At 43.2% G+C, this 230,686-nt stretch carries 213 protein-coding genes, 6 tRNA genes, 1 pseudogene and 1 riboswitch (2 of these 221 cut by a window edge); of the genes and pseudogenes, 139 read left to right on the forward strand and 81 right to left on the reverse strand.

Going from position 1 to position 230,686, the window contains the following annotated elements; all coding sequences use genetic code 11:
* From AC04MM_RS00990 to rplL, 23 genes and pseudogenes are all read left to right on the forward strand, one after another.
* Positions 1-142, forward strand: the final stretch of a protein-coding gene (locus AC04MM_RS00990; protein WP_475378450.1) for a hypothetical protein. Its footprint begins 365 nt before the window's first position; 142 of the gene's 507 nt are visible here — the last part of the coding sequence; its start codon lies beyond the left edge, outside the window; it ends in the stop codon at positions 140-142.
* Positions 143-351: 209 nt separating this feature from the next.
* Positions 352-1,449, forward strand: coding sequence for a hypothetical protein (locus AC04MM_RS00995; protein ID WP_475378451.1), 1,098 nt, complete (start codon positions 352-354; stop codon positions 1,447-1,449).
* Positions 1,450-1,512: 63 nt separating this feature from the next.
* Positions 1,513-2,112, forward strand: a complete 600-nt coding sequence (locus AC04MM_RS01000; protein WP_475378452.1) for a riboflavin synthase — start codon at positions 1,513-1,515, stop codon at positions 2,110-2,112.
* Positions 2,105-2,728: pseudogene (gene ribB, locus AC04MM_RS01005) on the forward strand (3,4-dihydroxy-2-butanone-4-phosphate synthase); the annotation flags it as partial. The gene AC04MM_RS01000 and the pseudogene ribB, both read left to right, overlap by 8 nt.
* A complete protein-coding gene (ribH, locus tag AC04MM_RS01010) occupies positions 2,721-3,239 on the forward strand; it encodes a 6,7-dimethyl-8-ribityllumazine synthase (protein ID WP_475378453.1) in 519 nt (172 codons plus the stop codon). The pseudogene ribB and the gene ribH, both read left to right, overlap by 8 nt.
* Positions 3,240-3,362: 123 nt before the next feature.
* The gene (locus AC04MM_RS01015; protein ID WP_475378454.1) at positions 3,363-5,498 is read left to right on the forward strand and encodes a sensor histidine kinase; all 2,136 of its coding nucleotides are present in this window, start codon (positions 3,363-3,365) and stop codon (positions 5,496-5,498) included.
* Positions 5,499-5,533: 35 nt separating this feature from the next.
* Complete coding sequence (locus tag AC04MM_RS01020; RefSeq protein ID WP_475378455.1) at positions 5,534-6,922, forward strand: sigma-54-dependent transcriptional regulator; 1,389 nt, start codon at positions 5,534-5,536, stop codon at positions 6,920-6,922.
* Positions 6,919-8,664, forward strand: coding sequence for a proline--tRNA ligase (locus tag AC04MM_RS01025; protein ID WP_475378456.1), 1,746 nt, complete (start codon positions 6,919-6,921; stop codon positions 8,662-8,664). The genes AC04MM_RS01020 and AC04MM_RS01025 overlap by 4 nt, the downstream gene beginning before the upstream one ends.
* Positions 8,665-8,679: 15 nt before the next feature.
* Positions 8,680-9,378 (forward strand): orotidine-5'-phosphate decarboxylase, encoded by a 699-nt coding sequence (pyrF, locus tag AC04MM_RS01030; protein ID WP_475378457.1) that lies wholly within the window; start codon positions 8,680-8,682, stop codon positions 9,376-9,378.
* 37 nt (positions 9,379-9,415) lie between these two features.
* A complete protein-coding gene (gene rlmB, locus AC04MM_RS01035; protein ID WP_475378458.1) occupies positions 9,416-10,303 on the forward strand; it encodes a 23S rRNA (guanosine(2251)-2'-O)-methyltransferase RlmB in 888 nt (295 codons plus the stop codon).
* Positions 10,304-10,368: 65 nt separating this feature from the next.
* Positions 10,369-10,947 carry an RNA 2',3'-cyclic phosphodiesterase gene (gene thpR / locus AC04MM_RS01040; RefSeq protein WP_475378459.1) on the forward strand — a complete coding sequence of 193 codons (579 nt, stop codon included), beginning with the start codon at positions 10,369-10,371 and terminating at the stop codon, positions 10,945-10,947.
* Between the two features lie 106 nt (positions 10,948-11,053).
* A tRNA-Thr gene (locus tag AC04MM_RS01045) sits at positions 11,054-11,129 on the forward strand.
* 61 nt (positions 11,130-11,190) lie between these two features.
* Positions 11,191-11,276: transfer RNA gene (locus AC04MM_RS01050), tRNA-Tyr, on the forward strand.
* 89 nt (positions 11,277-11,365) lie between these two features.
* Positions 11,366-11,442, forward strand: a tRNA-Gly gene (locus AC04MM_RS01055).
* Positions 11,443-11,521: 79 nt separating this feature from the next.
* Positions 11,522-11,596: transfer RNA gene (locus AC04MM_RS01060), tRNA-Thr, on the forward strand.
* Positions 11,597-11,698: 102 nt separating this feature from the next.
* Positions 11,699-12,889, forward strand: a complete 1,191-nt coding sequence (tuf, locus tag AC04MM_RS01065) for an elongation factor Tu (protein WP_475378460.1) — start codon at positions 11,699-11,701, stop codon at positions 12,887-12,889.
* Positions 12,890-13,106: 217 nt separating this feature from the next.
* Positions 13,107-13,182: transfer RNA gene (locus AC04MM_RS01070), tRNA-Trp, on the forward strand.
* Between the two features lie 109 nt (positions 13,183-13,291).
* Positions 13,292-13,669, forward strand: a complete 378-nt coding sequence (gene secE / locus AC04MM_RS01075; protein ID WP_475378461.1) for a preprotein translocase subunit SecE — start codon at positions 13,292-13,294, stop codon at positions 13,667-13,669.
* Positions 13,670-13,688: 19 nt separating this feature from the next.
* A complete protein-coding gene (nusG, locus tag AC04MM_RS01080; RefSeq protein ID WP_475378462.1) occupies positions 13,689-14,249 on the forward strand; it encodes a transcription termination/antitermination protein NusG in 561 nt (186 codons plus the stop codon).
* A 226-nt stretch (positions 14,250-14,475) separates the two neighbouring features.
* Complete coding sequence (gene rplK, locus AC04MM_RS01085) at positions 14,476-14,904, forward strand: 50S ribosomal protein L11 (RefSeq protein WP_475378463.1); 429 nt, start codon at positions 14,476-14,478, stop codon at positions 14,902-14,904.
* 1 nt (position 14,905) lies between these two features.
* Positions 14,906-15,607 carry a 50S ribosomal protein L1 gene (rplA, locus tag AC04MM_RS01090; RefSeq protein ID WP_475378464.1) on the forward strand — a complete coding sequence of 234 codons (702 nt, stop codon included), beginning with the start codon at positions 14,906-14,908 and terminating at the stop codon, positions 15,605-15,607.
* A gap of 194 nt (positions 15,608-15,801) precedes the next feature.
* Positions 15,802-16,329, forward strand: coding sequence for a 50S ribosomal protein L10 (rplJ, locus tag AC04MM_RS01095; RefSeq protein WP_475378465.1), 528 nt, complete (start codon positions 15,802-15,804; stop codon positions 16,327-16,329).
* 36 nt (positions 16,330-16,365) lie between these two features.
* Positions 16,366-16,737: a 50S ribosomal protein L7/L12 gene (rplL, locus tag AC04MM_RS01100; protein ID WP_475378466.1), complete on the forward strand. Its 372-nt coding sequence runs from the start codon at positions 16,366-16,368 to the stop codon at positions 16,735-16,737.
* A gap of 84 nt (positions 16,738-16,821) precedes the next feature.
* Here rplL and AC04MM_RS01105 read toward each other — a convergent pair whose 3' ends face one another.
* Positions 16,822-17,127 carry a hypothetical protein gene (locus tag AC04MM_RS01105; RefSeq protein ID WP_475378467.1) on the reverse strand — a complete coding sequence of 102 codons (306 nt, stop codon included), beginning with the start codon at positions 17,125-17,127 and terminating at the stop codon, positions 16,822-16,824.
* A gap of 179 nt (positions 17,128-17,306) precedes the next feature.
* Here AC04MM_RS01105 and AC04MM_RS01110 point away from each other — a divergent pair, with 179 nt between their 5' ends.
* The 5 genes from AC04MM_RS01110 (at position 17,307) to AC04MM_RS01130 (ending at position 22,677) form a co-directional block, all read left to right on the forward strand.
* Complete coding sequence (locus AC04MM_RS01110) at positions 17,307-17,873, forward strand: lipocalin family protein (protein ID WP_475378468.1); 567 nt, start codon at positions 17,307-17,309, stop codon at positions 17,871-17,873.
* Positions 17,874-17,983: 110 nt separating this feature from the next.
* Complete coding sequence (locus AC04MM_RS01115) at positions 17,984-18,574, forward strand: phosphoribosyl-AMP cyclohydrolase (RefSeq protein WP_475378469.1); 591 nt, start codon at positions 17,984-17,986, stop codon at positions 18,572-18,574.
* A 91-nt stretch (positions 18,575-18,665) separates the two neighbouring features.
* Positions 18,666-20,270 carry a HAMP domain-containing sensor histidine kinase gene (locus tag AC04MM_RS01120; RefSeq protein ID WP_475378470.1) on the forward strand — a complete coding sequence of 535 codons (1,605 nt, stop codon included), beginning with the start codon at positions 18,666-18,668 and terminating at the stop codon, positions 20,268-20,270.
* Complete coding sequence (locus AC04MM_RS01125) at positions 20,267-20,947, forward strand: response regulator transcription factor (RefSeq protein WP_475378471.1); 681 nt, start codon at positions 20,267-20,269, stop codon at positions 20,945-20,947. The genes AC04MM_RS01120 and AC04MM_RS01125 overlap by 4 nt, the downstream gene beginning before the upstream one ends.
* 122 nt (positions 20,948-21,069) lie before the next feature.
* Positions 21,070-22,677 carry a methyl-accepting chemotaxis protein gene (locus AC04MM_RS01130; RefSeq protein WP_475378472.1) on the forward strand — a complete coding sequence of 536 codons (1,608 nt, stop codon included), beginning with the start codon at positions 21,070-21,072 and terminating at the stop codon, positions 22,675-22,677.
* On the opposite strand, the gene AC04MM_RS01135 is transcribed toward AC04MM_RS01130, so the two are convergent.
* Both AC04MM_RS01135 and AC04MM_RS01140 read right to left on the reverse strand, forming a co-directional pair.
* Positions 22,674-23,705: a class I SAM-dependent methyltransferase gene (locus tag AC04MM_RS01135; protein WP_475378473.1), complete on the reverse strand. Its 1,032-nt coding sequence runs from the start codon at positions 23,703-23,705 to the stop codon at positions 22,674-22,676. The two genes, AC04MM_RS01130 and AC04MM_RS01135, sit on opposite strands and share 4 nt — an antisense overlap.
* Entirely contained in the window at positions 23,705-24,010 is a 306-nt protein-coding gene (locus AC04MM_RS01140; RefSeq protein WP_475378474.1) for a TIGR03643 family protein, read from the reverse strand. Before AC04MM_RS01140 ends, AC04MM_RS01135 begins: the two co-directional genes overlap by 1 nt.
* A gap of 66 nt (positions 24,011-24,076) precedes the next feature.
* Here AC04MM_RS01140 and AC04MM_RS01145 point away from each other — a divergent pair, with 66 nt between their 5' ends.
* Positions 24,077-24,844, forward strand: coding sequence for a 2-oxo acid dehydrogenase subunit E2 (locus AC04MM_RS01145; RefSeq protein WP_475378475.1), 768 nt, complete (start codon positions 24,077-24,079; stop codon positions 24,842-24,844).
* Here AC04MM_RS01145 and AC04MM_RS01150 read toward each other — a convergent pair.
* The 4 genes from AC04MM_RS01150 to AC04MM_RS01165 are packed head-to-tail and all read right to left on the reverse strand — an operon-like array spanning position 24,823 to position 28,443.
* Positions 24,823-26,124, reverse strand: coding sequence for an ABC1 kinase family protein (locus AC04MM_RS01150; RefSeq protein ID WP_475378476.1), 1,302 nt, complete (start codon positions 26,122-26,124; stop codon positions 24,823-24,825). The genes AC04MM_RS01145 and AC04MM_RS01150 overlap by 22 nt on opposite strands.
* A 5-nt stretch (positions 26,125-26,129) precedes the next feature.
* Positions 26,130-27,623 carry a cryptochrome/photolyase family protein gene (locus AC04MM_RS01155; protein WP_475378477.1) on the reverse strand — a complete coding sequence of 498 codons (1,494 nt, stop codon included), beginning with the start codon at positions 27,621-27,623 and terminating at the stop codon, positions 26,130-26,132.
* Complete coding sequence (locus AC04MM_RS01160; protein WP_475378478.1) at positions 27,620-28,048, reverse strand: hypothetical protein; 429 nt, start codon at positions 28,046-28,048, stop codon at positions 27,620-27,622. Before AC04MM_RS01160 ends, AC04MM_RS01155 begins: the two co-directional genes overlap by 4 nt.
* The gene (locus AC04MM_RS01165) at positions 28,045-28,443 is read right to left on the reverse strand and encodes a thiol-disulfide oxidoreductase DCC family protein (protein ID WP_475378479.1); all 399 of its coding nucleotides are present in this window, start codon (positions 28,441-28,443) and stop codon (positions 28,045-28,047) included. Before AC04MM_RS01165 ends, AC04MM_RS01160 begins: the two co-directional genes overlap by 4 nt.
* 37 nt (positions 28,444-28,480) lie before the next feature.
* Here AC04MM_RS01165 and AC04MM_RS01170 point away from each other — a divergent pair, with 37 nt between their 5' ends.
* Together AC04MM_RS01170 and AC04MM_RS01175 are read left to right on the forward strand one after the other, a co-directional pair.
* Positions 28,481-28,987 carry a GbsR/MarR family transcriptional regulator gene (locus tag AC04MM_RS01170; RefSeq protein ID WP_475378480.1) on the forward strand — a complete coding sequence of 169 codons (507 nt, stop codon included), beginning with the start codon at positions 28,481-28,483 and terminating at the stop codon, positions 28,985-28,987.
* Positions 28,971-29,945 carry an NAD(P)-binding protein gene (locus AC04MM_RS01175; RefSeq protein WP_475378481.1) on the forward strand — a complete coding sequence of 325 codons (975 nt, stop codon included), beginning with the start codon at positions 28,971-28,973 and terminating at the stop codon, positions 29,943-29,945. Before AC04MM_RS01170 ends, AC04MM_RS01175 begins: the two co-directional genes overlap by 17 nt.
* Here AC04MM_RS01175 and AC04MM_RS01180 read toward each other — a convergent pair.
* Genes AC04MM_RS01180 through AC04MM_RS01200 form a run of 5 tightly spaced genes read right to left on the reverse strand, consistent with a single transcriptional unit; the run spans position 29,854 to position 33,226 of the window.
* Positions 29,854-30,603, reverse strand: coding sequence for a hypothetical protein (locus AC04MM_RS01180; RefSeq protein WP_475378482.1), 750 nt, complete (start codon positions 30,601-30,603; stop codon positions 29,854-29,856). The genes AC04MM_RS01175 and AC04MM_RS01180 overlap by 92 nt on opposite strands.
* 9 nt (positions 30,604-30,612) lie before the next feature.
* Positions 30,613-31,050: an OsmC family protein gene (locus AC04MM_RS01185; RefSeq protein WP_475378483.1), complete on the reverse strand. Its 438-nt coding sequence runs from the start codon at positions 31,048-31,050 to the stop codon at positions 30,613-30,615.
* A gap of 12 nt (positions 31,051-31,062) precedes the next feature.
* Positions 31,063-31,422: a DUF3253 domain-containing protein gene (locus AC04MM_RS01190; protein WP_475378484.1), complete on the reverse strand. Its 360-nt coding sequence runs from the start codon at positions 31,420-31,422 to the stop codon at positions 31,063-31,065.
* On the reverse strand, positions 31,412-32,671 hold the full coding sequence (locus AC04MM_RS01195) for a DASH family cryptochrome (RefSeq protein WP_475378485.1): 1,260 nt from the start codon (positions 32,669-32,671) through the stop codon (positions 31,412-31,414). The genes AC04MM_RS01190 and AC04MM_RS01195 overlap by 11 nt, the downstream gene beginning before the upstream one ends.
* Positions 32,672-32,674: 3 nt before the next feature.
* Positions 32,675-33,226: a GbsR/MarR family transcriptional regulator gene (locus AC04MM_RS01200; protein ID WP_475378486.1), complete on the reverse strand. Its 552-nt coding sequence runs from the start codon at positions 33,224-33,226 to the stop codon at positions 32,675-32,677.
* Positions 33,227-33,544: 318 nt separating this feature from the next.
* Between AC04MM_RS01200 and rpoB the strand changes: the two genes are divergently transcribed.
* The 34 genes from rpoB (at position 33,545) to AC04MM_RS01370 (ending at position 60,467) form a co-directional block, all read left to right on the forward strand.
* Positions 33,545-37,720 carry a DNA-directed RNA polymerase subunit beta gene (gene rpoB / locus AC04MM_RS01205; protein ID WP_475378487.1) on the forward strand — a complete coding sequence of 1,392 codons (4,176 nt, stop codon included), beginning with the start codon at positions 33,545-33,547 and terminating at the stop codon, positions 37,718-37,720.
* 22 nt (positions 37,721-37,742) lie between these two features.
* Positions 37,743-41,849, forward strand: a complete 4,107-nt coding sequence (gene rpoC, locus AC04MM_RS01210) for a DNA-directed RNA polymerase subunit beta' (protein WP_475378488.1) — start codon at positions 37,743-37,745, stop codon at positions 41,847-41,849.
* 246 nt (positions 41,850-42,095) lie between these two features.
* Entirely contained in the window at positions 42,096-42,470 is a 375-nt protein-coding gene (rpsL, locus tag AC04MM_RS01215; protein ID WP_409477909.1) for a 30S ribosomal protein S12, read from the forward strand.
* 27 nt (positions 42,471-42,497) lie between these two features.
* Positions 42,498-42,971: a 30S ribosomal protein S7 gene (gene rpsG, locus AC04MM_RS01220; protein WP_475378489.1), complete on the forward strand. Its 474-nt coding sequence runs from the start codon at positions 42,498-42,500 to the stop codon at positions 42,969-42,971.
* A 289-nt stretch (positions 42,972-43,260) separates the two neighbouring features.
* Entirely contained in the window at positions 43,261-45,357 is a 2,097-nt protein-coding gene (gene fusA / locus AC04MM_RS01225; protein ID WP_475378490.1) for an elongation factor G, read from the forward strand.
* A 237-nt stretch (positions 45,358-45,594) separates the two neighbouring features.
* Positions 45,595-45,912 carry a 30S ribosomal protein S10 gene (rpsJ, locus tag AC04MM_RS01230; RefSeq protein ID WP_409477906.1) on the forward strand — a complete coding sequence of 106 codons (318 nt, stop codon included), beginning with the start codon at positions 45,595-45,597 and terminating at the stop codon, positions 45,910-45,912.
* A 12-nt stretch (positions 45,913-45,924) separates the two neighbouring features.
* Positions 45,925-46,575, forward strand: a complete 651-nt coding sequence (rplC, locus tag AC04MM_RS01235) for a 50S ribosomal protein L3 (RefSeq protein ID WP_475378491.1) — start codon at positions 45,925-45,927, stop codon at positions 46,573-46,575.
* Between the two features lie 2 nt (positions 46,576-46,577).
* Positions 46,578-47,201, forward strand: coding sequence for a 50S ribosomal protein L4 (gene rplD / locus AC04MM_RS01240; protein WP_475378492.1), 624 nt, complete (start codon positions 46,578-46,580; stop codon positions 47,199-47,201).
* A gap of 14 nt (positions 47,202-47,215) precedes the next feature.
* On the forward strand, positions 47,216-47,494 hold the full coding sequence (locus AC04MM_RS01245; protein ID WP_475378493.1) for a 50S ribosomal protein L23: 279 nt from the start codon (positions 47,216-47,218) through the stop codon (positions 47,492-47,494).
* 2 nt (positions 47,495-47,496) lie between these two features.
* On the forward strand, positions 47,497-48,315 hold the full coding sequence (gene rplB, locus AC04MM_RS01250) for a 50S ribosomal protein L2 (protein ID WP_475378494.1): 819 nt from the start codon (positions 47,497-47,499) through the stop codon (positions 48,313-48,315).
* Between the two features lie 11 nt (positions 48,316-48,326).
* The gene (gene rpsS / locus AC04MM_RS01255; RefSeq protein ID WP_475378495.1) at positions 48,327-48,617 is read left to right on the forward strand and encodes a 30S ribosomal protein S19; all 291 of its coding nucleotides are present in this window, start codon (positions 48,327-48,329) and stop codon (positions 48,615-48,617) included.
* A gap of 10 nt (positions 48,618-48,627) precedes the next feature.
* The gene (gene rplV, locus AC04MM_RS01260) at positions 48,628-48,960 is read left to right on the forward strand and encodes a 50S ribosomal protein L22 (RefSeq protein ID WP_475378496.1); all 333 of its coding nucleotides are present in this window, start codon (positions 48,628-48,630) and stop codon (positions 48,958-48,960) included.
* 2 nt (positions 48,961-48,962) lie between these two features.
* A complete protein-coding gene (gene rpsC, locus AC04MM_RS01265) occupies positions 48,963-49,628 on the forward strand; it encodes a 30S ribosomal protein S3 (protein ID WP_475378497.1) in 666 nt (221 codons plus the stop codon).
* On the forward strand, positions 49,615-50,022 hold the full coding sequence (rplP, locus tag AC04MM_RS01270; protein WP_475378498.1) for a 50S ribosomal protein L16: 408 nt from the start codon (positions 49,615-49,617) through the stop codon (positions 50,020-50,022). Before rpsC ends, rplP begins: the two co-directional genes overlap by 14 nt.
* Positions 50,023-50,024: 2 nt before the next feature.
* A complete protein-coding gene (rpmC, locus tag AC04MM_RS01275; protein WP_409477897.1) occupies positions 50,025-50,216 on the forward strand; it encodes a 50S ribosomal protein L29 in 192 nt (63 codons plus the stop codon).
* Positions 50,217-50,223: 7 nt separating this feature from the next.
* A complete protein-coding gene (gene rpsQ, locus AC04MM_RS01280) occupies positions 50,224-50,526 on the forward strand; it encodes a 30S ribosomal protein S17 (protein WP_475378499.1) in 303 nt (100 codons plus the stop codon).
* An 18-nt stretch (positions 50,527-50,544) separates the two neighbouring features.
* A complete protein-coding gene (gene rplN / locus AC04MM_RS01285) occupies positions 50,545-50,913 on the forward strand; it encodes a 50S ribosomal protein L14 (protein WP_475378500.1) in 369 nt (122 codons plus the stop codon).
* A gap of 12 nt (positions 50,914-50,925) precedes the next feature.
* A complete protein-coding gene (rplE, locus tag AC04MM_RS01290; RefSeq protein WP_475378501.1) occupies positions 50,926-51,462 on the forward strand; it encodes a 50S ribosomal protein L5 in 537 nt (178 codons plus the stop codon).
* A gap of 13 nt (positions 51,463-51,475) precedes the next feature.
* A complete protein-coding gene (rpsN, locus tag AC04MM_RS01295) occupies positions 51,476-51,781 on the forward strand; it encodes a 30S ribosomal protein S14 (protein WP_475378502.1) in 306 nt (101 codons plus the stop codon).
* A gap of 8 nt (positions 51,782-51,789) precedes the next feature.
* Positions 51,790-52,179: a 30S ribosomal protein S8 gene (gene rpsH / locus AC04MM_RS01300; protein WP_475378503.1), complete on the forward strand. Its 390-nt coding sequence runs from the start codon at positions 51,790-51,792 to the stop codon at positions 52,177-52,179.
* Between the two features lie 7 nt (positions 52,180-52,186).
* Entirely contained in the window at positions 52,187-52,726 is a 540-nt protein-coding gene (gene rplF, locus AC04MM_RS01305; protein ID WP_475378504.1) for a 50S ribosomal protein L6, read from the forward strand.
* 8 nt (positions 52,727-52,734) lie between these two features.
* The gene (gene rplR, locus AC04MM_RS01310; protein WP_475378505.1) at positions 52,735-53,103 is read left to right on the forward strand and encodes a 50S ribosomal protein L18; all 369 of its coding nucleotides are present in this window, start codon (positions 52,735-52,737) and stop codon (positions 53,101-53,103) included.
* Positions 53,104-53,114: 11 nt separating this feature from the next.
* Complete coding sequence (gene rpsE, locus AC04MM_RS01315; RefSeq protein WP_475378506.1) at positions 53,115-53,573, forward strand: 30S ribosomal protein S5; 459 nt, start codon at positions 53,115-53,117, stop codon at positions 53,571-53,573.
* Positions 53,574-53,585: 12 nt separating this feature from the next.
* Positions 53,586-53,771, forward strand: a complete 186-nt coding sequence (rpmD, locus tag AC04MM_RS01320) for a 50S ribosomal protein L30 (RefSeq protein WP_475378507.1) — start codon at positions 53,586-53,588, stop codon at positions 53,769-53,771.
* 15 nt (positions 53,772-53,786) lie between these two features.
* Positions 53,787-54,278, forward strand: a complete 492-nt coding sequence (gene rplO, locus AC04MM_RS01325; RefSeq protein ID WP_475378508.1) for a 50S ribosomal protein L15 — start codon at positions 53,787-53,789, stop codon at positions 54,276-54,278.
* A 165-nt stretch (positions 54,279-54,443) separates the two neighbouring features.
* On the forward strand, positions 54,444-55,769 hold the full coding sequence (secY, locus tag AC04MM_RS01330) for a preprotein translocase subunit SecY (RefSeq protein ID WP_475378509.1): 1,326 nt from the start codon (positions 54,444-54,446) through the stop codon (positions 55,767-55,769).
* A complete protein-coding gene (locus tag AC04MM_RS01335; RefSeq protein WP_475378510.1) occupies positions 55,769-56,410 on the forward strand; it encodes an adenylate kinase in 642 nt (213 codons plus the stop codon). The genes secY and AC04MM_RS01335 overlap by 1 nt, the downstream gene beginning before the upstream one ends.
* Before the next feature lie 174 nt (positions 56,411-56,584).
* A complete protein-coding gene (gene rpmJ / locus AC04MM_RS01340; protein WP_409477884.1) occupies positions 56,585-56,698 on the forward strand; it encodes a 50S ribosomal protein L36 in 114 nt (37 codons plus the stop codon).
* Positions 56,699-56,704: 6 nt separating this feature from the next.
* The gene (rpsM, locus tag AC04MM_RS01345) at positions 56,705-57,079 is read left to right on the forward strand and encodes a 30S ribosomal protein S13 (RefSeq protein WP_475378511.1); all 375 of its coding nucleotides are present in this window, start codon (positions 56,705-56,707) and stop codon (positions 57,077-57,079) included.
* A 17-nt stretch (positions 57,080-57,096) separates the two neighbouring features.
* A complete protein-coding gene (gene rpsK, locus AC04MM_RS01350; protein WP_475378512.1) occupies positions 57,097-57,501 on the forward strand; it encodes a 30S ribosomal protein S11 in 405 nt (134 codons plus the stop codon).
* 12 nt (positions 57,502-57,513) lie between these two features.
* Positions 57,514-58,140, forward strand: coding sequence for a 30S ribosomal protein S4 (gene rpsD, locus AC04MM_RS01355; protein ID WP_475378513.1), 627 nt, complete (start codon positions 57,514-57,516; stop codon positions 58,138-58,140).
* Positions 58,141-58,155: 15 nt separating this feature from the next.
* The gene (locus AC04MM_RS01360) at positions 58,156-59,181 is read left to right on the forward strand and encodes a DNA-directed RNA polymerase subunit alpha (RefSeq protein WP_475378514.1); all 1,026 of its coding nucleotides are present in this window, start codon (positions 58,156-58,158) and stop codon (positions 59,179-59,181) included.
* Between the two features lie 19 nt (positions 59,182-59,200).
* The gene (gene rplQ / locus AC04MM_RS01365) at positions 59,201-59,743 is read left to right on the forward strand and encodes a 50S ribosomal protein L17 (RefSeq protein WP_475378515.1); all 543 of its coding nucleotides are present in this window, start codon (positions 59,201-59,203) and stop codon (positions 59,741-59,743) included.
* A gap of 130 nt (positions 59,744-59,873) precedes the next feature.
* A complete protein-coding gene (locus AC04MM_RS01370; protein ID WP_475378516.1) occupies positions 59,874-60,467 on the forward strand; it encodes a TlpA family protein disulfide reductase in 594 nt (197 codons plus the stop codon).
* Positions 60,468-60,483: 16 nt separating this feature from the next.
* Here AC04MM_RS01370 and AC04MM_RS01375 read toward each other — a convergent pair whose 3' ends face one another.
* From AC04MM_RS01375 to AC04MM_RS01405, 7 genes are all read right to left on the reverse strand, one after another.
* Positions 60,484-61,566 (reverse strand): hypothetical protein, encoded by a 1,083-nt coding sequence (locus tag AC04MM_RS01375; RefSeq protein ID WP_475378517.1) that lies wholly within the window; start codon positions 61,564-61,566, stop codon positions 60,484-60,486.
* A 263-nt stretch (positions 61,567-61,829) separates the two neighbouring features.
* Positions 61,830-62,183, reverse strand: coding sequence for a hypothetical protein (locus AC04MM_RS01380; protein WP_475378518.1), 354 nt, complete (start codon positions 62,181-62,183; stop codon positions 61,830-61,832).
* 198 nt (positions 62,184-62,381) lie between these two features.
* A complete protein-coding gene (locus AC04MM_RS01385; protein ID WP_475378519.1) occupies positions 62,382-64,406 on the reverse strand; it encodes a TIGR03545 family protein in 2,025 nt (674 codons plus the stop codon).
* Positions 64,407-64,424: 18 nt separating this feature from the next.
* On the reverse strand, positions 64,425-64,952 hold the full coding sequence (locus AC04MM_RS01390; RefSeq protein ID WP_475378520.1) for a TIGR03546 family protein: 528 nt from the start codon (positions 64,950-64,952) through the stop codon (positions 64,425-64,427).
* Between the two features lie 30 nt (positions 64,953-64,982).
* Positions 64,983-65,963 carry a lysylphosphatidylglycerol synthase transmembrane domain-containing protein gene (locus tag AC04MM_RS01395; protein ID WP_475378521.1) on the reverse strand — a complete coding sequence of 327 codons (981 nt, stop codon included), beginning with the start codon at positions 65,961-65,963 and terminating at the stop codon, positions 64,983-64,985.
* Positions 65,964-65,977: 14 nt separating this feature from the next.
* Positions 65,978-66,832 (reverse strand): 3-deoxy-8-phosphooctulonate synthase, encoded by an 855-nt coding sequence (gene kdsA, locus AC04MM_RS01400; protein ID WP_475379028.1) that lies wholly within the window; start codon positions 66,830-66,832, stop codon positions 65,978-65,980.
* 34 nt (positions 66,833-66,866) lie between these two features.
* Positions 66,867-67,997: a DegT/DnrJ/EryC1/StrS family aminotransferase gene (locus tag AC04MM_RS01405; RefSeq protein ID WP_475378522.1), complete on the reverse strand. Its 1,131-nt coding sequence runs from the start codon at positions 67,995-67,997 to the stop codon at positions 66,867-66,869.
* 151 nt (positions 67,998-68,148) lie between these two features.
* Here AC04MM_RS01405 and AC04MM_RS01410 point away from each other — a divergent pair, with 151 nt between their 5' ends.
* From AC04MM_RS01410 to AC04MM_RS01420, 3 genes are all read left to right on the forward strand, one after another.
* Complete coding sequence (locus AC04MM_RS01410) at positions 68,149-70,167, forward strand: M13 family metallopeptidase (protein ID WP_475378523.1); 2,019 nt, start codon at positions 68,149-68,151, stop codon at positions 70,165-70,167.
* Between the two features lie 155 nt (positions 70,168-70,322).
* Entirely contained in the window at positions 70,323-71,147 is an 825-nt protein-coding gene (locus AC04MM_RS01415) for a YheT family hydrolase (RefSeq protein ID WP_475378524.1), read from the forward strand.
* A 59-nt stretch (positions 71,148-71,206) separates the two neighbouring features.
* Complete coding sequence (locus tag AC04MM_RS01420) at positions 71,207-71,902, forward strand: PilZ domain-containing protein (RefSeq protein WP_475378525.1); 696 nt, start codon at positions 71,207-71,209, stop codon at positions 71,900-71,902.
* On the opposite strand, the gene mtnP is transcribed toward AC04MM_RS01420, so the two are convergent.
* From mtnP to AC04MM_RS01435, 3 genes are read right to left on the reverse strand one after another with little or no spacing between them, the layout of a single operon-like run.
* On the reverse strand, positions 71,894-72,736 hold the full coding sequence (gene mtnP / locus AC04MM_RS01425; protein WP_475378526.1) for an S-methyl-5'-thioadenosine phosphorylase: 843 nt from the start codon (positions 72,734-72,736) through the stop codon (positions 71,894-71,896). The two genes, AC04MM_RS01420 and mtnP, sit on opposite strands and share 9 nt — an antisense overlap.
* 25 nt (positions 72,737-72,761) lie before the next feature.
* Positions 72,762-73,757 carry an S-methyl-5-thioribose-1-phosphate isomerase gene (gene mtnA / locus AC04MM_RS01430; RefSeq protein ID WP_475378527.1) on the reverse strand — a complete coding sequence of 332 codons (996 nt, stop codon included), beginning with the start codon at positions 73,755-73,757 and terminating at the stop codon, positions 72,762-72,764.
* A complete protein-coding gene (locus tag AC04MM_RS01435) occupies positions 73,754-74,428 on the reverse strand; it encodes a class II aldolase/adducin family protein (RefSeq protein ID WP_475378528.1) in 675 nt (224 codons plus the stop codon). Before AC04MM_RS01435 ends, mtnA begins: the two co-directional genes overlap by 4 nt.
* 42 nt (positions 74,429-74,470) lie before the next feature.
* On the opposite strand from AC04MM_RS01435, the gene AC04MM_RS01440 reads away from it, so the two are divergent.
* Both AC04MM_RS01440 and AC04MM_RS01445 read left to right on the forward strand, forming a co-directional pair.
* Positions 74,471-75,019 (forward strand): 5'-methylthioadenosine/S-adenosylhomocysteine nucleosidase family protein, encoded by a 549-nt coding sequence (locus AC04MM_RS01440; protein ID WP_475378529.1) that lies wholly within the window; start codon positions 74,471-74,473, stop codon positions 75,017-75,019.
* Positions 75,020-75,031: 12 nt separating this feature from the next.
* Entirely contained in the window at positions 75,032-75,787 is a 756-nt protein-coding gene (locus AC04MM_RS01445; protein WP_475378530.1) for a TerC family protein, read from the forward strand.
* Positions 75,788-75,829: 42 nt separating this feature from the next.
* Here AC04MM_RS01445 and AC04MM_RS01450 read toward each other — a convergent pair whose 3' ends face one another.
* Complete coding sequence (locus AC04MM_RS01450; protein WP_475378531.1) at positions 75,830-78,253, reverse strand: hypothetical protein; 2,424 nt, start codon at positions 78,251-78,253, stop codon at positions 75,830-75,832.
* Positions 78,254-78,477: 224 nt separating this feature from the next.
* On the opposite strand from AC04MM_RS01450, the gene AC04MM_RS01455 reads away from it, so the two are divergent.
* The 6 genes from AC04MM_RS01455 (at position 78,478) to AC04MM_RS01480 (ending at position 83,013) form a co-directional block, all read left to right on the forward strand.
* Positions 78,478-79,293: an EamA family transporter gene (locus AC04MM_RS01455; RefSeq protein ID WP_475378532.1), complete on the forward strand. Its 816-nt coding sequence runs from the start codon at positions 78,478-78,480 to the stop codon at positions 79,291-79,293.
* Complete coding sequence (locus AC04MM_RS01460; RefSeq protein WP_475378533.1) at positions 79,283-79,957, forward strand: M24 family metallopeptidase; 675 nt, start codon at positions 79,283-79,285, stop codon at positions 79,955-79,957. The genes AC04MM_RS01455 and AC04MM_RS01460 overlap by 11 nt, the downstream gene beginning before the upstream one ends.
* A 146-nt stretch (positions 79,958-80,103) precedes the next feature.
* Positions 80,104-80,655 (forward strand): hypothetical protein, encoded by a 552-nt coding sequence (locus AC04MM_RS01465; protein ID WP_475378535.1) that lies wholly within the window; start codon positions 80,104-80,106, stop codon positions 80,653-80,655.
* Between the two features lie 101 nt (positions 80,656-80,756).
* Entirely contained in the window at positions 80,757-81,047 is a 291-nt protein-coding gene (locus AC04MM_RS01470) for a hypothetical protein (RefSeq protein ID WP_475378536.1), read from the forward strand.
* Positions 81,048-81,109: 62 nt separating this feature from the next.
* A complete protein-coding gene (locus AC04MM_RS01475; protein WP_475378537.1) occupies positions 81,110-81,556 on the forward strand; it encodes a hypothetical protein in 447 nt (148 codons plus the stop codon).
* Positions 81,553-83,013, forward strand: a complete 1,461-nt coding sequence (locus AC04MM_RS01480; RefSeq protein WP_475378538.1) for a sigma-54-dependent transcriptional regulator — start codon at positions 81,553-81,555, stop codon at positions 83,011-83,013. The genes AC04MM_RS01475 and AC04MM_RS01480 overlap by 4 nt, the downstream gene beginning before the upstream one ends.
* Before the next feature lie 25 nt (positions 83,014-83,038).
* On the opposite strand, the gene AC04MM_RS01485 is transcribed toward AC04MM_RS01480, so the two are convergent.
* The 6 genes from AC04MM_RS01485 to AC04MM_RS01510 form a co-directional block, all read right to left on the reverse strand.
* Positions 83,039-83,515 (reverse strand): response regulator, encoded by a 477-nt coding sequence (locus AC04MM_RS01485; protein WP_475378539.1) that lies wholly within the window; start codon positions 83,513-83,515, stop codon positions 83,039-83,041.
* A gap of 145 nt (positions 83,516-83,660) precedes the next feature.
* Complete coding sequence (locus AC04MM_RS01490; protein WP_475378540.1) at positions 83,661-83,939, reverse strand: Hpt domain-containing protein; 279 nt, start codon at positions 83,937-83,939, stop codon at positions 83,661-83,663.
* Positions 83,940-83,952: 13 nt separating this feature from the next.
* Positions 83,953-84,918, reverse strand: coding sequence for an OmpA family protein (locus tag AC04MM_RS01495; RefSeq protein ID WP_475378541.1), 966 nt, complete (start codon positions 84,916-84,918; stop codon positions 83,953-83,955).
* 85 nt (positions 84,919-85,003) lie between these two features.
* The gene (locus AC04MM_RS01500) at positions 85,004-85,186 is read right to left on the reverse strand and encodes a DUF1328 domain-containing protein (RefSeq protein WP_409477850.1); all 183 of its coding nucleotides are present in this window, start codon (positions 85,184-85,186) and stop codon (positions 85,004-85,006) included.
* A 141-nt stretch (positions 85,187-85,327) separates the two neighbouring features.
* A complete protein-coding gene (locus AC04MM_RS01505; RefSeq protein WP_475378542.1) occupies positions 85,328-86,134 on the reverse strand; it encodes a class I SAM-dependent methyltransferase in 807 nt (268 codons plus the stop codon).
* A gap of 11 nt (positions 86,135-86,145) precedes the next feature.
* Entirely contained in the window at positions 86,146-86,985 is an 840-nt protein-coding gene (locus AC04MM_RS01510; RefSeq protein WP_475378543.1) for a LysR family transcriptional regulator, read from the reverse strand.
* A gap of 86 nt (positions 86,986-87,071) precedes the next feature.
* On the opposite strand from AC04MM_RS01510, the gene AC04MM_RS01515 reads away from it, so the two are divergent.
* The 3 genes from AC04MM_RS01515 to AC04MM_RS01525 all read left to right on the forward strand — a co-directional run bounded on the left by AC04MM_RS01515 (position 87,072) and on the right by AC04MM_RS01525 (position 89,247).
* On the forward strand, positions 87,072-87,749 hold the full coding sequence (locus AC04MM_RS01515; RefSeq protein WP_475378544.1) for a dioxygenase family protein: 678 nt from the start codon (positions 87,072-87,074) through the stop codon (positions 87,747-87,749).
* Positions 87,750-88,211: a hypothetical protein gene (locus AC04MM_RS01520; RefSeq protein WP_475378545.1), complete on the forward strand. Its 462-nt coding sequence runs from the start codon at positions 87,750-87,752 to the stop codon at positions 88,209-88,211.
* A gap of 160 nt (positions 88,212-88,371) precedes the next feature.
* The gene (locus tag AC04MM_RS01525) at positions 88,372-89,247 is read left to right on the forward strand and encodes an alpha/beta fold hydrolase (RefSeq protein ID WP_475378546.1); all 876 of its coding nucleotides are present in this window, start codon (positions 88,372-88,374) and stop codon (positions 89,245-89,247) included.
* Here the strand turns inward: AC04MM_RS01525 and AC04MM_RS01530 are convergent.
* Positions 89,244-90,929, reverse strand: coding sequence for a S8 family serine peptidase (locus tag AC04MM_RS01530; protein ID WP_475378547.1), 1,686 nt, complete (start codon positions 90,927-90,929; stop codon positions 89,244-89,246). The two genes, AC04MM_RS01525 and AC04MM_RS01530, sit on opposite strands and share 4 nt — an antisense overlap.
* 29 nt (positions 90,930-90,958) lie before the next feature.
* Positions 90,959-91,162 (reverse strand): hypothetical protein, encoded by a 204-nt coding sequence (locus AC04MM_RS01535; protein ID WP_475378548.1) that lies wholly within the window; start codon positions 91,160-91,162, stop codon positions 90,959-90,961.
* Between the two features lie 352 nt (positions 91,163-91,514).
* On the opposite strand from AC04MM_RS01535, the gene AC04MM_RS01540 reads away from it, so the two are divergent.
* Both AC04MM_RS01540 and AC04MM_RS01545 read left to right on the forward strand, forming a co-directional pair.
* A complete protein-coding gene (locus tag AC04MM_RS01540; RefSeq protein WP_475378549.1) occupies positions 91,515-92,240 on the forward strand; it encodes a lytic transglycosylase domain-containing protein in 726 nt (241 codons plus the stop codon).
* Between the two features lie 47 nt (positions 92,241-92,287).
* The gene (locus AC04MM_RS01545) at positions 92,288-92,674 is read left to right on the forward strand and encodes a four-helix bundle copper-binding protein (protein ID WP_475378550.1); all 387 of its coding nucleotides are present in this window, start codon (positions 92,288-92,290) and stop codon (positions 92,672-92,674) included.
* A gap of 83 nt (positions 92,675-92,757) precedes the next feature.
* Here AC04MM_RS01545 and AC04MM_RS01550 read toward each other — a convergent pair whose 3' ends face one another.
* Genes AC04MM_RS01550 through AC04MM_RS01565 form a run of 4 tightly spaced genes read right to left on the reverse strand, consistent with a single transcriptional unit; the run spans position 92,758 to position 94,829 of the window.
* Entirely contained in the window at positions 92,758-93,117 is a 360-nt protein-coding gene (locus AC04MM_RS01550) for a nucleotide pyrophosphohydrolase (protein WP_475378551.1), read from the reverse strand.
* Positions 93,118-93,163: 46 nt separating this feature from the next.
* Complete coding sequence (locus AC04MM_RS01555; RefSeq protein ID WP_475378552.1) at positions 93,164-93,427, reverse strand: VF530 family protein; 264 nt, start codon at positions 93,425-93,427, stop codon at positions 93,164-93,166.
* Positions 93,428-93,432: 5 nt separating this feature from the next.
* The gene (locus AC04MM_RS01560) at positions 93,433-93,762 is read right to left on the reverse strand and encodes a hypothetical protein (protein WP_475378553.1); all 330 of its coding nucleotides are present in this window, start codon (positions 93,760-93,762) and stop codon (positions 93,433-93,435) included.
* Between the two features lie 59 nt (positions 93,763-93,821).
* Entirely contained in the window at positions 93,822-94,829 is a 1,008-nt protein-coding gene (locus AC04MM_RS01565) for a M23 family metallopeptidase (RefSeq protein ID WP_475378554.1), read from the reverse strand.
* A gap of 248 nt (positions 94,830-95,077) precedes the next feature.
* Between AC04MM_RS01565 and AC04MM_RS01570 the strand changes: the two genes are divergently transcribed.
* Positions 95,078-96,337, forward strand: a complete 1,260-nt coding sequence (locus AC04MM_RS01570; protein WP_475378555.1) for a hypothetical protein — start codon at positions 95,078-95,080, stop codon at positions 96,335-96,337.
* Here AC04MM_RS01570 and AC04MM_RS01575 read toward each other — a convergent pair.
* On the reverse strand, positions 96,321-97,076 hold the full coding sequence (locus AC04MM_RS01575) for an acyl-[acyl-carrier-protein] thioesterase (protein WP_475378556.1): 756 nt from the start codon (positions 97,074-97,076) through the stop codon (positions 96,321-96,323). The two genes, AC04MM_RS01570 and AC04MM_RS01575, sit on opposite strands and share 17 nt — an antisense overlap.
* Before the next feature lie 86 nt (positions 97,077-97,162).
* Here AC04MM_RS01575 and AC04MM_RS01580 point away from each other — a divergent pair, with 86 nt between their 5' ends.
* Positions 97,163-97,927: an exodeoxyribonuclease III gene (locus AC04MM_RS01580; RefSeq protein WP_475378557.1), complete on the forward strand. Its 765-nt coding sequence runs from the start codon at positions 97,163-97,165 to the stop codon at positions 97,925-97,927.
* Positions 97,928-97,933: 6 nt separating this feature from the next.
* Here the strand turns inward: AC04MM_RS01580 and AC04MM_RS01585 are convergent, their stop codons facing one another.
* From AC04MM_RS01585 to AC04MM_RS01595, 3 genes are all read right to left on the reverse strand, one after another.
* Positions 97,934-98,464: a chemotaxis protein CheX gene (locus AC04MM_RS01585; RefSeq protein WP_475378558.1), complete on the reverse strand. Its 531-nt coding sequence runs from the start codon at positions 98,462-98,464 to the stop codon at positions 97,934-97,936.
* A gap of 142 nt (positions 98,465-98,606) precedes the next feature.
* The gene (locus AC04MM_RS01590) at positions 98,607-99,509 is read right to left on the reverse strand and encodes a S1 family peptidase (RefSeq protein ID WP_475378559.1); all 903 of its coding nucleotides are present in this window, start codon (positions 99,507-99,509) and stop codon (positions 98,607-98,609) included.
* 90 nt (positions 99,510-99,599) lie between these two features.
* Positions 99,600-100,085, reverse strand: coding sequence for a hypothetical protein (locus tag AC04MM_RS01595; RefSeq protein WP_475378560.1), 486 nt, complete (start codon positions 100,083-100,085; stop codon positions 99,600-99,602).
* An 82-nt stretch (positions 100,086-100,167) separates the two neighbouring features.
* On the opposite strand from AC04MM_RS01595, the gene AC04MM_RS01600 reads away from it, so the two are divergent.
* From AC04MM_RS01600 to AC04MM_RS01630, 7 genes are all read left to right on the forward strand, one after another.
* Complete coding sequence (locus AC04MM_RS01600) at positions 100,168-101,061, forward strand: alpha/beta hydrolase-fold protein (RefSeq protein WP_475378561.1); 894 nt, start codon at positions 100,168-100,170, stop codon at positions 101,059-101,061.
* A gap of 235 nt (positions 101,062-101,296) precedes the next feature.
* A complete protein-coding gene (locus AC04MM_RS01605; protein WP_475378562.1) occupies positions 101,297-102,250 on the forward strand; it encodes a hypothetical protein in 954 nt (317 codons plus the stop codon).
* Positions 102,243-103,754: a hypothetical protein gene (locus AC04MM_RS01610; protein ID WP_475378563.1), complete on the forward strand. Its 1,512-nt coding sequence runs from the start codon at positions 102,243-102,245 to the stop codon at positions 103,752-103,754. The genes AC04MM_RS01605 and AC04MM_RS01610 overlap by 8 nt, the downstream gene beginning before the upstream one ends.
* Positions 103,755-105,470 carry a nuclease-related domain-containing DEAD/DEAH box helicase gene (locus tag AC04MM_RS01615; RefSeq protein WP_475378564.1) on the forward strand — a complete coding sequence of 572 codons (1,716 nt, stop codon included), beginning with the start codon at positions 103,755-103,757 and terminating at the stop codon, positions 105,468-105,470. It abuts the gene before it with no gap.
* Position 105,471: 1 nt separating this feature from the next.
* A complete protein-coding gene (locus AC04MM_RS01620) occupies positions 105,472-108,966 on the forward strand; it encodes a helicase-related protein (RefSeq protein WP_475378565.1) in 3,495 nt (1,164 codons plus the stop codon).
* Positions 108,959-110,848, forward strand: coding sequence for a DrmB family protein (gene drmB, locus AC04MM_RS01625; RefSeq protein WP_475378566.1), 1,890 nt, complete (start codon positions 108,959-108,961; stop codon positions 110,846-110,848). The genes AC04MM_RS01620 and drmB overlap by 8 nt, the downstream gene beginning before the upstream one ends.
* Before the next feature lie 645 nt (positions 110,849-111,493).
* A complete protein-coding gene (locus tag AC04MM_RS01630) occupies positions 111,494-112,621 on the forward strand; it encodes a DNA cytosine methyltransferase (protein WP_475379029.1) in 1,128 nt (375 codons plus the stop codon).
* A gap of 3 nt (positions 112,622-112,624) precedes the next feature.
* Here the strand turns inward: AC04MM_RS01630 and AC04MM_RS01635 are convergent, their stop codons facing one another.
* On the reverse strand, positions 112,625-113,071 hold the full coding sequence (locus AC04MM_RS01635; protein WP_475378567.1) for a very short patch repair endonuclease: 447 nt from the start codon (positions 113,069-113,071) through the stop codon (positions 112,625-112,627).
* 248 nt (positions 113,072-113,319) lie between these two features.
* Between AC04MM_RS01635 and AC04MM_RS01640 the strand changes: the two genes are divergently transcribed.
* Both AC04MM_RS01640 and AC04MM_RS01645 read left to right on the forward strand, forming a co-directional pair.
* Positions 113,320-114,426, forward strand: coding sequence for a hypothetical protein (locus AC04MM_RS01640; protein WP_475378568.1), 1,107 nt, complete (start codon positions 113,320-113,322; stop codon positions 114,424-114,426).
* A gap of 2 nt (positions 114,427-114,428) precedes the next feature.
* A complete protein-coding gene (locus AC04MM_RS01645) occupies positions 114,429-115,355 on the forward strand; it encodes a hypothetical protein (RefSeq protein ID WP_475378569.1) in 927 nt (308 codons plus the stop codon).
* Between the two features lie 60 nt (positions 115,356-115,415).
* On the opposite strand, the gene AC04MM_RS01650 is transcribed toward AC04MM_RS01645, so the two are convergent.
* The 6 genes from AC04MM_RS01650 to AC04MM_RS01675 all read right to left on the reverse strand — a co-directional run bounded on the left by AC04MM_RS01650 (position 115,416) and on the right by AC04MM_RS01675 (position 119,213).
* Positions 115,416-115,745, reverse strand: a complete 330-nt coding sequence (locus tag AC04MM_RS01650; protein ID WP_475378570.1) for a VF530 family DNA-binding protein — start codon at positions 115,743-115,745, stop codon at positions 115,416-115,418.
* A gap of 31 nt (positions 115,746-115,776) precedes the next feature.
* A tRNA-Gln gene (locus AC04MM_RS01655) sits at positions 115,777-115,852 on the reverse strand.
* Positions 115,853-116,129: 277 nt separating this feature from the next.
* A complete protein-coding gene (gene spoVG / locus AC04MM_RS01660; protein WP_409477805.1) occupies positions 116,130-116,450 on the reverse strand; it encodes a septation regulator SpoVG in 321 nt (106 codons plus the stop codon).
* 195 nt (positions 116,451-116,645) lie between these two features.
* Positions 116,646-118,112, reverse strand: a complete 1,467-nt coding sequence (locus tag AC04MM_RS01665) for a trypsin-like peptidase domain-containing protein (protein WP_475378571.1) — start codon at positions 118,110-118,112, stop codon at positions 116,646-116,648.
* A 39-nt stretch (positions 118,113-118,151) separates the two neighbouring features.
* Positions 118,152-118,400: a DUF1844 domain-containing protein gene (locus AC04MM_RS01670; RefSeq protein ID WP_475378572.1), complete on the reverse strand. Its 249-nt coding sequence runs from the start codon at positions 118,398-118,400 to the stop codon at positions 118,152-118,154.
* Between the two features lie 54 nt (positions 118,401-118,454).
* Positions 118,455-119,213: a hypothetical protein gene (locus tag AC04MM_RS01675; protein WP_475378573.1), complete on the reverse strand. Its 759-nt coding sequence runs from the start codon at positions 119,211-119,213 to the stop codon at positions 118,455-118,457.
* Between the two features lie 88 nt (positions 119,214-119,301).
* On the opposite strand from AC04MM_RS01675, the gene AC04MM_RS01680 reads away from it, so the two are divergent.
* From AC04MM_RS01680 to AC04MM_RS01720, 9 genes are all read left to right on the forward strand, one after another.
* Entirely contained in the window at positions 119,302-120,297 is a 996-nt protein-coding gene (locus tag AC04MM_RS01680; protein WP_475378574.1) for an AAA family ATPase, read from the forward strand.
* 25 nt (positions 120,298-120,322) lie between these two features.
* Entirely contained in the window at positions 120,323-121,213 is an 891-nt protein-coding gene (locus tag AC04MM_RS01685) for a DUF58 domain-containing protein (RefSeq protein ID WP_475378575.1), read from the forward strand.
* Positions 121,213-122,076, forward strand: coding sequence for a hypothetical protein (locus AC04MM_RS01690; protein WP_475378576.1), 864 nt, complete (start codon positions 121,213-121,215; stop codon positions 122,074-122,076). Before AC04MM_RS01685 ends, AC04MM_RS01690 begins: the two co-directional genes overlap by 1 nt.
* The gene (locus AC04MM_RS01695) at positions 122,073-123,095 is read left to right on the forward strand and encodes a vWA domain-containing protein (RefSeq protein ID WP_475378577.1); all 1,023 of its coding nucleotides are present in this window, start codon (positions 122,073-122,075) and stop codon (positions 123,093-123,095) included. Before AC04MM_RS01690 ends, AC04MM_RS01695 begins: the two co-directional genes overlap by 4 nt.
* Positions 123,095-124,156: a VWA domain-containing protein gene (locus AC04MM_RS01700; protein ID WP_475378578.1), complete on the forward strand. Its 1,062-nt coding sequence runs from the start codon at positions 123,095-123,097 to the stop codon at positions 124,154-124,156. Before AC04MM_RS01695 ends, AC04MM_RS01700 begins: the two co-directional genes overlap by 1 nt.
* Positions 124,146-124,952 carry a tetratricopeptide repeat protein gene (locus tag AC04MM_RS01705; RefSeq protein ID WP_475378579.1) on the forward strand — a complete coding sequence of 269 codons (807 nt, stop codon included), beginning with the start codon at positions 124,146-124,148 and terminating at the stop codon, positions 124,950-124,952. Before AC04MM_RS01700 ends, AC04MM_RS01705 begins: the two co-directional genes overlap by 11 nt.
* Positions 124,936-126,912, forward strand: a complete 1,977-nt coding sequence (locus AC04MM_RS01710; protein ID WP_475378580.1) for a BatD family protein — start codon at positions 124,936-124,938, stop codon at positions 126,910-126,912. Before AC04MM_RS01705 ends, AC04MM_RS01710 begins: the two co-directional genes overlap by 17 nt.
* A gap of 111 nt (positions 126,913-127,023) precedes the next feature.
* On the forward strand, positions 127,024-128,367 hold the full coding sequence (locus AC04MM_RS01715; RefSeq protein WP_475378581.1) for a LysM peptidoglycan-binding domain-containing protein: 1,344 nt from the start codon (positions 127,024-127,026) through the stop codon (positions 128,365-128,367).
* A gap of 313 nt (positions 128,368-128,680) precedes the next feature.
* A riboswitch (cyclic di-GMP riboswitch) is annotated at positions 128,681-128,755 on the reverse strand.
* 343 nt (positions 128,756-129,098) lie between these two features.
* Entirely contained in the window at positions 129,099-130,718 is a 1,620-nt protein-coding gene (locus tag AC04MM_RS01720; protein ID WP_475378582.1) for an ABC-F family ATP-binding cassette domain-containing protein, read from the forward strand.
* Here AC04MM_RS01720 and AC04MM_RS01725 read toward each other — a convergent pair.
* Entirely contained in the window at positions 130,715-131,494 is a 780-nt protein-coding gene (locus AC04MM_RS01725; RefSeq protein WP_475378583.1) for an Mrp/NBP35 family ATP-binding protein, read from the reverse strand. The genes AC04MM_RS01720 and AC04MM_RS01725 overlap by 4 nt on opposite strands.
* A 166-nt stretch (positions 131,495-131,660) precedes the next feature.
* On the opposite strand from AC04MM_RS01725, the gene AC04MM_RS01730 reads away from it, so the two are divergent.
* Positions 131,661-131,960, forward strand: coding sequence for a hypothetical protein (locus tag AC04MM_RS01730; RefSeq protein WP_475378584.1), 300 nt, complete (start codon positions 131,661-131,663; stop codon positions 131,958-131,960).
* Here AC04MM_RS01730 and AC04MM_RS01735 read toward each other — a convergent pair.
* From AC04MM_RS01735 to AC04MM_RS01745, 3 genes are all read right to left on the reverse strand, one after another.
* Positions 131,932-132,618: a hypothetical protein gene (locus AC04MM_RS01735; RefSeq protein WP_475378585.1), complete on the reverse strand. Its 687-nt coding sequence runs from the start codon at positions 132,616-132,618 to the stop codon at positions 131,932-131,934. The genes AC04MM_RS01730 and AC04MM_RS01735 overlap by 29 nt on opposite strands.
* A gap of 23 nt (positions 132,619-132,641) precedes the next feature.
* Positions 132,642-133,589 (reverse strand): hypothetical protein, encoded by a 948-nt coding sequence (locus AC04MM_RS01740; protein ID WP_475378586.1) that lies wholly within the window; start codon positions 133,587-133,589, stop codon positions 132,642-132,644.
* 159 nt (positions 133,590-133,748) lie between these two features.
* Complete coding sequence (locus AC04MM_RS01745) at positions 133,749-134,129, reverse strand: Crp/Fnr family transcriptional regulator (protein WP_475378587.1); 381 nt, start codon at positions 134,127-134,129, stop codon at positions 133,749-133,751.
* A 151-nt stretch (positions 134,130-134,280) separates the two neighbouring features.
* Here AC04MM_RS01745 and AC04MM_RS01750 point away from each other — a divergent pair, with 151 nt between their 5' ends.
* Positions 134,281-136,719: a transglycosylase SLT domain-containing protein gene (locus tag AC04MM_RS01750; RefSeq protein WP_475378588.1), complete on the forward strand. Its 2,439-nt coding sequence runs from the start codon at positions 134,281-134,283 to the stop codon at positions 136,717-136,719.
* A 65-nt stretch (positions 136,720-136,784) separates the two neighbouring features.
* Here the strand turns inward: AC04MM_RS01750 and ychF are convergent, their stop codons facing one another.
* Genes ychF through AC04MM_RS01770 form a run of 4 tightly spaced genes read right to left on the reverse strand, consistent with a single transcriptional unit; the run spans position 136,785 to position 140,423 of the window.
* Positions 136,785-137,885: a redox-regulated ATPase YchF gene (ychF, locus tag AC04MM_RS01755; RefSeq protein ID WP_475378589.1), complete on the reverse strand. Its 1,101-nt coding sequence runs from the start codon at positions 137,883-137,885 to the stop codon at positions 136,785-136,787.
* A 19-nt stretch (positions 137,886-137,904) separates the two neighbouring features.
* Positions 137,905-138,486: an aminoacyl-tRNA hydrolase gene (gene pth / locus AC04MM_RS01760; protein ID WP_475378590.1), complete on the reverse strand. Its 582-nt coding sequence runs from the start codon at positions 138,484-138,486 to the stop codon at positions 137,905-137,907.
* Between the two features lie 32 nt (positions 138,487-138,518).
* Entirely contained in the window at positions 138,519-139,601 is a 1,083-nt protein-coding gene (locus AC04MM_RS01765) for a hypothetical protein (protein ID WP_475378591.1), read from the reverse strand.
* Between the two features lie 18 nt (positions 139,602-139,619).
* Positions 139,620-140,423, reverse strand: a complete 804-nt coding sequence (locus AC04MM_RS01770; RefSeq protein ID WP_475378592.1) for a TIGR02147 family protein — start codon at positions 140,421-140,423, stop codon at positions 139,620-139,622.
* A 534-nt stretch (positions 140,424-140,957) separates the two neighbouring features.
* Between AC04MM_RS01770 and AC04MM_RS01775 the strand changes: the two genes are divergently transcribed.
* From AC04MM_RS01775 to AC04MM_RS01785, 3 genes are all read left to right on the forward strand, one after another.
* Positions 140,958-141,239: an Lcl domain-containing protein gene (locus AC04MM_RS01775; RefSeq protein ID WP_475378593.1), complete on the forward strand. Its 282-nt coding sequence runs from the start codon at positions 140,958-140,960 to the stop codon at positions 141,237-141,239.
* A gap of 304 nt (positions 141,240-141,543) precedes the next feature.
* Positions 141,544-146,247 carry a tail fiber domain-containing protein gene (locus AC04MM_RS01780; protein WP_475378594.1) on the forward strand — a complete coding sequence of 1,568 codons (4,704 nt, stop codon included), beginning with the start codon at positions 141,544-141,546 and terminating at the stop codon, positions 146,245-146,247.
* Between the two features lie 26 nt (positions 146,248-146,273).
* Complete coding sequence (locus AC04MM_RS01785; RefSeq protein ID WP_475378595.1) at positions 146,274-151,985, forward strand: tail fiber domain-containing protein; 5,712 nt, start codon at positions 146,274-146,276, stop codon at positions 151,983-151,985.
* Positions 151,986-152,019: 34 nt separating this feature from the next.
* Here AC04MM_RS01785 and AC04MM_RS01790 read toward each other — a convergent pair whose 3' ends face one another.
* From AC04MM_RS01790 to AC04MM_RS01800, 3 genes are read right to left on the reverse strand one after another with little or no spacing between them, the layout of a single operon-like run.
* A complete protein-coding gene (locus tag AC04MM_RS01790) occupies positions 152,020-152,682 on the reverse strand; it encodes a Coq4 family protein (protein WP_475378596.1) in 663 nt (220 codons plus the stop codon).
* Positions 152,663-153,571 (reverse strand): acyltransferase domain-containing protein, encoded by a 909-nt coding sequence (locus AC04MM_RS01795; protein WP_475378597.1) that lies wholly within the window; start codon positions 153,569-153,571, stop codon positions 152,663-152,665. Before AC04MM_RS01795 ends, AC04MM_RS01790 begins: the two co-directional genes overlap by 20 nt.
* On the reverse strand, positions 153,568-154,539 hold the full coding sequence (locus tag AC04MM_RS01800) for a hypothetical protein (protein ID WP_475378598.1): 972 nt from the start codon (positions 154,537-154,539) through the stop codon (positions 153,568-153,570). Before AC04MM_RS01800 ends, AC04MM_RS01795 begins: the two co-directional genes overlap by 4 nt.
* Before the next feature lie 246 nt (positions 154,540-154,785).
* On the opposite strand from AC04MM_RS01800, the gene AC04MM_RS01805 reads away from it, so the two are divergent.
* Positions 154,786-160,332, forward strand: coding sequence for a tail fiber domain-containing protein (locus tag AC04MM_RS01805; protein ID WP_475378599.1), 5,547 nt, complete (start codon positions 154,786-154,788; stop codon positions 160,330-160,332).
* Between the two features lie 213 nt (positions 160,333-160,545).
* Here the strand turns inward: AC04MM_RS01805 and AC04MM_RS01810 are convergent, their stop codons facing one another.
* The 5 genes from AC04MM_RS01810 to AC04MM_RS01830 all read right to left on the reverse strand — a co-directional run bounded on the left by AC04MM_RS01810 (position 160,546) and on the right by AC04MM_RS01830 (position 164,398).
* Positions 160,546-161,214: a 50S ribosomal protein L25 gene (locus tag AC04MM_RS01810; RefSeq protein WP_475378600.1), complete on the reverse strand. Its 669-nt coding sequence runs from the start codon at positions 161,212-161,214 to the stop codon at positions 160,546-160,548.
* Positions 161,215-161,283: 69 nt separating this feature from the next.
* Positions 161,284-162,237, reverse strand: a complete 954-nt coding sequence (locus AC04MM_RS01815) for a ribose-phosphate pyrophosphokinase (protein ID WP_475378601.1) — start codon at positions 162,235-162,237, stop codon at positions 161,284-161,286.
* 27 nt (positions 162,238-162,264) lie between these two features.
* Complete coding sequence (gene rdgB / locus AC04MM_RS01820; RefSeq protein WP_475378602.1) at positions 162,265-162,867, reverse strand: RdgB/HAM1 family non-canonical purine NTP pyrophosphatase; 603 nt, start codon at positions 162,865-162,867, stop codon at positions 162,265-162,267.
* A gap of 9 nt (positions 162,868-162,876) precedes the next feature.
* Positions 162,877-163,638 carry a ribonuclease PH gene (gene rph / locus AC04MM_RS01825; RefSeq protein WP_475378603.1) on the reverse strand — a complete coding sequence of 254 codons (762 nt, stop codon included), beginning with the start codon at positions 163,636-163,638 and terminating at the stop codon, positions 162,877-162,879.
* 52 nt (positions 163,639-163,690) lie between these two features.
* Positions 163,691-164,398, reverse strand: coding sequence for an N-acetylmuramoyl-L-alanine amidase family protein (locus tag AC04MM_RS01830; RefSeq protein WP_475378604.1), 708 nt, complete (start codon positions 164,396-164,398; stop codon positions 163,691-163,693).
* A 334-nt stretch (positions 164,399-164,732) separates the two neighbouring features.
* Between AC04MM_RS01830 and AC04MM_RS01835 the strand changes: the two genes are divergently transcribed.
* The 4 genes from AC04MM_RS01835 (at position 164,733) to AC04MM_RS01850 (ending at position 167,922) form a co-directional block, all read left to right on the forward strand.
* Positions 164,733-164,975 (forward strand): hypothetical protein, encoded by a 243-nt coding sequence (locus AC04MM_RS01835; protein ID WP_475378605.1) that lies wholly within the window; start codon positions 164,733-164,735, stop codon positions 164,973-164,975.
* 135 nt (positions 164,976-165,110) lie between these two features.
* Positions 165,111-165,965, forward strand: a complete 855-nt coding sequence (locus AC04MM_RS01840; RefSeq protein WP_475378606.1) for a YihY/virulence factor BrkB family protein — start codon at positions 165,111-165,113, stop codon at positions 165,963-165,965.
* A 116-nt stretch (positions 165,966-166,081) separates the two neighbouring features.
* A complete protein-coding gene (locus AC04MM_RS01845) occupies positions 166,082-167,308 on the forward strand; it encodes a hypothetical protein (RefSeq protein ID WP_475378607.1) in 1,227 nt (408 codons plus the stop codon).
* A gap of 29 nt (positions 167,309-167,337) precedes the next feature.
* Positions 167,338-167,922 carry a PilZ domain-containing protein gene (locus tag AC04MM_RS01850; RefSeq protein WP_475378608.1) on the forward strand — a complete coding sequence of 195 codons (585 nt, stop codon included), beginning with the start codon at positions 167,338-167,340 and terminating at the stop codon, positions 167,920-167,922.
* An 8-nt stretch (positions 167,923-167,930) separates the two neighbouring features.
* On the opposite strand, the gene AC04MM_RS01855 is transcribed toward AC04MM_RS01850, so the two are convergent.
* Complete coding sequence (locus AC04MM_RS01855) at positions 167,931-169,010, reverse strand: mechanosensitive ion channel family protein (protein WP_475378609.1); 1,080 nt, start codon at positions 169,008-169,010, stop codon at positions 167,931-167,933.
* A 37-nt stretch (positions 169,011-169,047) separates the two neighbouring features.
* Positions 169,048-169,806, reverse strand: coding sequence for an undecaprenyl-diphosphatase UppP (gene uppP, locus AC04MM_RS01860; RefSeq protein WP_475378610.1), 759 nt, complete (start codon positions 169,804-169,806; stop codon positions 169,048-169,050).
* Positions 169,807-169,989: 183 nt separating this feature from the next.
* Here uppP and AC04MM_RS01865 point away from each other — a divergent pair, with 183 nt between their 5' ends.
* From AC04MM_RS01865 to AC04MM_RS01900, 8 genes are all read left to right on the forward strand, one after another.
* Positions 169,990-171,504 carry a S8 family serine peptidase gene (locus AC04MM_RS01865; RefSeq protein WP_475378611.1) on the forward strand — a complete coding sequence of 505 codons (1,515 nt, stop codon included), beginning with the start codon at positions 169,990-169,992 and terminating at the stop codon, positions 171,502-171,504.
* Between the two features lie 71 nt (positions 171,505-171,575).
* Positions 171,576-173,186, forward strand: coding sequence for a GMC oxidoreductase (locus AC04MM_RS01870; protein WP_475378612.1), 1,611 nt, complete (start codon positions 171,576-171,578; stop codon positions 173,184-173,186).
* Positions 173,187-173,304: 118 nt separating this feature from the next.
* Entirely contained in the window at positions 173,305-174,363 is a 1,059-nt protein-coding gene (locus tag AC04MM_RS01875) for an SGNH/GDSL hydrolase family protein (protein WP_475378613.1), read from the forward strand.
* A 30-nt stretch (positions 174,364-174,393) separates the two neighbouring features.
* Entirely contained in the window at positions 174,394-180,030 is a 5,637-nt protein-coding gene (locus AC04MM_RS01880; RefSeq protein ID WP_475378614.1) for a tail fiber domain-containing protein, read from the forward strand.
* A gap of 161 nt (positions 180,031-180,191) precedes the next feature.
* Positions 180,192-183,533 (forward strand): beta strand repeat-containing protein, encoded by a 3,342-nt coding sequence (locus AC04MM_RS01885; protein ID WP_475378615.1) that lies wholly within the window; start codon positions 180,192-180,194, stop codon positions 183,531-183,533.
* Between the two features lie 177 nt (positions 183,534-183,710).
* Positions 183,711-183,962 carry a hypothetical protein gene (locus tag AC04MM_RS01890; RefSeq protein ID WP_475378616.1) on the forward strand — a complete coding sequence of 84 codons (252 nt, stop codon included), beginning with the start codon at positions 183,711-183,713 and terminating at the stop codon, positions 183,960-183,962.
* Complete coding sequence (locus tag AC04MM_RS01895; protein ID WP_475378617.1) at positions 183,955-187,158, forward strand: beta strand repeat-containing protein; 3,204 nt, start codon at positions 183,955-183,957, stop codon at positions 187,156-187,158. Before AC04MM_RS01890 ends, AC04MM_RS01895 begins: the two co-directional genes overlap by 8 nt.
* 268 nt (positions 187,159-187,426) lie before the next feature.
* Positions 187,427-188,032 (forward strand): DUF4360 domain-containing protein, encoded by a 606-nt coding sequence (locus AC04MM_RS01900; protein WP_475378618.1) that lies wholly within the window; start codon positions 187,427-187,429, stop codon positions 188,030-188,032.
* Between the two features lie 95 nt (positions 188,033-188,127).
* On the opposite strand, the gene AC04MM_RS01905 is transcribed toward AC04MM_RS01900, so the two are convergent.
* Positions 188,128-188,727, reverse strand: a complete 600-nt coding sequence (locus AC04MM_RS01905; RefSeq protein ID WP_475378619.1) for an inner membrane-spanning protein YciB — start codon at positions 188,725-188,727, stop codon at positions 188,128-188,130.
* Positions 188,711-190,051, reverse strand: coding sequence for a dihydroorotase (locus AC04MM_RS01910; RefSeq protein WP_475378620.1), 1,341 nt, complete (start codon positions 190,049-190,051; stop codon positions 188,711-188,713). Before AC04MM_RS01910 ends, AC04MM_RS01905 begins: the two co-directional genes overlap by 17 nt.
* Before the next feature lie 142 nt (positions 190,052-190,193).
* On the opposite strand from AC04MM_RS01910, the gene AC04MM_RS01915 reads away from it, so the two are divergent.
* Together AC04MM_RS01915 and AC04MM_RS01920 are read left to right on the forward strand one after the other, a co-directional pair.
* Positions 190,194-191,288 (forward strand): hypothetical protein, encoded by a 1,095-nt coding sequence (locus AC04MM_RS01915; RefSeq protein WP_475378621.1) that lies wholly within the window; start codon positions 190,194-190,196, stop codon positions 191,286-191,288.
* 1 nt (position 191,289) lies between these two features.
* A complete protein-coding gene (locus tag AC04MM_RS01920; RefSeq protein ID WP_475378622.1) occupies positions 191,290-191,919 on the forward strand; it encodes a HEAT repeat domain-containing protein in 630 nt (209 codons plus the stop codon).
* A gap of 54 nt (positions 191,920-191,973) precedes the next feature.
* Here AC04MM_RS01920 and AC04MM_RS01925 read toward each other — a convergent pair whose 3' ends face one another.
* The 4 genes from AC04MM_RS01925 to AC04MM_RS01940 all read right to left on the reverse strand — a co-directional run bounded on the left by AC04MM_RS01925 (position 191,974) and on the right by AC04MM_RS01940 (position 197,002).
* Complete coding sequence (locus AC04MM_RS01925) at positions 191,974-192,471, reverse strand: hypothetical protein (protein WP_475378623.1); 498 nt, start codon at positions 192,469-192,471, stop codon at positions 191,974-191,976.
* A 23-nt stretch (positions 192,472-192,494) separates the two neighbouring features.
* Positions 192,495-194,024, reverse strand: a complete 1,530-nt coding sequence (locus AC04MM_RS01930) for a hypothetical protein (RefSeq protein ID WP_475378624.1) — start codon at positions 194,022-194,024, stop codon at positions 192,495-192,497.
* Between the two features lie 84 nt (positions 194,025-194,108).
* On the reverse strand, positions 194,109-195,005 hold the full coding sequence (locus tag AC04MM_RS01935) for a hypothetical protein (RefSeq protein ID WP_475378625.1): 897 nt from the start codon (positions 195,003-195,005) through the stop codon (positions 194,109-194,111).
* Positions 195,006-195,154: 149 nt separating this feature from the next.
* Positions 195,155-197,002, reverse strand: a complete 1,848-nt coding sequence (locus tag AC04MM_RS01940) for an ABC-F family ATP-binding cassette domain-containing protein (RefSeq protein ID WP_475378626.1) — start codon at positions 197,000-197,002, stop codon at positions 195,155-195,157.
* Positions 197,003-197,255: 253 nt separating this feature from the next.
* On the opposite strand from AC04MM_RS01940, the gene AC04MM_RS01945 reads away from it, so the two are divergent.
* The 3 genes from AC04MM_RS01945 (at position 197,256) to AC04MM_RS01955 (ending at position 201,930) form a co-directional block, all read left to right on the forward strand.
* The gene (locus AC04MM_RS01945) at positions 197,256-197,783 is read left to right on the forward strand and encodes a response regulator (RefSeq protein WP_475378627.1); all 528 of its coding nucleotides are present in this window, start codon (positions 197,256-197,258) and stop codon (positions 197,781-197,783) included.
* A gap of 10 nt (positions 197,784-197,793) precedes the next feature.
* Entirely contained in the window at positions 197,794-198,099 is a 306-nt protein-coding gene (locus AC04MM_RS01950; protein WP_475378628.1) for a hypothetical protein, read from the forward strand.
* Positions 198,100-198,258: 159 nt separating this feature from the next.
* Positions 198,259-201,930, forward strand: a complete 3,672-nt coding sequence (locus tag AC04MM_RS01955; RefSeq protein WP_475378629.1) for a hypothetical protein — start codon at positions 198,259-198,261, stop codon at positions 201,928-201,930.
* Between the two features lie 18 nt (positions 201,931-201,948).
* On the opposite strand, the gene AC04MM_RS01960 is transcribed toward AC04MM_RS01955, so the two are convergent.
* Positions 201,949-203,625 carry a c-type cytochrome gene (locus AC04MM_RS01960; RefSeq protein ID WP_475378630.1) on the reverse strand — a complete coding sequence of 559 codons (1,677 nt, stop codon included), beginning with the start codon at positions 203,623-203,625 and terminating at the stop codon, positions 201,949-201,951.
* 140 nt (positions 203,626-203,765) lie between these two features.
* Here AC04MM_RS01960 and AC04MM_RS01965 point away from each other — a divergent pair, with 140 nt between their 5' ends.
* Complete coding sequence (locus AC04MM_RS01965; RefSeq protein WP_475378631.1) at positions 203,766-204,749, forward strand: carboxymuconolactone decarboxylase family protein; 984 nt, start codon at positions 203,766-203,768, stop codon at positions 204,747-204,749.
* Positions 204,750-204,807: 58 nt separating this feature from the next.
* Here the strand turns inward: AC04MM_RS01965 and AC04MM_RS01970 are convergent, their stop codons facing one another.
* From AC04MM_RS01970 to AC04MM_RS01990, 5 genes are all read right to left on the reverse strand, one after another.
* Positions 204,808-205,497 (reverse strand): response regulator, encoded by a 690-nt coding sequence (locus tag AC04MM_RS01970; RefSeq protein WP_475378632.1) that lies wholly within the window; start codon positions 205,495-205,497, stop codon positions 204,808-204,810.
* Positions 205,494-208,055: an ATP-binding protein gene (locus AC04MM_RS01975; protein ID WP_475378633.1), complete on the reverse strand. Its 2,562-nt coding sequence runs from the start codon at positions 208,053-208,055 to the stop codon at positions 205,494-205,496. Before AC04MM_RS01975 ends, AC04MM_RS01970 begins: the two co-directional genes overlap by 4 nt.
* Positions 208,056-208,153: 98 nt before the next feature.
* On the reverse strand, positions 208,154-209,227 hold the full coding sequence (locus tag AC04MM_RS01980) for a fatty acid desaturase (protein ID WP_475378634.1): 1,074 nt from the start codon (positions 209,225-209,227) through the stop codon (positions 208,154-208,156).
* Positions 209,215-210,588 carry an argininosuccinate lyase gene (gene argH / locus AC04MM_RS01985; RefSeq protein WP_475378635.1) on the reverse strand — a complete coding sequence of 458 codons (1,374 nt, stop codon included), beginning with the start codon at positions 210,586-210,588 and terminating at the stop codon, positions 209,215-209,217. Before argH ends, AC04MM_RS01980 begins: the two co-directional genes overlap by 13 nt.
* A gap of 11 nt (positions 210,589-210,599) precedes the next feature.
* Positions 210,600-211,811 (reverse strand): argininosuccinate synthase, encoded by a 1,212-nt coding sequence (locus AC04MM_RS01990; RefSeq protein ID WP_475378636.1) that lies wholly within the window; start codon positions 211,809-211,811, stop codon positions 210,600-210,602.
* A gap of 142 nt (positions 211,812-211,953) precedes the next feature.
* Between AC04MM_RS01990 and argC the strand changes: the two genes are divergently transcribed.
* From argC to AC04MM_RS02020, 6 genes are read left to right on the forward strand one after another with little or no spacing between them, the layout of a single operon-like run.
* Positions 211,954-213,021, forward strand: a complete 1,068-nt coding sequence (argC, locus tag AC04MM_RS01995) for an N-acetyl-gamma-glutamyl-phosphate reductase (protein ID WP_475378637.1) — start codon at positions 211,954-211,956, stop codon at positions 213,019-213,021.
* On the forward strand, positions 213,018-214,214 hold the full coding sequence (gene argJ, locus AC04MM_RS02000; protein WP_475378638.1) for a bifunctional glutamate N-acetyltransferase/amino-acid acetyltransferase ArgJ: 1,197 nt from the start codon (positions 213,018-213,020) through the stop codon (positions 214,212-214,214). Before argC ends, argJ begins: the two co-directional genes overlap by 4 nt.
* A gap of 15 nt (positions 214,215-214,229) precedes the next feature.
* Positions 214,230-215,021 (forward strand): acetylglutamate kinase, encoded by a 792-nt coding sequence (argB, locus tag AC04MM_RS02005; RefSeq protein ID WP_475378639.1) that lies wholly within the window; start codon positions 214,230-214,232, stop codon positions 215,019-215,021.
* Positions 215,014-216,000 (forward strand): ornithine carbamoyltransferase, encoded by a 987-nt coding sequence (gene argF, locus AC04MM_RS02010; protein WP_475378640.1) that lies wholly within the window; start codon positions 215,014-215,016, stop codon positions 215,998-216,000. The genes argB and argF overlap by 8 nt, the downstream gene beginning before the upstream one ends.
* Positions 215,940-216,413, forward strand: coding sequence for an arginine repressor (gene argR / locus AC04MM_RS02015; protein WP_475378641.1), 474 nt, complete (start codon positions 215,940-215,942; stop codon positions 216,411-216,413). The genes argF and argR overlap by 61 nt, the downstream gene beginning before the upstream one ends.
* A 57-nt stretch (positions 216,414-216,470) precedes the next feature.
* A complete protein-coding gene (locus AC04MM_RS02020) occupies positions 216,471-217,220 on the forward strand; it encodes a hypothetical protein (RefSeq protein WP_475378642.1) in 750 nt (249 codons plus the stop codon).
* 27 nt (positions 217,221-217,247) lie between these two features.
* Here the strand turns inward: AC04MM_RS02020 and AC04MM_RS02025 are convergent, their stop codons facing one another.
* The 3 genes from AC04MM_RS02025 to AC04MM_RS02035 form a co-directional block, all read right to left on the reverse strand.
* Positions 217,248-218,294 (reverse strand): DUF1402 family protein, encoded by a 1,047-nt coding sequence (locus tag AC04MM_RS02025; RefSeq protein WP_475378643.1) that lies wholly within the window; start codon positions 218,292-218,294, stop codon positions 217,248-217,250.
* A 132-nt stretch (positions 218,295-218,426) separates the two neighbouring features.
* Positions 218,427-218,693, reverse strand: a complete 267-nt coding sequence (locus AC04MM_RS02030) for a GlsB/YeaQ/YmgE family stress response membrane protein (RefSeq protein WP_475378644.1) — start codon at positions 218,691-218,693, stop codon at positions 218,427-218,429.
* A gap of 73 nt (positions 218,694-218,766) precedes the next feature.
* A complete protein-coding gene (locus AC04MM_RS02035) occupies positions 218,767-219,513 on the reverse strand; it encodes a hypothetical protein (protein ID WP_475378645.1) in 747 nt (248 codons plus the stop codon).
* A 138-nt stretch (positions 219,514-219,651) separates the two neighbouring features.
* Between AC04MM_RS02035 and AC04MM_RS02040 the strand changes: the two genes are divergently transcribed.
* The 4 genes from AC04MM_RS02040 (at position 219,652) to AC04MM_RS02055 (ending at position 226,618) form a co-directional block, all read left to right on the forward strand.
* Entirely contained in the window at positions 219,652-219,798 is a 147-nt protein-coding gene (locus AC04MM_RS02040; protein WP_475378646.1) for a hypothetical protein, read from the forward strand.
* A gap of 153 nt (positions 219,799-219,951) precedes the next feature.
* Positions 219,952-222,591 carry a hypothetical protein gene (locus AC04MM_RS02045; protein WP_475378647.1) on the forward strand — a complete coding sequence of 880 codons (2,640 nt, stop codon included), beginning with the start codon at positions 219,952-219,954 and terminating at the stop codon, positions 222,589-222,591.
* Positions 222,588-225,806 (forward strand): NHL repeat-containing protein, encoded by a 3,219-nt coding sequence (locus AC04MM_RS02050; RefSeq protein ID WP_475378648.1) that lies wholly within the window; start codon positions 222,588-222,590, stop codon positions 225,804-225,806. The genes AC04MM_RS02045 and AC04MM_RS02050 overlap by 4 nt, the downstream gene beginning before the upstream one ends.
* Positions 225,807-225,892: 86 nt before the next feature.
* Entirely contained in the window at positions 225,893-226,618 is a 726-nt protein-coding gene (locus tag AC04MM_RS02055; protein ID WP_475378649.1) for a PHP domain-containing protein, read from the forward strand.
* On the opposite strand, the gene AC04MM_RS02060 is transcribed toward AC04MM_RS02055, so the two are convergent.
* Positions 226,595-227,305, reverse strand: a complete 711-nt coding sequence (locus AC04MM_RS02060) for a murein L,D-transpeptidase catalytic domain family protein (RefSeq protein WP_475378650.1) — start codon at positions 227,303-227,305, stop codon at positions 226,595-226,597. The two genes, AC04MM_RS02055 and AC04MM_RS02060, sit on opposite strands and share 24 nt — an antisense overlap.
* Before the next feature lie 147 nt (positions 227,306-227,452).
* The gene (locus AC04MM_RS02065) at positions 227,453-227,776 is read right to left on the reverse strand and encodes a hypothetical protein (RefSeq protein WP_475378651.1); all 324 of its coding nucleotides are present in this window, start codon (positions 227,774-227,776) and stop codon (positions 227,453-227,455) included.
* A 171-nt stretch (positions 227,777-227,947) separates the two neighbouring features.
* Between AC04MM_RS02065 and AC04MM_RS02070 the strand changes: the two genes are divergently transcribed.
* The 4 genes from AC04MM_RS02070 to AC04MM_RS02085 all read left to right on the forward strand — a co-directional run.
* Positions 227,948-228,292: a DUF1904 family protein gene (locus tag AC04MM_RS02070; RefSeq protein WP_475378652.1), complete on the forward strand. Its 345-nt coding sequence runs from the start codon at positions 227,948-227,950 to the stop codon at positions 228,290-228,292.
* 81 nt (positions 228,293-228,373) lie between these two features.
* On the forward strand, positions 228,374-228,913 hold the full coding sequence (locus AC04MM_RS02075) for a hypothetical protein (RefSeq protein WP_475378653.1): 540 nt from the start codon (positions 228,374-228,376) through the stop codon (positions 228,911-228,913).
* Between the two features lies 1 nt (position 228,914).
* Positions 228,915-230,243 carry a hypothetical protein gene (locus AC04MM_RS02080; RefSeq protein ID WP_475378654.1) on the forward strand — a complete coding sequence of 443 codons (1,329 nt, stop codon included), beginning with the start codon at positions 228,915-228,917 and terminating at the stop codon, positions 230,241-230,243.
* Positions 230,161-230,686, forward strand: the 5' end (the start) of a protein-coding gene (locus tag AC04MM_RS02085) for a DNA polymerase III subunit alpha (protein WP_475378655.1). Its footprint extends 2,663 nt past the window's final position; the window shows 526 of its 3,189 coding nt (coding positions 1-526); it begins with the start codon at positions 230,161-230,163; its stop codon lies beyond the right edge, outside the window. Before AC04MM_RS02080 ends, AC04MM_RS02085 begins: the two co-directional genes overlap by 83 nt.

Below are 230,686 nucleotides of genomic sequence, written 5' to 3' on the forward strand. Positions count from 1 at the left end.
TGTAAAAGGTTTCGGCTTAAGCGGCGGTGCCAAATACTTAAAGTATGATAAAGCACGTCTGGACCGCGACGGTAATCCGTTAAAAAGTGAAGATATGACTTACTTTATCAACGTTTCCGGCGGCACATCGTTTGGCAAGTAGTCGGGCTACAGGTTTTTTGTTACATAATTTTTCTTTAAAGGATTGCGCAACCAGCAATCCTTTTTTTATTGTCGAAACTCTTTCCAGTTTCTCTAACCTTCTGTTTTCTTTGGCAAACCGGCTAAAGGTCTAGGTAATTTTTGCCGAATTAACTCCCGTCTAGATCCTCATGTAATCACCGTACTGGACAAGAAAAAATGGAGGGGTTGATGTCGACCATCAATAAAAAAGTATTGTCCGTAGCGAGCTTGATTTCTTTGGCTGTCTTAACAATGGCCAATCAAAAGTGTAAAGAAGAGCCGGTGGCGAAAGCCAGAACACTTAAAAAGAATGTGCAGATCCTGAAAATGGAGGCTTCATCATTCTTGGACAATTCAGGGTTCAACTTTTCTGAAGTCGCGCAAAACCAGTTATCTGGTGTGATCTTTGAAGAAGAATCAATGTTTGAACGCAATATTTATCCAAGGCCCGATCAAACAGTGCCGCAATCTGCAATAGGGTTGCAAAAAGCCTCGGTAGAAGACAAACAGATGGTGCAGCTAAAAACCTGGTTCCCAACTATGAAATCAAGTGATGTGCAGTTATCACGTGATTCAAGTTGTTTAGTTTCTCGCCCGCAGCATTTGCTCTACGGTAAAATTAATTCATTAGAAGCGTATTCCGGAATGGCGTTGCAGTTCGGTTTTAACTCATCAACAGTGCAGATTCCATTATCAGCAAAATTTAAAATGGATAAGATGCGCATGGATTTAAGTTTTCACGCCTATGATCCATGGAGTTCACAACAAATGGCTGCGGTAAATTCAGAAGTGATCAAAAAAGATTACTCTGCAGGATTTGGGATCGACTTAGGCATTATCCATATCGGTCCTGAGTTTTACCGCGTAACCGGAATGGCAGAAACCGTTCTTAAGGGTTTAAAAAAATCGATCAAAGATATTTCGGCAAAATTAGCCTCTTTACAGCGTCAGGAATGGCATACGCGAGTGCTGATCAGTCGTGATAACTATGTGGTTATTGTGGGTGGTGCTGAGCTTGGATTAAAAAAAGGTGACCGCTTAAAAGTTGAAAACGAAGTGCACGACTGGATGGGCGAACCTTGCGGTGAAGGCAGCGTGTTACTTGGATCGGTTTCGGTAACTAATGATCCTTGGATAATTGAAATCGAAGATGCGGGTAACTTAATGGCCAAGGCCCGCGTTTTAAACCCGCGCGAGGACGATTCTATTGAAGTTGGTGCCTTAACTCGCATCAGTAAGCTTTATGAAGCGCCTGTTGTAGTGGCTGCTTCTAAGAAAAAGAAATAAGCCTCTTTCGTTAGCAAGTAATCAATAGACTTTAAGCGCCTTAACGTGATAGTTAAGGCGCGTATGTTTTCTGGAATTGTTGAGACCACATCTATCGTAATTCGTACCGAAAAATTGAACCAGGCGTCTCGCCTGTGGGTGAAGCGTCCTTCATTCTTTGATGATATTAAAATCGGTGACAGTATCTGCGTAAACGGCGCCTGCTTAACTGTTGAAGCCTTCGATCAAAATGAAATGCAATTCTGTTTAGGTCTGGAGACGCTCACTTTACTTTCCAAAAGCCTGCCGTTCTGGGGAAAGTACCCGTTAAATCTTGAGCGCTCATTAAAATTCGGCGACCGCGTGCACGGGCACCTGGTCACTGGTCATGTGGATGAATCGGCTAAAATCGCCCTGTCGCAGGCCAACGGTGACGTGTGGGATTTGTCTGTACAAACGTCGCCAGAGCTGGCCAAATATTTTTGGCACAAAGGTTCGGCCTGTGTAAACGGTGTAAGTCTGACTATTAATAAAATCGAAAACAATTTTATTTTTTTCTGTTTGATTCCGGAAACATTGAAAGTGACGAACCTTCAGTATTACCAAAAAGGCGATTACGTAAATCTTGAATCTGATTATCTGGCGAAGGCCTACATCCGCTCACAAGGAACACCCCATGTCTAGCCAAATGAATTCAATCCAGGAAATACTCACTGATTTTAAAGCCGGTAAATTTGTTATTTTAGTAGACGATGAAAACCGCGAAAATGAGGGCGATCTAGTTATCGCCGCTGATTTTATAACCCCTGAGGCCGTAAATTTCATGGCCAAAGAAGCACGGGGTTTGATCTGTTTGTCGCTTACCGCATCGCAAATCGAAAAGCTGCAGCTGCCGATGATGATTTCAAAGGCGCACCAGCGCGGTCCGACTGAAACAGCGTTTACTTATTCGATCGAAGCCAGTTACGGTGTAACAACCGGCATCTCGGCGGCCGACCGCTCGCACACCATTAAGGTGGCTTCGCGTGAAACTGCGCAGGCCTCTGATGTGATTTGTCCGGGACATATTTTCCCGTTAAAAGCGCACCCGCAAGGTGTACTTGGCCGCGCCGGTCATACTGAGGCCAGCGTTGATCTGGCGGTAATTACCAAACTAACTCCGGCCAGTGTAATTTGCGAAGTGATCAATGAAGATGGCACCATGGCCCGTTTACCGGATCTGATGGTGTTTGCGAAAAAACATAATATTAAAATCGGAACGATTGAGGATCTCATCCAGTACAGGAAGTCGAATGAAACTTAAAAATGTAAAGCCAGCTAAAAAATCTAAATCAGCAAAAAAATCTGTCAAAGCGACAAAGTTTATTAAAGCAGCCGACAAAGTAAAAATCGGGGTGGTTACGTCTCGTTTTAACGAAGAAATCACCTCAAAGCTTGAAGATGGCACTTTGGATTTTCTGGAAGGTATTGACGGGGTCGAAATTCTGGCTGTCCGCGTTCCGGGGGCAGTAGAAATCCCATTGGCGGCTCAGGCATTGTTAGAATACCAAAAAGTTGATGCAGTTATCACATTAGGTGCTGTTATCCGTGGCGAAACCACTCACTACGAAGAAGTTTGCCGTTCTGTTGAGCGAAATTGCTCAAGATTAATGTTAGATTACAAAAAACCGATCGCTTTTGGCGTTTTAACGACCGAAAACGAAGAGCAGGCCTTAGACCGCGTTGGTGGCCGTCATGGTCATAAAGGTGTTGATGCGGCTCAAGCAGCCCTCGAGATGATTGGACTTCTTAAAGAAATTAAGAAAAAATAGTATTGGCAGATGCCAAGGATGCGCAGCTGAACTGTGCAATAAACTATGACCAATAAACCTACTCAAAATGTCGAGACGCTGAAACGGCGAAAAGAAGTTTTATCTATTTTCGTTATTTCAATCATGCTTGCCATTTTAGTGGGTATTGAGGTTTATGTTTTTCGTTCGGGTCAGACGTTACCAAGTCCGTACATTATTTATTTCATCGGGTTAGTTAACGTAAACTTAATCTTAGTTTTGTTGTTGTTATTCTTAATCTTCCGTAACGTCGTTAAAGTTTTTATCGAACGTCGCGGAAAAATATTCGGTTCGTCCTTAAAATCCAAACTTATTATCGCCTTTGCGACTTTTTCGGTGATCCCGACATCATTAGTTTTAATTCTGTCGGTTTTCTACTTAAACAGCTCATTTGACCGCTGGTTCTCACAGCGCATGATCGGTATTTTAAAAAACGCCTCTGAGGTGATCGATTCGTTTATCACCCAGGAAAAACGCAAAGGCTATGACTACGCCGAGATCGTAGCCCAGGCCGTACAAAAAACTCAGAGCCCGCAAAAGATTGATGAAGTTTTAAAAAAGCTGCAGAAGGATTTTAAGCTGGATGCGGTTGAATACTATCCGGAGCTTTTATCAGAGCGCTACATTGCTCAGGACAGCAAAGTCATCAAGCAGGTCATTCCACGCCCGAATTTTGATTTTCTGCAGAAGGGCTTTTTACACGAAAGCCAGGCCAGTCTTGTGCAAGTATTCTCTGATTCGCACTTGTTGCGCATGATGGTGCCGATTGATAACCGCGGTGTTGTGATCGTGTCGAAAGTGCTAAATCTGGCGCCGGGTGCAAAATTTGACGATATCGTCGGTGCGTACCAAGAGTTTCAAACTAACACCTTGATCGAAAATCCGCTTAAATCGATGTACTTCGTCATGCAGATCGTTATGTCACTGGTTATCCTGTTTGCGGCGGTCTGGTTCGGTTTCCACTTAGCCAAGCAATTATCGGTGCCGCTGGTGCAATTAGGCCGAGCCACAAAACGCGTTGCCGGCGGTGATTATTCATCGTTAGAAATCGAATCGGGCAGTGAAGAGATCAACAATTTGATCGGTAACTTCAATCAGATGATCTCGAATCTTTCGTCATCAGAGTTAGAACTGCAACAGACAATCAAAAACTTAAACCAATACACGACTTACGTTGAAATCGTGTTAGGTAACGTCTCTGCCGGTGTTTTATCGGTCGATATGGCTGGTGTTGTGACCACCATGAACCGACGTGCCGGTGAGCTATTAAACGTTGACCCGACCAAAGCTGTCGGTAAACCGATTAAACAGCTGTTAGACGATCAGAACTACAAAATTTTCGCTCAGTTTGTAAAGGCCATGCAGGATAATAATCTAACCAGCCTGCAAAAAGAAATCCGCATCGAGGTTGAACGACAAACAGAAAAAGGCACAGAAAAAGAGCCGATACCTCTTTCAGTTCACGTGTCGCTGTTACGTAACGAATTTCAGCAGCAGATCGGCCGAATCATGGTGTTTGACGATATGACGGCGATCGTAAATGCACAGCGTGCGGCCGCTTGGCAGGAAGTCGCCCGCCGTATCGCTCATGAAATCAAAAATCCGCTAACCCCGATTAAACTTGCGGCCGAACGTATTTCTAAAAAATACGGTGAACAAATTAATGAACAGGCGTTTAAAGATTCGATCCAGATGATCGTTTCGCAAGTCGATGATATGCGAAATCTGGTGAATGAATTTTCGCAGTTTGCGCGCATGCCAGAACTAAAACCGATTCAGGCCCAGCTAAATGATATCTTAAAGGGTATGGGTGAGGCGTATTCGCAAAATCACGGCAAAGTTAAATTTGAGCTTGAACTGGATCCGGCATTGCCGGAGTTTAAGTTTGATCCGGCTCAACTTAAGCGCGTTTTTGTGAATCTGATTGATAACGCGGTTCATGCAACTGAGGACCCTGCGGCACAAATTGCCAATCCTGTAGTTACGATCAGGACCGAATATCAAACTCAGCACAGAATTGCCCGAATTTATATCATTGATAACGGCCCGGGAATCCCGGCGCGCGACCGCGTGCGTGTTTTTGAGCCCTATTTCTCAACTAAAGAAAAGGGAACTGGTCTAGGTTTGCCGATCGTAAAAAGTATTATTGAAGATCATGGCGGCGTGATCCGTGCGCTCGGCAATGAACCGCAAGGCACAAAGATTTACATAGAGCTTCCGCTATATACAAGTGCACCTTAATATTGTAGCTTTTATTAGCTATAAGAAGGTGACCTATGTCTCAAGCTTTACATGAAGAAAAATTGAAAACCCGAATCCTGATTATCGACGATGAAGCGCCGATCCGTCAGGTTTTATCTGAAAGTTTAAAAGACGACGGTTTCCATGTTTTAACCGCTCCGGATGGACCAACCGGATTACAGGTTCTTCAGGACTTCAAACCGCACATCTGTTTTTTAGATATCTGGATGCCGAAAATGGACGGTATCGAAGTTTTAACACAAGCGATCCCGCATAACCCCGAGACACAGTTTATCATGATTTCTGGTCACGGGACCATTGAGACAGCGGTTAAAGCCACTAAGATCGGTGCCTGGGATTTTATCGAAAAACCGCTTTCACTGGAAAAAATCACTCTGGTGATCGATCACGTATTAAAATTCAAAGCTGAAAAAGATGAAAAACAAGCTCTGCTAAATAAACTTAGAAAAAACATCGCTCTGGTTGGTGAATCTAAGTCGTTACAAAAAGTTCGTGAGCAAATTACAACAGTTGCCAAAACCCAGCAGACGATTTTGATTTCCGGCGAATCGGGTTCGGGCCGTGAGCTGGTCGCCCAGAACATCCATTTTATGTCGGCACAGGCCAGTCGTTCGATCGTTGAGATCAACTGTGCGACCTTGCCTCAGGATTTGATCGAGATCGAATTGTTCGGCATCGAAAAAGGGGTGCTGCCAGGCATTGATAAAACCCGCAAAGGCAAGTTAGAGCTTATCGAGGGTGGCACGGTGATCATCGAAGAGATCGAAGAGATGCCGCAGGCAATCCAGTTAAAACTTTTAAATTACTTAAAGACACAGAAATTTTCACGTGTAGGTTCAGCTGACCCGATCGAAGCTGTTTCACGCGTAATTCTGACGTCTTCGCAAGCGCTGGCAAATTTAATCAGCAGCGGAAAAATCGCCACCGAGCTTGCGGCGTTATTACAAAACAACGAGATCTTTGTTGAGCCGTTACGTAACCGTCCAGAAGATATCCAGTCATTAATTTTTCACTTTAGCGACATTATCGCTAAACAAATGGCAAGTTTCAGAAAGACAATCTCTGAACAAGGTTTAAAACTTCTGGTTAAGCACACCTGGCCGGGAAACATCCGTGAACTTAAAAACTTTATTGAGCGCGTGTACATTCTAACACCGTCAGATTATGTGGATGTGCATGACTTACGTTTTGCCGGCCTGTCAGATAAAAAAGACGGCCAGCAGGGCTCTCACTCCGAAATTTCAACATTTCGTGATGCGCGTGCGGAATTTGAAAAAGATTATTTAATTAAAAAAATCCAGGAAAACGGCGGCAATATTTCTAAAACCGCTGAAGCAATCGGGTTAGAGCGCAGCTACTTACACAGAAAAATCAAAGCATACGGTATCGAGGTAAATATATGAGACAACCGATCTTACGTTGGTCACAAACCCACTTATTCACATTAAAAGAAGCACCTTCTGATGCCGAGATCCCGTCGCACAAATTAATGATGCGCTCAGGATTCATGAAAAAACTGGGTCCCGGTCTTTATTCTTACGGCGCTATTGGTCTGCGTGCGATCAGAAAATTCGAAGAAATCGTGCGTGAAGAATTACATAAAGCCAACGGCATTGAAATTCTGATGCCTGTAGTGCAACCCCGCGAGTTATGGGAAGAGACCGACCGCTGGGCACAAATGGGCGCGGGCCTATTAAAGTTTAAAAACCGCAATGAACAAGAGTTCTGCTTAAGTGCAACGGCTGAAGAGGCGGTGGTTGATTATGTTCGCCATGAATTAAAATCTTGGCGGGATTTTCCGAAGAACATCTATCAGATTCAAACGAAGTACCGTGATGAAATCCGCCCGCGTTTTGGTTTAATGCGTGGCCGTGAATTCGTAATGAAAGATGCGTACAGCTTTGATATGGATCAGGCTGGTGCTCTGAAAACTTACGAAGATATGTATCAGGCTTACGATCGTATTTTCAGCCGTTTAAATTTAGAATTTCGTGCCGTGCAAGCTGACGCCGGTAATATCGGCGGAAGCCAAACGCACGAGTTCCAGTTATTAGCTGAAGCCGGCGAAGATGCATTATTAGTTTCTGATAAAACAAGATTTGCAGCTAACGTTGAAGTTTGTCCGGCCATTGATGCTGTTGCGCACATTTCAAGCGAAGCCGAAAAAGCGATGGAGAAATTTGAGACTCCGAACCAAAAAACAATCGCTGATCTGGAAGCTTTCACTAAAGTTCCGGCGCGTGAATTGGTGAAAACACTGTATTTCAACGCCAACGAAGACGCGAAAGTAAAAACGATCAAACCTTTCGCTGTTCTATTACGTGGGTCAGACGAAGTTAATCCAATCAAAGTTAAAAACATGCTGGGAATGACTAATGCTCCTGAAATGTTAACTGACGAACAGGTGCGCGAAGTGACCGGAGCTAATCCGGGTTCTTGCGGTCCTGTTGGTTTAAAAATCCCGATTTATGCTGATAACGGTATTATGGGATTAAAAAACTACATCGTCGGTGCTAACGAAGATCATTTCCATTTACGCAATGTTAACCACGGCCGTGATTTCCAAATCACCAAAACCGCTGATTTACGCATGGCGCGTGCCGGGGATAAATGTCCTGAGTCTGATGGTAAATTAAAAGCTTACCGCGGTATTGAAGTCGGCCACGTTTTTTATTTAGGGCAAAAGTACTCGAAAAAAATGAATGGTACGTTTTTAGATAAAAACGGAAAATCGCAGTATTACGAAATGGGCTGCTACGGCATCGGTATTACCCGCGTAGTTCAGGCGGCTATCGAACAAAGCCATGATGCTGATGGCATCATCTGGTCAAAAGCGATTGCCCCGTTTCATGTTCATATTTGTTTGTTAGATATCAAAGATGAAAAATTAAATGGCTACGTGAATGAAATGGCTTTACGTTTCGCTGAAAAAGGTATCGAGACCTTTATTGACGATCGTGATGAGCGCCCGGGTGTTAAGTTTAAAGATGCAGATCTTTTAGGTATGCCTGTTCGCATCGTCGTCGGTAAAAAGGGTTTTGATGCCGGTCAGATCGAAGTTGTAAACCGCAAGACCAAAGAAGTTGAAAAAGTGGCTCCTGACCAGGTGATGGCTCAGGCAGAAAAAGTTTTGGCAACCCGTTAATTTGAAAGGCTACCGATGATGAACTCAAACCTGATCAAAAATCCAATCATGCTGGCTCTTGATGTTGATTTAATCGAGCAGGCAAAAAAGATTTTGGATCAGGTGGGGAGTGAAGTGGGTGCCATCAAAATTGGTCCGCGTTTAGGTTACCAATTCGGCGCGGATTTTATCAAAGAATGTGCAGCTATTGCTCCGGTATTCATTGATAATAAATATTTTGATATTCCTTCAACGATGGTTTCAGCCGTAAAAACAAGTTTTCAGGCGGGGGCAACGTTTGTCACTGTGCACGCGCTCTCAGGCAAAGAAGCCCTGACTGAGCTTGCGAAACTAGAAAAAGAATTAAACCAAATTCGTCCCTTTAAAATTTTAGCGGTAACGATCCTGACAAGCTGGGACCAGCAAGCCATGCCAAAATCGCTTAATCCTTGGCCAGTCTCCGAACACGTAGTTAGTTTGGCGAACCTGGTTCAGGATTCTGGGTTGTCGGGCTTAGTTTGTTCAGCTCACGAGCTTGAGCTGTTAAAAAACCACAATCTCTATAAGGTCACCCCGGGAATCAGGCCCGCAGAGGCATCAGTAGATGACCAAAAACGTGTAATGAATCCACAACAAGCACTTCGTGCTGGCGCAAGCGCCTTAGTTATTGGTAGACCGATTCTTCAGGCGGCAAACCCAAAACAAGCGGTGTTAGATATTTTGAAATCGATCTAATATCTCGGGTTTTTGCATTTACAATTTAGGAAACAGTATGAGAAGATCAGCAAGTAATTCAAGAGGCGGTAAAGGCCAACAACGTCCACAATCGGGTGGTCGCCCAGCTCATGGTGGTGGTCGCCCACAACAGGGTGGACGCCCGCAAGCCCGCGGCAACTCGATGCAATCCCAGCATGCTTCGCTTCCTAAATCTTGGCGTCAGATTGCCGGCACGCACGCAGTTAAAGAAGCCTTAAAGGTACGTCCGCAATCGATCAAACAGGCCTACTTGCAAAGTAACCTAATGGGCACAGCCGATCTTAAAGAGCTGATCCAAATCTTAAAAGAACATGATATCCGCTTTGAAGAACGTTCAGATATGGAATTATCTAAAATCTGCGCCGGCCATCAGGGGGCGGTGATTTTTTCCGACTATAATCCGGCCTTTGATTACGTTCATCAGGGTTGGGAAAACAACAGCATGATCGTCGCTTTAGATGGCGTAGAAGACCCACATAACCTGGGTGCTATCTTGCGGACCAGTTGGTTAATGGAAGTAAGCGGTTTAATCATTCCGCAGGATCGCGCAGTTGGTTTAACCCCGACAGTGCACAAAGTTGCCTGTGGTGGTGCAGAGCACGTTGAAATCGCCAGAACCAATAATTTCAACGATCCATTTGAAACGCTCAAAGAAGCTGGTTTCTGGGTTTACGGTCTTTCGCATAAAGCTGAAAAATCAATTTACGACATCGAATACCCTGAAAAAGTAATCTGGGTTTTAGGTGCCGAAGATAAAGGTTTACGTTCAACAACCGAGCGTGCCTGTGACGAGCTCGTATCTATCCCGCAAGCTGCAGCCGATGCAAGTTATAATGTATCAGTAGCCACGGCGATGGCGTTAGCCGAAACTAAACGCCAATGGTCGCAGAAAAAACGTAAGTAGTTGCAGGGGATTCCGATGACTTTTGATGGACGTTTTTTAATTCGCGGTGATATCATTACTAAAGAATGAGTTTACAGCCTGTAACTAAAAGATTATTTGTCGCCATCAAACCAAGTCTCGGCCAGATTTATCACTTAGACCCGTTCTTAAAAAAATTAAAAAAATCTTTCGACCAAAAAGAAATTAATATTAAGTGGTCGCCGCTGGAAAACATGCACATAACCTTAAGTTTTCTGGGCGATACCGAAACCGAAAAAATTCCAGAATTACAGAGAAAAATTTCCGAAGTTGCGAATGAATTTTCAGAATTTAATTTAAAAATTCGTGATCTCGGAGCCTTTGATCATTTTCAAAAAGCACGAACATTATTTGTCGATGTACAACGCTCACAATCACTCTTAGATTTGCAATCAGCTCTTGAGGAGAAGCTGGGTTTAGTCCCGCAAATGCAGTATTACCCACATATGACTTTAGGACGGCTCAGAAATCCAAATTCGATTGAATCAGCGATTGGACCTTTTAAAAAAATAGATCTAGGTAAGGGTGAAATTTCCTCAGTTTTCTTGATGGAAAGCCAACTTCATGGTCATTTTCCAGTCTATAGTGATGTGTTTGAGGCGCACTTGGCTAAAAATCCAGCATAAAACTTTGAAATCACTTTAAAAATCAATTTGACCTGACACCGCGAATCCAGTAAAAATTCCAAGTTACTAAAATTTCTGTCAATTTTGACCAGTTATTTTAGGCTATGCTGGCATAGCTCAATTGGTAGAGCAGCTGATTTGTAATCAGCAGGTTGCGGGTTCGAGTCCCATTGCCAGCTCCATTTTCGTCTTTGGGCGAAATTTGCGAGTGTACATTAGCTAAGTACATGACGTTAAAAAAATGGGTAGGTGCCCGAGTGGCTAAAGGGGGCAGACTGTAAATCTGCTGGCTTCGGTCTACGAAGGTTCGAATCCTTCCCTGCCCACCATTTATTTACGTCTTTTAAGCCTGTATTTAGTTTTAGCCACCAGTGTATAGTCGCAAGTTAATGATCAGCTTAACCAACTGATCGCATGAGCGGGAATAGCTCAATTGGCTAGAGTACCTGCCTTCCAAGCAGGGGGTTGCGGGTTCGACCCCCGTTTCCCGCTCCAATTTAGACTAGTCTGATTGAATAACGTAAGTTGTTCCTTTAGAGTAGGGTCAACCAACAGGTTGATAAAAACGGCCCTGGCCCGTGTAGCTCAGTGGTAGAGCACACCCTTGGTAAGGGTGAGGTCGTCGGTTCGGCTCCGATCACGGGCTCCATTTTAGTGGTCAGAGCATTTGCGATGATCGAAAATGGATTTTGATATTTAAGAGTAAACTTTTAACGAAGTTATAAATAAAAACATTCTCGCAGGAGGACAAATGTCTAAAGAGAAATTTAACAGAAGTAAGCCGCATGTTAACATCGGCACTATCGGTCACGTTGACCACGGTAAAACAACTTTAACAGCTGCTATCACAACAACTCTTGCGACTCTAGGTAAAGCGCAAGCAATGGCTTACGACCAAATCGATAAGTCTCCAGAAGAAAAAGAGCGTGGTATCACTATCTCTACAACTCACGTTGAGTACGAAACTGACAAACGTCACTATGCTCACGTTGACTGCCCAGGCCATGCTGACTACGTAAAAAACATGATCACTGGTGCCGCTCAAATGGATGGCGCGATCCTAGTAGTTTCTGCTGCTGACGGTCCTATGCCACAAACTCGTGAACACATCTTATTAGCACGTCAGGTTGGCGTTCCAGCTCTAGTTGTTTTCATGAACAAATGTGACATGGTTGACGACAAAGACTTACTTGAGCTAGTTGAGATGGAAGTTCGTGAATTATTATCTAAATACGAATTCCCAGGCGATACTATTCCAATCGTAAAGGGTTCTGCTAAATTAGGTTTAGAAGGTGATACTTCTGAATTAGGCCGCCCATCTATCTTAAAATTAATGGAAGCTTGTGATGCTTACATCCCTGAACCAGTTCGTGCTACTGACAAAACATTCTTAATGCCAGTAGAGGACGTTTTCTCTATCTCTGGTCGTGGTACTGTTGTTACAGGCCGTGTTGAGCGTGGTATCGTTAAAGTAAATGACGAGATCGAAATCGTTGGTATCCGTCCTACTCAAAAAACAACTGTTACTGGTATCGAAATGTTCCGTAAGTTGTTAGATGAAGGTCAAGCTGGCGATAACTGCGGTGTTTTATTACGTGGTACTAAAAAAGAAGAAGTTGAGCGTGGTCAAGTTTTAGCTAAACCAGGTTCAGTTAAACCACACAAAAAATTCAAAGCAGAAGCGTACATCCTTACTAAAGAAGAAGGTGGCCGTCATACTCCATTCTTCACAAACTACCGTCCGCAATTCTACTTCCGTACTACTGACGTTACAGGTGTTGTAACTCTTAAAGCTGGTACTGAAATGGTTATGCCAGGTGATAAAGTTGAGATTAACGTTGAGTTAATCACTCCAATCGCTATGGAACAGCAATTACGTTTCGCTATCCGTGAGGGTGGCCGTACTGTTGGTGCCGGCGTTGTTGTTGAAATCGTTGAGTAGTAATACTCTTTGATTTTAAGCCTTGCTTAAATCAACCAAAAGACCGACTGAAAAGTCGGTCTTTTTTTTTGCTTAAATCCTTAATGCTCAGCTTTTAAACTTTGCATCAGAGGTCCCGAGAAAGATCATAGGGCAGGCAGGACCTAAATAAAGCTTGTCCGGCTAGACTTTTTAAGGGTATATTTTGCGTTTCGTACGAGTGAAAACAAGTACATGCAGGGGTTTAGCTCCAGCGGTAGAGCGAGTGACTCCAAATCACTAGGTCGTGGGTTCGAATCCCTCAGCCCCTGCCATTTTTTGTGTGCTAATCACAAAAATGTTTCTTATGATCAGAAGTAGCAGTCATAGAAGAATGCTATTTTAGAAAGTTCAGTCAAGAGACTGATTAGAAGGAATTTACGGATGGATAAAACAAATTCAAAATTTATTACGGTATGTTTTCTTTCGCTGGCGGCGCTAGTTGGTTTCACCGTATCTGTATTAATCAGAGCTTTATCTGGAGCTTTCGGTGTAATCGCAAAACTTTCTGATTACGATTTATTTAAACACGGTCTTCCAGTGATGTTAGCTGTGGTTTTATTTGCTTCACTTCAATTTAATAAAGGCGTTTTGCAATGGGCTGATGAAGTTGTTGCAGAAATTAAAAAAGTTGTATGGCCACCAATTAAAGACACACGCATGATGACCGTGGTAGTTATTATCATGGTATTTATTTCTTCAATTATCATCAGCGTATTCGATCTTTTTTCTGGTTTCGTACTTAACCAATTTCTTAAATAATTCTTAAAGGAGTTGTAGTTTGGAAAATCAAACAACACCAAAAGCAGCTGAAAAAAAATGGTACATCGTCAATGTGCAAACTGGTTGTGAAAACACAGCTAAGGCGGCTATCGAAGAAAGAATTAAAACCAATAAAATGGAAAGCCAATTCGGCGAAATTTTAATTCCAGCTGAAAGCGTTGTTGAGCTTGTTAAAGGCCAAAAGACAACTAAATCGCGCAAATTCTTCCCGGGTTATATTTTCGTACAAATGGTTCTAAGTGATCAAACTTGGCACTTAGTTAAAAACTCTTCTAAAGTTTCTGGCTTCGTAGGTGGCGCAAAAACTCGTCCTCCGGAAGTGCCTGAGCACGAAGTTATGCGTGTAACTCAGCAAATGGCTGGTATCGCTGAAAAACCTAAAGCTAAAGCGAACTACAACATCGGCGACCAAGTTACTGTTATTGATGGTCCGTTTAATAACTTTAACGGTACAGTTGAAGAGATTAACGAAGAAAAAGCCAAAGTTAAGGTTTTGGTGTCGATCTTCGGTCGCCCAACGCCGGTTGAGCTTGATTTCGTTCAGGTTACAAAGAACTAATTAGCTTAAATTTTAAGCATAATTAAACAAAAAGCCGTGGTTAATACCATGGCTTTTTTGTTTTTAGGCGGTTAAAATTGGATCGATTTTTTAGCGTCGTTCTCATTCGTAAAAAGGTCAAAAATTTACATCTTTTTTGTTGTCTCTGACGCGCGGCTAGGGCTATATTCTCCCTTCGTGTAAAAATACACAGAATAACAATTAACCCTTTGCAAGGTGGGAATCTATGGCAAAAAAAGTTACAGGTATGATCAAATTGCAAATACCGGCAGGGAAAGCGAATCCAGCTCCTCCCGTTGGACCGGCACTTGGACAGCATGGGGTAAACATTATGGAATTCTGTAAGCAGTTCAACGCTCGTACGCAAGCGTTAGGTGATAGCATTATCCCTATCATCATCACTGTTTACCAAGACCGTTCGTTTACTTTCATCACTAAGACGCCTCCGGTATCTTCATTGATCAAAAAGGCATTAAAATTAGAATCAGGTTCTAAAATGCCACAAAAAGATAAAGTTGGTAAAATCAAAGCCGACCAAATCAAAACAATCGCAACAACTAAGTTGCCTGATCTTAACTGTGTAAAAGTTGAATCAGCTATGTCTCAAGTAGCAGGTACTGCGAAGAGCATGGGTATCGATGTAGAGGGCGTGTAAGATGGGTAAAAAATTTGAAGCAGCAGCAAAAAAAGTTGATGCAAATAAAAAATATTCTTTCGCAGAAGGTATCAAATTAGCTGTTGAAACAGCGCCTGCAAAATTCGATGAATCAATCGACGTAGCAGTAAAATTAGGTATCGACCCTAAACAATCTGATCAACAAGTTCGTGGTGCTATTGCCTTACCTCACGGTTTAGGTAAATCAGTACGCGTAGTTGTTTTCGCTAAAGGTCCTAAAGAGAACGAAGCGAAAGCTGCTGGCGCAGACTACGTAGGTGCAGATGACCTAGTAGAAAAAATCAATGGTGGTTGGTTAGATTTTGATAAATGTATCGCGACTCCGGACATGATGGCGACAGTTTCAAAAGTTGCTAAGGTTCTTGGACCTCGTGGTTTAATGCCAAATCCTAAAGTTGGTACAGTAACTATGAACGTTACTGAAGCCGTTACTGCAGAGAAAAAAGGTAAACTTGATTTCCGCGTTGATAAAGCTGGTATCATCCACGCTTCTATCGGTCGTAAATCTATGGGTGCAGCTAAGCTTAAAGAAAACTTTGATGCTTTCATCAATACAGTTGTTAAAGCTAAGCCAGCTACATCTAAAGGTATCTACCTTCGCTCAATGTACGCAGCTTCTACAATGGGTCCATCGATCCGTTTAGATGCTAACGAAGCAATGGCAGGATCTGATTCAGAGTAATCTGAGTCGGTTATTATTAATAAAATTATAGCGTCAGAGACAGTTGGTTTTCGTAGGAATTTAATAGCGACTTGAATAGTTCGAGTCGCTGCCAACCGAGACGGATATCTTCAGGAAAAAGGTTCGCCGAAGGCGAACCAACCAAAGCTGTCCTTTCTACTGATGCCTTAAAATCAAAACGAAAGGAAAACCTAATGCTAAGATCAGAAAAAGATGCAGACATCAAATTGATCTCTGAGAAAATCGCTCAGGCTAAAGGCGCTTTCGTCGTAGACTTTAAAGGCATGAAAGTGGAGCAAGTTACGAATTTACGTAAAAAGCTTCACGCTGCTGAGTCTGAGATGAAAGTTGTTCGTAATACTTTAGCTAAACGCGCTTTCGCAGGAAACGATGTTCAAACTAAAGCTTTAGCAGAACACTTAACTGGTACAAATGCGATCGTTTTCGCATTTAACGAAGTTGTAGGCGTAGCTAAAACTCTAGCTGAATTCGGTAAAGATGTAGAAGCTCTTAAGATCAAATCTGGTATGATGGAAGGCGAAGCTCTTGATCAAAACAAAATCAAGTTCCTTGCTACATTACCTGGTAAAGATCAATTACGTGCTCAATTATTAATGTTAATGAAAGAGCCAAGTGCAAGACTTGCACGTGTTCTTAACGAATACGCTACTAAAAACGGAGCTCCAGCTGCAGCACCTGCAGATGCGGCACCTCAAGCTTAATAAAATTATAGAATTAAATTTTTAAGGAGATTTAAAATGGCAATGACAAATGAACAATTAGTTACAGAATTATCAGCAAAATCAGTATTAGAAATCGCTGAATTAGTAAAAGCTTTAGAAGAGAAGTGGGGCGTTTCTGCTGCTGCTCCAGTAATGGTTGCTGGCGCTGCTGCAGGTGGTGCACCAGCTGAAGAAAAAACTGCTTTCGACGTTATCTTAGTTGAAGGTGGCGCTAACAAAATCAACGTGATCAAAGAAGTTCGTGCGATCACTGGTTTAGGTTTAGCTGAAGCTAAAGGTTTAGTTGAAGCTGGTAACAAAGCTGTTAAAGAAGGCGCAACTAAAGAAGACGCTGAAAAAATCAAAAAAGCTCTTGAAGCTGCCGGCGCGAAAGTTACTATCAAGTAATTTCTCGTACGCATCTTAAAGCGTAATTTGAAAGGGAAGACCAATAGTCTTCCCTTTTTTTTGCCTAAATTCTTTAAACAATAATTATTGCGGGTTCAGAATATGAACCGAAGAAATGCGATCCAGACGGATCAGAGTCTGATTCGACATCTTAATGTACTCGGCCTTATCACGGGCGAAAATATCGATAATCTTGCCGCGAATAGAGTGAACCTCGTCTTTTGAGTTCCAGTATTTAACTTCGACGGGAATCTGTCTAATGACTGCAAACTCTAACTCATCCGTAAAATCACAGTCTACCGGTTCATATTCTTTAGGAATATCTCCTGGATTTTGAAACACGCCCTTTAAATATTCATTTTTAGTTGAAGAAAAAACGATTCGATCCATTTTTGAGGCTCCGTCATGATTTCGTGGGGCTTTTAGCCACAAGATCTAAATTTCATCATGTGTGTTCAGGTACAGTTCAACATCATGCAATTGCTACGCCGACTTTACTGAATGACTCAAAAGTAGTTTAGTTGACGTTAAACTACTTTTGAGGTAGCTGTAGGGAAATGGAGGTTTTTATGAAAACATTTTGTCTTATAATGTTAACTTCTTTAGTTTCAGTCGCAGCTCGTTCAGAGATACCAACAGCTCATTACGTTGATCTTAATAGGTACATCGGCAAATGGTACGAAGTGGCCAGCATTCCTCAATCATTCCAAAAACAATGCGTGAGAAACACAACGGCTGAATATTCATTTGCAGAAAAAGGGCTGATTAAGGTTTTAAATTCGTGTGAAACTGATACAGGAAAACGTGACTCAGCCGAAGGACGGGCAAAGGTAGTTGATACCGCTTCAAATTCAAAACTAAAAGTTACTTTCGTTAAAATTATTACTTGGGTTTTTGCATTCGGAGGCGATTATTGGATTTTAGATGTGTCTCCAGATTACAGTGTTGCGCTAATCGGAGCTCCTAACCTTGATTACGCATGGATTCTTGCAAGAACCCCAACCTTAGAAATGGCGAAATTTATTGAAATTGAATCAAAGTACAAAGCTTTAGGATACGATACCTGTCAAATTTTAACGTCGGTTCAGTCTGATGGTCTGGGTAAGCGCATACCGCTTTGTGAATTTGTAAGATAAGTTAATGAAAAATTAATCTTTCGTTCATAGTAAAGTAATTTTTTATTCAAGATTTTTAAACCTCTCGGATGATACCTTGATTTTAAGAAGATAGAAATTCGGGAGGATAAATGAAAAATGCAATAACTTCGTTAATGGTTACGTTATCGGCCGGAACTTTAGCTCAGGCGGGCACACAACAAGCGACGTACGGTCAGGTTGTGAATAATTCGATCAGCTTGCAAGAAGTTCAGCAAGCGCAGGAAAATTGGGGAAAAGGGCTTATTCAGATAGCCACTGACTATGAAAAAAACGGTTTCAGAAAAGCAAAACAAACTGCAGAGGCCATTCTCGACAGCGCCTATGGATATAACCTGGGGGCTGTGCTTTTTAAGCCTACTTTAGCTTCGGGAGAGCAGACGTTTCGCACCACTCGTGACGGGGCATTAGCTTATTTTGTCGGCGGAAATAAAGCCTTTCCTCAGGATTCGGGCTTTGCGCTTAAAAGCTGGAAGACTTTTGATTACCGCAATGCCGGGGTCTACCTGAATGGCGACATGGCTATTACCATGGGGCACGTGATTTTGACCGACAAAACTGGCAAGGTCACTAAAGTTGACAAGACCTGGGGCTTTAAAAAAGACACAAATGGCAAACTTCGAATAGTTCTGCATCATTCGTCGCTTCCATATCAGCCCGACAATATTGCTAAGGCTGACTAGAACAAAGTCCTAGCCCCGCTTAGTCGGGGCTTTTTTGTTTTTAACGGCCCAATTTTCTGTAGACTATATTTGAAGCTGTTAGAGGTGATATATGAGAATTTTTCATAAATTTACAAATCAGATTAAGTTTTCATTTATCCTTCTGTCGGCATTTGCGCTTATTCAAGCGGCGCTGACTCTCTGGGTAGCCAGACAGTCCGATTACCATATCGAAAAAGGGCGTATATCGAATAAAATCCTGACTGAATTAATAGATTTAGGTGGAAACAAGCAGCGCTTAAAAGTGTGGTTTGCTCAGTATCTTTTGACCAATGATTCTTCGACCGAAGTTCGTAATACCCTGCTTTTCAAAATGAATTCCAGCTTAAACAATTTAAGTCAACTTTTGCAGCGAGATCTTGAGTTAAATCGAGGAAATTCAGCTGAGGTAATAATCATTAACGAGCAGATGCAGCGCTATGCCACTTTGAAAGAAAATATTAAGGCCTTAGAAGATGAGGTGATGAAGATTTCAAAAGGTATTTATAGAAATCCGGGCGATGCTTGGATTTTTATGATCAAAATCTTTGATAACCTAGATGGTAATGATCTGCGAAAATTAATTAACAATGCCATTGAAATACAGAAACTGCGGGCCACGGAGGCTGAAACAACGGCCAAGAACTACATCGACTATTTCAACAATTCTGTTTATGCTCTGACCGTGATCATACTCACTTTAACAATAATTCTGTTAAGTATGATTCAAAAGTCAGTGAGACAGCCCATCGTAGAGCTAGTTCAGGCCGCACAAGAGTTTTCTAAAGGTAATATGGCCTACCGGATTCCTGAAACGTTTAACAATGAATTTGGCCTGGTTGCGACTAAAATAAACGAAATGGCGACGGAACTGCAAAAATCACGTAATGATGAAATCAAAAAAAGAATAGAAATCGAAAAAGAAATTCAAGATCGAACCTCAGAGCTTAAAGCCGCCGTCGATAAGCTTCAGCGATCTGAATTTGAAAGAAAAATATTCTTATCAAATATCTCTCACGAGTTAAAAACGCCGGCTACGGCGATTTTAGGAGAATCTTCTGTAACTCTCAGGGGCGCCGACAAAGATATCGAAACTTACAAAGAGACACTAAAGAATATTCAGATTATTGGCCGTCAGCTTTCCAATAGAATCGAAGACTTACTTTTATTGGCGCGTACAGACAGTGATATTTTCAGGGTCAATCTTAAAAATGAAGGGACTGACATTTTAAGCAGTGCTGTGAAAGAAGCATTAAAGATTTCAGACCCAAATTCTGAAGCTAATTTTGAAATAAATAATGGCCTTGATAATAATAAAAAAGTTTTGGTTGATTACGACCGAGTCACTCAACTTCTGCTGATTTTGTTCGACAATGCAATTAGATACAGTACTGCTGGTTCACGCATTGAGGTCATGTGCCGAACTACTGACAATGCCGTCGAATTAGTTGTAAAAAACAAATGTTTAAGTTTAGAGGATATAGACTATCAGAAAATTTTTGACCGCTACTATCGAAGCCATAAAGCCAGAGTTTTAAAGCCAGACGGTTTAGGGATAGGACTGTTTTTAGCTGAGAAGATTGTAAGCTCTCACTATGGTTCAATTGTAGCGCAGCCGCAAGAGCCAGATTATTTTAACATTATAGTTTCATTGCCCTTAGAAGGAGTACATCAATGAAAATTTTAGTAGTCGAAGACGACTCAAGAGTTGCAAATTTTCTGGTTCGTGGACTGAAGGGTGAAGGATATACGACAATACACGCGGACAAGGGCGATTTGGGGTTGCGCCTGGCTCTTTCGGAAAAGCCCGATATTATTATCTTGGACAGAATGCTGCCGGTGCTTGATGGCATGGAAGTTTTGCAGCAAATCAGAGCTAACAAAAGTAAGTCACGCGTGATTATTCTTTCGGCCCTATCGCAGGTCAGCGAACGCATTGAAGGTCTTAAAATGGGAGCTGATGATTATATTCCTAAACCGTTCGAATTCGAAGAGCTCATTGCCCGCATAGAGGCGGTCATCAGAAGACCCGGAAACGAACCGACAACCAGAAAGTATCAGGTTCTTGATTTGACTCTGGACATGGAAACTTTGGAAGTTACCAGGGGCAGACGTATAATTTCACTAACACCAAAAGAGCTTGCGATTCTAGAGCTGTTGATTTCTAATCCACAAAAAGTTTTTAGCAGAGAGCGAATACTGGCTAATGTCTGGGATATTAATGAAGACCCACTTACAAACATCGTCGACGTTTACATTAAAAAGCTACGTGAAAAAATCGACACCAAAGATGAGCAGCCGCTGATCAAGACAGTAAGAGGTTTTGGCTATTGCATCAGTGAAGAAACAAAGTAAAAGCCAGCAGTATCAAAATAATACAACAGTACTTCGTAGATTAAAATTGCATTAATTTCCCTAAAAATCTTCCAGATTTTTTCTGTTCACACCGAACTATTTGACGAATAGAGAGGTAGAACATGGGAGCATTATCATTTTTTAATTTTAATAAAACATTAAATCCATCTGGGCTGAATTACACCCTTAAAGGCCCTGACGTCAGCGGAGCCTGGATGGCCATCAATAAATCTTTTGCGGTCATCGAGTTTGATCTTGAAGGAAGGATTTTAAGCGCAAATGAAAATTTTTTGAAGCTGATGGGTTACAGCTTTAGCGAAGTGGTCGGCAGCCATCACAAGATTTTCTGTGACGAAAAATTTGCTGCAAGCGAAGAGTATCGAAATTTTTGGACTAAGCTGAAGTTAGGCGAGTTTGAGTCAAGAACGTATAAACGTATCACAAAAGACAAAAAAGTGGTTTGGATTCAGGCCACTTACAATCCGGTTTTCGGATCAGATGGTCGCCCTTACAAAGTTATTAAATTTGCGACAGATATCACTCAGCAGAAAATGCAGGATAATGACTATGAAAGCCGAGTTACAGCCATAGATAAATCTCAGGCTGTTATTGAGTTTACCATGGATGGCCATATCTTGAATGCCAACTCGAATTTTCTAAAAGTGTTAGAATATTCAAAAGAAGAGATCATAGGTCGACACCACAGAATGTTTTGTGCTCCTGATTACGCAAATTCAAATGAATATAAAGAATTTTGGGAAAAACTTAATCGCGGCGAGTTTGAATCCAAAGAATATAAAAGACTGACAAAAACCGGAAAAGAAATCTGGATACAGGCATCATATAATCCGATTTTAGATACGAATGGGCGCCCGTTGAAAGTTGTCAAGTATGCCACAGATATTACTCAGCTGGTTCAACTCAAGCATTTGACTATCTCAACCGGTGAAACATCTAAAGATTTAGAAAACCACGCGATTAAACTTGATGCCGCTTCTCAGCGTATGTATGAAAATGTAAGCACGACTACTCTTAAGGCCAAAGAAGCCTCAGAGATGGCAGGTGAAGTTCTGGGTGGTGTTCGTATGGTTGCGTCCAACACCGAGGAAATGGTTGCATCTATCCGTGAAATTTCAAGATCAACAAATGAGTCTTCTCAAATGTCTCGCCAAACGCTTGAAATCGCACAAAAAGCCAATGCAGACATAGCACGCTTGGGCCGAAGCAGTCTTGAAATCGGCGAGGTGTTAAAAGTTATTAGTACGATTGCCCAACAAACAAATTTACTGGCTCTGAACGCTACAATCGAAGCAGCACGGGCCGGTGAGGCCGGTAAAGGGTTTGCGGTGGTTGCCAATGAAGTCAAAGAGCTAGCCCGTCAGACCAGCAAGGCTACGGCCGATATCTCATCCAAAATTTCGGCGATTCAGAGTGACTCACAAACGGCTATCGAAGCAATTTCAGAAATCTCTGAAGCCGTTGCCAGCTTTAACGGTATCGCCGGCACAATTGCGGCAGCTGTCGAGGAACAAACTGCCACGACAAATGAACTATCAAGGGTTACTTTAACTGTAAGCGAAAAAATGGGTGGCATTAACCAAAAGATCAACAGCCTTAGCGATATTGCAGTTCAGGGCAGTGCTTTGGCAGAGCAAACACTTAAATCAGGTAATGTCATTCAGTCGATTGCTACCGATCTTAAAGTACTTGTCAGTAAGGCCAAGTTTTAGACCTTAGTAGCCGTTACGAGTTTTGTTAGAAAGCCAATCTCAGTGTTTACTTGTTGAACCTGAAGGTTGGCTAATTCATCTTCAATTTTATTTTCGACGTAGTTCTTATAAAACGGTTCGTGGAACTGCGTCGGAAACTGTTGAAGAGCCCAGTTAAGCGATGGATCATCGTCTTTTTGAATTGAATCAGTAATGCCCAGCAGCCCTGAGGGCTTAAGAACTCGCAGTTTTTCAGCCAGTGCCTGACGTCGTACCTCCTGAGGAAGCTCGTGAAATAAATAACAAGAGAAGACGGCATCAAAAGAGTTATTTTTAAAATTAAGATCTTCAGCTTTTCCCGCCAGAAAACCGATTCTTTTAAAATTCTTGAGTTTAGCTTTTGCGCGTGCCAGGTAATGCGGGCTGAGATCTACACATGTAATTTGAGCCTTTGGTAAAGCCATGGCAATAAATCTAGTGAGGGAGCCTGTGCCAGAGCCCACCTCAAGAAAATGCAGACCTTCGCCGGTGGTCGTTTGAAAGTGTCTCTTAAGTGCCGGAATAAGCATTCTTCTCATGGCATTTGCCGTACCAGCAAAAAGAACCTCAACCTGATGATCGTAAAGAGCTGCCGACTCATCACTGAGGTAGCCATCTTTTTGAAAGTGAAAATTTCGCAAGAAATATTCAGGCATTGTGTCGAGATAGTCTTTTTCGGTTTCTTTAAACACGTGAGCTTTTTTTTGATTGCGCTGTTTGGCTGCACGAAACGCATCTTTCAATAAAAGCGGGATGCGCGCGTAATGCGACACGGGTGACTCTTCAAACAGAACCTTCGCAGGATAAACACCACTGGCAATGTTTTGCGCATCCCTTTTAAACAATTGATCGAGCTTCGGAAGACTGGCCGTTAACTGATCTTTTAGCTGTGCAGGATCACGCGAAGTTTTTTTGGTTGCGGCGTATTCAACAAGAGGGAGGAGCGAGCTTTGCGTAAAATAGTTAACACTGCGTAAAACAGAATAGGCATAGGCGAAGTTCTTCAGCATTATTTCCATCCTTTTGTAAGACCGTCTACAGACTGTCTCGAACATTTAAAACGAGTTGTTTTAAAGCCCCGTTTGATTTCGTTTTTCAGGCGACCTTGTGTAAAAACTCGTCTGCGCCACCGTTTAAAGGCCAGCGGCTCTAAGTGACGGCGCATAACTTTAACAAACTCGTTCGGGGATAGATCAAACTGTTGCTTTATAGCTTCAAAGGTCGTTCGATCTTCCCATCCCATCCGAAGGAGTCTATCAATATCGGCTTGAGACAGGAGATCGAACTTATTTTTAGTAGACTTTGATAATCCCAAAAACACCTCTACAAAAGTAGTTTAATTCATGTTAAACTACTTTTCAAGGCAGAACTTGGGGTGACTGTGTTTGATCAAACAAAAAATTCATTATTCAGAAAACTGGCCGCTTCATTATGGCATAACCAGGGGGATCCCTCGGTTTACGGTTTTGTTGAATTAGACGTTACTGAATTAAAGCCAGGGCCTTCGCAGCTTTTATCTTTCGTGGTTAAAGCATTAGGTGAAACGATGCAGGCTAACGCTGAGCTGAGATCAATCATAAAATGGGGAAGAGTCAGTTTGCGGCAAGATCATTGCATTTCGGTTATGGTCAATATTCCGGATGTAAAGAAAGACCTATCCGTTCTAAATATAAATAACTCGGATCAGTTAAGCGTGAATGAAATTACGGAGCAAATAGAAGTAAAAGCAGGTCTGGTAAGAAAAAGACAGGATCCCCATCTAGGGCCTATTTTAAGCCTAATTGCAGTTTTGCCCAAGTTCTTACTTAAATTTTTTCTTAAGCTTTATGCTCTTCTAATTTATGAAGCTAAAGTACCTGTAAAAAGTCGGTATATTCCGCTAAGGCCTTTTGGTTCTGTTATTGTTTCTAATGTGGGCTCTCTCGGCATCAAAAAAGCTCTTTTACCTCTGGTTCCTTTGGCGCGCCCGGCTTTGATGGTCTCGTTAGGAAAAGTAGGTGAAGAAGTCAAAGTGCACCAAGGGCAAATGGCTATTCGGAAAATAGCTCACTTGGGTATAACCTTCGATCATCGCCTGTTTGATGGATCACACGCGGCAAAAATGCTCAACGATTTTGAAAAATCATTTTACTCTTTAATGGCCACCTGATCTATGCGGCGCCAAAATTGATTAACATCAATTTTTACCTGCATTTTCCGAAGAATGGCGTAAATTCCACCCAACTTTCTGTGCAAAAAAATCAATTGGTGGGGTGGTGGTGAGTATTTAAGCTGGCTCAACAGTAGTTTTGACAATCTAGAGTTTTCTTTAAGGAATTGGTCATCACTGAAATTAAAAACAGCTTCGTTTAAAAACGGTTGCACGCCCAGCTTTAATAACTCGGTAAACGTCGCAAAAGCTTCTTTAGACTCTTTGGCGCTTATAAGGCCAAAGGCGATAGCCTCATCGATAATCGCTTTTTCATCTAAAGATTTAATGGTTCTTAAAAGATCGACGTAGCGTTTTCTAAATGAAGATTCATAAAACTTGGCAGCTCCAAAATCGAGGGCAACCAAAGTTTGATCTTGGATGATAAAGTTTGCCGGATTAGGATCTGTTTGTACGAAGCCCCAATCAAAGAACTCTGTGAGATATAAATCCAGCAGAGTCAGAGCAAGCTGTTCTCTGGCCTGCTGCGGCGGTTGGGTATCTAGCCAGGTTTTTAATGGCAAACCGGATTCGTAACTCAGGCACAAAAAACTATCTGTGCAAAAATCATTGATAACAACAGGAGTTTTCACTTTTAAGTACGGCCAGGCCTTTTCTTCAGTGAGCGCGTGAAACTTTTGGTAAGCCTGTTTTTCGTGAACGTAATCCATTTCTGCTTTTAACACAGTTTCGATCTCACTGAACAAGGGATCTAAATTCATGTCTCGGCCGGTCATTTTACAAAAGGCCCACATGGCTCGCTTGAGCAGGGCGATGTCGCTTGCCACCGAATCTTTAAGACCAGGGTATAAAACTTTAAACACGACCGAAATGGGCTTTTCGTCAGAAGATAATTTAAGCTGCGCTCTGTACACTTGCCCCATTGAAGCGGCAGCAAACGGAGTAACCGTCAGTTGAGTAATTTGTTGGTACTGCAAAGGCATCAAATTCTGAATTAGAATTTTTCGAATATCAATATCTGGCATCTCCGTGACGCTGTTTTGGAGTTGTGATAGTATTTTAATAGCCTCAGGTGGAAAATAATCTTCAAGGTCGAGGCTCAATAGCTGTCCGGCTTTCATGGCGGCCCCGCGAAGTTGACTCAAGCTCTCCGTGATGATTTTGGCCTGTTCAACTCGAGACTGCAGATCTCCTGAAGTCAATTCTTTCATGCCGACCCGGGTGGCCATCTTAGTGATTTCAAAAGCGCGTTTAAATTTGTTACTTAAAGACTGGCTCATTGTATTTAACCTATTGTGATATGTTTTTTTAGTTTATCGGCGGCGGCAAAGATTTTTTTCTTACGGGCAGGATCCATTTTTTCAACAGTTTTAACCATCATTGACAGGCGGGGATTCTTCAAAAAATTATTTTTGTGTTTTTCAATAAAACCCCAGTAAAGTCCATCGACCGCATCTTGCCATTCACCACTTTTGTAGCCACCCATTTTGCGATAGTAATTCGAACCACAAAAATAAGGCTTAGTTGCAAATATTCCCCCATCGCTGAAGATAGCCATGCCATACACATTCGGTCCCATGACCCAGTCTGAAGAGTCGATGAACATTTCCATAAACCATCGGTGAGCTTCTGCAGGCTTTATTTCTAATAGCAGCATTAATGATCCAACAATCATAAGACGTTCAATATGGTGAGCATAACCGAGACGATTAACTTTTTTAATGACGTGATCTAAAGGCGGAATTCCTGTTGTGCCGGTATACCAGTGTTTATTTAACCTTTTTTGGTGGTTCCAGTGATTCGTGGAATCCTGAACTTCACTGTAGTTTTGATAGATCCCGCGAATGAACTCTCTCCATCCCACGACTTGTCGAATAAATCCTTCTAATGAATTTATCGGAATATTCTTACTTTTTCCGGCTCTAAGTGCTGAGCGAACGATCTCTTCAGGCGTTAACAGTCCTGTATTTAAAAACGGAGTTAAAACCGAATGGTTTATGAAATCGAAATCTTCAGATATGGCATCTTCGTATGGGCCGAAATCTTTAAATCTTTCGTTGAGAAACTGTTCTAACCAAGCTACGGCTTGAGCACGAGCTGTTGGCAGCCAATAGTCTTCGCCTCGACCGGGGTGATCAGCAAATAGTTCTTCGACAAGATTTATAATCTCGATATCTATTTTGTCATGCTTATACAAAGCAATTTTATGTTCGCTGTAACTTTTAGGTAGAGGCTTGCGATTTTCTTCGTCAAAACTCCACTGGCCCCCTATAGGTGAGCCATCCTTATTTACCATCAGTTGCATCCTTTTACGTTGTGACTCGTAAAATGTTTTCATAAATGGTTTTTTTGTACCTTCTAAGTAGACCGCAAATTGTCGACGAGTTGTCAAAAACATGGGGGATGGCAGAACTTCGGGTTGAATGTTCATTTCTTTGCAAAGTGTAAAGATTCTTTTTTCGAAAAATTTATCTTCGATTTCAAAGAATGTTAGTTGTGTCGATTTATTTTTTTTAAGAAAAGCAGCCAAAGACTCATCAAAAGATAGTTTTGTCTTTTTTTCTAATTTTTCGTAGTGAACTGAAAAACCATGGTCTTTAATTTCTTTGGCATATTTTCTCATGGCCGAAAGAAAAAAAATGATTTTGTGCTTGTGATACTTGAAGTGAGTACACAATTCAAGGTCTTCTCTTATAAAGACAGGCGTGTTTGCTGGTATATCTTTTAAATATTTTGCGGGATCAAAAAGTTGGTTTCCCAAAATTAGAAGTGTTTTCATATTTTTAAGCTTGTAAGAGTTAAATAGCTCGACAAACCGGCTCGCACAGTCCAAAGGATGGTGCGAGGCCAATTCGTTCGAACCAGGCTCTGAATAATGACCAAATCTTGTCCGTGAGTGAGTTTGTTATGAAGAGGTACGCTGACCAGGAAGGTAAGTAACCACAACGCCACGACCAGAGCAAGGTTGATTAGATTCAGGATGGTGGTTTCGTAATTTAGCAGCCAAAGAGACGCCAAGAGTTCAATAGCCATGATCGGCCCCACAATGAAACCCATTACTGCTGTATGCTGCGAGTGAAACTGCTGGAATAATCTCGAATTAATGTTTGAAAAGCTGGGATAGTGAATCAGCTGTATCAACCAAATCACTCCACACATATAGATTGCACTCATTTGGTTAAGGCTAAGCGCTAAAGTTTTCATTTAACAGCTCTTGTTTCGCAGTAGGGGCTTTCTGCGCAGGCTTTGCGTGGAAGGTAAGGTCTGATTTTCACAAAAAATTTGTAATTTACTTCAAGTGTTTTTTTTACGAAGGATTTTTGCGCGAAGCGCGATAGCCATTTGAGCTTATCTAATTTTGACCAAATTAAAATAAAAGTTTCGACGCCGACAAAAACGCGTCCGTTTTCGTCTTTGGCGTGAAGTTCTTTATGTACAAGAAAAGGGTCAAGACCTTCTTTTTTGGCGTCAAAGTCAAAGCCTGTAATATCAACAAACCTAATGTTTTCAGCGCCTTTCATTTTTTTATAGTGATTTATTTCGCTAGAGCATAGGACGCATAAGCCATCATAAAACACTTGAACACTGTGATCTTGCATATTGACCTCACATATAGTTCATAGTAGTATGAACTATATGAAAAAGCAAACTGAGAAACATCTGGCGGCTCTTTCTGAGGCAGTCGGTAATTTTATACGTTATTGGGGCTTTCGTCGTATTCACGGCGAAATTTGGACTCAAATTTATTTAAATGCTGCTCCGCTCAGTGGCGTCGAACTGACCGAAAGACTTGGCGTCTCTAAAGCTCTTGTTAGTCCCGCATTAAAAGAGCTGGAGCTGCATAAACTTATAGTTGTTAAGAATGAAGACGGTAAAACAAAGCGCTACGTAGCTAATCCGGATGTATTTCAGGTTATACGAGATGTTCTCATGAATCGTGAAATAAAACTGATAGAAAAGGCTTTGTTGCAGTTCGGAAAAGTAGAAGCCACAGAAGATGCTGCTTTGGATCCGCAGCGTTTGAAAAACCTGGGGCAAATGATTAGCGTAGCCCATTTTGCCGCAGGGTTTATTGTTTCGCAGGTCGATGAAAAAAACTTCACTCAATGGGCAAACAGGTCAGAAAATGAAAGTTTGGGATAATGTCATCGTTGGCGCAGGCTTTTCTGGGCTGGTTCTGGCACATCGCCTTAAGAATGCCGGTCATGAGGTGCTTTTGCTTGATAAAGCTAAATCCGTCGGAGGCCGTATGGCTACTCGACGTGACGGCGATGCGGCTTTTGATCACGGGGCTCAGTTTTCGTCTTCCGACTTTAAAGAGTTTTTTCAAAGCGGATTTTGGAGCTCATGGTTTCAGTCCGAACATTCAGTTAAGTATTTTTCCAAAGCGGGTATGAACAAAGCCGCCAAAGAGCTGTCTTCAGGTCTGCAGGTGATGTGTGATCATAAAGTGGTGCAGATCAATAATGAAGGTGTACTGACGCTTACAATCGAAGGCGCAGAATCGGTGTTTGCCCGGCGTTTGTATTTAACCTGCCCGGTTCCGCAGTCGTGTGAGTTATTGCTAGCCAGCCAAATATCCTATCCAAAAGAGTTAGAGCAGATTTCTTATGCTAAAGCTTTAGTTGGTCTATTTAGAGTTGAATCCAGTCATAAAGCTTTAAATGATTTCAAGTATGTCGAAGATGAAGGCCGCGGCATTTTTTCTATAGCTAACCAAAAATCAAAATCGGTCAGTGAAGGATTGGCCTTTACTGTTGTGATGAATTCTAAATTCAGTGAAAATTACTTTAATGCGCCTGATAAAGAAATTCTATTTTTGATCGAAAACTGTTTTGAGAGTTTTCTGCGCACAGTGCTTAAGTTAAATGAAAATGATTACGCTCTGGTTCGATCGCAAGTTAAAAAGTGGCGCTACAGTCACCCATTGACAGTGCATCAAGAGCTCTATTGTGAGATTCCTGGACAACCAATCGTTTTACTCGGCGATGGATTTTCCGGTCCAAGTCTCATCCATGCGGCCAGGTCAGCTCTGGCCGTTCCGATGAATATCCTAAAATCCAACCTTCAGGATGGCTCTTTCGACTCAAATCATTCTTAAATTTTCGGGCGGCCAGTGCTAGCACAAGGGCATCGGCTAGGTTTTCGTCTTTTTCTAAAAGTTTGATATCAGAACTTTTCAATATCAATTTTGGATAAGCAGATTTTAAAATTTTAATGAGTTCTTTGGGAGTTCTATGGTTCTTTTTTAATAAGATCTTCCAGTAGTAGCTTGGGTAGCCTTCAACCACCGGGATCCTGTTAGATTTACGTACTTTTTCTTTAGGCAAAGCGGGAAAGTAGAACCAATCTGGTGATTCAGCCATTTCTTTCCAGAACCTATAAGTTCCGGTTTGTATATTTTTCTGAAAAGGGTGAACTGTAAAAACAGAATTCGCGTTCAGTGTTACTTCGACCGTACGGGTGTGCTTCTTTCCGGCCCCAAGATTGGCGAAGAATGCCTGAGCCACATCTCGGCCAAACGTTTTATAGTCCTTTGTTTGCGCCAGAGCTTCTCGTAAAGAAAACTGAGTTGTCACAGGTAAGCCGAGAACGCAGTCGATGCAGATTAAGTCCGGCTTTAATAGCACTATTTTTTCAGAAAAACTCTCGAGATAGAATAAGCTCACCGAATTATTTTTGATTAAACAGGCTGGAAGTGGCTTGGGTCTGCCACGCCGGTCTACAGCCCCTGTTTGGTCAATGCCTAAAAATATCATTGGTGAATTCTAATCTGTAATTCTAAAATCGAATGTTTTTTCTGTTAAGACAGAGTTTAAAATCATGCAAGATTGTGAAGTTTTCTCGAGAAGACGTTGTGCGTTTTCTTTTTGTGTAACTTCGCTGAGTTCGATGTCGAGATGAATTTTAGACATCCAGGGTTGTCCTTTTTCGTTACGGTCGACAGAAAGTGTTGATGTGATTTTAAGATTTTTGAAAGTTAAACGTGATTTTTCGGCAAAAACTTTAAAGGTCGCTATATAGCAGTTGGTAAGAGCCATGGCGTAAAGGTCTTCAGGGCTAAAGCCTCCGCCTGGGCCAGAAAATTCGGGGGGAATCGCAACATTAACTTTTTCAACGGCAGCCGCAGCCCCTGTTTGCCAGGTTGTTTGAATGCCGCTTTGCGATTCTGAACTTACTTTAAAATGCATTGGGTATGACAACATACTTTTTATCCTTTATGGTTTGAGTTTTAAACGAATCGGACCTTTAAAATCTGAAGGATCTACGATTTGATTTTTTTGAGTAATTAGAATTTTGCCTTTATGAACTAAGCGGCGGGCCGCAAGACGCACTTGTTGCATGCGATCCTTATTTTGTTTTTCTTCGTCAGGAAGAACTTCAGAGGGGCAGATTGACGAAGTCTTCGCACGTTGGGACAAGAGTTGTAATATTTTTTCTTCTATATAAAGATCATCGGGGTTTAATTTGTCGCTCCGACAGTAATCGCTGCAGTATTTAACCTCGCTCCAGTTTTTTGCCCATTTTTTTCTGTATTCTATTTTTCTTCCACATTTGGTGCAGTTTTTAGTTTCCATGGCAACCGCCTTCGCTGAGCCACTTCTGCTGATAGGCTTGATTGGGGTCATACATTTGGGCTTGTAGTTTTGGGTTGAAGACTCTGTTGCGTGGATCTGTGCCCAGGCCAGACTGATAAAGCCAATTACCCCAATTGTTTTCAGTATCATAATCAATAAGCTGTTCAGCAAACCAACGGGCACCCAGCGTCCAGTTAACATGCAAGATTTTAACAAGATAATTCGCGACGTTTTGGCGTCCGCGATTAGACATCCAGCCGGTTTGTAGAAGCTCTATCATGTTAGCGTTGATAAATGGTTCGGGTGTTTTGCCTAGCTTCCATTCTGTGAAAGCTTTGGGCTCAGTTTCATTTATGTAGGTTGTGTTTCCATCATATAATCCTGTGATGCTAAAAAAATTGTCTTGGTATTTCTGAGCCAGAAATTTAAAATAATCACGCCAGAGAAGCTCAAAAACGAGCCAGTAGGTTGATTCATTGCTTTTAACTTCAAACTCAAATCTTTTAACAGCCCAGTAAATTTCTTTGGCCGATAGGCAACCGACAGAAAGCCAGGGTGAAAACTTTGATGAGTCATCAAAGTCGAGCATGCCATTGCGAGTGTCTTTGTATGAGAGAATTTTTTGACTAGTAAAAAGATACTGCTCTAGTCTTTTGAGTCCCGCAGCTCTTCCTCCTTTAAAAATGGATGGGGCTGCTGCTGCTGCGGGAACAGATTTTAAGAGAAAACCAGCATATTCCGGCTTAAGCGGGACGTTGGGGTTTGTAATATTAGGAGGGGCGGTAATCTCGGCAACCTTCCACTGGGATTCTACAAGTTTGCGAAAAGCAGTAAAGTTATCCGGAATCAGCCCAGATGATAGCTGGAAATGGTCTAGATTAAGCAAGGTTTCATTTGGAAAATATCTGAAGTCAACAAAGTCATAGAGTTTTGCCAGATGTTTTTGCCAGTTTTGCTTCTGGGAATTGTAAGATTCGGCGGTCGCAATGGTTTTGATATTGTAAGAGATCAAAAAATTTTTGAATAATTCACTTTCTGCATTTTCGAATACGAAGAAATGAATATTTAATTCTCGTAATTGATCAGATAAGTCGGCCAAAGATTCACTGACAAACTGTGCCCTGTGTGGTGAAGCTTCGTTTTGTTTAAAGTAAAAGGCGACAACGGGGCGGAGTTGGCTCAGTGACCAATGTAGAGCTCTATTATCAGAGACTCGCAAATCGTTCGTGAACCAAATGCCTGTTTTCATAAATTAATTCTTTAATGAAATCGCCGAAAAAATATCTGGCCCTTCACACTCGTCCTGACTAAGAAACATCTGAAGTACCTCAGTTGCTGTGGTCGTCAAATTAAGGGCTGATTTTATTCTGGCATGGCTAAGTTGGTACTTCTGCAGCTCAGTTTCTTTAAGCTTGTTTAATTTCTCGAGCAATAGTTTGTTGTTTTGAAGCATCTTGGTTTCGCGCGTCTTGAGAACGTTGAAGATTACTTTTTGCAGATCTTCGTTGGCAGTGTAAAAGACTGTGCCGTGTTTGCCGGTTGAAGTTTGCTGGATCACTTTGTAATGTAAGAGGTCGCGCATCGCTAAACTCATTAATCCTTTAGAGACTTTTAGGCGTCGCATTAGTTCTTCCGTGTCGAGCGGCTCTGCAGATAAGTAGAGATGGCTCCAGATCCGGCCATGGATTTTTTTGAATCCCCAGTACTCCATGAAGCGTCCAACTGAATCTTCGAACAGGAAAAGCTCATGAGGGAGCGTTTTGGCAGGGGCGTTTTTAATATTTGCTGAATCTTTAGCTTTCATTTGAGAATAGTTTAACCACTGTTAAACTATTTTTTCAATCGACCTCCTTAAAACCGCTTAATGCAAAACAGCATTCCAGTCTGTTATTTTTTCACAATATGCCTAAATATTAAGCTGTCTTTTTCCCTGGGGATAAGCAAGAAATAGGCCTAAATTCTCTTTGCCTTTTGTCGAGTTTTTCAATACTCTCAAAACCTTACGTTCAAATTTGAATTAATGTGGGTCTTGGAAGTTCCCCCCGAAGCGAATTTTCAATTTTAGTTTTCTAAAAATTTTTTTCGAAAACTAATTTTCAAAAGCCTATTGGAGAAAAAAATAATGGATAAGACTCCCGTCACGGCATCTAATCTTCGCATTAGAAAGTCATTCGCCAAAAACAAACAAGTTATCGAAATCCCGAACTTGATTGAACTACAAAAAAAATCTTACGAAGCATTTCTTTTAAAAGAAGTTGATGCTGACCGCAGAGGTAACGAAGGTTTAAATGGAGTTTTCAAGTCTGTATTTCCTATCTCAGATTTCAATAACACGTCTTCGTTAGAATTCGTTGGTTACACTCTTGAGCCGTCGAAGTACGACGTTGATGAGTGCCGTCAGCGTGGTATGACTTTCGCAGCTCCTGTGAAAGTAACTTTACGTTTAATCGTGTTTGATGTTGATGAAGAAACTGAAGCACGTTCAATCCGTGATGTAAAAGAACAAGAAGTTTACTTAGGCGAAATTCCTTTGATGACGGCGAACGGTTCTTTCATCATCAATGGTACTGAGCGCGTAGTTGTTTCTCAGTTACACAGATCTCCGGGTGTTTTCTTTGACCACGATGGTGGTAAAAACAATGCTTCTGGTAAATTAATCTACTCAGCACGTGTAATTCCTTACCGTGGTTCTTGGTTAGATTTCGAATTCGATCAAAAGGATGTTATCCATGTCCGTATCGATCGTCGTCGTAAATTCCCAGCTACAATCCTTCTTAAAGCATTAGGGATGAACACTGAGCAGTTATTAGAATACTTCTACGACTTAGATGAAATTTTCGTAAAAGGTAAATCTTTATTCCGCAAATTAGATATCGAAAGAATGTCTGGTCAACGTGCTATCGCTGATATCGTTGATCCTGCAACTGGCGAAGCTTTAGTAAAAGCTGGCCGTCGTATCACTCGCGCTATCGTTAAAAAAGTAAAAGATTTAGGTCTTACAGAGGTTGAGGTTCAGCCGCAAGATTTAGAAGGCAAAGTTTTAGCTAAGCCTCTTATCGATGAATCAACTGGTGAGATCATCGCAGATGCAAATACTGAATTATCAGTATCGTTAATCAAAAAAGCATTAGCTGCCGGTATCGAAAACTTCTACTTAATTTTCTTTGACGGTTTAACTGTTGGACCATTTTTACGTAACACTTTATTAGTTGATAAAGTCAGCAACAAAGAAGAAGCGTTAATTGAGATCTACAAACGTTTACGCCCGGGTGAGCCGGCGGTTATGGAAGCAGCTGAAGCTTACTTCCAACGTTTATTCTTCGATCCAGAAGCTTACGATCTATCAGAAGTAGGCCGTATCAAGATCAACCATAAGTTCGGTATTTCGATGGAAGAATGTCCTCCATCTTTCCGCGTTTTAACTCACAAAGATATCCTTTCTACAGTTAAAACATTAATCGACCTTAAAAACGGTCGTGGTGTTGTAGATGACATCGATCACTTAGGTAATCGCCGTGTTCGTTCAGTCGGTGAGTTGTTAGAGAATCAGTACAGAATTGGTCTGGTTCGTATGGAGCGCGCGATCAAAGAACGTATGTCATTACAAGACGTAGAAACAATGATGCCTCATGATTTAGTTAACGCTAAACCTGTGAACGCTGTTGTTAAAGAGTTCTTCGGTTCGTCTCAGTTATCGCAATTCATGGATCAAACAAATCCATTATCTGAAATTACACACAAACGTCGTTTGTCAGCGTTAGGCCCCGGAGGTTTAACTCGTGACCGCGCTGGTTTCGAAGTGCGTGACGTTCACGCCACTCATTACGGTCGTATCTGTCCGATCGAAACGCCAGAGGGACCAAACATCGGTCTTATCGCGTCTTTATCGACTTACGCGCGCATCAACTCTTACGGTTTCATCGAGACGCCGTACAAAAAAGTTGAAGGCGGAAAAATTTCTGAGCAAATTACTTACATGTCAGCTCTTGAAGAGTCGGGCCATTATAAAGCTCAAGCTCCTACAGAGCCGAAGTACAATAAAGAATTAGCTCCTGGTAACCACACTGTACGTCGCGATGGCGAGTACGAGGTTGTTGACCGTGAGAAAGTAACTTTACAAGACGTATCTCCGTCACAGTTAGTTTCTATTGCGGCATCTTTAATTCCGTTCTTAGAGCATGATGATGCCAATCGTGCGTTAATGGGGTCGAACATGCAACGTCAAGCCGTGCCGTTATTAAAATCTCGTGCACCACTTGTAGGTACAGGCGTTGAGCGCTTAGTTGCTCGCGACTCTGGTACTTCAATCGTTGTTAACAATGATGGTATCGTTGAAGAAGTAGATGCGTCTCGTATCGTTGTTCGTCGTCTTGCAAAAGGCGGAGAGCTTGGTGCGAACGTTGATATTTACAACTTAACTAAGTACCAACGTACAAATCAAAATACATGTTTTAACCAAAAACCTATCGTTAAAAAAGGTGATCGCGTTTCTAAAGGCGACATCATCGCTGACGGCCCATCAACAGAGTTAGGTGAGCTGGCGTTAGGTCAAAATATCCGCGTAGCGTTCACGCCGTGGATGGGTTACAACTTCGAGGATTCTATCTTAATCTCTGAAAGATTATTACAAGATGACACATACACTTCTGTTCACATTGAAGAGTTTGAGTGTGTTGCCCGTGATACTAAGCTTGGTAAAGAAGAGATCACTCGCGATATCGCAAACGTAGGTGAAGAAGCGTTAAAAGACCTGGATTCATCTGGTATTATCCGTATCGGTGCTGAAGTTCGCCCGGGCTTTATCTTAGTTGGTAAAGTAACTCCAAAAGGTGAAACTCAGTTATCTCCTGAAGAAAAACTTTTAAGAGCGATCTTCGGTGAAAAAGCCGGCGACGTACGTGATACATCATTACGTGCACCATCTGGCGTTTACGGTACAGTTATCGACGCCCAGGTTTATTCTCGTGAAGGATCTGATCGTGATGAGCGTTTAGGTTTAATCATCGAAGAAAAACGTAAAAAATTAGAAAAAGATTTAGCGATCGAGCAAAACGTTATCAAAAATAACGCGATCGAAAAATTACGTGATATCGTAGTTGGTAAAAAAACGACCGGTATCTTATTAAATGAAGATGGTACTCAAAAGTTATTAAATAAAGGTCAAGACATCACAAATGCAGACCTTGAAACAATCCCATTTGAGTTATTAAGCTATATCCCTCTAGAGCAAGAAGTTGAATTCCAAGTTAACAAAATCATCGACGGTGCTCGTAACCAGTTAGATGCAGTTAAGTTAGTTTTCAACGAGAAGATCGATCGTCTTAAAAAAGGTGACGAACTTCCTCCTGGCGTAATCAAAATGGTTAAAGTTTACGTAGCTATTAAGCGTAAATTACAAGTCGGTGATAAGTTTGCCGGCCGCCACGGAAATAAGGGTGTTGTTTCTAAAGTATTACCACAAGAAGATATGCCATACTTAGCAGATGGTTCTCCAGTTGATATGGTTTTAAACCCGCTGGGCGTTCCTTCGCGTATGAATATCGGTCAGATCTTAGAGGTTCACTTGGGCTGGGCTGCGCACAACTTAGGTAAACAAATCGAAGAACACTTGGAAAAATTTGATGCGAATAAACTTCGTCATACGATTACTGACATCTTTGATGATGCTGAAATCACTGCCAAAGTTCAAAAATCTGACGACGAGTCATTAAAGAAAATGGCCGTTGCGCTTAAAAATGGTATCCACGTTGGTACTCCGGTATTCGACGGTGCTTCTGAGCAAGACGTACGTAGCTTATTGAAAAAAGCTCAGTTGCCTTCGACACAATCAATCCTATTTGATGGTCGTACGGGTGAGCCTTTTGCGAACCAAGTAACTGTGGGCATCATGTACATGTTAAAACTTCACCACTTAGTTGAAGAAAAGATCCATGCTCGTTCTATTGGACCTTACTCGTTAGTTTCTCAGCAGCCACTGGGCGGTAAAGCACAATTCGGTGGTCAGCGTTTAGGGGAAATGGAAGTTTGGGCAATCGAAGCTTACGGTGCGGCATACTCATTACAAGAATTCTTAACTGTTAAGTCAGATGACGTAGCAGGTAGAACTCGTATGTATGAATCTATCGTACGCGGTGAAAATATCCTTGAACCAGGTCTTCCTGAGTCATTCAACGTATTGATTAAAGAGTTACAATCGTTAGCTCTAAACGTTGAGTTAGTTGAGTCAGATATTCTGACAGACAAAGAAGACGAACTTCCTTCTGAATCAACAGAAGAACAAGCACCGGTTCAACACTAATTTAGGAAAGTAGGAATATAACATGAGAGATTTATTAAATTTTTTCGATAAACCAAAAGATCCACTTTCGTTTGATGCAGTTCGTATCTCTTTAGCTTCTCCAGAAATGATCCGTGACTGGTCATTCGGCGAAGTTAAAAAGCCAGAAACTATCAACTACCGTACGTTCAAACCTGAACGTGACGGTTTATTCTGTGCTAAGATTTTCGGACCAATCAAAGATTACGAATGCTTATGCGGTAAATACAAACGTATGAAATACCGCGGAGTAATCTGTGAGAAGTGTGGTGTTGAAGTTACACAAACTAAAGTTCGTCGTGAGCGCTTAGGTCACATCGAATTAGCAACTCCTGTTGCTCACATCTGGTTCTTACGTTCTTTACCTTCACGTATCGGTAACTTACTTAACTTATCTTTAAAAGATGTAGAAAAGGTTCTTTACTGTGAGTCTTACATCGTTGTTGATCCAATGGAGACGACTTTAGAAGAGGGCGCTGTTTTAAATGAAGATGCATACAATGCAGCTCTTAATGAATTCGGCCCTAACTTCAAAGCCGGCATGGGCGGTGAAGCAGTTCGTGAAATGTTACGTAAAATCGATCCTGAGTACTTATCTCGTAAATTACGTATCGAGCTTAAAGAAACTAAATCTGAAGCTGGTATCAAAAAATTATCTAAGCGTTTAAAAGTTGTAGAAGCTTTCAAAGGTTCTTCAAACAAATGCGAATGGATGATGTTAGAAGCGCTTCCTGTGTTACCACCGGATTTACGTCCGTTAGTACCACTTGATGGTGGCCGTTTCGCGACTTCAGATCTAAATGATTTATACCGTCGTGTAATCAACCGTAATAACCGTCTTAAACGTTTACAAGAGTTAAACGCTCCAGACATTATCATCCGCAATGAAAAACGTATGTTACAAGAAGCGGTTGATGCGTTATTAGATAACGGTCGTCGCGGTAAAACATTTACTGGTCCAAACAAACGTCCTCTTAAATCTTTATCTGACATGCTTAAAGGTAAACAAGGTCGTTTCCGTCAAAACTTATTAGGTAAACGTGTGGACTACTCTGGTCGTTCGGTGATCACGGTAGGACCTACTCTTAAGTTACACCAATGTGGTCTACCTAAGAAAATGGCTTTAGAGTTATTCAAGCCGTTCGTTTACAACAAATTAGAAGAAAAAGGCTTAGCGACAACGATCAAACAAGCTAAGCGTTTAGTCGATCAAGAGACTGTTGAAGTATGGGATATCTTAGCTGAAGTAGTTAAAGAACATCCGGTATTACTAAACCGTGCTCCGACTCTTCACAGACTTGGTATCCAGGCTTTCGAGCCGGTTCTACATGAAGGTAAAGCGATCCAATTACATCCGTTAGTTTGTACGGCGTTCAATGCCGACTTCGACGGTGACCAAATGGCTGTTCACGTTCCGCTTTCAGTAGAAGCGCAAGTAGAAGCCCGCGTATTAATGATGTCGACAAACAACATCTTATCTCCTGCCAACGGTAAACCTATCATCAATCCTTCTCAGGACGTTGTCTTAGGTCTTTACTGGATGACTCGTTCTCGTCCGGGTGCAAAAGGTGCTGGTAAATCATTCGCGTCAGTTCAAGAGGCTTTATACGCTTACGAAACTGGAATCATCGAGATCCAAGCTGCTTGTAAAGTAAAAATTAAAGGTAAAGTTGAAGAAACAACTGTAGGTCGGGCGATCCTTTCAGACGTCGTACCTAAAGAAGTTCCTTTTGCGACTATCAATACAGCCATGTCGAAAAAATCTATCGCTTCTTTGATCGATACGACTTTCCGTTTGGCTGGTGCGAAAGCAACTTGTATCTTAGCTGACCAAATCATGCAGTTAGGTTTCAAATACTCAACTGTAGCGGGTCTTTCGATCTCTGTGGATGACATGTTAATCCCAGAACAAAAAGCTCCGATGTTAGCTGATGCTGAAAAACAAGTTACAGAAATCCAACAACAGTACGACGAAGGTTTAATTACCGACGGTGAGCGCTACAATAAAGTTGTGGATATCTGGGCTCAAACTTCAGATAAAGTCGCTAAAGAGATGATGGGTCAGATCGAAAAACAAAAATTCATCGTTGATGGCAAAGAAGTTACAGGTCCTTCATTCAATCCTATCTACATCATGGCCGATTCCGGAGCCCGTGGTTCCTTCAATCAGTTACGTCAGTTAGGTGCGATGCGTGGTCTTATGGCTAAACCATCGGGCGAAATCATCGAGACTCCAATTACAGCCAACTTCCGTGAAGGTTTAACAGTATTACAATACTTCATCTCTACTCACGGTGCGCGTAAAGGTCTTGCCGATACAGCCTTAAAAACAGCGAACTCTGGTTACTTAACACGTCGTTTAGTTGACGTTGCTCAAGACGTCGTTGTTTCTGAAATCGACTGCGGTACTAAAGAAGGTTTAGAAATCACTCCGGTATACGAAGCGGGTGAAATCATTCAAGGTATCGGCGATCGTATTTTAGGTCGTACGACAATCAACGACATTATCGATCCAACAACAAACACTGTTATCGTAAAAGCCAACGGTGAAATGGACGAAATGGCTGTTAAAAAGATCGAAGAAGTAGGTATCGAGAAAGTGAACATCCGTTCTGCATTAACATGTGAAGCGCGTCGTGGCGTTTGTGTTAAGTGTTACGGCCGTGACCTAGCTCGTGGTGCTACTGTGAACTTAGGTGAGACAGTAGGTATTATCGCAGCTCAATCTATCGGTGAGCCTGGTACTCAGTTAACAATGCGTACGTTCCACTTAGGTGGTGCGGCGTCTCGTGCGGTTGAGCAATCAGTTCATACAACTCGTTTTGACGGTACTTTAAAATTACAAAACGTTCAGTCTGTTGTGAATAAAGCTGGTAAATTAACAGTTTTAAATCGTAACGGTAACGCTTTAGTGATCGATGAAACTGGTCGTGAGCGTGAAAACTTTAAACTAGTTTACGGTACGACGTTAAACTTCAAAGATGGCGATAAAGTTACTAAAGGTAATGCAATCGCTGAGTGGGATCCGTATTCGAATCCAATCATCTCGGAAGTGTCTGCTAAGGCACAATTCCAGGATATCACTGAAGGTAAAACAATGACTGAGCAAGTGGATCCAGTGACTGGTTTCGCTACGAAAGTTATTACCGAATCAAAATCTTCTGACACTAAACCAACTGTATTTATGACAGATGCATCTGGTAAAGTTATGAACCTTCCAGGTCGTGACATCCCAGCTCGTTACATGATTCCAGTAGGCGCACAATTATTGATCGCTGACGGTCAAGATGTTCATGCCGGTGATGTGATCGCAAAACTTCACCGTGAAACTTCAAAAACGAAAGATATCACGGGCGGTCTTCCGCGCGTTGCTGAATTATTCGAAGCACGTAAACCTAAAGATGCGGCGATCATCGCTGAAATCGATGGTTTCGTAACTTTCGGTAAAGACGTAAAAGGTAAACAACGTGTAATCGTTACCCCTGAAGTGGGCGAGCAAACTGAATACCTAATTCCAAAAGGTAAACACGTTGCCGTTCGTGAAGGTGAGTTCGTAAGAGCCGGTGAAGCGTTAGTTGACGGTCCAACAAATCCGCATGATTTATTAGCGGTATTAGGTCCGAAAGCATTATCAGCTTACTTAGTAAATGAAGTCCAAGAAGTTTACCGCTTACAAGGTGTGGGTATCAATGATAAGCACATCGAAGTGATCGTACGCCAGATGTTACGTAAAGTTGAAATCGTTGATGGCGGTGACACTCGCTTCTTAGCTGGTGAGCAAACTGAAAGAACGACGATGCTTGAAGAAAATGATCGCGTATCTAAAGAGGGTGGCCAAATTGCTACATTTAAACCTCTATTATTAGGTATTACGAAAGTATCATTAAGCACTGAATCGTGGATTTCAGCAGCTTCGTTCCAAGAGACGACTAAAGTTCTTACGGAAGCAGCTATCAACTCAAAAACTGACCATTTACGTGGCTTAAAAGAAAATATCATCATGGGTCGTCTGATCCCTGCTGGTACAGGCTTAACGGCATACAAAAAATGGAAAGTGGTTGTGGCTGAAGATGAGGACATGGACTCAGCAGCATTGCCTTTTGGCGGTTAATCTGCCTCAAATATAGGGCCCCATAAAACAGGGCCTGAACAAAAAAGGACCTGAAAAGGTCCTTTTTTTATTGGGTAAAAGGCTTGCCCTGCTTGACGAAGGGGTTCTTTGCAGGGTACAAATCTTGTTCTTCGACCAAAAGTCGAAATAACGGGTAATGGCCCGTTTCAAATCCATAGCGAACCAGGGTTGCTATAAATATCCTGGAATGTATAAGGCTAGATACCTAATTAAGAGGAGTAAATAGTGCCTACAATTAATCAGCTCATTAAAAAAGAGCGTACAGTTCAAAAGAACCAAACTAAGTCACCAGCTTTAGCTGGTTGCCCTCAACGTCGTGGCGTTTGTACACGCGTTTATACAACAACTCCAAAGAAGCCAAACTCAGCTTTACGTAAAGTAGCTAAAGTTCGTCTTTCTAATGGCTTTGAAGTAATCTCTTACATCCCAGGTATCGGTCACAATCTACAAGAGCATAGCGTTGTTATGATCCGTGGTGGTCGTGTTAAGGACTTACCGGGTGTTCGTTACCACATCGTTCGTGGAACATTAGATTTACAAGGCGTTAATGGTCGTTTACGTAGCCGTTCTAAATACGGTGCTAAAAAACCTAAAAAATAATCTGAGCATTAGAAGGAAATAACAGTCATGTCTCGTAGAAGTCGTACATTTAAAAGAGAAATTATCCCAGATCCAGTTCACAAAGATTTAGTTATCGCTAAATTCATCAATAAAATCATGTTACGTGGTCAAAAATCGACTGCGCAAAAATTATTTTACGGAGCTTTAGCTGAATTAGAAGGTAAAGTTCAAGGTGAAGATTCATTAACAATCCTTAAAAAAGCGATTGAAAATGTTAAACCATCAATTGAAGTTCGTTCACGTCGCGTGGGCGGAGCTACTTACCAGGTTCCAGTTGATGTTCGTCCATCTCGTCGTTTAGCTTTAGCTATGCGCTGGATGGTTGATTACTCACGTGCTCGTGGTGAAAAAGATTTTTCTAAGCGTTTAGCTGGCGAAATCTTAGATGCTTACAACAACCGTGGTAACTCTATCAAAAAACGTGAAGACGTACACAAAATGGCTGAGTCGAACAAAGCTTTCGCTCACTACAACTGGTAATCTTCAGTTACAAAATTTTGTTAAATTTGAAACCCTGAGTAGAAATACTCGGGGTTTTTTCGTTTTTGGGTAATTACAGCAGTGATAGGTGCGCATGGCGCGACCGTCCGTGAGTACGCCTTTCTGCCGGCCATCGTGGCCGTCAGATTGAGGGTTAATTTTTAAGGTCTCTCGCTCACGATGAGCGAGAGAAGCAGGTGCTCGAGGACAGATTCCTTGATGTCCACGGATGGCAGGTCTGCGTTTAAGGTTTGAAGATTTTCCCAAAAACGATTAGGTTAAATCCCATATGAACATGGTTATTAAAACAGAAGCTGACTTAAAATTTACTCGTAATATCGGTATCATGGCTCACATCGATGCCGGCAAAACTACTACTACAGAACGTATTTTATTCTACACGGGTAAGAGTCATAAAATCGGAGAAGTTCATGATGGTGCAGCTACCATGGACTGGATGCCGCAAGAGCAAGAGCGCGGAATCACGATCACCTCTGCGGCGACAACCACGTCATGGAAAAACCACCGCATTAATATTATCGATACTCCGGGCCACGTTGACTTCACAATCGAAGTTGAGCGTTCACTTCGTGTGTTAGACGGCGCGATCGCGGTTTACGATGCGGTATCGGGTGTTGAACCACAGTCTGAAACGGTGTGGAGACAAGCGAATAAACATAAAGTTCCAAGAATTTGTTTTGTGAACAAAATGGATCGCACCGGTGCCGATTTTGAAATGTGCGTGCAGTCGATCAAAGAAAAGTTAGAAGCTAATCCGGTTAAAGTGCAAATTCCAATCGGCGCAGAAGAGAATTTTTCAGGAGTTTGTGATCTAATTGAATCAAAAGCTTATACTTGGAACCCTGGAAACCCGCATGATTTTCAAACTGTAGATATTCCTGCAAATATGAAAGAACAGTTTGAAGCAGAACGAGCAAAAACAATCGAACAGATCTGCGAATTAGATGATGCTTTAATCGAAAAGTACTTAAACGGTGAAGTGCCTTCGGCTGAAGAGCTAAAAGCGGCCCTTAGAAAAGGTGTTATCAGCTTAAAAATATTTCCGGTGTATTGTGGAGCGGCTTTTAAAAATAAAGGTATTCAGCAGATTCTTGATGGTGTGAATGATTATTTGCCCTCTCCATTGGACCTTCCACCTACTGTAGGAATGAATCCTATCAAAGAGAACATGACCGTTGAATGTCATGTTAAATTCGACGAACCTTCTGCGGCTTTAGCTTTTAAATTAGCGAATGACCCGTTTGCGGGATCGTTAACTTATATCCGCGTTTACTCCGGAACGTTAAAAGTTGGGGATCAGGTTTTAAACCCTCGTACGGAAAAAAAAGAACGCGTGCAAAAAATCGTAAAAATGCATGCGAATGCGCGCGAAGAAGTGTCTGAGATCAAAGCTGGTGATATCGGCGCGGTTATCGGATTAAAATTCACAACCACAGGGGATACTCTGTGTGATTCATCTCGCCAGGTTGTATTTGAGTCTATCACTTTCCCAGAGCCGGTAATTTCAGTTGTGGTCGAAGCAAAATCTTCGGCTGAACAAGATAAAATGATGGAAGGTCTTCAGCGGTTGGAAAAAGAAGATCCATCGTGCCGCCTGCGCCAAGACCCGGAAACAGGGCAGACCTTGCTTTCGGGAATGGGCGAGCTGCATTTAGATATTCTGATTGATCGTTTGCTTCGCGAATATAAAATTTCTGCCAATGTGGGTAATCCGCAGGTGGCCTACCGTGAAACGATCACTGGCGAATCTAAAATTGATTATACTTTCGAGCGTCTCTTGGGCGGCGAAGAAAAATTTGCCAAAATCAGCCTGAAAGTCGAAGCGATCAACCCTTCTGAAGGCAATAAAATCACGTCACTTGTTCAGCCATCAAAAGAAGTCCAGCCTAACTGGATCACGGCGGCTCTTAATGGTCTTAAAGAGGCGGTCGAAGTCGGGCCTATCGCCAGTTATGCTATGGTGGGTCTTAAGGTAACAATTACATCATTGACCGGTAACCCTCAGTCGACCGACGAAATCGTCTGTAAGGCAGCGGCATCGCTGGCTTTCCGTGATTTAGTCAAAGCCGCGGATCAGGTCCTGCTGGAGCCGATGTTTAAACTAGAAGTTAATTGCCCTGATGAATTTGTAGGCAATATTGTGAGCGATATTAACTCTAGACGCGGTAAAATCCATAATATGACGGCAAAACCGTCAGGTGGGCAGGTTGTGGCAGCCGAAGTGCCCTTGGCGCAGCTGTTCGGTTATGCCACAGATGTGCGCAGCTTGTCTCAAGGACGTGCTTTTTTCAGCATGAACTTCCAGAATTACTCGCCGGTTCCGGCGAAAGTGAAGGCCGAAATATTAACTAAACTGGGTCGTTAGGCCGTTGTTTTTTAGCCTCAAACCACCCGGTTTGAGGCTGGCTTAACCCCTCGAAATCCCCTCTGAAAAAACAATTTATTTCCTGTTGACTCTAATCGTCGATTGTTAGATATTTTCGCTTCGGTTTATTTTAGCTACGGAAACCACCGCGCTATTTTCAGTCTTATTCGGGGCTGAATTCGGGCTAACCCAGCTCACAGCGGAGAATGGTTTTGACGGGCGAAAGAGGTAGAAAAAATGCAAAGTCAGAAGATTAGAATTAGGCTAAAAGCCTTTGATCATAAATTACTTGATCAATCGACAAAAGAAATCGTGGATACTGCTCGTCGTACTGGAGCTAAGGTTGCGGGACCAATCCCACTTCCTACACGTATTAACAGATTCACTGTTTTACGTTCTCCGCACGTAGATAAAAAATCTCGTGAGCAATTCGAAGTAAGAACACACAAAAGAATGTTAGACATTCTAGAACCAACTCAACAAACGATCGATCAATTAATGAAATTAGATCTTTCAGCGGGTGTTGACGTTGAAATTAAATTATCAGCTGAGTAGGAGGAATAGAAAATGTCTGAAACTACTCAAGGTTTAAAATTAAACGGTATCTATGCTTTCAAAGAAGGTATGGCTACAATCTATAACGACAAAGGTGAAGCTATTCCAGTAACGGTTCTACGTTACGAAACTTGGAAAGTTTCTCAAATCAAAACTAACGAAAAAGATGGCTACACAGCTGTTCAAATCGCTTCAGTTCCTAAAAAAGCTAAAAACTCTTCTAAAGCAGAAGTTGGTCACTTAAAAGGTGCAGGCTTTGAAACTGGCGCTCGTTTCGTTAAAGAAATCCGTCAAGACTTACCAGCAGATGTAAAACTTGGTGATTCAATCTCTATCGAGAGCTTAGCTCAAGGTGATTTCGTTAAATTAACTGCGAAATCTAAAGGTAAAGGTTTCCAAGGTTCTGTAAGACGTTGGAGCTTCGCGGGTGGTCCTGCTACTCACGGTTCTAAATTCCACAGAAGACCGGGTTCATCTGGTAACAGAACATGGCCAGGCCGTGTTATGCCAGGTAAGAAATTTCCAGGTCACTTAGGTGATGAGACTGTTACTGTACGTAACGTTCAAATCGTTGAGATCAACGCGCAAGACGGTGTTGTTCTTGTTAAAGGACCAGTTCCAGGCAGCAAAAATACTCTTGTGAAACTGGTTAAGGAGCAATAGTCATGGCTACAGTTAATGTACTTAATTGGAAAAAAGAAAAAGTTGGTTCACTTGAATTACAAGCGGACACTTTCGAAGTTGAAGTAAAAAAAGACGTATTACACACAGTTGTAAAATGGCAATTAGCTTGCCGTCGTCAAGGTACCCACATGACTAAAACAAAAGGTCTTGTGAGCGGTGGTGGTAAAAAGCCATTCAAACAAAAAGGTACTGGTAACGCACGTCAAGGTTCTACGCGTTCTCCATTAATGCCAGGCGGTGGTACTATGTTCGGTCCACAACCTCGTTCATATGGTTATGTTCTTCCTAAAAAAATGCGCAAAGTAGCTCTTAAAATGGCTCTTTCTCACTTATTTAAAGAAGGCAAATTAACAGTTGTAGATTCAATGGCTTCTGAAGGTAAAACAAACGAATTAAATAAACGTTTACAAACTTTCGGCGTTAAAAAAGCAGTTTTAGTTGATAAAGCAGCAGATGCAAAATTCAGCCGCGCAGCTAAAAACTTAGTTGATTACAAATACTCTCCAGTAGAGGGCTTAAATGTATTCGACTTATTAAAATACGACTACGCAGTTATCACTAAAGATTCGGTAGCTAAAATCATCGAAAGATGTTCTGCGGAATAATCGGAGTATAAAGTATGAAACAACATTTAAAATCTCCACTAATCACAGAGAAAAATACAGTTTTAGCAGAAGCTGGAACATACGTGTTCCAAGTTGATTTAACTTCTACAAAAGAACAAATCAAAAAAGAAGTTGAGACTGGTTTTAACGTTAAAGTTCAAAAAATCCGTACGGCAGTTTGCCGCGATGATATGCGCTATTCTAAATTCGGTCTTACAGTACCGAAAAAATGGAAGAAAGCTTACATCCAGCTAGCTCCGGGCCAAAAAATTTCATTATTTGAGGGAGCATAATCATGGGTTTAAAAGTATTTGGATCTAGATCACATGCAAGCCGCGGAATGGTTGGATTTGATTTCTCTGAAATCACGAAAACTACTCCAGAGAAATCATTAACAGTTTCTCTTAAGAAAAAATCTGCTCGTAATAACACGGGTATGATCACTGTTCGTCACGTAGGTGGCGCACACAAACGTAAATATCGTTTAATCGATTTCAAACGTACTAAATTAGAAGTTCCAGCTAAAGTTGTTGCGATCGAGTACGATCCAAACAGAACTTGCCGTATCGCTCTAATCTCTTACGCTGACGGTGAGAAAGCTTACATCTTAGCTCCAGTGGGCTTAAATGTAGGTGACACTGTTCAATCGAGCGATAAAGCCGATATTAAACCAGGTAACTGCTTAACAGTTTCTGCTATCCCAGTTGGTACTGTGATTCACAATGTTGAATTACGTCCAGGCAAGGGGGGCCAAATTTGCCGTGGCGCAGGTGCTTCTGCAACTTTAGCTGGTAAAGGCGATAAATACTGCCAAGTACGTTTACCGTCTGGCGAATTAAAACAAATTTTATCAACTTGTAAGGCTTCAATCGGCCAAGTTGGTAACACTGATAACGAAAACATCAAACTTGGTAAAGCCGGTCGCTCTCGTTGGAGAGGTATCAGACCTACAGTGCGCGGTATGGCTATGAATCCAGTAGACCATCCATTGGGTGGTGGTGAAGGTGTGGGTAAAGGTCATCACCCAGTTACACCTTGGGGCGTGCCTTGTAAAGGTTACAAAACACGTCATAACAAACGTACTGATTCATCAATCATTAAACGTCGTAAGTAGGGAGTAGGATAATGGCACGTTCAGTAAAAAAAGGTCCTTTTATCGATTTGCACTTAGCTAAAAAAGCTGAGACTGCTATCCAAAAAAATGACAAGAAAGTAATTAAAACATGGTCTAGACGTTCTACGATCTTCCCTGAGTACGTTGGATTGACTTTTGCTGTACATAACGGCAGAAAGTTTGTTCCAGTATACGTTTCAGAAAACATGATTGGTCATAAACTTGGCGAATTTGCGCCAACTAGAACTTTCGCAGGTCACGCTGAGAAAAAAGCTGCTCCAGCAGCTCCAGCGAAGAAGTAGGAATTGAGATATGGAAGCTAAAGCATCTTTAAAATATGCAAGAGTTGGAGCTCAGAAAGCTCGCTTAGTTGCTGATGTCGTTCGCGGCAAGTCAGTTGACGAAGCTCTTAAAGTTTTGACAGTTATGAACAAGAAAACTGCTGTATTGATCAAAAAATTAATCGAATCAGCAGTTGCGAATGCGGATTACAAAAAAACTATGGCAGTTGATAAGCTAGTGGTTAAAAAAATCACAGTAGACGGCGGTCCAGTGTTAAAACGTTTCCGTCCAAGAGCGCAAGGTCGTGCTTTTGGTGTTCGTAAAAAATTAAGCCACATCAACGTAGTATTGGGAGAGAAATAATAATGGGACAAAAGGTTCATCCAATTGGATTAAGAGTTGGTGTTATTAGATCTTGGGATTCTCGTTGGTACGCTAAAGGAAACACGTACTACGAAAATATCCACGAAGACATTAAATTAAGAAAATACTTAAAAACGAAGCTAAAACACGCTGGTGTTGCTAAAATCGAAATCGAGCGCGCGGCTAATAAAGTTAAACTTATTATCCACACAGCTCGTCCAGGTGTAGTTATCGGTAAAAAAGGTACAGGCATTGATACTTTAAAAGCTGACGTTCAAAAATTAACAAAGAACGAAGTTTTCTTAAGCATTCAAGAAGTTCGTAAACCAGATACAGAAGCTCAATTAGTTGCGGAATCAATCGCAATGCAATTAGAGAAACGTATCTCTTGGAGACGTGCTCTTAAAAAATCAATCGCAGCAGCTATCAAAGGCGGCGTGCGTGGTATCAAGATCCGTGTATCAGGTCGTTTAGACGGTGCGGAGATCGCACGTTCTGAATGGTATAACGAAAAGTCAGTTCCTCTTCACACATTACGTGCTGATATCGACTACGGAACTGCAGAAGCATTAACTGCGTACGGCATTATCGGTATGAAAGTATGGATCTACAAAGGTGACATCCTTTCTGCTGCTCAGGTTCAGGAGGTAAATCGTGTTAAGTCCTAAACGTGTTAAATGGAGAAAGCAATTCATCGGCCGCTCTAGAGGCTTAGCTACTCGTGGCTCAACTCTAGACTTTGGTGATTTCGGTTTACAAGCAACTGAATCAGGTATGTTAACTGCACGTCAATTAGAAGCGGGTCGTATTGCGATCGCGCGTACTATTAAACGTGGTGGTAAAATCTGGATCCGCGTGTTCCCAGATCTTCCAGTAACTAAAAAACCTGCTGAGACTCGTATGGGTAGCGGTAAAGGTAATCCTGAGTTTTGGGTATCTAAAGTTTTACCTGGTCGCATCTTATTCGAAATGAACGGTGTAACTAAGGAACAAGCTCAAGAGGCGTTTTTAAGAGCGGCTCACAAGTTACCTTTCAAAACTAAATTTTTAGAGAGAGCGTAATTATGAAATTCGCAGATATCGAAAACAAATCGTTAAAAGAATTAATCAAACAAAAACAAGACTTAACGTCTCAATTGTTTGAAATGAAAATGAAAAACTCTCTAGGTCAATTGGCAAACCCAGTTCAGATCAGAGTAGTTAGAAAAAACATTGCTCAAATTAATACAGCAATTGTTAAGAAAAGCGTAAGGTAGGTAAAACATGGCTGCTAAGGCAACAACGAGCGGAAAACAACCGACTAAAACAGTTAGTACTCGAGGCCGTAGAGTTGAATTACAAGGTGAAGTGATTGCGAACAAAATGGAAAAAACTATTTCGGTATTAGTTTACAGAATGGTTCGCCACGCTAAATACGGAAAATACATCCGTAAATCTTCTGTAATCAAAGCTCACGATGAGAAATCAACTGCAAAAGTGGGCGATACGGTAACTATTCATGAAACTAAACCAATCAGCAAAACAAAACGCTGGGCACTGACTTCAGTGTTAAACACAACGAAGTAATAGGGCAGGAGTAGTTTTATGATTCAAATGCAATCTAAATTAAACGTAGCTGATAACTCTGGTGCAAAAGAAGTAATGTGTATCAAAGTGTTGGGTGGTTCAAAAAGACGTTTTGCACACATTGGTGACGTAATCGTTGTTTCAATCCGCGATGCAATCCCAACTGCAAAAGTTAAGAAAGGTGACGTTGCGAAAGCCGTTATCGTTCGTACAGTTCATAAATTAAGAAGACCAGACGGCAGTTATATCCGCTTCGATGATAACTCTGCAGTTTTAATCAATGCGAATAAAGAGCCAATCGGAACTCGTATTTTTGGTCCAGTAGCGAGAGAGTTAAGAGCGAAACAGTTCGTTAAGATCGTTTCTCTAGCTCCGGAAGTATTATAGTAGAGGTTTGAAATGCGTTTAAAAGAACAATACCAAAAAGAAATCGTTCCTCACTTAATCAAAAAACAAGGCTACAAAAGCGCTATGCAAGTACCTCGTTTAGATAAAATCGTTATCAGCGTTTGTACCTCTGATGCGGTTCAAAACCCTAAAATCGTTAACGGTATCGTTGATGAGATCTCTGCAATTGCCGGTCAAAAAGCAGTTGTTACTAAAGCTAAAAAAGCGATCTCAAACTTCAAGTTAAGAGCTGGGATCCCTATCGGTGTTCGCGTTACATTACGTCGTGACCGTATGTGGTCTTTCTTAGATCGTTTACAAACTTTAGCGTTACCTCGCGTACGTGACTTCCGTGGTTTACCAAATAAAGGTTTTGATGGCCGTGGTAACTACAATATGGGTTTAAAAGAACAAATCGTATTCCCGGAAATCAACTTCGATAAAATTGAAAAAATTCGTGGTATGAACATCACTATCTGCACAACTGCAGGTACTGACAATGACGGTCGTGCATTACTAGAAGCATTAGGCTTACCGTTCAGAAAGTAATTGAAGGATTAATATGGCAAGAAAATCAAGTGTTGTAAAAAACAATAAAAGAAAAGCTACTTCAAACAAGTACCGTGCTTACCGTAAAGAATTACGTGAAAAAGCGGTTAACTTTAATCTTTCTGACGATGAAAGAGCTGAAGCACGTAAGAAATTACAAGCTTTACCTAAAAACACTAATCCAAACCGCGTAATCACTCGTTGTGAACTTACTGGTCGCCCTCGTGGTAACTACCGTAAATTCGGATTATGCAGAATGGTATTCAGACAATTAGCTCTTGAAGGTAAACTTCCAGGCGTAACGAAAGCTAGCTGGTAGGAGTCGCAATGGATACAGTAGCACAAATGTTAACAATCATCAGAAACGGTTCTTCGGCAAAACTTGAAAAAGTTGATATGCCTTCTTCTAAATTAAGAGAGAACTTAGCAAAAATTCTAGCAGATACTGGTTACATCAGAAGCTTCAAAGTAGCTAAAGATTCAAAACAAGGTATCATGAGAATTTACTTAAAATATGACGATGCAGGTGTTCCAGCAATGACGGAGATCCAAAAGGTTAGCCGTCCTGGTAAGCGCTCATACGTTCACGCAGCTGACGTTCCAAGCGTTCGCTCTGGAACTGGTATGTGCATCCTGAGCACAAACAAAGGTTTACTAACTGGTAACGAAGCCAAAAAACAAAATGTTGGCGGCGAATTACTAGCAGTAGTTTGGTAGGTAGAAGATGTCGAGAATTGGTAAATACCCAGTACAAATCGATGACAAAGCAACGGTAACAGTTGCTGGTCAAAACGTGACTGTTAAAGGTGCGAAATCATCTTTAACATATAAATTAGATAAAAAAATCACTGCTAAAGTTGATGGTAAAACAGTTGTTTTAACTCGCGCTGATGATTCTAAAACTTCTAAATCATTACATGGTTTATACAAAGTTTTAATCGCTAACGCAGTTAAAGGTGTAACTACAGGTTTCACTAAAGCTCTTGAAATGCACGGCGTAGGTTACCGTGGCACAGTAAATGGCAAAAAATTAGAACTTGCATTAGGTTACTCTCATCCTGTGATTTTCGATATCCCAGAAGGTATCGAGATCAAAGTTGATAAACAAACTACAGTAAGCGTAACTGGTGCTGATAAAGCATTAGTTGGCCAAGTTGCAGCTAAAATCAGAAGCTTCCGTCCACCAGAGCCATATTTAGGTAAAGGTGTTCGTTATGTTGGTGAACATATCAGACGTAAAGCCGGTAAATCTGCTGGTAAATAGAGGATAATATGAAATTAAATTTTTCTAAAAAAACATCTTCAAAAGTTGTAAATCGTTTGAAGAAAAAAATCAGAATCAGAAAAGTTGTTAAAGGTACTTCTGAAAGACCTCGTTTATGTGTGTTCCGCTCTGGCTCACACATCTACGCGCAAATCATTAATGATGATGCACAAACAACTATTCTTTCAGTATCTTCTTTATCTGCTGAATTAAAAAATGGTAACAAAGAAGCTGCTAAAACAGTTGGTAAAAAAATCGCTGAAGAAGCTAAGAAAAAAGGAATCGCGAACGTAGTATTCGATCGTAACGGTTTCGTTTATCATGGCCGTGTACAAGCATTAGCAGATGGAGCCCGCGAAGGCGGACTTAACTTTTAAGAGAGGGTCATGTGGATAAAGCATTAGTAAACGAATTAGAAGAAAAAGTAGTTGCTATCAACCGCGTAACAAAAGTTGTTAAGGGTGGTCGTAGATTCTCTTTCGCAGCTCTAGTAGTTGTGGGTGATAAGTTAGGTCAAGTTGGTTTCGGTAGCGGTAAAGCAGGCGAAGTTCCTGAAGCTATTGGTAAAGCAACACGCTCTGCTAAAAAACAATGCAGTGGCGTTAACCTTAAAGACGGTACGATCCCTCACGAAGTGATCGGTAAATTCGGATCAGCTAAAGTGATCATGAAACCAGCAGCAGCAGGTACTGGCGTTATCGCTGGTGGTGCGGTGCGTGCGGTTCTTGAATCAGTTGGTGTTAAAGACATTTTAACTAAATGTGTTGGTACTCGTAACCCTCACAATGCGGTTAGAGCGACTTTAGACGGTCTTAAACAGCTTAAGAAAGCTAGCGCGCAAGCGTAATAGGAGTCTGTCATGGCTAAAAAATTTCAAGTTACTTTAAAAAAATCGATGATTGCTTGCTCTGAAACTCAAAGAATGACTGTAAAAGGTCTTGGTTTAAGAAAAATCAACTCGACAATCGAGTTAGCTGATAACGCAGCTAACCGTGGCCAACTTTTCAAAATTCAACACTTAGTTGAAATTAAAGTTGTTAAATAAGTTTAAGAGGAAGTTATGAGTTTATTAAATCAATTAGCTCCAAAAGAAGGCTCTACTCACTACCGTAAACGTGTAGGTCGCGGTATCGGTTCTGGTATCGGTGGTACTTCTGCTAAAGGTCATAAAGGTCAATTAGCACGTACTGGCGGACGCGTTCGTCGTGGTTTCGAGGGTGGTCAAACTCCGTTATCTCGTCGTTTACCTAAATTCGGTTTCACAAACGTGATGTTTGCTACGAAATACGAAGAGGTTACATTAGCAGCTTTAAATAAATTTGACGGTTTAGTTGATGCGGCTGTGCTTTACAAAGCTGGCTTAATCAAGAAAAATTCAAAGTTTAAAGTATTAGCTAAAGGCGAACTTAAAAAAGCCATTACTTTAAAAGCTGATTTTATTAGCAAATCTGCGCAAGCAGCTATCGAGAAACTTGGCGGTAAAGTTGAGTTAGTACCGGTTAAAGCTACTTACGCTAGACCAGCAAAAGAAAAAAAAGCTAAAAAGAAATAAGGATTTAGGTCTAATATAGAAAGAGTTTCGATTTAAAGTCGAAATTTTACAGCTTAGACCTAAAAACAGTTCTACAAAGAATCTAGACCCGAAAGGGTCTATTCTTGCGTGTGGAACATGAATAATGATCCAAGAGGATCTTAAAAAGACGAAAGAGGCAGAAGAGTGGCTCAACAAGTTAACGACAACAAAGGTGCGAATTCTTTAAGATCGAAAATCCTATTTACTTTGTTCTGTTTAGCGATTTACAGAATTGGTGTTCATATCCCAACTCCTGGAGTTGATGGTAACGCTGTTTCTGAATTTTTTAACTCACAAAATCGCGGAATTTTCGGCTTATTTAATACCTTCACCGGTGGTGCGTTAGAGCAATTCTCAATCTTCGCATTGGGTATCATGCCTTACATCTCTGCTTCGATTATTTTCCAATTATTAACTTCAGCAATCCCTTACTTAGAGCAACTTAAAAAAGAAGGCGATTCTGGACGTAAAAAAATCACTCAATACACCAAATACGCAACAATCGTGTTAGCTGTTATCCAAGGTTACGGCATGAGTACTTGGTTAGCGAGCCAATCTTTACCAGACGGCCGTATGTTAATTTCAGGCGGTATGTTAGGTATCTATTATTTTAAATTTATGACTATCATTACTTTGGTTGCAGGTACTGCCTTTGTAATGTGGTTAGGTGACCAGATCTCTGAGCGTGGTATCGGTAACGGATCTTCAATGATTATCTTTACAGGTATCGCAGCAGGTATCCCTGCTGGTGCGCAACAATTATTCCAATTAGTTGGATCTGGCGAATTACAATTTATCGTAGCTATCTTGTTATTATTATTCATGGTGGCAACTATCTTTGCGGTTATCTATATGGAAGTTGCGCAACGTCGTATCACCATCCAGTACTCTCAGCGTTTGGCTAATGGCGGTATGACTTCAGCGGCGACCAGCCACTTACCGGTTAAAATCAACTTCCCGGGCGTTATTCCGCCGATCTTTGCCTCGTCTTTATTGATGTTCCCAGCTACTTTAGCACAATTTACGAACGTGGCTTGGGTTAAAGCTATGTCTGAATCGATCAATCCAAACGGTATCGTATTCAACATTATCTTCGTTGCTTTAATTATCTTTTTCTCATTCTTTTATACAGATATCGTTTTTAATGCTGACGAAGTTTCTGAGAACTTAAAAAAGACTGGCGCTTTCGTTCCAGGTATCCGTGCCGGTAAATCAACAGCTGAATTTATTCGTTATGTTTTAGATCGTATCAACGTTTTAGGTTGTTTCTACCTTTGCGTGATCTGTGTTCTTCCCGGTCTATTGGTACAAAGCTTTGGTATCCCGTTCTATTTCGGTGGTACAAGCTTACTAATCCTTGTTGGTGTAGCTATTGATACATCTCAACAAATCCAATCTCACTTATTAACTCAAAAATACGACTCGTTCTTAAAAGGTACGAAAATCCGTAGCAGAAGGGTTCAATTCTAATGAACATTTTGTTCATCGGAGCCCCGGGCTCAGGTAAAGGGACTCAGTCTCGTGAACTTATCGAGAAGTTTGGCTTTTTGCAGCTGAGCACAGGGGACCTTTTACGCGGAGCTATTAAAAATAAAACAGAATTGGGTTTAAAGGCCCAGGGTTTTATGGATGCCGGTAAATTGGTTCCGGATGAATTAATGTTAGGTTTGGTCTCTGACTACCTAACAACCAATAAGGGTAAATCGATCATTTTTGACGGTTACCCGAGAACCGTTGTGCAAGCACAAAGTTTAGGCAAATTGCTTGAAACTCAAGGTTCTAAAATCGATAAAGTTTTTTATTTTAAGATCAACCCTCAGATCTTAATCGATCGCTTAACAGGGCGTCGTACGTGTGCAAACTGCGGAGAGATTTACCATATTCGCACTAAACCTTCTTCAAAAGGTGATAAATGTGAAAAATGCGGTGGTGATCTAGTGCACAGAAAAGACGACCATGCTGATGTGATCTCAGAGCGGCTCAAACAATTTGAAGATAATACAGGCCCTACAATAGAGTTCTATTCTAAGGCGGGTAATATGGTGAATGTCGATGGCGACCAACCACCTGAAAAGGTCTTCAACGAAATTAAAAAGACACTGGCGCTTTAACGGCTAAGACCGGATCACCCCGGGTTCTGGTTTTTAAAGTAAAAAGTGGCTCAAACTTGTTTGAGCATAGGTAAGGCAAGTGCATTCGCACAATGTCAAATTTATGCTAGACATAACAATCATTAATGTTATAACAAGCTCTTTTATTTAGAGTTTTGTTATTGTGAGGAACTTATGAAAGTTAGACCGTCGGTCAAAAAAATTTGTAACAAATGTAAAGTAATTAAACGTAAAGGCGTTATCAGAGTTATCTGTGAGAATGCTAAACACAAACAGAGACAGGGGTAATAGAACATGGCTCGTTTAATGGGTATTGACTTACCAAGAAATAAACGCGTTGAAGTAGCATTGACTTATATCTATGGTATCGGTCGTCCTCGCGCAAAATCAATCTGCGCTCAAGTAGGTATCCCTGCTGATCTACGCACTGATGCTTTAACGGATGAACACATTGCAGGAATGCGTGCGCTTATCGAAGCGAACTTTAAAGTTGAAGGTGATTTACGTCGTGACATCGGTCAAGCGATCAAACGTTTAACTGATATCAACTGCTACCGTGGTACTCGTCACCGTAAAGGTCTTCCAGTACGTGGTCAAAATACGCGTTCAAATGCGAGAACTCGTAAAGGACCTAAGAAAACTGTCGCGAACAAGAAAAAAGCAGTCTAGTTAGGTAGGATGAAATAATGGCTACACCACAAGAAAATAAAGATAAAAAAGTAACTAAGAAAAAAGTTAAAAAGAATGTTGTTCAAGGACAATGTCATATCAACGCTGGTTTCGGTAATGTGATCATCACTTTTACTGATATGAACGGTGATACAGTATCTTGGTCATCTGCAGGGCACTTAGGTTTCAAAGGTTCTCGTAAAGGGACGCCTTTCGCAGCTCAAGTAACTTGTGAAGACGCTGCTAAAAAAGCAATGGAACAAGGTATGAAATCTGTTGATGTATATTTAACTGGCCCGGGTGCAGGTCGTGAACCAGCTATCCGTGCTTTAGCCGGAACAGGAATGAGAGTTTTATCTCTTAAAGACGTAACACCAGTACCACATAACGGTTGCCGTCCTCCTAAACGTAGAAGAATTTAATCGGAGTAAGATATGAGTTGTGTAAATAGTTCTGTATGTAAGTTATGCCGCAGAGAAAATACTAAGTTATTCTTAAAAGGTGACAGATGTTTCACTGACAAATGTGCTTTTGAAAGAAGACCATATCCTCCAGGACAACATGGTCAATCAAGACTAAAGTTTTCTGAGTACGCATTACAATTAAGAGAAAAACAAAAAGCTAAACGTTATTATGGTCTTTCTGAAAAACAATTTAGAAAATACTTCCATAGTGCAGATGCCTCTAAAGGAATCACTGGTACTGAGTTACTAAGATTCTTAGAGTTAAGACTTGATAACGTAGTCTATACCCTTGGGTATGCTAATTCTAGAAGAGAAGCGAGACAATTGATCGGTCACAACCACTTCTTAGTTAACGGTAAACGTGTAAATATCGCGTCTTACATCGTTAAAAAAGGTGATGTTGTTGAAGTAGCTCAAGCAAGCAGAGAAGTTACGAAAGTACAAGCCGGCATCCAAGCCGTTGCACGTCGTACTATTCCTAGCTGGTTAGAAGCGGATCACGCAGCTTTCAAAGGTACAGTTAAAGATGTTCCTGCGAGAGACGAAATTTCAATTCCAGTAGAAGAAAGCATGATCGTTGAGTACTACTCACGATAATAAAGGGGTGTAGGGATGCAAGAACATTATTTTAAATTCTGGAGAGAGTTGATCAAACCTAAAGGTTTCGAGATCGAAAGAGACACTCAGACTTCTGAGTACTCTAAGTTCATCGTTAAGCCTTTAGAAAGAGGTTTTGGTGTAACTCTTGGAAATTCTTTAAGAAGAATTTTATTAAGCTCTATGATGGGATCTGCGGTTACTGCTGTAAAACTTGATGGAGTTTTACATGAGTTCTCTACGATGCCAGACGTTTTAGAAGATGTTTCAGACATCATCTTAAACCTTAAACAAGTTCGTTTCAGACAGCACTCTGCTGAAACGTTCACACTACGTATTAACAAAAAAGGTCCAGGCGTTGTAACGGCTGCGGATATCGTAACTAACGATAAAATCGAAGTTCTAAATCCACACCAGCACATTGCAACTCTTGGTAACAACGGAAACTTCAATGCAGAATTAATCGTGGCTTACGGCCGTGGTTACTCTCCAGTTGAAAACAGAAGCGAACAGTTATCAGTAGGCTACATCGCCGTTGATGCTCTTCACTCGCCAATCCGTAAAGTAAACTACGCAGTTTCAAATGCGCGTGTTGGTCAACGTACTGATTACGATGCATTAACGTTAGAAGTATGGACTGATGGTTCTATTAAGGCTGACGAAGCAGTTTCTTTAGCTTCTAAAATCTTAAAAGAGCAATTACAAATCTTCTTAACTTTCGATGAATCTTTAGAGCCTTCTGATGAAATCAAATCAATGGGTTCTTCTTCGTTGAATGAAAACTTATTCAGATCAGTTGATGATCTTGAATTAAGCGTACGTTCTGCAAACTGCTTGAAAAACGCTAACATCCGTTACATCGGTGAATTAGTTGTTCGTTCAGAGGCAGAAATGCTTAAAACTAAAAACTTCGGTCGTAAATCTTTAAATGAAATTAAAGAGATCTTAGTTGAAATGGGCTTAGGTTTAGGGATGAAAATCGAGGGATGGCCACCTCCAGGATGGGATCCAAATGTTCCGCCTGTTAAACGTGAATCGTAATTTTTAGAGGTATATTGAAATGGCATCACATCGTCGTTTAGTAAAACATTTTAGTCGTAAATCTGGCCCACGTAAGGCTTTATTACGTGGTCTTATGAACTCTTTAGTTGAGCACGGTCGTATCAAAACGACTGTAACTCGCGCGAAAGAAGTTAAACGTCACATTGAAAGAGCAATCACACTTGGTAAAAAAGGTGATTTAAATTCAATCCGTCTTTTAGTTTCTCGCTTAGCTAACCAAGAGTCAGCTTTATCAATCGTTAAAAACATCTCTCCACGTTTTAAAGAGCGTGCTGGCGGTTACACTCGCGTGATCAAAATTGGTCGTCGCCCAGGTGATACTGCTGAGATGGCTTTCTTAGAATTCGTAGACTACGATTTCAAAGCTAAAGTTGCTCCAACTACAAAAGCAGCTAAAGGTGAAAAGAAAGCTGATAAAGCCGCTGACAAAGCAGCTAGCAAAGCTAAAAAAGCTTCTGCAGTTACTGCAGCTAAAGCGAAAAAAGCAGTTCGTAAAATCCAAAACAAATCTCGCCAAGCTTCTCAAGCCGCAGCAAGATAGTTTTGTCGCGCTAAAACGCGCTACGAAAATTAGTTCAGAACTAAAAAAAGCCTCGGTGGAAACACTGGGGCTTTTTTATTTTGGGCATCGTATATACCACTCTCCGAAATTATTGCTATAGTTGATAGATATGAAAGCTAAATTGTTAATTTTATTTCTGGTTATCGGGGTACTTGTTACCGGTGGCGTATTTTATCTAAAGAATTATTATTTCTATTCAACGAACAAAGCTGAAAAAATCGAAGATGCCCAGATGAGTATTGAGCAGACCATGGGGTTGATTTCTGAGAACCGCGAAAACTTTCAGACTTACGAAGGTAAAGTGATCTCAAGTGATCGGTTGCCGTTAATGCCGGATACGACCAAGACTGAAAAGCTCATTATCCATTTCTGGGCTTCGTGGTGTGATCCTTGTATTAACGAAATTCCTGAGCTTCTGGCCTATTTAAAGCTTCATGGTGATGCGATAAAGGCCGGAACCTTACGTATTGTGCTGGTATCGGTAGATTACGAACTGGTGGCTATAGAGAAGTTTTTAAAAAGCTTTCCTGAACTAAATGCCGCAGCTTATCTGCAGCTCTGGGATCCGGAAGGGTATTTACAGAAAAGCTTTAATATCGATCGCTTACCGGCGACGATCATCATACATCAAAAGCCGATCGATGCCAGTGGTCGTATTGTTGAGCGCTACATGGCGGTCGTGGACTGGAAACGCATGCCCTAAGCGGTGATCTGCACGTTTAGTACAAATCACGTTGCGTGTAGATCTTAAAAATCGGATCGAGTGTTCCGTCCTGTACGTTTGGTAAGTTGTAATCGGTATAATTTACTAAATCGCCGGAGTTGTTTTCAACACGGAAGCCAAACTTCCATTTAGAGCGCTTTGTAGAAAAATCAAAATACTGCTGGTGCTGAACGCCTTGGCTGTGTTGGGTAGCTTGGTGGCCGGTTTCTACGCGAAAACGGTTGCGGGTAAACTTAAACCCACAATCAAGTTGTAGACGGGCTTCAAGGCTTTTCAAAGTCGTATGAGGCAAATTACTCGTGCGAAAACCAGATTGAAGCTCGACTGTCTTTTGACAAGCATCTGAATCTTTGTGAAAGCTTTTGGCTAAACCCATATATACACCTACGAGTAGTCCATCGCGATCACCCTGGCCGTCAGAGATAAGAACTGGGTCTTTTGTTGTTCCGCTGCTAAAGGCATTAATCAGATTATGAAAAGCGACTTGTTGGTTTGAACCTTGTAAATAATTTGTTCTGGATGTTGAATCAAGCTCGATCCAGCCTGCTTCAGCTTTCCAGAAATACATTTTGTTTTCAGGTTTATGCGAAACAACTAATTTTAGAATATTTTCGTTCGTAAAGTATTGTTTAATTTTATTATCTTTTGGATCTGATGATAATTCGCCCTCAACAGGAGTGGTGTATAGATCAGTCGTGTAACTGAATGTTAAGCTATAATCGTTTGGTAGATCGCCGATCACCTTAAATTCTAAGCCGTGGGTGTAGCCAAAATCATCAGGATTTTTTTTGACACCGACAATGCGAAGTAAATTTAAATCGTTCGTTAAAGCCAGATAAATTGAAACAGGAATTGCCGGTTGATTGTTCGGCATCGAGAAAGCGTCATTTAAAGCCTGTTGTAACTCTGTCGGCGCATCGCTGGTTTTGGCGTAGTCTAAACGGATAAAGCTGATTGTGTCGCTAGCTGAAGTCGTTTTTGTGAACGGCGCTGGTTGAGGTGTTTGAGCCTCTGTAGTTAAAGCTGAGCTGGTTGCAATAGTGATGGCTAACAAGAGTTTAACAACGTTTTTTTTCATATAGGTTATCTCAATGCGATTTTTAGTCCAACAGCTTGTGCAAATGGGTAGCGAGAATGCGCGTTTAAATACTCATGTAATGCATTTAAAGAGTTTATTTCCAGAATTAGCGGCGATAGCCAAAGATAGACTGCCTAAGGTTAGTTCGGGGAGCAATTATCGGCATACAGCAGGTGGAGTTAGAAAGTATGGACACCTTGTTATTGCAAACGAAACAAGGTGTCTCAAAATGAGATTTTCAAAAGTCGGGTGACTAGGTGCACCTACTGGCAGGTGATTGATTGAACCGAGTAAATACCCCAGTCTTTTGCATCGTGGTCGTAGGCAGATGCAAGCAGAGTTTGCGCCGTTACTTTGTAGGTATCGAAAACGCCTTGATCGATTTTTACGGTTAATTCTAACTCAGTAGTGAAGTAGTAATCCGTGATGCCCTGATCTACTTGATCTGCGATAACAGAGCTAGAGATTTGCGTTAGTTTGCCACGGTTAACCTGGCAGGCTTCGAGGCTGGCTTTTTTAAGCATCGCTTGGTGGCGAGCCTCGTATTGAGAATTTAAAACTTCAGCCTGAGCAGAAGTTGCTAGTAATAAAGCGGCAGCTAAAACGATTGTTTTCATGGGGGTCTCCTCGTGTTTTTTTAGATTTAATACCACAGATTGAGTGATTCAAGTGTCAGGGTTTGGTTTGGATGTAATTATTGCACTTTTCTTGTCGGTTGTTGTTTGCTTTGTGATGCAAAAAGCTAAAAAGCCCTCTGTAAGGAGGGCTTTTTTTAAGTTTGGTAATTTTTTTGACAGTAAAAAATCAGGCGGCGTTTAAAAGCCGAATTTCTTTTTCAGATCGTCGGCAGCTTTTTTGGCTTTATCTTGTAATTGATTCTTAGCTTTGTTTTCTAAGTCTTTTTTTGCCTGTGCGATTTTTTCATCGGCAATGTTTTTTTGTGCATCAAGCTTAGCCTGGGCTTCGTTAACATTGCCGACGTAACCTTTGGTTAAGGTGGCAATCTGTTTTTCGATTTCGCCTTTTACTTTGCCGATTTCATTATCGATCTTAAGTTTGATCTCTTTGTTAAGCTCATCGATCTTTTGTTTTACACTGGCGCTTAAAGCATCCTGTAGTTTATCACCCAGTGACGACGAAACATCGACATCAAGGCTAGATAATGAGCCCTTGGCTTCGGCCTTAAGATCAAACGTATTTACCTGCGCAAAGGCGTTTTTAAGAATCTCTTCAACCACTTTTTCTTTGGCTGATAAATCAAACTGTACACCGTTAAAGGTATTAACCAAACCGATATTGTAAGATTTAAAACCTTCGGTGGCCGCGCGGGCTGCGATATTGATTGATGCCTGAGGCATAGTGATCGCGCCGTCGTTGTTTTTCATTAACTGGATAGCCTGCAGTGGGTAGCTGGCTACCGCGAATTCCAGACCGGCTGCCGGTTCATTTTTTAAATTATTTAAAAACGCATCGACTTTTAGACCGCGGATATTTTTCGATTTAAAATCACCGGCCACGTGCATTTCGGTCTGTTTGCCGATCTGGCGCTGGTTTGAGGTGATATTCTGGATCACACCCGACAGGTCACCGTAATCAACCTGGGCATTAGATTTTGAGCTTACTTTTACTTTCTGGATCCACACCAGCGGGTAACCATTGGTCACCGGGAATTCGTAAGTGATACCTTCAGCGCGCGGGTGCGGCTGAATAGTTTCGTCGTCTTCGGGTTTAACTTCTTTTTTCTTCTGGCCGCCGGCTAACAGTTTTTTCGTATCCAGATTTTCGTTCACCATTTTTGAATACTTAGGCGGTAGGTATTTTTCGGCCAATTTATTGATTTTATCCAGCTTGGCGATGTACGGGTTTAAGTAATCCATGAAAATTGATTTAGCGATTTGTTTCGAATCAATCTTTGGAATCTTCATGTGATCTTTAATCGAAGCTACGTCAGCTTTGATTTGTTCGTCTAGAGATTTGTAATCAGTTTTGATCGAAGCTAAGTCAGCGTTAAATTCGTTCTTGGTGTCATTAACGATTTTAATTTTGCCTTCGACTTCGGCTTTAAGTGCGTTGAACTGCTTAACAGAAGCATCTAATTCCTGCGGAGTTTTAAAATCTTTTACTTTAATTGCTTCAAATTTAGTTTTGTAAGCTTTAAAATCAGCCTCTGTCGGAAGCGTTTTGATTTTAGCATCCCAGTCTTTTTGTTTGCTTTCCCATTTGGCTTTTAAATCATTGGCCATCTTTTTGGAAAGAAGCTTTTCTTCAATACCAGCTAACTGTGCTTTGTAGTCGCCGGTTTGCAGGAACGCCGATAAATCCCCGAGTAAGTTGCCTTTGCCTTTTTCATCGATTTTACCGATGGCTTTATCCTTAACTTCGTCTACCATACTTGGCTCATTCGAAGGCGGCGGCGGCGGTGCAACTTTTCCGCGGTATTTACGTTTCGACATGAACTGCACGTTTTCAACAGCCATTTCTTCGACAACAAACTTTAGGCGTAACAAGGCATCCCAGTTTATATCAAAGCGGATAGAGCCCAGTTCGATGCTGTTAAAGTCTGGTTGCTCGGAGCTGGTGATTTGTACGCCTGAAATAGCCACATTACCTTTAAGGAATGAGCTTTCGAAGCTACTGATATTAACCTCTGAGCCCAGGGCTTTGTAGCCGCCCCACTCAAGAGCTGATTTCATATGGGTGTCGAAAAACAATTTAAAATAAACCGCAAACAGGGCAACAATGATAAAAAATGGAATCACCGCGCTCCAGCGGATAAGTCCGCCTTCTTTGTATGCTTTTGCCTTCTGCGAATTGTTTGGTTGCTGAGTAGTGTCTGTCATAAATATTCGCGCCTCTAACTAGTTTCCGTAAAGATCGTTATATTTTGTGTACCAAAGATAAAACTTACTGGCTGTCAGGGCTTTATAAGCTTTTGTCTGTTCGAATTTAGCGACAACCGAAGTGCGGTATTTTTTTACGGCATAAGCAAAGAAGAAATATAAAAACGGGCTTAGTAATAACGCCACTAAAAAACTTCCCATAACGATAGAATTGTTAAAGCGTGTGTAAGGGATTAGCGGAATATTGTAGAGCTGGGTGTAGATCGGGCGCATTGACGGAGCTTCTAAAGCCCATTGGCCCAGAGAGTTGGCCAGGGGATCGATTAAAAAAGCGACGAATTTAAAAACGAATGCCGACAGGAAAGCAGCACCGAATTGCACGCGGAAGAAAAATAAAATCGTCAGGATTAAAAACGTCTGCAGTGAGAAGAACGGGGAGAAACCTAAAAAGGCTCCCAGTGTTAACCCCCAGGCAATCTGTGCTGTGCCGTTTTCTGAGTGCAGCATTTTGATCAGATTTAAGAGTTGTTTTAAAAGTATGGTCATTGGTTTACCTTTCTTTTTTATTTTTTCTATTTAAATTTTTTGCTTAAGGGGTTCTGGTACTTCTGCTTTATGGCTTTTCTTAGAGGTCGCAAAAAAGTAGCCACCTGGTAATGCAGTGATCAGCATAAAAAATTGCATTAGACTTACACCGGTTGTAATGGCCGTTGCGGTCGGGATGCTGATCAGGGAGAAAATAAAATAAAAAGCGGCCTGGCCCACGCCAATACCTGCCGGCGTCAGCGGAATAGCCGAAGCCATAAAGGCAAAGCAGGCCAGTGGTAAGAAAACAAAGATGGAGACCGGATCATTTGTCAGGGCCGTGGTAACCACGTATAAAAAGCCAATCGACATACACTGCATCAGAAAACTTACAAAAATAAACTTTAACATGAATTTACTTTGCATCGCTTTAGTGATGTTTACCTGCACCTGTTCGGCAAATGAAAAAAGTTTTTGAAAAATAAAAAATCTAAACCGATTGCGTAAGCGCGGGATGATTTTTTTTGAGTGATACAAAAACATCAACCCGAGACAGGCTAAGCACAGCATTAAGATACTGATATGTAAAAGGCGTGTGAGCTGATCGGGCATGCCGAAAAAATATTCGACCAGTAAAAACGAGGTCGAAAATAAAATGAGACTGAATAGCCCCAGTACGCGGTCAATCGTCACCAGCGAAAAACTCATTTTTTTGGGCACTCTGTGCGATTCAGAAATAGCCAAAGCCTTAATGATATCGCCGCCGACGCCACTGGGAATAAAGAAATTAAAAAAGTTTCCGATTAGCGTTTCTTTGGCCGCATATTTAAACGGGTAGCTGATTTCGAGATTAACTAATAGATTCCAGCGCAGAGCCAACATTAAGGTGTGAAGTGTAAAAAAGATCAGGCCGGCGGCAAGGATAGATGGATTTTTAAAACTTAGGGTCAATTGATTGATATCAATAAACCCAAGTTTAAAAACGAGCAGTAATAAAATAAACGCGATGACCGGGCGAAGATATTTCTTCATCCAGATACGTTACCCTATTTTGAGTGAGTATCAAAAATATTCTTTAGGTTTTTAAGCACAGCTTCTAAGTTGCGTAGAGGCAACGACGTCGGGCCGTCACACAGAGCTTTTTCTGGGTTCGGGTGAGTTTCTAAAAAGATGCCATCTACGCCGACAGCAACTGCTGCACGACCTAATGGCCACACCATATCGCCGCGGCCGCCGCTAGATTCACCAGTCGCACCAGGTAATTGCGTTGAGTGTGTGCAATCCATAACCACTGGAAAGCCCAAACGGCGCATTTCTACTAAACCGGTCATATCGTTGATTAAACGGTTGTAACCGAAAGTGGTTCCGCGATCACAAAGTAACAACTTGTCGTTACCAGATTGTACGGCCTTCTGCGCAATAGCTTTCATATCCCATGGAGCTAAAAATTGACCTTTTTTGATGTGGATCACGCGGCCGGTTTTGGCTGCAGCAACAAGCAGATCAGTTTGGCGCGACAGGAATGCTGGAATTTGAATCACTTCGGCATATTCGGCAGTTTCTTTGACCTGAATGGTTTCGTGCACGTCAGTGATGAAGTTGCAACCAACTGAGACTTTGATTTTCTCCAGCGACTTTAATGCTGAGTTCATGCCCGGACCGCGGAAGCTGTTTAAGCTTTGGCGGTTAGCTTTATCGAAAGAGCACTTTAAAATCCAAGGAATACCCAAGGCTGTTGTGACGCGTTTAATTTCCTGTGCGGTCTCGATCACCATGGCTTCATCTTCGATGATGTCAGGGCCGGCAAATAACACGAAACTTTTGCCGTCACCCCAGGTGATATTTCCGTATTTTGATTCAAGAGTTACTGTTTTTGCTAACGGCTTAAATTCGTTAATCATTTCTTTCATAGTTCAGCTCCTGCGGCTTGCGCGCTTACGCCTTAATAGAAAATTCAACCGCAGTTTTAACAGCTGCGATGACTTTTGCTTGTTGTTCAGCAGTCATGTCCGGAAACATTGGTAAAGAAATAACGTGCTGAGCGGCCCAACGTGAATGAGTGATGTCATGACGTTGTGGTGTGTTTTTTGAATACCAAGGCTGGTCGGCCATAGTCATCGGGTAGTGAACAGTCGTTGGTACGCCTAGCTCCTGGCATTTTTTCTGGAAAGCATCGCGGTTAGTAACAGTCACTGTGTACTGTGCCCATACCGATTGGTTGCCTGGTTTTACAAGTGGGGTAGAAAACATAGGATCAACTTTTTCTAAACCGGCAAAAGAAGCAGAAAAGTTAGCCGCGATTTTATTACGTGCTTCAACTTCCCAGTCGTATCTTTCCAGTTTAGCTAACAGTATCGCGCACTGGATTGTGTCTAAACGGCCGTTTACACCAAGGCGTGTGTGGTAGTAGCGTTTTTCTGAACCGTGTTCGCGGATTTCTTTCATCGCTTTATTTAAATTTTCATCGTTAGTGAAGATCGCGCCGCCGTCACCGTAGCAGCCAAGCGGTTTAGCCGGGTAGAAAGAAGTTCCGGCAGCTGTAGTTAAGTTACCTGATTTTTTATCTTTGTATTTAGCACCGTACGATTGCGCCGTATCTTCGATCACAAATAAATTGTGCTTTTTGGCGATCGCATTGATTTCTTCCATGTCTGCAACTTGGCCATAAAGTGATACCGGCATAATGGCTTTGGTTTTTGGTGTGATTGCCGCTTCGATTTTTTTCGGATCGATGTTGAATGTTTTCGGATCGATATCCACATAGATCGGTGTTGCGCCGGCTAGCACGATGGTCTCAGCTGTGGCAATAAATGAAAACGCTGTAGTGATGACTTCGTCGCCTTGGCCAATACCTAATGCCATAAGTGGGATAACCAGAGCATCAGTGCCGCTGGCCACTGCTAAACAATACTTTGATCCAGTGTGGGCTGCTAATTTTTGCTCTAATTCAGCCACTTCTGGACCATTGATGTAAGCGCCGCTGTCCAAAACTTTTTGGATGCGAGCATCAATGTTGGATTTCAATGCGTTGTACTGAGTTTTTAAATCGATAAATGGAACTGACATAGAGCCTCCTGCTTAGGTGAAAACAATAACCCATATTATGCCCCAAGAATTGGACCGATGTCACGATGTGGAAAAAAAGCTTCACGCAAGAGGTAAATACTGACAAAATAGTATCTTTCTATAGTTATTATACTGGACCATGGAGGGTTTCATGAAGGTTAAATCTTCAACTATTGGAATTGGTGTTGTTTTATCGGCGCTAACCATCATTCCTTTTACATACGCAGCGCAGACCAAAGGGTCAGAGCCATCATCAGAAATTCCGGAAAAGCGTGAGTATCCGCTCAATGAAAAAGCACATCCTTGTGATGATTTTCATAAGTATGTTTGCAGTAACGTCGAAGCCTCTTTTAAGCTGCGCGATGACCGCAGTGCCCACTTTTTTGCCTTTGAAGACTCTGATGAACGCCTGTTAGAAAAGAAAAAAGCGTTCTTCAAAAACATCAATACAGAAAAGAAATTATCTAAGCGTTCGCTGCAGATGAAAGACTACTACAATGCCTGCATGAACGAAGAGGGCGCCAAAGCCGAAGAGCTGGCGATGGTGGCTGATCTGCGCACCCAGTTGGATAAAATTAAATCGATTGATGATTATATCAAGCTAAACAAAGAAAACATGCTCAACGAAAAATGGACATTTGTCAGTTACGACATGGGCCCAAACATCAATAATCCTAAAATCTACGACTTAATGTTTGATGTGGGATTTATGTTTTTACCGGAGCACAGCTACTACGATAATAAAGAATTGGTGAATGCGTACCGTGATTTGATTGTTGAGTTTTTCACAACGGTTTATCCGGAAGGTCAAAAAGACGATTTTAAAAAACGTGCCCAGGCTATGGTTGATTTTGAAACTCGTTTTAAAGACACTTACCCGAAACCGGCCGAATTCAGAAAACGCTGGACTGAACCACGTTACGTATCGCGTGAAGATTTCTTAAAACGTACTTCGGTGATTGGCCTAGATGAGTTTATCCAGAAAAATATTCCGAAAAAAACTTTACTGCGTGATTTTATCCCAGAGAGTTTTGAGTTCGTGCAAAAAGAACTTAAGAATGAAAATCTACAGGTCTTAAAAGATATTTATTTTTACCGTTCGGCACGTGGATTTATGGATGATGCGTACCCAGAGCTTTTTAAAAAGCGTATGGAGTTTAGCCATAAATTTTTAGGCGGTGCCCCGAGCCGTCCTGACCGCCAGGAGCGTTGTACAATGTCGGTGATGGGTGCGTTTAACCGTGAGCTGGATTTAGAAATGTTACCACGCTTATTCCCGAATTTTCCGTCGGAAAAAATGCGTACTGTTGCAGAAGATGTGCGTAAGTCAATTATCGCAGGTCTGGAAGCCAACAAGTGGTTATCGGCCGAAGGTAAAAAAGGCGCGATTGCCAAAATCAAAAATGCAAAGCTGCAGTTAATCCAGCCGTACACAGATAAAGAGTGGGATTTTAAAGAGATTCAGAAATACTCTTCTGAAAAGCCATATTATAACGGCAAACTTTTAACCCAGCAGGCGCACAAACGTAATTTTAAAAAATTTAAAGAGGGCGTAAATCAGGAAGCCTGGGGTATGGGCCCATTAACGGTTAACGCTTATTACTCGGCTGATAAAAATAAATTTGTAATGCCAATCGGTATTTTACAGTACCCGTTTTTTGTTCCGGAAGGGGATGTGATTGAAAACCTAGGCGCAGTCGGAGCGGTGGTTGCGCACGAATTAGGCCATGCGATTGATGATGAAGGTTCTAAGTTTGACCATAAAGGCCGTTTAAAACAGTGGATGACGGATGATGATGTCAAAACCTTTAAAGAGCGCGGCCAACGTATGGTTGAGCAGTTCAACAAAATTGGTCATAACGGTGAATTAACATTAGGCGAAAACACGGCGGACCTGGTAGGCCTTACATTCGCGTATAAAGCGGCATTTCCAGACGGTAAAGGCTCTATTGAAGATAAGAAGAAGTTCTTTATTGCCTATGGCCGTTTATGGTGCGGTGTAGCCCGGGACAAAATGAAAGAAATGCTTTTAAAAACCGACCCACATAGTTTAGGTTATGCTCGTATCAACGAACAGGTGAAACACCAACCTGGCTTTGCGGAGGCGTTTGCATGTCAACCAAAGAACAAACTATTCTTGAACGAGCAGGACAGAATCCAAATTTGGTAAAGCTGTCGCAAATTAAATTAGATCTTATTCCTTTTGTGCCGCTTCTAAAGCTAGAAACGGCACATTCTCAGACTATTCTTGGACATGTTATAAAATCTAAAAATTTTACAGAGCAAGGCCGGCAGATGTTTTTGACTCTGCCGGACGGCGACCAAATGAGCCTAAAGATTTATGAAAATAAATCAGCAAAGCGTAAGCAGGGGATAGTGACGTTGTTTCACGGTTTGGCCGGTGATCATACGTCAGATTATATCCAGCGTTCGGCCCAGGTGGCGTTTGATCTGGGCTATTCGGTGTGTCTGGTTGATCACAGGGGGGCAGGTTTGGCTGAGGGCATGGCGAAGAAGCCGTATCACTCGGGCCGTGGCGAAGACGCATCCGAAGTCAGTTTTAAACTGCGCGAACTGTTTCCGAGGAAAAAACAAATCTTCGTGGGCTTTTCGATGAGCGGCAGTATTCTGCTAAATCTGATTACCCAACGTTATGGCCAGCATTTGCCGGATTACTGTGTGGTCGTAAATGCGCCGATTGATTTATTAAAAGCGAGCAGTCAGTTAATTAAAGGTTTTTCGCGCCTGTATGACTTACGTTTTTACCACCTGTTGAGAAAATTAATCGCTAAAGCTGATCCGCGGGTTTATCTGCCGCTGGTTGCAAACTCTCGCCTGATTGATGATGTATTTACTTCGAAGAAATCGGGCTTTGTAGATAGCTTTGATTATTACCAGCAGTGCAGCACCTACCCTCATTTAGAGAAGATCTCGGTGCCTACGTTTGTGCTTACCAGCAAAGACGATCCGTTTATTGCCTTTGACGATTACAAAACAGCGCGTTGGAACGATCTGACGCACCGAACTTTTGTCGATCACGGCGGGCATATGGGCTATCTGTCGAAACATAAAAGCGATAAGTACGGCATCCGCTGGCTAGATGACTACCTTCATAAGGTCTTGGTCACAATCGATAAAATATCAACCTAAGGCTAGGTCTATTTAGGGTCGTTGTGAAAAGCGGCAAGACTTGGTGTAATAGATAGATAATGTCAGCAGCAAATACAGCTAACGCAGGTGAATTTTTAGTAGAGCTAGAAGAAAAGGACGCTTTTCTTTCTCTGCATAATTGTTTCACGCTGAATTCTGATATGATCCTGAAAAATGAAGCTGACCCAAATCCGGTCACGGCACGCATCGGTTTTTTTGCCGATAAAAAGATTTTTTTAGAAACCGCACAGACAGAAAAACTTGCAACTTTTCACGGCCAGACATCAATTAAGTTTTTTATCGGTACGGAAGTGTATTTTATCAAAACAGTTTTAGAAGTCATTGATGATCAGATCTGTTTTGACCAGGGTTCTAAAATCGTACAGCTGCGTCGTCGTAAAGAGCCAAGATATAATATTCCCGAGAAGTGGAATCAGACGGCGGCGATCTGGTCGATTGAATTAAAAATTAAAAATCCGGCGAGAGTGACCGATATTTCCTACAATGGTTGCCGATTCGAAGTTCCGAAATTAACTTTAAACATTAATAAAGGTGAGGAGATCCGCATCCAGTACCAGATCTTTAAACGCGCTGATGTAGTCTGTGATGCGATCGTACGTTTTATCATGCGTAAACCTAACGGCACGACTGTGCTTGGATTAGAGTTTACGCAGCTACAGAAAAGTCATAAGTCGCGTATCTACAACATCGTCGAAGATCTTGTAAACCACTACGCCGTTAAAAGTTTATTGTAATAAAACATTCACCCACGGAAGTTTGTCTGCCGGGATGGCCTCTTTCGGCATGAATAATCCTGTCTTAAGGCCGCCATCGTAGGCATAACTGCCTTGAGCCATGTCGCCGGCTTTTAGAACCGCTTTTAACACGTTAAAGGCTTTGGCGTTGTTGTTTTTCATAACCTTAATAACTTCTTCAACCGTTACATGCGGGATTGAGTCATCCCAGCAGTCGTAATCTGTGACAAAGCAGCACGGTAGGTACGGAAGCCCGGCTTCGCGCGCTAACGCGTATTCGGGAAAGTTTGACATGCCAATAATGCCTGCGCCCATTTGGCGGTAAGTGTGTGATTCAGCCTTGGTCGAAAAATAAGGGCCTTCGATACAAACATAAGTGGGACCAAAAAATGTTTTATGCGCCATCGGCTTAACCAGCTCTTGTAAGCGTTTCGCCATGACTTCGCAGATCGGTTTGGCCAGCGAAACGTGTCCGATTAAACCTCCGCCTAAGAAGGTGTGGGCGCGGGCCTTGGTGCGGTCAATATACTGAAACGGCACGACCATATCACCCGGGGCGTATTCTTGCTGTAAAGAGCCAACCGCACTGAAAGAAACAATCGCTGTCGCACCTAATTTTTTAAACGCGTAGATATTTGCGCGGTAGTTAATTTCTGAAGGCAGAAGTTCGTGGTGTTCACCGTGGCGTGATAAGAATAAAAATTCAGTGCCATCGACCTTAACTTTTTTTAAACCAGATGAGTGGGCGCCAAACGGTGTTTCGATATTAATTTTTTCTACTGTTGTAAATTCGTCAAATTTTTCAAAACCTGATCCGCCGATAACTGCGATCATAACTGTCTCCTATGCACGTTGAGGTCTATTTTTTAAAAATGCCTTGTTCGATATTTTTGTGATTAAAAACGCCGGTGTCCATGATCCAGCCAGTGGTTAAGCCTGCCGGAGTAACGTCGAAAGACGGATTGTACACAGGACTGTCTTTTGGGGCCCAGGTACTGATAACTTCAGAGGCCGCACGCTGTTCGATTGGAATGTTTTTTCCCGACACACAGTCAAAATCAACCGTGGTAAACGGTGCAGCCACATAAAACGGAATACCATGAAATTTGCAGTTGACCGCTACTGAATAGGTTCCGATCTTATTGGCGAAATCACCGTTCTGGGCGATACGGTCAGAGCCGACGATAGCTTTGGTGATTTTACCAAGGCTCATTAAGTGCGCTGCCATATTGTCTGTGATTAATGTGTACGGGATTTTGTGTTTTTGTAACTCCCAGGTGGTTAAACGTCCACCCTGTAACAGCGGGCGGGTTTCATCAACCCAAACGTGAATTTTTTTACCCTGCTGATGCGCTTTTAAAATAACTCCTAAGGCTGTACCGACACCAACCGTTGCCAGGCCACCGGTATTACAGTGAGTCAGGATCTGATCGCCGTCCTGAATTAGTTCAGCGCCATGGGTTGCAATGCGGTCACATAACTGCACATCTTCGTTAAAAATCTCTACCGCTGCTGCCAAGATTTTGTTCTTATCGGCGCCGGTTTCGATGACCGTTTTCATGCGGTCGATACAGTTCATCAGATTAACCGCTGTCGGACGGGCTTCGTATAAGTCTTTGGCTTTTTTGAGTAACTCGGTTTTCGTAAACCCTTGCAGGGCTGATTGGGCCACTTGTAATGCAGCGGCAACACCAATCAGCGGGGCACCGCGCACGCGCAACATTTTGATGGCTTCGATCATTTGTTCGGTCGACTCGATAGTTAACCACTTTTCTTCATGCGGTAAAAGCGTTTGATCTAAGACTTCAAATTTTGTTTCAGAAAACCGAAGTGATAAAGCATGGCAAGAAATCATAATAATACATCTCCGATTTTTTTTCTTAATTCATAAAGATAGGCCACTTCATCCGGTGGCAGTGGGTTTAGGCCGCCTAAGGCCTGCGCCTGCGCTAGAATCTGCGCTGAATTTTCAATGCGCTCCATACCGCGGTAAGCTTCATCCAGATCAAGACCCCAGGTTAAGGCGCCATGGCGTTTTAAGATGATCGCACGGTGTTTGGGTAAGAATGGCTTTAGGACATCGCCCATTGCTTGCGTGCCGGGGCGGGCATAGTCAGCAAACGGAATATCGCCGGTCGCAAGGATGACTTCTGACAAACAATCTGAAGGTAATTTTTTAAGATGCGGTTTTGCGATCGACCAGGCAATGGCGGTCGTCGGGTGGGCGTGCACTACGGCTTTGGCCTCAGGGCACTGGCGAAAAACCTCCAGATGCATTAAACGCTCTGAAGACGGGTTACCGAAGATGATCTGGTTATCCAGGGTGACGGCGGCCATATCAGAGGGTTTCATAAAGGCTTTGGCTATGCCGGATGGCGTAAATAAAATGACATTGGGATCAACCCGTAAACTGATGTTTCCATCGGCAGCCGAGAGCATATTTCTATTATGTAAACGCTTACAAATTTCTAAAATTTGTTCACATTCTTTTTGGTATCTGATTATCAAATCATTCGGGCTTGTCATACCCACATTTCATAGCGATAATAGCTTCCAGTGGCAACTTTGATGAATCAATTTAGTCGATTTCCCAATGAGAATGTGCTTATCGTTATGGCACTTCGCGAAGAATCAGGCGGTGTGCTTGAGCAGCACGGCTTTCAGGTCCATTACAGTGGGCTTGGGATGGTTAATGCGGCCGCGAAAATCACAGAGCTCGGGGTCACTTTAAAGCCAGATCGTATCATTAATCTGGGCACGGCCGGAAGTTATACCATTCAGCCCGGAACCTTAGTTGAAGTAGAAGGCATCGTCCAACGTGGAAGCGTTGTTTCGTTTATGCGCCATCAGAAAAAACTTACCACGATTTCAGATTTGCCGAAGGCCGTCTGTGGTACAGCCGACTTTGTTGAAGTCGAAAAATCACCCAATAATTTATATCAAATCATGGATATGGAAGCTCTTGCCTACGCGCAAGCGTGCGAAAAATTAAATATTCCGTTTCACAGTTTTAAGTTCATTACTGATTCATCAGATGTGAACACTTTAAAAGACTGGAAGAAAAATTTAGTTATCGCGCAGGCTAGATTTCTGAATCTGTGCAACTCTTTAAAGTAAAAAAGGAAATAAATGGAACAGCTTTTAACATCGGAAGCACTGATTGCACTTTTCACCTTAACAGCAATGGAAACAGTGCTTGGCATCGATAATATTATTTTTATCGCTATTCTAGTAGCAAAAGCGGAGCCGGCCAAACAGGCGAAACTCAGAAATATCGGCTTGATCCTGGCATTTGCGATCCGTATCGGCTTACTTTTCTCATTAAGCTGGATCATGGGCTTAAAAGATCCATTATTTTCAGTTATGGAAAAATCGTTTTCGGGCCGCGATCTGATCATGTTAGGCGGGGGATTATTCTTATTGGCTAAAGCGACCTATGAAATTCACCACAAAGTTGAAGGTGATGATGCCGGTCCGTCAACGGAAGGCAGTGGCAATCTTAAAAATGTTTATGCCAACGCAACTTCATTATTATTTCAGATTTTAATGCTCGATATCGTGTTCTCGCTCGATTCAGTGATCACGGCAGTGGGTATGGCTAATCAGATCAGCATCATGGTTATAGCGATGTTAATCTCTATGGTGATCATGTTAGTTTCAGCGACTTCAATCAGTGATTTTGTGAACCGTCATCCGACCATTAAAATTTTAGCGTTATCATTCTTACTTTTAATCGGTGTGATGTTAACAGTCGAAGGTATGGGCGGCCATATTGCCAAAGGTTACATTTATTTCGCGATGGCCTTTTCATTTGCAGTTGAGCTTCTTAATATGCGTATGCGTAAGAAAACTCCTGCGGCAAATACAATTAATCCAATCCGATAGCCCTGCGAAATTAAAAAAGGGAGCTTTACGCTCCCTTTTTAGTTATTTCTTTCGTTTTTTATCACAATCGTCTTTGTCTTTTTGACTCTTGTGCTTGTCTTTGTGGTCATCGCAAGGTTTTTTCGGGTCATCCTTTTTTACTTCGTGTTTGTGATCACAAGGTTTCTTTGGATCTTTTTTGCGCGCACAAGGTTTTCTTGGGTCATCCTTGTGTTCGCAAGGGTCTTTTGGATTCGGTTTTGGCGGCTCAGGTGGTTTAACCGGATCTTTTGGTTTACAAGGTTTATCGCCTTTATACCAACCTAAGTGTAAGCCAGAATCTACATGTTTACCGTCGTGGTTTACGCCTAAATGTTTACCGTTGTTCGATTTAACATCGATTTCGCATTGCTGTTCACCTGGTTTAGGAGGTGGAACAGTGACCGGCGGTTTATTGCCGTGCTGGCAAGTTAAACTTGGGTCGATTACGAACTTACCGTTGTTACATAAAGTGATTTCGGCTTCGCAGCGGTTACCACCACCAGCTGTCGTGTGCGCGGCAGCCCAGATAGTAAAACCGTGCGGGATCGTGATTAAGCCAAATAAGATCTTACAAGATTTAGGACCTTCAACTGCGCATGAGCTGGCTGTATTTGAACCAGATAAGACACCGTTGTTACAAGTACGAGTTTCCGATTCACATTTTTGGCCGTAACCAACTGATGACGATTTGAAAGCCTGAACCGATGAGCCGTGAGCTACGGTTTTGCCGTTGAAAGTACAAGACTTCGGCGGCGTTACTACCGGTGGTTTTGGAGCGACCGTACATGAAGTGTGCGTGTTAGATCCAGACAATACGCCGTTTGTGCAAGTGCGAGTCTCTGAAGCGCACGTCGAGCCGTAAGGAACTTGTGAAGCGGCGTAAGCTTTAACAGATGATCCGTGTAAAACAGATTGTCCGTTAAAAGAACAGTTTTGCGCAGCTTCTACAGAACATGAAGCGTGCGTGTTTGAACCTGATAACACGCCGTTAGAGCAAGTGCGTGTTTCAGATTGGCAGGACTGACCGTAGGCCACAGATGATGACGAATAGGCGGTAACAGTTTGGCCGTCAGCTAATGTTGCGCCGTTAAATTCACAGGTTTTGGCCGCTTCTGGTTCACATGAACCGAATGTGTATGAACCGGATAACTGACCGTTGGCACAAGTTCTTGATTCAGAGATACAAGATTGGCCATGAGGTACACTTGCTGATTGGAATAAAATCGTCGATTGACCGTGCGCGATGGTTAAACCGTTAATTAAACAGCTCGCCGGTTGATCAACCGTACAAGAAGCGTACTGGTTAGAACCATCTAATACACCATTGTAACAAAGTCTTTCTTCAGCTTCGCACTGGCCACCGAAAGAAACTGTCGAGGTTGCGAAAGCCTGTACAACCTGGTTGTGGGCAATGGTCTGACCGTTGAATAAACAGCTTGCAGGTTTATTTACCGAGCACGTAGCAAATTGGTTAGAACCCGATAACACACCGTCATTACAAGTTCTGGTGTCAGAAATACAATTTGAACCGAAATCAACTGATGAGGTCGGAAAAGCCTGAACCGACTGGCCGTGGGCTACTGTTTGACCGTTGAATAAACACGATTTTGCGGCATCAACATTACATGAGCCGTATTGGTAACTGCCCGACATGACACCGTCAGTACAAGTCCGTTGTTCAGATACACACTGGCTGCCGTAGGCCTGAGTCGAGTTCTGGAAAGCGGTAACAACCTGACCGTGAGCTACGGTTTGACCGTTAAATAAACATGATTTAGCAACATCAACACTACATGAGGCAAAAGAATTTGAACCTGATAATACGCCGTCAGAACATGTTCTGGTTTCAGCTTGGCAGGTTTGGTTGTAAGCTACAGATGAATTAGCAAAAGCCTGAACCGATGAGCCGTGCGCTAGTGTTTGACCGTTAAATAAACAGCTTGCTGCCGTATTAACACTGCAAGAGGCATAGGCGGCAGAACCTGATAATACACCGTTAGAACAAGTTCTGGTTTCGGCCTGGCAGGTTTGGTTGTAGGCCACCGTTGAATTAGCAAAAGCCTGAACTGAATCACCATGCGCTACCGTTTGACCGTTGAATAAACAGCTCACTGCTGCGGCTGTGCTACAAGTCGCAAAAGAGTAACTCCCAGATAAAACGCCGTTGTTACAGGTTCTGCGTTCAGCAGAGCAGTAAGTGCCATACGGAACCGAAGAGTTTTGGAAGGCATTTACGCTTGATCCGTGCGCGATAGTCTGACCGTTAAAAGTACAGTTGGCGTAATCAGTCGGAATATCCGGCGGCGCTGATGTCGCATAACTTACGTTTGAAAAATCACGAGCTGCTTCAGAAGCAGGGGCTGGTCCGCTGTTGCTTTTTGGGCTACAGCCTGAGATAGCTACTGCAAGTACCGCAATTAGGGTGATTTGTTTGGTCACAGTCATTTTTGACTCCTTGTCAAAATATTTAGTTTAGTTTCGGTGATTTTAAAGAAAACTACACACCTAAAAGTTGAAATTATCGTCTTAATACAGGGGTTTACAAAGGTTCACTTTTTTGACTAAATGTTAGATAGTAATGTCCAAAATTAGAGTCGAAAGTTTTGACGCTAATTCTGAACTTAAGGAGTCTTCACATTATTGTTTCATATTTGCTTTTAGTTATTGCGATGGTTTCTATTCAATCAGGTGCTTCGATTGCAAAGGGGTTGTTTTCAGAAATGGGCCCGGCCGGTGTGACCGCACTGCGGGTTTTCTTCTCGGCGCTTATTCTGGTTGTGATCGCCAATCCGATTAAGAATAAAAAGATCTTTAAACATATCCTTTCTGACCGCAAGCAGCTGGGGTTGATTGCAGCCTACGGCTTATCGCTGGGTCTAATGAATATCTTTTTCTATTTCTCACTGGAGAGAATCCCTTTAGGGTTAGCGGTTACCTTAGAATTTGCCGGACCGCTGGCGGTATCGATTATGTATTCACGCCGCTGGCTGGATGTGCTGTGGGTGGTTTTAGCCGCTTTAGGTATCGGAATTTTATTCTATCACTCAGGAGAGATGAAGATCGATCTGTGGGGTATGTTCTTGGCGCTAGTGGCCGCATTTTTCTGGGCTCTGTATATTATCTTCGGTAAAAAAGCGACCCGCAATGATCACGGAAGCCTGATTGTCGCAAGTCTCGGGATGAGCTTTGCTGCAGCCATTGCTTTGCCTGCAGGATTATTTTTAAACCCGGCTCAGGTGGTTAACTCTGACTACTGGCTGTTAGGTTTAGGGGTTGCTATTTTATCCAGTGCGATTCCCTATAGCCTCGAATTAAAGGCGATGAAAACGATTCCTGAAAAAACCTTCGGAATTTTAATGAGTTTTGAACCGGTCGTGGCCACAGTTGTCGGTTTTCTTTTTTTAAAAGAAAGTTTAGACTTAGTGCAAATGGGGGCGATGTCTTTAGTTATCATCGCCTGTGCGGGAAGCTCTTATGAATCATGAACAATTAGGTCCGGATTTTGATTTACAAAAATTTTTAAACGCACGCGCACTTTGCCAGAAAGCGGCAGATATTATTATCGACCGCTTAGAAGTAGGCATGACTGAAAAAGACGGGCAGGCCCTGGTTAAAGATGTGTTTAAAGACTTTGATATTTTAAAATTCTGGCACCCGACAAAATTTCGCATGAGCACCGATACGACAAAAACCTTCCGTGATCTGCCGGATGAAAACCTGACCGTGGTGGATAAAGATCTGGTATTTATTGATATCGGGCCGATTATCGACAATCACGAGGCGGATTTTGGCCGCACCGTTGTACTTAACAAAACAGGTGGCGAGTTAAATCCTCAGTACCTGCAGCTGGCTAAAGCCAGCGAGATTATTTTTCGCGAAACCGAAAAACACTGGAAGCAAACCGGAGCTACCGGAATCAAGCTTTTTGAATTTGCGCAGCATAAAACCGCAGAGCTAGGTTACCGGTTAGATCACCGTATGGCCGGACACCGCTTAGGTGATTTTCCGCATCAGGTTTTCTCCAAACAGAAACTTTTTGAGTATGAAAAATCGCCGGTTAAAAATATCTGGGTGTTAGAAATCCATATTGTTGACGATAAAAATCAGCGTGGTTCATTTTTTGAAGATATAATGATTGAAGGGCGCTGAAATTTATTGGGTCATAAAAGTACCTGCCCTGCGGAAGTATGCCCCGGTACAATTTGTAAAAGTTGCTAGGTGCGACTTCGCTTTTTAAACATCATGGCGCAGTCATTGCAAACCTCTGAAAAATCGCAAGATTAAAAGGGGGATGTATGAATGTGTTTCTACGTTGTCTTGTTGTGTTATCGTTAATCGCATCGTTATTTGCCATCGAAGCGCTGGCGATGATTTCCGAACAGACCGAGCAAGCGGCGACGACGTTAGGTGCAGCAGGATTAGGTGAAGTTGAGTTTGTTGCAGGCTCTGATGCTTTAACCGACCAAAGCCGTGCCGAGATCAGAAACGCTGTAGATGACGCCCGTAAAAAAGGTGAACTCGATCACGTTAAAGTCTTGGCGTGGTCAGACCAGGAATATCCCGCTGTCAAAACCTCACAAAGTAAAGCCAACGTAACCTTAGCCAAAAAAAGAATTGAATCATTAAAAAAGTTTTTAAAAACAGATCTAAAAATCACCAATGTCGATGGTTTTAACATGGCTGAGCGCCCCGGCAAGCTTAAAGAATTTTTAAATACAAAAGAAGCCCGCGTGAAAAAAACTACGGAAATTGCGGGTGCAGCTCCGGTTCAGGATTCTGATACCGGACTATTCGGTGAAAAGGGGCAGGCTTCTAAGGCAGTCCTGATGATTTTCACAAAAAAGTAAGTGAGCAAAATAATATTATGAAGAACGAACCAAGTCCTAGATTGGATCGCTATATCAAACAACACACAAATAAGGTGTTTTAAAACGCCAAGGAGAAAAATATGGAAACGACTTCTGAATTTAAAAATCAATTAAACTCTAAAGCTGAGAAAATCGGTGAAAGAGCCAGCCACGCGGTGGACCGTGCTCGCCGTGCCGGTGAAGAGTTTTTAGAAACACCTATTTCTGAGCGTATGGCCGATACTCTGTCTAGTATTAGATCTAGATCAGTAGAAGCTTATGATTCATCAGTGGCTGCGGTCCGCCGTAATCCGACGGCTTGGTTAGGTGCCGCACTTGGTGTGGGTGTAATTTGCGGTATACTTTTTGGCCGCAGCAGCAGCCGCAGATAAAATAATTACTAAAAAAGGCTCTGAATGATCAGGGCCTTTTTAAATTTTGGGGGGCACAAGCTATGTTAAAAATTTTTTCTTATTTGGCGTCATTGTTGTTCGGAAAACGGCTGTTGTCGATTCCTTACGAGGTCATAGTTGATTACGCAATAGCGCGTGTTCAGGCTATGGCTAAGTCGGCGGCAATGGGCTTTGCCGGGCTTGTGCTGATTCTTACCGGAGTATTAGTTGCCTTTTTTAATGTGCTCGCTGTGTACGATTTAAAAGGAATTTGGATGATGACGGCCGTAGCCGGGGGCGGTCTTGGAATCTGTGTTGTCGGAATCTTACTTATTGCAATAGCAAGTTATAAAAAAACTCACCCAGAACGATTAGTTCGGCCATCGGATGTGCTGACCACCGAAATGCACTCACCGCTGGAACAGGCGTTTGCCAATTTAATTAATGAATTTGTAGAAAACAGAAAAGAAAAACATGCAGAGAAAGCTGCAACAACGGGGGCTGTATGAAAACCTTAAATTCTACTGGCCGTTTGGCGGTGGTTGAAGATGACAAGGATATGTCGGAAGTGATCGAGGCATTTTTTAAGCCTCGCGGTTTTGAAGTTACAACATTTTCAACACCACTTGAAGCTTTGGCCAGCGTGAAAAAAAACCAGGAAAATTTTGATGTCATTATTACCGATTTAATGATGCCTGAATTAACCGGAATTGAATTTACCCAAAGGCTGCATGAAGAAGAAATCGATATTCCGGTGATTTTAGTCACCGGTCACAACGAAGTTGACCTGGCTGTACAGACTGTTGAAGTCGGAGCCTATGATTTTATTTTAAAGCCGATTCCTTTCCCGAATCTGTTAACCTCTGTTCAGCGGGCGATGCACTACCGTAAAGTTAATGGCGAGAATAAAGTCTTAAAAGCCGTGATCCAGAATAAAGAAGGTACCGGTGTGACCGGTATTATCGGCAAATCGGCCGGCTTTAGACAGGCCTTAGACTTAGCAAAAAAAGTGGCGTCGTCGCAGGCGCATGTTTTAATTACCGGTGAATCCGGTGCCGGTAAAGAAGTGATTGCCAAAGCCGTGCATCAGATGGGACCACGCTGTAAAGAACCGTTTGTAACCATCAACTGTTCGGCGATTCCTGAGACCCTTTTGGAGTCTGAGCTCTTCGGACACGCCAAGGGTTCTTTTACCGGGGCCGTCGATAAAAAAGTAGGCCTCTTTGAAGAAGCCGAAGGCGGTACTTTGTTCTTAGACGAGATCGGGGATATGAGTTTACCGTTGCAGGCAAAATTGCTTCGCGTGCTGCAGGAAAAGAAAATCCGCCGTATCGGTGAAAACCAGCAGCGCGGTATCGATGTGCGTATCGTGGCAGCGACTCACAAAGATCTGCGTTTTGAAGTCCAGGAACGCCGTTTTCGAGAAGACTTGTACTTTCGTTTAAACGTTATTCCGATCCGTATCCCGCCGTTACGTCAGCGTAAAGAGGATATCTTGCCACTTGCCGAATTTTTCTTAAAAAAATATTCAGCTTTAAACGGAATTTCGCTGACCGGTTTTTCGCGTGAAGCCACCGAAAGTCTGCTTAATAATCCTTGGCGCGGAAATGTGCGTGAACTTGAAAATACCGTTGAGCGGGCCGTGGTTTTAGCCACCGGCAGTGTGATTGAAAGTAAAGACCTGGTTGATTTTGAAAAAGCCAACGCAGAAGAAGTGGTCGAAACAGCGGCGCCGCCAGCAGTAATAACACCGAAATTAACCACCGAAATGACTTTAGAAAAAATTGTGATGAACGAACGGACCCTCAAGCTGGAAGAGCTTTGTCAGATTTATATTTTAAAGGTCTTGCGTAAGAACAATGAATCGAAAGAAAAAACAGCCAAAGAGCTGGGGATCGATCGTAAAACCCTGTACCGTAAGCTTGCAGCCATGCAAAAGGCTGAACAGAATATGATGCCGCAGTAATCGTACTGCGGTTTTTTTTTTAAAATTATACGGCTTTTACCAGTTTAGGTGTTACCGTCATCATAAAGATATCTTTCAGATGTTTCATCATATTGGCAAACGGCTGGCGTTTACTGACATATGAAACCACGCGGTAGGTATTGTTTTTATTGGTTCTGCATTCGCGGGCTTTGTGCGACGATAAAATTACTACCGGCGTTTTTTTCATGGTCCATTGTTCTGCCGCGATCGGATCAAACATCGCATTGCGGTCGGCCTGCTTTAAGGTTTCACCCCCGGTCATATCCGGCAGTTGCCAGTCCATAATGACAAGGTCAAAGTGATGTTCGCTTAATTGATTTAAAGCTTCGTATGGGTCGTTGGCCACTTCAACAAAGGCTCCTTCAAATGCGAATTTATCGGCTAACACTTCGGCAAGGTCTTTGTCGTCTTCGACAATTAATATTCTTCCATGGCGTGGAAGGACTAATTTAGTCGCATCCACATGCGTAAACTGATTCATAATTTCACCCCTCTGAATTTGAATTTCAGTATAAGCTCAGGTAAGCAATCAGCGAGCCAAAGCTTAGCGGGAACAAGGGCTTTAACTGTAAATTTAAACTGTTCCCGCCAGGAAAATTGCCCCGTGATAACGAGAAAACGGACAATTAATGGAGGAGCGAGTTTTTTTCTACAATGCTAGCCAAAGCATCAACCTGGGCAGAGGCAGACGCAGTATCATGCGATTTTGCCGCCGCCTCCAGAGCTTCGCCAATGGTTGATATTTCAGGAAAGCCAAAAGTAATGCCGTTGCCTTTGAGCTGGTGACCAACGGTTTCTAACACCGAGAGATTGCCGGTTTGCAGAGCCTGGCGGCAATTTTCAACGTCATTCTTACGGCGTTCCATGTACTTAACAACTGCTTCGTGTGGAATTTCGAGTTCCATAGCTATCCCTTTGTTATTCTACTTTTGAAGGTGTAATAATGATGTCCACGCGGCGGTTAGCTGCGCGACCTTCTTTGGTTAAATTAGACTTCACCGGTTTTTTCGCACCTAAACCCTGATATTCAATCTGTTCAGCAGTCAGGGCATCCGTAGAAAGTAAATAATCAGCTACAGATTCTGCGCGTTCCTCAGAAATTTTTTGATTAATGGCCTGGGTTCCGGTTGAGTCGGTAAACCCTTCAATTTTAACCTGTTCTTGATCCAACGAACTTAAGATTTCTTTGACTTTATCCAATGCCGGATAAGCCTCGGGAGAAATCTGTGATTGGCCGGGAGCGAAGTTATTTCCTTTTAATCTGATCGTGATTTTATCGCCGTCACGGTAGACATCAGCTTCTTTGGGGTCGAGGTTTAACTCTTCGAGCGCAATGGTGCGCTCAATTTTTTGGTTCGAAGCGATCGCGCGGTTTTGTAAGTCGTAGTATTTGTTTTTAAATTGTTGGTGGGTGCTGAAAGATAAAAATTCTTGGTTGGGTTTGTAGCCTTTAACTGCATCTTTTAAATCCCAATCAACGCGCTGAAATTCGCTCGGGTAGGCTTCCAGGGCGCCGGATTTAAGGGCCATTTTACGTGCCTCTAAGATATCATTAAGTTCGCCGCGAAATTCCTGCTGGCTGGCAATGGCGTAGTTTAAATTTCCGCGCGCTACACCGACGGTTTGCAGAATTTTTTTATCTGATTTTCCTTCAGACTCCATTTTTCTGGCTTCGGCCATTTTACGTTTAGCCACAGAAAAATAATCAGGGGCTGTGATATCGACCTGATCCAGTTCAGCTTGCTGGATGTCGTTCTCTAAACGGCCCATTTCAACACTGGGGCTTGCCCCTTCGGGAAATTCAACGGGCTTGGCTTTGTTGGCACAGCCTGAAGAAAAACTTAAAAGCGCCAAAAACACGGTAAAGATAGTGAGTTTTAACATAAGTGTCTCCTTTAAAAGAATAACAGGGGTATGATTCACACAAGAGAGGTTGGTAAATCATACCCCCGTGGGGAAGCAATAATCGTTAAGGCAGGTAGTCCTGGCGTCGGCCGCCGATAAGACTTGCGACAAAGCTGATGGCAGCGAGAATAAGAAACACCGCTAATAGCACACGGCCGATTTCCATAGATACGCCGGCAAAGCCGGTAGCTCCGAATAAAATGGCTACTAAGGCCAAAACAAAAAACACGATTGCGGCTCGTAACATATTTACCTCCATAGTTATTTTAGGTTTGTACAGCGCAATATGTATTTGCAAGCATCTCACCATCGGTCTATGCCAGTTAAAATGCGAGTCGTATCCTCCGGTAAACCGGATTGTGGTGAATTGCCATAGGGCTTTGAGGCATTACGCCGTGGCGGTTGCGCGCACGTACGAATAAAAAAAGACCGAATTCTTGGATTTTTTCGCGATTTCGACTTCTTTTTTCATCTGTTTGATCAGCTGCGGAGTCACCCGATTGGTTTTAATCAGAGTTTCTTCAGCACTTAGTAAAATATTAAAAAAGTAGTCAATAAACGCGGCCCGTTTTTCCGGTTCGCGGGCATCAAAGTGAAACGGTCTGATTTCGACATTGATATTCTTAAACCCAGAGGCTTTAAGTAAGTTTCCTAATTGTGCGCCGACAAACGGGTGGCCTTTGATTTCCCACTGAAAATCATTAAATTCAAACCAGTATTTTAAGTAGGCCGGCGAGTAGGGTTCCATAAAAAGACTATGGTTAAAGACTTCAGAAATGTAAACTTTGGCTCCGGGTCTTAGGTTTTTACGGACATTTTTTAAAACCAATAACGGGTTCGGTACGTGTTCTAAAAACCAACAGATGAATGCAGCATCGTAATCGGTTTTATTCAGTCGTAATTTCTGTGCATCCTGCTGCTGTAAGGTGACCCGGCCAGCTTTGATTTCTTTAGCTAAAACTTTACTGGCTGTTTTTAACTGCTCTGGGGATAGATCTAAGCCATCGATTTTAAGTTTCGGGAAACGGCGGCACAAAATCTGCGTCTGCGCTCCGACCCCGCAGCCAACTTCGAGAAGAGTTTTGGTAAACTCGAGATCAACACCTTGATAGACATAGGGCTCTAAAAAATCAGCCTGATAAATTAAACGATCCTGCTCTTTTTTTTCAAAGCCGTGAATATATTTTTGTGCCATGTGAGAATCCTTTAGCTATTGGCCATAACACTTTCGATGAAGATCTGGCCGCGCTTAACTTTACGAAATTCCTGTTTGTAAACCAAACAGATCCTATCTGAAAACTGCGGCGCAGCTTTGATTTTTTCGTAGCTTTGCGATTCGTAACTTTGCAACACGCGTTCTGGCACGATGCCGCAACCGACCCCTTCGGCCACCAGTCGGGCAATGACTTCAAGGCTTGCCGATTCAATGATTCTTTTAAAATGAAAACCCTTTTTATTTAATTTCTGAAGAATATCCTGGGTTTGCAATAAGCTGGGCTCGATAATTAAGACATCATCGTTCTGGCAATTTTTTGCCCGCCATAAGCAGACTTCATCGCGACAGATTTCTTTAATAATCAGATCAGGGTGTGCAACCGGGTTTACGGCAAAGGCTACGTCTAAGACCGAACTGACGACTTGTTCTGTCATGTGCCTTGATAAGCCATGCGTCAGCTGAATTTCAATGCCGGGGTTTTTCTTTAAAAAACTGCGCAGCAGAGTTGGCAGCATGTACTGGGCGACCGCTGAGTGGCAGCCCAGTTTGATAATCCCGCGCGGGGTTTCGATATCGTCAGAGATGTGTTGTTTTAGGTTTTCCCACTGTTGAATCATCGAGCTGGCCGATTGTTTTAACTTTAGGCCGGCGGCGGTCAGCTGCACGCCTTTTTTCGAACGTAAAAAGAGCTGGCAATTTAGATCTGCTTCAAGGCGTTTAACACAATGGCTTAATGCCGGCTGGGTAATGCCCAGGCGCTCAGAGGCGCGCGTCAGGTGCAGGGTCTGCGATAGTTCTAAGAAGTATTTAAGGTCAGTTTGGTTAATCATTAATATTAGTTATCACACACAAGACTAACTTTCATTATATTTATTATTACTTTTTCAGTAATTTTTGTTTTGTAAAGGGGGTCGTGATGAAACGACGTGATCTTATAAAAAACTCATTAATTACTTCAATCGGCTTAATGGCTCTGGGCACAACAGCCTCTGCCAATGAATTGATGTGTAAACCAGGTTTTACACCGCGCCAGCCAGAGGGTCCGTTTTATCCTGAGGATGATCAGTTCGATACCGACGCCGATCTTATTCATGTTAACGGCAGCCGGCTTCAGGCATTAGGAGAAGTGATTATCGTCCAAGGCGTAGTTACAGACCAGAACTGCAAACCGGTTAAAGGCGCCCTGGTCGAAATCTGGCAAGCCTGTGTTACCGGAAAATATAACCACGCTGCTGATCCTAATCCTGCAGCGGTTGACCCGAATTTTCAGTACTGGGGTAAGTCGGTCACTGACGAGCAAGGGCGTTACAAGTTTCGCACGATCTTGCCAGGTGCCTATCCGGCCGATGAGAACTGGGTGCGGCCTCCGCACATTCATTTTAAGGTCTCGCGTTTAGGATATAAAGAATTAATCACGCAGATGTATTTTGCCGGTCAGGCATTAAATGATCAGGATCTGATTTTACAGGATTTAAGCCATGCGGATCAGGAAAAAGTCATCGTTGAATTAAAGAGCGAAACAGGTTTGCCACATCCGGTGGGAAACTTTGATATTCAAATCAGAAAATTAACAAAAAACCAAAAGGAGATATAAATGAAACAATTTATTTTAGCTGCAGCGGTCGCGTTAGCAGCAACCATGGCGCAGGCCCAACAAGAAGTGATTATCGCTAAAAAAACGGTAAAACTACCGGTCGATTTATCATCAGCAGGAATCCGTTCGAGCAACCTTGGTTACGGGGATACATACTTTGTCAAAATCCTGGTGCCGGGCTTAGCGGCTGAAACTATGTTAAACCACCGCAATGAAGGTGAAGCGGCTCCGTGCCTTGCCACGTACCAAACCTTTAAAGTTGAAGATGTCGTTCAGAACAATCCGACAATTGAGATCCATGATTTTGAAATCGAACAGAAAAAAGTATTATATCCGAATGAGGCTGAAAAAATCTGCAGGGTTTACCTTATTGAAGATGTAAAGACCAAAGTGCGCGGCTTTGACTTTGTCCATCACCTGGCCCATGAGCTGCCAAGCCGCCATATTGATGACTGTAAATAGATTGCAAGCGTTAATTTAGCTATTCTGCTGCGGGTTTTAACGGTTTTTGAATTTTACACCCTGTTGGTTCAAGAACTAGCCCGCAGCGAAACTTTTTTCCTTAATTTCTGGACCGCACAAGTCTGGACGAGATGTAAAATATGGCTCACACTTAAAGTCTATGAAGACATGTGATCGTAGCTATTATTTTGGAAATGACGACGAAAAAATCTTTGTTCAGGAATGGGGCGATCTCGATAAACCGGTATTTTTTCTGGTGCACGGTTTTCCCGGTTGTTCTGAACACGGCAAACTGGTTTCAACTTCGCCAGTTTCTGACTCTTTTAGACTTATCGCCATTGACCGACCCGGGTATGGTAAATCAGTTCCGCAAAAAGACCTTACTTTTTTAAAGTTCGCCAATCAGATTAAAAATCTGTTCGCTGAAAATAAGATCGACAAGTTTTCTATTATCTCTGTAAGCGGTGGTGCGCCCTATGCTTTGGCCGTGGCCTATTTGATGAAAGATCGGGTTGTGAAATTAACCTCGTTGGGCGGCATTGCACCTTTAACGTTTAAGAATTTTAAATACATGAACCGCATCCAGAAAAGAACCTGGTTAGCCCAGCAACTTATTCCGGATAGTCTTTTACATTTTGGTGTCAATCGTGTGTGGCAAAAGGGTTTAGGTAAAATCGAAGGAACCCTTTTTACTGAGCTCGATGGCTTTTCTAAGCCTGACAGAGAAGTTTTTAAACAGTCACACATTCAGGAAGTTCTGGTTGAAGCCACAACCATGGCCCTGCAGCAGGGGCCAGCCGGCGTGCTGCGTGATATTAAGATTTATGCCAAGGACTGGGGTTTTCCGTTAAATGAAGTGACCTGTCCGGTTACCTTATGGCACGGCGGTTTAGACGATGTTGTGCACTACCGCTTTGCGCAGGATATGCAAAGCTACCTGCCAAAAGCCACGCTTAATTTCGTTGAAAACGAAGGTCATTATTCAATTTTATTAAACTGCCGTGATCAGATTTTAACTGATCTTCTGATCAGTTAATTGTTGTGAGTTAACAGTTTTTCTAAAGCTTTGTAATTATCAGCCAGGGCTCCGCTGCGCGAAAGATCGCCGAATTTAATTAATTCGCCCATGCCGGGCTTTAAGACTTGCATCTCTTTTTTATCGCGCCCGTGGCGAAGTAAGATTTGCCGGATTTGCTCCGGCGAAAAGCCAAGGTTTTGCGCCATCAGCACAGATAAGATACCGCTGACGACCGGGGCCGCCATACTGGTCCCGCTTAAGATCGTGTAGGTGTTATTCGGAGTCGTTGATTTAATTTCAAAGCCAGGGGCAAAAATATCAACACTGTCTTTACCGTAGTTAGAAAAGTTAGCAACCAGGGATGTGGTGTTATGGCGGGCAGAAGCGGCAACTTCGATCCAGTTTTTATGTTCAGAGTCGGCGCGGGGGGATTCCATAAAACGGTTGGGAAAATTATCGCGTTGGTCGTTGTTGTGGGCGTAATTGCCGGCAGCATGCACCAGGATCACGCCGCGGTTAGCAGCGTAGCGAAAGATTTCGTCTAATTTAGATTTATGTGGTGAGTAGCGCTTACCAAAGCTCATGTTGATAATTTTGGCCCCGTTATCGACGGCGTACTTAACCGCAAAATAAATATCTTTATCATACTCATCGCCGTTAGGAACGGCTCTGATCGCCATAATTTTTGCGTACGGAGAGACACCGTTAATGCCGATGCCGTTATTTCTGTTGGCTGCAATAATACCGGCTACATGTGTGCCATGTAAAGCATCGGGCCCGGTGACATCGTTATTACCGTAGTTGCCGTTTGAAAAATCATCGGGATTATCCTTGATGATTTCGGCGCGCGGATCGAAGTTTTCATTAAGCGACGTATCGAGCATCGTTTGCAGCTGTTGCAGGCGGATCTGCATACGCTCGACGGATTTGGCAACGCTGGAATTAAATTCGACCATTAAAGCTTCTTTGGCTTCCTGTTCGGCATCGGAAGTGGCCTTAAAGGTTTCGATATGTTCTATTGTAAGCTTATCAAAAGCGATTTTAAGTTTTGGTTGCAGATGCGAAAAAAGTTCTTTAATCCGCTCGATCGTGTTTTTGGTGTATTGGATCTGAATACGGGCTACGGTGCGATCGCCGGTCACTTCGTATTCAAGTTTTTCAAAGTAAGACTGATCAAACGTATGCAAACCGAGTCCTGAGGCTATTAATTTTGCTTTTAACTTTTTTAGGCGCACCAGTTCACGGGTGCTTTCAAAACGCTCTTGGTTAACATGCAGTAGTCGTCCTTGCGCATCTTTGCCGCCCAAAAAATTCCAGCCGTTAATATCGTCGATATAACCGTTCTGATCATCATCGATGCCGGCAATGCCACTGGCTTCAATTTGATTAACCCACATACGGTCTTTTAAATCTTCGTGGTTTAAATCAAAACCACTGTCGATCACGGCAACGATGACCGCTTTGGCCTGTGGGTTTAAGGATAAATTTTTATAAGCCCGTTCGGCATCAACACCTTCTACTTTTTCTGCCGGTCCTTTGGTAAACCAGTTATCGATTTTGTCGGGATCTGTTTCGTTATCCAGCGGTCGAAATACGCCTCGCGGATCTAAGTCGCTGGGTTTTGGGGCGGGTTTATCCTCTTTACTGCAGGCCGTAAGAAATGGAACAGTTAAAAGTAAGACCAGGACAAATTTATACATACGTGCTCCGAAGGGCTAATGGTTGTTAGTTATTGCGTAGGCTCTAAAGGGCGGGCCTGCTCTTCCTGGCTTGCCGGCGCAGTGCCGGGCAGGTACGGATAAAGAGCTTTAAGCTGCGAGATCACATAGATAAGCACCACGGCTGCCAGAATAATTAAAGTAATTCCCATAAATAACTGGCGAGCAAATTTCCTCTCTTTACGTAGATTGCCGTAAGTGGATGAATGGTGCATGTTATCTCCTTTGCAAAATTTCTGTCTTAAAAACTGATAGACTTGCAAAAATGGGGCATAGGAAAAACCCGGGCAATCTGCCCCGGATGTGTTTTGCGCCATGTAAAGTAAAAATCATTTGATCAGTTTGAATCGTTAAATTTTCATTCACAAAAATAATGTTTGGGTTATCGTTGCAGATTTTGTTTCAGTCTGAATGGCGAACTTTCAGCCACTGTCTAATAACTTTTTGACAGTGCTTCGGTATATCTGTTTTTAGCTGAAAAATAGCAATCTCATTGTAAGAACGTAAACATATCTACTAGTTACAAACGCACTCGCAACTGGTCTTTAGATTGAAGTATTTAACAGTATGAAATCAATTATTCTGGATGACTGGTTTATTTCAAGATTTGTAAAGAAATTACTTTCTTTACTTTTCGTTATTTCGTTGGCTGTGTATTTCGTCGGCTGTAACCACAAAGCCATTGATCCCGATATGCAGATATCAGAAAAAATCAGGGAAAATCATGCCAAAGAATTGCTGAAATCAAAATACGACGCCCAGGATTTTAAAGAGTTTAAAGGCGATAAAAAATTTGCCGTTTATATTAAGACCTACTTAGAAAAAGCTAATCCTAAGTTAAGCTCGGATCGTTTTGTCAAAGCGGTGATTGCCGAAAGTAAACAGTATGAATATGACCCGATTTTTTTAATGGCAGTGATTAAAACCGAAAGTCAGTTTAACGAAAAAGCAGTGGGTAGGGCCGGTGAGATCGGTTTAATGCAGATTAAGCCCGATACTGCCCAGTGGATCTGTAAGAAAAAAGGTGTTCAATGGAAAGGTGCCCAGGCTCTTAAAAATCCTGAGTACAATATCAAAGTGAGTGCCCTGTATTTTAAGTATTTAAAAAAGACCCTTAATTCTAAATCCAATAAATACGTCAATGCCTATAATATGGGGATCGGGCGTTTAGGGCGTATGCCGGCCGAAAGTGTTTCGGCGCACCCGTACTACCACAAAGTGATAAAGAACTACACCGAGATCTATGACGAACTCAAAAAAATAAAAAAAGCTAAAACCGAGAAACAATCTTAGGTCTCAGTTTTGCTCCTCTGCTTTTGTCACTGTGCAAAGGAGTATTAATGTCTCAAACGCAAACCCCGAAAGTTATGCGGCAAAAAGTGCAAGCCGATCTTGATGCACAGGCGCTGGAGATGTGCATTATCATCTGCAACGAGTGTGCTAAAGTCACCAGTTCGACATTGAACTACTGCTTGCGTATGGACGAGCAGCACGTAGAGCCCGTTCATATTAAAACTCTGGTGGCCTGCGCTGAAATCTGTTCACTCAATGCGATGTGGATGTCGCGCGATTTTGAACTGCAGGCTAATTTGTGCCTGGTCTGCGCCGAGATCTGTGAATACTGCGCTGACTCGTGCGAGCGATTTGGCAACGACAGCATTATGACTGAGTGTGCGGATATTTGTCAGCGTTGCGCCGAAAGCTGTAAGAAGATGATTTCGCATTAGCTTGTGGCAGCGATCAGTTAAATTAATTGTCTTCGTTTTCAGATTGAACCGGTAGCTTTGTCAAGAGGGGCAGCTATCGGTTTTTATTCATTATATTTTTTATTCGAACCCTTAGCAGTTTCGACGGGGTATTTGGCAGCGTTTAACTTCATTTTTTCTGTCAGCGCCTGCGTGATATCGATATTATACATCTGCGAAAAGCGCAGAATAAAAAAAGTGACGTCTGCCAGTTCGTGGGTCACTTTGGTTTTAAAGTTTGGGTCTTTGAATTTTTCTAAAATTTCTTCGACGGTTTTATAGCGAAAGAGATCTAGAATTTCACTGGCTTCAATGCTCAGGCCGATGGCCAGATCTTTCGGATTATGAAACTGATCCCAGTCGCGTTCTTCGCAAAAGTTTTTAACAATATCTTTTAATGCATGAATGTTTGTCTGTTGATCCATTGTTTAATCTCGCAATTTCGGGTCATTTATTTTTGTTATCAGTTAATCACTTGGCGTTATCGCGCGGGTCCCAGCCGGTCTTGGCGCGCCAGGTGTAGAGCTGTTCTACTTTGGTTCTGGCCCAGTCAGTTTTACGCAAGAACTTAAGGCTTGATTTAATACTTGGGTTGTCTTTGAAACTGTTGATATTGATTTTTTCTGACAGCCGTTGCCAGCCGTAGTTTTCGACTAATTCGGTAACCATCGTCTCTAACGTGATACCTTCAAGAGCGGGCTTACCTTCCTGAAGGTTTTGCTGAACTTTGTTCATTTAAATTATTTAGTGCATTCGATTTCGATTAATTCATCCCGTGTCCAGATGGCTACGATGAGCGAACCTTTGCTGGCCATATCACCTTCCGAGTATAAACGCTGTTCACGGCCACCCATGAAAAGTTCCATCGAAAAAAAGCCAGGTTTTTTCTCGGTGACGTAGCTTGAGTTAATACCGTCAGTAAAAAGCTGGGCGCGTTTGCCGACTTCAAGGTTAACTGTTTGTACGCGCTCAACGGTGTTGGCGATTTTCTCATAACAGATTAACGAAGTTTTGGCCTGAGAGATTGATGAGACGGCTAATAACGCTGACACTAAGATTAGGTTTTTCATATGCTTTAAGCGTAACTTAAATCTATGAAAAACCAATCTTTTTGTAAGGCGTCTAGCTGTTATAGAGTGATATTTAACATCTGCGCGATGTACGTTCTTGGATTAACCGGAACATAAGAACTGTTTTTCTTTTTATGAATCTCAAAGTGTAAGTGCGGCGCAGTGCCAATACCGGTATTACCAGATAACGCGATTGTTTGTCCTTGCGAAACGGGCTTGCCGGCTGAGGTTTTAAACTTAGATAAATGTGCATACAGGGTTTCGACACCTTTTTGCGGATGTAACACGATCACATAGTGACCATAGCCGCTGATTTTACCGGTTTTTCTGTTGCGCTCGGTACGGGTGGCTAAAACTTTACCGTCGTAAACACTTACCACCTGTGTGCCGATAGCGGCGCGAAGATCGACACCTTTATGCAGGCGTTTTTTCTTTAACACCGGGTGTGTACGCATACCGTATTCGCTGGTTACTTTTAAACAGCCGACACCGCAGTTTTTAATCGGGCTGATGATACCGTTATTGCCGCCGCCAGAGGCTTTAAAGCTTCGGTAGTTTTGCGAGATCGCCGTGCGATCCGGATTATACACTTTAAATCCCAGTTCATGTAACTCTCTGCTTTGGCCGGTTTTTAAGTAGTTTAAGAAAGCTTCTTTATTCATGCCGTTACTGCTTTCTAATAACTTCGTGTTTTTGATGGCATCGGTTCTGATACAGAAATCAGTTTCATCAATCGCATCCGAGCCGCGCAAGTCTTCATCCTGAACGTCCACGATTCTGATACCGCACACCCAGTTTTCATTCACATTATAAGTAAACGAAGAAAGTTTAACGGCTAAGATTGAGTTTTCGGGTAATTTTACCTGGCTGGTTACCGCCATTTTTCCCGAAGCATCCGGGTGAAACACAGTTAATTTAACTTCACGTGCAGTTTCAAAATAGAAATTAGAATCAGCTGCGGTGGCAAAAGCTTCCATTTCGGCCGTCTCTTCCACGATATTGCTAGCGGCAAAACTAAGTTGCGCATTTATAGTGATAACTAAAAAGATGATGATATTTTTATACATATTATTCCTCATACGTTCTGATACCTGATTACATTAGCGATCTTTGTTCCAGATTTTAAAGGCGCTAGATTCGAGCTGAGGCGGGCGGGGTATGAGATATTTCAGGGCTTAGCAATTATCGTCGCTGTTAGTTTTCTGTACAGCTATTTTTTACTCACTTACAACCTACGCCTTAAAAGGGGTTATTTGCCTGGAATGGATCTTTCATAAAAACAGACAAAACGATCACTTAAAGCATGGGTATTATAATGAGACAGTTTTTCTTAATCTTTTTAACGCTCGGATTATGGCTTGCTTCGGCACAGGCTGAGGTAAAGGCCTATCGCCAGGGCCGCGTGTTAAAGGTTATGGTTAAGCCCTATGCCCCCCTTAAACCCTATGAGCTCTGGTACCGTCACCGACGTGATGGTGCGGGTGATCGTTTTGGCCAACGTGAGTTCTGGTTAAATCATCCCACCCAACATGAGTACTATAGTTTTCGCGAAGCCTGTGGCGCATCAGTGAATGCAGGCAAGTTAGATCTTACGATTAATCTGGATACACCCCATGATCATGCGATGTGGGCTAAGTTTAATTGTCTGCGTTTAGATAATGATGCTTTTACGATTGTGTACCCGGAGTTAGAAAAGTTTTTTACCCCTGTTATGACAGAGCTTCGCGCCTTAAATGCAAAAGTCAATGATACGTCAGTTTACACTGATTACAGTGCCCCTGATTACCAGGTAAAGGCTGATGCCAAGCAGGCGATCTATCAGCTGGTGCACTACACTTTTAGTAGTGATTTTGCCTGGTATAAAAGTGCAGAGTATCGCGAAGCTTTGCTTAAGGGTTCGCTTAAAGCCTTTAATAAAAAATCTTATGCCGGCCATGATCCGGTCATCACCAAACCGTTAGTGATTGTAACCCATGCAACGACGATCTTTGATAACAAGACCATTAAATCTTTTGTCGATGAAAACCTGACGGCTGTCAAAGCCAAGGGGCTTCCGGTAATTTATTTAGTCAGTGATGATGGGGTACACGATCAGACCTGGTATCTGGCCGATCGTCATCCGACACAAGCCTACTTTTCTAAAAATGGCGAGCACTCAGTGCTTGCAGCGACCAATCAGGTCGTGCTGATGGGTGGCTATTACAGCCAGTGTCTGCGCACGACCCAGCTAGATACGATCACCAGACACTTTTTAGTAAGTTCTGAGGCGCTCACGATTCATCTGCCGGTTAAAGGGATCTACGCCCACGACTCGATTGATTTTACGCAACTGACCAAACAACAATTTCTCGAAAGAGTTAAAGCCGGTTCGATCTTAGGCGGCTATGAAGTCGATGATAATCACGGTGGCCTGGTAGAAAGTGATATGAACAAGTTAACCGGGGTTCCGAACTTAAGCGAGTATACGGTAAATATTTTTACCGATGATCAGCTTTTAGAAAAAGTAGGATCTGGTGCACGGGTTGTAAATCTAAAATTTTGGAGCCATAACCAATTTATTAATTTTTTAAATTAAGGGTTGAAGTGTGTAATCTTGCGGTAAATACCGGTTTACCGTCGGCGGCGCGCACACCTTGAAACTGCGTGATGCTGTCATCACCTGCAGGTTTTGTCATCGTAAGACTGACCTGATCGCCGGATCTGGTTTCGCTTAAAAAATTGACTTCGTATTTTTGTAAGTGCATATCACCTTTTAAAATATCCAGCGGGATCGCATCTAAGATCCACTGTGCATATTTGGTGTTGTTGACGTGATTGTTCATATCTAAATCGCTGTTACGCACCTGAAACTGGGCGATGGGTTGGGCCTCGCTGGCCCACGGGATTTTTTCGGGTGTTTCTGTTCTGGCGTAGTCTTCGCGGTAGACGGCGGCCAGCTTTTCTTTATCCGGGGCCACCATTTTGCGGGTGTTCATATCAATCACCGAAAATGTACTGGTGCATTCGCCGATCAGTCTATCGCCGATCGAGATTTCGTAATCACGAAAAAAAAACACATCCGACACCGGCGGGCGAAGCCAGGTTTTAATGCTGATAGTTTCATTCCACTTAGGCCATGCGTTCATGGTTAAACTTTGGCGGGTAAACACCCAGCCCTGGTGCGGCTCAAGCTGCACTTTCATTTGCCGTGCGTGCATCCAACCCACGTCCTGAATAAAGTTTAAGACCGCATAAAGCCCGGCACGGCCGCGCAGGTTTACAAAGTAAGAGGCTATTTTATAATCTTCAGACCAGGTGTGGGGTTTATTGCTCATAAGGTTAATTTTAAGAGCATGTTTGGTTTACCTCAACTTGTTTTAACGTTAGACTGTCTACGTTATTTTATTTTGGGGTGTGTAAAATGAAACTAGTCAGCTGGAATGTGAACGGTATTCGTGCCTGCGCCAAAGGCGGCTTTTTAAAATGGTTTGAAAAAGAAAATGCCGATATCGTCTGTGTGCAGGAGATCAAAGCTTTACCCGAGCAGCTCGAAGATAATTTAAAAAATCCACTGAAGTATCACGCCATCTGGAATCCGGCCGAAAAGCCCGGTTACAGCGGCACTGCGATCTTTTCCAAAAAAGAACCGCTCGAAGTAAAACTGGGTCTTGGTGATCAGGAGTTTGATAACGAGGGCCGGGTGATGATTGTGAAATACCCGAAGTTTACCCTGATTAATTCGTATTTTCCCAATTCGCAGCGCGAACACACACGTCTTGCGTATAAACTGGCATTCTGTAATAAGTTTTTAAAAACCGCTCAAAGCTTACGTAAAAAAGGTGAAAACGTGATTATGTGCGCCGATTGGAATATCGCACATCAGGAAATCGACCTTAAAAATCCTAAGAGCAATAAAAATAACGCAGGCTTTTTACCCGAAGAGCGCGCCTGGATGGATCAGTTTATCAAGACCGGTTATGTCGATGCTTTTAGGCAGTTTGAACCAGGTGGCGATCATTATACCTGGTGGAGTTACCGTCCCGGGGTCAGAGAAAAAAACGTCGGTTGGCGTTTAGATTATTTTATGGCTAACGAAGAGTTTAAAGACCGCTTAAAAAACTCGTATCACCGCAACGAAGTTTATGGGTCTGATCATTGCCCGGTGGTTTTAGAATTAAAAAAATAAAATAAGTTAGTGTACTGCGGATAACACGATTTCAATACAGCAGGCTATGCCTTCGACTTTAAACGGGATAATTAAATGTTTGATCCCGGGGCCGTTGGCGTTAGGCAGGTTTTTTGTGTAGTCAGCTTTAGGGGTGGCCATCTTAAATTCATACCCCATCGGGTTTAGTTTGGCTTTCATGGTGCCGTAGACGATGTTGGTGATTTCTCCGACCCCATCTAAGACCTCATCGTTAAATTCTTTAACCGGTTCTCCCAGCATGCGCGACATAACTTCGACGATGGCTTCTTTGGGAAAATGAATATGCAAATAGCCAGAGTGTTTATCAGATTTTAATTCCATCACGCCGGTGGCATCGGCTGTGGGCGTCCATTCTTTTTCGACCATCGGTTTTTCAAATTCGCAGGTCATCTGCGCCATTTCTGCAAGTGTGTTTTTTACGCCCGACATAAAGGCGTTGATAACATTGGCATCCTGAAACGGATGTTTTGTTTCTTTCTGAGACGTGACCGTAAGTATCGAACCGAATTTGCTCATAGTTATTCCTTTAACGTGCAACTGTTTTCAGAATAACAAAGAACAATAAAAGTTCAGAGAATTTTTTGTGAATGATACAAAAAAACTACACGGCGAGACAGTGAGACAAAGTCATGTGTGTTTAAGTCTAAATAAAAAAGACTTAATTCATGTAAGGCATCATCTCTACGATCCACGGCACATACGGAGCCACGGTCGTATAGACGCCGATATTGTTGCATAGGCCGCTTCCGCGGCTGGTTACTCCGGTCAACATAAGTTTACCGTCGATTTCAATATACGCAGGCCCGCCCGAATCACCACTGCAGGTGCCGTGGCCTTTTGATTCATCTAAGCGAAACTCAGTTTGTTGCACCGAAGAAATTAGCGCGTGTGTTTGGCGTAAGACGCCATCGCCAGACATTTCAACCGCTTCGCAGTCGGTGTTAGCGGCGTCGTAACAAATGATCTCGCCAGCATCGATAGCATCTTGCAGGTGTTTAATTTTTTTCACATTAACCGGCACCAGGTCCACGTTGGCGACACCAAAGCCTGCCACTGTAATATCTACACCTTTTTTTAACGGCTCATCACTGCTTAAAAGTTCAACTGGTTTGTAGCCTTCAGGTAAGCTTCCGGCAAATTTGATAATTGCGATATCGCCAAGATCGACTTCTTGGTTTTCGTTTTCATCCGGTTTGTAGGAAGGGTGCACCAGCGCATCAGTTACGTTTCTTTGGTGAAAATTCACTAACAGCTGATTTTTTGAGCCGATGATGGCATCTAAGTTGTTGTGAAAGATGATCTTCATCTTAGCAGAATTCGGGTTAATACAGTGAGCTGCCGTTAAAACGTGGTTCGGAGAAATTAATGAACCGGTGCAGATGTAGTTTTCTTCGGTATCAAAGATGCCGACGATGCCGTAGCTGATCGAAGCTTTATCAGGCACTAACTCACCGCCGATGATGCCTGCCTGTGGGGTAGCCGCAGTTTGCAGGGTCTGAGGGGCTTTTTGCTCGCAAGCAAAGGTTAACAACATTGAAATAGCGATAAATAATCTGATCACAGCAAAACCCCTCTAAAAACGAAAGAAAAAAATCTTATAAAGACGATCGGGGGTCGGTGCAAGAATTTTTATGGCTATTTTTAATATTTTTTAGCGGTGGTTCGCTTCGCGGGCAATTTTATTGATGTAGTTCACAAAATCGGGGTCTTCGCCTTCAAGTAACTCTGGCAGCACGGCTCTGAAATCAGGTTTTTTGCACCAGAATAAAATATAATCTTCCCACGAGGCCCATAGACGCGCTGTTTGTTTCGACATTTCTTCTTCGTAAACCAAGATGTAGGCGCGCTCAAACAGCGAAATCAGCAAATCAAAAATAATGCGCTTACGTTCAAGCTGCTCATCGGTGAATTTGTCATCCGGTGTGCCGCCCGAGATTAATTTTAAATCGGCATTTTTTAGTAACAACATCGAAAAATCAGCGTACTCATCAGATAGGCGCTGGTAGAGCTCTTCTTCTTCATTTTGGCGTTCTTTGCGCTGGTCTAACCAGTACACAATAATCGCAAACGGCAAACCGATTACGGTAACCACGTAACTTGCGAGCTCCCATAATTCGAGGTTCGATAATATTTCCATCTCGATTATGATTAAACTAAGTCTGGTCTAGGTCAAGGTGTGGGCTATGGACACAAAGGGCCAAAGGGGGGAATAGTTAGTTATGACGATTAAAAAGCGCTATCTGTTATTTTTCGCACTTCTGGCTCTTAGTTATTGGGGGTGGACTTACGTATCTTCGCCCTCTGGTGAACAGAAGGTTAATTTTACCCCGGCTAAGAAAGAGTGTTTTACTGTAACTCATACGCGACAGTGGTCGTACTGCATTTACACTGCCGAGCAGGGTGTAAACGGCGATGTAGCGTATATGCTACACGGCCGAAGCTCGAACGAACACATCTGGAACAAAGACACCTTTTATTCGGCGATGATGCAGAAGTATTACGAAGGTCACGGCATTAAGCCACCAACGGTGGTCACGATCTCGTTTGGCCAGGTCTGGTTAGTGGCGCCCAAAGGTGAAAGTGAAAAAAGCGGGCTCTTAGAAGTTTTTTATAACGATGTGATTCCGACCGTCGAAGCCCGCACCGGAGCACCCAAACGCCGGATGATCTTCGGCGAATCCATGGGGGGCACAAATTCGCTAGTCGTAGCCCTGCATTCAAAGAACTTATTCGCTAAAGCCGGCATTCTGTGCCCGGGTATTTACAAAATTTCGCCATTTGCACCACTTGATCAAGTGCACGAGTTCATTCAACGCACCGGAGCCGATCCAAAGATTATCTATGGCCTTCGCGCTTTAGGGCTAATGCATGCAAGTCATATTGACGAGTGGAAAGCGATGTCACCGGCCGAGCTTGTGGATAGTGTAGATCCAGCGGGGTTACCAGAGTTTTACTTATCAGCGGGGTTATATGACCGCTACGGCAATTACGAGGGGGCCGAGTATTTTTTAGAGCGCGCACGTGCGCGTGGATTTAAGGTTACCTGGCGCCCGGTGTTTGGGGATCACTGTGCGGTCGATGTGGAGTCGATTGCGCGGTTTTTGGTGGAGTAGGGGTAGTCGGTATTTTTAAGTGATTTCAAGAATATCCTCAGTCTAATATGGGGGCACGTTCTAAATTTGGGTTAAAATCAACGGACGGAGCAGTAGGTATTCTTCAGACTTATACCTAAGTTTAGCTAAAACACTAGAGAATGTTTTCTGCTTTAATTATAAAATTCGAACAAATATAATAATAACTAAAATAGTATTTACTGGAGACTTTATAAAAATTATTGAAAATCAGTTAATGTTCCGCGCTGAAAATGGCTGGGAGCCAATACCCAAATGGTGTAGATCATACGAAACTATTGGACAGGCGTTTGGATCATTATCAAAAAACAAACATTTTACTATGGTTCTTTGTGTTCCGAGCAGAGCTATGGTCGCACCATTTTTAGTTGTCGGATTAGTTAGAAATCAGGTGGATAAATCCCCAGACATTTCTGATCGATTTGATTTCTTCGCAAAATTGCCGAAAGGTAGTCCATTAATTTTGAAATTATCAGAAACGTATATTAACGTCACATTGGACGGACTAGTTACTTACGAAAATCAACCGCATATTAGAGTTGTTTATAAAGAAAAGCGAGGCATGGAACCGTGCTTTAAGTTGTTGACCCGTGAAGTAGTGCAAAAGAATGTACATTACAGCGGTGAACTTGAACAACGACGTCAAAATCTAGCGGGGCGAGAAATCATAGTAGGTTCTGCATTTTCCGAAGTTTTCCTAAGTCAAAAAAACTTAATAGAAAAGATTGCAAAAACTGGCTACATTGCTTCAATAATAGGCACAACCGCTGAATTAAAACATGAAATAGCCGATTTAAGTTTGGGAATAAAAGTTAATAGCACTTTTGTTAAAGGAATTATCAATGATTTAATATTTGTAACTAATCTTGGGAATAACCCCAATGTGGGATTAACTAAATTATTTTCTCAAAGTTCCGATGTCAATGAATGGGCTGCGCCCAGAACATGTACAATCATTTTCGATGGCGCGCTAAGCTTTCTAAATCACGCACAGAAATTTGTTGGATATAATAGAATTGCTATTTTGAACAAGGCAGAAGCCAATTTTTCTGAGGCTGTCGTAAGCATCAATCAACAGTTGTTGACTGCATCCGAGTTTACCGATTTTAGCCAATTTGGCGAATTGCCTGCTGGTGTTGAGCTTTGCCTATACGGTGATTTAAATGGATAGCCTGGGATTCGCATCAAAAATTTATGAGAACTTGAGTTGCCTTAGTGTTGAAACGAAATTATTTCATGAAGCAAAAGTATATAAATTTTGTAGCTTATCTTCAGAATTGAAAATCAAATTAAAAGATATGACAGATGATAATTATGTTAATCAGTTTCTCACTCCGCTGTTAAAATATAGATATAATCTTTTAAGTGCACCGCTTTCGCCATCATATTTAGGCGAAAAATCTGAGTTAATATTAAAGCAATTTAGAGCCAATGGAAATCAAGTAGTACAGCGATATCGTGACTGTAGTGATATTATAAACCCGATTCTTTTTTGCCTGGAGGAACTGTTTAGATTAAAAGATAATATGATGTTAGATCATATTATTAAATTTAATCGTCATATTAAATCTGCTATTGTATTTAGAAATTCTGCGAAATCACTTCTGGTAGAAAGTTACTTAGCCAATCAGAATGTAACCAATCTGCAGGTAGTGTCTCCCCATTTTTTTAAAAAATATAATGGGTTTGACAAGATTATCTATGTCGGCTCGCCTCGCTGGTTAGGTGAGAGCCAACATTTGTTAAGTGCACCTAAAGTAGATAAAGTTGATATTTACTGCTATGACTGGCTACCAACGACATTGCCTCCTCAACAAAATTTTTTAAAAAATTCGACTCTTGGAAAAACACAGGTTAAGCTCAAAATAGAAAACTTTGGAATAAGAAAAAATGACCTGTCGCTTCAAGATCAGCATGAAGAGCTAATTGAGTTTGCCGATAATGAACATCTAGGGCATGAGTCAAACCAAACTATTACCTCAGTAAGTGCAAGATTGATATACCTCGCGGACAATTTTTTAGTCCACGTTGATGATAATCCAAATGCAAAGTCATTAATTGTTGCTGATGATTCACATGATGGGTACGTGCATCGAGTTTTAAATAGAAAGATCGAAGTAGGATCTTACTTGATCTTAAGAACAGAGAAAACAGGGGATTATGTAGTTGAGTATGCAAACTCATTAATGGGTGCGCAAGCACTCGACTTACGTTTACTACAAAACTCTTGGAAAGAAGATTTTAAGAATAAAGTAGTAGAGGATGGATTTGCTAAGGCTTGTGCAAAACTGAAATCGTACGGCTGCGATATTGCCGATGAAATAAATATAAAAAATTGGATTAATTCGAGAAGCATTAAGACACAACAAAAGAAACACTTCATTGCAATTCTTAAATATGTAGGCAAGACGCAAGACTTTGATGATTTCTGGAGTAAAATGGAAATTATCGTAGATGCTCATCGGCAAGCAGGACAGCAAATTAGGAAAAAAATAATTGGTATGCTTGATAATGAACGAATAAAAAAATTAGCGAAACTTGGTCGGCTGGATTTAAGTATAGATGAATTGGATGGCGGTATATTGACTATCTTCCGGGTCGAGCGTATCGCTAAAGAAACATTTTTAGTAGCGCCTGAAGTTATTGGCGAGCCTATGAAATTAGGAGATTTGTAAATGGCAAAAATGATTCCACCAGTAATTTCTCCTGAATGTAAAAGTTATGCTGAAATTGAGATTTTCAAAAAATTAAAAGAAGAAGAAATTGCGAGTGACTGGATCGTCCTACACTCCTTAGATTTAACTCACCATACGAAAAGAATTGCCGGCGAAATAGATTTTCTAGTTATTATCCCTAAAAAAGGAATACTTTGTTTAGAAGTGAAAGGGTGTCGTAGCGTTCGTAGAGCGAATGGACTATGGTTTTTTGGAAACAACCATGCTGGTGATCCACGAGGCCCTTTTAAGCAGGTCACTGAAGCTATGCATAGTCTGAGAGAATCCATAGCATTCGATCGGCCAGATTTATCACGCTTGCCGATATTTACTTGTGTAATCTTTCCGTATGTAAATTTTCAAAATAGCCCTACCGAGTGGTTTGATTGGCAATATATCGATCGGTCAAAGTTTAAGGGTGCGCCGTTAAGCCGATTGTTGCTGGGTGTTGTAGATTCTTGGCGAGAGCACTTTTTTAATAACGATACTACTCGAAGATTAATTGGTCCAAATGAGCCTTATTTAGAACAGTGCACAGACCTAGCTACTTATTTGCGAAAAAATTTTGAACTTCACGAAAACGTGCGTGCAACCGTCGAAACGCTCGAAAAGGAATTAGATTATTACACTAAGGAGCAGTTCGATGCTTTGGATATGATTCAATCTAATCCGAGAGTGATATTTAGTGGGCCGGCTGGTACGGGTAAAACATCATTAGCTCTTGAATCTGTTAAGCGGCTCAATTCGAGAAATAAAAGAACATTGCTTTTATGTTTTAATAAAAATTTGGCAGACTGGTTAAAAAGAAAAACTATTCATCTACAGTTTGTTGAAGCTGTATCCATTCATGCACTGATGGGATCTTTTGTAGGCAAAATTAACTCAGATGACAGCGATTTTTGGGAAAATAAATTGCCTATTTTAGCTCAAGAAAAATTTTTAGACACATTCGATCCATCCATGCAGTATGATGCTGTAGTAATTGATGAAGGCCAAGATATTTTAACAAATAATTACTTGGATTTTGTTGATTTACTAATAAAGGGTGGATTCTCAGCTGGCAAGTGGATGATGTTTGGTGACTTTCAATATCAACGAATTTATCCGAGTAAAATTTCTGAAGACGAATTTAGGCAAACTAGATGCCCTTTAGCAACTTCTATGGAATTGACAATTAACTGTCGCAATACCCCGCGAGTCGGTACGTGGGCACAGATTTTTGGAAATTTAAATCCTGGATACACACGCTATCGACGTCCTGATTGTGAAACTGAACCACGACTGAAGTTTTTCAAAAACCATGACGAACAAATGGAAATTCTCTATTCAGAATTAGGTTTTTATATTGAACAAGGCTTTAGGAATAGTGACATTGTGATTCTATCTCCCGGGACAGGGGACACAACTTCGGTCTCCCGAATCGATCTAAAACCTTGGAAGGATAAAATCAGAAAATATTCGAATTCTGATGATGGAAATTACATTCAACACTCAAGTATTTCATCTTTTAAGGGCCTAGAAGCTCCTGTAATTATAGTTACAGACTTAAGTGTGTTAGCTTCAGAAAAGGATCTTCAAAATTTATATCTAGCAGTTTCCAGGTCAACATTGAAAGTTTCTTTGATAATGTCTGAATCTATCAAAACCGAAATGTTGAGTTTTTTAAGTAAAGGTTAGTATGAATATTCATGTAAACAATCGTAGACAAGTAATAATTGACGCACTAACAAAGGAACTTGTTGGGCCAGCCCCCGCAGGTGCAGAAAAAAGTATTGATAAGACAATTTCTTTTGAGAGTAAAGAAGAGGCTTACAAGATTTACTGCCAGGCTGTAACAAAAGACGAAATACTTCAGAGAGTTCGGCCTACACAAAAGTATGGCGTTGGCGTGCTTTACCCGGACGAGTCAAACGAATCTATTTTAATTTCGAAAACCGAAGAGCAGATCAGTTTACCTCAAGAAGCAACTAAAGCAGATGATTTGGCAGTTTCCCCTACCTTTATTAAAGATCTTGAATCTATCAGCAATACTTCTGGCAAAAATTCCTTTGAAAAGGATAGTGATGATTTTGATTTGTCTGGTATAAATAGTTATCGACCGAACTGCATCGGATTAAGTTTTTTAGTCGAATTATTACCGGGCGATATTTTGCAAGTCGCGCTAAATGGCGGAAGATATATGCCAGTAAAGGTGTTGGTTAATGAAAAACCATATGCGACCTGGTGGAAACGACAAAAAGTAAAGCAGGTGTATCGTTTCCCATTTCAAAAAACAATTGTGGGCACTCGTCGAACCAAGCACAGAATACCAGAGATTAAAGATGATAGTTTAAATGTTGAAGGGTTGATACTTTCTGCTGAAGCATATATACGAGCTTATGACGAATCAAAAAATTTGTATTTGATTACGGTATGTATAGTGAATAGAACGAAAGCGAAATCGACTGACGAAAATAGTCTTTTTCAGGCAAAATTTGATGTTAGTGTTTTTCGTGATGAGAGTCTTATAAGTGCCATTGTTCCTTATCCAAAAAACCGAGCTACTGATCCTGATTCCGAAGAACTGTCTCTCCAAATGTTATATCGAAAATCAGAAACCTATGCTGTTGGCCATGGGTGCGCAGCTGATTGGGATAAGTTTTCTGGATCACGGGTAGAAAGTATTTCAGCTAGCCCACTTCCTATTGTAGAGCTCCCAAGTATTACTTCAGATGTAAAGTTAAAAGATGGCACCCTTGTGAAGGTTTCTTTGAAAGCTTTAGCGGGACTAGATCAGAACGATGATGGATCTGCTAGCATTAATTTAATGCTTAAAGCTTACGGTGATTGGATCGAGCGAGAAGAAAAGAAGATTCAAACATTGCCAAAAGAATTACAAACAGTAGCAGTCGAACATCTGCGTTCGTGCAAAACAGCCCTTTCAAGAATGAAAAAAGGGCTAGAATTCTTAAGAAATAGCGAAGAGGCCGCTCTTGCTTTTAAAATTGCGAATCATGCAATGCTGCTTCAGCAAATTAAGTCAGAAACTAAAATAAGAACAGCAAAAATAGATCGAATGAATCTTTCGTTCAATCCAGTTAATTCTAAAGCACTACCAGAAGCATATAAGGGCGATAGGGGCTACTGGCGTGCATTTCAAATCGCTTTTATTTTAATGAGTCTGGAATCCAGCATAAATCCTGAGAGTTCTGATAGAGACACAGTTGAATTAATTTGGTTCCCGACCGGTGGAGGAAAGACTGAAGCATATTTAGGATTGTCGGCATTTGTCGCGGCCTATAGAAGAATTAAGAATCAAGAAGACAGTGGCGTAAACATTTTAATGCGCTACACTTTGCGATTACTGACAGCGCAGCAATTTCAACGTGCTTCGGGATTAATCTGTTCTTTAGAGTTTCTTCGAAAAACTAGTTATAGCTCAGTACTGGGTATAAATCAGTTCTCTATCGGTCTTTGGGTCGGCGCTGATGTAACGCCGAACAAAAATAGAAATGCTCTTGAAAGACTGAAAGATCTCCATAAGAATAATAAGTCCGCGAACCCATTTTTAGTTGATAGATGTCCTTGGTGCAAGGGTCAAATGGGCCCGATAAGTGGTTCTACAAGCTCAGAAAAAGTTATTGGTTACTATAAAGAAAGTTCGACTGTCGCATTTAAATGTGCAGACCCTACTTGTGAGTTTCATACTGGATTACCCATTTATGTAATCGATGAGGAAATTTATCGTGTAAAACCGACTATGATGATCGGCACTGTCGATAAATTTGCTTCGCTAGCTTTTAATCAGTTTGCACGGAGCATATTCGGAATAGGGTTAGACGGCCAGCGAGAATTAGCGCCGCCTTCCTTAATAATTCAAGATGAGTTGCATCTTATATCAGGCCCATTAGGTTCGATGGTTGGGTTGTATGAGGCTTTGATTGAGGAAATGTGTACTGTTCGAAACAATGGCAAAACTATAAAACCCAAAATAGTTAGTTCGACAGCCACTATCCGTCAGTACAAAAAGCAGATTAAATCTCTTTACAATCGGGATGATGTCATGCTTTTTCCCCCTCCTGGCGTTGATATCGAAGATTCGTTTTTTTCTTGTTACGCAAGAGATGAAAATGATGTGCTAAGGCCAGGAAAGATTTATGTAGGAGTATTTGGGCCGGGTTTAAGCTCGATGCAAACAACTCAGGTGCGAACTTTTTCTGCATTACTACAGGCCCCAGTCGAATTAAGTGCACAGGAGCGTGACCCATGGTGGACGTTGCTTATTTTCTTTAATAGCTTGCGTGAATTAGGAACTACTTTGTCTTTACTGCAGTCAGATATACCTGGGTACCTTAGAACTATGGCAAAGAGGTTGAATATAGATTCAGACAAACGAAGATGGTTAAACAAAATTAAAGAATTAACTAGTCGGCTACGGAACGATGAGATCCCACAGGCAATGAATGATCTAGAAGTGGATACAACTAAGTCCAGCGGATACCCAGTGGATGTGTGTCTCGCCTCAAACATTATTGAAGTAGGTATAGATATTGATCGATTATCAATGATGACTGTTGTCGGCCAGCCAAAAACGACTTCGCAATACATTCAAGTAACAGGCCGAGTTGGTCGAAAATGGTGGGAGCGTCCGGGGCTGGTTATTACACTTTATGGTGTGTCTAAACCAAGAGATAGATCACATTTTGAAAAGTTTCGTAGCTATCATGAACGTTTATATGCTCATGTCGAGCCAACAAGCTCAACTCCATTTTCAGCACCTGTATTAGATCGTGCGTTGCATGGCTTAATTGTTTCCTATGTGAGACAGTTTGGAAATACTTCGGAAATATTTAGGCCGAAACCTATGCCGTTTGAATTGATAGCACAAATACGAGAGATATTGATGAAGCGTGTTGAGAATGTTGATCCAGAAGAAAAAGAAAATTTTAGAAAAGTTTTTGATAAGCGAATTGATGAATGGCAACGGCGCAAAAGGGATGCGTGGGAAACAAACAATCCAGAAGAATACCCACTCATCTATCGGGCGGGTAACTACATAAAGGATACTATGCGCAAGTATGTTTGGGCAGTGCCACAATCCCTAAGAAATGTCGACGCAGATTGTGAGGCGTACATTACTCAGCTGTATAATGAAACAGAATCGGAAAATATAGGAGAGAGTATCGATGTCTAACAAAGGACCGATTAGGAGATCACAATTAATTGCCCCTTTTGGTGTTGGAGCAATGGTAGTTTTGAGGGACGGAGTATCTGTAATTGCATGTGGGCTAGATCATTGGTACGAACGCGAAGGTGCGAGTAACACATTTATCGATTATGACGAATTTATAATTCACGAGTGGAGACTGGAGCGTAGTTTAAATGTTTCGGGTTTTAGATTGCCGCCTGATTACCGACGGCCAAAATATAGTGGAGCGAGCACTAACACGGATTTGAAGATTCCATTCCTGAGATTTCCACTTTGGCATTTTTGTCCCGGTTGCCAACTGTTAACTGATCAAATTGTTTCATCAAACAGTGCGCAAAGATTTTTTCGATGTCCTGACTGTGAAAAAGATAAAAAGATAAAATCATTGGTACAAGTACCGTTTATCGCTATTTGTGAAAAAGGGCATATTCAAGATTTCCCTTGGCGTGAATGGGTTCACGGTAAAGTAGATGCTAATTGCTTTAAAAAAATGAAGTTAAAGGGTAATGGTGATGCGGGTCTTGCAGGACAAATTGTGGAATGCGACTGTGGTAAGACAAGGAATCTGTCTGCTATTACAGAGAGCTCAAGTGACGGCTCCACAATATTAACCTCAAATTTGGACTCGACGAAGCCATATCTTTGCAGCGGCTCACGTCCGTGGCATGGTGACAATTGCCATGAATCGTGTGGTCTTCCAATCAAGGGAAGTTTGAGAAGCGCATCTAATGTCTATTATGCTGAAACTAGAAGTGCGATTTATATCCCGCGTGCTCAGCCTGAGACTGTAAATGAAATTTGTGAGATTCTAGGTAAACCACCCTATGTGTCGTTGATTTCGATGGCGCAAGAACTTGGCGGGCAAGTTAGTGTTGAAAGGCTTCGAAAAACTAATGCCGAGGGGCTGCATGATTATAGTGATGGTGATATCGAGCTAGCATTGAAGATTCGGACTGGTCAAATTAATCTAGAAAATTTAAACGAAATTGTAGAAGGTGACTTGCCAGAAACGGCTTTTCGAAGAGCAGAGTTTAATGTACTGAGATCGGACCGAGATGAGAGTAATTTAAAAGTCCAACAGGTAGATTGTGCAAAATACAGAGGTGATTTTGCAAAATGGTTTTCCAATGTCACATTAGTTAATAAACTGAAAGAGACCCGTGTTCTGATCGGTTTTTCGAGAATTAGGAACGAAATTCCGCGAACGACTCAGGATTTAATTGGCTTATTATGGAAATCGCCGCCAGAAAAGAACAATATTTGGTTGCCGGCATATGAAGTTTTTGGTGAAGGGATATTTTTTGAGCTTAACCATGAAAGATTAGCTAAGTGGGAGAACTCACCAAATGTCATAGCAAGACTCAGAAAATTAATTTCTAATAATGAAGAATTTAGAAAAAAAAGAGGTCTTGCAGCGAAGGACCTTTCACCGAGATTTGTCCTTTTGCACACATTAGCACATTTGTTAATTAATCGTATTACGTTTGAATGTGGTTATAGTACTGCTTCCTTAAAAGAACGAATTTATGAGTCCACTAATCCCGTTAAGCCGATGGCTGGAATATTAATTTATACGGCAGCCGGCGATTCGGAAGGAACGATGGGTGGATTAGTTAGAATGGGTAAACCAGGTTACCTGGAAAATCTAATAGCTAAAGTTATAGATGAGGCGAAATGGTGTTCCGCTGATCCTGTTTGCATGGAAATTGCCGATTCGATCGGCCAAGGTCCGGACTCCTGTAACTTGGCTGCTTGTCACAATTGTGCGCTTATCCCAGAAACAGCATGTGATCACTTTAACAAGTACTTGGATAGGGGGGCGTTGATTGGGAGCTTGGAAGATGAGGAAATTGGCTATTTTTGTTAGTAGCTGTAAGTAATTTCGTCCTGTTTTACAGTGCCAGATGGTATTCGTGTTGCTAAAAGAATAGATCAATCTATTAGTCTATTTGGGGGGGCGCTCAACAATCGAGCATTAGGCAATTCTTTTCTTCGACCGGTAAATATATACTTGTCTCCCTAATTGAAAATGCTACCATAATTGCAGAACATTATGGAAATTACAGCTTTGAAAAATTTAAATAGTCATGAACGCGCACGTAAACAACTTGAACGTTTAAGATGGCATAAGGGTGTCACTTGTCCAAAGTGCGAATTAAAATTTAAGATTCAAAAAAGAAAAAATGATGGTTGTTTTAGATGTTTAAATTGTAAGTTTGATTTTACCGTTAAAACGGGATCGATTTTGGAGAATTCAAAAGTCCCACTACATAAATGGTTAACGGCTTTGGCAATGGCGAAAGAAAATCGGTTGTCGTCAATTGGTTTGTCCGAACAAATTGGAGTAACCCAAAAGACTGCCTGGCTAATGGTTACTAAAATTAAGAAGCTTAAAAGCAATAAAGGCGGCAACGACTTTTTATTAAAGATTTTTAGTGATATCAAAGCAAAAAGTACCGTGGCTCATTTAGATTTTTTTGAGAACAAAACCGAGGGCGTTTACAAAGAAAAAATTAATAAAAGAGATAAAAATTGCGACTGGAAAAATAATGAGCCGGTTATTTTTTCGTTTTTTGCGGGCGCGGGTTTTTTGGATCTAGGCTTTGAAAAAGCTGGCTTCGAAGTAGGGTTTGTAAATGAATATCATGAGCCTTTTATGAGTGCTTATAAGTATTCTAGAAAGTCTATGAAGCTTTCGGAACCACGCTTTGGTTACTACAGTGGAGACATCGCAGATTTTACATTCGGATCTAAAAAGAAAAATATTGGTAAAATGGTCAGAGAAGTAAAGAATAACAAGAGATTGGTAGGATTTATTGGCGGACCTCCATGCCCTGATTTCTCGATTGGTGGTAAAAATAAAGGTCAGCACGGTGAAAACGGCAAACTTTCAAAAATTTATGTCGATTTGATTTGTAGTCAAAAACCTGATTTTTTTGTTTTTGAAAATGTAAAAGGGTTGTATCGTACTTCAAAACACAGAGCTTTCTTTGATCAGCTAAAAACGCAGTTGCGCGAAGCAGGTTATGAGTGTGCTGAGAAATTGATCAACTCGCTAGAGTATGGTGCGCCTCAGGACAGAGAGAGAATTATTCTTTTCGGCATTCGCAAGAAAAGCATAAAGCAGTCAATTGAGATGTTTGATTGGAAGTCTTATGCTTCCCATCCTGAAAAGTCTTCTATGGAAGTTAAGTGGCCAGAAAAAGACGCAGTAAAAAAAGTTCGCAATATGCCAAACGGTATTATTCCAGAGTTAACCGTCCAATATTGGTTTGATAAGAATAAAGTTGAAAGCCATCCTAATGCGAAGGATCAATTCACACCGCGCGCAGGTTTGGCGAAATTTAAAACTGTGCTCGAGGGTGATGACAGTAAAAAATCTTACAAACGACTTCATCGTTGGAGATATTCGCCAACTGCAGCTTACGGAAACAATGAAGTTCACATTCATCCGTATTTACCAAGAAGAATTTCAGTAGCTGAAGCATTAGCTATTCAATCTTTACCTAAGGAGTTTGTCTTACCAGCTGAGATGTCATTAAGTAATATGTTTAAGACAGTTGGTAATGGCGTGCCTTTTGTCGCTGCTAATGCTCTTGCTCTTTCTATTCGTGATTTTCTTAGTTCAGGTTTAAGATAGCGTTTAATTACCTTTAATTTTCCGCGAAATTTTAGCGTCAATTCTTCGCGAAATTTTTATTGGATTTTTTTGAATTTCGGAAGCCCAATATCGCAATACGGTCCAACCTAGTTGCTGAAGTAATTTAGTATTTTTTTTGTCGCGTGCAATATTCATTTCAATTTTATTTGTCCAATATTCGTTTCTAACTTTGAATACGCCATTCCGTTTTTTTCTTTTCCAATCTTTTCCGTGCCAAAAATCGCCATCACAAAATACTAATATTTTAGCTTTTGCAAACACAATGTCAGGCGCACCTGGAATATCTTTTCGATGCAATCTATATCTCAGGCCCAGCAGAGTTAACTGCTTTCTCAAAAGTAGTTCGGGCTTTGTATTTTTGCTTCGAATTGCGGACATATTTGCGCTTCGTTTTTTAGATACTCGCCCGATGAGGCCTTTGCGTGCCATTTTAATATACTCCGTTTAATTAGAGCGCGTCTCTTTATTATAGAAAGTTTTTTGTAGATCCCCAATAGCTTATTACGACATGTATAGTTAATCTGCCGTAAAATTTAGAAGGCAATGAATTATACTTCTGCGTTGTTTGTTCAGCCCGATAAAAGTCCTGGAACATCATAAGTTATATCAATAAATAACTGTTGATATGCTTGCCACTAGTACCCGGTTTAGTTAAATTTGAATTATTAGGGGATACGATGGCCAAAAAAAGCACTATTGATTTAACAGCATTCAAAAGAACACCTCAGGAAAAGAAATTTGAAGAAATATCAGTAGCGCAGCTATTTTTGGATCCCCACAATCCGAGGTTGGCGGAAAATCCGAATTCAGGGACACAAGCTGCCATCCAAAAAATAATGGAAAAGGAATTTGATTTAGAACCAATTTCAGATTCGCTCTATAAAAACGGCTTTTTTTGGGAAGAACCGTTATTAGCAGTTAAAGAAGCAATAGCTGAAAAAGGTAAAACGCCGGTGTATGTAGTGATTGAGGGTAATCGAAGATTGGCAGCTCTCAAGCATATCCAAGGAAATCCAACTTTATTTTCAGACAGTAAAGCTAGAAAAAGGCTTGAGCAGGTGCCAGTTATTGTCCGATCTAATCGTCAGGAAACCTTATCGTTTGTGGGATTTAGGCATATTACTGGTGTGAAAGGTTGGGAGTCAGCTGCAATGGCGCAGTACGCCCTTAGCGTAGTAAAAGGCGGCAATACAATTGCTGAGGTCGCGCAGGCCATTGGTGATAAAACAAAAAAAATTGAGCGTTTAATTAGAACGCAGTCGATTATAGAAAAAGCGCAAGAACTAGAATTGACTCCTGAAGATGCGTCAAAGAAATTTTACTTTTCGTATTTACTTACAGCAACAGACGCAATTGCAACTAAAGAGTGGTTGGGATTGGCAACTGATAAAAAAAAAGGCACTGTAACGAAAATTAACACTAAAAACTTGAAGCTACTTTGGTCATGGTTGTACGGCAGTAAGAAGCAGCAGTCGACTTCAGTTCTGTCGGAGTCGCGTCAGCTATCAAAGTTATCCCTGGTAATTGCTAATAAATCTGCAGTAACTGAATTAGAAAAAACTCGAAATTTAGAGAGAGCGTTTTCTCAAACCAAATCTAGAGAAGAATATGTAGCGGATGTTCTATCAGAAGTTAGAAATCAACTTCAAGATCTTTATTCGTCAGTCTATATAGATGGAAAATTGTCTAATTCAAAAGATTCGGCAAAATTTTTAAAAAGCAGTCGTGAGGATATTAGAAAAGTTAAGACTACAATTGAAAAAATAGAGAACGAATTGTTGTAAGTATGAGTGTTATTCGTTCAGCAAGATTATGTGATTCAATCGAGATTGCTTGCATTCAGCTAAAGAAGAAATTATCGAACACTGATATTTTTAAAGAAATCAAAATAAGCAATCCAGATTGTGACGATGAAGAGTTGTCATTACAAATATCTGAAGCCTTTCAACTTGCAAAAACCAGATCAATTTGTGCAGGGGCGCTTTATCCATTTGAAATTACGAATTTAACTATCGAGTTAAAAAATGACCTATCGGTATTAAATCCATATCTTTTTCAAATGTTGGGTGTAGCAATCAAAAATCTCGATTTGGCGAAAGCAAAAACACACACAAAAAATTTTCAGAAATATTTTGAAGATCTGGTTTCCTGGGCATTCTCGCGATCTATTCATAGTACGGCAATATTGAGTATGCCGAGACAGGAAAGAGGTTTTCCGACTTCGCTAAAAGCTACTTTAGGTAGGATTGCAAACAGGGATGGTCTGAAGACTAAGTTTTTAAAACATAAAGTGCTGAGTACTGATAAAGATCTTGGTGTGGATATACTTTTATTCAATCAAATGGCATCAGACGGTCGCAGCGGAAAACCACTTTTTTTAGTTCAATGCGCAACTGGTCCGTATACCCAGTTACAAACTAAGTTAACTGAAAATCCTAATAACTTTCATAGTGTTTGGGAAGGCGGCTTTTACTCCGGCTGTTCTATTCGCTGTATTGCTACCCCTGATGATTTATTGCCCTTGCCTGACCTTCAGTGGGAGAGATTAAGTAAAGACGGCTGGGTATTAGACCGTACACGAATTTCAAAAATATTCTCTGAGAATGACGGGAATGTTCCGTCGAACCTCGTTAATTTAAATAAACATTGGAATGATACTTTGAAGTTGGTCGCAAAGCTTGATTGGCAAAACTACTGGAGCAGAGTTCGATAATATCTCTAATTACGTTAGAGCCAGTAGATAGCTTTTTTAGTAGGGTTCGCCTTTTGTTATCTACTCAGACTCGTTGTCATAACCAGGATCGGCAGAATCGACAGCCTCATCTCCACCATCCCAAGGCTTCTTCCCAACCCAACCCTCAGGTCGTCCGCCAAACGTCGAATAATACAAATCCTCAACATCCAAGCGCGCCCATTCGGTCTTCTTCAAAAAAATCAAACTCGACTTCAAACTCGGATTCTCATTAAAACACCGAATAAAAATTCTCTGGCCCAGTTCAGACCAGCCATACTCTTCAACAAGAGCACGAACCATCATCTCCAAAGTAATACCTTTGGGCGGATATTTATTGTTACGCGGCGGTGGAAGTTTACGGTCTGACATTTAAATATTTGTTTCAAAAAAAGAAAAAAATTGGATGGGGTAGGAGGACTTGAACCTCCGAATGGTAGAATCAAAATCTACTGCCTTACCAACTTGGCGATACCCCAACTGAGTCGAATGACGTGAAACCCAAGTTAATGAATTTTGGTGGTTAGCGCAAGAAAAAATAAAGCCCAAACTTACTATAATAAGTTTGGGCCGGATGGTTTGATGGGGTTAGAAGAAAGTTTGTTGAGCAGGGTCTTTCTTTTTACTTGCGTTGATCTTAGCTGCTATATTTCTAACCACTTTTTCGTACTGAAATCTCCCCCTATTGCATACCTATCGGGCGACTTTAGAAATCCAAGGTTTCCCTTGTAAGTCTGACGACAGAGGTACTGTCGCTTAATCGTCGCCTTGATAGGTCTGCGGAGCCTTCTGTCGTTTTAAAGTCGTCAGAGTTTCTCCCATCGAACGTAGCTCATTTTCATAAGCCTCAAAGACTAAATTTTCAATTGTTTCTCGCGTTTCTTGATTTAACGGATGCGCTATATCACGAAACTGGCCATCTTTACGCTTTTTGCTGGGCATGGCCACAAAAAGCCCACCGGGGCCCTGGATAACCTTTAGATCACGGACGACGAAACAATTTTCGATCGTGATCGTTACGTATGCCTTTAATCGATCCTCGTTAACAGGAAAGATCTTTACTTCGGTGATTTTCATGGTGGCCTCTCTTAAGTCGTACCTTTGTGTAACATGACTTGATGTATAATACCTACGTCTAGTATCGGGACCATGGTCGTGCGGCTTTAGGGGAAAATAACGCGGTTAAGTAAAATTTTTATAGAATTTGTTTAGCTGTTTAGAGATGAGACATTCCCCGGGGGCCCGGGGAACATAATTTTTGGTAAAGCGAGCTTATTTTAGATCAAAAGTGATTGCCGTGATGCCGCGGCCTCTGGCAACGCGGATCGTGTTGGTGCCTTTTTTGATGGCCTTGATGGCTTGATCGGCACTGGTCGGTTCGACTTTGTTGATGGCTAAAACCACATCGCCAACGCGAAGGCCGATGGTGCTGGCGATCGAACCGCGCTCAACCCAGGTGATGATCGGGTATTTGACCGAAGGTTCGATATTGTAGTCATTGCGAAGGGCGTCGGTCATATCCGAAATTTTAATGCCTAAGTTAAACGGGGTATTGGTGTTGACCGAAGGCTGGGCCGCTTCGTCATCGTCTTTTTTGAATTTTTTAATCAGCGATGACAGCGATTTTTCGCCCGGGCGCTCAGCGACCGTGACATCAATTTCCAGAGTTTTTTCGTTACGTAAAATTTTAAATTTGGCTTTTTTGCCCGGATCAATATCGGCAACGGTGTTTACCAAATCCTGCGCGTCGCGGATTTTTTTGCCGTTAATTTCGGTGATCACATCATACACCTTGATACCGGCTTTTTTGGCCGGGCCATCGCCTAAGCCTAACACCGCAGCTCCGCGGTATTCATCTAGGCCCATGGCCATCGCGGCACGGTAATCTAAATCGCCCGGCGCAATACCGATGTAACCTCTTTGTAATTTACCTTCTTTTTCAAGGGTCGGAATAATTCTTTTAACTTCATCAATCGGAATCGCAAAACCGATCCCTTGCGCCCGCGCATCGATGGCTGAGTTTACCCCAATCACCAAACCTTTAGAGTTAACCAGTGGACCGCCAGAGTTACCCGGGTTGATCGAAGCATCAGTCTGAATTAAAGGAAATTTATTGATCTCGTTAATCGATCTGCCTTTTGATGAGATAATCCCCTTGGTCATGGTATGACCGTGGCCGTACGGGTTACCAAACGCGGCCACCCATTCGCCGACTTGCGCATCTTCAGATGTGCCCATGGCCGCCACTGTCAGTTTGATGTCAGGTTTAATTTTGATCAGCGCGATATCGGTTCTAGAGTCTCTTCCGATAATTTCGGCCTTATAGGTTTTACTGTCGTTTTCGGAAAGCTGCACTTCGATGATGTCGGCATTTTCGATCACGTGATTGTTGGTTACAATTAAACCGTCTTCACGGATGATAAAGCCTGTGCCTAAGCCCATGCGCTGCGGCTTTCCTGGCTGCTGTTGCGGCTGCATCGGCATACCATAGAACTGCTCTAACATTTCGAGCATCGGGTCGCGGTACATTCTTCCGCGCGGGATCACCGAAGTTGAGATATTGACCACTGACGGGTTAATGGCTTTAGCCAATTCAACAAATAAATTAGCCGGTAAAGGCTCGCCAAGTTTTAGGGCCGGTGGTGTTTTTTGAAAGCTCTGGGCCGTGACACTGTTGTTTTGAAAAAATACTAGCGCGGTGGTTGCGATGGCTAGTGCTACGATAGTTAGTCGTTTCATGACATTATCCTCTCTGGATGGGAGCGTCGTTTGTACTACTTATTTAAGCGCAATAAATTTTGATTTCAAATCGTTGATAACCGCGTCTAAGAAATTGTTCTCATCAGCAGTTAAGTTATTTTTTGTTTTGTCCTTTAATAATGACAGTAGATCGATATTAAAGCGCGCCAAATTTTTATCGACTTCGGTTTTACCGGTCTGAGGATCGGGCTGCAAACCCATGGCCATTGCGGCGGATGAGCCAATCGACATAATTAACACGTTAAATGAAGCTTCCATATTTTCCATATTAAAACCTTTTAATTCTGCTTGAAGATTATTTTAATCTTTTTGTTATAACCTTTATCCACCAATAGCGTAGCCCAAGAGATTTTTCTCTCTTGCGGTAACGTTGGGGTGAAATTTTAAATTGTAAAGCTTGGGGTTAATTTTTGATAAAATACTGAAGAAATAAGTGCCTTCAAAGATTTTATCGTTATGCGATTCTAAATGATGCAGCTTGTGTAAAAGTAAGCCGAATTCGAAGTTTTGTGCCTGCGAGACAGACAGGGCCTTAAGATCGGCTTTATAGATCTCTTTTGAAAGGCCCAGTGCATAAGCCAGGGCATTAAAAAGTGGGGCAAAAATTTTATCAAGCGGCGCCAGTGAAATGTAGATCAGCCCCAGAGTTTTACGTGTAAGTTTTGAGTGTAAAAAGCCATGACTTAACAGCAGGTGCACGAAGAGCTTTTTTTCGGCCTGTGTTAGCTGCTCGAGGGTTTTGTTATTGATAAAAACCACCAGTTGATTAGAGAACTCGGGCCAGACCAGAGGAGGTGTGTGTCGGTCGGTCACAAAAAAGCGCACTTTTCTAAAGCCGTAGGCCAGGGCGTTTTGTTTAAATAGTCCAGCGAGTTTATATGGATCATTGCCCAGAATTTCTTGGGCGCGGGTGCGCTCGATAAAAATTTTAAGACCTTTGTGAAAGATCAGATACAACAAAATTAAACATAATAAAAAGGCTATTGCTAAGCCTAAGCGGCCTGCGACCTGAAATCCTAAAATTAAAAAAACAAAACAGCTGGTAGCGGTTATTAACCAGACTTGAGTCAGGGTCTTCATGGCCTTAATTTTTATGTGAAGTAAGGTTGAAATCAAGCCTATTTATGCCAAAATAATAGGGGTCGAAAGAATATCATGGAGATAGATTATGTCGAATATGGATGTTGCAGCACTGAATCAAGCCGTTAAAGAACAAAGTTTGTTTGTTGTGCAGATGATGAATGAGATGAACAAAGTGGTCGTCGGTCAGCGTGAAATGATCGAAGGTATCGTGATGGGATTACTGACAGGCGGACACATTCTTTTAGAAGGTGTTCCGGGGTTAGCAAAAACACTGACGATCTCAACCTTAGCGCAGACCATTTCGTTACACTTTCAGCGTATTCAGTTTACGCCGGATTTATTACCGACCGATCTGATCGGCACCATGGTGTTCAACCCGAAATCCGGTGAGTTTACAGCTAAAAAAGGACCGATCTTTGCCAATATCGTCTTAGCCGATGAGATCAACCGTGCGCCGGCCAAAGTGCAATCGGCACTTTTAGAGGCGATGGCCGAAAAACAGGTCACCATCGGTGATTCATCGTATAAGCTAGATCATCCGTTTTTAGTTATGGCGACACAAAATCCATTAGAGCAAGAAGGAACCTACCCGTTGCCGGAAGCGCAGATGGACCGCTTTATGTTTAAGATTAATGTTTCGTACCCATCAAAATCTGAAGAACTGGAAATCGTCAATCGCATGGGTGTCAATGACCGCCCAACGATTCAGACGGTTTTAACCAAAGAGCAATTATTGGCAACAATTAAAACCGTAGATCAAATCTACGTGGATCAAAAAGTGCGTAATTACATCGTCGATCTGATTATGGCAACGCGCGAACCGAAACTTTACGGTTTAGGGCGTTTAGAAAAAATTATCGCCGTCGGCGGTTCGCCGCGTGCTTCATTATCGTTGATCCGCGCAGCGAAAGCGCATGCATTTTTACGCGGCCGTGGATTTGCCACGGTCGAAGATATTAAATCAATTGTTTATAAAGTTTTACGTCACCGTTTAATTTTAACTTACGAAGCAGAAGCTGAGAATTTAAAACAAGACGATGTGATCCGTGAAGTTTTGGCCGCAGTTGAAGTTTCTGCCTAATCGGCAAAAAAGGTTTATTTAACTCATGGCTGAGCAACAACAGCAGGTTCCTGCAGAGATATTAAAAAAGATCAAGCGCATTGAAATCGATACGCGCAAGATGGTGAATAATATCTTTTCTGGCGAATACCACACTAAATTCAAAGGGCAGGGAATGACATTTTCTGACTTTCGTGAATACGTGGCCGGCGATGATGTGCGTAATATCGCCTGGACGCTGATGGCACGTGCGGGAAAACCGTATGTAAAAACTTTTGAAGAAGAGCGTGAGTTGACGTTAATGATCTGTGTGGATGTCTCGGGATCAAATGATTTCGGGTCACGCGATCATTTTAAAGGTGAAACTTTGGCCTATGTCGCTGCGACGTTGGCGTTTTCGGCGATCAAAAATAATGACCATGTGGGGTTATTGTTATTTTCAGATGATGTTGAGTTGTTCGTGCCGCCGAAAAAAGGTAAAAACCACGTTTACCGAATTTTACGTGAAATTTTATTTTATAAACCAAGATCAACAAAAACCAGAATCAGTTCAGCTTTAGATTATTTGCGCGGCGTTTTGAAAAAACGCGCTACGATCTTTGTGTTATCAGATTTTCAGGATAAAGATTATCAGACATCACTTACCTACTTAGAAAAAAAGCATGAAGTGATCGCAGGGCTTGTCACGGATCCGGCCGAGTTTATGTTTCCGGATGTGGGTTTGATTGATTTACATGATTCTGAAACCGGCGAGACGGTGTTAATTGACACCTCAAATCCGGTGTTCAGAGAAGAGATGAAAACCAAGTTTCAGAACGATTTTGAAGGGTTTCAAAAAAACCTAAAGCGCTCGGGCGTTGACAGCTTTACCTTTGAAGCGGATGAGAATTTTCATAAGTCATTGTTGGCCTTTTTTAAAAGAAGGAAGTCGCGTTAATGGCTGATGTGAAATGCACCACGGTCATACCTGAGGTTTCTGGCTTAAAAGCAAATGAGCTGACAGTCGGGCGCCACTTTTTTTTAAACTGTGAAGGTCAATACGATAAATCTTTTGATTTTACCAAAGCGCAGTTTGTTACTGACGAGCAGTCAAAATACATTATTAAATTATTTAAAGCCGAAGCCCGGGGCACGGATTCGTTTGATGTCGATATGACCTTATATCAAGCGGGCAAAGTACAACTGCCAAATCTGGTATTAACTGACGGCGGGGTGCAGATCGATCTTGGTCAGCAGCAATTTGAAGTGATTTCGGTGTTGCCAAAACCAGACCCAAATGCCGAAAAGCCCGAGCCGCCAAAACCATTTGGTTTTGCGATCGGCATGCTGCACTGGCCGATGGCGTACACCTTGATTTTTGCAAGCCTGCTTTTGGCTGTCATTGCCCAGGCGATTTATTTAGCGGCCCGCACCCAGCGCTGGAAACAGTTGCGCGCCGTCGTGGATAGCTTTGACTCGGCCCAGGAGCCGGATAATCAGTTTTATAAAACCATCCGCGAATTAGAGAAAAAAGACTATCCGGTTGCTGACATCGAACGCGCAGCTAAAGTTTATATCTTGCGCCGGTTTCAGGTGCCGATTTTTAATTTAACGTTAAAAGAGACGGTGGCCTTTATTAAAAAGCGCCATCCGCAATTAAAAGAGCTGCGCCGTCAGGTCTATAACATCGTTAAAGATATTGAGCTCTTGGCCAAAGAAAAAGATCTTACTGAAGATTCAAAAGTTAAATTTATTAAACGTTTTTATGAATTTATTGCCCGCTGTGAAGCGACCCAAAAAAGCGGAGGGTTTAGCCGATGACGCTTTTTGGTTATATCTGGGCTAACCCGTGGGCCTTTGCACTGCTGCTGCTATTGCCGCTGGTCTACTGGTTTTATCACCGTATTAACAAAAAAAAGGCCACCTTTCAGATCAGTAATGTGCAGCTATTTAAATCCTGGGCCGGCCGTGGCCGGGTGCAGTTAGTTAAGTTAAATACTGTTTTATTGTTCGTAAGTCTGGCATTGATGATCGTGGCGTTGGCGCGCCCGCAAACGCAGGATGAAAAAGTTAAGCGCACCTTAGATGGTTTAGATATCGTGATCGTCTTGGATATCTCGGATTCGATGCTGATCGAAGATATGAAACCGGTTAACCGCTTAGAGTCAGCTAAAGAAACCATTGCTAACTTTATTAAACAGCGGACTTCAGACCGCATCGGTATTGTGATCTTTGCCGGTGAGGCCTTTACATTAGTGCCGCCTACTTTGGATTATCAATTGATCGAAGAGCGCATTGCACAGATTAAGACCGCGCAGGTTGCACGCATTAAAGATGGCACCGCAATCGGGGTGGCCACCGCTGCCGGAGCTGCGAGATTAAAAGATTCACAGGCCAAAGAGCGCGTGATGATTTTTCTTACCGATGGTGAAAATAACTCGGGCATGATTGATCCAGAAACCGGGTTAGAGATCGCTAAAGGGTATGATATTAAAATCTACTCGATCGGTCTTGGTAAATCAGGGCCAACCAAACTTCCGATTTATTCAACGGATATGTTTGGCAATAAAGTTAAACGGTACCAGCCGTTTGAATCAACGGTTAACGACGAACTCCTTGGTTTAATGGCATCGACGACCGGCGGTAAATATTTTCGTGCCACGCGCGAAGACTCGCTGGCCGGCGTATTTAATGAGATCAACAGTTTAGAGACGACTAAGATCGAAGATCAAAAGTATGTGCGCTATAACGAATTTTTTCATTTATTCTTGATCTGGGGCGTAATTTTATTTTTACTTAATCGCATTTTAAATTACTCGTTGTTAAAGAGAGGTCCCTAGTGTCGGTTTTACGTTGGGGTAATCCATCAGCATTTAGTTTTTTAATAATGCTCGGCGTGTGGGTGTTATTATATTTTTACTTTGAGAAAAACTCGGAGAAAAAATTAAACCAGGCCTTTGGCACCAAAGTTGTTCCGTGGTTACGCGCCAGCGTGTCGTTTCCAAAGCGCCGTTTACAGCTGGTGTTGCAGGTTATCGGCGGTTTATTTTTAATTTTAGCTCTGGCGCGTCCGCAGATGGGCCAATCTGAGCAAGAAGTAAAATCTGAAGGTGTTGAACTGATGATTTTAGCTGACGTGTCGGATTCGATGCTGGCCGAGGATGTTAGGCCTTCACGTTTACAACAGATGAAAATCGATCTGGCAAAACTGATGGATTTAATGCCGGGTAATAAAACCGGTTTGATCGCCTTTGCCGGAAGTGCGGCGCTGATGTCGCCGTTAACGTCTGATCCGGGGGCGCTTAAGTTATATATCGATTCACTGGATACCTATGCGGTATCAACCCAGGGAACAGCGTTTGAACCGGCGTTATCTTTTGCCAAAGAAGCTTTTGAAAAAGGCGGCGTAACACAGTCAACTGACTTAAAAACCACGCGTGTAATTATCGTGGCCTCTGACGGTGAAGACCAGGAAGAAGGCGCACTGGAAGCCGCAAAAGCCCTGGCCAAAGACGGCGTAAAAATTATTTCTGTCGCCTACGGTACGGAAAAAGGCGGCACGATCCCAACGCGTGATCCTTTCGGTAATCTTACCGGAGCCAAAAAAGACCGCGAAGGCAATACCATTATGACCACGGTTAAAGGTGAGTTTTTAAAATCGCTCGCCCAAGCCGGTGAGGGCAGTTTTTATTTTGCCTCATTTGACGGAAGCCACTTAAAACAAATCGCCAATGACATCAGTCTTTACGAAAAAGCACTGTTTGATTCATCGATGGTTGTGCAATACGACGAAAAATTTGTGTACCCGTTATCAATTGGTTTAGTGATTTTAATTTTAAGTTTAATGATCTCTGATCGCCGCCGTGAGCCGATTATGTGGAAAGGACGTTATGAGTACTAAGATAATGTCTTTTTTATTAGGGCTGCTGTTATCTGGCGTGCTGCTGGCCCAGGTGCCGGCCGCAACTGAATCGCCGGATACCACCGCAGGCCCAAGGCCACTGCCGCCGAAAGCCACCGATAAATTGCCGTGGCCAAGTTTAAGTTCGCTGTATTACGACTATAAAGCGCGCAATGCGCTACAGGAGAAAAACCCCGAACTTGCGCAGCAGTACAACTTAAAAATTTTAGAAAATGAACCGTACTCGGTGCAAACGCATTCAAACTTAGGCATTGCTTTTGATCATCTTCAGCAAAAAGAAGAATCAGCTAAGTCGTTTGATTTGGCCATTGATTTGCTTGAAGCCTACAAAGATCAATTGCCGCCATCGGATGCGTTTCAGATTTATTACAATTTAGGGCTGCGTTTTCAGCAGGCGAAAAATACCGAGCGCGCGTTAGAGTACTATCAAAAAGCTCTCGAAGTTAATCCGGCATCGATTGAAACCAAACACAATATCGAACTGTTAATCCAGCAGCAGCAACAAGGCGGCGGTGGCGGCCAGGGTAAAGATCAAAATCCGCAGGATAAAGATCAGAACTCAAAAGATGGCGAAGATAAAGAAGAAAAAGAAAAAGACCAAGAAGAAGATCGCCAGCAAACGTCGAAATACAAACCCCGCCCTTATCAAGGGGATAAGTTAAGCGAAGCGGATGTGAAAAAAATCTTAGGCGAGTTATCGCAGCAAGATAAAAAAATCCGCGCTAATTACAATAAAAAAGACCGTAAAGAGGATAAAAATGCAAAAGATTGGTAAGCTATTCCTCGTGCTATTTATGCAAATGTCAGCGGCTATCGCCATGGCCGCTGATTCGTTAAAAGTTGAAATTCAGCCCGAATCAGTGGGTTTAGGTGACACGGTACAGATTTATTTAACGGTGCAATCATCCAGTGATTTTGAAATGGCTGACCCGAAAGTGCCGGAGATCGACGGCCTAAAGCTTTTGCAAGCGCAAAACGCCGGGCAGTCGACATCAACCCGCATGAATTTTATCAACGGTAAAACCGACTTTTCCAAAACCGTAACCCAGCAATTTGTGTTTGTGTATCAGGCTGACAAATCAGGCATCGTGCAGATTCCGTCATTTACCGTTGAAGTCAACGGTAAGCAGATGATGTCGGCTCCGCAAAAAATTTCGGTATCACGCGATAGCCAAGCTAGAAAACAGCAGCGGCCAAACGTGGCCGGGCGGCCGCAGTTTCAGGATGATGATCCGTTTGCATTAGAAGAAGATGATATGTTTTCACAGCTGATGAAGCAGCGTCAGAAAATGTTAGAAGAAATGCAAAAACAATTCGGCCAGATGCCGGGTGGTAATCGCGGCGGTCTTGGACCTAATTTTAATCCGCAACAGCCAAACCAGATCCCTTCACGCACCATCGAAAACTTAAATACCAATGAGGCGTTTTTTATTTACGCTGACATTGATAAAAAACAGGTTTTTGAAGGCGAGCAGATCACCGCGACCTGGTACATTTATACGCGCGGAAATTTAGATTCATTGGACCGTGCAAAATTTCCGGATTTAAAAGGGTTCTGGAAAGAAATCATTGAAGAAGTGCCATCACTGCAATTTACCGAAGAAATGGTCAACGGTGTAATGTACCGTAAAGCGCTGTTGGCTGCGCACGCGCTGTTTCCGATTAAGCCGGGTAAAACGGTGATCGACGAATTTAAAATTAAAGCCAAAGTGCGGCTGCCTACCCAGTTTGGCTGGGGTTCACAGCAAGAGTACACCAAGTCGTCAAAACGCATCGAAGTCAATGTGTTGCCGCTGCCACAGGAAAATAAACCGCTGTCGTTTTCAGGTGCGGTGGGGCAGTTTCAAATTCAGACCCAGGTTGACGGTACAAGTTTTCCTGCAGGACAGCCGATTTCACTGCGTGTGCGTTTAGAAGGTCAGGGTAATGCCAAGGTGATTGAATTGCCAAATATTCAGTGGCCGGAAAATCTAGAAGTTTACGATACCAAAAGTGAATCAAAATTTTTTAAAGACGGTTTAAGTTTTAAAGAATTTGAAATTTTAGTGATCGCTAAAGCTCCCGGCGAAGTAAGTATCCCGCAGATTAATTTTTCGTACTTTGATCCGTCAACAAAGCAGTATGTAACAAAATCAACAGAGACATTTAAAATCAATATCACTGAAGCCATCAAAGGCTCGACCCTGGCGCCGTTAAAGGCCAGCGATAAAGCTGTGGCCGAGCAGGCCGAGGCTGAGAAAATCTTTTTACCGATCACTGAGTTATCATCAGCGTGGGTTTCGTGGGGTGCTGTGAAATTGCCGGTGTTGATTGTGGTATCTCTTTTGGCCATTTTTACGGTGCTGGGACAGTTTTTGTTGGATCTAAAAAAACTGCAGATGTCGCCGCAGTTATCATTTAAAGTCGATGCGAAAATGAAAGTGCTAGAGGGCGCGGTAAAATCTAAAGACTACAAATTGTTTGGTGCCGAGGCGATTAATTTACTTTATTTAGTGACGGCGCATTTGGCGCAGGAAGAAAGTGCCACGCAGGATTGGGGCGCACTTTTTTACAAGATGCCAGAGAATTACCGTAAATCCTACGAGACGAAATTGAACGAATTATTTGATTATTTTCAGATGATCGGTTTTGCTCCGGAATCGGTGCGGGATCAGGCTCTTAGTCGTAATTCGGCAGAAGAAATGTTCATGCAACTTAAAGCGACAGCAAATAAAATCGTGTCTGAATTGCCGTAAATTGTCGTTCGAAAAAATTAAGCAAATTTACTCTTGAAAACGGGTAGTATCACTTGTAGCCTTAAATTTTACGGGGAGTTGCGAGTGAGACTTACGTCTAGTTTGATTTTAATGGGATTATTATGCGTTTCATTTGGTTGTGCGACCAAATCAGCAAACTCGGAAACACCAAATCTAGGCAAAGAATACACGAACGAAGGTGATTTGGAGAAATTCCGGGTCAAAGATAGTGAAAAGCAATCTGCCAAAGTCACGGAAAATCAAGAGCTCGAATCTATTCCGATTGAAATTAACGAAAAAGTAGAAATGTGGATCAGATACTTTCAGGGCCGTGGCCGTCCCCACATGGAGCGCTATTTAGCCCGTTCTACCCGTTATGAAGCGTTAATGAAAAAAGTTTTACGCGATAATAAATTACCAGAAGATTTATTCTACATTGCTTTGATCGAATCAGGTTTTTCATCTTCGGCGAGATCACACGCATCGGCAGTAGGGTACTGGCAGTTTATCCGCGGTACGGGTAAGCGTTATAAATTAGATATTAATAAAATGGTCGATGAGCGCCGTGACCCGGTTTTAGCTACACAGGCGGCAGCTGAGTACTTCAGAGATCTGTATTCAATTTTTAATTCTTGGTATTTATCAATGGCCGCATACAATGTGGGTGAAGGCCGTGTGATCAAAGTGGTCAGAAAATACAAAACCAGAGATTTCTGGGAATTATCACGTCACAAACGGGCATTACCGGCCGAGACAGATAACTATGTTCCGAAATACATCGCAGCCAAACTTATTGCCAAAAATCCGGATAAGTACGGCTTTGAAGGTATTGATTACATGACGCCGATTGAGTTTGATCATGTGACTTTAAAAGAGCCGGTCAACTTACGTTTGATGGCCGAGAAAATGAATTTTAACTACGAAGATTTCAAAGATTTAAATCCAAAATTTAAAGGTGAAATCGCGCCACTTGATAAGAACAACACGTTAAGCTTACGTATTCCTGCAGGTACGATGGAAGTCGCGATGGCTGCTGCATCTGCATCCGTTGCAAGCTTAGTGGATTTTGTGCCTGACCAGGTTGAAACCCAATACTACAAAGTTAAACGCGGTGATAACTTAGGTTCAATCGCCAGACGTTACCGGACAACCGTTGCGTATTTACGTGAATTAAATGATTTTCCGAGAAAGAAAACCATCCGCGTAGGCCAAAGAATCATCGTTCCGGATCGTACGCCGTTGATCGAACGTAGATCTACTAAAGGTGGAAAAAAGAAATCAAGCTCAAGCAAAGTGACCACCACCAGCGATATCTATGTGGTAAAAAGAGGCGACACATTAGCTTCGATCGCCAACAAATTCGACCTGTCAGTGATAGAATTAAGCAAAGCTAATGGTATCAAAAGAAAGTCTAAATTACGCGCAGGCGCAAGACTAAGCATCCCGCGCATTTAGATAGCCCGTGCAGCCCTAAGTTTACCATCGCCACACTGTGCCGACAGTAAACATCCGGTAAAAACAGCAAAAGCAGCTTCAGGGCTGCTTTTTTTATAGGTGCTACCAAAAAATAAAAAATAGCAGGATGCTATTTTTTTCGCGCTAGCCCCGTAGCGGGAGCGAAGGGGTTTTTGGCAGGAGCCAAAAACAAAAAACTCTAAACTTTGTCATCCACTGATAAGTTTAGAGTTAAGGGGAATGAAACCAATCCATGATATAAAATGTAATTTTTTTTCCTTCCATTGCAGTCTTCACCGCAGGTCTTATATCCTTTGGCAGCTGGCTGGCATTGTTAGCCCCTATAGCTTTGCGTCCCAGAATTTCCTCTGGTTTGCCTTGAGGCAAAAGAAGGATACGGAATTACCCGTATACTTTTCAAACCGCTAGTGACCTCCTCTATTGGTTAAAGGGTTTAGTCTTAATAAACGGTAAAATATTTTATTTAGCGCATCGTCACTTCGGTGCTTTATCGTTATGATCGTAAATTCGCTTCATATAACGTCCCTCCTAAAAAACTAACAACTGACCCAGGTTGACTTGGCCTTTACGACCTTTGCCCGGCATACGTTAGAAAGCTTACTCAGCTTTGTTTGCTTGTATGAATTAAGAATAGCTGAGGTGCGAATTGTATTTCCAATTTTTTTTGCTTAATCTCAAAAAAGCATATAAAACGTCTCAGAGGTACACATATGGTCGCTTTTAACGCCGTTACAAAACAAGTTGGTACAAAGATTTTGTATTCGAATGGTTCATTTCAAATTAATCCCGGCGATAAAATCGGCCTGGTAGGCCCTAATGGCGCGGGTAAGACGACGATCTTTCGCTTAATTATGGGCGAAGAATCTCCTGATCAAGGCACGATTTCAAAACCCGAGCGTGTGCGTATTGGTTATTTCTCGCAGAACATTGAAAACATGAAAGGCCGCTCAGTTTTGGCTGAAGTACTTGCCTCAGGCGGTTTAGATAAAATCGTAGATCAGATCAAACATTATGAAGAGCGTCTGCAGGATCCTAATCTTGGTGAAGATGAGATGATGGATGTTGTTGAAAAATACGGTGTGCTGCAGGAGCAGTTCGAAGCCGTCGGTGGGTATGATGTAGAACCGCGTGCAGCGGCGATCCTAGGTGGTCTGGGTTTTTCGAAAGAGGATATGCAAATGGATGTCGGCCAGTTTTCGGGCGGATGGAAAATGCGTGCCTCTTTAGCCAAGATTTTATTACTGCAGCCTGATGTTCTGTTACTGGATGAGCCGACGAATCACTTAGACGTTGAATCGATCATCTGGCTTGAACAATGGATCAAAGAATTTAAAGGCTCTGTGCTTATGACGTCGCATGATCGTGATTTTATGAACAGACTTTGTACGAAAACGATCGAAATCGCGAACAAGCAGGTAACTGTGTACGGCGGCAATTATGATTTTTACGATAAAGAACGTCAGATCCGCAAAGAACAGTTAATCGCAGCCGCTAAACGCCAAGAAGATATGTTAGCTAAAGAAGAAGAGTTTATCGCGCGTTTTGCGGCCCGTGCCTCGCATGCGGCCCAGGTGCAATCACGTGTTAAAAAACTAGAAAAAATCGATCGTATCGAGATTCCGCCGGAAGACCGTGCGATGGATTTTATCTGGCCTGAACCGCCGCGTGGAGGTGATGAAGTTGTTAAGTTTGAAAAACTTGGCAAAACTTATCATTTAAGTGATGGCCGTGAGAAAAATGTTTTTAACAACGCCACAGCCTTAGTTAAACGTTTAGACCGTGTGGCTGTTGTCGGTGTGAACGGCGCCGGAAAGTCGACCTTGCTAAAAATCATCACCAAACAAACCGATGCCACAGCCGGTACCTGTAACGTAGGCCCTTCGATCCAACTGGGATACTTTTCGCAAAACTCTCTGGATCTGTTAAATCCGAACAACACGATCTTACAAGAAGTCGAACAACGCGTACCAAATGCGTCTTTAGGTTCGATCAAATCATTGCTGGGTGCTTTTTTATTTTCGGGTGAAGAAGTTGAAAAGAAAATTTCGGTTTTATCGGGTGGTGAAAAATCACGTGTGATCTTAGCGTGTATCTTATCACAGCCGGTTAATTTTTTAGTGCTGGATGAGCCGACCAATCACTTGGATATTAAATCACGCGAAGTTCTGCTTAAGGCGATCAAAGAATTTCCGGGCACTGTGATGATGGTATCCCATGACCGTTTCTTCTTACGTGAAATCACAACGCGCGTATTTGAGATCGATAAGAACCATTTAACGACGTATGATATGACATACCCTGAGTATGTTGAGCGTGTTCATCACCACTAAATTGATTCAACCAGCTTAGCCGCAAGCTCTTGAAAAGCTTTGGCTTCGGCAGAGTCGGCATAGCTTTCCATGATCGGTACGCCGGCTTCTGAGCCTAATGATACATTCGGGTTAAACGGCACTTCGACAAGTTTTTTGATTCCTTTAGAGGCGATGTATGAATCCATTTCGCCTTTTGGAAATAACTGCATCTTTTCGCCGTTAACAGGGTTAATCATGTACGCCATGTTTTCTACCAAACCTGCGATTTTAATCTGCGTGCGCTCGAACATATCGATCGCTTTTTTGGCGTCGATTAAGGCCACGTTTTGCGGTGTTGATACGATCACGGCTGCAGATACCGGTACTTTTTGCGCCACCGATAACTGCACATCACCGGTACCCGGTGGCAGATCGATCACTAAGTAATCCAGTTCGCCCCATTTAACATCGCGGAAGAATTGATCCATGGCTTTAAATAACATCGGTCCGCGCCAAACAATGGCAGCACCCTCGTCTGCTAAAAAACCGATACTCATTAATTTTAAACCGTAACGTTCGATCGGGTTGATCTCGGTGCCGTTAGAAACGGTGGGCTTTTGGTTAATAGCACCCATCATACGCGGGATCGACGGGCCGTAGATGTCGGCATCCAACAATCCAACAGAACCATATTTACGTAAAGCCAGTGCTAAGTTCGTTGAGACGGTTGATTTACCGACGCCGCCTTTTCCTGAGGCAACAACGATAATTTTTTTAACTCCGGGAATAGCGGCTTGACGATCAAATGGATTCATACAGACGGTCCTTAAAAATGGCGTTTACAAGTAATGTAAGTAACTTAATAATAAAAGAGTGATCAATAGCCAACTGCTTTTATACTTAAATTTAGGAATCGGCCTACTTTTGGTGCTGTATTTCGTTTTAGGGCGCCATAAGCCAAAACCGCCGACACGTCTTAACATGCGCGCTAAGGAATCTTTAGAAAAAAAGCCGGTTATCTTAGAGCCTGAGGCAAAAAAAGAGCTGGCCGTCGTCGACGAACAACCACGTGAGGCGAGCAGGTCATTGGCGGTGATTTTTATGTATAACGGGCATGATTGGGAAGCGCACGATGTCTTAGGTGTGCCGCAAGGCTCGTCAATGCATCAGGTGACGTTGGCCTATCAGCAGTTAATTAAAACTGCTGATTCTAGATCGTTACAATTTTATGAGTTGGCCTATTCGGCGATTTCTACTCGGCACCGGAAGCATCGTCTGTAGATGCTGCGGCTTCAGCTTTGATTTCTGATTTTAAAATAATAACCTGCGCTTGTGTCAGCGGAGTTTCGGTTAGACCAAGAGTGCTCTTTTTTTCGTTATAATCGGTTCTATCAAAGTCTAGGATGCCGGTTTGCATACCGATCTCAGCCAGGATCGCAAAATGATTTTGTGACCAGTTAGAAACTTTTAACGCTTCAACTTCTTCACTGTGGCGGCCTTCTTTCATCGCCATTAAAGAATCAAATGTGTGTAATTTGCGCGTCTGGATCACCTGCACTTTGATGGCGGCAGAAGCTGTATCTGTTGTTTCAGCGCTGACCGGAGCGGCGTGTTTGTTTGCTGATGGCGGGATGTGCTCTAATAAAACTACTTTACCTTCCATAAACATATAGACCAAACGGTTCTGGGCAAGCAACGACTCGGCGATTTCGCGTTGTTCGGCATTTTCAATTTTATTGATTAATTGCTTCTTGAAAGCCACGTTTTCGGGTGAATCCTGGCGTTCAGCAACGGTGATATCGGCAAGGTTGTTAAGTTCGATAACTTCGCCAGAGATTTTTTTGCTGACTTTGGCCGGACGTTCCTGGGCTTTACCGCAGCCAGAAAAGTTAACTACCGCCATTGTTGCTAAGACCGAAAAAATAATTAGGTTTTTCATATGACACCTTCTTTAAATAAAAATTAAAACGATAAATCCGTTGAAATACCCACAGTCGAGGTTTCTTTATCAAACGCCTGTAAGTTGTTTTCGTAAGTCGTATCTTTTAAAAACGGGGCACGGTTATAGTGGTACAGCGAAAAGCCTAAGTTATCATTTACACTGTACGAGATACTTTCTAAAAGTAAAAAGCCCGAGCGCACCACATCTTCATATGAGTAGGCCGAAGTGAACTGAAATCTCATGCCGATAGAAATCGGCTTAAATTTATAACCGGCCTTTAAATTCTGTACGATTTTATATTCAGTAGCCGGTTCGCCGTTAACACGGGTGGTGTATTTGTTGGTGTAGTAACCATAGGCTACCGAGTACGATAAACTGAAATTCGGAATGTCTAAAGCCTTCGAGTCCAGTGCCGCAAGGACACCGATGTTATTGACTAATTCGATCTCGCGGTTTTCGCGTGATTCATCTGAAAGCGGTAACTCAACCGAAGTGTACGGTGAAAGTTTTATGGCGCCTAGTTTCCAGCCTTTGTATAAAAGCGAAAATATGCCATCACCCATGCCGGAACCTTCTCTGGGTTGGTTTAAATCGTAGCCATAAAATAAATCCGCGCGGATCGAGAAATCATAAAATTCAAATTTTGGTGAAAACGAGATACCTAAACCGCGGCCACGTACGCCTTCAGAATTTTCTTCAACGTTTTGTTCGTACGAAAAGCTCAGATTGGCAGAAAGTTTATACGGTGATTCTTCAACTTCAACATCAGGGTAAACCGGGGGCGGGGGCTGAATCGTCGTGCGTTGTTGTTGTTTTAGCTTTTGTTGTTCGCGGTATTTTTTTAATTGTGACGCCTGACGGGCTTTTTCGTCCATACTGCCAGGTTGAGTGATGCGCGCAAAACTGACCTCTGCGAGCAGGATTGCACCAAGAATTATAGCTAGAGATAAAATCAGATTTCGCTTCATGAGTTTGGGGCTCCCGTAGGTTAATTAACTACGAAATCTCAATTGCGAAAATAGAGCCTGTTTATGGCTATTTAACAGCTTTTGACATAGCCTTTGCCGTCAATCTTTTTGACAGCGACGGATTTAGGCAGATTTGTATTGTTCTGCTGAAAAGCAGACTTACTTTTTAGCTTCTTGCGCTTTGTACTCTTTAAGCGTTTGGTTCATTGATTTTAGCCGGTTCGAAAAAGATTCTAACATCGACGAGGCCCATAGCGGCAAATCGTTTAACATAATGTTGTAACCTTCTTCTGAAATTTTCATTAATTTACAATCGGTCTCGGCCTGGGCCGAAGCGGTGCGGGCCCCTTTGTCGATCAGCGCAAATTCACCTAACGTATCGCCGGGATTAAGCTTAGCCAGTTCAACTTTTTGCCCTTGTTTATTTTTAGAAAAAATTTTTACCGTGCCGGATTCGATAATGTAAAAGTGAGCTTCAATATCACCTTCGAAAAAAATAAAATCGCCGGCTTTGAATGATTCTTTTGTGATCGAGCTCATAATTACCTCTTTTTCTTTACAATCATAGCCAAATCACCGCGAGAGAGCAAAAAGTCAGCTTTGTTTGTCTGGTCGTAGGTCTTAACAAGCTAGGTTAACTTCGGCAGTTTTATCCTTCGTTTACCTGTAAAAACGGGGTAACATATTGGCTATGGTGTTGCTTAAGATTTTATTCCCGCTTGCATTTGCTTTTTCGTCTAAACCTAATCCGCATTTTCTTGATGGAAAAAAAAACGGCGGCCCAAAAACGATCTCAGCGATTAAAACCGATATCGCCGCAGCCCCTTTAAATCAAACCCAGGTCGATCATCTTCAGGGTGATAAGTCGTACCAGGAATTTTTAAAAGAAAATCAGGCGCTGGTCGAAGCATTTTCAGAATTTACAAAAAAGAACCAGAACGTAAATAACGCCATCGACAGTATTAAAAACTGGAATCCAGCCCAGCCGATCTTAAATAACTACAAAGATTATTTTCTATCAACCTGGTCGGGTAACTATGAAGATGTGTACAAGCACTACCTGGCTCTAAAGAAAGAAAAGAAATTTATCCGTATCCGCTTAGAGCTGATCGTGTTTTTAATCAACTCTCCGGTAGAACAGTTAAAATTTGTCAATGCGGTTGGCTTTATTAAGACCGAATCACGCGCTTTATTACGTCAATTACGCGGCTCTTCTGAAGGTGAAGTTTTTGAAGAAGAGTATTTAAAGTGGTTGCAGCGTAACAAATACTTTGACGAGATTTGCCATACTGAGCGTGACCGCTGGATTGCAGAACCCGGAATTGATTTTGTCGAGCTAACGACGGCGACCGAAAAGTGCCCGGTGGCCTTAGATGATTTTTTAACCCGCATGCGCCGTTTATTGTTTGCGGCCAAAGAATACCAGGCATTACGTGAAATCGAGTTGTTCTCGTCTTACGCCAAACTTCAGGACTGGGAGCGCGCTTACGTGCGTGCTGTTTATGATTCAAACCAGGGTGACCCGGTTACAGCTTTTAAAAACCTGGCAAAATATGAAAAAGAACTTTTAGAAACTGATTACAAAGATAATTACTTCTTTATCGCCCAGCGTGCCGGAGAATTAGAAAAAGCCGAAGCTATCATCGTTAAAATTTTAGCGAAGGTTAAAGGTAAAGAGTACGAGGAGATGCGTTTTCAGCAGGCTTTTTTATTGTACCAGATCAAAAAGTACACTCAGTCCCACGCGATCTTTGATGAGTTATATAAAAATCACCCTTACACTAAGAAAAAACGCCGCAAAAAGCCATCGCGTGATTATGACCAGATTGCCTGGTTACGGGCATGGACTCTGTACTTAGATGGTCAGTATAAAAAGGCCTTAACTGCATTTGAAGCAACGACTAATTATGCCATCGACGAAGCTCGCTTGGCGTACTGGATGGCAGATACCAAATTAAAACTTGGCGATGAAAGTTCGGCGATTGCCGCGTTTAAAAAGTTATCGACGCCGGTCTTGGATCAAAAAGCATTTTCGTATTACAACTTACTTGCGTGGTTACGCTTTGAGAACATGAAAAAAGAATACCGTGATAACGGGGTTTTAAAAAGTATCGCGCTGGTAGCGAAAATGAATAAGGGCCCGTTTCCGGTAGCCTCTGAAACGCAGAGTTACTCGCAGATCATGGAATCTTACAGCTTTCTTGATCAGAGCACGTATGAAACTGACGAAGGCAGTGTGCAGTTAGCCAATTCTGAAAACGAAGTGATTCAGAATATCGATGCGGCCGGTATTGATGTGGCGACTGAAAAAGAATTAGCAGCACAGATTAACTGGGCCAAATTTTTAATCGTACAAAACGAACCGGATTTAGCGCGTTGGCATTTGTATGAAATCGAAAAGAAAATCAATACCCGTAAAAAAGCCGAACAGCTGGCGCAGTTTTATTTAACCCAGCAGTTTTATTACCGTGCTTTATCGTTAATGAACCGTTTTTCTTCGACGGATAGAACCGCTCTGCAGGTTAAGGCCGATCCGGTGATGTGGGCCTCTTTATACCCAGAAGCTTATAAAGAAAAAGTATTTCAGTACGCTGAAAAACGTAAGATCGATCCGTATCTGATTTTATCTATCATGCGTGCTGAAACCCAGTATAAGTCGGATGCGATTTCGCCGGTGGGTGCTGTGGGCTTAATGCAGTTTATGCCGTACTCGGCACAAAAGGTGGCTGATATTATGGATCAAAAAATCCAGACCGATCAGTTATTTGCACCGGAGAAGTCGATTGAGTTTGGTGCAGCCTATTTAAAAAAATTATCTCTGGAAATGGAAAACCAAAAGCCGCTGGTTGCAGCCGCGTACAACGGTGGCCCGCACAGGGTTAAGTCGTGGATTAAAAACCTGGGCCAGCTTGAGTTTGATAAATTTATCGAGCATATCCCGTTTGCTGAGACCAGAACCTACGTAAAACGGGTAATCACTTACCGTGCGATTTACGATAAGCTTTACAATAAAGCGATCGAGCACGAGAAGTACTCGTACTTGTTAAGCCCTATCCCCATGAAGCTTAAAGAGCCGATCTCACTTAAAGAAGAGTGGGAACCGTTTAGACACGAATTCCGACAAAATTAAAAGTAGGCTTTAGAATAAATAAGCAGCTCGATAGAGCTGCTTATTTATTTAGGACCTGGCACCAATTAAACGTTGAATTTGAAGAATAGAATATCGCCGTCTTTGACCAGGTATTCTTTACCTTCAGAGCGGTATTTGCCGGCCTCTTTGACCGCGGCTTCAGATTTTAAGGCAAATAAATCTTCACAGTGGTAGGCCTCAGCTCTGATAAAACCTTTTTCGAAATCAGTGTGGATCACACCTGCGGCCTGTGGGGCTTTGAAACCTTTTTTGATTGTCCAGGCACGCACTTCTTGTTCACCAGCGGTGAAGTATGTGGCTAAGCCTAGTAGCGCATAAGCTTCGCGGATTAGGCGGTTTAAGCCTGGCTCAGTTGCGCCTAATGAGTCTAAGAAATCTTTGCGCTCTTCAGGTGGCAGCTGAGAAATTTCAGCTTCCATCGCCGAGCAGATCATAATTGTTTTATTGTTTTCTTCAGCGGCACGTTTTTCAACGGCGCGAACCCATTCATTGCCACCGGCAGCGAAATCGGTATCAGAGACGTTGCACGCGTAAAGAACCGGTTTAGAAGTTAATAAATGCATATCGCGTCCATAAGGAGCTTCAAGGTCATTTAACACCACTGAGCGCGCAGGTTTTCCTTGCGCCAAAGCTGCGTGAATTCTTTGTGTGACATCTAATTCCATTTTTACTTTTGGATCAGCAGATGACTTCGCCATTTTTTCGATACGCTTTAATTTTTTATCGGCGGTATCAAAGTCAGCTAACATTAATTCAGTGTTAATCACATCGACATCACGTAACGGATCAACTGAACCAGAGACGTGAATAACATTGGGGTCATCAAAACAGCGAACCACATGCACGATCGCATCAGTTTGTTTGATGTGACCTAAGAACTGGTTGCCTAAGCCTTCACCTTGCGAAGCGCCTTTAACGATGCCGGCGATGTCTACGAATTCCATGGTTGTCGGAATCACACGTTGTGGTTTTACAAAGGCCGTAATTTGATCAAGTCGTGGATCCGGTACGGTGACGATACCTACGTTAGGATCGATTGTACAAAACGGGTAGTTAGCAGCCTCAGCTTTGGCCGAAGTTAATGCGTTGAATAATGTTGATTTACCGACGTTTGGTAAGCCTACGATACCGACTTGTAAAGCCATAGTGTCTCCCTAAAGAATTTTAAGGGCCTAATTTAACAGGTCCGTTGAACTTTGTTGAGGCTTTATTTAGACCTTCGAGAATAAAGCATTCGATGGCATCACAGGCGGTTTCTAAGACTTTATCCAGGTTTATTTGCTCTTCTTTTGAGAAGTTTCCTAAAACGTAGTCAGCTAAAGCGAAATCGGGGTGAGTTGGGCGCCCTACGCCTAAACGGAGGCGGGCGTACTCCTGTGAACCTAAAAGCTGTGTAATGCTTTTAACGCCATTTTGGCCGCCGGCGCTGCGGTTAAATTGCATTTTTATTGTGCCAAATGGAAAGTCGACCTCATCGTGCACAACTAACAGGTGGGCGCGGTCGATTTTGTAAAAGTTCATGATAGCCTGAACCGATTCGCCGGATAAATTCATATAGGTTTGCGGCTTGGCCAAGATGACCTCTTGGCCATCGATCTTGAATTTTTTTGTGAGCGCTTTGTGCTCATCGCGCCAGTCGGCGCCGCCTAAGGATTTTAGCCAGTAATCAGCGACTGCGAAGCCAATATTATGTCGGGTCATTGCATATTTTTGCCCCGGGTTACCAAGGCCAACGATTAAGTACATGGCCATAGTGTAGAGGCGTTTATAAATTCAGGCTAATAATTTTTGTCGATAAGCGCAGAAGCTGCCCAGAAAGGAGCAAAAAATTCCTGGGTTTGCTTGGCAAAAACTACGTATCCGTAGTCGTCATAACAGAGATCTCGTTTGTGATGCATGGCTTCTGCAGACTTTTCAAAGCTGATTTTCCACTCAACATAGCCAATGACAGACTGGTCAAACGCCACATCAACTTTATAGTAAGAGTTGCTGAGCCACATCGTCTTGAATTGATAAGTACACAGGCGGGCCAGGTGGCTTTTAAGATCCAGTTCTTCAATGTTTGAAATGTAATTATAATAGGATGGCTTGGCCAGTTTTCCCTGACCTTCATAGATTTCAGGATTAAACGCCAGGCTTGAAAAGCTCTCGCTTTTTTTAACAACCAGATTTTGATTGTTTCTTTTAAAGTTAGGGTAGATTTTTTTGATATGGTTGATATTCGGAAGTGAGTCGGACATTAGACTGTCAAAAGAATTCTGCGTCATGCTTTTAAGTTTTTCAGAAAAAATATAACTCATTATGCCGCGTGTTTTAATATTGGTGGCTGAATCAGTTTCTCCCTTTTTATGGGATAAGCAGTAAATCAATTCATGAATCACCAGGGCCGCTTGGTGAGCCTTGTTAAGTTGGGCCCAGAGATTACGGTTAACCAAAACCTGGGCGTACCTTCTGTTGGCCAGCTGAACGATCAATTGCGGGTCGATATTTAATGAGGTGTTGATATCGTCAGTCTTTTGTAATTCGTAATCGACAAACTGCCAGTCTAAAAGTTTTAAAGTTAAAATAAGAGATTCAGCTGTGATGCGGTCAAGAGCCGCGATTTCTGATAATTTTCTTGAGATCAGTTCAGTCGGAAAAATTTTATCGTCTAAGTAACTTTTAATTTCAGCAGCATAGATATTGTGAGTTTCGCTATTAAAGAAAACCGCATCTTGCAGATTGGCTTCAACCAGATCGAGTAGGTCAATGCGGTTGGCGGTGGTATTAATAACGCCATTGCCGCCATTACCGACGCGATGAGGGCCGGCATAGCTTGTTAAAGCAATAAAACATGCAACGACAGGTAAAAAAAACTTCATGATAGGCCTCGATAAGAGCTATTTTTTTGTCAGCTTAAAATACTGCAATCCCAAATGATAGACTTCATCATTGGGGTTACTGCTATTGGAGCCGAATTCTTCGCAAAATTCATCAACAAATTTGCGAATTTTGGTTTTGGCTTCGGCCATGCGGTCGGGATCGCACGTTAATACGATGCTTTGAAATTCTCGAGAATCTAAAGTCAGCTTGTCCAAAGCGTCTTTGGCTTGATCAAGTGCTGATTTATGGTACTGCTGGATGGCGATGCTTGAAATATCATCACTGGTGCTTGAAGAATCAAACTGACATTTGTATCTCCCCTGATTAGGGGTGATCCAACCTATCTGAATTAAAGTTTCAAGGTAATTTTGTACAACGCCAGTATCTAAACCCAAGCGCGTGGCAATTTGCGCTGTGGTGTCGGCCCCTAAGGCGACAAGCTCTACAATGGCGAAATAGCGCCAGTGGTTTATCTTAGAAATTTCATGGTGATCAATAGGGTAGGACTTGCGCTTTTTTAACAGTTTTTGCAGGCGTAATTCTGCAGCTTTACGCTGTGATCCTGGTTTGGCGGCGGCAACACTGATGCGGAAGATCTCTTTTTCAAGAGGAGGTAGCTCAAGAATATCAGCGATCATTTCTGCCGTGGCCGGTGAAAAGTTTTTATGTCCGTTTAGAACTTCGCTTAGGGTTGAAACACTGATTTTCAGCTCTTTGGCAAAAGATCGCAGAGAAACGCGTCGGTTTTTACTTTTGCGCTCGTCCAGCTTGCTGAGCAAGATTTTGATAAATTCTTTTCCACTATGGGAAGTGTACGTCATTTTTACCAGCTTATTAAATATGGGGTCTTGGTGAGTAGTACTGTTTGCTAGTAATTTTTTTAGCGAACATTCGTTTTATCCTGTATGGGTCACAACCAGTACAGCACTTCAGCCTAAAATGATCAAGCTGAATAGGGTAAAATTTAAAGTCGTAAATCGTGGCATTAAAATCCCGCTTTGAAACAGGCGGTAAAAAAACCATAAGACTGTTTAAAACAACCTAGTGGCAAAGAGCGTTCGCTCTAGTTTTTTGGAGCGAACAAAAGCCTGTTTTTCTCGATTTCGGCTATTGAGCGAACACTTTTCCCCCGAAGTGTTCAACATGATCTCGTATGTGGGACCACTTGCAGTACGTAGTGTTGCGGCCTTGATTCGCCTAAGAAGTTCCCTGGTGGGACAGATACACTTAGAAAGACCTGGAACGACGGAAGCAACAACTTCTTTGATATTACGTTATTAACTAACTTTAACACAACACTGCGAACAGATGATAAATATGGAAGTGAAAATACAGACATCATTATAACGATATCATTGACCACCCAAGGTGGTCTTCATGCTGCCGCACGATACTGCGATAGATTAATTTACGGTGGCTATACAGACTGGTTTCTACCTAGCCGGCAAGAGCTGGATCTTTTATACACCAATAGAGCTAGTATTCCTGGACTGAATACAACTGCAGGAAACTTTTACTCATCTTCAACAGAAACATCGAATACAAGTATGCAAGGCATGCAGTTCAGCGATGGAGTTCTTAATAGTATTGCAAAAACATCTGCTCTGTATATTCGTTGTATGCGAAGATATAATTAATATAAAATCGTAACAGTTATGGCTTTGAGATCTCTGGGGCAGCTACAATCGCTTTAATAAAAAAGGCTGACCCCAGAGGAGCCAGCCTTAGCGTGAAGTTAGCGGCGGAATGCTATATGAATGTATCTAATTCATCGGTGCAAATTAAAAATGGCTATAGTTAAGTTTACTAAAATCTGCGGCAGCGAACATGCCTTCAATTTTATTTGCATTCGTGTTCGGCATGAGAGTTTTTTTGAGAATAGTGAATCATTTTGAGACATACGTTCTCTAGTGTGAACGGATTTCTGCCGATAGATTATACATGTTCTTGTATGTGGAACTTTTGGTAGTACGTTTTGTGGCGTTCATTTTTTCTTTAAGAAATATTTTTCTTAAAGGGTTAGCCTTTACGTTATTATTTATTTGTACCGCATTTGCTTCACCAGCGATAACAACATATCAAGCAAAAATTATCAAACCCAATGGTTATCCCTTAGAATCATCAAATGTTAATTTTAAATTTACGATTTTAGACCCTGCGGGCAGTTGTGTTTTATATACTGAAACTTACTCAGCCGTAAATATGCTAAATACTGCCGGCGTGATTTCTTTTTCACTGGGAAGCGGGATAAAAACATACCCCGTAAGTGCGACATCTTTTAAAGATGTATTTTCTAATGCGACACCAAACTTAGGCTGTGACGTGAGTAGCCCTGTGACTGATTACTCGCCGCAAGCTGATGATATTCGTAAAATAGTCATGCAGTTTAATGATGGCAGTGGTTGGCAAACGTTGCCGGCGATGGCGATCAATGCGGTACCTTATGCGATGTATGCCGGTCAGGCGCAAAAGTTAAACGGTTTTACTGATAGTGATTTTGTCAAAACTTCAACGCTTGCAACGTGCGGAGCGAGTGAAGCACTACGATATAACGGCGCAAGTTTTTCTTGTGTGGCTGTTGGCAGTGCAGGTGCAATCACAAGTAGTGATATCAGTACAGCCTTAGGCTTTACACCAGCCGCAGGAGCCAGTGTGACCGCGCTGACAACATCGCTAAGTTCAACAGATGCGGTGTTATCATCAGTCTCATCGACAGTGTTTTCAGTTTCTAGTACGGTGGCAAGTCTTAATACTACGGTCTCAAGTTTAACTAACACCGTGGCGGCATCGTTTGCGGCGATTACCAGTTCGCAGTGGACTAACGTGGCTTCGGGGATCAGTTACCTTGGCGGTAATGTCGGGATCGGTACAAGTGAGCCAACAGATGCACTGACAGTATCAGGTGGGGTAAGCCTTTCTAGAAGTATAGCGATCGGTGATGGCACAACCAACAGTACGGTTGCAACTATCAACGCCGCAAATTTTGCCTGGTATGGTTGGTATTTAGGTGGCGTTCGAACAGCTTTTATCCAGTCGACAGCTTCAGAGTACTCGATTTACAGTCAGACATCCGGCGTGCCAATGAATTTTTTCACGTCAAGTGCTGAAAGAATGCGTATCAGTGCATCTGGCTCGGTCGGGATCGGTACGACAAATCCAACACATCTTTTACATCCTAACAAATCGACAACTATGGGAGCGGGTTTTCCGTTTGCCCCAACAGATTTAAACAACGCTGTTGTCAGAATTCAAGAATCAGGTGCCGGTCATTCGATGTATTTAGATGCAAATACTATTTTAAGCGATATTACAGGGCCACTGCATATCGGTACTTATCAATCGCAGCCGATACGCTTTGGTACCAGCAATACAACCCAAATGACGATCAGTAATGCAGGTAATATCGGCATGGGCACAACCAATCCCACAACCAAGCTGCATGTGGTGGGATCAAATAGTTTAACTAACTTCACAGTCTCTAATACATCAGGCACGATGGTGGTTGCCGATATGACAACACCTTCTGCAATCGGCGTCGGTGGTTCGTTGGTGTTCGCAGCGACTTATCATACCGGCGGTAACACAATGGGTACGGGATCGATTGGTACATTTAAAGAATTTGCACCGTCAAATGGCACTGATGAGTACAATCATTCACTGGTTTTTAAAACCAACCGTTGGACCGAAGGTATCATTGAGCGTATGCGCATCACTTCAAAAGGTGATGTCGGTATTGGTCTTGCTGCACCGACAGCGAAGCTGCATTTAACTTCGGGTACCACAACGACAGCGCCGTTAAAGTTTACTTCAGGAACTTTGCTAAGTTCTCCGCAAAGTGGAACTATCGAGTACGACGGATCACAACTTTACTTTACCGATGGTGCAAACTCTCGCCGGGCGATTGCGACAAATTCCAGCCCGGGCAGTTTTGATAATACCAATGCAATTGCAAATGCGTCGGGTAACATTACATTGTCACCGAATAACACAACAGGCAGTGTGATTGTGTCAGCCACCACCGCATCAACTTCATCTGAAACCGGTGCATTGATTGTTAAAGGTGGATTAGGTGTTGCGGGTGCAGTTAATATCGCAGGGCCCTTGAGTTTAGAAGATTCAATTACTGTGTCTAACGCCAAGTATATTTACAGTAAAAATAATTCAGGCAATGCAGGCCGTGTTCTTGGTATGAACAACGCGAATGTATTGTATTTGGGTGATATCGATAACGTGGCATCATCAACTGTGTTTACTTCGAATGGTGGTAATAATTATTTATCGTTCTCTAATAGTCTTGGTGTGCGTTTAAATGTGTCAGGATCGGCAGCTCTTTCTGTTGTGCCAAGCGGTAACGTCGGTGTGGGCACAACAAATCCAAGTGCAAATCTTCATGTGCAAGGTGATATGTTTTTATCACCTGTTTTTTATGACGGCAATTACGGAAAAGCGCTTAAAATCGGTTGGCACGCTGATCCCGATGTGCATCACAGTATTCAATCGACAATCAGTCAAGGGGCTGCATCCGGCAACGGGTTACGCTTTTTTGTTCACGGTGGCGGTAATGCCGACAATCAAGTTTTAGCGTTGCAGTTAACAGGTGGCGGTAACGTCGGGGTCGGAACAAGCTCTCCGGTGGTAAAGCTAGATGTGGCTGGAACAATACGAACAGCATCAAGCACTCTTAATATTCCCACAGGCTCTGTCGGGCTTAGTCTTGTTGAAGATGGTGGCAACAGTGCAGCATTAAAAGTCGGTGGTATTCACATCGGCGGAAGCTATGCTGGCAGTAACCCCATTGACGGTCAGATTGTGACTGCAGCGACGAATATTTCACTTCATCCGAATGGCGTACAGGCCATGACTATTCAGCAAAATGGTAACGTCGGCGTTGGAACAACTAGCCCAATCGGAAAGTTGTTTGTAGGTTCTGACTGGCGCACAACTCATGGCGGTTCAAACTTATATTTACAACAAGCAAGACCAGGTGGTTCAAACACGAATGATCTTGGTATTACGTATTCAAAGACCAGCAGTGCAACGACAGATCCTCTGATGCCGGGCTTAACTCTTTATAATGACGACACCACCGCAGGCGGATGGACACCTATGATGGTCTTTGCAAAAGCTGAAAGCGGCGCTTCGCCGTTTAAAACAGCCACTGCAGCGATCGGTTCACGTTCGCCATTAGGTACCGGTAACGGTGATTCCTGGATCGACGGAGAATTGCATTTTTATACCTCGGGTGCGTCAACTCAGGGGCTTACTTCAAGAATGGTTATTGATAAGTCAGGTAACGTCGGTGTTGGCACAACAAGTCCGCAGTCTAAATTAAATTTGCCTTATGCTGGATCTGGTAATCACAATCTATTAATTGGTAATACGTCTGATTTAGCGAGTAATAATTTTGAAATTGGTGTGGCTCTACCTAGTGGTAACACTCATTGGCCGTTAGGTATTGCAGTTTCAGGCACAAGAGTATTTGGGGTGGACGCGACAGGTAATTTGAAAGTAGATGCGACAGGAGCTTCTTATTTAATGGGTAGCCTAGGTGTTGGCACTGCAGCTCCGACAGCCATTTTAGAGGTCAAATCTGGAAGCGGTAGTCTGGCAAAAATTTCTGGTGAAGGTGATGGCTATGCCGGTGGTACAATGTTGCAAATTAAAAATGACAGCACTGCAAATTCTAATAATTACATTTCTTTGCAAGCTGATGCCAATGGGACACCTATCAATTTCGCAAATTTTCAGTACGGTGGCTCAAACAATTTAGTTATATCAAATTCGTCTGGTGGAGGAATTTCACTTAATGGCGGCAACGTCGGAATCGGAACAAACAGTCCACAAGTAAAATTGCAAGTCGCCGGAAATATATTAGCTGCTGGATCGAATACAGATATAAATAGTAATCCTAATACAACTCTGGTCGGATCGATGAGTGATGGTTATGGATGGCAAATTGGCTCTGGGATCGGTGGTCATGCAGGAAATGGTCACGCTTGGATGTTCGGTACAAATGGAAGTTATTTAGAGCTAGGGTACAGTAACAGCGTATCAGCTGCAACATCGCTAAAAAGCCTTCTATATTATTTACCCTCGACATCATCTTTGAGCTTGATGAGAGTTGGTGGTAACGTCGGTATCGGCACAACAACACCAACCGAAAAGCTTCACGTCGTGGGTAACTTGCGCGTACAAGGTTCAACCGATTGTACGTTAGGTAATGGTGCGGGCGGTACCAACTGTTCATCTGATGTAAGACTTAAAGAAAACATCAAACCGATTCCATATGCCTTAGATAAAGTTTTATCGCTTAAAGGTGTAGAATTTGACTGGAACATTAAATCATCAAGCTTTGGCCGCCATGATATCGGGGTGATTGCGCAGGACGTAGAAAAAGTATTTCCGACGGCTGTAATTAACGATAAAGACACCGGTTATAAAAAAGTTGATTACGCTGTGTTAGTGGCGCCGGTGATCGAAGCTCTTAAAGAATTGTATAATAAATTTATCGGCCATGAAGAAGAAATCGAATTACTTCAGGCTAAAACGGCTCAATTAGAAGAAGAAAATAAAAATAAAGACGAAGAAATTAAAGAGCTTAGATTGCGGCTTGAACGCATCGAGCGAAAGTTAAGCTCTGAGTAGATCAGTTGCATGTATTTGGGATAGGTATGAACGTTAAAACGCAGTTAATAAAATTTTTACGTAAGCTCTGTTATGCTGGCAGTTTAGCTGCGTTTGTATTTTCTTCTTATGCTCAGGCGGTGAGCGGGCGCACGACTTACCAAGCAAAAATTTATAAACCCGATGGGTTACCACTTGAAAATCCAATTGTTAATTTTAGATTTACGGTGTTAGACCCTTCAGCTTCTTGTGTGCTTTATATCGAAGATTATGCTGCTGTTAACATGGTTGGTAGCGCCGGTTTGATTTCTTTAACTTTAGGTATGGGTGCAAAAGCGTTTCCAGTAAGCGGGCCCGTGACCTTTGCCAACGTTTTTGATAATGCAACGCCATCATTTAATTGCCAAACGCCAGGGGCCTATAACCCGGTGCCCACGGATAATCGTAAAATCGTGATGCAGTTTAATGATGGTTCAGGTTGGCAGACTTTGCCGGCAATGGCAATTAATGCGGTACCGTACGCGATGTATGCGGGTAAATCAGACAACACTTTGTTGTTAAATGGTAAAGCCGATACAAGCTTTGTCGAATATGCAACGCTGGCCGGACTTAATTGTGCTAATGACGAAGCGATTAAATTTAATGGCGTAAGTTTTAGCTGTATTCAAGTGGGTAGTGCAGGCAGTGTCACATCAAGCACTGTGGTTACGGCTTTAGGGTACACCCCAGCTGACGGTGCTAGTGTCACAGCATTAACAGCCAATGTTTTTTCAGTTTCTTCGACCTTAACCACATTAGAAAGTTCAGTCACGTCCTTAAGTTCAACGGTAGCGGCCTCTTTTGCCGCAATCACCAGTTCGCAGTGGACTAACGTGGCTTCGGGAATTAGCTATAGCGATGGTCATGTCGGGATTGGGACGAGTACTCCTTTAACTGATTTTCATATTTCTAAAACCGCGGCAACAGGTACAATCACGACCGTCGGTGTGACCGTCACGGGATCGGGAACTAATTTTTTATCGGCTTTTAATCCGGGCGATTACTTGGCTATTGATGCGGGGCCAGCTACGGCACAGATTGCTTCAATTGAAAGTGATACTTCATTAACCTTAACTGCACCGCTATGGTTTGGAAACTTAACAAATCCTTTTCCAATCAAACGAGTTGGGGCTATTTTTAATAACGGTAACGTGGGGATTGGTACAACGGGCCCGTTATCGCCGCTGCATGTTTCTAGAAGTGATATCAATGCTACAGCTGTAGCCACCTTTCAAAATCCAGCGGCTTCGTCAGTGGTTTTAATTAAAGGCGCAAACACAAATGATGCTGGTGGTATTTTAGAGTTTCACCGTAGCTCTTCGCCGATAGCGCGTATGCAGGCCGCAAATAGCACTTCTGGCCACTACATTAGATTTGCTTTTTATAACGGCGGCACCGGGCAAATGGACGAACGTTTGCGAATGACCTCGTTAGGTAATATCGGTATCGGCACAAGTGCTCCCACCGCAAGATTACACTTAGCGGCGGGCACTTCATCAAATGCGCCGTTAAAGCTTACTTCAGGAACACTTTTGAGCTCACCGCAAAGTGGAACTATCGAGTACGACGGTTCACAGCTTTATTTTACTGATGCTGCAAACACACGCCGGGCACTTGCGACAACTTCAAACCCAGGCAGTTTTGAAAATACCAGTTCAATTGCCAACACATCAGGTAATATTACGTTGTCGCCGAATGAAACTACCGGAAGTGTGGTGGTCTCGGCGACAACGGCGGCAACAACTTCGAATACGGGTTCACTCATCGTTAAAGGTGGTTTAGGTGTGGCAGGTGATATTTACTCGGCCGCGACAATTAACGGGGTATCGGTTACAGCAAGCAGCGGACTGATTTCGCCTTATATCGCAGGATCTGTTGCCTCTGGCGGCACACTAACACTTGATTCAACCACGCACGCAAACAAAGGAAATATTTTTCTAGCGCCTAATGGTGGCAATGTGGGTATTGGGACATCTGCTCCAACGCGAACACTTCATGCGGTAGCCTCAAGTTTAACAGTTGTACCAATGGTAGAAAGAACCATATCAGCAACAACAGGTTCCTTTAGCACGCTTGATATTTTGTCATCAACTTCAACTGATATGATTGATGGTTTTGGACCTGTAAATAGATTTCTTATTAAAGACAGTGCAAATGTAGAAAATCCGATAGCGCATATAGCAGGAGTTCGCGATGGAGCTGATAACTCTGGAGCATTTTTGTTTTCTACTTACGTAAGTGGTGCATCAAGCGTAAAAATGGCAATTAAATCTACGGGCAACGTCGGTATTGGTACAACAAGTCCAGCTGCTAAACTTGATGTCGCTGGTGCGACCGCAAACTGTTCGGCATCTGCAATTTGTGTTTATGAAAATCTTGTTCAATCGAGTAACGGTAATCAGCCGGTATCAGGAACTTTGAAAATTTCTATGCCGCTTTCGTGGAATAACACGATGATGGCAGTAACGATTTCTGGATACAACTACACGTCTAACACTGGCGCGTGGGAAGTCGTGGTCGGTGGTTACAACTGGATTGCGGGCTCGTGGGTTAATACGTCTGTCGATGTGCGCGGAACGCCGCCATTTACCAGTGTGCGCCTTGCGCATGATGGCACTTCGAATACGATTTTACTGGGTGATACCAGCACGATCTGGACTTATCCAAAAGTGGCAGTGACTCGCATGATGGCCACACACGGCGGAGCGATCAAAGACTGGGGATCAGGCTGGGGTATTAGTTATATCACTGATGAAACAGGTATTAGTAACGTCGCACAACTAACCTTAAGAAAAGTTGAACTGGCTAACGGTAATTTTGGTTTCGGGGTATTAGCTCCAACCGCAAGATTACACCTAGCTGCGGGCACTTCATCAAATGCGCCGTTAAAACTATCTTCAGGAACACTTCTTAGCTCACCGCAAAGTGGAACTATCGAATACGATGGTTCACAATTATATTTTACCGACGGTGCAAACTCACGCCGGGCGATTGCGACAAATTCAAGTCCTGGAGGTTTTGATAACACAAGTTCAATAGCGAACACATCTGGTAATATTACTTTATCACCTAACAATACTACCGGCAGTGTGGTTGTTTCAGCTACGACCGCGTCGACAAACTCTAATACGGGCGCACTTGTTGTTAAAGGTGGTTTGGGTGTGGCTGGCAGTATTAATACCGCAGCGGATTTAAATGTCAGTGGTGCAAGTGTGATCGACGGATCATTACGTTTAAGTGCCATGACGAGCGGAAGCGTGCTGTTTGCCGGCAATAGCGGTGTTGTTAGTCAGGATAATGCTAACTTTTTCTGGGATAATCTTAATAAACGATTAGGTTTGGGGACGACCGCACCTTCGGCAAAGTTGCATGTTCATGGTGTTGGTGGTAAAGACTATGGTATCACGGTAAGCTCTTCTGGTGGAAATATTCCCGCAGTAACCTTAGCCGCTGGAGCAAATACGCCAGATGCAGGCTCAATATTATTTGGTGATGGCACTGGTTGGAAGTTTCATATCGCTAGGCGGTCTGATGATGGCGCAACAAAGTTTGTAACAGTTCAATCCCATAACGGCAACGTCGGGATTGGGACGGCAAGCCCAGGCACTAAATTGCAAGTAGCAAGTGGTGGAGTTAGTACTGACTCGTTTTATTCATTTTCTAGTGTTCAATCTGTGTCTTCGCCGTACAGCGTTTTTATAAGTGCTCCACGAGGTAATAACTTAGGGCTGTTTACTAGCTCTGCAGAAAGATTAACAGTTGATTCTGGCGGTAACGTCGGTATCGGCAAAACTGACCCGACGACTCCATTAGAAATTGGTTCGTTATCAAGTTCAAATGTGGGAATAAAAATTTCTAACAATTCGACACCAAATTTAACTTTAAGAATTGATTCTAACCAACCCGTTATCGAATCGACAGCTTCAGATTTTATCATGAAAACTCAAGGCGTTAATATCTTTGAATCGAATGGTGGGTTGGCGAAAATCGGCAATGGTGTGCCTTCATTTCCACGCGGTTTTTATGCAAAAAGTTTAGCTGCGGGGTATGAGGCGGCCATTTTTCAAAGCACCGCAGGGCAAACAGAAGATATCATTAGAGTAGAAAATTCATCTGCAAATTCTTTATTTGAGGTAACTAGTGACGGTTATGTCGGTATCGGAACATCTAATCCAACAGAAGTGCTAGAAGTTAACGGACAGATTAAAGATGCGTCAGGCGTAATTAACCCTTCTGGTCTTGAACGCAGCTGGGCTATAGTTTCTGGTGGCGGAAATACGGCCTACTTTTTAGGTTACTTAAGAAAAAACTCTGGTGTCGATGGGGGCATTTCATTTGTGCTTACTTTTCCATATGACTTTGGGGCCTCAAGAACTGGTGAAGTACGCGGGCGCTTTTCGCAGCGTACTGGTTCTATATCGGGCAGCTGGCACAAATACGGTACATTTGATAGTGAACCAGTTTATATTCAGCTTATAGATACAGGTTCAGGAAATCTTGAAGTCTGGGCTTTCGATACAGATTTTGCTAATTCACATATCAAAGCCGTTGTCAGACATGGTTCAGACTGGGCCAAGAGTGGTGCGCTTTCTGCTGCAACAGCGCCAGCCGGCACGGTTATCTATGATACTAGAGATTTAGGCACAGATAATTTTTTAACTGGTGGTAACGTCGGCATCGGAATAGTAAATCCTAATTCAGCATTAGAAGTTTCTGGTGCAATCAGAGGATACAGCACCATTGGTAATCTTCAAGCTGGTGTTCGCGGACAACAGATGGAAATCGGTGATAGCACTTTAACCACACTTCGTTTTGATTCAAACAGCTACCGCGTTTGGAATTCGACTTTCGGTGAAATTGCTCGATTTACTTCTTCAGGGGCGGTGGGTATCGGAACTGTAAATCCGCAGGCCCGCCTGCATGTGGCCGCGCCATCTGGTACAGCCAGTAATATATTTGTAGAGGCGACTGGTGCTACTGATGCAGAGGTTTATGTCGATCGTCCAGACAGTCGAACTGGTCGATTCGGTTTTAAAACTGCGGGATCGAGAAGATGGACATTAAATGCTGACTCTGCTGCTGAGACTGGTTCTGAATCAGGATCTAATTTTACAATTTACCGATTTAATGATGCCGGAAATTATGTTGATACGCCGTTTTATATATCGAGATCTACAGGTAACGTTGGAATTGGCGGAACAGGTACAAGTGACAAGCTGCACGTTAACGGCGAAGTACGCGTGGCAAGCTGTGTGAAAAACTCAAGCGGTACAGCTATTGCCGGTACTTGTTCTTCAGATGAAAGATTTAAAACTAATATTCAACCGTTGGCAGAAATGCTGAATAAGATCACGCAGCTTCAACCGGTCAGTTATCACTGGCGTTCGGATGAATTTCCTAAAAAACATTGGGGTGAGCAAGAAGAGATCGGTTTCATTGCGCAGCAGGTGCAAAAAGTAATGCCTGAGCTAGTTGAAAAAGATGCCGAGGGGTATTACCGGGTTCATTATTTTAAATTGCCTGTGTTGTTAGTTGCTTCGCTTAAAGAGCTTTACCAAATTGTGATCAATGAAAAAGGTCGCAATGACGTACAAGATCGCCAAATCGCATCTCTAAAGGCCGACAACCAAGATAAAGATCAGCAAATAGAAGCTCTCAAGAATGAAAATGCGGAAATGAAGCAAAGACTAGAGAGACTAGAAAAGCTTATCTCCAAATAAGTTACTGATACTGTTCGCAAGGTGTTTGAAGGATCTAACGTTGTGATGGCATGACCGACAGAAGTGATTTAACCTCACTCAGTGGGGTATGGATATGTTCTTCCCACTTTAATGCAAACGGTGTCTTATATTGTTCACCGTAGTTAAACCCCTGATTTACTTCACGGGTTAGTTTTATAAGTTCACTGGGGCGTTTAAATAAAAAATGAAAAAATGCGCCGGCTACAATCACCGCCGTAAAAGGACTGCAGCCTTTAACCATAAAAATAGCGTTAAGTTTAGCCTCTTCTTCAACAGTGGTTCCAATATCTAAAAGGGCATGCACATAGTCGTGAATTACCCGTTGGCGTTCGCGTAGGTAAATCTTTTCGCTGACACAGCTTACATCGGGCGCGTAGTAGGGTGTTAAGCCGAAGTGTCGCATGTGATGATAGTAGGCCAAACCAAAGCTGCCTTTAGCGCAGGTCTTGAGTTTTTCGAGATCAAGTGGTGGCGGTGAATAACGCTCAGTTATTAAAATATGCGCCTGGCTGTCTTTTTTGACATGCAATACCGCTTCGTCAAAGGCTTTAAGGTCAGTGAGTTGGTTAGCCAATTGAATAAGTGTATCTAGCTCATGGGGGCGAAAAAAAAGGCGCACGCCATAGTAGATCGCTTTGCATACTTTTACCGGTAAATTAAAAAACGTCAGCTTCATATACTGGTGATTTTAAATGTAAATCAGGAATCATTTTAGTTAGGCTTTTGCATGGGCCGATATTAATAAAACGCATTTCATTTTCATAGCTTTCAAGTTTTTGAATAGCTTCGCCCCACCTAAGTGGCTGGGTCATGTTCAGCATAAGTTCATTTTTCATAATATCAGTGTCGATGATCTCGTCGCAGGAAATACATGAAAAAATACGGTTGCTTGGTGCCTGTAACTGAATATCTTTAACCTCAAGGGCTGCAGCTTGCACGTAATTCGAAATGTATCTAGAGTGGGCCGGATAATCTAAAATTTTGACGGTACGAAATCTTTTTTCTTTAGCGATCGTTTGCAGCATTTCAAGATCTTGGTAGCGACCGCCAATATTTAGAAAATTGGGCGTCATGACCGAAATATCCAGACCTAGGTTTTCTATTTCAGTAATTTCTTCTTGGGTAAAAGCTGCACCGGCAGGTTTTGAAACACCTACGTTTGCGCCGATTTTCTCGATGCCTTGCAATTTTTCTGCAAAGCGGATGTAGCCGGTAATACAGGTTTCAAAATTAACAACGTGACTGATCACAGCACGGCCTAAATCACCCAAAGAACACCCCAGTGTCCAGTCCGGCTTGATTCCTTTGTTCATCAAATTTTCTGAAACACCCACTTGAATAGCGCAGATGGCGGTTGCGGCCTTACTGATGTTTTCAATAGCATAGATTTCTTGCATTGTGCCCTGAAGGTAATTTTCAAATTTAAATTCAGTGCGCGTAACGCTTTTGAAAATCGCTTCGACCTGCTTTAGGCGTAAACTGACTTCGGGCACATGCAAGTAGCGCATGCGATCTTCAGCTTTAATTAGGCCGTTTAGGCCCGGAAAAATAAAGGCGGTTTTCATACAGAGGCTCTGGCCGAATGCGGCGCTGTAGCTAATTGCTGTTGAACTTTTTCAAGGGCATAGCTAACGCCAATTAACGTTGTTGCACAAGCTAAAGCAGAGATATGTTGTTGTAAACGTTCGGGCGTATAGCTGGCTAGTGTGGTTAAATCTGCAGTCAGATCGACGGAGAAAGCCTCTTTAGTTTGGCCTGTGATGAATAAGACAGAATCTTCAAGAATTTTAGCATTCTGTGGACGATTATTTTTAATTTCATTTTCGGCTAAAGCTAAAATCCAGGTAGTTAACCGTAAACGGTTTTGAGTGAGTGACTTTTCAAAAAGCTGTGATTCTGAATTTGTCGTCTGCAAATTTTTTTCGATCACTTGAATCATGCGACGTCCTAATAGCTCACACATTTCAGCTTCGATCGTGTTGATTTCGTCTATATCAAAGCGTGCCGGCAATGGTAGGGTTTCGTAAAATTTGCGCCCCAAGGCCAGGTGATCAGCCTCATCTTTTAAAACTACTGCAAGCCCCTTTTTGATGGCTTCGTGTTTAGTCAGCTTGTAATAAGCGGTATACATTTGCAAAGGCACTTGTTCGATGGTTAAAGCGCCATGCACATAACCGGCAAAACGGCTTGAAGCACGGGCTTTTAATAAAAGCTGCTGTCCGAAGAAGCCTAAAACAAAATTTACGCCGACTTCAGAAAGTTCCTGTTCCATGGCGTAGTATTTAAGATCAGAATAAAGTTTTACTGGTTTTAAAGCACGTAACTGAAAAGCGTGACGGTGTTCATCTTGTGCGTGTTGAATGATTTCAACTAAAGACTCAGGTGGCGTTTCGTGGCTGATGGTTTTAGTAATTTCGCGGGCGGCAACTTCTTCCATATTGCCAAGGGCCGCTAAAAATGCCGACTCAATATTAACATCGCTAATTACTAACTGCGCAAGTTGATCCATTGTCTGTTTAAGTTGATTGGCCATCACGAAACCGCCCCTTTTTAGTTGTGTTATAAGCAAGGCAGGTATAGCCGAACTGCTGTTTAATTTCCAGGCAGATGTAGGGCGACTATAAAATGTTTACGATATTTGGGGGGGTGAAGAGCTATTTGCGAAATAGCACGACCTAGGCCGCTACTCGCGTTCGCTTTTTTCAGTTTTTTGTGAACAATGTATCATTTTGAGTCGTCAGTTCTCTCGTGCGAACAGAATTTAGCCGATATATTACACATGTTCTTGTATGTGGTAGCCTTTCTTTTTTTCTTAGCTAGTGCTGTTTCGGCATCACCGGCCACAACAACTTATCAGGCTAAAATTATTAAACCGAACGGCTATCCTCTTGAAACCAGTAACGTAAATTTTAAATTTACCATTTTAGATCCAGCCGGCAGTTGCATTTTATATGCTGAAACTTATTCAGCCGTAAATATGGCAAACAGTGCAGGCGTAATCTCGTTTTCGCTGGGCAGTGGTGTAAAAACTTATCCTGTCAGTGCAACCACTTTTAAAGATGTATTTTCAAATGTTACCCCAAGTTTAAGCTGTGACGTAAGTAGTCCAGTGAGTAGTTATTCTCCGCAGGCTGATGATATCAGAAAGATTGTGATGCAGTTTAATGACGGCTCTGGTTGGCAAACGTTGCCGGCGATGGCGATCAATGCGGTTCCGTATGCGATGTATGCGAATGAAGCGCAAAAGCTTAATGGTTTTTCAGACAGTGATTTTGTTAAAACTTCGACCTTAACGACTTGTGGTGCCAGCGAAGCGCTGCGCTTTAACGGTGTAAGCTTTTCGTGTGTGGCGGTTGGTAATGCAGGTGCCATCACCAGTAATGATATCACGACCGCGCTGGGTTACACGCCGGCTACGGGTGCTAGTTTTACAGCGTTATCGTCATCCCTGAATGCAACTGATGCGACTCTTTCATCAGTGTCATCAACCGTGTTTTCAGTTTCAAGTACCGTCGCCAGTCTTAATAGCGCAGTAAGTAGTTTATCTACCACCGTGGCAGCCTCATTTGCGGCGATTACCAGTTCGCAGTGGAGCAATGTCGCTTCGGGTATCAGCTACTCGGCGGGAAATGTCGGTATTGGTACAGCCATTCCTGATGCGAAATTAGTTGTTAACTCAAATTCAGCTTATGTATCAGCTCCGGCCAATACCGGGGTACATGTTGTAGGTGCAGATAGTTTAAATGCCTTAATTACATTAGACAGTGCTGGTGCTTCTCCAAAAATTGTGGGCCGCAGAGCTTCAAATACTATAGCTTCGCCGAATGCAGTTTTAAACGGAAATTATCTATTAAGCTTAGAGGGGCATGGTCACAGCGGCACTTCGTACTCGACAACCCCACGTGCTCAAATCGTTATGGCCGCCGATCAAAACTGGTCTAGTTCAGGCCAAGGAACATTAATCTTTTTTTCAACAACGGCCTCTGGTGCGACAACAGCAAATGAACGCATGCGTATTACGAACTCTGGAAACGTTGGGATCGGAACGAATAATCCAGTAACTACACTTGATGTTGTTAATAGCGGTTATAAACAGTTACGACTAAAGGGTACTTCCTCATCATCGCAAGAACTATGGGCCGGATCTGTTGCCAATACGGTCGGATCTTATATCGGTAATAATGCATATTATGATGTGAGTTATCAGTTTATTCCTAACTACACAGCGGCTTCTGGATTAAATTTCAGACAAGATGGTTCAACTGAATTTTGGAATGATACAGGCCTGACTATTGGAACAAATTATGTACCGACCAAGCGAATGGTCATCACGAACACTGGTAATATTGGTATTGGCACAACAACACCATCAGCGAAGTTACACCTTGCAGCTGGCACGTCATCTACAGCGCCACTAAAACTTACTGCAGGCACATTGCTCTCATCAGCGCAAAGTGGAACCATCGAATACGATGGTTCACAATTATATTTTACCGATAGTGCAAATACGCGCCGGGCGATTGCGACCAATTCAAATCCAGGCAGTTTTGAAAATACTAATTTAATTTCAAACACTTCGGGTAACATTACTTTATCACCTAACAATACGACAGGCAGCGTGGTTGTTTCAGCTACGACAGCGTCGACAAACTTTGATACCGGTGCACTTGTAGTTAAAGGTGGTTTAGGTGTTGCTGGCAATATCAATACCGCGGCTGATTTAAATGTTTCTGGTTCAAGTGTGATCGATGGATCATTGCGTTTAACTGCTTTAACTAGTGGAAGCGTACTATTTGCTGGCAATAACGGTGTTGTTAGTCAGGACAATACAAACTTCTTCTGGGATAATGTGAACAAACGCTTAGGTATTGGTACGCAGACGCCAACTACACAGCTTGAGGTCGCTTCAAATTCTGGTAATTCAGCACTTAGACTTAGCCGCATTAATAGCGCGTCACAAAATGCGTCTGTCGGATTTTTTCCTGTAAGCTTAACGGCAAGCACACCAGCATGGAATTTTGGCTTAGTTTTGGGTTCAAATAACTTTACGTTAAATTCACACGATGGTTCATCGCTCTCTACACGAATGACGATTGATACGAGTGGTAATGTCGGTATCGGGACGAGTGCGCTGACTGCAAGGCTAAGTGTAAGTAAAACTCTAGTTGGAGCAGATAATGAAATAATGACATTGCAAAATGCTCCGACGAGTGGTTGGTCAACGACGCCTGGCTATCTTCAACAGCTTACTTGGCGAGACCATTCAAATATAGCTGGTGCTATAGGTATGAAATATAATCCATCGGGTGCTTCCGTGGATTTTACAGTTAATTCACTTTATAATGGCGGAGCTTATCAGCCATCATCAAATATATCTTTTATTGTTCGCGGTAATGGCAATGTTGGTGTTGGAACTACAACACCGACTGCACGCCTGCACTTGGCATCAGGCACAACCGCGACAGCGAGTTTAAAAATCACCAGCGGAGCTTTACTGGCATCACCTGCCGATGGGGCGATCGAATACGACGGCACAAGTCTTTACTACACCGATGCAACCAACACGCGTCGCGCACTGGCAAGCACCAGCGGTAATCAAATTTATTCAGGTAATCAAACTTACTCAGGGCAAATTAATGTCGCGAACAACACCACATCAACTAACAGCACAACCGGTGCGCTGGTCGTATCAGGTGGGGTTGGGGTCGGCGGTAATATTAATGCCAGTGGCACGATTGTGACATCGTCAAATATTCAAGGGGCGTCGATCACGGCGACCAGCGGTGTTGCAACTAACATTGTGCAAGGTAATTCGAATTTATTGTTAAATCCAAATGGCGGTAACGTTGGGATTGGGGCGAGCAGTCCTCAGAAAAAGCTTCATTTGACTGGCTTAGGTGATATCTTAAGAGTCGGGCCGCATTACCCAACAATAGATGCAACCACTGATCGGGATTATATCGATTTGGTTGCTCATGGAACTGATACGCGAGTAAGTAGTGCAAACGAACGATTTCATGTAGAAAATGTGAGTGGCTCGCTAATTCTTCAAGGCAGTGGTGGTAACGTCGGAATTGGTACGACAAGCCCAACCGCACTTTTAGAAGTCAGTGGCAGTATCAAGTACAATGGGCCGCTGTCATCAGGTTACACTACTAGTACTTTTACAGATGCTGAATTGAATACGAAATTCGGTTACAGCGCATCAACTACGGGAACATTCAAACAATTACAGTTATTACGCGATGACACTTACACGGCAAATATGTCGATCATCGAAGGGATACATACGAGCTCGATGTTGTTTTCAACTTACGACCATACAGGTTATGGAACTAATGGATTCTTTTTCGGAAAAGTTCCATTTAATGGCAATTATAAAAATGATGGTATTACGCTTTTTACTATTCGTAACACCGGCAATGTGGGTATTGGCACCGTTAATCCAAACATCAATGCAAGCGGTGGGCGGGCTCTGCATATACATAGTCCAACAACAGATGGCGGATTTGGCGCAGCGGCAGTTCACTTCACCAATGGAACCACTGGCTCGAGTGCCTCTGCAGGTCTGGTTGTCGGGCGATGGTGGAATAATCAAAATCTGTTCTGGGATTATGATGGTAGCAACTCGACCGTTTTTGGTACCTCGGGCACCGAACGATTAAGAATTACCGCAGCTGGTAGAGTAGGTATTGGCACAAGCACGCCGCAAGCTGCTTTAGATGTCAGTGGCGGTGTTCAGGTTTTACACGGGGCAAGTAATGGGCTTCGGTTCTCCGCAAATCCTGGCGGAGGTAGTGGCGATTTCTCAACGATCACCTATGAAGTTGTTTCTGGCGAGGCCACCGCATTAAAAATTAACGTAAACGATAATCCTGAAGGTCCATCAGCCGACGAATTACATTTAAGTGCCGTGGGCGGAATTCGCTTATTCACAAGTACTGCCACGGCGAGTGCCACAGAACGAATGATCGTGAGATCAAACGGTAATGTCGGTATTGGAACAAGCAGCCCGAGTAGGAATTTAGAGATATCTAGTAATACAGGCCTTGCATTGCTGAAAATGAGCACTACAGCCTCGGGATCTCAGCCAGGAATTCAAGTCACATCAGGAAATGGTACATGGAATCCATTTATAAATTTTGGAATAAATGGAACTGATGGAAATATTGGAAGCATATATGGAAATGCTCCTGACTCTTCAATGCGATTTAATACAAATGGCTCTGATCGCCTAACGATAACTTCTACTGGCAACGTTGGTATCGGGACAGCTACACCAGCATCTAAACTTGAGTTAGCGGCTGGAGATATCAGTATCAGTGATAATAATCATCGAAGCGGTAAGATTAGGCTCTACAAAGAAGCTAACACAGCAGATGAATTTGTTTCGCATGCAATAGGTACCGAGGGGTTTCATAATACCTATGGTGCCGGTGTAAGTTACACAAATAGTATTGGTCATAGATTTTATCGCGGTGGTGGCGAGCTCATTGCGCAAATCGGATTTGGTGGGGCTGGAACAGCTAGCAATAGATTAAATTCGTATTTCGGCGGCAACGTCGGTATTGGAACCATCACGCCAAGTAATAGATTGCATGTTAGAGGTGACTACTCTTTAGCTTTGGAAGGCGTAGCAAAATCTACAAAATGGCTTATCGGAACGTCGAATGATCCGGCTAACTCATCTATCAATTTTTGGTCTGATGGTATTGGTGCAGGTACTGCAAATCGATTTAATATTTCTGAAAACGGAAATATAACTATGGCGGTAAATGGTGGCAACGTCGGGATCGGTACGACTAGCCCGCAGGCCCGCCTTCATGTGGGTGGTACTGTGAGAGTCGACTCTCTGGCGGCAGCGACGGCAACCCAGCTTTGTATTGATGGCAATAGTGTGTTGGCTGCCTGTTCGTCATCAAAGCGTTATAAAGAAAATGTGTTGGATCTTGATTCATCACTTTCGACAATTTTAAAATTACGCCCGGTTAGTTATGACTGGATCAAATCCAAAGAACAGGATGTAGGTTTTATCGCTGAAGAAGTTGAGCAAGTTGATTCACGGCTGGTGACATACAATAAAGAAAATAAAATTCAGGGTGTGAAATACGATCAGTTAACGGCGCCGATAGTAAAAGCTTTGCAAGAGCTGTATTTTAAAATTTTAGGGCAGCAAGAAAACTTAAGTGCAACAAATGCGAAGATTCAAAATCTTGAATTTGAAAATCAGGTTAAAGATCGAAGAATTCAAAGTCTTGAACAGGAAAACTCGGCCATCAAGGCCTATCTTTGCCAAAAAGATCCAACAGCACCAATCTGCAAATAAATAAAAAAATGGGCTGATTCAGTGAAGAACCAGCCCAAAGTGTGAGTCGCGCGTTGGTCGCACTATTTGAATGTATATTAATTATCGGTTAAAAACGGTCTGGGTTGAGTACGGTTTACTTTAATCTGAAACAGCGAACACAAAATAAAAAAGGCGATGTTGCCATCGCCTTTTTTTGATTCATTATTTGATTTGAAAAATAACTCGTTAGAACTATTTTTTCGCTGCTGGAGCTTTTGCGTCTGCGGCTTTTGCACCAGCTGCTGGAGCTGCGGCACCCGCTGCTGGAGCTGCTGCTGCTGCCGGAGTAGCTGCAACTTCTTCTTCTTGTTCAACAACCGCTGCGATTGTGATTTCTGGACGAGAGATAAGTTTAACACCTGCAGGCATTGTTAACTCAGAAGCGTGTAATGATTCGCCAACGCCTAAGTTAGTTACGTCTAAAGTAAGAAACTCAGGGATAGCTGTTGGTAAACACTCAACCTCTACTGAACGCATAACGATATTTAATAAACCGCCCTCAGAAAGACCGATTGCTTTACCTTCGATTTTAACTTCGACAGATACGCGAACTGGTTTGCTTAAGTCTAGAGCGAAGAAATCAACGTGCTCTGGACGGCGAGAAAGTGGATTTACTTGTACTGATTTGATTAAGGCCACTTTGCCGTTTAATTTTGAATCAGAAGATTTTAAAGTCATTAAAGCATTCTCGTAGGCACGAGTGTTGTACTTTAAGATGTCGTTTACGTGTACAGATACGTTTTGGTTTTCGATAGCACCGTAGATGATACCTGGAACTTGTTTGTTAACGCGTAATTCACGAGAGTTGCCGCGGCCTTTTTGGCGAGTTTCTACGTTTAATTCAATTCTTTGTTTTGACATGTTTGTTCTTCTTTCTTACCGCTTACTCATCAGACTTAATTGTCTTACTCATTGGCGGGATATTTTTCTTTAATCAAATAAAGAACTCACCGAATCGTGATCGTGAATTCTTCTGATCGCTTCTGCTAAAACTCCGGCTACCGAAATAACCTGGATTTTACTGCAGCTTTTGGCCTGCTCTGATAAAGGAATTGTGTCGGTCACAAAAACTTTAGCAATCGGACTTTCCTGTAATCGGCTGATCGCAGGGCCCGAAAAAACCGGGTGAGTCGCAAGAGCGAACACCTGTTTTGCCCCATTCTTAAGTAGGCTGTCAACAGCTTGTGTAAGCGTTCCAGCCGTATCGATCATATCATCGACGATCACCGCGGTTTTACCGGTCACATCCCCGATTAAGTGCATGGCTTTCGCCTCGCCCGGAGCAGTCCTGCGTTTGTCGATAATGGCTAGGCTCGAATTAATGCGTTTTGAAAAGGCCCGGGCGCGTTCAACACCGCCGGCGTCAGGGCTTACGGTCACAAATTCATCCCCTTCGCCGACAGCGTCTTTAAAGGCGCGGGCCAGGGTAGGGACTCCGAATAAGTGGTCAAAAGGACAGTTAAAAAAGCCTTGTATTTGGGCAGCATGCAGGTCAACCGATACGACGCGGTTGGCGCCGGCCGTTGTTAATAAATCGGCCATACATTTTGCGGTGATTGGGGCGCGCGGTGCGACCTTACGATCCTGGCGGGCATAGCCATAGTACGGGATAACCGCAGTGATTGAGGCGGCCGATGCGCGCTTAAGAGCATCAAGAATAATAAATAATTCCATGTAACTTTGATTCACGGGATTGCTGGTGCTTTGGATAACGAAAACATCTTTACCACGCACTGATTCGTGAATCTCAACCTGGATTTCGCCGTCGTTAAAGCTTGTAACTTTGCTTTCGCCGAGCTGAATCCCCAGAATATCGCAGACTTGTTTTGCGAGTTGTAGATTGGTATTTCCTGCGAACACCTTAAAATTTTTTGCATCTGTCATTTTCATCCCCCTATGACCGTTTGCAGTTTATTTCGGTAAAACCGAATTAAATTTCTCAAGGAACTGGTTTAGTGCCTGAGCCCTGTGAGAGTGCTGGATCTTATAACCGGGACCCAGTTCAGCCAGGGTTTTAGTTTCGTTTTCAGGAATAAAAACCGGATCATAACCAAAGCCCATTTGGCCCACAGCTTTCGGGCCGATCGTGCCCTTTAAAGTGCCCTCAAAAATCCACTCTTGGTTATCCGGAGTCAGCACCACAGTTACACACTTAAACTGTGCCGTACGTGGAGAGACGTTACGAATTTGCATCATCTTTAAAAGTTTAGCGACGTTTTCAGAATCGGCGGCTTTAGGTCCTGCGTATCTTGCGGAATGCACACCCGGAAGATTGTTTAAGCCCACAACTTCTAAGCCTGCATCTTCACCTAACACCCAGGCATCTGGTTTGACGGCTTTTAAAGTTTTGGCTTTGATACGTGCATTATCTAAAAAAGTTTGGCCGTCTTCGGGGCGGGCGGTAAAACCTTTGATTTCACCTTGGTGAAAAATTTGAATCTCAGGCAATGAGCGCAAAGCCATTTTGTATTCTTCTAATTTGCCTTTATTGCCGGTGGCGATCCAAAGTTCCATGTGTATCCTTTAAGTTAACGGGTAGTATTCGCCGACGATTTTTTGCTGGTACTGAAATAATTCTTTGCAGCCGTGTTCGGCAATCGTCATCATTTCAAAAAGTTGCTGGCGCGAGAAGGTGCCTTCTTCGGCTGTGCCTTGCACTTCGACGAATTCATTTTTGTTGGTCATCACAAAGTTCATATCAGTGCCGATTTCAGAATCTTCATCGTAATTTAAATCTAAAATAGGAATTAACGTGTTATTGTCTTCAAATAAACCGACTGAGATAGCTGCGACATAGCTCTTTAGCGGGTTGGCTTTAATCTCGCCAAGCGCCTGAAGTTTTTTTAAGGCTAAGGCTAAGGCGACAAAACCGCCGGTAACAGCTGCTGTGCGGGTTCCGCCATCGGCATTGATCACGTCACAGTCGATGATGATCTGTTTTTCGCCCAACAATTTTAAATCAACACACGAGCGAAGCGAACGGCCCACTAAGCGCGAAATTTCCTGAGTGCGTCCGCCGCTGGCGGTTTTTTCACGTTTCATGCGGGTGTGCGTTGATCGCGGCAGCATACCGTATTCGGCAGTTACCCAGCCAGAACCGGTTCCGACCAACCACTGTGGGGCTTTGGCTTCGTAAGTCGCCGTACACAGCACCCGCGTGTTGCCGAATTCAACTAACGCTGAACCTTCAGCATAATCAGAAACACCGGCGGTGATTTTGATATGGCGAAGCTGGTTGTGTAAACGTTTGTCGGCGCGAACGAAATTTTGCGATGGATTTGTCATGGCAATATATCACTAAATCCGAGAGTGAAAGTCACTCTGAAATTGGCCTGTTTTAGCGGGTCAGGTTTTGGGCTTTGTACTCGTAAATCGATTTGACGATGGTTTCAGCAATCTCTTGCTGACGCTCGTCGGTAAGAAGGAGTTTTGCCTCGCTTAAATTAGAAATATAGCCAATTTCGATAAGTGCCGAAGGCATGGTGGTTTTTTCGATCACAAAAAACGGGGCGCGCTTAATGACGGTCTTTTCGTCAATGCGCCAAGCTTTGATCTGGTTTTGCAGCAGCTGGTTGAACTTTAAACTTTGTCTGATCTGGCCAAAGCTTGTGAGATCGCCGATGATTTTTTTAACTGCGGTAGAGGCTTCAATATCAGGCAGCTTTTGCGCATAGACGCCTTTTTTAAAATAGAACTCCATGCCGGTCACGTAACTGGCCTGCGAGCTATTGGCGTGAAGGCTGATAAACAGATCCGCACCGTGCTGTTCGGCAACGCGCACCCGGTTTTCCAGAGATAAACTTTTATTTGTTTCACGGGTCAGGATCACTTCGATGTTGTTAGAAAAATCAATCTGCAGCAGAGACTGCATCCGCTGCGCAACTTTAAGTGTGATATCTGATTCTTTGAAAATGCCCCGCACAGCGCCGGCATCAACCCCGCCGTGTCCTGGGTCAATCACCACCACAAACGGCTCCGTAGCAGATTGGCCCATGGCCAAGCTGCCGGTAACGAGAATAAAAGCGGCGAGAAGTATCAGACGCATTTTTTAATTTAAGCATTATTTTGGCAGTAAGAGAAAAAAAAAGACGGCCAGGTAAGGGGGGGGTGCCTAGCCGCCATGGGGGGTACTTCCTAATAGAGCAAGAGTATGACCAAGTTTATAAGCAATATATGCGTTTTAAGCTGTCTATCGCCTAGACAGTGACGTGAATGGCTTGTCACCATTTGGTCGTGCTAAATCCCTGAAGTGAACGTCGTCTGTATGTGTCGTGATGGTTGACCAGCACAGCACTAACTTTAGAATTTTTATTGAGGTGATTATGAGAAAGGTGCGCCGAGCCCGACCAGAAGACGCTCGAGGTATACACGAAGCCCATATGCGTTCTATTCGCGAAGTATGTTCACAGGATCACACTGAAGAGGAAATTCGTGGTTGGGGTTTTCGACCTTACCGTGAGGATCAGCGAATTAATGCGATTGTTAACCAGCACGTATGGGTCGTCGAGAACTCGGGAAAAATAGAAGGTTACGGTCATCTGTCACTCATTAATGAAAACTTACGAACTCGAGATGGCGGGTCGAATGTGCGCTATATTCCAATGAAGTTGGTTTTGGTTTAATGCATACAGACGACGTTCGCTTCAGGGATTCAGGCCGGATGAGTAGTCTCGTGTGGCGAATTGGGAAGTTGTCGTTTGCGAAGCTAAAATAATTGCGTGCGGAGACTGGTCTCGTGTTTGCTGCCTTAATGAATCATGGAGCTACTGCAGAAACCAACATTTATCGAATTAAAAAATCGTTTAAGTGCGACTGTAGATAACGCCAGTAAGCACGATATTTTTGTCATGGCCAGTTCGCTGGCTTACACAACGGCTCTGGCGTTAGCTCCCTTTTTATTGATTACGTTATCGTTTGCAACTCTTCTGTCGCCGGGCTTACAGCAAAATATTTACGAAGGCCTGTCTTCGGCGGTCGGAGAAAAAATTGCCACCACAATTTTAGCGATGATCGAAAGTGCAGATAAAAACCCGAAACTTACGGGCGTTTCGGGATTGATCGGGGTCGTGGTGCTGGCCATTTCGGCCTCAGCGATTTTTACGAATTTAAAAATCGCTCTTGATAAAATCAACGAGCATGCGTTGAAGCAGCAAGAAGGTGGCGTGTGGAATTTTATCAAGGATAAATTGTTTTCAGTAGGGCTGGTGTTTGGCTTTGCTTTTTTATCCGTGGCCTCAATGCTATTTACCATGGTGATTGCCATTATCTACCCGGATGGTCTGGGGTTTTTATGGGGCCTGGTTTCGTTTGCGGTGAATTTTGCGGTATTTACTTTGGTGTTTGCCATGATCTACCGCTTTGTGCCGACCGATAGAGCCACATTTAAAAGTTGTTGGATCTCAGGCGCCATCAGTACGCTTTTTTATCTGGTCGGAAAACAGTTGATCGGGTTGTACCTAGGCAAGGCAGGACTTGAGTCCTCGTACGGGGCGGCAGGATCGTTAATTGTGTTATTGGTTTGGGTTTATTACACGGCGCTTACTCTGCTTTTTAGCTATGAATTTACCCGCGATGTGGTTTTTAAAAGAGATCTTACTGTTGAAGAAACATAATGTTTGTTTTCTTGTCTGGACTTAAGTGAATAATTCAGATCTGAATGTATTCATTATGTACTCAATTTTACTCAGGAAAGTTACGATAAAGACGTACACACAAAATTGGAGTATTTATGTTATCTTTCTCGAGATTAGTATTCGTTCTTTCATTGGTTTTATTTTTTCAAACTCAAAATATTTACGCAGCGGATGTAACCGAAACTCAGATTCAGGCCGAAGAAGCTATCGGTGATGCTGCTGAAGCGAAAATAAATGCCGCTGAAGCGAAAAAACGCGCCGAAGAAGAGAAGAAAAAACAAGAGCAGGCTTTGAATGAAGCTAAAAAAGCCTTAGAAAAAGCCCGTTCAGCAGAAGCAGAATCTAAAAAAGCATCTGCCCAGTATGAAAAAGAATTGGCACAGATGAAACAGGATATCGCCGAGGCTGAAAGAAACCAGGCTCAGTCAGTAAAACAACAGGCTGATTTTGAAGCCAAGACAAAATCTTTTAACGAAAAAATCGAAACACTGAAAAAACAAACCGCTGATGCCCGCGAGAAAACCAAACAGGCTCAGGCCGCAGCCAAAGAGGCCGAATCTCAGTGGAAAAACACGGAAAAAGAAACGGCTAAAGCGCAGGAAGAGTTAGCAAAAGCCATCAAAGAATCAGCTGAACAGCAAAATGAACAGCGCACATTGCAGCAGAATTTAGTTAAAGCCCAGGCGCAAACACAAAAAGCGCAGGCTGAATTAAAAATGAACGAAGCTAAACTTGCGCAGGAAAAAGCAAAAACTGAAGCTGAGAAAAAGAAAAACGAATCAGAATTGGCCAAACATAAAACTCTGATTGAGACTTCGACGGCTAATGTCAACAAGCTGAAAGAAGAAGTTAAAAAGTCTGAAACAGAAACGAAAGAGACCCAGACTAAATTGAATGAAGAAAAAGAGAAATTTACGGCCATCCGTAAAGAAGAAGAAAAATTAAGAGAGCAGGCTTTAAAATCACGTGCTGAACTTGAAAAAACCAAAGCAACTTTTTTAAAGGATACCGCCCAGTACAATAATGAAACCGCGCAGTTAAAAAAATCGCAGGCTGCACTAGAGACAGAAATTAAAAAGAACCAGGACGATATCGAGCAGATGAAAAAAGACTCTGCTAAATACAAAGAAGAGCGTGAAGCATTGGCGGCAGCGGTAGAAAAATTCAAAGCTCAGGCCGAAGAAGCTAAAGTTAAGGCTGAAACAGAAAAAGCCAATGCTGAAGCTGAAAAAATTAAATTAGAAGCAGAACAAATCAAAGCCAATACTGTGGGTTTTGATCCGTCGAAAGCACCGGTACCTGCAAAGAAAAAGAAAAAATAATTAGTTTACTTCATCTAAGGGAGTGCACCATGTGGGCTTTACATAATTCGTTAAAAGGTTGGACGTTGTATTCATTAACTGACCGCGAGGTTCAGCTTGTTATCAACACGTTATCTTCAAATGAAGTAAAGTTAGTTAAAGTCAGTAAAAAAGGTGGCAAAGAATGGCATAAAGTTTCACGTGAACAGTTTCCGGAACTTTATGCGCCCGTAGGTAAATTTGAAGAAGGGTATCCGGCATTAGGTGCCGACGCCACTGGCGAGATAACCACGACGGATACGGATTACTTCGTCGTTAAAGCCAAAAAAGTTATGCATCCGCGTTTACACGAACGTATCGAAAAAGCGTTTAAAGTAACGGTTCTGGGGCAGACCAACAATTTCGAAACCACCACCATTGATTTATCAGAGGGTGGAATTCATTTTTCCGATATTATCCCGGCCTGGGTATCAGGCTATTTTATTGTTCGCATTGAAGACCGTGGCCAGTTCTACCAGGTGATGTGCTCGCTGGTTGAAGACCAAAAAGAGAAAAAACGCGTACAGGTCATGTCCGAAGAATCAGATCCCCAATTTATTAAATACCGCGACTGGCTCGATAGCTTGCGCGGTTAATCCGACGATTATTGAACCGGTTTGGCCGGCTCCATGATCATGGTTCTGGTCGGGAACGCGAAGTCTAATTTGGCATTTTGTGCCAGGCTGACGAGTTCGACCAGATATTTATGCAGGTATTCGGCTTCGCTTTCTTCCGGTTTTATCTGGAAGTGGAAGTTGATCAGGATATTTTGCGAACTTTCGGCCAACTCTAAGAATTGCACGACAATACGCTCAGGAATTACACGTTCATCCTGTTTTAAATGATAATGTACATGCTGTTTAAAGTCTTCAATCTGCGCCGGTGTAGCATCGTAAGTAAAGCCGAACACCTGGCGGAAGCGGCAGATGCCCTGGCGCTCCATGTAGTTGTCGATTTTTTCTTTGGCTACGACTGAGTTCGGAAAAGTGACCAGCGTGTTATAGAACGTACGTACACGGGTAGATCTAAACCCCACTTCTTCGACAATACCTTCGACATCTTGTACTTTAATGCGATCGCCGACACGAAACGGGGCATCTAATAAGATGGTAATGGTTCCAAAAAAGTTTGCGACTGTATCTTGCGCGGCAAAAGCTAAAGCCACACCGCCTAAACCAAGGCCGGCCAGGATCGCGGTAACATTCACACCGAAGTTTTGTAAAATCACAAGGCAGCCGACGATAATAACCGTAATTTTAATCATTTTTGTCGCCAGTGGGGCGAGCTGGTCGCCCAGCTGTGATTGTTTTCTACGGGCCACATGATCGATCAATAAGCCTGACGCATCGGCGGCAAGATAGGCGATACGGATAAAGTGTAAACCCAAGGTTACTTTAAGAAGTAACATTAAATATTTTTCGAAATTCGGCGGTAATTCCAGATTTTCAACGATCGCCATACCGATGAGGGCAGCCAAGATCCAGCTGATGCCGCGTTCGATATTCTGCTGGATAAAGTAAGAAAAGAACGTGCGCTCTTCAGTGATCGGAACGCGTTTTTTTAATTTAACCAATAAGATCCGTAAAAATTTATTGATGAATAAAACCAGTAAAGTTGCAGCAATTAAAGCTAACCATTTCCAGTTTGCCATCAGCAATACCTGGCTGTTTAGAAGTTCTTGCATTTCAGTCGAAATAAAACTCGCAGAGTTGTGAAAAATATTATTGTCCATACATTAATACCAAAAGTCCTAGCACTATACGATAAAAACCAAACCACTTAAACCCATGGCGCGAAACAAAAGCGATAAATCCTTTGATGGCAATCCATGCAAAAATAAAAGATAAGATGATTCCGACGATCAAGTGCGGTGCATTTGTGCTGTCTATGATATGGCGGATTTTCCAAGCTTTGTATAAAGTTGCCGCGGTTAAGGTCGGAACTGCCAGGAAAAATGAAAATTCTGCCGCTGATGTTTTTTCGTAGCGCAGTGTTTGTGCCCCCAGAATGGTTGCGCCTGAGCGCGAAACTCCCGGAATTAATGCAATACACTGGATAAGTCCGATCTTGATCGAATCTTTTAGCGAAATATGGTGTTTACCTTCGGTCGGTTTGATGTAGACATCAGCCAAGATAAAGACAATACCGCCGATCACCAGCGACCATGCCACGATTAATGTGCTGTCTAACCACTGATCGATCACGTCTTTTAATAAAAAGCCGGCGATTAAAACGGGAAAAGCCCCGCAGGCGATTTTTTTATAGAATTCGAAATCGACTTTTAAAAAGCGTTTCCAGTACATCACCACCACGGCCATGATGGCGCCGAATTGGATGATGATCTGAAACGCTTTTAGGAAATCATCAGATTTTAAACCTAAGAAATGCGAAGTTAAAATAAGGTGGCCGGTAGAACTTACGGGTAAGAACTCGGTAAGGCCTTCGACAAGGGCTAGTATGACGACGTGTAGATATGACATATATATAGAGTGTGTTGCGCGTTAAGGGTTTACCTCAACCTTGGTCTAGCCGCGTTAGTTTTATTTTTTTTTAAATATTTCTTGTTTTAAAGGTCTAGAGCGATACGATCTTTCAAAGAAAAAATGGTTCCAAGTTGGAACCCTGAGTTTAGTGCTCAAAAATATTTCACCAAGGAGAGGGAAATGAAAACAGCATTAGTGTTGTTAGCTTCATTAGGACTTACGATTTCAGCAAACGCTGGCGAATACCTAGTTAAGTACAAAAATGAAAAAGGCTTGAACAATATCGTGTTCATGCAAACTGAATCAAACGGGTTAAAAGTTCTTGAGAGAACTTCTAAACGCGGTCAGCTTTTAAGAGTTGATATCAACGAATTCCAAAAAGTTCGTGTATTGGCTGAAATCTTAAGAGACAAAAACGTTGAGTACGTAGTACCTAACTTCAAAATCAAAGCTTTCTCTGCTCCTGCAGATATCACTGGTTTAAAAGAACAATATGCTTTAGCGAAAGTTAACGCTCCTCAAGCTTGGGAAAAAGCCGGCAACAAAGGTAAAAAATCTGTAGTTGTAGCTGTTATCGATACAGGTATTGACTATAACCACTCGGCATTGAGCCCGAACATGGTTAAAGGTTTCGATTTCCGTGATAACGATGCTGATCCAATGGATTTAACTGGCGCGCAAAACCCAGGTCACGGTACTCACTGCGGTGGTATTATCGGTGCTACTGGTTTAATCGATGGCGGTATCCAAGGTATTTCTCCTGAAGTATCAATGATGCCGATCCGTTTCTTAGGTGCTGACGGTTCTGGTGACTTAAATAACGGTATCAAATCTATCGACTACGCTATCGAAAAAGGCGCACACATCATCTCTGCATCTTGGGGTGCTGCGGTTCCGAAATCTCAGGCACAACCACTTATCGAAGCGGTTCAGCGTGCTGATGATGCTGGTGTTATCTTCGTAGCAGCTGCTGCAAATGATGGTAAAAACAACGATAACGTTGATATGTACCCAACAAATTCAAACACGGCGAACATGATCGCGGTTGCAGCATCTAACTCAAGCGACACTAAACCTTACTGGTCAAACTACGGTAAAGCGATGGTATCTATCGCAGCTCCGGGTGATGCGATTATGTCGACACTACCAGGTAACAAGTACGGAAACCTTTCTGGTACTTCAATGGCTACTCCGCTAGTTGCTGGTTTAGTTGCTTTCTTAAAAGCCCAAGACCCATCATTAACTGGTGCTGAGATCCGTTCATTAATGCAATCTACTGGTGCAAAAGTACAAATCGAAACAGCATGTAACTGCCGTATCGATGCTTTAGCTTCTGTTGATGCATTATTAGGTAAAAAAGCTTGGATGGTTCCTGCAGCGACTACTTTAGCTGTAGATGCGACTCAACAATTCAAAGTGAAAAACGCTCAAGGTGCAGTTAAATTCGAAGTTTCAGATGCTAACATCGCGACGATCACTGAAGCAGGTTTATTAACGGCAAAAGCTCAAGGTACAGTAACTGTTAAAGGTACTGATGCTGCCGGTAACGTAGTATCTTCATTAGATATCAACGTAGGTAAAGTTCAGTCTTCTCCAGGCGAACCGGGCCAACCAGGCGAGTGTCCACTTGGCGATCCAATGATGTGCCAAATCTTCTGCGGTATCATGCCTGAATTACCTTGGTGTACTCAGTAGTTTTCTAACATTAGGTAAATACAAAAAGCCGGTTGCAAAACCGGCTTTTTGCGTTTTAGGCTAATGGTATCTTGAGTACTAAAAATCTTAACTTTCATTGCGATTATATCGTTGTCGGCTCGGGCTTTGGCGGCAGTGTGGCCGCACTTCGTTTAGCTGAAAAAGGCTATTCTGTTCTTGTCATCGAGCAAGGACGTCGTTTTAACAGTCAGAATTTACCAAAAACTACCTGGGATTTTAAAAATTGGCTCTGGGAGCCGTTATTAGGCTGGCGTGGATTTTTTGCGCTTAGATTTTTTCGGCATGCTGTGGTTTTGCATGGCAATGCGGTCGGCGGTGGTTCAATCACTTACGCCAACACACTATTGGTGCCACCCGAAAAAGTTTGGCAGCAGGGTGAATGGGCCGGTCTTTATGACTGGCAAAAGGCCATGCCAGACCATTTTGCGACGGCAAAAAAAATGTTGGGCGTAACCACTAACAAAATTTTTGGTCCGGCTGATTATAAGCTTAAAGAAATGTCCAAACTGATCGGAGCAGAAAAAAGTTTTTATCCAACTGAAGTCGGCGTTTTTTTTGGCCACGAGAATGAGGCGCCCGGCAAAGAATATGCTGATCCGTATTTTGCAGGCCGTGGTCCGAGCCGCAAATCTTGCATCGCCTGTGGTGGATGTATGGTGGGGTGCCGTCATGGGGCCAAAAACACGCTGGATTTAAATTATCTTTATTTGGCAGAAAAACTTGGTGCCGAAATTTTACCAGAGACTAAAGTCGTCGATATCAAACCGTTAAGTTCTGAGGGTGCTGATGGTTATGGGGTTGTGACCAACACCGGTAAAGTTTTTAAAACCCGAGCCGTAGTTATCGCGGGATCGTCGTTAGGCACACAAGAGTTGTTATTTAAACTTAAAGACTGTGGATCATTGCCGCAGCTATCTGCGCAGTTAGGCAAAACAGTGCGTACCAATGCCGAGTCATTGATAGGCGTGCGCTTTCCGCACACCACAGAAGATCTTTCGCAGGGAATTGCGATCGGCTCAGGTATCTATATCGATGAACACACGCATATTGAAGCTGTGAGGTATCCGGCCGGTTCAAATGCCATGGCGTTACTGACAACAGTGCTCACCCACGGACGGGCGGATTGGACCAGAATCCTGACCTGGCTTTTTACTTTGTTGCGTGAGCTGATAAAAAATCCAATTAAAATTTTACGTGCGCTTTCTCCAAAAGATTGGGCCAAAGAGTGCGTGATTTTTCTGTGTATGCAAACAGTCGATAGCACGTTGACCATGAAATGGAAACGTCCGTGGTACTGGCCATTTCGTAAAAAATTAGTCTCTTTTGGTAAAGCCATCCCGACCTTTATTCCTGCAGCCAACAGTTTTGCCGCGAAGTCGGCGCAAGCGCTTGGCGGTGTGGCGGCAACTTCGATTACCGAAATATTTCTGAATGTGCCGATGACGGCGCATTGCTTAGGTGGGGTGCCGATGGGAACAGGCGCGCAAAATGGTGTGGTTGATTTCAAGGGCCAGGTTTTTAATTACCAGAATTTAATTGTCTGCGATGGTTCGATCATCTCGTCAAACCTGGGAGTCAATCCTAGTCTTACGATAACGGCCTTGGCCGAACATGTAATGGGTTTTATTCCAGTAAAAAAACACGCATCTTTATGCGAGTAAGTGCATACAGGTCCCGATCCTGAAAAAATCCTAAAATTTTCCTAGTGTATTCGCTCTAATTTTACTAATCTGAAAATGTTTACGTGAGAAAACGAAAACACATCAGGGGAAAATTAGAATGAAGAATTACATCGCAAGGATCACTATCCTGGCTTTTGTCATCTTACAGTTTGGCTGTGCTGAACCATCCGATTATCATGTCGCCCAAGACACTCCGCTTTATGAAGATCTTTCTGAATTGATCGACGAAAATTATATTTCAGTCGAGCAGATCGAGCAGATGCAGGAATCTGATGATGCCACCATGGATATCGAAGATCAGTTAGAGCTGATGAGTAAGAAAGATAAAATTCTGATCGTCGGTGATAGCTGGGCCAGTTTTCCGTGTGTGTACAACAGCATGGGTAAGATGATCCGGGATGTAAATGCTGATCTTAAAGAAGATAACCGTTGTTTACGTACGACCAAACTTGGCGTGGCCGGTTTTGAGTGGATCGGGTCAAAGCAGGACCAACGCGTGATTAAATATTTAAAAGAAACGCCGCGCTTAAAATATCTGTATTTATCAATGGGCGGAAACGATCTGATGGCGGTGTGGAATAAAAATTTCACCAAAGAGCAGGAGTTAGCTGTTTATCAATCAACTGCCGTGACCGTGCAGAAAATCATGGATCGTTACCTGGCTGTGCGTCCGGATTTAAAAATTATTTTAACCGGTTACGATTTTCCGAACTTTACCAAAAATCACAAAATCGGTTTATACCGTAAGATTTACGAGCGCATGGGTGAGCCAACGCCTGAGCGGTTAAACCCGGTGCTGGTGGGGCTTTGTCAGTATTTATCGCGGTTGGCAAACGGAGAAAATATTTTTTACATTCAGCATCTAGGGCTTTCACATTACTACGACGGTAATGAAGATAAAGGTCTATCGCCGCTTAAAACTTTGCCGCCGGATAAAATTTCGCCGATGCATGATCCGACAATTATCGGCGGAAATATCAATTTACCAAGCAGTAAAAAAAGTATGATCAACTGGTTATTCATAATTCGCGATGCTTTTCACCTAAACACAAGAATGTATAGAAAGACCATGCATCACACGTATTACAATTTGCTTCAGCATGTGATTCGTCAAAATATGTCTCAGGATGAGAATTCTTCGCTGAAAAATCTTTAGAAAATCACTATTTACGCCGATAGGTTTGACGTGAATCATCCACGTTGGCGGAAGACTGAAAATCTGTTTTTTGTTTTTGTGTTTATGTTGTTAAACACTTTATCGGCTTTTGCCGGTCCGTCACGCACTACCTATCAGGCAAAGATCGTAAAACCGGATGGCTATCCTCTTGAAGCCACCAGTACACAGTTTAAATTTACCATTCTTGATCCGTCCGCAACCTGTATTTTATATTCTGAAACCTATTCGAATGTAAATATGGCCAATACCGGCGGGTTGATTTCTTTCTCGCTGGGAGCGGGGGTTAAAACCTACCCGTTGGTTGCTACAACGTTTGAACAGATTTTTTCTAATATCACGCCGAACATGGCCTGTGATACCGGCGGTGGTCCTCCGGCGGTGTACACACCGCTTGCAACGGATTCACGAAAAATCGTGATGCAATTTAACGACGGCAATGGCTGGCAAACCTTGCCAGCCATGTCGATCAATGCCGTGCCGTACGCAATGTATGCCAATGATTCACAAAAACTAAACGGCATGGAATCTTCTGACTTCGTGCAGATTTCAAATGTTACAACTTGCGGGGTAAGTGAAGCGTTAACTTTTAACGGCGCAAGTTTTTCTTGTATCGCGGCTGGCAGTGGCTCAGGCTCAGTCACCTCGGGTTCGGTGATTACTGCCTTAGGTTACACACCGGCCGACGGAGTAAGTGTGACCGCTTTATCTTCGTCGTTAACAACGACGAATGCAACCGTAAGCTCGGTATCGTCATCTGTGTTTGCGGTTTCTGCGACCGTGTCGTCGTTAGCCGCATCAGTCTCAGGAATTTCAACAACGGTGTCGGGCTTATCAGCTTCGCTGGCGGCACTGGTTTCGTCGCAGTGGTCAGCTAATGGTGATGAAATTTATTATAATTCTGGTTTTGTCGGTATTGGTACAAGTACACCGATGTCTCTTCTTGAAATTGTCAGCAGTACGGCTTCGGTGCATATCAATTTATCTGGATCAGACACCCAAGGCGCATCGGTTCGTTATTTTTCTAAACGTGGCACGGCTTCAGAAACTCTGGGCAGTGCAAATCCGACCGGTAATAATAAAGGCTGGTCGGTCGGAAGTATCGGTGATCAGAACGCAGCGCCTACGCGGCGTAATAATTTTGAAGCTTCTTTTTGGAACGGCACTGCGTGGAGTACGCCATTTGTCGTGACCGCTTCTGGTAGTGTGGGTATAGGTACATTTACGCCGGTAACCCGTTTAGATGTATCGGGTGGCGTGCGTATCGGTGCTGAAGCGGCATCATGTTCTGCGGCGTTGGCGGGGACACTTCGTTACAACGCTGGTGCGGTTGAGTACTGTAACGGGTCTTCGTGGGCCGCGTTTGGAGTATCAGGTGCGGGTTTAACATTGCTGAATGGTTCCGCGAGTAACACGCAAACATTTGCTAATGGCACTGCCGGTAATGCACCGGCATTTAACACAGTTGGCGGTGTGCATACGTTAAACATTCCGCTCGCCTCAGCCACTGGCTCAGTTACCGCGGGCTTAATATCAAATGCCGATTATGTGAGTTTTTCAAATAAACTTAATGCCACCAGTGCCGCAGTTAATACGGCCTTAGGGTTTGTTCCGGCCAACGCAGTCAGCGTAACAACGTTGTCATCAACGCTAGAAAATTTTTCGACGATGACGGCAACAAGTTTTACTACTTTTGCAAATAACATGGTGGCAAGTTTTGCTGCAATCACTAGCTCACAATGGGTAACGTCAGGAACAAGTATTCATTACAACAGCGGCAATGTCGGTATCGGGACCGACACTCCAAATATGGGAGGAAGTAATGGTAATGCCGGGGTTTTAACAATTTCAGGCAATGGCACCGATGGGTCTTCTGACGGACGATTAGAGTTTGTAAATCCTAAAGCTACGGTCGCCGCCAATGAATCTGCTGGACGTTTATTATGGCACATGCCAAACAACGGTGTCAGCGCAACCAGTAAGAATATAGCGGCAATGACAGTGTTGACTGAAGGCAGTGGCGGTACAGATGGTTTTGGCGGCAAAATAATTTTTTATGCACGCGCCAACAACAGCATTGCCAGCGTGAATAGTTTTCCGCGTATGACGATCACTTCTTCTGGCAGTGTCGGTATCGGCACGACCTCACCATTATCTATTTTAGATTTAAACAATAGTTATCACACGGGCACACCAAGCAGTTTAGAAGAATTAAATAACAAAATTGCGCTTTGGAGTAATGCTGGAGTGCCAACTTACGGTTTGGGAATATCCACTTTAGGTTTAAACATCACCGCTGGGCAATCGAACTCATCTATTCGTTTTCACACCAACGGGGCCTTTGAAAGGATGCGTATTAGTTCTTCAGGCAACGTCGGTATCGGCAACACAAATCCAAATCATAAATTAGTTGTCGGTGATGATATCGGTGTCCTCTCTGCGAACAACGCGGCGGTGATCGGCGCTTCAGGTACGGGAAGCACGCAGTTATTTTTAGGAAATGACGGTAATAATTTTGGTAATATCCGTTGGGATGGTACTAACAAACAGCTTATCATCAGAACCAAAGGTAACGGAACTTTAAATACAAACCAAATGGTGCTGGATCAATTCGGTAACATCGGTATCGGTCTAGATACTCCGAGTGCTCGTTTGCATTTGGCTGCAGGTTCAGTTGCATCGGCGCCATTAAAGCTTACTTCAGGCACATTACTATCATCACCGGCATCCGGTGCAATCGAGTATGATGGTTTTAATTATTACATCACAAATGGTGCTAACGTGCGCCGTGCGATTGCGACCGTGGCATCACCGGGCACTCTGGATAATACCGATCTGATTTCTAATGCCGGCAATATCATGCTTTACCCGAATAACGGCACGGGTAGTGTGATCGTCTCTGCCACTACCGCTTCAACGAACTCATCGACCGGAGCACTTGTGGTGCGCGGTGGATTAGGTGTGGCAGGTAACATCAATGCCTCGGGCACGATCATCACCTCGTCAAATATCCAAGGTGTATCAATCACGGCTACGAACTCGATGATTACGCCGTATCTCTACGGTAGTACGGCAAACGGCGGAAATTTAGTTTTAGATTCTACGACTCATGCGACTAAAGGTTTTATAAATATCGCACCAAACGGCGGAACCTATGTCGGTATCGGCAAAACGGCACCGGCGTTTACCGTTGATGTGAGCGGGACCGTGAATGTTTCAAGCAATATTCCGGATGTCAGCTTAGTTTCAGCATCAGCGATGGCGATTAACTTGCGTGTACATAACGGCGATTCTGATTTCGGCGGCATCGGTATGATTCAGACGTCGCCTAATAACGGCGATACCACGATTTTCTACGGTGATGATGTGGGTGATGATTTGCGTTTTGTTCATTCGCGTTCGGCGTCGCCGAATTACCAATTGTACGAGTATATGCGTTTAACTTCTGACGGTAAGTTTGGTTTAGGTACAAGTACGCCGTCATATAAAATGGATATTTACGAAGCGGCTAGCCCGACCCTGCGAATTCGCAGTGCGAGTAATGATACGGCCAGCGGTCCGATCATTAAACTTACCGAAGATCTGGCCGAGAACGGCGGATTTATCCGTTATCATTCAATGAATAATTCAATGGATATGGGGGTATTGGAATCCGGTGCGGAAAATACCGTGCTTTCGATTAACCGCACCACTGGCAATCTTGGTATTGGTGGGGCATCAATTGCAGGTGCAAAAGTAGCTATCCAAGGCGCGGGTGCTGTCGGTCTGCAGATAAAGACAACCGGTGCAGGTGCTATTGATACGATGAATTTAATCAATGACATGGATGCAACCGGCCAGTTCTGGTTTGCTAAAGGCACGGTGGCATCGGCAGCACCAACGACAGCCAACCGATTATTCAATATCACCAACGAAGGAAATTTTGAATTCTACGGCCAGGCGGTAACCAATGCCAACGATAAATCAGGTATTATTTCTATTAAAACCCAGTCCTCGGCAGACGGTGGTCAGCGTAACGAAGGTTCGTTAGAGTTTTATACCCGCCGTACAAATTTAGATGACCGTACCGGTTATGTCGGTTTTGAAACTAATGACGATAATTTATCTGTGATGCCGGCCTATGGCGCGCTGGTGTTAGGTGCTTCATCAACTGAAAGAGCGCGTGTGACCTCTGCGGGCTTAAGTATTAAAACAACTTCAGCGATTGCAAGCTTACACGTAAATGGCGGAGCCTTGATCGGCTCAGGAAACACCACGTTTACCAATGATGCCAATCACGTGGTTGGTAATTCTAACAGTATTGTCGGTGGTGGCAGTATCGGTTCTTCCTTACTGATTCTTGGCTCGAGTAACGTGTTTCATACTTCGTTAGCAGGATTTAGCTGGAACTCGGTTTTGGCCGGCCGATCGAATGTGGTTTCGGGTACTTCAGGTAACGTTGCGGTATTTGGTCACAGTAATACGTTAACCAACGCAGCCAGTGCTATGACTTTTGGTTTTGGCAATACGGCAACAGCGGTCAATGCTTTTACATTCGGTACTGGTGTTTCGAATACGGTTGCGAACTCTTTACAGTTCGGTATGAGTAATTCAGCGAAGATGACGATTTTACAGTCTAACGGTAATGTCGGCGTGAATACGACTGCGCCAACACAAGTGTTAGATGTGGTGCGCACAACCGGTGACGGCAGCATCCGAATTAAAACTGATGCGGGTGATTCAGATGCTGGTGTAGTTTTACAAAACGATGCGCGCACCTGGAAAATCAGCACTAAAGCCGGCTATGCCGATGCGTTTGTCCTTACGGATGTCAGTGCGGGACTTGACGCCCTTGTGGTTAAAGCCGCAACTGGCAATGTCGGTATCGGTACGGTTACTCCGGCTTACAAACTAGAAGTTTCTGGTGGAGCACGTTTAGCCTCTTCTAACGGCTCTGATATCTGGACAGAGCGTCCGGATTCAGATGTAGATATTCGCCAGTCGACAGCTTCTACAAAGCGCGCGTTTTCGATTCATGCCGGCGCCGGTGGCTCTGATATCATGGCCATATATTACAACAATGCAGGTACGCATGATCCGGCGTTCTTTGTGAAGAACAACGGCAGAGTAGGTGTGTTTACCGGCTCACCAACAGAAAGATTACACGTCGTCGGTAACTTACGTGTGCAGGGCTCGACCGATTGTACATTAGGTAACGGTGCCGGTGGAACGAACTGTTCTTCGGATATCCGCTTAAAAGAAAATATTAAGCCAATCCCGTATGCGCTTGATAAAGTGTTATCGCTTCGTGGTGTTGAGTTTGACTGGAATAATAAATCTGCAAGCCCTAAGCGCCACGATATCGGTGTAATTGCGCAAGACGTAGAAAAAGTATTTCCGACAGCGGTGGTAACAGATAATGCCACAGGCTTTAAAAAAGTGGATTATGCCGTGCTGGTAGCTCCGCTTATTCAGGCATTTAAAGAATTCAATGCACGTCTGCAGAAGTTGTTCGATCGCAGTGAAGCTAACACGCGTGAAATTGCTTCGATCCAGGAAGAAAACGCAGAGTTGAAAAAACGTGTTGAACAAGCTGAACAAAAAAATCAAGAGTTAGAAAAACGGTTAGAGCGTTTAGAAAAAGCGTTAACTGATTCAAATGCAAAATAATAGCATAACTCATGCTGTTAAAAACAAATCAAAAGTTAATATTTCTAATATTGCTCGTCTCAAAATGAGACAAAAAAACTGAAGTCACTGCAAACCGGGTATCATCATAATTTCTTAATATTTGCCTCAACTTTAGTCTGAAACTGTCGATGAGTTGTACGATGTTTAAAAAACAGTACGTGAAATCACAGACATTCTTACTGATTTTTGCTTTCTTAAGCTTAAATTTTTCAGTGTACGCGGCAGATATGGGTGTGCCGGTGCAGTTGCGTTTACGTGCGCCGGATATGAGTTATCCAACCACAGTATTATCAACGGTAACGTTAAGAATTCTTTCTAAAACCGGCTGTGTGTTACGTGTAGAAGAATTTACCAACCAAAATGTTAATGATGGTTTTTTAACGTTAGCTCTGGGGGCAGGAATTTTAGTGGCTGCGGATGATCCGGGTTTAACTTTAAATGCGGTTTATAATAACTCGGTTGCAAAAACCGGCTTAAAATGTGTCGATGCCGACAATGTGATTATAGCCAGCGGTCAGACATACACTCCTGATGCCGGTGATTGGCGTGTTTTACGGGTCACGACATCGGTTGGCGCTGATACGATTAATGTTAACTTTAATATGAAATCAGCACCGTATGCCATTCAGGCCGAATCGGTCGGTGGCAAATCCGGTGTGGATATCTTAACAAGAAATACCGGCACCCAATTAAATCAAGCCAACTTAGAAGCGCTGCTGGCTGATGGCACACGCTACACGAATTTATTAAATATTGCGACAACGGGGCAGGCGATCTCGGCGACCAATGCGACTAACGCCACCAACGCCGTCAATGCCACCAACGCCACCAACGCCGTTAATTTTTCGGGTTCATTATCAGGTGATGTGACAGGCACACAATCTGCCACCGTGGTTAGCCGCTTACGTGGCGTAAATATATCAGCCACTGCTCCTACCGTGGGGCAGGTTTTAACTTTCGACGGCAGCCAATATGTTCCGACAACGCCTGTAGCTGCTGCGGTAACAAGTGTTAACGGAAAAACCGGGGCTGTAGTATTAAATGCTTCAGACATCAGTGGTGTTGTAACCAGTGCAACGGCGATTACAGGTGATGTGACCGGTAATGTTTCGGCAACTGTTGTATCTACGGTGGGCGGAAAAACCGCGGCGGCGGTTGCAACAGCTGTTAATGATGTGAATTCAGCCACAGCGACAAGTGTGGCCAACATGTTAGTGCGCCGTGATGGCTCGGGAAACATTTCGGCCAGCACGATGTCAGCGACAAATAATTCGACTCAGAATATTTATCTTTATGAAGCGACAAACACCAATTATGTGCGCATTAAATCAGCCAATGCATTTGCCAACTACACTTTAACTTTACCGGTTGATGACGGCGCTGCCGGGCAGATGCTGCAAACCGATGGCAGTGGGGTGTTAAGCTGGGTAGCCCCAGGTGGTGTAACCAGTGCCAGTATTATTTCGGCGTTAGGGTATACGCCGGCCGATACAAACGATACCAGAATTACCGGTGCGCTATCGCAAACAAGTTTTAATGCTTACGTTGCATCTGCTAATTGCACAACAACACAAAGCCTGTACTGGAACAGCGTCAGTTCAACTTTTGCTTGCCAAGATATTGCAGTAACTGAAATTCAAGATGTGGGTGTAAGTTTTGCGGCGATCGCGAACAATCATATTTTACAATATAACGGCAGTAATATCGTTAATCGCAGCATTCCGACCTGTGCCGGCGGTGAGTATTTAACTTTTAACGGTACAGTGTGGTCGTGTGCAACCGATCAACTCGGCGGTGCTGCAACCAGTGCAACGATTATTGCGGCTTTAGGCTATACGCCTGCAGATACAAACGATGCGCGTATTACCGGAGCCTTATCGCAGTCAGGTTTTAACGCCTATGTCGCGACAGCAGCCTGCACAGCTGGCCAGTCAATGTACTGGAACAGTGTAAGCTCAACTTTTGCTTGCCAAAATATTTCAGTGAGCGGTGATATTTCTGGAACCGCTTCAAACGTAACAGTGACAAAAGTGCAAGGGGTTGGAGTCAGTTTTACGGCGGCTCTGGCTAATAATCACTTATTACAATATGACGGAGTCAACATTGTTAATCGGGCGATACCGACCTGTGCGGGCGGAGAGTATTTAACTTTTAACGGTACAGCGTGGTCATGTGTTACTGATACGGGTGCCGGTTCTGCGGTAACTGCAGTTAATGTCACAGCACCGATTTCATCAACCGGTGGTTTGACGCCAACTTTATCTATGGCGCAAGCCAACGCTTCAACGAACGGCTACTTAGCAAGTGCAGATTGGACCACGTTTAATAATAAAATGGCCGCCACCAGTGCTGCAGTGATTGCGGCTCTGGGGTATACACCGGCCAGCGAGGCCGTGTCTGGCAGTTACGCCCAAAAAGCCAATAACTTATCAGATTTAACTTCGGCTACCGTGGCGCGCAGTAATCTTGGTTTAGGTGCAGCCGCGATTTTAAATGTGGGAACTACCGCAGGGACAGTGGCCGCTGGTGATGACGCACGTATCGCCAATGCTTTATCAACATCAACTAATTTTGCCGGAGATGTTTCTGGTGTTTATAATTCGCTGGTGTTGGCTGACTCGGGTGTAAATGCCGGTACGTACACTAAAGTTACAGTCGATGCCAAAGGCCGCGTCACCAGCGGAAGTTCTTTGACAAGCTCTGATGTGACGACGGCGCTGGGGTTTACTCCGGTGACAAATGTGTTAACCAACGGACGTATATTAATCGGCAATGGCTCTAATGTAGCTTCAGCAGTTGTGATTTCTGGTGATGCAACCTTAGCTAATACCGGAGTATTAACGTTAAAAAATACCGGTACCGCAAGTGCTTACGGGGCCGCAGATAAATCATTAACGGTGACAACCGATGCGCAGGGGCGCGTAACTGCGGTTAATCAGAATCTGATTTCAATTGTTTCTACGCAGGTGACTAACTTTGCTACAACAGTTTTAGGTACAGTGCTCACGGGATTTTCTGCGGCAACGGCTACGGCGGTTACCGCTGCTGATTCGGTGCTTGTGGCCATTGGTAAATTACAAGGGCAGCTCAACACCATTTTAAATCCGGCCACGACGATGGTAAGCACATCAGGAAATCTGACCACCACATCAACAACCGATGTGCTGATGACCGGCATGACGTTAACGCCGCCGGCAGGCACATATCAGGTGTATTTTACGACTTCTGTAAGTCATGGCTCTAATGGCGCCATGATCAATATGTCTCTTTATGCCGGTGGTGTTGTGTTAGCCAACTCGCAGACTCAGACCACGCCACGCGTGGCGGTGGGACTTAATGCGGCGGCCTTAACGCTCAATCAGTCGGTCATCGGTGAAGTGACGGTTGACGGTTCGCAGGCGATTGAAATTCGTTGGAATACTTCAACCGGTACTGCTACATCAGTCGGTAACCGCATGATGATCATTCATCGCATCAGATAAGTTTCTGTTAAGAAATCTCCACGTGTTAAGAGGCAGTAAATTCCTAGACAGTACTCAGGTCGTATGTCTCAATTTGAAAAAACATGACCATTGTATGAGTTTTGAATTGCTGTCACAAAAATTGATATAAATTGCCGTCTGGGTTCGATAGAATTTATTGAGATCGCAGGGGAGAAAATGTTAAAAATTTTACTCATTATTCCATTTTTATTTTTGGTAGCCTGTTCAGGTCCAGGGGCTGATTCCGGTTTTGCTCCGGGCACGGCCATTACCCCGGTAGAGCTTCCGACCCTTACTCCAGATAGTCATGTTAAATATGGTGAAGTCGTAACTACGCAAAACGGTTGGCAAGTGGCCAACGACAACACCGATCCCGTCGAACAAAAAACCTTACCTAACGGTTGGACAGTAGAAGTAAAATATGAATAAGCTGAAGTTGTTAATTACGATGGTTTTTGCCGCAGCCTTTGCACATGCTGCGGATATGGGTGTGCCGGTGCAACTTAAGTTGAGAGATCCATCAGGTGTTTATCCTGATGATAGCAACGCCTCGATTGTTTTACAGGTCTTATCACCAAACGGGTGCGTGTTGCGTGAAGAAAGTTTTACCAGCCAAAACGTGGTGAGTGGAGCGATTACGTTAACTTTAGGTTCGGGAACACCTGCTGGTTATGACCCAGGCCTTACGACTTTACTTTCTGTCTATGATAACTCAGCGGCAAAAAACAATTTAACATGTGTTGATAGTAACAATGCGATAATCAGTTCTGCCCAGACGTACAATCCAGCCGCAGGTGATCAACGTATTTTACGTATGCGGGCTACGATTAACGCTGTACTTGTGGTCGCTGATTTTAATCAGCGTGCAGCCCCTTACGCTATTCATGCCGAATCAGTCGGTGGTAAAGTCGCATCTGATATTTTAGTGCAAAACGCAGCGACGTCGTTAAATCAAACTAACTTAGAAACTTTACTGGCAAATGCCACGCGATTTAATAGATTACATAATTTAGCGGTGAACGGCATTGCCGACAGTGCAACAACAGCGACAACAGCAGGATCTGCCAGTAATTTTTCTGGAAGCCTTAGCGGTGATGTCACCGGCACACAGTCGGCAACAACTGTGGCCGGAATCCGTGGTGTGACCGTGGCCGCAACAGCTCCGACTTCAGGCCAGGTCTTAGGTTATAACGGGTCACAGTATGTACCGATGACTTTCGTGGCCAGTAGTCCTGTGGTCAGCGTGAACGGTCAACAAGGTGCGGTGGTGTTAGATGCCTCACACATCTCTGGGGCAATGACAAGTGCCACGGCGTTTTCCGGTGATGTCACCGGCAATGCGGCAGCAACAGTTGTATCTAATGTCGGCGGTAAGTCGGCCGCGGCTGTGGCCGGTGCGGTCACGACGGTTACCTCGGCTTCGGCGTTAGCGACACCAAGTACATTAGTTATGCGTGATGGCAGCGGCAATGTTGTCGCTTCAAATTTTGCAGCCACCGGTGCTTCGATACGAAATTTATTTTTATACGGAAGTTCTCCGTCTGATATCTTAACAATCAGTGCACCAAATACGTTTACCAGTTTTTCTTTAGTGTTTCCCAACAGCAACGGTAACCCCGGTGAAGTTTTACAAACCGATGGTAATGGTAATTTATCTTGGTCTGCAGGGGCTGGCGTGACCAGCGGGCAGATCGTATCTGCCCTTGGTTACACACCGGCTGATGATGCTGCAGTTGTTAAACGCAGCAATAATTTAAGTGATGTGGTGTCAGCAGGGGCTGCACGCACAAATTTAGGTTTAGGCAGTTTAGCAATAGCCAACTCGGTTGATTTAAGCACGGCTCAGGCAACCGGAACTTTGGCCAATGCACGATTACCCTCGTTTACCGGTGATGTGAATTCGCCGGCAGGCAGTAATTCTTTAACAGTAACTAAAGTGCAAGGTGTAGGTGTTAGCTTTGCTTCGCTTGCCAATAATCATTTATTACAATTTGACGGAACAAATGTTGTAAACCGCGCAGTACCTACTTGCAGTGCTGGCGAATATTTAACTTTTAACGGTTCTGCTTGGTCGTGTGCGACCGATGTGGGTGCTGGGGCAGTCACTGCAGTCAATGTTACGGCGCCGATTTCTTCAACGGGTGGTACAACCCCAACTCTATCAATGGCGCAAGCTAACGGTTCTACGAACGGTTATTTATCATCTGCTGATTGGACAACGTTTAATAATAAACTGTCGGCTTCGAATAACTTATCTGATCTTGCTTCGGCAACTGTGGCCCGCACTAATTTAGGGTTAGGCGCAGCAGCTTTGCTAGAGGTAGGCACGGTGGCCGGAACAGTTGCTGCCGGTGATGATTCTCGTATCACCGGTGCCCTGCAATCATCGGCGTTCAATACCTATGTCGCTTCAGCAAACTGCACAACGGCGCAGACCATGTACTGGAACAGTGTCAGCTCTACATTTGCCTGCCAAAATATTGCAGTCAGTGGAGATATCTCAGGTGTGGCTTCAAGTGTCACCGTAACTCGAGTACAAAACACGGGTGTAAGTTTTGCGGCGATCGCCAACGGCCACATCTTACAATATAACGGAACTAATATTATTAACCGTGCAGTCCCGACATGTTCTGCCGGCCAGTATTTATCGTTTAACGGCTCAGCGTGGTCATGTGCAACCGATGTGGGGTCTGGCGGTATCGTTTCAGCGGTTGCGGTAACGGCACCGTTACAGACAACAGGTGGCTCTAACCCAACATTATCAATGCCGGTGGCCACATCGTCAGTTAGCGGTTATTTATCTTCGGCTGACTGGACAACGTTTAACAGCAAAATCACGTCATCGGCCGCTGCCATTGCGCAGGTGTTAGGTTTTTCTCCGGCCAACAGTGCCACCACTGTGGTTCGATCAAATAACTTATCTGATTTAGCCAATGTGGCGACTGCGCGCACGAATTTAGGTTTAGGTACCTTTGCTACTGCAAGTACGATTGATTTAGGTTCGGCCTCGGCCACCGGCACATTAGCTACGGCCCGACTTCCTGCAATGACCGGTGATGTGACTTCGACAGCGGGCAGTAATGCCATGACAGTTGAAAAAATCAGAGGCGTAAATGTGGATGCGACAGCGCCTACCACGGGCCAGTTACTGGTTTACAACGGAGCTTCGTGGATTCCGACGAATGATCCGGTATCAACGGTTCGAAAAACCGCAGATCAGGCAACCACAAATACCACTCCAGTGGCTACGACAGGTATGTCCTTTGCGGTGACTAACGGAGTGACTTATAAATTTTCGTTCACGATAATTTTTAGAAGTTCAAATACGCAGTACGGGCCTGAATTTGGTCTAACAGCTCCGACGGGCACATTATCTGCCGTAGCGATTATTCCGATTGCTGCCGATGGTACGGCGGCAGTATTTCACGGATCGATTACTTCATCCGGTGATAGTGTGACGGGTACTTCGGTGCAGGCGACTAACACTTACTATCTGGCGCGGATTGAGGGAATATTTGTCGCCACCGCAAATGGCACGCTACAGTTAACGCATGGATCTGAGAATGCAGCGGGAACAATTACCGTGCGCACCGGTTCGACAGGTGAGATTCGCGTAATCCCATAGTCTTTAAAAAATCTTTTCCCCTCATTTCACTTTTTCATAAGACAAAGTGTCTTAATAATACAGTGGTGACAAAAATCACTACTGTTACATAACTGTTCCCCCGGTGATGCAACGTAATTATTTCAGTATCCTTTTGACCTCAAAAATCTTGGCAAAGCGATTGCTTTAGTGTTCTTCGTCGCTGACGTTTCTTGGCCAAGAGCCAGAACGTCACACAAATTAACAATAACAATCGCGAAAGCCGCGATTACAAATGGGGGAATCACACATGAAAGCATTAAAATCATTGCTAGTTTTATCAGCAATCGTTATGGCATCTGCATCGGCAGAAGCATCAAGAATCAGCCTAGGCGAACCAGCTTACGGCGGTAACGGTTGTCCTGCAGGATCAGCTTCTATCTCTGTAACTGGTGACGGTACTACTATGTCAGTATTATTCGACAGTTTCGCGGCTGAAGCAGGTAATACAACAGGTCGTCGTATTGACCGTAAATCTTGTAACTTACGCGTTCCAGTACGTGTTCCAAACGGATACTCTGTAGCGTTAATCGGCGTTGACTACCGTGGTTTCAATGCGATCCCAGGTATGGGCGCTTACAATGAATTCCGTGCTGAGTACTTCTACGCTGGTTCTCGTGGTCCGGTTTTCCAAAAACGTTTCCAAGGTCCACAAGCTGACTCTTTCCACATCAACAACAAACTTATCGCTTCTAACTTAATCTGGTCTGCATGTTCTAAAGAAGTTATCTTTGCTATCAACGCTAACGCGACAGCAATGTCTAACTCTCGTATGGACCAAACTATGATGATCGTTGACTCTATCGACATCAGCGCTGGTATCTTATACCACTTCCAATTACGTCGTTGTAACTAATCTGCCCTCTAAAAAAGGCACTTTGGTTAAAACTCGAAGTTGAAAATTTGTGTAAAGCCCACATTGTAAAATGTGGGCTTTTTTTATTTGCGCAACTAACGGCGCAATTTTCTTTTCATTAAGAACATTTCAAGAATCATGTACACGATCATCGAAGCGATAAGGCCTAGGCCTTTTAAAATCGCCCAGGCTTCGGTTGACCAGAAAAAAGCCGCATGGGTGGCAAGTGCCGCGTGTGCTAAAAAGAACAACGACATTCTAAACGTGATGCCGCCCAGGTTATCTTTAAACACTTGCGGCATTTCTGGGTTTTGTTTTTCAATCATGATCCGTAAGAACGGTTTTTTAAAAAGCCATGACCCTAACAGAAAAACAAACATGCCGAATTCCATGATGGCTGGTTGCAGTTTGAACCAGATACCATCGTTAAAAAACAGTGAAATCAGACCCAAGCCTAAAAGTAAACCGTTTCCGATCCAGGTGATCTGACTTACTTTTTTATAGCGGATCAGTTCATAGATGATTTCGCCGCCACCAAAAGTAAGACCGGCGATTAAACCTGCCTGCGGCCCGTACTTTTCTTCGATCACGGTAAAGGCAATAACCGGCAGCAAGCCACCAAAAAACAGTGAAACCGCCTGACCTTTCGGGGATTTAGGTGGTTGTTTAGCTGGCTTACTAGAATCCGAAGTCACAGGCACTTCCTGCGCGTGGTTTTAGTAACGTATCACCGTCAACAACGACTTCGCCTTTAAGTAAAGTCATCACTGGCCAGCCTTTAAAGCTTTGCCCTTCGAACGGCGACCATCCAGTTTTAGAGGCCAGCCATTTTTTTTCGACGGTTTTTTCTTTTTTCATGTCGATAATGGTAAAATCGGCATCGTAGCCAACCTGAATGCGGCCTTTGTTTTGTAGATTAAAAATTTTGCGCGGGTTTTCTGTCACAAGTTCTACAAATTTTTTCAGTGGTAATTTGTCTCTGTTTACCTGATCTAACATTAACGGCACCAGTGTTTGCACGCCCGGTACACCCGATGGCGAGTTCGGGTAAGGTTTGGCTTTTTCTTCTAAAGTGTGAGGGGCGTGATCAGAGCCGATCACATCAACAGTTCCATCCAAGACAGCTTTCCATAAAAATTCCATGTGGCGTTTGTCGCGGATCGGTGGATTCTGCTGCCACAGAGATCCTAAACGTTCGTAGCACTCAGGGGCTGTAAGAGTTAAGTACTGCGGTAGAATTTCAACTGTGGCAAATTTTTTATGTTCACGTAAAAACGCCATCTCTTCGCTGGATGAAATATGCAAGATGTGAACAGGGCGCTGGTGTTTTTCGGCAAAGTGCACGGATTTTTTAGTCGCGATCAGTGCGCTTTCTTCGTCGCGCCAGATATGGTGAACATTGGCATTACCGGCATCGATGGCGATTTGTTTGCGCTCTTTAAGTCTGGCTTCATCTTCGGCGTGAATCACTAAACGGCGTTTGCCAGATTTCATGATTTTTTCTAACAGCTCATCCTGATCAACTAACAGCGTGCCAAACGAACTGCCTAAGAAAATTTTAATGCCCGAGCAGTGCGGAAGTTTTTCTAAGTAAGCCAGCTGTTCAACATTGTCTGAACCGCCACCGATAAAAAAAGCGAAATTAGCCGATGATTTTTCTTTGGCGATGTTGATTTTATCTTCAAACAACTGTTTGGTGGTGGTTGGCGGGTTGGTGTTGGGCATTTCGAAATATGTGGTCACACCACCTAAGATTGCAGCGCGCGAACCAGATTCGATATCTTCTTTGTGGGTTAAGCCAGGCTCTCGAAAGTGCACCTGCGAATCGATCACCCCAGGAAGCACCGTCAGGTGAGTGGCATCAATCACTTTGGCGGCATCGCCTGCGTTTAAGGTGCCAAGCTTTGCGATTTTTCCGTCTTTTACTGCGATGTCGGTTTTTTCCTGGACCATCTGGTTCAGTAAATCTGAGAATGTAACAATATCCGCATTTTTGATAATTAGATCGAAAGTGGCCACATGATTTCCTTTGATAGCTATTGTTATAAGACGGTTATAGCACCATCTTTGGTTGTGGGTCTAGCTAGACCAGAGTCATAATTGCTCGCACATTCCCTTTGGGCCCGTTGCAATGTGAAACGCCATACTTGATGATACAAATATGGCCATTTTTTTAGACTGGTTTGCATCGCATAATACACTGGTAATTCAGTCGCTCGCAGCTATTGTTGCGTTGCTTATCGTCGTACTTATTTTTCGCTTGTTGTTCGCTAATCAAGAAGCGGCAGCTGATGGGCTGGCTAAAAACGTTACCTACGCTCAATTAGAAGAAAAACTAAATAAACTTTTAGAGCAGCAATCGTCGATGAAGGTTTCAGTAGCCGCAGCCACCGATGGCGGAGCGGCGGCTCGTGACGGACTTGGTGCTGATGCGATGGCGGCTTTATCGGGTGATCCGGCTACCGCTGAAGCTGCAGCCCAGGCCAAAGAGCAAATGGCTGAATTAAGCCGTTTACGTGTTGAAATTACCACTCTTAAAGACTCTTTACGCCGCAAAGAAGATGAAATCATCTCGGCCAAAGAGCAGGCAGCGCAAAGCGCAAATTCAACACAACAGGATGCAAAACTAAATGACTTAAGCGGTAAAATTACCGACTACGAAAAAGAAATCGAAATTCTTAAAAACCGTTTATCTGACTATGAAATTATCGCTGAAGATATTGCCGATCTTCAGGCTTATAAAAAAGAAAACCAAGAGCTTAAAAACCAGCTGGCAAAACAACCGGCACAAGCGGTTACCGCTGAACCAGAACCGACCGGTGAAGAGCTTGCCGATTCGTTATTAGAAGATATTGCGGTTACAGAACCAGAGCCAGAGCCAGAGCCAGTGCCAGTGCCAGTGCCAGTGCCAGAGCCAGAGCCAGAGCCAGAGCCAGAGCCAGAGCCAGAGCCTGAGGCGGCTTCGGCGCCTGCTGAAGTTGAATCAGCTGCAGCAGCAAATGAGATGGATGCGTTAGCAAGCGAAGATATCAGCGAAGAGCCAAGTGTGCCGGATGATATCTTAACGGCGGCTAACGATGCGCTGAGTGATATGCCAACGCCTGCGGCTCAGGCGGAAGAAGCAATGCCTGAAGCCGTGCCTTCTGCAGAGCTTGATAATGATGAAGTTCGTGAAGTTTCTAAAGATGTAAAAAAAGAAGATAAAATTTTATTAGACGAATTTGAAAAACATTTCGCAAAGGATGATGAGGATTAGTATGAAAACATTAGCTGTTTTAGTGTTTCTATTTTCTGTGAATGTTTGGTCTTATGTGCAAAGTGAAGCAGCTCAGGATTTCGCAACTCAGATCGCGCGCGCAAAAAATCAATCATTGCCAATGGCTCAACGTTGGGATGCTTTAATCAAGTCGGCTGAAGAAGCTGACGGTACGCAAATCAAGCAGGTTCTTGAGTTTGCCAAAAGCAAAGACTGGTACATGCGTAATGCATTGCTTGTGGCATTAGATAAAATGGGTACCGATTTGGTTTATGACAGTGCGAAACGATTGGTTTCGGATAAAGCCTTAGTGGTGCGTTCGGCAGCGGTTGATATTTTAACCCGCTTAGAAAACCAGGAAGTGCGTGAACTTTTAGCCAAAGAGTTAAACCGCAACTATAACTTTGTCGGTAAAAAAAGTTTATGGATCCGCGCCCAGATCATGAAAAATCTGGTGAAAAAACCTTACCAGTCAGAAAAAGAATACTTCGCAAAACTTCTATTTGATAACGACCCGGAAATTTCAGCGATGAGTATGCAGGCCCTAGAGAAAATCTCGCAGGTGCATTTTGAAGGCGAAAACGCATTATCTTCGTGGAAAAAATTCGTCAAAGAACAAAAGTGGTTCTAATCGGTAGACCGTTATTTCTATTCAAATATAACTGTAGCGAAAAAGGCCTGGCACCTACTGCGCGGTTTCTGAGGCTTTTCTGATGGCTTTGGCGATAATCAGTTCGCGCTCGATACGGTAGAAAATCACTTTTTCTTCTAAGCCGTCACTGCTTACGGTTTTAACTTCTGAGATAAAATCTTTAAACACTTCAATTTTTTTCTCGATGGTGACGCGCACACTTTCGGCGGCTTCAGATTTTTTACCACGCGCAAAGCTGATCACCAGTTTATAACGCGAGCTCGGGTACTGCGGGCGGGTACGAAACGGCGGAAGCCAGCCATCCACGGCTTTGATATAGTCGGTTTCAATAACACCGAAATCCTGATTTTCAGCGGCAATGGTGTATTTGATCACCGCATGCGCGGCTTTCCAGACTTCGTCGTAGGGGGCGTAATAGATTCTTTGCTGCGAAGAACGTTCGATAATCGCTTCAGGGGTTTCAGGCTGCAGAACCTGGGTGCCGCAACCTGAAACCAATAATCCAATAAGAATAAGACTTAAAAACTTCATACCTATAAGTGTAAACTTATTTGTTATAATTCGGCAGCACCTTTAGTTACATGGGTCGCGGCTTTGACCAAATCATCACCAAGGTCTGTTTGCGGCGCTGACTGACTGCCGATTAAATTTACTTCAAATTTACGTTTTACCGCAGCCGTGTCGGCCTCGTCTTCAAGTGGCCATGCCGGTAAATTAATTTCTGTAGGCCATGCGGTGCCTAACACTTCCCATTTGCGCTGTAAAAGTTCAACCTGAAAGGCACCATCCTGAACGACGTTGATATCCGAAATCGCTACCGTTACCGCAATCGGGTTTACGGCATTGGCATCAGTGGTCTGCGTTGAAGCCTGCGGTACCAAAATTTTATACGCGCCACCAGTTTGGGTCACGGTCGGGCCTGCAGGTAATAACGGTAATAAGCTGGTTTGCATACCGGCTTTAAACGGCACCATTGATGCCGATGAGCGGTTGGCCACATCCTGGGTTGCGGTATCAAAATCAGCCGCTTTTTTCATAAGGTTCACGATATGAACCTGTTTGCCGGCAATAGTTTTTAAACTGGCTGATTCGTTTGCGTTTAAGCGTTTCACATCAGAAGGCACAAAGCGGCCGCCCGATAAATCGTTCATCGCCAAAGCCATAACCACTTCATCAGCCTGAATAGCGGCCCCTTTAACAGAGACAGGAGCTCCATCAAATTTTATTTCCATGCCCGGGATATTTAAAGCCGTGGTTGGCCCTGTAACTGTCGTTTCGCGTAAGCCACCGTTGGTGAACGAAAAGTAATTTAAAATTTCGTAGAATTTTTTATCGGCCTGCATTTCATCAACAGTTTCTTTAAACGGAAATCTTCCGGTTAAAGCATAAAATGTTTTAGGGCCGTGATGTAAAGCATAGGCGCGGTAGTCAGGTTTTGATAATGTTACCGAAATTAAAAAATTATACTTTTCTTTTTGTGTCGGAATAGAAACGTTACTCGGAAGCTCTGCCGTTTGCCCGAAGATCACATCAATCACATCCGTAAACGGGCTGATCACCGCATCAAGATCAAAATTCATCAGATCACCTTTAGCGATCGTCGGGATCACTAACGAAAAATCTGTCATCTTGTCGCCATCTTTAACCGGAAGTCCCGTGACTTGTCCCGTGATCATCGGGCGGGATTTTAAGTAGGCCGTGCTAAGTTTTACCTGAATGATGCCCGGTTTTTGATTTAACAAAGTCTGGCGGATGTAGCCCGGGGCATTGACCGTAATGTGGGCTGTATCGCTCCACTCACTGACAGCGACCATGCCGTTTTTATCAGTGATTTTTAAATTACCCTGAAACGGATCGTTGATAGCTGCACCGATCAATACCTGCGCGTTGGCTATCGGCTGATTGGCCTGGTTAAACACCTGAACCGTCGGTGTAGTTTGTGGTGTGATTAAATCAAAGCGGCGCGAAATTTTAAAATCGGCAGCATGGTAAAGTGAATGTGAAATTTGTTTCTGATCTTCAGCGCAGCCAGAAAAAGCCAGCACAGAAGCCGATAGGACGCTAACAAGTAATCCGTGTTTCATAAAAACCTTTCTTGGTTTATTTGAGCTTTGACCTAATTGCAGCGAATAACTGGTCTTAGGTCAATCGAAACACGAAGCGTCTTTTTATTTGGCGATAAATTCTGAATAGACAGTCATGCGGCTTGCGCGCGAGGTACTTAACAAGCGGTCGATCGACGTCTGTTCGCGGCGCGCGATATGGCGGTTTAAGCTCGCTTGGTAGACGACAAGCTGGTCACCAATACGCTCGACGATCGCAATATGGCCCGGTTTAGGCGCTGGGCGCTCCCATTGGATGATAAACGGGGTGCGCGCCGGGTATGACCAAAGATGGCGTTTTAAACGCATACGCTCAGAGGCTAAATTGCTGGTCGTAAATTTCTCGGCCTGATAAGAAGAAAAATGCTTTTTCGCGTAGATATCAAAATCATTCGCTAAAAAACCGTCATCGCTGTAGCCCGATAGTTCTAAAACGCGTGAAACATAAAAGTTGCACGGTGTACCGATTTTTTTAGCCTCGTTTTGCACGACCCAAAAAGCCACTTTGATAAAGCGCGACGCTTCACCGGAAGTCGATGCTGGTTTTTCTTTAACCGAAGGTTTCGGTGCTGTCGGTTTTGGCTGCTGCACCGGTTTTGGCTGTGGTGCCGGAGTTTTTGGTCTGGGTACGACCACTGGCTTTGTCGGTTGTTCTTTAACCGGTTCAGCCACTGGCGGAGCCGGTAGAATCTGATTCGTATCATCTGCCTGAGTTTCAGGTTGATCCGCTGCCGGTTGTTCAGCCGGTGGTCGATCTAAATCAACCACGATCGGTTCATTACCAAGATCCATAATCGGATCTTCGGGATTTTCCATCATTAATGGAACCTGGTCGATATTGTTACGATTAACATCGTAGAAAGATTTACGGTTTTGACAGCCGAAAACCAGGGTAGCCGCTAACACATGGATTGTCAGATATACGACGATTGATAAATTTGATTTTGGTTTAAGTCCCCACATAGTATGCCCCCGCATAATTGGCTCAATTTAGCAAAAAAACGGGAATTGCACAGAGGCAAATTAGCTGTAGGGTAAAACATTCTGAACTGTAACGAATATTGACACCTAACGATGCGTTAAGCGGGTATAGCAGCTTTTAAATCGAAATATTAGCCTTTAACTTTTGCTTCTAATAACTGCCAGCGCTCATACATCTTGGCGATCTCGGCTTCAAGGGCGGCCGACATTGAAGTCAGCTCTTGCAGTTTGCTGTAGTTGGCCTGATTTTCCGAAAGCCCTAAAGCCTGTTGCACTTTTGTTAATTCATCTTCTTTAAGGGCGATATTTTTTTCGATATTTTCGTACTCTTGAGTTTCTTTATACGAAAGTTTTTTGTTTGAACTAGAGCCTGTTTTTAGCGGTGCCTGCGCCAGTTTTAACGCGGCTTCGGTGGCTGCTTTTCCGGCCTTACGGTTTTCTTCACCTTCCTGGCGGTACCAGCTTTCCCATTGGTAATAGTCAGCAAATTTAATGATTTCGCCTTTTTCATTTTCGGTAAAAGCCCAAAGTTCATTTGAGTTCTGGTCTAAGAAAAAACGATCATGCGATACTAAAATCAGGGCGCCCGGGTAGTCGGCCAAACACTCCGTTAAAACATCAAGTGTTTCAACATCTAAGTCATTGGTCGGCTCATCCAGAATAAGCACATGGGCTGATGTTAACATAAGTTTTGCTAACAGCAGTCGGCTCTGCTCGCCGCCGGATAATTTAGAAACCGGCATATCCATCTGAAAAGCGTTAAAATGAAAGCGGCTTAAGTAACTGCGCGCAAATACCGGAGACCCGGCCAAGTGCACGTAATCCCCCTCAGGGCAGATCACCTTTAATACGGTGGCATTCTGATTTAAAGTCTCTTTACCTTGCTCGAAGTAATTGATCTGAATGTCAGGGTTTACAAACACTTCGCCCGATGTGGGCTGTTCTTTACCTAACATTAATTTAATTAAGGTCGACTTACCGCAGCCGTTCGCTCCCAGTAAGCCGATCCGTGCTTTCGGGCGTACTAAGCCTGATAAATCGGTAAATAAGTTTCTACCAGTAAAGCTTTTGCTGACTTTGGTTAGCTCAACTAAACGTTTAGGCGTATTACCGGTGCCGGCCGAAAAATCAAAGTCGGCTTTACGTAAGAGATTTTTATTTTCTAAATTTTTAACTTCATCAATTAAGTCGTGGGCGCGGTTCTGGCGGGCTTTTTGTTTGGTTAAGCGCGCCTGCGGGCCGCGGGCCAACCACGCTTTTTCGATCAACATCGTGTTGCGCTTTTTTTCTTCCAGGCGGCGCTGGCTGTCCAATAACATCTGTTTGGTTTCTAAATACTTGGCGTAATCGCCGTAAGATTTAATTATACCGTCCGGATTGCGCGGGTCTAAATCAAAAATCGCATTGCAGGTATTCTGTAAAAAGGCACGGTCATGGGTTACGATAAAAAACGAAATCTGATTTTCGTTGGCGATAAAATCCTCTAACCATAAAATACTCTGGATATCGAGATGATTCGTCGGCTCATCCAGCATTAAAAGTGTGGGGCGTTTCATCAATTCACGCGCTAAAGCCACGCGCTTTTGCCAGCCACCGGATAACGTGCCGACATCGGTGTTTTCAGCCTGCGAAGTTTCATCCAGCGATAATCTTTTTATGAGTTCGAAAGCCAGGCCGATATTCAGGCCGTCATAGGGATCGTCGGTCGCCTCAACCAGCGTTTCGTAAATCGATTTGCCGGCCTGTAAAACCGGTTTTTGTTCTAAGTAGCCCAGGCGTAAACTGTTAGAAAAAGATAACTGGCCAGCATCGGGTTTCATCTGGCCGCTTAATATTTTAAGCAGGGTTGATTTGCCGGCGCCGTTAGGGCCCACTAAACCGATTTTTTGTTCGGTATCAATCGCAAACGAGATGGATTGAAAGAGGTTTTTCGATGCGAACGCTTTTGAGATCTGGAATGCTGATATTAATGTAGCCACAGCATCAAAGGTTAGCAGCAAAACCTAAAGCAAGCATGCAATTTATTTGTTCAACAAAAATTCAATAAAACTAGACCTCAAAGTGCTGATAATCAGGCACTTCGTAAACATTGTGCAATAGAAGTAATCAGGCATTTTTTTCGGTAAAGAAAAAAGATGCGATGTTGAGATTTCTTTAAATCAATTCCCAATATTCGCAAAGACCCTGTGGTCTCATTATTTCACTACATTTCAGAAATACATGGAGGGCTGTATGGGTGAACTGGATTATCTTAATTATATCGAAAATGAATCGCTATTCGAGGCCGGAGTGCCGTATAAAAAGAACTTAGACGAAAACTTCATGAACGTATCAACGCACAAGCAAAAACTCAGTGTGTTAATCGTTGAGGATGATTTCGCAATGCAACCAATCTGGGAGAGCGTCTTGCGCGAAGTTTCACCGCAGGTCTCTATTAAATGGTCAAAATCAGAAGAAGGGGCCGAGATTTTAATGAATCAAAAGATCACTCAGGACGAGGATTTTGATTTAGTGATCGCCGATATCTATTTATCGGGTTTTAAAACCGGTATTGATTTATGGGAAAAATACCGTTTCAGTGATTCGCTGTTTTTGTTTACCAGTTCCATGGGCATTAAAGAATTCGCCAGCGTTATTAAAAAATACGAAAATGATTACGTGCCGTTTTTTATGAAAAAGCCGATTAAAAAAGCGGTGGCGGTTGAAACCATCAAGGCCATGTTGTCATTTAAAAAGTTTCTCATTTATAAGTCACATTAGGAGCGAGCCAATGTTTGAGGATATTGCCTACAGTAAGTTCTCGGTCAGTATGGAAATGGACGAGTACGCCCAGCGCCTGGTTAACTATATCAAAATGCACACTTCTCCTGAATGCCAGGTCAGTCTTTCGATTGAAAAACATTTAGGTGAATACAATGCCGTGACATTTATCCGCGGGCTTAAGTTTGAAGCGATTATTGATAATAAGGCTTCAAACTATTTCGAGGTGCTGGATAAAATCAAAGACGATTTTAACCACCGTATCGAGCGACTGCAAAGCGGCTGCGGCGCAGTCGGGCCACAAATCTCATTTTGAGACGCCACGGCCCAGCTGCTTTCCCGACTGACACTGTTGCCGAAAGTTGTCGTTAGTAAATTTTGTTTACTCCAAAAACACTGAGTTGCTTATCGCTTCTCAAAATAAAACATTTAGTGCCCTAATAATTGGCCTGTTTTTCGAAGTCTCTAAAAGTCTATGAAAAAAACAAGCAAATCAGTTATTGGTGTGTTGTTCGCTTTAACAGTTCTTTCAACAGCGGTCTCGGCGCAAAATCATGCGCCATTGGTTGCTGAGCATAACCACGCTGCCGAACGTTTTACGGCCAAAAATCTAAAAACCAACGGCGCTTTTGATCCGGCAAAGATCAGCCAATTTATCGAACGCTTAAACCAGGAAAAGCTATCTGTTGCCAGTGACATGTATGAAACCAAAATCATCGAAAAGATCGAGCTTGAAATCGAATCGCATAAAGACGCGATTAAATCCGCAAAAAAAGAATTAGACGCCAAGAAATCCAAGTACATCCAGGCCTATGATTTATTTCTGATCCCGAAGATGGGCGAGCTAAAAAACTGTGTTGTGCAAAACCGCCCGCAGTTTTTTTGCGAAGGTATTATGGATCAGTTTATTGATGGTTACTCAGCGTTTTACTTGCCAGAAGCGCCCCGTAACATTTTTCACCAGGATTTAGACTATCTATTTATCGGTAAAAACTTTTTTGGTTATAACTTTAAACGTTATGACAACAAAGTTGAAGCCGCCAATTTAAAAGTTGAGACTGAAAACTATAAGCTGACCAAGGCGTGCTTACCAGAAATTAACGTGGGTGAAATTCTTACCCAGGCGCAAATCGTAAAGCTTAAAGCCTGTGGGGTGGATTTATCTTTATATAACCCAAGTGATGAATCGTTATGGCGTAAGATGACACCTAAAGTTTACGAGTATGCTAAAAACCGCAGGCCAGAGCTTTTTCCGGCGGCAAATGAACTGGTGTATTTCAAAAAAGTAAAGTTTTCTTCGGCCGGTTCACCGAAATTAGAAGGCGAATTTACCCGAGATGGTGAAGATTATGATGTTAAAATCAAAATGGGCCATGAAACCCATGTTGAAATCACCTCATCGATTATCGGTAAATTGTTGGGGATGTATCAGGATACCTCGGTGATGCGTAAAACCCAGCGGGTGTATTTTAAAGGTGATATGGATTATGAAGCCTTTAAAGCGCAGTGGAAACGCAAATACACTGGTCTTAATAAAGAGTCATCGAGTTTCGTTGTTGATTACGGCCAGGACAGTAACGGTAAGTATGTGACCTTACAGGATGTGCAGTTATCAGTAAATGACCCTAAGTTTTTACGAATTGCCCCGTATGATCCGGCTGGCTGGGATTTGCCGAACCGCCGCGAGCACCGCGCCCAGATTTTATGGTACGGCTTACTAAATATCATTGATGCTAAAACCGGTAATCACATGCTGTTAATGGAAAAAACCGAGCAGGGACTGGTTCCGCGTTATTCATTTCAGGATGTGGGTTACTCGCTGCAATTTCAGATTGATCCGTTAAAACCATTTGCCATGCTTAAATCAGCACTCTCGTGGGGTGTAAACACCTACGATGCCTCGTTTTTAAAATGGGATGCCGAAAAAATTCATATCCAGTGGGCCGATGTGCTGTTTAACCGTGACCGTTTTAAGTCAACAACCTATGCCGATCTTAAGTGGATGGCCCGCCAGATCGCTAAAATTTCTCATGACGATATTAAATTTGCGGTTCAAAGCGCCGAATTTCCGGCCGACATCGAAGATCTGTATATTCATAAACTTACCTCGCGCCGTAATGAGGTGGTGCGTGCCTTTGGTTTAACGAACGACTACGGTCTATATCCGGTCCCGAACTTAGCTACTTATAGCCCGAATAAAAACGTTAAAAACGGCGAAGTCGTTGTTGCCAGCTACGATGGCTATGTCAGTTACGAGCTTCCGCGCACCACGCTGTTGCCATTTATCATTCAGGCAGCGGCATCCCTGGTAAAACTTGAGGCCTTAGGCGGTAAACTGAAAGCCAAAGTTTCAAGTGATATCACGGCAAATTTTAACCAGGAGTTAGGAAAACTATTAAGCGTAAAAGACATCGTCGGTGGTATCGGCTTAGAATTAAACCGCTCGGTTGATAATAACTCGCAGTTCGTGATTCAAAATGGCCAGAGCCAGGCCTTTGTGGTCAAAGACCGTTTAGCGGTAGAGATCAATGTGGGCTCGTCGTTATTTACCACTTTACAGGGGTTGTTTCCGGATCAGTTAGCCGTCAACGGTAATATTAAAGTGTGGCGCCGTGAGTTTGAATTTATCCACTTTGCCAACACCTGGCTTGAAGGTTACCGCAGTGAAGTTAAGTTATTTAAATTTATTCCGAACTGGAAGGCCTGCATCGTCCAGTGTTTAGAGCGTGGCGAAGTTTTAAAAATCTCTGATAGCTACGGAGTCGCTGTCGGAGCGCGCGTGCCGGTCGGCGCTGTTGCCGGTGTACCGATTTCTATGGGAACCAGTGTGTTCTGGCAACATTCAAAGCCTACGTATTTCTCGCGCGATCAGTTCCAGCAGTTAGTGATTTACGAGGCTGAAAACAACACGCACGGTTATTCGACCTCGGTGGGTGTTGATGCAAGTTTAGATCTGTTGATTTTTAATTTACCGTTTTTAGATTTTAATAAGTCATCGTATTTTTATAACCATAAAAGTGCGCTTTACCGGTTCTCGGCCCCTAAGGCGGTTGATGGCAGTTTCAGTGTATTGCAGCAGATCCGTGCTAAAGATGAACAGGAACTGTTAAACCGTTATCTTGAATCCGGCGACAGTGATCCACTGGTGCTGGCAAAAAAAGATCTGGACATTAAAGCCAAGGGCGAAGTTAAAAAATCAACGTTCTCGTTTTTATTCTTCTTTAAGAAAGAAAAAGCGACCGGCCACTCTAAAGCCACGGTAAAAACATCAAGCCGTGAAGTTAGAAACTTTCAGCGCTATAGCGGCGAGCAGACAAGTTTATTCGGCGCGGATAAACGCGTCCTGTTAATCGACAGTGAGGCGACAGTTGTCTATAAAGACACGACTAAAATTTCGATTGAAGTCGACGAGGCCAAGCCTGAAGACATGGTGGCCTTTATCGAAGTGTGGAACTACGAGCGTAAACTTAACCGTAAAGGCTTAGTTGAATATATCACTGATCTTAACAAGTTTTATTCGCAGAGCCAGGCAAAGCCTTTTTACGCTGATTATTATCTGCCACCAAAAGATCAGATGAATACGTACCGTAAGATCTACGGCCACACGCGTATTTATTTTTACGGCGATAAATTAGTGCAGACGTTAAAAGGGTTATCAAAAAACCAGCTCAAGGGTTTATTTACGAGCTCTTATAAAGGGGATACGTCGTGTGTGACAAATCCAAACGATAAGCATAATAATTGCGGTTTTGAGCACGACTTAAATAGCTTCTTGCGTGCAGTTGAGAATATGAACAAACACGTAGCCAAAGATCAGAAGTATTTAAAGCAGTACTTTAAACTGATCGAGTCATTACGTATCCGCGAAAACGGCCTTGATCTGGTTAAAATGATCTTATCTGAGCAGGATATGTTTGTCATGGGCGAGATCTACGGCGTGTACCCGAGCTTTTCGACGATGAATCAGGACGAGCAGGAAGCCGGTCGTAGATTTGCCGCCAAAAGCTGGGGCAGTTATAAAATTCCGCCACTGAGAAAATTCTTAAATCAGCAATCGATCACGCATGAAAGTATTTACATCAACGGCGAGATCAGCTTTGACGACATCTTTGGCCCGATGCCAAAGGGTAATGTCGAGTATTACTAGCGCGGACGCGCAGCTGCACTAAAGTGTCTGTAAAAACTTAATCAGTGCCTTTTTATCTGTAGCGGTCAGGATTTCCTGGCCGTCTTTAATAAAAATATCGACGTCATGGCCAGAGTTACTCAGGCCTTTTCGGGTGGTATCAAAGTAAAATTCAGCCAGCTTCCAGTGTTGTGGTGTATGTTCACCCATCGGGTAGCCATTGCAATCCGGATCAAAATCAGTTGCGGTATTTAAGGCGTGGCCGGCGTAGTACGCTTTCGGTCGCTGTAAAGCCGGCGTTAACACCGCACAAAGCGAAGGTACTGAGTTATTGTGAAAATACGGCCAGCGCGCCCAGATCCCCACTAACGGCGGCGGCACATAACCTTTTTGTGCTTTGATCACGATGTTGTTGGTTTTTGAGATCGCAAGGTTGTTTAATTTTTCCAGCGATTTCATGCCTTGCTTTCGGTACGGGTCGGTCCCGACATCCATCACCGGCGTTTTGGCTTTCGGAATCACCAGGGTGGTCTGTAATTTTTCGGCATGGGTTAACTGATCGGCATGCGGTAAGTTCCACGCTTTTTCATAGGTGCCGTGGCATTTGGCGCAGGTTTGGTTAAAAACTTTTTCGCCGTGTTTAGCCAAATCAATATCGATTAACTCTGCCGGATAAAAATCGGTAAAGCGCGGGGCTTCCGCCGAAAACACCGCCGTTGTTAACTCGTCGACGATTTGTTGATTGTCTTTAAGCCATTGTTCTAAAACTTTTAAATCCACCCCGCGGCCGATTTCGTTCCAGATGATATTGGTAAAAATCGGGTTACCGCTAATCACACTGCCGTCGGCTAACCAGCGGTTTTTGTATTTAACATTCCACCACGGCATCGGTTTTGAATCGGCCGGGTTGTCATCTAAGATTTCGTCACGGCGTGGAAACAGCTCATGCCAGTCGCTAGGTGTGGCGTAGGCATCATCTTTACGGTGATTAAGTGATAACGAAACTTGCGCTAATGAAGTATCTAACCCCAGCTGAATCGGTTGTTTTACACCCACACGCTGAATGTTGGTTTTAAGCTCACGCATTAAATCCACTTCGGCATCATTGGCCCCCGAGGCGGTTTTAAATAACCACATATCAACGGCCGGCATGGCTTTTTTCGCATTTACAAAAAACTCATTTGCCGTCGGAAAACGGTTGGTCATACCCAATACAGTTTTACCAAATAAATTACTTGAGTGGCAGGCTGCACATGAAAAGGTAAAACCTTCGGCGCCGTTACGTTCGATTAAGCCAAAGCCCATGCGGTGCTCTGGACGGATGCCGTCACGCAGTGGCACCTGGTATATACCGGTGTCAGTGCTTGCCGGGTAAAAGTGTAACCCCAGATTACCTAACACCTGATCAAAACTTCTGATCCCTGAGATCTGCTGCACGATTTTACCTAACACCACCCGTAACGGGTTATCATCGCCATCTTCGATCACATTAATCACCGGCTGGTACGGCGGTAACGCTCCGGTGACTGTGACCGGATAAAATTGCGCGTGAATTTTTCCGTTGTCGCGAAAAGTTTCAAACTGTTGCGCTGATAAATTATTTATATTTGTGCGGCCGCCGGCCGGGATCTGAACGCCCTCATCCCAAGGGGTTTGTGCCCCTGCCGAAAAAGAAAATGCGATGGCCAAAGAAACCAATACGAAGTGTTTTTTCATAAAAAAATCATAGCGAGATGATTGTGTAAGAATCACTGTAAAAAGCTTTTGGCGCGCTGGGTAAAATTTGATTTTGTGCGTTTGCCATAGAACTTGCATTAAAGGCTGTCATTAAACCCAAACCCAATAAGGAGATTTTAATGAAAATCATGTCCCAACTTGTCCTCGTATTAACAGCTACACTAACTCTCAACGCCTATGCCGAATCCGAAACGGCCAAAAGCACGATGCCGGCCAAAATGCCGAAAAAAGAAATGATGAAACCATCCATCGAATATTCGGCCGCCATGGATGATATCAAATCATCTTTAGGCATGGTTCCGACCTTTTTAAAAATGTACCCACAGGCCGGTCTTCCGGGTGCGTGGGAAGAGATGAAAAGTGTGCAGTTAAATCCAAACTCGATGATCTCGGGTAAACATAAAGAACTTATCGGTCTTGCCGTATCGTCGCAGATTCCGTGCAAGTACTGTGTGTACTTTCACAAAAAGTTTGCCGCCCTTAACGGCGCCAGTGAAGCTGAAATCAACGAAGCGATTGCGGTGGCTTCGATGGTGCGTAAGTGGAGCACATATGCCTACGGCCAGAATTTGGATTTTGAAAACTTCAAAAAAGACGTAAGTCAGATGGTTTCACGCACCAAAGAGCAAATGCAAAAAAACACGCCGGCTCCGGTGGCCATGCGTGCCGCAGATATCACCACCGCTGATGCTGCCATGAAAGACGTGCAGAACCTATGGGGCTTTACACCGGCCTTTATCAGCGAATATCACAAACCTTCGATGCCGGGTGCATGGAAGTCGTTACGTGATTTTCACATGAGCAATAATACGGCGTTACCGATGAAGGTAAAAGGCTTTATCGGCTTAGCGGTCGGCTCACAAATGCCATGTAACTACTGCGTGCACATCGACAGCGAATTCGCCAAACTCGACGGCGCCACCGCCGACGAATTAAAAGAAGCCGTACAGATGTCAGCACAAGTGCGCCACTGGAGCACCTTCTTAAACGGTCTATCACAGGATGATAACCAGTTTCGCCGTGAAGTAGATCAGCTCGTCGGAATCGCCAAACGTAAAATGAGCGGTGTTAAAACCGATCGCCAGGCTTCGGTAACTCAGTAGTCTTTGTTAGGTTTTACATTACGAGAGGCAGTGTTGTTATACAGCACTGCTTTATTTGTTACTCACCCTTTTCCTGAATCAGCTTATTCCTGATCCAGGTTCTGATGTGCGATAGCTCTTTTTCAGATAAGCCCACATAGTTGGCCGAGATTTCGTAGTGATCGGTTTTTAGTTCTGACGTGTTAACGCGTACTGAGACCGAGTTTTTTTCAAAAATATTAAAAAAATCGCTGCTGATTTTATAGATCTGGCCGGGTATAAAGCCCACATCTGAATTAAATTTTACACTGATCTCAGAGGTTGAGATGATGGTTAGCTTCATCGGCAGTGATGCTGGTTTGTTTACGCTGGCGTGCACGAAATCGGCCTGATCACTTTTTTGTACGAGTAATTTTTTAAGTTTACTTAACAGCACATCGGGATCGATGGGTTTAATCATGTAATCGTTGGCACCGACAGAAATGGCTTTTTCGACATCGGCCGGATCACGTTTACCGGTTAACATGAGAATGGGTACTTTTTGGTTGGCGCTGGGTTGTGAGCGGATGGTTGAGATCAGGCTAAAGCCGCTGGTGCCCATGGGCATGACCGCGTCGGTAATAACTACGTCAAATTTTTCGCGCTGGATATTTTCAAAGGCATCAAGTGAGTTGGTGCAAGAGACCACGATAAAGCCTTCTTTTTTTAAGATGGCTTCTAAGGTGAGTAAGACACTGGTTTGGTCATCGACAATAAGAACGGTTTTCATGACGCCTTCCTTTGACTTGCTTTAATATCGTAGATTTTTTCTTCAATGCCGGAAATCGTAAGAGAGTAGCATAACTGGGCTTTGTTAATTTCTTGCTGTAATTGCTCGGTGTGGCCTGGGGTGTTGGCATCAGCCAGTGCTTCGATTTTTGCTAGAATCTGATAGAGCTCATGCGCATCAAGCTCGGCCGATGCTGATTTTAAGCTATGGGCTGTTTGATACAGTTCGGTCAAATTCTGGGCCTGTAGCAGCTCGGCTAATTGCGTAAGTTTTTGCGGGGCTTGCGCGCTAAAGTCTTTAAGTAAAATTTCAATAAGTAATTGATCACCCACCATTAGATGTTTGATCTTTTCGATCTGGCTTGGGGAGGCGAGTGTCGCGGTAAAATACTGTTTTAAGGTTTGCACCAGTTTATTAAGTTCGATCGGCTTAGTTAAAAAGGCGGCCATTCCGGCTTTGATATTTTCATCGAAGTTGGTCTGTCTGACATCGGCCGATAATCCTATGATCGGTGTTTTTTTCATGTGGTCGTGGGTCTGCAGGGCCACAATTTTTTTAGTAGCCTCAAGACCATTCATGACCGGCATATTTGAATCCATCAAGATCAGATCCGGGTGGTGTGACTGGTAAAGTTTAACCGCTTCTTCGCCGTTATTGGCGATCACGGTCTGAAAACCCAGTTTAGCTAAGTAGTTGGTGATAACCTTTTGGTTTACGGTGCTGTCTTCAGCAATCAGGATTAAGCCCTGAAACTGGTGACTGAATAAAAGACTTTCTTCGTCGTGTTCGGCCTGATCGCTGCCGGCGGTTGGGGCGCACGGTGCCAGTGGTAAGCTAAACCAGAACTGGGTGCCTTTACCTAAGTCGCTGGTTACGCCGATTTCGCCTTTTAATAAATCAACTAACTGCTTACAGATACTTAAGCCAAGGCCGGTGCCGCCGACCGTCTGGCCGTTTTTGGTCTGAAAGTATTTCTGAAACAGGTGGCTGACTTCGACCGGCGTCATGCCAGAGCCGGTGTCTTTAACGATAATTTTGGTGTTAGGGCCTTCAGTGATAAATTTTAATTCGACAAAGCCAACTTGAGTAAACTTTAAGGCGTTACCGATCAGGTTAATCATGATCTGGCGGATACGGTTAGAATCTGAATTAAAGTGTTCGTTTTTAAGTTCTGAGAAATCCAGTTTTAGTTCTAGGTTTTTTTCTAAGACCATCGGCTTAAAGTTATCGGCGATATCCTGCGCTAAGGATTTTAAGCTAAACGGCGCGTAGGTCAAATCAAGTTTACCGGCCTCGATTTTTGAGTGATCTAAAATATCGTTAATTAACGTCAATAGCGATTTGGCCGAACGCTGGATGGTCAAGACGTAATCTTTTTGATCTTCGTTGAGCTTGGTTTCTTTAAGCAAGGTCGTAAGGCCCAAGACCGCATTCATCGGCGTTCGGATTTCATGGGACATCGATGCCAGAAAGTCTGATTTTAGTTTTGAGTTTTCTAACGCCCGCTCTTTTTCGGATTTCCAGAATTGCTCTAATTGTTTTTTAGCGGTTACGTTTTTTAACACCACCACCGAGCCAGAAGTCACGCCTCTGTCATCGACAAAAAAACCGTTCGAGGCCGAAACAAAAATACCTTCGGGGTGCTGCTGGTTTTTTACAAAAAATTCCTGGTCGTTGACTAAGTTCTTTCTGAGTGCCGTGTGCATCGGAAGCTCTTCTTTAGAAAGCTTTCTTCCGTCAGGAGATTGAAAACCCATCACCTCAATCGAGCTCGAATAGAAGATGTCATTGACTACCGGGCCGATAATGTTTTTAGCCGATTCATTGCTGAAAGTAAAAAAGCCGTACTTATCGGTCACAATCACGCCTTCTGACATATTGCTGATTACTTTTTTGAAAGTATCAACCTGCGAGATAAGGCCGATATTCTGCTTTCTGGTGGTGCGGTATAAAAATAATAAGTGCAGCACCGATAACGTCAGCGATAACAGACTGATCAGCAAAAAGATGGATTCGTTATTAAACTTAAACGCACCGACATCTTTTTTAATCAGACCCAGTGGCTGGCTCTCCAGCTGCACGCGGATAGATGAGCCTTGCGCGATATAACTTTTTACGGCTTCAAAATAATCGGCGTAGTTCGCCGAGCGTTTGGCCAGGGTGTTGTAGATATCTTTTTTTTGTTTGGCCAGTGGTGAGCCCAGCGCCTGCATCATCAGTGAGTTATTTTTTAAAGAAAAATCATTGAACTTATTTGAGCGTTCGATCTTGTGATCAGCAGTAAAGGCCGGGCTTTCGATATAGCTCTTTAACGCGGCGATGTTTTCCTGCCAGGCGTTGACCTGTTCAACCAAGGCCTGTTCATCTTTAGTTAAAACCTCTTGTGTGACAAACAGTGAATTTAAACTTTGATTTAAGTTGGTTTGATAGCTAAACGCCAGCACCATAAAAAAGGCGAAGTTGGCAAGCCCGATCAGATAAAAATGGCGTTTTAATAAGCCCCAGAAAAACTTAGTCATGACCAGATATTTATCGTCATTTTCAGAGTGAAAAATCACAGTTTTTTTAAGAGAATTACAAAGAAAAACCGCCCTTGGTCCGGGCGGCTGGAAGACTTAAAAATTAGTGTATAAAAGTTCGTCGGTTTTCTTGAAACTTAAGCCATCGCCTGGCGGCGTAAGTAGTTTTTTATCTCTTTGGCAAACTGCTTTTCAGCTTTTTTTAAGTGGTGTTTCTGGCCTTCGAGGTAGGCTCGGATCTGCTCTTTTAAGTCTTGGACGTTGTGATTAAACTCATCAGCCAACTGATTAAAACGTTCTTTAAAATCGCTTTCGATCAACACCAACGCTTTGATCGCTAATTCTTTTCTGAATTTTTTGGTGTTGTAGACGGTTCGGATTTCGGCAAGTTTTACGTAACTTAAAATTTTAATATAAAAGTAGCCAACATCAAATTCGTACCACTTATGCCTGAACGAACAGGATTTTTGGTGGGCGTGGTGGTTATTGTGATCCAGCTCGCCGCAAATCATAAAGTTTAACGGAAATAAAAAACCGATATTGCGCGAGTTGTCGGTTGTCTTGTGGTTTTTATAGCCGATCCAGTGGGCAATGGCGTTTACGCCGCCAACCGCAAACACCGGAGAAATTAAAAAACCGATCAGTGATAATAACGTACCCCAGGCAGCGCCGAATAATAACATATTGATAAAAACCATCAGGCTTGGGCCTAATAATAAATTCTCGGCGATAAAAGCTTCATATTTGTTTACAGGTAAACGCTGTCTGATTTTTAAAACTTCGGGACTTGATTTGGCCGCATTGTAATCCCAGGCCCCTAAGAAAAACACATGCGCTAAGCCTTTTTGAACCGGGCTGTGCGGATCATTTTCTTTATCCGAGTGAATGTGATGGTACATGTGCACTGATACCCAGTCTAACTTTGACATGCTGGTGATCAGCCATAACCAGGTTTGCATCACGGTATCTAAGGCTTTATTAAAGTTTACCCCTTTATGCGTATGCGAGCGGTGAAACGATAAGCTCATGCACGAGATCGTCACATGTGTCATGATCACCACGTACACTACGATTTTTAATGCCGAGTGGTTTTGCCAGAAGCCTCCGAAAAAACCGTCGCTCCCGTTGAGATAGTTAAGTCCCAGGGCGGTTGCGACATAAGAAAAAAGTAAAGTCAGAGTTAACGCTAACGGATTTTTTATAAACGACATAAGTTTTTTGCCTTTTCTAGCTGAAAGGCTACTGCTTTTGGTGAAGTTCCGCCATGAGAATTTCGGGCCTGCATGACCGCTAAGTGAGGAAGTGTTGCAAGACTGTCTTCATCAAATAGCGGGTGCAAGGATTTAAGTTCATTTAATGTGATCTGTTCAAGTGCGAGCTTGTTTTTTGTGCAGTACTGAACAGTGCGGCCGATCACTTCGTGCGCTTCACGAAATGGCAGGCCTTTTTTAACTAAGTCATCCGCCAGATCTGTGGCGTTAGAAAAATCACCAGTTAAAGCTTTTTTCATGTTTTCAGTTTTCCAGCTGGCTTCTTCAAGCATCACAAGCATTAAGCGCGAGCAGCTTTTTACCGTATCAAGGCCGGTAAATAAGTGAAATTTATCTTCCTGCAGATCACGGTTGTAGGCCAGTGGCAGAGCTTTAAGTGTGGTCAGAATACCGATCAATGCGCCGTTGACGCGGCCAACTTTTCCGCGGATCAGTTCGGCGACATCAGGATTTTTTTTCTGCGGCATAATGCTTGAGCCGGTTGTTACTTTATCTGATAACTCCACGAATTTAAATTCGGGCATCGACCATAAGACTAATTCTTCACTTAAGCGCGAAAGATGCATCATGATGGTGGCAGAGTCAGATAAGAACTCGATGATATAATCACGGTCAGATACCGCATCCAGCGAATTTTCGCTGACTGAGTTAAAGCCTAAATCTTCGGCCACCTGCTCGCGCTTTAACGCAAAGCCGGTGCCGGCCAGGGCCGCCGATCCCAGTGGTAATTGTAAAACGCGTTTTTGTGTTTCTGATAAACGCTCGATATCGCGCTGAAACATCCAAAAATACGCCATCATATGATGGGCAAGACTTACCGGTTGAGCATGTTGCATATGCGTAAGCCCCGGAAGCAGCGTTTCGGTGTGCTGTTCGGCGGTTTTGACAAAATAATTTTGCAGGGCCTTGAGCAGAGTAATTAAAAAATTAATCTCGCCGGCTAAGTACAGACGGGTATCGGTGGCGACCTGGTCATTGCGGCTTCGGGCGGTATGCAGTTTGCCTGCGATAGCGCCCAATTTGGCATAAAGCTTTTTTTCGATATCTGAATGAATATCTTCAGAGGTCGGATCAATCTGGATTTTTCCGGATTTAAACTCGGCCTGCAGTTGTTGCAAAGCGATGACAATAGCACTGGCCTCGGCTGCAGGAATAATTCCTGCATCGCCGAGCATTTTGGCGTGCGCTATTGAGCCTGCAATATCTGCTTCCCAAAGTCTTGAATCGGCTTCAAGCGAAGATGAAAAGCTCTCGACCTCGAAGTGAGTTTGTTCCTGAAATAATCCGCCCCAAAGTTTCATCTAAGAACCCTCTAGTGTTGGTTTAAAGTTAACTTATCTTTGATGCTGTTATACATTCTCGGTTGAAGACCAAAGTTTTTAACTGCGCCGGTGCTCTCTGATTGTACAAACGTTGTGGTATCAAAGCTTGCCAGATCTTCTGAGTATAAAGCCCACGGTGAAGTACGGCCCATGACCACCACGTTACCTTTGTACAGTTTTAATTTGACTGTACCGGCAACGCGGGTTTGCGTCGCACCGATGAAGGCTTCAAGATCAGTTTTAAACGGATCCCACCAAAGACCTTCGTAAGCTAATTTGCTCCACTCAAGATCAATGGTTGATTTAAAACGGATTTCATCACGGGTAAGAACTAAATTCTCTAACGCTTTATGCGCTTTAAGTAAAAGTGTTGATGCCGGGCATTCGTAATTTTCACGCACTTTTAAACCCATCATGCGGTCTTCCATAATATCAATGCGGCCGATGCCGTGATCACCAGCTAATTTATTTAGCGCGATAACCATGTTACCTGGAGTATAAGCCGTGCCGTTGATGTGCGTAGGAATTCCATTTGCAAAAGTTAAAGTGATTTCTTCAGCTTTATCTTTCGCGTCTTCTAAAGATTTAGTCCATTGAAAGATTTCTTCCGGCGGAGCAAAATCTGGCTCTTCTAATCGGCCGCCTTCGATTGAACGGCCCCATAGATTTTCATCAATACTCCAGATTTTTTCTAGAGATTGTTGGATAGGAACATTATTTTTCTTAGCGTATTCGATTTCCCAAGAGCGGGTCATGTTGCGTTCACGGATCGGGGCGTGAATAACCGCGCCGTCGACTAACGAACGCAGACCGAATTCAATACGAAACTGGTCGTTACCTTTACCGGTGCAACCGTGTGCAAAATGTTTAACGCCAAGTTTGTTGGCAACTTCGGCAGCTTTGGCCGCGATCAGCGGGCGGGCAATCGAGGTCGACATCGGATAGCCCTGATAATCGCCGTTAGCTTGTAAGGCTTTAAAGCAGTAGTCTTTGATAAATTCTTCTTTGGCATCAACCGTGTAGTGAGTTGTTCCGAGAATTTTTGCTTTTTCTTGAGCCTGGGCGATATCGGCAGGATCTTGGCCGACATCGATGGTTACCGTGATCACTTCCTCGTAGCCATACTCTTGACGCATCAGCGGAATACAGATCGAAGTATCTAGACCACCTGAATAAACTAACAAAACTTTTTTATCTGACATAATTACTCCTATTGCATAAATGCGTTGGTATGCGTGAAATATGCATGCATAAACACTTTTTATATGCGAATAATTATGCAGTCAATAGAAATATATAAATTAATGGTTGACATATGCGCTTATAATCAATAAATATGCATACATGATGCATAAATATTCACGCGATACACAAGCCCATTTAGCCCATAAAATTACGGTTTCCGTAGTGGGGGCGCGTGGTTACACCGGTTTAGAAACTGTAAAACAGTTGCTTCGCCATCCGTATGCAAAGCTTACGTGCGCGTTTGCAACCAACGATTTTTCACTGACTCCGTATATTCAAAATAAAAAAATCACTGATGTTGTCTGCCTGCCGGAAAAAGACTTAGCCCAGCATTTAACTGATGTTGTTTTTTTAGCAACGCCGGCCGAAGCTTCGATGAAGCTTGCGCCGCAGATTCTGGCGCAGGGTAAAAAAGTGATCGATTTATCGGGCGCGTTTCGCCTGAAAAAAAGCGACTACGCAAAATGGTACGGCTTTACGCATGAACAAAATGAGCTTTTGCAATCGGCTACCTATGGATTGGTGCCTTTTGCAAATTTTAGCTCAAATCCTTTAGTGGCAAACCCGGGCTGTTATGCTTCAAGTGTCTTAATGGCCTTAATCCCGTTAATCAAAAAAGACTTAGTCTTTGTTGATACAATTGTTATCGATGCAAAATCGGGCACAACCGGCGGCGGCAAGAAAGCATCTGAAAATTTATTATTTACTGAAGTTGAAGGCGAGTGCCTGCCGTACAAAATCGGTAAACACCAGCATTTACCTGAAATCATCGAAGCGGTTGAGCAGTTTACCGGCGTAAGCATAAACCCGTTTTTTACAACGCACTTATTACCAACCCGCCGCGGGATTTTATCGAGTATCTATATGAAGGTAAAACCCGGCGTAACACCAGAGCAATTGACTTCAGCGTATGCCGAGGCCTATGCAGGTAATCCGCTTGTGTTTTTCGCTGAGAGCGACCAACAGCCGCAATTATTATCTTTAAAAAAAGTCGTGGGGACCGCACATACACATCTTAGTTATAAGCTTCAAGGCGACCAGCTTTTTCTATTTTCAACAATCGATAACCTGATGAAAGGGGCAGCCAGCCAGGCGATTGAAAATTTCAACCGCCTTTATGACTTACCTTCATCGACAGGACTTGAAGATATGGAGGCTTTCATATGACACCAGGACCAGGCTTACACAGAACACCACTTCCCAAAGGATTCTTAGCCAGTGGCGCAAACTGCGGCGTACGTAAATACCGTCCGGATATCGGCGTTATTATTTCTGAAGTTGATGCGGTCGCGGCCGGTGTGTTCACGCTTAATGAGTGCAAAGCCGCACCAGTACAACACTGCGCAAAAGTTTTACCAGCAGATAACGTGCGGGCGATTTTTACCAACTCTGGCCAAGCCAATGCCGCAACCGGGATAGAGGGATTTAAACGTAACTTCGATGTGATCAAGGCCACGGCAGAAGCGTTAAACTGTACCCCAGAGCAAGTGCTGATTGCCTCAACGGGTGTGATCGGTGTGCAAATGCATACAGAAAAAATAATTCCGGCATTACCGGATTTAGTTGCACGCGCGCAAGAGCACGCTGAAAGTTTTGCGTTGGCAATTCTTACAACGGATTTAGTTCCTAAAACGGTAACGACGGCCGTTAAACTTTCGGGCGGAGAAATCCGCATCACCGGTATCTGCAAAGGTTCAGGTATGATTCACCCGAATATGGCGACCATGCTGGGCTATATCTTAACCGATGTAAAAATCTCTAAAGATGTGGCGCACACCGTTTTAAAAGCAGCCACTGATGTTAGCTTTAACATGATCAGTGTTGACGGGGACTCATCGACAAACGACTGCTGCTTTTTAATGGCCAACGGCGAATCCGGCGTTGAACTTAACAATGACCAGGATTATCAGGCCTTCAAAAAAGCCGTTACCGATATCATGATTTACCTGGCTAAATCGATTGCGGCCGACGGTGAAGGTGCGACCAAACTGATCGAAGTGGCCATTACTGGTTCACCTGAAGAGGTACTGGCTAAAAACGCAGCCCGCGGAGTAACGCTGTCGCCATTAATTAAAACGGCCATTCACGGCGAAGATCCAAACTGGGGAAGAATTTTAGCCCGCCTGGGAGCCGAGAAAGTTCCGGCGGCGTGCTTAAGCCAAATGGATTTAACTTTACAAGGGGTAAAATTATTCACCAACGGTGAGCCTGCAGCGTTTAACAAAGACGAAGTTAGGCAGCTGTTAAAATCGGCCAATGTAAAAATTGAGATCGATTTAAAAGCGGGACCGTTTACAGCCACGGCATGGGGTTGTGATCTGTCAAAGAAGTACGTTGATATTAACACTGATTATTCATAGGGATAAAAAACAGAGATGAGACAAGATTTAGTAGTTATCAAATTAGGTGGAGCTTCATTACTTGATCCCGCAACACGCGGCCAGGTGGTTAAGACTGTACGTGATTATCGTAAGTATGACTACGACGTGGTTCTGGTTCACGGCGGCGGTCCTGCGATTAACGCTGAATTAACCAAAAGAAATATTTCCTGGAGTTTTATTAACGGCCAGCGTGTGACCAGCGTTGAAATGATCAATGTGATTGAATCGGTTTTGTTCGGGCAGATTAACGCAGAGCTTGTGGCCGACTTAAACGAAGGCGGTGTGCCGGCGATTGGTTTATCAGGCGCAAAGAATAACTTATTGCACTGCCGCCAGGCCAGCCGCGAACTTGGCCAGGTTGGGGTCGTTGAAGAAGTGAATGCTGACTTTATCAAAGCTTTGCTGGCGCCGGAAAAAAATGTGGTGCCGGTTATTGCGCCGATCGGGATTGGTGAAGACGGTGAATTGTTTAATATCAATGCCGACTGGGCCGCAGCTAAGATGGCCAGTGCTTTAAAAGCGAAAAAACTGATTTTTTTAACTGATCAAAACGGAATTTTAGATCAGAACCAAAAACTCATTGAGCATACGGATTATGTGCAACTCAAACAACTTATCGACAATGGCACTGTCAGCGGCGGTATGTACACGAAAGTTCAGACCGTCGTCGATGCGCTTAACCATGGCGTTTCGCAGGTTAGAATTTTGCGTGGCACCCAGGCGTATGATGGTCTCTGGAGCGATTTCGTCGGCACCATGTGCCGCAACGAGGTACATTATGTTTAGCGTAGAAACACCCCATTTTTTAACCGGTGAAGAGTTATCGCAGTCTGAATTACTGGATTTATTGTTTTTTGCCATCGAGCTAAAAAAACATAAACGACAAACGTTTTTAAAAGATAAAACCATTGCCTTACTTTTTGAAAAGGCGTCGTTGCGTACGCGTATGAGCTTTTCGGTGGGTATTGAACAGCTGGCAGGTAATGTTTTTGAAATCAATTCCAATCAGCGAAAAACCGAAACGCCGGCTGATACGATCCGTGTCATGCAGGGGTATGTTGACGGTCTTATGGTAAGAACCTTTGAACACGAAATATTAGAGGAGATGGTTAAACACGCTAAAATTCCGGTGATCAATGGGTTATCGGATCTGCATCATCCGTGTCAGGCCCTGGCCGATCTGCAGACGTTGCTTGAAAATTTCGGTAAACTTAAAGGTTTAAAACTTTGTTACGTCGGTGACGGCAATAACGTTTTACACAGTTTACTGTTGTTAGCCCCGTATGTCGGTGTCGATGTTCATTATGCTTGTCCTTTAACGTACAAACCAAATCCTGAAATCTTAGCCCGTGCGTTTGAGCGTGCGCACCTGGGGGGCGCTAAGATTAAAGAATTTAAAACCCCGCAAGAGGCGGTCGCAGGAGTTAATGCGATTTACACGGATGTTTGGACTTCTATGGGTCAGGAAGAAGAGCAGGCCGAGCGTCTACAGGCGTTTTCAGGCTATCAAGTTAACGCAAAACTTTATGAATTGGCTGCACAGAAGGCAATCATCATGCACTGTATGCCTATTCATGAGGATCAAGAAATAACCCGCGAAATGATTGAGCATCCGTGCTCAGTTTTATTCCAACAGAGCGAAAATCGCATGCACGCGCAAAAAGCTTTGTTGACTGGACTTTACACATCTGAGGAAATGAAAACATGGCAGCCACATCACAAGCTGACGCCCGCGCAAGATTACAAATCCTTCGGAAGCTTTTAGAAGAAGGCACTGTAAGCACCCAAGAGGAACTTTGCGAGGCGCTACAAAAAAAGAATTTTTCTGTAACCCAAAGCACCGTTTCGCGTGATTTGCGCCGCATCGGTGCGGCGAAAACGATCTCGGCCAGCGGCGATGTGGTTTATCGTTTACCGGAAGAATTAATGATCGCAGCTCCGTCTCCGACTTTAACCGGCGGAATCAAGGGGCTGTTACTCAGCATCGAACATAACGGCTCGATGATCGTGATCAAAACTCCTCCGGGTTCGGCAAGCCTCGTGGCCCATCATCTGGATTTAACCAAACCGGATGGTATTTTAGGAACCATTGCCGGCGATGATACGATATTTGTGGCTCCGGCCCTGGTTAAAAAGATCGAATCAACCATGGAAGCCATCGTTGACGAGCTTAGTTAGCTCAAAAATAAGCACAACATATTGACTCGCATCTGATTTGTCTTTGAAAATATCAATATGAAAACGATTATCTGCATCTTGGTATTATCTTTAAGTCCGTTATTTGCTTTTTCGCAAGATGAAGATCTTGGCCCCAACGGGGGGCAGTTAAAAGATGTGGGCGAATTTTTCTCTGAAGTCGTGGCCAATAAAGACGGGTCATTTCATGTTTACCTGCTGGATAAAGAAAACAAAAAGGCCACCATCCGTTATTCATACGTGACCGGCTTTTTTGAAACCACTAATGGTGTAAAGGTTGAGATTCTTTGTGTCGGTACCAAGACTTATTTTGAATGCCATCCGCGCGGTTGGAATTTAAAAAAAGGAAAAACACTGGTCTTAGACTTAGCCCGCAATAATATCACCGGTAAAAACGTTGTTTATACTTTACCGATTTATAACCCGAAAGATTTAGAGTCAGCGCAAGGGCGCATCGCCCATGCGGTGAGTATGGATAAGGGCCAGAAATACATGAGCTTTCGTTTTGGCAAAAGAAAGTATGAAACCGGCCCCCAGTTAGATGCGGGGGGTTCTTACTGCGTGATTGAAAATCTGAATCCGAAAAAACTGGTAATTAAAGCCAAGAAAAAATTTACTACCAAAATCGAAAAGATCACGCTGCCAGAAACAACCGTGCAACGCTATTCGGTGATCCGTAACCGCGATTATCATCTGTACTGCGATTTTACAACTGATGCCGAATTTAAACAGTCGCTGACCATCGAAAAAATTAACCAGCATTTAAATGGCTGGCTTAAAATCAAATAGGCTTAAATAAAAAACTTTGCGATGGGGTTAGTTTTTTAGCGGGGTCGTTTTTAAGTAATTGTTTATCGCATCTTCAAAGTGATTTACATACCAGCCCATAAAATTAACCTGGGGATCGCCGCCGCGTACAGTGCTTAAATAGGCGCGCTGGTATTCATCACCTAAATTGTAAAGTGTAGTGGTCAGGCCCGGGTTCTGGCTGATATCGACGTTAGCGACTGTTTTGTAGACATGAATTGATACGTGGGCCATGGCGGCGATATAGGCGAGCATTTCTTTGTTGTTAAAAATAACTTTAAACGGTGTTTTCATGTCGGTTAAGTCAAAGCGCTGGTAATTATAGCCAAGTGATCTGGTTTTTTCGATCACTAAGTCGTTCATGCTCCACATTAAAAAAGGCTGCACCTGGCCTATGCCAAATGTGCCAACACCTTTTTTTGAAATCTGGTAGAACCAGAAAATAAAGTCGCGGTTTGACCCGTTGGCTAAGTACGGAGAGTTGTGCAAGATGCAGCGCCACTTCCAGTAATTAGAAACTTTTAAATCGTTACAGCCAGCGGTGCGTTCGTCTTCGGCGATCATTTTCATGCGGGCCGACATCGTTTTAAAATCAGATTCATTAAACATCTGGGCAAAACTGTCCTGAATGGTTTTATCTATGGCACCGTTAAATGAATTTTCGCCGATGATCGGCCCCAGGATATGCATCGGGTGCAGGTCAAAGGCTTTGCTCAAGCGCACGGCTTCGGCAAGCAGGCCCTGTTCGTTTAAGGTATCTAAGATTTTGGGAATTTTGTTTTTACCTAAGGTTAGGGCAAACTCAGTTTCGCGGCCGGCATTTAACAGTGCTTCCCATTCGCCGCTAAGAACTGCGCGTGAGTAAACACGCAATCTGGCCACTTCGGGGATTTCTTTAAGTTTACCGTTACCTTTTGCGATCACGCGTGCTTTTTGTGTTTCACTGCGCTTAAGTTTCTGATCCAGTTCAATGTATAACGACATCGGGGCCGCCGTCGCAGCCAAAGCAGAAAAAGTTAACATTAACACCGGTAAAAAGCGTGTGAAGTTTTGCATAAGTCATTTCTGTTGCGATGTTTGTGCCATAGAAATGGTTTATGAGAATGAATTTAGCTGTTTACACCGGTGAATTTACAAACTCAATGTATAGATTTTTGACAGTAAAGCCCTGGGCCTGTCACAAGGCTTTTAAGTGATCGCTTTTTTCTTGGTTAACATTCCGACAATTGCAAGAACCACAATCGCACCGGCAACTGCACCGATAAAGCCTGCGCGTTCATTTGGGCCGTAAATACCGAAGGCCTGGCCAAGCCATGAGCCGACAAAAGCACCGGCTACACCAAGTACCGCGGTCATAAACCAGCCCATTTTATCGTTGCCGGGTTTTAAAAATCTGGCCATGACACCTGCAATAAATCCGATGATAATCGTTGCGATAATTCCGCGTTCTTCCATTTTGCCTCCTGTGAGTTCGATTCGGAATATTACTGCAATTCGTGGATCCAATAGAGTCGGGGTAAGTTGGTACTTAGTTTTGTTTTCTGCGTTTGCTAAAGGCTTTGGTAAACGGCGACTCCCACGGTCTGAGACCGATCACTAAACCAAATTCACTCGCATTGGGATGGTTGCGGTGGTTTTCGGATTCAGCCACTAGGTCTTTGCTGAGCTGTAATAGTTTTTGTCTGAGTTTTTGCGGGCCGCCCGGGGTAAAGGTTAAATTTAAAAACGTAAAAAAATCATCGTTTTGGTTAAACTGGGTTTCAAAAAATTTGGTTTTCATTAAGCTTTCAAGATGTTTACCTAACGGGCCGTCTTTGCGAAAGCGTAACTGGCCGGCAAACGTTCTTTTAATGCGGTTTTTTCCGACGATTTCAAGCAGCTGCCATTTCTCCAGCAAATTTAAGATGCGGATGTTCTTTTCGGCAGTCACCGTGTAGTCGCGAATTATTTCGGTCGGGCTAAAGCCATCTTCGATCAGTAAAAAATAATGAAGTGCTTCGGGGTCTTTAACCAGTTTGTTTTCCTGATCCGGGGTCAGGTAATACAGCTCAGAATTTTTCTGAAACGGAACTTGCTGTAAAAAATCGCCGACTGAAATATGCATCAGCGCACAGGCGCTTTCGATTTTTGAAAGTGAAATATCATTCGAAGCCATTACACGTTTAGTGCTGGATACCGAAAGCTTCCACACCTTGGCCAGATCGGCGTAAGTGAGGCCGCGCAGTTTTAAGTGCGATTTTAAATTTTCGATAATTAAACTGGTGTTTGATTCCATGTAAACATTGCCTTATTGCGAGACGATCCTCCGTGAAAAGTATTATATATTAATACCATAAGTGGCGTAAAGTAATACTTTAAAACTTGCTCTTTAAAACCCAGAAAAACCCGACGATACTAGACCTAGGAGATTGTTATGAAAAAATGGTTTACGTTATTAAAACAGGCCTTCTTTAAAACAAACACCACTGATTTTTACTACTTAGATGAAATGAAATCTTTTGAAGAACAAGAAAACCTTCGTCGCACCCAGTATTTAAGTTCGTTTTCAAAGGCGGCTTAAACCGCGGGGCTGATTGCCTCGCTTTTTATTTGTTATTATCTGAAAAATGAATTCTTAAAGAGCATATATTTCATTAAAAAATTGTTTAAAATTTGTGTTTCAGTTTGAGGCGTTTGCCTTTAGTTTACTCCGGTAAGCGTCGATAAGTTCTGCATGAATGGTCAAAGTATGGGACGTATTCTGGTGTTTGTGTGTGTGCTCGTGTTTGCCGCGACGGCTGCGGCTATGAACGGGCGAACCACCTATCAGGCTAAAATCGTAAAACCAGACGGGTACCCGTTACAATCAACCAGCGTAAATTTCAGGTTTACCGTTTTAGATACGGTAGGTAGCTGTATTTTATATGTTGAAGATTACGCTGCGATCAATATGCAGAATACGGGTGGATTAATTTCGTTTGCCTTAGGTAACGGCGCGATCAGCTTTCCGAGCAGTGCAACGACCCAGACCTTTCAGTCCATTTTTGATAACTCAACACCGTCAATGGCCTGTCAGAATGCCGGTGTGTATTTACCGGGGCCAAATGATGTCAGACGTGTTGTTATGCAGTTTAATGACGGCAGTGGTTGGCAGACTTTACCGGCGATGACGATCAACACAGTACCTTATGCCATGTACGCCAATTCTGCCAATAACGCTAAAACCTTAAATAATAAAGCTGATACGGCATTTGTCGAGTATACGACTTTATCCGGACTCAACTGTAATGCCAGCGAAGCACTTCGTTTTAACGGTGGAAGTTTTAGTTGTGTTCCTGCAGCGACAAGCGCTGCAGCGATTGTCGCTGCGTTAGGTTATACACCACTATCGTCAGCCGATATGGCAGCGACAGTTGCTTCGGGTACCGTGTTAACGACCACAATAAACAATTTATCTTCATCGGCAACAATAATGAGTTCTGCGATTGATGGTTTAGCAACATCGATGGGCGCAATTACCTCTTCACAGTGGACGACAGCGGGATCAAATATTTATTATTCGGGCAATGGTGTGGGTATCGGCACATCTAGTCCGGCCGAGCTGCTACATCTTGTTGGACCATCACAAGGATATACCACCAATGGGTTAAAAATTGACACTTACAGTGATACGACTGCTACGCAAGTGTGGTTGGGTTCAGCGCGAGGAAGTGTGTCGAGTCCAATGGCTGTAACAACAAATAGTCGTTTGGCATTAATTGCGGCCCGTGGTTTTGGCCAATCACAGTTCTCAGGTAATACAGCGGCAATAGAATTTAAAGCTGCCGAAAACTTTACGGATACGGCTTGGGGCAGTCGTATTGTTTTTGCGACGACACCTAACAGTTCAACTGCTCGGTCTGAGCGAATGCGCATCGAAAATGATGGTAATATCGGTATCGGCACGATAGCTCCGGTGACCCGTTTAGATGTAGCGGGCGGTGTGCGGATCAGTATGGAAGCTTCGGCCTGTGCGGTGAGTTTTGCGGGGACACTTCGTTATAATGCGGGTGCTGTTGAATTTTGTAATGGCACAAGCTGGACGGCGTTTGGTCTAAGTGGGGCAGGATTACAGTCAATAAATGGTTCAACATCAGGCACACAAAGTTTTGCGCATGGCTTTACCGGTACAACACCAAATATTGTAACAACAAATGGAGTGCATACGTTAAATATTCCGTTAGCATCGGCAGGTTCTGTGACTGCGGGTTTAATTTCAAATTCTGATTATTTGACGTTTAATAATAAGATGAACAATACTTCGGCGGCGGTAGTTTCAGCGCTTGGTTATACACCGGCGTCGGCATCGGCATTATCAAGTTATGTGTTACGCACAAACAATTTAAGTGATTTAACTTCGATTACGACTGCGCGCGCGAATCTTGGTTTAGGCACTTTTGCCATAGCAAATAGTATAGATTTAGGTTCAGCTTCGGCAACCGGCATAATTGCCGATAGTAGGTTAGCGAACCAAGCAGGCGTCATATCAGGTACACAGTACACGAAAGTAACAGTTGATGGTAAAGGCCGTGTGGTGAGTGGTGCGCAGCTAGCGATGAGTGATGTTACAGCTGCTTTAGGTTACACGCCGGCGCAGGCAACATCGGCTACCCAGTGGACGACTAGTGGAGCAACGATTAATTACATGAGTGGTAACGTAGGGATCGGAACAACCACGCCATCAACATTAAATGGATGGGGTCGGGTACTTGATGTGCATGGTGTCTCACACTCAAAAATCGTGGCCACCAATGCGACAGATGGCGTGTCGGTGACAACAGGTGTTTACAGTCATAGTTTAGTGCCAAATGGATACGGCGGTTATCCCCAAAATTACGGAGGTGTCGGTTTAGTCGGTACTGAAACTGGTCATGATTTTGGAATCATGACGGGTAATGTGACACGTATCTCTGTTACTTCTGGCGGTGCTGTCGGTATCGGTACAACCACACCGGCTGCGAAATTAGATGTGCAAGGCCAGGTTAAAACTTCAATGGGTTCACCACTGGTTAATCCGGCCGGCAACGCTGTTGATTTTGCCACCGGTAACACCCAGTATGTTACGTTTTCGACCTGTCCGGGAAACACACTGACCGCAAATTTATTTTCAATGTTTGAAGGCAGCAGCTACTCGTTAGTCGTTGTTGCACCAAACGGATGTATCGTCGAGTTTACCGGCACCACTCATGCTTACGGCGGTTCGGGTGGTACGGCAGTTACGGCATTTAAATACCCAGCAGGGCAGAAATTTTCATCGACCGGAAACCCGATGGTTTATTCTTTCTTGCGGGCCAATAACTTTGTCTTTGTGGCGCAAGTTGTAGATTTTCAATGATGATGCGCACGGTTTTAATCACATTATTTTTACTGCACGGTTTCTTCGGCAATGCTTTTTTGCCGAATATGGCATTCTGGAAAAGATCAATCTATCCGGTATTTGCCTCGGTTAACTCTGCCGGCATCGGTGCCACGCCCAGTAACGAAACCCACCAGCGCTATGTCACTGTCGGTGGCCCCGGAATTATCGCCTATAAAGCTGTGCTGATCACTTCGGGGACGTGTAACTCGCCCGGTGTGGGTGCAAGTCTGCTTGCAGCCCCCGAAGAATCAATCGCGACTAATTTTTATTTTACGCCACCGGCGATGACAGTTGATGATTTTTTTACGGTGTGTGTGATCGGAAAAAATTTTGTCGGTGCCTGGCAAAATGAAAATCTGCCAACTTCAAGTATTACTTTACGAGTAAACACCATTAAGCCAGATATGGTCGCACTAAGTCTAGACGGCGGCGTTACGGCTACGGATTCCAACGTGGTCAAAGTGCAGCTGGCTGCATCGCACGCCAATTTAAAAATTAACAGCTTTTGTTTAAAATCACAGATCGGCACCCCGGCGCCGAACGATCCGGCAAAAAATGATGCCTGCTGGAAAGCCATCGATGGTGTTAATCCGCCGATTATGCCGGCTACGACCATTAACTTTAATAATTTTAATTTCAGTATCGGTTACGTGCAGGCCACTTACTCGGTGTTTGCCTGGGTTAAAAGTGAAGCCGGTGCGATTTCAACGTTAACCAATTCTTCGTCAGGCACGATCGGCATTGATAAGTTTGATACCACCTATACGCCGCCGCAGGCTCCGGATATCAAAAACGTGATGGCCACAAATTCGGATACGCCGGCCAATCCGGTTTCAGAGGCCGATCTATTTATTCCGGCAGGGCAGTCGGCCTACATTAAATGGCATGCCAGTGATGACATTGCTCTTCCTGGCAATGCAATAACTATTTCATTCACTACCGATGAGCAAAATTTTTCTTCGGTCGTAAGCGGTATTGCCAACGCGCAAGGCGCAGGCTGTACGCTTGATGTAAACAGCACCGGTTGTTACCGCTGGACCAATGGTTCACCGTATTCGACGTACTTTAAAATCCGGGTGGGTGTGACTGATTCTACGGGCCTTATCAGCTATGCCTCAGCACCGCCAAATAACACCACACCGTTTTCGATCATTGCCGGTAATACCGATTTAGGATTAAACGGCAGTGCCAACACGGCCATTTTGAACACCCGTAATGCGGTGGGCACCAATAACACCGGTGTATCGCGTTTTGTGGTTCGCAGTGATGGTAATGTCTATATCTTAGATGCGCGCGGATTGTTGCGCATTAATCCCTATGACGGTTTGTTAAAACTCTATATGCCGATCACCGGAAGTGCAACCAACGGCCCGGTTGAGTCAGCAACCTTAAAAAACCCGATCAAGATGGTGTTAGATGCTTCAGAAAATTTACTTATTTACGATTATGATTTAATCAGAAAAATTGATTTTACTACCGGTCAGATATCTACACTTATCGGCGGCGGTAATTCCAACGCCAATGGTACGCTGGCAAGTCAATTTCAGATCAATCCGATCAGTGGCAGTTTTGAATATATGTTATTTACTGTCCTGCCCAATGGTAATATCTGGTTTCAGATCAACGATGATTTTATCCGTTCACGTAATGCCGGGGCAAAAGTCCGTTATTACAATGCCGCTGATCAAAGAGTTTATATCATTACGCCTTCAGGGACAGGTTCACTCGAAGATGCCGGTTTTGATCCGGCCACCTATTCGATTTATAATTTCGGGATTATGTTTGATCCGGAAACATCTACGGTTTTAAAAATCCGTTCGCGTTCGATTATTCCGACCACGGGCGGACACAGCCCGCGCAGTGTGACTTATAATCCGGTGCACGGGGGCGTTGATCCGCCACATATTCCGTTTATCAATTACTGGACAGAAGATAACACGGTCACTGCCATGAGTGGCGTGATGTACAACGTTGACCACTTCGGCAATAACGGGATTCATCGGTATGACCCCAACACGAACTCGTGGGTGCGAGTACTTGGGACCGGAACCAAAGGGCAGTGTGACGATGGCACTGATGCTTTAGCATGTTCTGTGGATACCAACGATATGTATGTCAGCCCGGTGGGACAAATCTATTTTATCGATCGTAACCGTATTCGTGTGATTGATGCTTCTAACAAAGTTAAAACTCTATTTGGGCAGTCGATGGCCTACGGGGATGGCTCTAAGGCTACGTCGGCGCGTTTGGGCCGTGTGTTCTGGATTGATCGAGCCTCCGACGGAAGAATTATTTTAGTCGATAACAATGAATATCGTATTCGTGAATTTATCCCTGGTGGCAACATCAGTCTTGTTGCTGGTACCGGGACAGATGCGGCACCAAATACCACGCAACCCGCAGTCAGCCAGCCGATCACCGTTAAATACTGGGGCGCCACCTATCCGATGGTCGTCGATGCTCCGACCGGAGATGTATTTTATAATCGGGGCGGCGGCAGGCTGGCCCGACTTACGCGCGCCACCGGTCTTTGGACAGATATCGCCGGTGGCGGCGGTACAGATTACACCACCGCCGATGGCTTACCCGGAGACCAGATATCGCTTTCTGGTTATGCCCAAGGACCAATGGGTTATAACGGCACTCAGCTCATGCGTACCTTTCACCAATGGAACGGCACTACCGAAGTCAATTCGATGATTAAATTATTTAGTGTCAGTGACGGAACGCAAACGCACTTTGCCGGCCTTTTGGGGTTAAATGTGGCTTCATTAAACAGCTGTGCCGCCGGCAGTGTGCTGGCTAATTGCCGTGCCCCTGCGAATTTTAATCCGTTCACCAAAGCGCAATGGGACAGTGCCAATAGCCGTTGGTTAATCAACCACATCGGCAGCAGTTTAATCCGCACCGCGGTGACTGGTGGCAATATCGGCGATTTAGTAAATCTTCCGCGCGGGGCGCAGTCGTTTTATTATATCGTTAAAGCAACGGTTCCGTATGTGTATTACTGTTCAGGGGGCCGGGTTTATAAATACAATTTAAATACATCGAATGAGACCCAGCTATTCTGGCCAAGTGATACGATTGCTTGCGATGGTTATTCGATGGCCTGGGATCCGGTGCAAAACTCAATTATTTTTCCGATTACCCAAAACGGCCTGGGCGGTATTGCGCGGATTATTGATCCTTAGTTTTTTGTCAGGATTTGGTTAACCCCAGACTATTAACCAAATCTTAAAATCACAATTTAAAAAAATATTTTAAGATTTTCGTAACAATGAAAGCCTTAAAAGCTGACCTGCATATTCACAGTAATTTTAGCGACGGGCAGTTGTCGGTAGCTGAGATCGTCGATCTTTACGGGCAAAATGGTTATGGCGTGATTGCTGTGACCGATCACCTATGCGAAAGCCGCGGTGCTATCGGTTTTGTCAGCAGAAGACTTAGACTAAGCCTCACCCCGGAAAAATTTCCGCAGTATATAGAGACTTTAATGCGGGAACAGGCGCGTGCCAGAAGAGAGTATGGCATGCTGCTGATTCCAGGTTTTGAAATCACGAAAAACTCTTTTATTAATTCGCACGGAGCCCATGTGTTGGTGTTAGGCACTACTGAATACATTGATCCTGATTTAGAGATTACTAAAATCTTACAACAAGCTAAAACACAACAGGCCCTAACGATCGCAGCGCATCCGTTTAAAACCGGCGATTTTGAGTTTCAGACTTTACAGCTATGGGAAAACCAGAAAGAGCTGGGTCACCTGATTGACCTGTGGGAAGTAAATTACCGCCAGAGAATTTTTGATCATGTGTTAAGCTCAGGCCTCGCAGTGATAGCGAGCAGTGATTTTCACAGACCAACCCATTTTAAATCTTGGAAAACCAAGATCTCTGTGCCGCAGGCAACGCAAGCGGACGTATTTACTGCATTACGTGAGCAGCACATTGAGTTGTTTTTTGAAGAAGATAGAGAGCAATCACTTATTCAAATTAGCATATAACATCGCGCCGTTTTTTAGCGCTGAAATAATACCAGCGCTGTATTTGCCATCTAAAGCCGGGCAACCCCAGCTGCGACCGGCACGGCCACTAGATTCACTGACATAAGGAGCCGGGTGGATTACGATGGCGCGCGCCCGGGCTTTTGAATTAGTTGATGATAAACCGTCAAGTCTAACCGAGTAGCCGTATTTACCGTTGTAAGTTTCGGCCACACGGTAATACCCAAGCGACGACATCTCAGACCCTGAGGTATTGCTGAAACGTTCGGCGTAGCCATCGTTGTTGGTATCAGAGCCTTTACCGTGGGCGGTACGATAAGCCTGGACTTTGCCAGAAGTCATATTGACTAAGTAAAATCTGGGCTTAGACGAGTGCGCCGAAAAGTTAATAATCGCGATATAACTTTGATTGGCAAAATTCTTTTTATTGGCATCAAAGTAGGCCAGCGCATCTTCGCGTAATTTTGTTGGAATCATTTTGGTCGGATCAATGTGACTGTATTTGGCTCTGGCTGCTATTTTTTCTTGTGGAGTGATGTAATCTCTAAGCGTGTTTGCGACATTGGCTTTAAAGTCTAAGCGGTTTTGGATCTGTGGCGGCACCACGATCTCGCGTGTGGATTCTTCAGCAAAAGAAGTATTAGTAAATATTAGCAATGCGATCGCAGTCAGCAATCTTGACGTCATGAAACCCTCCGGAGTTTATCTATAAATTTTCAGATATTTTCTTAAACAGACGCAGGCCAGTTTTTGCCAGATCGAAATAAGCAGCGAATAAAATTAGCGTGTAACCATAAATTGCACGATGTTACGACCTAAGCCGTAGCGCCGGCTTTACGATGCAGGGAGCTTTTTTTTGGGGATCACATCAGCCAAAAACTGGTGAATGACATTTAAGGATTGCGGCGCGAAGACCACGGTCATCGGAGAGTCGGCACGGGCGGTGCCGAGCACGTTAAAAATATACGTCTTTACAGGACTTGAATAGACGATCTGAAAGATAATCGGATTTTTCTGATTCAGAAATTCCTGCGGCAGCGGATATTTAAGCCGCATATCATTCTGGGAAAAAGTCTCGGATAATACAGTATGCTTTTTTGCCTCGGTAATTACGTTGATCTTTGCAATAAGTAAATGCCGGGATTCTTCGTAATACATCAAAAGCCATCCTTTGGTTTCTTCTTTTATTTTAAAAGAAAAAGCAGGGCTGATAAATAAATTGTTAAGACTGCTTCAATTCGAGTCTGCAAAAAAATACAAACTTATTTAATCGGATTTTTATGCTTTTTTCATATTTTTCGTGAATTGCTGGCAGTTAAATGTATTCTAATGGCTATGCCACATATTCGTACCCGTAATTTAACTGAAGCCAATGTTAGAATTTTAAGTCAGCGTCTACCAAAAGAACTGGGGCAGATGATGTCGACTGCAGAAGATAATTTCACGGTCGAAAAAATCAATACTGTGTTTTACCGTAATGGCCAGCCTGTGCCGGACGGTGAAGGTGATCCGATGATTGAGATTCACTGGTTTGACCGTGGCCACGAGATAAAAGCCGGTGCGGCAAAAAAAACCACAGAGCTTGTTTATGAATTAACGCAAGCGCAGTATATTGCGGTTGTTTTTTTTGATCTGCCCAAAACAGATTATTTTGAAAACGGTAAATACTTTTAAGTTCTTAGCCCTTTCGTCTATATTTACATATTATTTACATATTCTTTGACTGCCGTCAATATCCCATTTATTTCTTAATTTATGGCGACAGCAGAAGTCTTACATCGGTTACGGCTTGAAATCGGCGGCAATGCCCAGATTGACAGAACTCTCCGCGCAGCACCCGGCATGCAAGTCGGTGTAGCGCAGGGGATTATCTGCGAGCTGTTAGGTAATGCACGCACCGAATGGCTGCTCGCGTTTTTTCGCATGCATCCGGCAGACTATATTTTCTGGTGCGAGAAAGAACAGCGCATAAGCCCCTTGGCGATCAGGCAGCGCGGAATTGATCTAAAAAGAATTCTGTTTGTAGATTGTGGCGACGACTTACAAAAAGTCTTGCATCGCACCTTAGAAAGTGCGCAGTACCCCTTTATCGTGTCGCCACAGCAATTTAACGATGTTCGGTCGTTGCAGCGCCTGCACTTGTTGGCAGGTAAAGCGCAGGCGACGGTTTTTCTGTTGCCGCAGCAAAAGCAGTTTTCACAGGCCTGGCCCGTGTCACTGCAATTAGACATTAACGATGCAGATGATGAATTTAAAGTAGAAATCGTTCGGCAAAAATATGGAGGAGGAACATAAAGTGCGGGTTGCTTGCGTGTATTTCGGAAAAGACGCACCGGCTTCTAAGATTGCAGAACATTTTTTAAGATTTAGCCCCCAGATTTGCACCAAGAAAGATGAAGCGATTTTCATAGAAATTGGAAAGTCGAAACGATTATTTAAAGAAGAAAGTTTTCTGGCCCGTGCGCAGGTTATCTTGCGCCGGTTTAAACTTAAAGGCCGTATTACGTTAGGTTCAGATATCACTGATACGCTGGCGCTGGCTCAGTACCAGAGAGCGCGGATTGATGATTTACCTTTGCAGGCACTGCAGATTTTTGCAGATCCGTTTGAGCGCGATCCGGCCTTGGCAAAGCAGGTGCAAAAAATGATTGATAGCTTTTTTCACTTAGGAATCAGAACTTTAGGTGATTTTAAAAAAATTCCGGTCGCAGAACTGATCTCCAGATACGGCGTTACCGGCCGGCATTGTTACCAGCGGGTGCGGCAGGAAGCCTTTATCAGCTGGCCGCTGTGGAAGCCAGAAGAAAAAATAACTGAGATTAAGCAGTTTCCGTATTTTGAATTTTACGGCGAGCTGGATCCGATTTTATTTGAACTAAAAACTCAGCTGGATCAGATTTTTTTACGTCTGCGTGCCAGAGAAAAAAGTTTAACGCGTCTTAAAGTTATTATCACCTGCGAGAAAAGTTCTGAAGAACCAAAACCGGTTAAGCCCTTCGAATTTGAATTTTATTCGCCGCAGACACAAACCAAAGGCACGTTGCGCATTATTAAAGAGCGGTTGATGCGGTATTTTGAAAAAGATCCGGTCAAATCACCGATTGAACAGATCGAAACCCAGGTCGTGGGCATGATGGCCTTTACCGGGGCACAGAAAAATATTTTTAATAACGACGAAGAAAAAAAAGAAGGTTTAACTGCGCTTCATAATTATCTGGCAGAACTGCGCGGTAAAAACAGTTTGTTTCAGGCCAAGCTGTTGCAGGATGCCCGCCCGGAAAAGTCGTTTGCAAAGATTTTCGGTGGGTCACATAAACAAATTGAAACAGAGGATGAAGAATTAATCTTAGAATCTTTGCGTGAGCGTCCGACTTATATTTTGCCCCGGCCGGTGAAAATAGAAATTACGGCAGGTTTTGTGTACATTAAATCGAAAAGATTTAAAATTCTGCACTGGGATTGTGATGTCGAGCGTATTTCGGGTGGCTGGTATGAAAAACCGGATCCTAAATTTACCAATACTTTTGAGCGAAACTATTATCATGTGGAACTGGAAAACAACCAGAAAATATTTGTTTTTGAAACCCGTGACCAACAGTACTTTATGCATGGTTATTTCGGGTGATCAGATGTTTGTTGAACTTTTATGTAAATCAAATTTTTCTTTTCTGCGCGGCGCCTCTGATACCAGAGAATATGTCAGCCGCGCAGTCAGCCTGGGCATGCCGGCCATAGGCCTGTCTGATATTAACGGTGTCTACGGTTTACCGCGGGCCTATGAGTGGGTGCGCGATCATGCACCTGCGGTAAAATTAATTTGCGGCGCAGAGATTGTGGTTAAAGATAAACCATCAATTCATTTAATCGCGAAAACCCGCAAAGGCTGGGCTCTGCTTTGCCGAATCATCACCCAGGTGCACGCCGGTAAACTTAAAGGTGAAGGTTATATTACCCAGGATGAACTTAAATTTCTGGTGCGCCGGTTTTATGATAAGAATGAACTGGTCTGCATTTTAAAAAACGATTTAAAAAATGATTTTAATTTTTATAAAGACTTATTTTCTGCTG

This window comes from Bdellovibrio sp. SBM16, from assembly GCF_056175625.1.

Bases quoted from the DNA above. Each gene is read 5' to 3' on its own strand.
- AC04MM_RS00995 (WP_475378451.1), top strand. From the start codon at position 352: ATGTCGACCATCAATAAAAAAGTATTGTCCGTAGCGAGCTTGATTTCT.
- AC04MM_RS01000 (WP_475378452.1), top strand. From the start codon at position 1,513: ATGTTTTCTGGAATTGTTGAGACCACATCTATCGTAATTCGTACCGAA.
- ribH (WP_475378453.1), top strand. From the start codon at position 2,721: ATGAAACTTAAAAATGTAAAGCCAGCTAAAAAATCTAAATCAGCAAAA.
- AC04MM_RS01015 (WP_475378454.1), top strand. From the start codon at position 3,363: ATGCTTGCCATTTTAGTGGGTATTGAGGTTTATGTTTTTCGTTCGGGT.
- AC04MM_RS01020 (WP_475378455.1), top strand. From the start codon at position 5,534: ATGTCTCAAGCTTTACATGAAGAAAAATTGAAAACCCGAATCCTGATT.
- AC04MM_RS01025 (WP_475378456.1), top strand. From the start codon at position 6,919: ATGAGACAACCGATCTTACGTTGGTCACAAACCCACTTATTCACATTA.
- pyrF (WP_475378457.1), top strand. From the start codon at position 8,680: ATGATGAACTCAAACCTGATCAAAAATCCAATCATGCTGGCTCTTGAT.
- rlmB (WP_475378458.1), top strand. From the start codon at position 9,416: ATGAGAAGATCAGCAAGTAATTCAAGAGGCGGTAAAGGCCAACAACGT.
- thpR (WP_475378459.1), top strand. From the start codon at position 10,369: ATGAGTTTACAGCCTGTAACTAAAAGATTATTTGTCGCCATCAAACCA.
- tuf (WP_475378460.1), top strand. From the start codon at position 11,699: ATGTCTAAAGAGAAATTTAACAGAAGTAAGCCGCATGTTAACATCGGC.
- secE (WP_475378461.1), top strand. From the start codon at position 13,292: ATGGATAAAACAAATTCAAAATTTATTACGGTATGTTTTCTTTCGCTG.
- rplK (WP_475378463.1), top strand. From the start codon at position 14,476: ATGGCAAAAAAAGTTACAGGTATGATCAAATTGCAAATACCGGCAGGG.
- rplA (WP_475378464.1), top strand. From the start codon at position 14,906: ATGGGTAAAAAATTTGAAGCAGCAGCAAAAAAAGTTGATGCAAATAAA.
- rplJ (WP_475378465.1), top strand. From the start codon at position 15,802: ATGCTAAGATCAGAAAAAGATGCAGACATCAAATTGATCTCTGAGAAA.
- rplL (WP_475378466.1), top strand. From the start codon at position 16,366: ATGGCAATGACAAATGAACAATTAGTTACAGAATTATCAGCAAAATCA.
- AC04MM_RS01105 (WP_475378467.1), bottom strand. From the start codon at position 17,127: ATGGATCGAATCGTTTTTTCTTCAACTAAAAATGAATATTTAAAGGGC.
- AC04MM_RS01110 (WP_475378468.1), top strand. From the start codon at position 17,307: ATGAAAACATTTTGTCTTATAATGTTAACTTCTTTAGTTTCAGTCGCA.
- AC04MM_RS01115 (WP_475378469.1), top strand. From the start codon at position 17,984: ATGAAAAATGCAATAACTTCGTTAATGGTTACGTTATCGGCCGGAACT.
- AC04MM_RS01120 (WP_475378470.1), top strand. From the start codon at position 18,666: ATGAGAATTTTTCATAAATTTACAAATCAGATTAAGTTTTCATTTATC.
- AC04MM_RS01125 (WP_475378471.1), top strand. From the start codon at position 20,267: ATGAAAATTTTAGTAGTCGAAGACGACTCAAGAGTTGCAAATTTTCTG.
- AC04MM_RS01130 (WP_475378472.1), top strand. From the start codon at position 21,070: ATGGGAGCATTATCATTTTTTAATTTTAATAAAACATTAAATCCATCT.
- AC04MM_RS01135 (WP_475378473.1), bottom strand. From the start codon at position 23,705: ATGCTGAAGAACTTCGCCTATGCCTATTCTGTTTTACGCAGTGTTAAC.
- AC04MM_RS01150 (WP_475378476.1), bottom strand. From the start codon at position 26,124: ATGAGCCAGTCTTTAAGTAACAAATTTAAACGCGCTTTTGAAATCACT.
- AC04MM_RS01155 (WP_475378477.1), bottom strand. From the start codon at position 27,623: ATGAAAACACTTCTAATTTTGGGAAACCAACTTTTTGATCCCGCAAAA.
- AC04MM_RS01160 (WP_475378478.1), bottom strand. From the start codon at position 28,048: ATGAAAACTTTAGCGCTTAGCCTTAACCAAATGAGTGCAATCTATATG.
- AC04MM_RS01165 (WP_475378479.1), bottom strand. From the start codon at position 28,443: ATGCAAGATCACAGTGTTCAAGTGTTTTATGATGGCTTATGCGTCCTA.
- AC04MM_RS01170 (WP_475378480.1), top strand. From the start codon at position 28,481: ATGAAAAAGCAAACTGAGAAACATCTGGCGGCTCTTTCTGAGGCAGTC.
- AC04MM_RS01175 (WP_475378481.1), top strand. From the start codon at position 28,971: ATGAAAGTTTGGGATAATGTCATCGTTGGCGCAGGCTTTTCTGGGCTG.
- AC04MM_RS01180 (WP_475378482.1), bottom strand. From the start codon at position 30,603: ATGATATTTTTAGGCATTGACCAAACAGGGGCTGTAGACCGGCGTGGC.
- AC04MM_RS01185 (WP_475378483.1), bottom strand. From the start codon at position 31,050: ATGTTGTCATACCCAATGCATTTTAAAGTAAGTTCAGAATCGCAAAGC.
- AC04MM_RS01190 (WP_475378484.1), bottom strand. From the start codon at position 31,422: ATGGAAACTAAAAACTGCACCAAATGTGGAAGAAAAATAGAATACAGA.
- AC04MM_RS01195 (WP_475378485.1), bottom strand. From the start codon at position 32,671: ATGAAAACAGGCATTTGGTTCACGAACGATTTGCGAGTCTCTGATAAT.
- AC04MM_RS01200 (WP_475378486.1), bottom strand. From the start codon at position 33,226: ATGAAAGCTAAAGATTCAGCAAATATTAAAAACGCCCCTGCCAAAACG.
- rpoB (WP_475378487.1), top strand. From the start codon at position 33,545: ATGGATAAGACTCCCGTCACGGCATCTAATCTTCGCATTAGAAAGTCA.
- rpoC (WP_475378488.1), top strand. From the start codon at position 37,743: ATGAGAGATTTATTAAATTTTTTCGATAAACCAAAAGATCCACTTTCG.
- rpsG (WP_475378489.1), top strand. From the start codon at position 42,498: ATGTCTCGTAGAAGTCGTACATTTAAAAGAGAAATTATCCCAGATCCA.
- fusA (WP_475378490.1), top strand. From the start codon at position 43,261: ATGAACATGGTTATTAAAACAGAAGCTGACTTAAAATTTACTCGTAAT.
- rpsJ (WP_409477906.1), top strand. From the start codon at position 45,595: ATGCAAAGTCAGAAGATTAGAATTAGGCTAAAAGCCTTTGATCATAAA.
- rplC (WP_475378491.1), top strand. From the start codon at position 45,925: ATGTCTGAAACTACTCAAGGTTTAAAATTAAACGGTATCTATGCTTTC.
- rplD (WP_475378492.1), top strand. From the start codon at position 46,578: ATGGCTACAGTTAATGTACTTAATTGGAAAAAAGAAAAAGTTGGTTCA.
- AC04MM_RS01245 (WP_475378493.1), top strand. From the start codon at position 47,216: ATGAAACAACATTTAAAATCTCCACTAATCACAGAGAAAAATACAGTT.
- rplB (WP_475378494.1), top strand. From the start codon at position 47,497: ATGGGTTTAAAAGTATTTGGATCTAGATCACATGCAAGCCGCGGAATG.
- rpsS (WP_475378495.1), top strand. From the start codon at position 48,327: ATGGCACGTTCAGTAAAAAAAGGTCCTTTTATCGATTTGCACTTAGCT.
- rplV (WP_475378496.1), top strand. From the start codon at position 48,628: ATGGAAGCTAAAGCATCTTTAAAATATGCAAGAGTTGGAGCTCAGAAA.
- rpsC (WP_475378497.1), top strand. From the start codon at position 48,963: ATGGGACAAAAGGTTCATCCAATTGGATTAAGAGTTGGTGTTATTAGA.
- rpmC (WP_409477897.1), top strand. From the start codon at position 50,025: ATGAAATTCGCAGATATCGAAAACAAATCGTTAAAAGAATTAATCAAA.
- rpsQ (WP_475378499.1), top strand. From the start codon at position 50,224: ATGGCTGCTAAGGCAACAACGAGCGGAAAACAACCGACTAAAACAGTT.
- rplN (WP_475378500.1), top strand. From the start codon at position 50,545: ATGATTCAAATGCAATCTAAATTAAACGTAGCTGATAACTCTGGTGCA.
- rplE (WP_475378501.1), top strand. From the start codon at position 50,926: ATGCGTTTAAAAGAACAATACCAAAAAGAAATCGTTCCTCACTTAATC.
- rpsN (WP_475378502.1), top strand. From the start codon at position 51,476: ATGGCAAGAAAATCAAGTGTTGTAAAAAACAATAAAAGAAAAGCTACT.
- rpsH (WP_475378503.1), top strand. From the start codon at position 51,790: ATGGATACAGTAGCACAAATGTTAACAATCATCAGAAACGGTTCTTCG.
- rplF (WP_475378504.1), top strand. From the start codon at position 52,187: ATGTCGAGAATTGGTAAATACCCAGTACAAATCGATGACAAAGCAACG.
- rplR (WP_475378505.1), top strand. From the start codon at position 52,735: ATGAAATTAAATTTTTCTAAAAAAACATCTTCAAAAGTTGTAAATCGT.
- rpmD (WP_475378507.1), top strand. From the start codon at position 53,586: ATGGCTAAAAAATTTCAAGTTACTTTAAAAAAATCGATGATTGCTTGC.
- rplO (WP_475378508.1), top strand. From the start codon at position 53,787: ATGAGTTTATTAAATCAATTAGCTCCAAAAGAAGGCTCTACTCACTAC.
- AC04MM_RS01335 (WP_475378510.1), top strand. From the start codon at position 55,769: ATGAACATTTTGTTCATCGGAGCCCCGGGCTCAGGTAAAGGGACTCAG.
- rpmJ (WP_409477884.1), top strand. From the start codon at position 56,585: ATGAAAGTTAGACCGTCGGTCAAAAAAATTTGTAACAAATGTAAAGTA.
- rpsM (WP_475378511.1), top strand. From the start codon at position 56,705: ATGGCTCGTTTAATGGGTATTGACTTACCAAGAAATAAACGCGTTGAA.
- rpsK (WP_475378512.1), top strand. From the start codon at position 57,097: ATGGCTACACCACAAGAAAATAAAGATAAAAAAGTAACTAAGAAAAAA.
- rpsD (WP_475378513.1), top strand. From the start codon at position 57,514: ATGAGTTGTGTAAATAGTTCTGTATGTAAGTTATGCCGCAGAGAAAAT.
- AC04MM_RS01360 (WP_475378514.1), top strand. From the start codon at position 58,156: ATGCAAGAACATTATTTTAAATTCTGGAGAGAGTTGATCAAACCTAAA.
- rplQ (WP_475378515.1), top strand. From the start codon at position 59,201: ATGGCATCACATCGTCGTTTAGTAAAACATTTTAGTCGTAAATCTGGC.
- AC04MM_RS01370 (WP_475378516.1), top strand. From the start codon at position 59,874: ATGAAAGCTAAATTGTTAATTTTATTTCTGGTTATCGGGGTACTTGTT.
- AC04MM_RS01375 (WP_475378517.1), bottom strand. From the start codon at position 61,566: ATGAAAAAAAACGTTGTTAAACTCTTGTTAGCCATCACTATTGCAACC.
- AC04MM_RS01380 (WP_475378518.1), bottom strand. From the start codon at position 62,183: ATGAAAACAATCGTTTTAGCTGCCGCTTTATTACTAGCAACTTCTGCT.
- AC04MM_RS01385 (WP_475378519.1), bottom strand. From the start codon at position 64,406: ATGACAGACACTACTCAGCAACCAAACAATTCGCAGAAGGCAAAAGCA.
- AC04MM_RS01390 (WP_475378520.1), bottom strand. From the start codon at position 64,952: ATGACCATACTTTTAAAACAACTCTTAAATCTGATCAAAATGCTGCAC.
- AC04MM_RS01395 (WP_475378521.1), bottom strand. From the start codon at position 65,963: ATGAAGAAATATCTTCGCCCGGTCATCGCGTTTATTTTATTACTGCTC.
- kdsA (WP_475379028.1), bottom strand. From the start codon at position 66,832: ATGATTAACGAATTTAAGCCGTTAGCAAAAACAGTAACTCTTGAATCA.
- AC04MM_RS01405 (WP_475378522.1), bottom strand. From the start codon at position 67,997: ATGTCAGTTCCATTTATCGATTTAAAAACTCAGTACAACGCATTGAAA.
- AC04MM_RS01410 (WP_475378523.1), top strand. From the start codon at position 68,149: ATGAAGGTTAAATCTTCAACTATTGGAATTGGTGTTGTTTTATCGGCG.
- AC04MM_RS01415 (WP_475378524.1), top strand. From the start codon at position 70,323: ATGAGCCTAAAGATTTATGAAAATAAATCAGCAAAGCGTAAGCAGGGG.
- AC04MM_RS01420 (WP_475378525.1), top strand. From the start codon at position 71,207: ATGTCAGCAGCAAATACAGCTAACGCAGGTGAATTTTTAGTAGAGCTA.
- mtnP (WP_475378526.1), bottom strand. From the start codon at position 72,736: ATGATCGCAGTTATCGGCGGATCAGGTTTTGAAAAATTTGACGAATTT.
- mtnA (WP_475378527.1), bottom strand. From the start codon at position 73,757: ATGATTTCTTGCCATGCTTTATCACTTCGGTTTTCTGAAACAAAATTT.
- AC04MM_RS01435 (WP_475378528.1), bottom strand. From the start codon at position 74,428: ATGACAAGCCCGAATGATTTGATAATCAGATACCAAAAAGAATGTGAA.
- AC04MM_RS01440 (WP_475378529.1), top strand. From the start codon at position 74,471: ATGAATCAATTTAGTCGATTTCCCAATGAGAATGTGCTTATCGTTATG.
- AC04MM_RS01445 (WP_475378530.1), top strand. From the start codon at position 75,032: ATGGAACAGCTTTTAACATCGGAAGCACTGATTGCACTTTTCACCTTA.
- AC04MM_RS01450 (WP_475378531.1), bottom strand. From the start codon at position 78,253: ATGACTGTGACCAAACAAATCACCCTAATTGCGGTACTTGCAGTAGCT.
- AC04MM_RS01455 (WP_475378532.1), top strand. From the start codon at position 78,478: ATGGTTTCTATTCAATCAGGTGCTTCGATTGCAAAGGGGTTGTTTTCA.
- AC04MM_RS01460 (WP_475378533.1), top strand. From the start codon at position 79,283: ATGAATCATGAACAATTAGGTCCGGATTTTGATTTACAAAAATTTTTA.
- AC04MM_RS01465 (WP_475378535.1), top strand. From the start codon at position 80,104: ATGAATGTGTTTCTACGTTGTCTTGTTGTGTTATCGTTAATCGCATCG.
- AC04MM_RS01470 (WP_475378536.1), top strand. From the start codon at position 80,757: ATGGAAACGACTTCTGAATTTAAAAATCAATTAAACTCTAAAGCTGAG.
- AC04MM_RS01475 (WP_475378537.1), top strand. From the start codon at position 81,110: ATGTTAAAAATTTTTTCTTATTTGGCGTCATTGTTGTTCGGAAAACGG.
- AC04MM_RS01480 (WP_475378538.1), top strand. From the start codon at position 81,553: ATGAAAACCTTAAATTCTACTGGCCGTTTGGCGGTGGTTGAAGATGAC.
- AC04MM_RS01485 (WP_475378539.1), bottom strand. From the start codon at position 83,515: ATGAATCAGTTTACGCATGTGGATGCGACTAAATTAGTCCTTCCACGC.
- AC04MM_RS01490 (WP_475378540.1), bottom strand. From the start codon at position 83,939: ATGGAACTCGAAATTCCACACGAAGCAGTTGTTAAGTACATGGAACGC.
- AC04MM_RS01495 (WP_475378541.1), bottom strand. From the start codon at position 84,918: ATGTTAAAACTCACTATCTTTACCGTGTTTTTGGCGCTTTTAAGTTTT.
- AC04MM_RS01500 (WP_409477850.1), bottom strand. From the start codon at position 85,186: ATGTTACGAGCCGCAATCGTGTTTTTTGTTTTGGCCTTAGTAGCCATT.
- AC04MM_RS01505 (WP_475378542.1), bottom strand. From the start codon at position 86,134: ATGGCACAAAAATATATTCACGGCTTTGAAAAAAAAGAGCAGGATCGT.
- AC04MM_RS01510 (WP_475378543.1), bottom strand. From the start codon at position 86,985: ATGATTAACCAAACTGACCTTAAATACTTCTTAGAACTATCGCAGACC.
- AC04MM_RS01515 (WP_475378544.1), top strand. From the start codon at position 87,072: ATGAAACGACGTGATCTTATAAAAAACTCATTAATTACTTCAATCGGC.
- AC04MM_RS01520 (WP_475378545.1), top strand. From the start codon at position 87,750: ATGAAACAATTTATTTTAGCTGCAGCGGTCGCGTTAGCAGCAACCATG.
- AC04MM_RS01525 (WP_475378546.1), top strand. From the start codon at position 88,372: ATGAAGACATGTGATCGTAGCTATTATTTTGGAAATGACGACGAAAAA.
- AC04MM_RS01530 (WP_475378547.1), bottom strand. From the start codon at position 90,929: ATGTATAAATTTGTCCTGGTCTTACTTTTAACTGTTCCATTTCTTACG.
- AC04MM_RS01535 (WP_475378548.1), bottom strand. From the start codon at position 91,162: ATGCACCATTCATCCACTTACGGCAATCTACGTAAAGAGAGGAAATTT.
- AC04MM_RS01540 (WP_475378549.1), top strand. From the start codon at position 91,515: ATGAAATCAATTATTCTGGATGACTGGTTTATTTCAAGATTTGTAAAG.
- AC04MM_RS01545 (WP_475378550.1), top strand. From the start codon at position 92,288: ATGTCTCAAACGCAAACCCCGAAAGTTATGCGGCAAAAAGTGCAAGCC.
- AC04MM_RS01550 (WP_475378551.1), bottom strand. From the start codon at position 93,117: ATGGATCAACAGACAAACATTCATGCATTAAAAGATATTGTTAAAAAC.
- AC04MM_RS01555 (WP_475378552.1), bottom strand. From the start codon at position 93,427: ATGAACAAAGTTCAGCAAAACCTTCAGGAAGGTAAGCCCGCTCTTGAA.
- AC04MM_RS01560 (WP_475378553.1), bottom strand. From the start codon at position 93,762: ATGAAAAACCTAATCTTAGTGTCAGCGTTATTAGCCGTCTCATCAATC.
- AC04MM_RS01565 (WP_475378554.1), bottom strand. From the start codon at position 94,829: ATGTATAAAAATATCATCATCTTTTTAGTTATCACTATAAATGCGCAA.
- AC04MM_RS01570 (WP_475378555.1), top strand. From the start codon at position 95,078: ATGAGACAGTTTTTCTTAATCTTTTTAACGCTCGGATTATGGCTTGCT.
- AC04MM_RS01575 (WP_475378556.1), bottom strand. From the start codon at position 97,076: ATGAGCAATAAACCCCACACCTGGTCTGAAGATTATAAAATAGCCTCT.
- AC04MM_RS01580 (WP_475378557.1), top strand. From the start codon at position 97,163: ATGAAACTAGTCAGCTGGAATGTGAACGGTATTCGTGCCTGCGCCAAA.
- AC04MM_RS01585 (WP_475378558.1), bottom strand. From the start codon at position 98,464: ATGAGCAAATTCGGTTCGATACTTACGGTCACGTCTCAGAAAGAAACA.
- AC04MM_RS01595 (WP_475378560.1), bottom strand. From the start codon at position 100,085: ATGGAAATATTATCGAACCTCGAATTATGGGAGCTCGCAAGTTACGTG.
- AC04MM_RS01600 (WP_475378561.1), top strand. From the start codon at position 100,168: ATGACGATTAAAAAGCGCTATCTGTTATTTTTCGCACTTCTGGCTCTT.
- AC04MM_RS01605 (WP_475378562.1), top strand. From the start codon at position 101,297: ATGTTCCGCGCTGAAAATGGCTGGGAGCCAATACCCAAATGGTGTAGA.
- AC04MM_RS01610 (WP_475378563.1), top strand. From the start codon at position 102,243: ATGGATAGCCTGGGATTCGCATCAAAAATTTATGAGAACTTGAGTTGC.
- AC04MM_RS01615 (WP_475378564.1), top strand. From the start codon at position 103,755: ATGGCAAAAATGATTCCACCAGTAATTTCTCCTGAATGTAAAAGTTAT.
- AC04MM_RS01620 (WP_475378565.1), top strand. From the start codon at position 105,472: ATGAATATTCATGTAAACAATCGTAGACAAGTAATAATTGACGCACTA.
- drmB (WP_475378566.1), top strand. From the start codon at position 108,959: ATGTCTAACAAAGGACCGATTAGGAGATCACAATTAATTGCCCCTTTT.
- AC04MM_RS01635 (WP_475378567.1), bottom strand. From the start codon at position 113,071: ATGGCACGCAAAGGCCTCATCGGGCGAGTATCTAAAAAACGAAGCGCA.
- AC04MM_RS01640 (WP_475378568.1), top strand. From the start codon at position 113,320: ATGGCCAAAAAAAGCACTATTGATTTAACAGCATTCAAAAGAACACCT.
- AC04MM_RS01645 (WP_475378569.1), top strand. From the start codon at position 114,429: ATGAGTGTTATTCGTTCAGCAAGATTATGTGATTCAATCGAGATTGCT.
- AC04MM_RS01650 (WP_475378570.1), bottom strand. From the start codon at position 115,745: ATGTCAGACCGTAAACTTCCACCGCCGCGTAACAATAAATATCCGCCC.
- spoVG (WP_409477805.1), bottom strand. From the start codon at position 116,450: ATGAAAATCACCGAAGTAAAGATCTTTCCTGTTAACGAGGATCGATTA.
- AC04MM_RS01665 (WP_475378571.1), bottom strand. From the start codon at position 118,112: ATGAAACGACTAACTATCGTAGCACTAGCCATCGCAACCACCGCGCTA.
- AC04MM_RS01670 (WP_475378572.1), bottom strand. From the start codon at position 118,400: ATGGAAAATATGGAAGCTTCATTTAACGTGTTAATTATGTCGATTGGC.
- AC04MM_RS01675 (WP_475378573.1), bottom strand. From the start codon at position 119,213: ATGAAGACCCTGACTCAAGTCTGGTTAATAACCGCTACCAGCTGTTTT.
- AC04MM_RS01680 (WP_475378574.1), top strand. From the start codon at position 119,302: ATGTCGAATATGGATGTTGCAGCACTGAATCAAGCCGTTAAAGAACAA.
- AC04MM_RS01685 (WP_475378575.1), top strand. From the start codon at position 120,323: ATGGCTGAGCAACAACAGCAGGTTCCTGCAGAGATATTAAAAAAGATC.
- AC04MM_RS01690 (WP_475378576.1), top strand. From the start codon at position 121,213: ATGGCTGATGTGAAATGCACCACGGTCATACCTGAGGTTTCTGGCTTA.
- AC04MM_RS01695 (WP_475378577.1), top strand. From the start codon at position 122,073: ATGACGCTTTTTGGTTATATCTGGGCTAACCCGTGGGCCTTTGCACTG.
- AC04MM_RS01705 (WP_475378579.1), top strand. From the start codon at position 124,146: ATGAGTACTAAGATAATGTCTTTTTTATTAGGGCTGCTGTTATCTGGC.
- AC04MM_RS01710 (WP_475378580.1), top strand. From the start codon at position 124,936: ATGCAAAAGATTGGTAAGCTATTCCTCGTGCTATTTATGCAAATGTCA.
- AC04MM_RS01715 (WP_475378581.1), top strand. From the start codon at position 127,024: ATGGGATTATTATGCGTTTCATTTGGTTGTGCGACCAAATCAGCAAAC.
- AC04MM_RS01720 (WP_475378582.1), top strand. From the start codon at position 129,099: ATGGTCGCTTTTAACGCCGTTACAAAACAAGTTGGTACAAAGATTTTG.
- AC04MM_RS01725 (WP_475378583.1), bottom strand. From the start codon at position 131,494: ATGAATCCATTTGATCGTCAAGCCGCTATTCCCGGAGTTAAAAAAATT.
- AC04MM_RS01730 (WP_475378584.1), top strand. From the start codon at position 131,661: ATGCGCGCTAAGGAATCTTTAGAAAAAAAGCCGGTTATCTTAGAGCCT.
- AC04MM_RS01735 (WP_475378585.1), bottom strand. From the start codon at position 132,618: ATGAAAAACCTAATTATTTTTTCGGTCTTAGCAACAATGGCGGTAGTT.
- AC04MM_RS01740 (WP_475378586.1), bottom strand. From the start codon at position 133,589: ATGAAGCGAAATCTGATTTTATCTCTAGCTATAATTCTTGGTGCAATC.
- AC04MM_RS01745 (WP_475378587.1), bottom strand. From the start codon at position 134,129: ATGAGCTCGATCACAAAAGAATCATTCAAAGCCGGCGATTTTATTTTT.
- AC04MM_RS01750 (WP_475378588.1), top strand. From the start codon at position 134,281: ATGGTGTTGCTTAAGATTTTATTCCCGCTTGCATTTGCTTTTTCGTCT.
- ychF (WP_475378589.1), bottom strand. From the start codon at position 137,885: ATGGCTTTACAAGTCGGTATCGTAGGCTTACCAAACGTCGGTAAATCA.
- pth (WP_475378590.1), bottom strand. From the start codon at position 138,486: ATGTACTTAATCGTTGGCCTTGGTAACCCGGGGCAAAAATATGCAATG.
- AC04MM_RS01765 (WP_475378591.1), bottom strand. From the start codon at position 139,601: ATGAAGTTTTTTTTACCTGTCGTTGCATGTTTTATTGCTTTAACAAGC.
- AC04MM_RS01770 (WP_475378592.1), bottom strand. From the start codon at position 140,423: ATGACGTACACTTCCCATAGTGGAAAAGAATTTATCAAAATCTTGCTC.
- AC04MM_RS01780 (WP_475378594.1), top strand. From the start codon at position 141,544: ATGTTCTTGTATGTGGAACTTTTGGTAGTACGTTTTGTGGCGTTCATT.
- AC04MM_RS01785 (WP_475378595.1), top strand. From the start codon at position 146,274: ATGAACGTTAAAACGCAGTTAATAAAATTTTTACGTAAGCTCTGTTAT.
- AC04MM_RS01790 (WP_475378596.1), bottom strand. From the start codon at position 152,682: ATGAAGCTGACGTTTTTTAATTTACCGGTAAAAGTATGCAAAGCGATC.
- AC04MM_RS01795 (WP_475378597.1), bottom strand. From the start codon at position 153,571: ATGAAAACCGCCTTTATTTTTCCGGGCCTAAACGGCCTAATTAAAGCT.
- AC04MM_RS01800 (WP_475378598.1), bottom strand. From the start codon at position 154,539: ATGGCCAATCAACTTAAACAGACAATGGATCAACTTGCGCAGTTAGTA.
- AC04MM_RS01805 (WP_475378599.1), top strand. From the start codon at position 154,786: ATGTTCTTGTATGTGGTAGCCTTTCTTTTTTTCTTAGCTAGTGCTGTT.
- AC04MM_RS01810 (WP_475378600.1), bottom strand. From the start codon at position 161,214: ATGTCAAAACAAAGAATTGAATTAAACGTAGAAACTCGCCAAAAAGGC.
- AC04MM_RS01815 (WP_475378601.1), bottom strand. From the start codon at position 162,237: ATGACAGATGCAAAAAATTTTAAGGTGTTCGCAGGAAATACCAATCTA.
- rdgB (WP_475378602.1), bottom strand. From the start codon at position 162,867: ATGGAACTTTGGATCGCCACCGGCAATAAAGGCAAATTAGAAGAATAC.
- rph (WP_475378603.1), bottom strand. From the start codon at position 163,638: ATGACAAATCCATCGCAAAATTTCGTTCGCGCCGACAAACGTTTACAC.
- AC04MM_RS01830 (WP_475378604.1), bottom strand. From the start codon at position 164,398: ATGCGTCTGATACTTCTCGCCGCTTTTATTCTCGTTACCGGCAGCTTG.
- AC04MM_RS01835 (WP_475378605.1), top strand. From the start codon at position 164,733: ATGCGTTCTATTCGCGAAGTATGTTCACAGGATCACACTGAAGAGGAA.
- AC04MM_RS01840 (WP_475378606.1), top strand. From the start codon at position 165,111: ATGGAGCTACTGCAGAAACCAACATTTATCGAATTAAAAAATCGTTTA.
- AC04MM_RS01845 (WP_475378607.1), top strand. From the start codon at position 166,082: ATGTTATCTTTCTCGAGATTAGTATTCGTTCTTTCATTGGTTTTATTT.
- AC04MM_RS01850 (WP_475378608.1), top strand. From the start codon at position 167,338: ATGTGGGCTTTACATAATTCGTTAAAAGGTTGGACGTTGTATTCATTA.
- AC04MM_RS01855 (WP_475378609.1), bottom strand. From the start codon at position 169,010: ATGCAAGAACTTCTAAACAGCCAGGTATTGCTGATGGCAAACTGGAAA.
- uppP (WP_475378610.1), bottom strand. From the start codon at position 169,806: ATGTCATATCTACACGTCGTCATACTAGCCCTTGTCGAAGGCCTTACC.
- AC04MM_RS01865 (WP_475378611.1), top strand. From the start codon at position 169,990: ATGAAAACAGCATTAGTGTTGTTAGCTTCATTAGGACTTACGATTTCA.
- AC04MM_RS01875 (WP_475378613.1), top strand. From the start codon at position 173,305: ATGAAGAATTACATCGCAAGGATCACTATCCTGGCTTTTGTCATCTTA.
- AC04MM_RS01885 (WP_475378615.1), top strand. From the start codon at position 180,192: ATGTTTAAAAAACAGTACGTGAAATCACAGACATTCTTACTGATTTTT.
- AC04MM_RS01890 (WP_475378616.1), top strand. From the start codon at position 183,711: ATGTTAAAAATTTTACTCATTATTCCATTTTTATTTTTGGTAGCCTGT.
- AC04MM_RS01895 (WP_475378617.1), top strand. From the start codon at position 183,955: ATGAATAAGCTGAAGTTGTTAATTACGATGGTTTTTGCCGCAGCCTTT.
- AC04MM_RS01900 (WP_475378618.1), top strand. From the start codon at position 187,427: ATGAAAGCATTAAAATCATTGCTAGTTTTATCAGCAATCGTTATGGCA.
- AC04MM_RS01915 (WP_475378621.1), top strand. From the start codon at position 190,194: ATGGCCATTTTTTTAGACTGGTTTGCATCGCATAATACACTGGTAATT.
- AC04MM_RS01920 (WP_475378622.1), top strand. From the start codon at position 191,290: ATGAAAACATTAGCTGTTTTAGTGTTTCTATTTTCTGTGAATGTTTGG.
- AC04MM_RS01925 (WP_475378623.1), bottom strand. From the start codon at position 192,471: ATGAAGTTTTTAAGTCTTATTCTTATTGGATTATTGGTTTCAGGTTGC.
- AC04MM_RS01930 (WP_475378624.1), bottom strand. From the start codon at position 194,024: ATGAAACACGGATTACTTGTTAGCGTCCTATCGGCTTCTGTGCTGGCT.
- AC04MM_RS01935 (WP_475378625.1), bottom strand. From the start codon at position 195,005: ATGTGGGGACTTAAACCAAAATCAAATTTATCAATCGTCGTATATCTG.
- AC04MM_RS01945 (WP_475378627.1), top strand. From the start codon at position 197,256: ATGGGTGAACTGGATTATCTTAATTATATCGAAAATGAATCGCTATTC.
- AC04MM_RS01950 (WP_475378628.1), top strand. From the start codon at position 197,794: ATGTTTGAGGATATTGCCTACAGTAAGTTCTCGGTCAGTATGGAAATG.
- AC04MM_RS01955 (WP_475378629.1), top strand. From the start codon at position 198,259: ATGAAAAAAACAAGCAAATCAGTTATTGGTGTGTTGTTCGCTTTAACA.
- AC04MM_RS01960 (WP_475378630.1), bottom strand. From the start codon at position 203,625: ATGAAAAAACACTTCGTATTGGTTTCTTTGGCCATCGCATTTTCTTTT.
- AC04MM_RS01965 (WP_475378631.1), top strand. From the start codon at position 203,766: ATGAAAATCATGTCCCAACTTGTCCTCGTATTAACAGCTACACTAACT.
- AC04MM_RS01970 (WP_475378632.1), bottom strand. From the start codon at position 205,497: ATGAAAACCGTTCTTATTGTCGATGACCAAACCAGTGTCTTACTCACC.
- AC04MM_RS01980 (WP_475378634.1), bottom strand. From the start codon at position 209,227: ATGTCGTTTATAAAAAATCCGTTAGCGTTAACTCTGACTTTACTTTTT.
- argH (WP_475378635.1), bottom strand. From the start codon at position 210,588: ATGAAACTTTGGGGCGGATTATTTCAGGAACAAACTCACTTCGAGGTC.
- AC04MM_RS01990 (WP_475378636.1), bottom strand. From the start codon at position 211,811: ATGTCAGATAAAAAAGTTTTGTTAGTTTATTCAGGTGGTCTAGATACT.
- argC (WP_475378637.1), top strand. From the start codon at position 211,954: ATGATGCATAAATATTCACGCGATACACAAGCCCATTTAGCCCATAAA.
- argJ (WP_475378638.1), top strand. From the start codon at position 213,018: ATGACACCAGGACCAGGCTTACACAGAACACCACTTCCCAAAGGATTC.
- argB (WP_475378639.1), top strand. From the start codon at position 214,230: ATGAGACAAGATTTAGTAGTTATCAAATTAGGTGGAGCTTCATTACTT.
- argF (WP_475378640.1), top strand. From the start codon at position 215,014: ATGTTTAGCGTAGAAACACCCCATTTTTTAACCGGTGAAGAGTTATCG.
- argR (WP_475378641.1), top strand. From the start codon at position 215,940: ATGGCAGCCACATCACAAGCTGACGCCCGCGCAAGATTACAAATCCTT.
- AC04MM_RS02020 (WP_475378642.1), top strand. From the start codon at position 216,471: ATGAAAACGATTATCTGCATCTTGGTATTATCTTTAAGTCCGTTATTT.
- AC04MM_RS02025 (WP_475378643.1), bottom strand. From the start codon at position 218,294: ATGCAAAACTTCACACGCTTTTTACCGGTGTTAATGTTAACTTTTTCT.
- AC04MM_RS02030 (WP_475378644.1), bottom strand. From the start codon at position 218,693: ATGGAAGAACGCGGAATTATCGCAACGATTATCATCGGATTTATTGCA.
- AC04MM_RS02035 (WP_475378645.1), bottom strand. From the start codon at position 219,513: ATGGAATCAAACACCAGTTTAATTATCGAAAATTTAAAATCGCACTTA.
- AC04MM_RS02040 (WP_475378646.1), top strand. From the start codon at position 219,652: ATGAAAAAATGGTTTACGTTATTAAAACAGGCCTTCTTTAAAACAAAC.
- AC04MM_RS02045 (WP_475378647.1), top strand. From the start codon at position 219,952: ATGAATGGTCAAAGTATGGGACGTATTCTGGTGTTTGTGTGTGTGCTC.
- AC04MM_RS02050 (WP_475378648.1), top strand. From the start codon at position 222,588: ATGATGATGCGCACGGTTTTAATCACATTATTTTTACTGCACGGTTTC.
- AC04MM_RS02055 (WP_475378649.1), top strand. From the start codon at position 225,893: ATGAAAGCCTTAAAAGCTGACCTGCATATTCACAGTAATTTTAGCGAC.
- AC04MM_RS02060 (WP_475378650.1), bottom strand. From the start codon at position 227,305: ATGACGTCAAGATTGCTGACTGCGATCGCATTGCTAATATTTACTAAT.
- AC04MM_RS02065 (WP_475378651.1), bottom strand. From the start codon at position 227,776: ATGTATTACGAAGAATCCCGGCATTTACTTATTGCAAAGATCAACGTA.
- AC04MM_RS02070 (WP_475378652.1), top strand. From the start codon at position 227,948: ATGGCTATGCCACATATTCGTACCCGTAATTTAACTGAAGCCAATGTT.
- AC04MM_RS02075 (WP_475378653.1), top strand. From the start codon at position 228,374: ATGGCGACAGCAGAAGTCTTACATCGGTTACGGCTTGAAATCGGCGGC.